This is a genomic window from Tunturibacter gelidoferens, from assembly GCF_040358255.1.
GTDB classification, from domain to species: Bacteria; Acidobacteriota; Terriglobia; order Terriglobales; family Acidobacteriaceae; genus Edaphobacter; species Edaphobacter gelidiferens.
The window spans coordinates 5,187,494-5,418,179 of record NZ_CP132938.1 but is presented as its reverse complement, the minus strand read 5'-3'; the positions used below and the strand labels follow the sequence as shown (position 1 = coordinate 5,418,179).

The 230,686-nt window shown below is 58.5% G+C and carries 212 protein-coding genes and 2 tRNA genes (2 of these 214 cut by a window edge); 113 read left to right on the top strand and 101 right to left on the bottom strand.

Going from position 1 to position 230,686, the window contains the following annotated elements; genetic code table 11:
- The 35 genes from rpsG to rplQ form a co-directional block, all read left to right on the top strand.
- Window positions 1-215: the end of a 30S ribosomal protein S7 gene (gene rpsG / locus RBB81_RS23300; protein WP_158943903.1), read on the top strand. The gene continues 256 nt to the left of window position 1, outside the view; the window shows 215 of its 471 coding nt (coding positions 257-471); the start codon falls outside the window, past its left edge; the stop codon is at window positions 213-215.
- An 86-nt stretch (window positions 216-301) separates the two neighbouring features.
- Window positions 302-2,401 carry an elongation factor G gene (fusA, locus tag RBB81_RS23295; RefSeq protein WP_179585646.1) on the top strand — a complete coding sequence of 700 codons (2,100 nt, stop codon included), beginning with the start codon at window positions 302-304 and terminating at the stop codon, window positions 2,399-2,401.
- 66 nt (window positions 2,402-2,467) lie between these two features.
- Window positions 2,468-3,655, top strand: a complete 1,188-nt coding sequence (gene tuf, locus RBB81_RS23290; RefSeq protein ID WP_179636944.1) for an elongation factor Tu — start codon at window positions 2,468-2,470, stop codon at window positions 3,653-3,655.
- Window positions 3,656-3,783: 128 nt separating this feature from the next.
- A complete protein-coding gene (gene rpsJ, locus RBB81_RS23285; protein WP_013581294.1) occupies window positions 3,784-4,101 on the top strand; it encodes a 30S ribosomal protein S10 in 318 nt (105 codons plus the stop codon).
- Window positions 4,102-4,197: 96 nt separating this feature from the next.
- A complete protein-coding gene (gene rplC, locus RBB81_RS23280) occupies window positions 4,198-4,938 on the top strand; it encodes a 50S ribosomal protein L3 (protein WP_179585642.1) in 741 nt (246 codons plus the stop codon).
- An 87-nt stretch (window positions 4,939-5,025) separates the two neighbouring features.
- A complete protein-coding gene (gene rplD, locus RBB81_RS23275) occupies window positions 5,026-5,724 on the top strand; it encodes a 50S ribosomal protein L4 (protein WP_179585640.1) in 699 nt (232 codons plus the stop codon).
- Complete coding sequence (locus tag RBB81_RS23270) at window positions 5,724-6,017, top strand: 50S ribosomal protein L23 (protein ID WP_158943394.1); 294 nt, start codon at window positions 5,724-5,726, stop codon at window positions 6,015-6,017. Before rplD ends, RBB81_RS23270 begins: the two co-directional genes overlap by 1 nt.
- An 81-nt stretch (window positions 6,018-6,098) precedes the next feature.
- Complete coding sequence (gene rplB, locus RBB81_RS23265) at window positions 6,099-6,923, top strand: 50S ribosomal protein L2 (protein WP_183792938.1); 825 nt, start codon at window positions 6,099-6,101, stop codon at window positions 6,921-6,923.
- Window positions 6,924-7,045: 122 nt separating this feature from the next.
- Window positions 7,046-7,333, top strand: a complete 288-nt coding sequence (rpsS, locus tag RBB81_RS23260) for a 30S ribosomal protein S19 (protein ID WP_158943398.1) — start codon at window positions 7,046-7,048, stop codon at window positions 7,331-7,333.
- A gap of 89 nt (window positions 7,334-7,422) precedes the next feature.
- The gene (gene rplV / locus RBB81_RS23255) at window positions 7,423-7,944 is read left to right on the top strand and encodes a 50S ribosomal protein L22 (RefSeq protein WP_353072309.1); all 522 of its coding nucleotides are present in this window, start codon (window positions 7,423-7,425) and stop codon (window positions 7,942-7,944) included.
- Window positions 7,945-8,021: 77 nt separating this feature from the next.
- Entirely contained in the window at window positions 8,022-8,696 is a 675-nt protein-coding gene (rpsC, locus tag RBB81_RS23250; protein WP_158943402.1) for a 30S ribosomal protein S3, read from the top strand.
- 73 nt (window positions 8,697-8,769) lie between these two features.
- The gene (rplP, locus tag RBB81_RS23245) at window positions 8,770-9,204 is read left to right on the top strand and encodes a 50S ribosomal protein L16 (RefSeq protein WP_183768693.1); all 435 of its coding nucleotides are present in this window, start codon (window positions 8,770-8,772) and stop codon (window positions 9,202-9,204) included.
- Window positions 9,205-9,243: 39 nt separating this feature from the next.
- Window positions 9,244-9,519: a 50S ribosomal protein L29 gene (gene rpmC / locus RBB81_RS23240; RefSeq protein WP_353072308.1), complete on the top strand. Its 276-nt coding sequence runs from the start codon at window positions 9,244-9,246 to the stop codon at window positions 9,517-9,519.
- Window positions 9,520-9,521: 2 nt separating this feature from the next.
- Window positions 9,522-9,866, top strand: coding sequence for a 30S ribosomal protein S17 (gene rpsQ / locus RBB81_RS23235; protein WP_179585628.1), 345 nt, complete (start codon window positions 9,522-9,524; stop codon window positions 9,864-9,866).
- A gap of 65 nt (window positions 9,867-9,931) precedes the next feature.
- A complete protein-coding gene (gene rplN / locus RBB81_RS23230) occupies window positions 9,932-10,303 on the top strand; it encodes a 50S ribosomal protein L14 (RefSeq protein WP_158790617.1) in 372 nt (123 codons plus the stop codon).
- Window positions 10,304-10,369: 66 nt separating this feature from the next.
- Window positions 10,370-10,699, top strand: coding sequence for a 50S ribosomal protein L24 (gene rplX, locus RBB81_RS23225; RefSeq protein WP_221270196.1), 330 nt, complete (start codon window positions 10,370-10,372; stop codon window positions 10,697-10,699).
- 123 nt (window positions 10,700-10,822) lie between these two features.
- On the top strand, window positions 10,823-11,371 hold the full coding sequence (gene rplE / locus RBB81_RS23220; RefSeq protein ID WP_179636962.1) for a 50S ribosomal protein L5: 549 nt from the start codon (window positions 10,823-10,825) through the stop codon (window positions 11,369-11,371).
- 61 nt (window positions 11,372-11,432) lie between these two features.
- Window positions 11,433-11,618: a type Z 30S ribosomal protein S14 gene (locus RBB81_RS23215; protein WP_020715220.1), complete on the top strand. Its 186-nt coding sequence runs from the start codon at window positions 11,433-11,435 to the stop codon at window positions 11,616-11,618.
- Window positions 11,619-11,779: 161 nt separating this feature from the next.
- Window positions 11,780-12,178 carry a 30S ribosomal protein S8 gene (gene rpsH, locus RBB81_RS23210; protein ID WP_158790620.1) on the top strand — a complete coding sequence of 133 codons (399 nt, stop codon included), beginning with the start codon at window positions 11,780-11,782 and terminating at the stop codon, window positions 12,176-12,178.
- Between the two features lie 125 nt (window positions 12,179-12,303).
- Entirely contained in the window at window positions 12,304-12,849 is a 546-nt protein-coding gene (gene rplF, locus RBB81_RS23205) for a 50S ribosomal protein L6 (protein ID WP_179585624.1), read from the top strand.
- A 116-nt stretch (window positions 12,850-12,965) separates the two neighbouring features.
- Entirely contained in the window at window positions 12,966-13,331 is a 366-nt protein-coding gene (gene rplR / locus RBB81_RS23200; protein WP_179585622.1) for a 50S ribosomal protein L18, read from the top strand.
- 47 nt (window positions 13,332-13,378) lie between these two features.
- A complete protein-coding gene (gene rpsE, locus RBB81_RS23195; protein WP_218884479.1) occupies window positions 13,379-13,885 on the top strand; it encodes a 30S ribosomal protein S5 in 507 nt (168 codons plus the stop codon).
- Window positions 13,886-13,925: 40 nt separating this feature from the next.
- Window positions 13,926-14,120 carry a 50S ribosomal protein L30 gene (gene rpmD / locus RBB81_RS23190; protein ID WP_158943424.1) on the top strand — a complete coding sequence of 65 codons (195 nt, stop codon included), beginning with the start codon at window positions 13,926-13,928 and terminating at the stop codon, window positions 14,118-14,120.
- Between the two features lie 97 nt (window positions 14,121-14,217).
- A complete protein-coding gene (rplO, locus tag RBB81_RS23185; RefSeq protein ID WP_179585620.1) occupies window positions 14,218-14,679 on the top strand; it encodes a 50S ribosomal protein L15 in 462 nt (153 codons plus the stop codon).
- A 93-nt stretch (window positions 14,680-14,772) separates the two neighbouring features.
- Complete coding sequence (secY, locus tag RBB81_RS23180; RefSeq protein ID WP_179585618.1) at window positions 14,773-16,182, top strand: preprotein translocase subunit SecY; 1,410 nt, start codon at window positions 14,773-14,775, stop codon at window positions 16,180-16,182.
- Window positions 16,183-16,194: 12 nt separating this feature from the next.
- A complete protein-coding gene (locus RBB81_RS23175) occupies window positions 16,195-16,953 on the top strand; it encodes an adenylate kinase (protein WP_353072307.1) in 759 nt (252 codons plus the stop codon).
- A gap of 2 nt (window positions 16,954-16,955) precedes the next feature.
- Window positions 16,956-17,705 (top strand): type I methionyl aminopeptidase, encoded by a 750-nt coding sequence (map, locus tag RBB81_RS23170; RefSeq protein WP_353072306.1) that lies wholly within the window; start codon window positions 16,956-16,958, stop codon window positions 17,703-17,705.
- Between the two features lie 146 nt (window positions 17,706-17,851).
- A complete protein-coding gene (gene infA, locus RBB81_RS23165; RefSeq protein WP_013581270.1) occupies window positions 17,852-18,070 on the top strand; it encodes a translation initiation factor IF-1 in 219 nt (72 codons plus the stop codon).
- A 178-nt stretch (window positions 18,071-18,248) separates the two neighbouring features.
- Window positions 18,249-18,362, top strand: coding sequence for a 50S ribosomal protein L36 (gene rpmJ, locus RBB81_RS23160; RefSeq protein WP_158790629.1), 114 nt, complete (start codon window positions 18,249-18,251; stop codon window positions 18,360-18,362).
- Between the two features lie 155 nt (window positions 18,363-18,517).
- Window positions 18,518-18,898 carry a 30S ribosomal protein S13 gene (gene rpsM, locus RBB81_RS23155; protein WP_179585614.1) on the top strand — a complete coding sequence of 127 codons (381 nt, stop codon included), beginning with the start codon at window positions 18,518-18,520 and terminating at the stop codon, window positions 18,896-18,898.
- Between the two features lie 3 nt (window positions 18,899-18,901).
- On the top strand, window positions 18,902-19,324 hold the full coding sequence (gene rpsK, locus RBB81_RS23150; protein ID WP_179585612.1) for a 30S ribosomal protein S11: 423 nt from the start codon (window positions 18,902-18,904) through the stop codon (window positions 19,322-19,324).
- Window positions 19,325-19,339: 15 nt separating this feature from the next.
- Window positions 19,340-19,525, top strand: a complete 186-nt coding sequence (locus tag RBB81_RS23145; protein ID WP_353073973.1) for a DUF1272 domain-containing protein — start codon at window positions 19,340-19,342, stop codon at window positions 19,523-19,525.
- Between the two features lie 54 nt (window positions 19,526-19,579).
- Window positions 19,580-20,212, top strand: a complete 633-nt coding sequence (rpsD, locus tag RBB81_RS23140; protein WP_179585608.1) for a 30S ribosomal protein S4 — start codon at window positions 19,580-19,582, stop codon at window positions 20,210-20,212.
- Between the two features lie 170 nt (window positions 20,213-20,382).
- On the top strand, window positions 20,383-21,486 hold the full coding sequence (locus RBB81_RS23135; RefSeq protein WP_179585606.1) for a DNA-directed RNA polymerase subunit alpha: 1,104 nt from the start codon (window positions 20,383-20,385) through the stop codon (window positions 21,484-21,486).
- A gap of 184 nt (window positions 21,487-21,670) precedes the next feature.
- Window positions 21,671-22,150 carry a 50S ribosomal protein L17 gene (gene rplQ / locus RBB81_RS23130; RefSeq protein WP_020715205.1) on the top strand — a complete coding sequence of 160 codons (480 nt, stop codon included), beginning with the start codon at window positions 21,671-21,673 and terminating at the stop codon, window positions 22,148-22,150.
- Window positions 22,151-22,226: 76 nt separating this feature from the next.
- Here the strand turns inward: rplQ and RBB81_RS23125 are convergent, their stop codons facing one another.
- Window positions 22,227-23,675, bottom strand: a complete 1,449-nt coding sequence (locus RBB81_RS23125) for a GGDEF domain-containing protein (protein ID WP_353072305.1) — start codon at window positions 23,673-23,675, stop codon at window positions 22,227-22,229.
- Between the two features lie 214 nt (window positions 23,676-23,889).
- Here RBB81_RS23125 and RBB81_RS23120 point away from each other — a divergent pair, with 214 nt between their 5' ends.
- On the top strand, window positions 23,890-24,321 hold the full coding sequence (locus tag RBB81_RS23120) for a hypothetical protein (RefSeq protein ID WP_179585602.1): 432 nt from the start codon (window positions 23,890-23,892) through the stop codon (window positions 24,319-24,321).
- Between the two features lie 19 nt (window positions 24,322-24,340).
- A complete protein-coding gene (locus RBB81_RS23115) occupies window positions 24,341-25,546 on the top strand; it encodes a lactonase family protein (protein ID WP_353072304.1) in 1,206 nt (401 codons plus the stop codon).
- A gap of 110 nt (window positions 25,547-25,656) precedes the next feature.
- Here RBB81_RS23115 and RBB81_RS23110 read toward each other — a convergent pair whose 3' ends face one another.
- From RBB81_RS23110 to RBB81_RS23080, 7 genes are all read right to left on the bottom strand, one after another.
- Window positions 25,657-26,703 carry an NAD(P)-dependent alcohol dehydrogenase gene (locus RBB81_RS23110; protein WP_353072303.1) on the bottom strand — a complete coding sequence of 349 codons (1,047 nt, stop codon included), beginning with the start codon at window positions 26,701-26,703 and terminating at the stop codon, window positions 25,657-25,659.
- A gap of 79 nt (window positions 26,704-26,782) precedes the next feature.
- A complete protein-coding gene (locus tag RBB81_RS23105) occupies window positions 26,783-27,322 on the bottom strand; it encodes an adenine phosphoribosyltransferase (protein ID WP_179585596.1) in 540 nt (179 codons plus the stop codon).
- A gap of 6 nt (window positions 27,323-27,328) precedes the next feature.
- Complete coding sequence (locus RBB81_RS23100) at window positions 27,329-27,610, bottom strand: acylphosphatase (protein ID WP_353072302.1); 282 nt, start codon at window positions 27,608-27,610, stop codon at window positions 27,329-27,331.
- A 100-nt stretch (window positions 27,611-27,710) separates the two neighbouring features.
- Window positions 27,711-28,268 (bottom strand): elongation factor P, encoded by a 558-nt coding sequence (efp, locus tag RBB81_RS23095; RefSeq protein ID WP_179585592.1) that lies wholly within the window; start codon window positions 28,266-28,268, stop codon window positions 27,711-27,713.
- Window positions 28,269-28,418: 150 nt separating this feature from the next.
- The gene (locus tag RBB81_RS23090; protein ID WP_353072301.1) at window positions 28,419-29,369 is read right to left on the bottom strand and encodes a nuclease; all 951 of its coding nucleotides are present in this window, start codon (window positions 29,367-29,369) and stop codon (window positions 28,419-28,421) included.
- Between the two features lie 12 nt (window positions 29,370-29,381).
- Window positions 29,382-29,969, bottom strand: a complete 588-nt coding sequence (locus tag RBB81_RS23085) for an anthranilate synthase component II (RefSeq protein ID WP_353072300.1) — start codon at window positions 29,967-29,969, stop codon at window positions 29,382-29,384.
- 643 nt (window positions 29,970-30,612) lie between these two features.
- A complete protein-coding gene (locus RBB81_RS23080) occupies window positions 30,613-32,235 on the bottom strand; it encodes an anthranilate synthase component I family protein (RefSeq protein WP_423248041.1) in 1,623 nt (540 codons plus the stop codon).
- A gap of 215 nt (window positions 32,236-32,450) precedes the next feature.
- Here RBB81_RS23080 and RBB81_RS23075 point away from each other — a divergent pair, with 215 nt between their 5' ends.
- Window positions 32,451-33,716 (top strand): Glu/Leu/Phe/Val family dehydrogenase, encoded by a 1,266-nt coding sequence (locus tag RBB81_RS23075; protein ID WP_353072299.1) that lies wholly within the window; start codon window positions 32,451-32,453, stop codon window positions 33,714-33,716.
- A gap of 80 nt (window positions 33,717-33,796) precedes the next feature.
- On the opposite strand, the gene RBB81_RS23070 is transcribed toward RBB81_RS23075, so the two are convergent.
- Window positions 33,797-36,772 (bottom strand): FG-GAP-like repeat-containing protein, encoded by a 2,976-nt coding sequence (locus RBB81_RS23070; RefSeq protein ID WP_353072298.1) that lies wholly within the window; start codon window positions 36,770-36,772, stop codon window positions 33,797-33,799.
- Between the two features lie 406 nt (window positions 36,773-37,178).
- On the opposite strand from RBB81_RS23070, the gene pgsA reads away from it, so the two are divergent.
- A complete protein-coding gene (gene pgsA / locus RBB81_RS23065) occupies window positions 37,179-37,871 on the top strand; it encodes a CDP-diacylglycerol--glycerol-3-phosphate 3-phosphatidyltransferase (RefSeq protein WP_179585578.1) in 693 nt (230 codons plus the stop codon).
- 181 nt (window positions 37,872-38,052) lie between these two features.
- Here pgsA and RBB81_RS23060 read toward each other — a convergent pair whose 3' ends face one another.
- The 3 genes from RBB81_RS23060 to RBB81_RS23050 all read right to left on the bottom strand — a co-directional run bounded on the left by RBB81_RS23060 (window position 38,053) and on the right by RBB81_RS23050 (window position 41,308).
- Complete coding sequence (locus RBB81_RS23060; RefSeq protein ID WP_179585576.1) at window positions 38,053-38,370, bottom strand: hypothetical protein; 318 nt, start codon at window positions 38,368-38,370, stop codon at window positions 38,053-38,055.
- Window positions 38,371-38,881: 511 nt separating this feature from the next.
- Entirely contained in the window at window positions 38,882-40,405 is a 1,524-nt protein-coding gene (locus RBB81_RS23055) for a fumarate hydratase (protein ID WP_179585574.1), read from the bottom strand.
- Between the two features lie 168 nt (window positions 40,406-40,573).
- Complete coding sequence (locus RBB81_RS23050; protein WP_179585572.1) at window positions 40,574-41,308, bottom strand: outer membrane beta-barrel protein; 735 nt, start codon at window positions 41,306-41,308, stop codon at window positions 40,574-40,576.
- 140 nt (window positions 41,309-41,448) lie between these two features.
- Here RBB81_RS23050 and RBB81_RS23045 point away from each other — a divergent pair, with 140 nt between their 5' ends.
- A complete protein-coding gene (locus tag RBB81_RS23045) occupies window positions 41,449-42,006 on the top strand; it encodes a c-type cytochrome (protein WP_179585570.1) in 558 nt (185 codons plus the stop codon).
- An 83-nt stretch (window positions 42,007-42,089) separates the two neighbouring features.
- On the opposite strand, the gene RBB81_RS23040 is transcribed toward RBB81_RS23045, so the two are convergent.
- Window positions 42,090-43,202: a DUF481 domain-containing protein gene (locus RBB81_RS23040; protein ID WP_353072297.1), complete on the bottom strand. Its 1,113-nt coding sequence runs from the start codon at window positions 43,200-43,202 to the stop codon at window positions 42,090-42,092.
- Window positions 43,203-43,857: 655 nt separating this feature from the next.
- Between RBB81_RS23040 and RBB81_RS23035 the strand changes: the two genes are divergently transcribed.
- Window positions 43,858-44,595 carry a GvpL/GvpF family gas vesicle protein gene (locus RBB81_RS23035; RefSeq protein WP_353072296.1) on the top strand — a complete coding sequence of 246 codons (738 nt, stop codon included), beginning with the start codon at window positions 43,858-43,860 and terminating at the stop codon, window positions 44,593-44,595.
- Between the two features lie 237 nt (window positions 44,596-44,832).
- Window positions 44,833-46,425, top strand: a complete 1,593-nt coding sequence (locus tag RBB81_RS23030; protein WP_246374183.1) for an OmpA family protein — start codon at window positions 44,833-44,835, stop codon at window positions 46,423-46,425.
- A 167-nt stretch (window positions 46,426-46,592) separates the two neighbouring features.
- Here the strand turns inward: RBB81_RS23030 and RBB81_RS23025 are convergent, their stop codons facing one another.
- Window positions 46,593-46,814: a hypothetical protein gene (locus RBB81_RS23025; RefSeq protein ID WP_179585564.1), complete on the bottom strand. Its 222-nt coding sequence runs from the start codon at window positions 46,812-46,814 to the stop codon at window positions 46,593-46,595.
- Window positions 46,815-46,944: 130 nt separating this feature from the next.
- On the opposite strand from RBB81_RS23025, the gene RBB81_RS23020 reads away from it, so the two are divergent.
- From RBB81_RS23020 to RBB81_RS23010, 3 genes are all read left to right on the top strand, one after another.
- Entirely contained in the window at window positions 46,945-47,982 is a 1,038-nt protein-coding gene (locus RBB81_RS23020; protein ID WP_353072295.1) for a zinc-dependent alcohol dehydrogenase family protein, read from the top strand.
- A gap of 118 nt (window positions 47,983-48,100) precedes the next feature.
- The gene (locus RBB81_RS23015) at window positions 48,101-49,042 is read left to right on the top strand and encodes an ABC transporter ATP-binding protein (RefSeq protein ID WP_179585560.1); all 942 of its coding nucleotides are present in this window, start codon (window positions 48,101-48,103) and stop codon (window positions 49,040-49,042) included.
- Between the two features lie 31 nt (window positions 49,043-49,073).
- On the top strand, window positions 49,074-49,958 hold the full coding sequence (locus tag RBB81_RS23010; protein WP_183792895.1) for an ABC transporter permease: 885 nt from the start codon (window positions 49,074-49,076) through the stop codon (window positions 49,956-49,958).
- Between the two features lie 163 nt (window positions 49,959-50,121).
- On the opposite strand, the gene RBB81_RS23005 is transcribed toward RBB81_RS23010, so the two are convergent.
- From RBB81_RS23005 to RBB81_RS22990, 4 genes are all read right to left on the bottom strand, one after another.
- Complete coding sequence (locus RBB81_RS23005) at window positions 50,122-51,408, bottom strand: NAD(P)/FAD-dependent oxidoreductase (protein ID WP_423248040.1); 1,287 nt, start codon at window positions 51,406-51,408, stop codon at window positions 50,122-50,124.
- A 242-nt stretch (window positions 51,409-51,650) separates the two neighbouring features.
- Entirely contained in the window at window positions 51,651-52,658 is a 1,008-nt protein-coding gene (locus tag RBB81_RS23000; RefSeq protein ID WP_353072294.1) for a YpdA family putative bacillithiol disulfide reductase, read from the bottom strand.
- A 42-nt stretch (window positions 52,659-52,700) separates the two neighbouring features.
- The gene (locus tag RBB81_RS22995) at window positions 52,701-53,408 is read right to left on the bottom strand and encodes a response regulator transcription factor (RefSeq protein ID WP_353072293.1); all 708 of its coding nucleotides are present in this window, start codon (window positions 53,406-53,408) and stop codon (window positions 52,701-52,703) included.
- A 36-nt stretch (window positions 53,409-53,444) separates the two neighbouring features.
- On the bottom strand, window positions 53,445-54,161 hold the full coding sequence (locus tag RBB81_RS22990) for an Hpt domain-containing response regulator (protein ID WP_353072292.1): 717 nt from the start codon (window positions 54,159-54,161) through the stop codon (window positions 53,445-53,447).
- An 85-nt stretch (window positions 54,162-54,246) separates the two neighbouring features.
- Between RBB81_RS22990 and RBB81_RS22985 the strand changes: the two genes are divergently transcribed.
- Window positions 54,247-56,154 (top strand): DUF2339 domain-containing protein, encoded by a 1,908-nt coding sequence (locus tag RBB81_RS22985; protein WP_353072291.1) that lies wholly within the window; start codon window positions 54,247-54,249, stop codon window positions 56,152-56,154.
- Window positions 56,151-57,449, top strand: coding sequence for a DUF3999 family protein (locus tag RBB81_RS22980; protein WP_353072290.1), 1,299 nt, complete (start codon window positions 56,151-56,153; stop codon window positions 57,447-57,449). The genes RBB81_RS22985 and RBB81_RS22980 overlap by 4 nt, the downstream gene beginning before the upstream one ends.
- 129 nt (window positions 57,450-57,578) lie before the next feature.
- On the opposite strand, the gene RBB81_RS22975 is transcribed toward RBB81_RS22980, so the two are convergent.
- The gene (locus RBB81_RS22975) at window positions 57,579-60,260 is read right to left on the bottom strand and encodes a DNA translocase FtsK (RefSeq protein ID WP_353072289.1); all 2,682 of its coding nucleotides are present in this window, start codon (window positions 60,258-60,260) and stop codon (window positions 57,579-57,581) included.
- 382 nt (window positions 60,261-60,642) lie between these two features.
- Here RBB81_RS22975 and RBB81_RS22970 point away from each other — a divergent pair, with 382 nt between their 5' ends.
- Together RBB81_RS22970 and RBB81_RS22965 are read left to right on the top strand one after the other, a co-directional pair.
- Window positions 60,643-61,107, top strand: coding sequence for a PA2169 family four-helix-bundle protein (locus tag RBB81_RS22970; protein WP_353072288.1), 465 nt, complete (start codon window positions 60,643-60,645; stop codon window positions 61,105-61,107).
- A gap of 134 nt (window positions 61,108-61,241) precedes the next feature.
- The gene (locus RBB81_RS22965) at window positions 61,242-61,601 is read left to right on the top strand and encodes a DoxX family protein (protein ID WP_353072287.1); all 360 of its coding nucleotides are present in this window, start codon (window positions 61,242-61,244) and stop codon (window positions 61,599-61,601) included.
- Window positions 61,602-61,685: 84 nt separating this feature from the next.
- On the opposite strand, the gene RBB81_RS22960 is transcribed toward RBB81_RS22965, so the two are convergent.
- Both RBB81_RS22960 and RBB81_RS22955 read right to left on the bottom strand, forming a co-directional pair.
- Window positions 61,686-62,570: an undecaprenyl-diphosphate phosphatase gene (locus RBB81_RS22960; protein WP_353072286.1), complete on the bottom strand. Its 885-nt coding sequence runs from the start codon at window positions 62,568-62,570 to the stop codon at window positions 61,686-61,688.
- 260 nt (window positions 62,571-62,830) lie between these two features.
- Window positions 62,831-63,856 carry a hypothetical protein gene (locus RBB81_RS22955; RefSeq protein WP_353072285.1) on the bottom strand — a complete coding sequence of 342 codons (1,026 nt, stop codon included), beginning with the start codon at window positions 63,854-63,856 and terminating at the stop codon, window positions 62,831-62,833.
- Between the two features lie 183 nt (window positions 63,857-64,039).
- Here RBB81_RS22955 and RBB81_RS22950 point away from each other — a divergent pair, with 183 nt between their 5' ends.
- Together RBB81_RS22950 and RBB81_RS22945 are read left to right on the top strand one after the other, a co-directional pair.
- On the top strand, window positions 64,040-65,227 hold the full coding sequence (locus RBB81_RS22950) for a tetratricopeptide repeat protein (RefSeq protein ID WP_353072284.1): 1,188 nt from the start codon (window positions 64,040-64,042) through the stop codon (window positions 65,225-65,227).
- Between the two features lie 6 nt (window positions 65,228-65,233).
- Complete coding sequence (locus tag RBB81_RS22945) at window positions 65,234-67,030, top strand: chloride channel protein (protein ID WP_353072283.1); 1,797 nt, start codon at window positions 65,234-65,236, stop codon at window positions 67,028-67,030.
- A 144-nt stretch (window positions 67,031-67,174) separates the two neighbouring features.
- Here RBB81_RS22945 and RBB81_RS22940 read toward each other — a convergent pair whose 3' ends face one another.
- The 7 genes from RBB81_RS22940 to RBB81_RS22910 all read right to left on the bottom strand — a co-directional run bounded on the left by RBB81_RS22940 (window position 67,175) and on the right by RBB81_RS22910 (window position 75,620).
- Window positions 67,175-68,200: a threonine ammonia-lyase gene (locus RBB81_RS22940; RefSeq protein WP_353072282.1), complete on the bottom strand. Its 1,026-nt coding sequence runs from the start codon at window positions 68,198-68,200 to the stop codon at window positions 67,175-67,177.
- A 56-nt stretch (window positions 68,201-68,256) separates the two neighbouring features.
- Window positions 68,257-70,512, bottom strand: a complete 2,256-nt coding sequence (locus RBB81_RS22935; RefSeq protein ID WP_353072281.1) for a patatin-like phospholipase family protein — start codon at window positions 70,510-70,512, stop codon at window positions 68,257-68,259.
- Window positions 70,513-70,729: 217 nt separating this feature from the next.
- Window positions 70,730-72,397, bottom strand: a complete 1,668-nt coding sequence (locus RBB81_RS22930) for a ribonuclease J (RefSeq protein ID WP_353072280.1) — start codon at window positions 72,395-72,397, stop codon at window positions 70,730-70,732.
- Window positions 72,398-72,508: 111 nt separating this feature from the next.
- Window positions 72,509-73,219 carry a ribose 5-phosphate isomerase A gene (gene rpiA / locus RBB81_RS22925; RefSeq protein ID WP_179585525.1) on the bottom strand — a complete coding sequence of 237 codons (711 nt, stop codon included), beginning with the start codon at window positions 73,217-73,219 and terminating at the stop codon, window positions 72,509-72,511.
- A 200-nt stretch (window positions 73,220-73,419) separates the two neighbouring features.
- The gene (locus RBB81_RS22920; protein WP_353072279.1) at window positions 73,420-74,133 is read right to left on the bottom strand and encodes a DUF4386 domain-containing protein; all 714 of its coding nucleotides are present in this window, start codon (window positions 74,131-74,133) and stop codon (window positions 73,420-73,422) included.
- Between the two features lie 454 nt (window positions 74,134-74,587).
- Window positions 74,588-75,076, bottom strand: a complete 489-nt coding sequence (locus RBB81_RS22915; RefSeq protein ID WP_353072278.1) for a zf-HC2 domain-containing protein — start codon at window positions 75,074-75,076, stop codon at window positions 74,588-74,590.
- Window positions 75,066-75,620, bottom strand: a complete 555-nt coding sequence (locus RBB81_RS22910) for an RNA polymerase sigma factor (protein ID WP_353072277.1) — start codon at window positions 75,618-75,620, stop codon at window positions 75,066-75,068. The genes RBB81_RS22915 and RBB81_RS22910 overlap by 11 nt, the downstream gene beginning before the upstream one ends.
- A gap of 313 nt (window positions 75,621-75,933) precedes the next feature.
- Between RBB81_RS22910 and RBB81_RS22905 the strand changes: the two genes are divergently transcribed.
- Entirely contained in the window at window positions 75,934-77,319 is a 1,386-nt protein-coding gene (locus tag RBB81_RS22905; protein ID WP_353072276.1) for a dihydrolipoyl dehydrogenase family protein, read from the top strand.
- A gap of 247 nt (window positions 77,320-77,566) precedes the next feature.
- Here the strand turns inward: RBB81_RS22905 and RBB81_RS22900 are convergent, their stop codons facing one another.
- From RBB81_RS22900 to RBB81_RS22890, 3 genes are all read right to left on the bottom strand, one after another.
- Window positions 77,567-78,412 carry a 2,3,4,5-tetrahydropyridine-2,6-dicarboxylate N-succinyltransferase gene (locus RBB81_RS22900; protein ID WP_353072275.1) on the bottom strand — a complete coding sequence of 282 codons (846 nt, stop codon included), beginning with the start codon at window positions 78,410-78,412 and terminating at the stop codon, window positions 77,567-77,569.
- Window positions 78,413-78,464: 52 nt separating this feature from the next.
- Window positions 78,465-79,385 (bottom strand): 4-hydroxy-tetrahydrodipicolinate synthase, encoded by a 921-nt coding sequence (dapA, locus tag RBB81_RS22895; protein ID WP_353072274.1) that lies wholly within the window; start codon window positions 79,383-79,385, stop codon window positions 78,465-78,467.
- Window positions 79,386-79,504: 119 nt separating this feature from the next.
- Window positions 79,505-80,755 (bottom strand): pyridoxal phosphate-dependent aminotransferase, encoded by a 1,251-nt coding sequence (locus RBB81_RS22890; protein WP_353072273.1) that lies wholly within the window; start codon window positions 80,753-80,755, stop codon window positions 79,505-79,507.
- A 467-nt stretch (window positions 80,756-81,222) separates the two neighbouring features.
- Between RBB81_RS22890 and RBB81_RS22885 the strand changes: the two genes are divergently transcribed.
- Window positions 81,223-81,489, top strand: a complete 267-nt coding sequence (locus RBB81_RS22885) for a hypothetical protein (RefSeq protein WP_179585509.1) — start codon at window positions 81,223-81,225, stop codon at window positions 81,487-81,489.
- A gap of 61 nt (window positions 81,490-81,550) precedes the next feature.
- Here RBB81_RS22885 and RBB81_RS22880 read toward each other — a convergent pair whose 3' ends face one another.
- The 11 genes from RBB81_RS22880 to RBB81_RS22830 all read right to left on the bottom strand — a co-directional run bounded on the left by RBB81_RS22880 (window position 81,551) and on the right by RBB81_RS22830 (window position 92,106).
- A complete protein-coding gene (locus RBB81_RS22880) occupies window positions 81,551-82,834 on the bottom strand; it encodes an aminopeptidase (RefSeq protein WP_353072272.1) in 1,284 nt (427 codons plus the stop codon).
- Window positions 82,835-82,855: 21 nt separating this feature from the next.
- Entirely contained in the window at window positions 82,856-83,542 is a 687-nt protein-coding gene (dapB, locus tag RBB81_RS22875; protein WP_179585505.1) for a 4-hydroxy-tetrahydrodipicolinate reductase, read from the bottom strand.
- Window positions 83,543-83,552: 10 nt separating this feature from the next.
- The gene (lysC, locus tag RBB81_RS22870; RefSeq protein ID WP_353073970.1) at window positions 83,553-84,956 is read right to left on the bottom strand and encodes a lysine-sensitive aspartokinase 3; all 1,404 of its coding nucleotides are present in this window, start codon (window positions 84,954-84,956) and stop codon (window positions 83,553-83,555) included.
- Between the two features lie 26 nt (window positions 84,957-84,982).
- Window positions 84,983-86,104 (bottom strand): aspartate-semialdehyde dehydrogenase, encoded by a 1,122-nt coding sequence (gene asd / locus RBB81_RS22865; RefSeq protein ID WP_353072271.1) that lies wholly within the window; start codon window positions 86,102-86,104, stop codon window positions 84,983-84,985.
- Between the two features lie 145 nt (window positions 86,105-86,249).
- Window positions 86,250-86,615, bottom strand: coding sequence for a hypothetical protein (locus RBB81_RS22860; RefSeq protein ID WP_179585501.1), 366 nt, complete (start codon window positions 86,613-86,615; stop codon window positions 86,250-86,252).
- A gap of 43 nt (window positions 86,616-86,658) precedes the next feature.
- Entirely contained in the window at window positions 86,659-87,462 is an 804-nt protein-coding gene (locus tag RBB81_RS22855; RefSeq protein WP_353072270.1) for a beta-sandwich domain-containing protein, read from the bottom strand.
- A 59-nt stretch (window positions 87,463-87,521) separates the two neighbouring features.
- Window positions 87,522-88,568 carry an isocitrate/isopropylmalate dehydrogenase family protein gene (locus tag RBB81_RS22850; RefSeq protein WP_353072269.1) on the bottom strand — a complete coding sequence of 349 codons (1,047 nt, stop codon included), beginning with the start codon at window positions 88,566-88,568 and terminating at the stop codon, window positions 87,522-87,524.
- Window positions 88,569-88,571: 3 nt separating this feature from the next.
- On the bottom strand, window positions 88,572-89,045 hold the full coding sequence (nrdR, locus tag RBB81_RS22845) for a transcriptional regulator NrdR (protein WP_179585495.1): 474 nt from the start codon (window positions 89,043-89,045) through the stop codon (window positions 88,572-88,574).
- Between the two features lie 239 nt (window positions 89,046-89,284).
- Window positions 89,285-90,328, bottom strand: coding sequence for a lysylphosphatidylglycerol synthase transmembrane domain-containing protein (locus RBB81_RS22840; protein WP_353072268.1), 1,044 nt, complete (start codon window positions 90,326-90,328; stop codon window positions 89,285-89,287).
- A gap of 33 nt (window positions 90,329-90,361) precedes the next feature.
- Complete coding sequence (locus tag RBB81_RS22835) at window positions 90,362-91,066, bottom strand: lytic transglycosylase domain-containing protein (RefSeq protein ID WP_183792854.1); 705 nt, start codon at window positions 91,064-91,066, stop codon at window positions 90,362-90,364.
- A gap of 56 nt (window positions 91,067-91,122) precedes the next feature.
- Window positions 91,123-92,106: an HAD family hydrolase gene (locus RBB81_RS22830; protein WP_353072267.1), complete on the bottom strand. Its 984-nt coding sequence runs from the start codon at window positions 92,104-92,106 to the stop codon at window positions 91,123-91,125.
- A 146-nt stretch (window positions 92,107-92,252) separates the two neighbouring features.
- Between RBB81_RS22830 and RBB81_RS22825 the strand changes: the two genes are divergently transcribed.
- Window positions 92,253-92,606, top strand: coding sequence for a hypothetical protein (locus RBB81_RS22825; protein WP_353072266.1), 354 nt, complete (start codon window positions 92,253-92,255; stop codon window positions 92,604-92,606).
- A 150-nt stretch (window positions 92,607-92,756) separates the two neighbouring features.
- Window positions 92,757-94,031: a threonine synthase gene (locus RBB81_RS22820; protein ID WP_353072265.1), complete on the top strand. Its 1,275-nt coding sequence runs from the start codon at window positions 92,757-92,759 to the stop codon at window positions 94,029-94,031.
- Between the two features lie 134 nt (window positions 94,032-94,165).
- On the opposite strand, the gene RBB81_RS22815 is transcribed toward RBB81_RS22820, so the two are convergent.
- From RBB81_RS22815 to RBB81_RS22805, 3 genes are all read right to left on the bottom strand, one after another.
- A complete protein-coding gene (locus RBB81_RS22815; RefSeq protein WP_183792846.1) occupies window positions 94,166-94,729 on the bottom strand; it encodes a hydrolase in 564 nt (187 codons plus the stop codon).
- Between the two features lie 296 nt (window positions 94,730-95,025).
- A complete protein-coding gene (locus tag RBB81_RS22810; protein WP_179585481.1) occupies window positions 95,026-95,370 on the bottom strand; it encodes an STAS domain-containing protein in 345 nt (114 codons plus the stop codon).
- 115 nt (window positions 95,371-95,485) lie between these two features.
- Window positions 95,486-96,463 carry a zinc-dependent alcohol dehydrogenase family protein gene (locus RBB81_RS22805; RefSeq protein ID WP_353072264.1) on the bottom strand — a complete coding sequence of 326 codons (978 nt, stop codon included), beginning with the start codon at window positions 96,461-96,463 and terminating at the stop codon, window positions 95,486-95,488.
- Window positions 96,464-97,150: 687 nt separating this feature from the next.
- On the opposite strand from RBB81_RS22805, the gene RBB81_RS22800 reads away from it, so the two are divergent.
- Window positions 97,151-98,536, top strand: a complete 1,386-nt coding sequence (locus tag RBB81_RS22800) for an MATE family efflux transporter (RefSeq protein ID WP_353072263.1) — start codon at window positions 97,151-97,153, stop codon at window positions 98,534-98,536.
- Between the two features lie 8 nt (window positions 98,537-98,544).
- Here the strand turns inward: RBB81_RS22800 and RBB81_RS22795 are convergent, their stop codons facing one another.
- Window positions 98,545-99,465 carry a DMT family transporter gene (locus RBB81_RS22795; protein ID WP_353072262.1) on the bottom strand — a complete coding sequence of 307 codons (921 nt, stop codon included), beginning with the start codon at window positions 99,463-99,465 and terminating at the stop codon, window positions 98,545-98,547.
- Between the two features lie 91 nt (window positions 99,466-99,556).
- Window positions 99,557-101,572 (bottom strand): M13 family metallopeptidase, encoded by a 2,016-nt coding sequence (locus RBB81_RS22790; protein WP_353072261.1) that lies wholly within the window; start codon window positions 101,570-101,572, stop codon window positions 99,557-99,559.
- Between the two features lie 263 nt (window positions 101,573-101,835).
- On the opposite strand from RBB81_RS22790, the gene RBB81_RS22785 reads away from it, so the two are divergent.
- A complete protein-coding gene (locus RBB81_RS22785; RefSeq protein WP_353072260.1) occupies window positions 101,836-103,497 on the top strand; it encodes a hypothetical protein in 1,662 nt (553 codons plus the stop codon).
- Window positions 103,498-103,863: 366 nt separating this feature from the next.
- Here the strand turns inward: RBB81_RS22785 and rpsT are convergent, their stop codons facing one another.
- Window positions 103,864-104,142 carry a 30S ribosomal protein S20 gene (rpsT, locus tag RBB81_RS22780; RefSeq protein ID WP_179585465.1) on the bottom strand — a complete coding sequence of 93 codons (279 nt, stop codon included), beginning with the start codon at window positions 104,140-104,142 and terminating at the stop codon, window positions 103,864-103,866.
- Between the two features lie 448 nt (window positions 104,143-104,590).
- Between rpsT and RBB81_RS22775 the strand changes: the two genes are divergently transcribed.
- The 4 genes from RBB81_RS22775 to RBB81_RS22760 are packed head-to-tail and all read left to right on the top strand — an operon-like array spanning window position 104,591 to window position 108,760.
- Window positions 104,591-105,628, top strand: a complete 1,038-nt coding sequence (locus RBB81_RS22775; protein ID WP_179585463.1) for a PhoH family protein — start codon at window positions 104,591-104,593, stop codon at window positions 105,626-105,628.
- Between the two features lie 50 nt (window positions 105,629-105,678).
- Window positions 105,679-106,650 (top strand): glycoside hydrolase family 16 protein, encoded by a 972-nt coding sequence (locus RBB81_RS22770; protein ID WP_353072259.1) that lies wholly within the window; start codon window positions 105,679-105,681, stop codon window positions 106,648-106,650.
- The gene (ybeY, locus tag RBB81_RS22765) at window positions 106,647-107,309 is read left to right on the top strand and encodes an rRNA maturation RNase YbeY (RefSeq protein WP_179585461.1); all 663 of its coding nucleotides are present in this window, start codon (window positions 106,647-106,649) and stop codon (window positions 107,307-107,309) included. The genes RBB81_RS22770 and ybeY overlap by 4 nt, the downstream gene beginning before the upstream one ends.
- Window positions 107,306-108,760 carry a hemolysin family protein gene (locus RBB81_RS22760; protein WP_353072258.1) on the top strand — a complete coding sequence of 485 codons (1,455 nt, stop codon included), beginning with the start codon at window positions 107,306-107,308 and terminating at the stop codon, window positions 108,758-108,760. The genes ybeY and RBB81_RS22760 overlap by 4 nt, the downstream gene beginning before the upstream one ends.
- A 459-nt stretch (window positions 108,761-109,219) precedes the next feature.
- Here the strand turns inward: RBB81_RS22760 and RBB81_RS22755 are convergent, their stop codons facing one another.
- Both RBB81_RS22755 and RBB81_RS22750 read right to left on the bottom strand, forming a co-directional pair.
- Window positions 109,220-110,284, bottom strand: a complete 1,065-nt coding sequence (locus RBB81_RS22755) for a rod shape-determining protein (protein ID WP_281376834.1) — start codon at window positions 110,282-110,284, stop codon at window positions 109,220-109,222.
- A gap of 102 nt (window positions 110,285-110,386) precedes the next feature.
- The gene (locus RBB81_RS22750; protein WP_353072257.1) at window positions 110,387-111,697 is read right to left on the bottom strand and encodes a hypothetical protein; all 1,311 of its coding nucleotides are present in this window, start codon (window positions 111,695-111,697) and stop codon (window positions 110,387-110,389) included.
- 182 nt (window positions 111,698-111,879) lie between these two features.
- On the opposite strand from RBB81_RS22750, the gene ald reads away from it, so the two are divergent.
- The 3 genes from ald (at window position 111,880) to RBB81_RS22735 (ending at window position 117,038) form a co-directional block, all read left to right on the top strand.
- A complete protein-coding gene (ald, locus tag RBB81_RS22745; protein WP_179585455.1) occupies window positions 111,880-112,992 on the top strand; it encodes an alanine dehydrogenase in 1,113 nt (370 codons plus the stop codon).
- Between the two features lie 69 nt (window positions 112,993-113,061).
- A complete protein-coding gene (locus tag RBB81_RS22740; RefSeq protein WP_353072256.1) occupies window positions 113,062-115,671 on the top strand; it encodes a sensor histidine kinase in 2,610 nt (869 codons plus the stop codon).
- A complete protein-coding gene (locus tag RBB81_RS22735) occupies window positions 115,668-117,038 on the top strand; it encodes a sigma-54-dependent transcriptional regulator (RefSeq protein ID WP_183792830.1) in 1,371 nt (456 codons plus the stop codon). The genes RBB81_RS22740 and RBB81_RS22735 overlap by 4 nt, the downstream gene beginning before the upstream one ends.
- Here the strand turns inward: RBB81_RS22735 and RBB81_RS22730 are convergent, their stop codons facing one another.
- Window positions 117,039-117,254 (bottom strand): hypothetical protein, encoded by a 216-nt coding sequence (locus RBB81_RS22730; RefSeq protein ID WP_353072255.1) that lies wholly within the window; start codon window positions 117,252-117,254, stop codon window positions 117,039-117,041.
- A gap of 109 nt (window positions 117,255-117,363) precedes the next feature.
- On the bottom strand, window positions 117,364-118,410 hold the full coding sequence (gene era, locus RBB81_RS22725) for a GTPase Era (protein WP_179585448.1): 1,047 nt from the start codon (window positions 118,408-118,410) through the stop codon (window positions 117,364-117,366).
- Between the two features lie 60 nt (window positions 118,411-118,470).
- Between era and RBB81_RS22720 the strand changes: the two genes are divergently transcribed.
- The 7 genes from RBB81_RS22720 to RBB81_RS22690 all read left to right on the top strand — a co-directional run bounded on the left by RBB81_RS22720 (window position 118,471) and on the right by RBB81_RS22690 (window position 130,382).
- Window positions 118,471-119,631: an alpha/beta hydrolase gene (locus RBB81_RS22720; RefSeq protein ID WP_353072254.1), complete on the top strand. Its 1,161-nt coding sequence runs from the start codon at window positions 118,471-118,473 to the stop codon at window positions 119,629-119,631.
- A gap of 176 nt (window positions 119,632-119,807) precedes the next feature.
- On the top strand, window positions 119,808-121,112 hold the full coding sequence (gene mreC / locus RBB81_RS22715) for a rod shape-determining protein MreC (protein WP_353072253.1): 1,305 nt from the start codon (window positions 119,808-119,810) through the stop codon (window positions 121,110-121,112).
- Between the two features lie 18 nt (window positions 121,113-121,130).
- Complete coding sequence (gene mreD, locus RBB81_RS22710; protein ID WP_353072252.1) at window positions 121,131-121,655, top strand: rod shape-determining protein MreD; 525 nt, start codon at window positions 121,131-121,133, stop codon at window positions 121,653-121,655.
- A gap of 86 nt (window positions 121,656-121,741) precedes the next feature.
- Window positions 121,742-123,673, top strand: coding sequence for a penicillin-binding protein 2 (mrdA, locus tag RBB81_RS22705; protein ID WP_353072251.1), 1,932 nt, complete (start codon window positions 121,742-121,744; stop codon window positions 123,671-123,673).
- Between the two features lie 11 nt (window positions 123,674-123,684).
- Window positions 123,685-124,785 carry a rod shape-determining protein RodA gene (gene rodA / locus RBB81_RS22700; RefSeq protein WP_353072250.1) on the top strand — a complete coding sequence of 367 codons (1,101 nt, stop codon included), beginning with the start codon at window positions 123,685-123,687 and terminating at the stop codon, window positions 124,783-124,785.
- A 583-nt stretch (window positions 124,786-125,368) separates the two neighbouring features.
- Window positions 125,369-129,121, top strand: a complete 3,753-nt coding sequence (locus tag RBB81_RS22695; protein WP_353072249.1) for an Rne/Rng family ribonuclease — start codon at window positions 125,369-125,371, stop codon at window positions 129,119-129,121.
- 265 nt (window positions 129,122-129,386) lie between these two features.
- Complete coding sequence (locus RBB81_RS22690; RefSeq protein ID WP_179585433.1) at window positions 129,387-130,382, top strand: hypothetical protein; 996 nt, start codon at window positions 129,387-129,389, stop codon at window positions 130,380-130,382.
- 89 nt (window positions 130,383-130,471) lie between these two features.
- Here the strand turns inward: RBB81_RS22690 and RBB81_RS22685 are convergent, their stop codons facing one another.
- The 5 genes from RBB81_RS22685 to RBB81_RS22665 all read right to left on the bottom strand — a co-directional run bounded on the left by RBB81_RS22685 (window position 130,472) and on the right by RBB81_RS22665 (window position 134,867).
- Complete coding sequence (locus RBB81_RS22685) at window positions 130,472-130,864, bottom strand: hypothetical protein (RefSeq protein WP_353072248.1); 393 nt, start codon at window positions 130,862-130,864, stop codon at window positions 130,472-130,474.
- A gap of 78 nt (window positions 130,865-130,942) precedes the next feature.
- Window positions 130,943-132,445, bottom strand: coding sequence for a glycosyltransferase (locus tag RBB81_RS22680; RefSeq protein ID WP_353073969.1), 1,503 nt, complete (start codon window positions 132,443-132,445; stop codon window positions 130,943-130,945).
- A gap of 268 nt (window positions 132,446-132,713) precedes the next feature.
- The gene (locus tag RBB81_RS22675) at window positions 132,714-133,667 is read right to left on the bottom strand and encodes a radical SAM protein (RefSeq protein ID WP_353072247.1); all 954 of its coding nucleotides are present in this window, start codon (window positions 133,665-133,667) and stop codon (window positions 132,714-132,716) included.
- A gap of 221 nt (window positions 133,668-133,888) precedes the next feature.
- Entirely contained in the window at window positions 133,889-134,287 is a 399-nt protein-coding gene (locus tag RBB81_RS22670; RefSeq protein ID WP_353072246.1) for a hypothetical protein, read from the bottom strand.
- Window positions 134,288-134,408: 121 nt separating this feature from the next.
- Window positions 134,409-134,867, bottom strand: coding sequence for a vitamin K epoxide reductase family protein (locus RBB81_RS22665; protein ID WP_353072245.1), 459 nt, complete (start codon window positions 134,865-134,867; stop codon window positions 134,409-134,411).
- 180 nt (window positions 134,868-135,047) lie between these two features.
- On the opposite strand from RBB81_RS22665, the gene RBB81_RS22660 reads away from it, so the two are divergent.
- The 5 genes from RBB81_RS22660 to RBB81_RS22640 all read left to right on the top strand — a co-directional run bounded on the left by RBB81_RS22660 (window position 135,048) and on the right by RBB81_RS22640 (window position 138,371).
- Window positions 135,048-135,713 carry a Bax inhibitor-1/YccA family protein gene (locus RBB81_RS22660; protein WP_353072244.1) on the top strand — a complete coding sequence of 222 codons (666 nt, stop codon included), beginning with the start codon at window positions 135,048-135,050 and terminating at the stop codon, window positions 135,711-135,713.
- Between the two features lie 63 nt (window positions 135,714-135,776).
- Window positions 135,777-136,721 (top strand): metallophosphoesterase family protein, encoded by a 945-nt coding sequence (locus RBB81_RS22655; RefSeq protein WP_353072243.1) that lies wholly within the window; start codon window positions 135,777-135,779, stop codon window positions 136,719-136,721.
- A 76-nt stretch (window positions 136,722-136,797) separates the two neighbouring features.
- On the top strand, window positions 136,798-137,061 hold the full coding sequence (locus tag RBB81_RS22650) for a hypothetical protein (RefSeq protein WP_353072242.1): 264 nt from the start codon (window positions 136,798-136,800) through the stop codon (window positions 137,059-137,061).
- A complete protein-coding gene (locus tag RBB81_RS22645) occupies window positions 137,058-137,609 on the top strand; it encodes a hypothetical protein (protein WP_183792804.1) in 552 nt (183 codons plus the stop codon). The genes RBB81_RS22650 and RBB81_RS22645 overlap by 4 nt, the downstream gene beginning before the upstream one ends.
- 222 nt (window positions 137,610-137,831) lie before the next feature.
- A complete protein-coding gene (locus tag RBB81_RS22640; protein WP_353072241.1) occupies window positions 137,832-138,371 on the top strand; it encodes a hypothetical protein in 540 nt (179 codons plus the stop codon).
- Here the strand turns inward: RBB81_RS22640 and RBB81_RS22635 are convergent.
- Entirely contained in the window at window positions 138,334-139,233 is a 900-nt protein-coding gene (locus RBB81_RS22635) for a DNA-methyltransferase (protein ID WP_353072240.1), read from the bottom strand. The genes RBB81_RS22640 and RBB81_RS22635 overlap by 38 nt on opposite strands.
- A gap of 54 nt (window positions 139,234-139,287) precedes the next feature.
- Between RBB81_RS22635 and RBB81_RS22630 the strand changes: the two genes are divergently transcribed.
- The 7 genes from RBB81_RS22630 (at window position 139,288) to RBB81_RS22600 (ending at window position 144,626) form a co-directional block, all read left to right on the top strand.
- Window positions 139,288-140,196, top strand: coding sequence for a PP2C family protein-serine/threonine phosphatase (locus RBB81_RS22630; RefSeq protein WP_353072239.1), 909 nt, complete (start codon window positions 139,288-139,290; stop codon window positions 140,194-140,196).
- 51 nt (window positions 140,197-140,247) lie between these two features.
- On the top strand, window positions 140,248-141,108 hold the full coding sequence (locus RBB81_RS22625; RefSeq protein WP_353072238.1) for a 3-hydroxybutyryl-CoA dehydrogenase: 861 nt from the start codon (window positions 140,248-140,250) through the stop codon (window positions 141,106-141,108).
- Between the two features lie 85 nt (window positions 141,109-141,193).
- Window positions 141,194-141,649 carry a MaoC family dehydratase gene (locus RBB81_RS22620; protein WP_179585410.1) on the top strand — a complete coding sequence of 152 codons (456 nt, stop codon included), beginning with the start codon at window positions 141,194-141,196 and terminating at the stop codon, window positions 141,647-141,649.
- An 18-nt stretch (window positions 141,650-141,667) separates the two neighbouring features.
- On the top strand, window positions 141,668-141,907 hold the full coding sequence (locus RBB81_RS22615; protein ID WP_353072237.1) for a hypothetical protein: 240 nt from the start codon (window positions 141,668-141,670) through the stop codon (window positions 141,905-141,907).
- Window positions 141,908-141,981: 74 nt separating this feature from the next.
- On the top strand, window positions 141,982-143,061 hold the full coding sequence (locus tag RBB81_RS22610) for an MBL fold metallo-hydrolase (protein WP_183792792.1): 1,080 nt from the start codon (window positions 141,982-141,984) through the stop codon (window positions 143,059-143,061).
- A 106-nt stretch (window positions 143,062-143,167) separates the two neighbouring features.
- Window positions 143,168-143,659, top strand: a complete 492-nt coding sequence (locus RBB81_RS22605; RefSeq protein WP_179585405.1) for a hypothetical protein — start codon at window positions 143,168-143,170, stop codon at window positions 143,657-143,659.
- Between the two features lie 136 nt (window positions 143,660-143,795).
- The gene (locus RBB81_RS22600) at window positions 143,796-144,626 is read left to right on the top strand and encodes a rhomboid family intramembrane serine protease (protein ID WP_353072236.1); all 831 of its coding nucleotides are present in this window, start codon (window positions 143,796-143,798) and stop codon (window positions 144,624-144,626) included.
- Window positions 144,627-144,740: 114 nt separating this feature from the next.
- On the opposite strand, the gene RBB81_RS22595 is transcribed toward RBB81_RS22600, so the two are convergent.
- The 7 genes from RBB81_RS22595 to RBB81_RS22565 all read right to left on the bottom strand — a co-directional run bounded on the left by RBB81_RS22595 (window position 144,741) and on the right by RBB81_RS22565 (window position 154,073).
- Window positions 144,741-148,361 (bottom strand): TonB-dependent receptor, encoded by a 3,621-nt coding sequence (locus RBB81_RS22595; protein WP_353072235.1) that lies wholly within the window; start codon window positions 148,359-148,361, stop codon window positions 144,741-144,743.
- Window positions 148,362-148,933: 572 nt separating this feature from the next.
- On the bottom strand, window positions 148,934-149,407 hold the full coding sequence (locus tag RBB81_RS22590) for a GAF domain-containing protein (RefSeq protein ID WP_183792786.1): 474 nt from the start codon (window positions 149,405-149,407) through the stop codon (window positions 148,934-148,936).
- Between the two features lie 42 nt (window positions 149,408-149,449).
- Entirely contained in the window at window positions 149,450-149,854 is a 405-nt protein-coding gene (locus tag RBB81_RS22585; protein ID WP_179585397.1) for a helix-turn-helix domain-containing protein, read from the bottom strand.
- A gap of 232 nt (window positions 149,855-150,086) precedes the next feature.
- Window positions 150,087-150,872 carry a class I SAM-dependent methyltransferase gene (locus tag RBB81_RS22580; protein ID WP_353072234.1) on the bottom strand — a complete coding sequence of 262 codons (786 nt, stop codon included), beginning with the start codon at window positions 150,870-150,872 and terminating at the stop codon, window positions 150,087-150,089.
- Between the two features lie 68 nt (window positions 150,873-150,940).
- Window positions 150,941-152,095, bottom strand: a complete 1,155-nt coding sequence (locus RBB81_RS22575; RefSeq protein ID WP_353072233.1) for a hypothetical protein — start codon at window positions 152,093-152,095, stop codon at window positions 150,941-150,943.
- A 416-nt stretch (window positions 152,096-152,511) separates the two neighbouring features.
- Complete coding sequence (fabG, locus tag RBB81_RS22570) at window positions 152,512-153,258, bottom strand: 3-oxoacyl-[acyl-carrier-protein] reductase (RefSeq protein WP_353072232.1); 747 nt, start codon at window positions 153,256-153,258, stop codon at window positions 152,512-152,514.
- A gap of 26 nt (window positions 153,259-153,284) precedes the next feature.
- Window positions 153,285-154,073 carry a YqjF family protein gene (locus tag RBB81_RS22565; RefSeq protein WP_353072231.1) on the bottom strand — a complete coding sequence of 263 codons (789 nt, stop codon included), beginning with the start codon at window positions 154,071-154,073 and terminating at the stop codon, window positions 153,285-153,287.
- 74 nt (window positions 154,074-154,147) lie between these two features.
- Here RBB81_RS22565 and RBB81_RS22560 point away from each other — a divergent pair, with 74 nt between their 5' ends.
- The 3 genes from RBB81_RS22560 to recA all read left to right on the top strand — a co-directional run bounded on the left by RBB81_RS22560 (window position 154,148) and on the right by recA (window position 157,597).
- On the top strand, window positions 154,148-155,752 hold the full coding sequence (locus RBB81_RS22560; RefSeq protein ID WP_353072230.1) for an FAD-dependent thymidylate synthase: 1,605 nt from the start codon (window positions 154,148-154,150) through the stop codon (window positions 155,750-155,752).
- 212 nt (window positions 155,753-155,964) lie between these two features.
- Entirely contained in the window at window positions 155,965-156,327 is a 363-nt protein-coding gene (locus RBB81_RS22555; protein WP_183792778.1) for a YXWGXW repeat-containing protein, read from the top strand.
- 202 nt (window positions 156,328-156,529) lie between these two features.
- Window positions 156,530-157,597, top strand: coding sequence for a recombinase RecA (gene recA / locus RBB81_RS22550; RefSeq protein ID WP_179585383.1), 1,068 nt, complete (start codon window positions 156,530-156,532; stop codon window positions 157,595-157,597).
- A gap of 513 nt (window positions 157,598-158,110) precedes the next feature.
- Here the strand turns inward: recA and RBB81_RS22545 are convergent.
- Genes RBB81_RS22545 through RBB81_RS22535 form a run of 3 tightly spaced genes read right to left on the bottom strand, consistent with a single transcriptional unit; the run spans window position 158,111 to window position 159,832 of the window.
- Complete coding sequence (locus RBB81_RS22545; RefSeq protein WP_179585381.1) at window positions 158,111-158,695, bottom strand: Spy/CpxP family protein refolding chaperone; 585 nt, start codon at window positions 158,693-158,695, stop codon at window positions 158,111-158,113.
- Between the two features lie 7 nt (window positions 158,696-158,702).
- A complete protein-coding gene (locus tag RBB81_RS22540; protein WP_179585379.1) occupies window positions 158,703-159,224 on the bottom strand; it encodes a hypothetical protein in 522 nt (173 codons plus the stop codon).
- Window positions 159,221-159,832, bottom strand: coding sequence for an RNA polymerase sigma factor (locus RBB81_RS22535; protein ID WP_179585377.1), 612 nt, complete (start codon window positions 159,830-159,832; stop codon window positions 159,221-159,223). Before RBB81_RS22535 ends, RBB81_RS22540 begins: the two co-directional genes overlap by 4 nt.
- 128 nt (window positions 159,833-159,960) lie before the next feature.
- Between RBB81_RS22535 and coaD the strand changes: the two genes are divergently transcribed.
- From coaD to RBB81_RS22510, 5 genes are all read left to right on the top strand, one after another.
- Window positions 159,961-160,455, top strand: a complete 495-nt coding sequence (coaD, locus tag RBB81_RS22530) for a pantetheine-phosphate adenylyltransferase (RefSeq protein ID WP_179585375.1) — start codon at window positions 159,961-159,963, stop codon at window positions 160,453-160,455.
- A 56-nt stretch (window positions 160,456-160,511) separates the two neighbouring features.
- Window positions 160,512-161,708 carry a pyridoxal phosphate-dependent aminotransferase gene (locus RBB81_RS22525; protein ID WP_353072229.1) on the top strand — a complete coding sequence of 399 codons (1,197 nt, stop codon included), beginning with the start codon at window positions 160,512-160,514 and terminating at the stop codon, window positions 161,706-161,708.
- Window positions 161,709-161,772: 64 nt separating this feature from the next.
- The gene (locus RBB81_RS22520) at window positions 161,773-162,939 is read left to right on the top strand and encodes a mannose-1-phosphate guanylyltransferase (protein ID WP_353072228.1); all 1,167 of its coding nucleotides are present in this window, start codon (window positions 161,773-161,775) and stop codon (window positions 162,937-162,939) included.
- A gap of 66 nt (window positions 162,940-163,005) precedes the next feature.
- On the top strand, window positions 163,006-164,457 hold the full coding sequence (locus RBB81_RS22515; RefSeq protein ID WP_353072227.1) for a phosphoglucomutase/phosphomannomutase family protein: 1,452 nt from the start codon (window positions 163,006-163,008) through the stop codon (window positions 164,455-164,457).
- 5 nt (window positions 164,458-164,462) lie between these two features.
- Window positions 164,463-165,119: an HAD-IA family hydrolase gene (locus tag RBB81_RS22510; protein ID WP_353073968.1), complete on the top strand. Its 657-nt coding sequence runs from the start codon at window positions 164,463-164,465 to the stop codon at window positions 165,117-165,119.
- Between the two features lie 356 nt (window positions 165,120-165,475).
- On the opposite strand, the gene RBB81_RS22505 is transcribed toward RBB81_RS22510, so the two are convergent.
- From RBB81_RS22505 to kdsB, 3 genes are all read right to left on the bottom strand, one after another.
- On the bottom strand, window positions 165,476-165,826 hold the full coding sequence (locus RBB81_RS22505) for a hypothetical protein (RefSeq protein ID WP_353072226.1): 351 nt from the start codon (window positions 165,824-165,826) through the stop codon (window positions 165,476-165,478).
- A gap of 281 nt (window positions 165,827-166,107) precedes the next feature.
- Window positions 166,108-166,416 carry a hypothetical protein gene (locus tag RBB81_RS22500; protein ID WP_353072225.1) on the bottom strand — a complete coding sequence of 103 codons (309 nt, stop codon included), beginning with the start codon at window positions 166,414-166,416 and terminating at the stop codon, window positions 166,108-166,110.
- A 632-nt stretch (window positions 166,417-167,048) separates the two neighbouring features.
- Window positions 167,049-167,822: a 3-deoxy-manno-octulosonate cytidylyltransferase gene (gene kdsB, locus RBB81_RS22495; RefSeq protein WP_353073967.1), complete on the bottom strand. Its 774-nt coding sequence runs from the start codon at window positions 167,820-167,822 to the stop codon at window positions 167,049-167,051.
- Window positions 167,823-167,996: 174 nt separating this feature from the next.
- On the opposite strand from kdsB, the gene RBB81_RS22490 reads away from it, so the two are divergent.
- The 3 genes from RBB81_RS22490 to RBB81_RS22480 all read left to right on the top strand — a co-directional run bounded on the left by RBB81_RS22490 (window position 167,997) and on the right by RBB81_RS22480 (window position 172,039).
- Window positions 167,997-168,073 (top strand) — tRNA-Met (locus tag RBB81_RS22490).
- Between the two features lie 143 nt (window positions 168,074-168,216).
- Entirely contained in the window at window positions 168,217-169,449 is a 1,233-nt protein-coding gene (locus tag RBB81_RS22485; protein WP_179585363.1) for a S41 family peptidase, read from the top strand.
- Window positions 169,450-169,576: 127 nt separating this feature from the next.
- The gene (locus RBB81_RS22480; protein ID WP_353072224.1) at window positions 169,577-172,039 is read left to right on the top strand and encodes a penicillin-binding protein 1A; all 2,463 of its coding nucleotides are present in this window, start codon (window positions 169,577-169,579) and stop codon (window positions 172,037-172,039) included.
- Here RBB81_RS22480 and ribF read toward each other — a convergent pair.
- From ribF to RBB81_RS22455, 5 genes are read right to left on the bottom strand one after another with little or no spacing between them, the layout of a single operon-like run.
- Entirely contained in the window at window positions 171,990-172,970 is a 981-nt protein-coding gene (gene ribF, locus RBB81_RS22475) for a riboflavin biosynthesis protein RibF (protein WP_353072223.1), read from the bottom strand. The genes RBB81_RS22480 and ribF overlap by 50 nt on opposite strands.
- Window positions 172,967-173,752 carry a hypothetical protein gene (locus tag RBB81_RS22470; protein ID WP_353072222.1) on the bottom strand — a complete coding sequence of 262 codons (786 nt, stop codon included), beginning with the start codon at window positions 173,750-173,752 and terminating at the stop codon, window positions 172,967-172,969. Before RBB81_RS22470 ends, ribF begins: the two co-directional genes overlap by 4 nt.
- Entirely contained in the window at window positions 173,749-174,564 is an 816-nt protein-coding gene (locus tag RBB81_RS22465; protein WP_353072221.1) for an MBL fold metallo-hydrolase, read from the bottom strand. Before RBB81_RS22465 ends, RBB81_RS22470 begins: the two co-directional genes overlap by 4 nt.
- A gap of 2 nt (window positions 174,565-174,566) precedes the next feature.
- The gene (locus RBB81_RS22460; protein WP_353072220.1) at window positions 174,567-175,178 is read right to left on the bottom strand and encodes a DUF1844 domain-containing protein; all 612 of its coding nucleotides are present in this window, start codon (window positions 175,176-175,178) and stop codon (window positions 174,567-174,569) included.
- A 2-nt stretch (window positions 175,179-175,180) separates the two neighbouring features.
- Window positions 175,181-176,245 carry a YgfZ/GcvT domain-containing protein gene (locus tag RBB81_RS22455; protein WP_353072219.1) on the bottom strand — a complete coding sequence of 355 codons (1,065 nt, stop codon included), beginning with the start codon at window positions 176,243-176,245 and terminating at the stop codon, window positions 175,181-175,183.
- 58 nt (window positions 176,246-176,303) lie between these two features.
- On the opposite strand from RBB81_RS22455, the gene RBB81_RS22450 reads away from it, so the two are divergent.
- The 8 genes from RBB81_RS22450 to RBB81_RS22415 all read left to right on the top strand — a co-directional run bounded on the left by RBB81_RS22450 (window position 176,304) and on the right by RBB81_RS22415 (window position 185,512).
- A complete protein-coding gene (locus tag RBB81_RS22450; RefSeq protein ID WP_353072218.1) occupies window positions 176,304-177,872 on the top strand; it encodes a hypothetical protein in 1,569 nt (522 codons plus the stop codon).
- Window positions 177,873-177,910: 38 nt separating this feature from the next.
- The gene (gene mtnP, locus RBB81_RS22445) at window positions 177,911-178,777 is read left to right on the top strand and encodes an S-methyl-5'-thioadenosine phosphorylase (protein WP_353073966.1); all 867 of its coding nucleotides are present in this window, start codon (window positions 177,911-177,913) and stop codon (window positions 178,775-178,777) included.
- A gap of 76 nt (window positions 178,778-178,853) precedes the next feature.
- The gene (locus RBB81_RS22440; RefSeq protein WP_353072217.1) at window positions 178,854-179,798 is read left to right on the top strand and encodes a PfkB family carbohydrate kinase; all 945 of its coding nucleotides are present in this window, start codon (window positions 178,854-178,856) and stop codon (window positions 179,796-179,798) included.
- Entirely contained in the window at window positions 179,785-181,491 is a 1,707-nt protein-coding gene (locus RBB81_RS22435) for a glycosyltransferase family 39 protein (RefSeq protein ID WP_353072216.1), read from the top strand. Before RBB81_RS22440 ends, RBB81_RS22435 begins: the two co-directional genes overlap by 14 nt.
- Window positions 181,492-181,535: 44 nt before the next feature.
- Window positions 181,536-182,339 (top strand): diaminopimelate epimerase, encoded by an 804-nt coding sequence (gene dapF / locus RBB81_RS22430; protein ID WP_183792753.1) that lies wholly within the window; start codon window positions 181,536-181,538, stop codon window positions 182,337-182,339.
- Window positions 182,336-183,280 carry a S66 peptidase family protein gene (locus RBB81_RS22425; protein WP_353072215.1) on the top strand — a complete coding sequence of 315 codons (945 nt, stop codon included), beginning with the start codon at window positions 182,336-182,338 and terminating at the stop codon, window positions 183,278-183,280. The genes dapF and RBB81_RS22425 overlap by 4 nt, the downstream gene beginning before the upstream one ends.
- 16 nt (window positions 183,281-183,296) lie before the next feature.
- Window positions 183,297-184,730: a UDP-N-acetylmuramate:L-alanyl-gamma-D-glutamyl-meso-diaminopimelate ligase gene (gene mpl / locus RBB81_RS22420; protein ID WP_353072214.1), complete on the top strand. Its 1,434-nt coding sequence runs from the start codon at window positions 183,297-183,299 to the stop codon at window positions 184,728-184,730.
- A gap of 47 nt (window positions 184,731-184,777) precedes the next feature.
- Window positions 184,778-185,512: a lysophospholipid acyltransferase family protein gene (locus RBB81_RS22415; RefSeq protein ID WP_353072213.1), complete on the top strand. Its 735-nt coding sequence runs from the start codon at window positions 184,778-184,780 to the stop codon at window positions 185,510-185,512.
- Here RBB81_RS22415 and RBB81_RS22410 read toward each other — a convergent pair.
- The 7 genes from RBB81_RS22410 to RBB81_RS22380 all read right to left on the bottom strand — a co-directional run bounded on the left by RBB81_RS22410 (window position 185,491) and on the right by RBB81_RS22380 (window position 192,853).
- On the bottom strand, window positions 185,491-186,186 hold the full coding sequence (locus RBB81_RS22410) for an SPOR domain-containing protein (RefSeq protein WP_353072212.1): 696 nt from the start codon (window positions 186,184-186,186) through the stop codon (window positions 185,491-185,493). The genes RBB81_RS22415 and RBB81_RS22410 overlap by 22 nt on opposite strands.
- 2 nt (window positions 186,187-186,188) lie before the next feature.
- Window positions 186,189-186,971, bottom strand: a complete 783-nt coding sequence (locus tag RBB81_RS22405) for a slipin family protein (RefSeq protein WP_179585336.1) — start codon at window positions 186,969-186,971, stop codon at window positions 186,189-186,191.
- A gap of 77 nt (window positions 186,972-187,048) precedes the next feature.
- Window positions 187,049-187,726, bottom strand: a complete 678-nt coding sequence (locus tag RBB81_RS22400; RefSeq protein ID WP_183792742.1) for an outer membrane beta-barrel protein — start codon at window positions 187,724-187,726, stop codon at window positions 187,049-187,051.
- An 82-nt stretch (window positions 187,727-187,808) separates the two neighbouring features.
- Window positions 187,809-189,125: an NfeD family protein gene (locus tag RBB81_RS22395; protein WP_179585332.1), complete on the bottom strand. Its 1,317-nt coding sequence runs from the start codon at window positions 189,123-189,125 to the stop codon at window positions 187,809-187,811.
- Window positions 189,122-190,759, bottom strand: coding sequence for a tetratricopeptide repeat protein (locus RBB81_RS22390; RefSeq protein WP_353072211.1), 1,638 nt, complete (start codon window positions 190,757-190,759; stop codon window positions 189,122-189,124). The genes RBB81_RS22395 and RBB81_RS22390 overlap by 4 nt, the downstream gene beginning before the upstream one ends.
- A 211-nt stretch (window positions 190,760-190,970) precedes the next feature.
- Window positions 190,971-191,738: a LytR/AlgR family response regulator transcription factor gene (locus RBB81_RS22385; RefSeq protein WP_179585318.1), complete on the bottom strand. Its 768-nt coding sequence runs from the start codon at window positions 191,736-191,738 to the stop codon at window positions 190,971-190,973.
- A complete protein-coding gene (locus RBB81_RS22380) occupies window positions 191,726-192,853 on the bottom strand; it encodes a sensor histidine kinase (RefSeq protein WP_183792738.1) in 1,128 nt (375 codons plus the stop codon). The genes RBB81_RS22385 and RBB81_RS22380 overlap by 13 nt, the downstream gene beginning before the upstream one ends.
- Window positions 192,854-193,182: 329 nt before the next feature.
- Here RBB81_RS22380 and RBB81_RS22375 point away from each other — a divergent pair, with 329 nt between their 5' ends.
- From RBB81_RS22375 to RBB81_RS22360, 4 genes are all read left to right on the top strand, one after another.
- On the top strand, window positions 193,183-194,460 hold the full coding sequence (locus RBB81_RS22375) for a hypothetical protein (protein WP_221273198.1): 1,278 nt from the start codon (window positions 193,183-193,185) through the stop codon (window positions 194,458-194,460).
- Window positions 194,461-194,698: 238 nt separating this feature from the next.
- A complete protein-coding gene (locus RBB81_RS22370) occupies window positions 194,699-195,961 on the top strand; it encodes an epoxide hydrolase family protein (protein ID WP_183792734.1) in 1,263 nt (420 codons plus the stop codon).
- Between the two features lie 356 nt (window positions 195,962-196,317).
- Complete coding sequence (locus tag RBB81_RS22365) at window positions 196,318-197,307, top strand: AbiV family abortive infection protein (protein ID WP_353072210.1); 990 nt, start codon at window positions 196,318-196,320, stop codon at window positions 197,305-197,307.
- Between the two features lie 190 nt (window positions 197,308-197,497).
- Window positions 197,498-197,884 carry a hypothetical protein gene (locus RBB81_RS22360; protein WP_353072209.1) on the top strand — a complete coding sequence of 129 codons (387 nt, stop codon included), beginning with the start codon at window positions 197,498-197,500 and terminating at the stop codon, window positions 197,882-197,884.
- Window positions 197,885-197,997: 113 nt separating this feature from the next.
- Here RBB81_RS22360 and RBB81_RS22355 read toward each other — a convergent pair whose 3' ends face one another.
- From RBB81_RS22355 to rimP, 10 genes are all read right to left on the bottom strand, one after another.
- A complete protein-coding gene (locus tag RBB81_RS22355) occupies window positions 197,998-198,621 on the bottom strand; it encodes a DUF2490 domain-containing protein (protein ID WP_423248039.1) in 624 nt (207 codons plus the stop codon).
- Between the two features lie 383 nt (window positions 198,622-199,004).
- On the bottom strand, window positions 199,005-200,633 hold the full coding sequence (locus RBB81_RS22350) for an ArnT family glycosyltransferase (protein ID WP_353072208.1): 1,629 nt from the start codon (window positions 200,631-200,633) through the stop codon (window positions 199,005-199,007).
- A 66-nt stretch (window positions 200,634-200,699) separates the two neighbouring features.
- Complete coding sequence (locus tag RBB81_RS22345; protein ID WP_179585300.1) at window positions 200,700-201,017, bottom strand: DUF3467 domain-containing protein; 318 nt, start codon at window positions 201,015-201,017, stop codon at window positions 200,700-200,702.
- 36 nt (window positions 201,018-201,053) lie between these two features.
- Window positions 201,054-201,137 (bottom strand) — tRNA-Leu (locus RBB81_RS22340).
- A 157-nt stretch (window positions 201,138-201,294) separates the two neighbouring features.
- The gene (locus tag RBB81_RS22335) at window positions 201,295-201,471 is read right to left on the bottom strand and encodes a hypothetical protein (RefSeq protein ID WP_179585298.1); all 177 of its coding nucleotides are present in this window, start codon (window positions 201,469-201,471) and stop codon (window positions 201,295-201,297) included.
- The gene (locus RBB81_RS22330; RefSeq protein WP_183792728.1) at window positions 201,468-201,875 is read right to left on the bottom strand and encodes a DUF6677 family protein; all 408 of its coding nucleotides are present in this window, start codon (window positions 201,873-201,875) and stop codon (window positions 201,468-201,470) included. The genes RBB81_RS22335 and RBB81_RS22330 overlap by 4 nt, the downstream gene beginning before the upstream one ends.
- A 1,543-nt stretch (window positions 201,876-203,418) precedes the next feature.
- Window positions 203,419-204,597 (bottom strand): M24 family metallopeptidase, encoded by a 1,179-nt coding sequence (locus RBB81_RS22325; RefSeq protein ID WP_353072207.1) that lies wholly within the window; start codon window positions 204,595-204,597, stop codon window positions 203,419-203,421.
- Between the two features lie 351 nt (window positions 204,598-204,948).
- Window positions 204,949-208,122 carry a translation initiation factor IF-2 gene (infB, locus tag RBB81_RS22320; RefSeq protein WP_353072206.1) on the bottom strand — a complete coding sequence of 1,058 codons (3,174 nt, stop codon included), beginning with the start codon at window positions 208,120-208,122 and terminating at the stop codon, window positions 204,949-204,951.
- A 136-nt stretch (window positions 208,123-208,258) separates the two neighbouring features.
- Window positions 208,259-209,854 (bottom strand): transcription termination factor NusA, encoded by a 1,596-nt coding sequence (gene nusA, locus RBB81_RS22315; protein ID WP_353072205.1) that lies wholly within the window; start codon window positions 209,852-209,854, stop codon window positions 208,259-208,261.
- Between the two features lie 89 nt (window positions 209,855-209,943).
- Complete coding sequence (gene rimP / locus RBB81_RS22310) at window positions 209,944-210,525, bottom strand: ribosome maturation factor RimP (RefSeq protein ID WP_179585286.1); 582 nt, start codon at window positions 210,523-210,525, stop codon at window positions 209,944-209,946.
- A 365-nt stretch (window positions 210,526-210,890) separates the two neighbouring features.
- On the opposite strand from rimP, the gene guaB reads away from it, so the two are divergent.
- A complete protein-coding gene (gene guaB, locus RBB81_RS22305; RefSeq protein WP_179585283.1) occupies window positions 210,891-212,417 on the top strand; it encodes an IMP dehydrogenase in 1,527 nt (508 codons plus the stop codon).
- Window positions 212,418-212,456: 39 nt separating this feature from the next.
- On the top strand, window positions 212,457-212,726 hold the full coding sequence (locus RBB81_RS22300; RefSeq protein ID WP_179585282.1) for a DUF2277 domain-containing protein: 270 nt from the start codon (window positions 212,457-212,459) through the stop codon (window positions 212,724-212,726).
- 130 nt (window positions 212,727-212,856) lie between these two features.
- On the opposite strand, the gene RBB81_RS22295 is transcribed toward RBB81_RS22300, so the two are convergent.
- The 6 genes from RBB81_RS22295 to RBB81_RS22270 all read right to left on the bottom strand — a co-directional run bounded on the left by RBB81_RS22295 (window position 212,857) and on the right by RBB81_RS22270 (window position 218,297).
- Window positions 212,857-213,846, bottom strand: coding sequence for a GNAT family N-acetyltransferase (locus tag RBB81_RS22295; protein WP_353072204.1), 990 nt, complete (start codon window positions 213,844-213,846; stop codon window positions 212,857-212,859).
- Window positions 213,847-214,026: 180 nt separating this feature from the next.
- Window positions 214,027-215,838 carry an ArnT family glycosyltransferase gene (locus RBB81_RS22290; RefSeq protein ID WP_353072203.1) on the bottom strand — a complete coding sequence of 604 codons (1,812 nt, stop codon included), beginning with the start codon at window positions 215,836-215,838 and terminating at the stop codon, window positions 214,027-214,029.
- Between the two features lie 27 nt (window positions 215,839-215,865).
- On the bottom strand, window positions 215,866-216,864 hold the full coding sequence (locus RBB81_RS22285) for a DHH family phosphoesterase (RefSeq protein ID WP_353072202.1): 999 nt from the start codon (window positions 216,862-216,864) through the stop codon (window positions 215,866-215,868).
- Window positions 216,861-217,271 carry a 30S ribosome-binding factor RbfA gene (gene rbfA, locus RBB81_RS22280; protein WP_353072201.1) on the bottom strand — a complete coding sequence of 137 codons (411 nt, stop codon included), beginning with the start codon at window positions 217,269-217,271 and terminating at the stop codon, window positions 216,861-216,863. Before rbfA ends, RBB81_RS22285 begins: the two co-directional genes overlap by 4 nt.
- A gap of 107 nt (window positions 217,272-217,378) precedes the next feature.
- A complete protein-coding gene (locus RBB81_RS22275) occupies window positions 217,379-217,675 on the bottom strand; it encodes a DUF503 domain-containing protein (protein ID WP_179585272.1) in 297 nt (98 codons plus the stop codon).
- A gap of 232 nt (window positions 217,676-217,907) precedes the next feature.
- Window positions 217,908-218,297, bottom strand: a complete 390-nt coding sequence (locus RBB81_RS22270) for a YidH family protein (protein WP_183792710.1) — start codon at window positions 218,295-218,297, stop codon at window positions 217,908-217,910.
- A gap of 537 nt (window positions 218,298-218,834) precedes the next feature.
- Between RBB81_RS22270 and RBB81_RS22265 the strand changes: the two genes are divergently transcribed.
- Window positions 218,835-220,079 (top strand): cytochrome c3 family protein, encoded by a 1,245-nt coding sequence (locus RBB81_RS22265; RefSeq protein ID WP_353072200.1) that lies wholly within the window; start codon window positions 218,835-218,837, stop codon window positions 220,077-220,079.
- Between the two features lie 78 nt (window positions 220,080-220,157).
- Here the strand turns inward: RBB81_RS22265 and RBB81_RS22260 are convergent, their stop codons facing one another.
- Window positions 220,158-220,706, bottom strand: a complete 549-nt coding sequence (locus RBB81_RS22260) for a dihydrofolate reductase family protein (protein ID WP_353072199.1) — start codon at window positions 220,704-220,706, stop codon at window positions 220,158-220,160.
- A gap of 337 nt (window positions 220,707-221,043) precedes the next feature.
- Between RBB81_RS22260 and RBB81_RS22255 the strand changes: the two genes are divergently transcribed.
- Together RBB81_RS22255 and RBB81_RS22250 are read left to right on the top strand one after the other, a co-directional pair.
- Window positions 221,044-223,248: a M3 family metallopeptidase gene (locus RBB81_RS22255; protein WP_353072198.1), complete on the top strand. Its 2,205-nt coding sequence runs from the start codon at window positions 221,044-221,046 to the stop codon at window positions 223,246-223,248.
- Between the two features lie 378 nt (window positions 223,249-223,626).
- Entirely contained in the window at window positions 223,627-227,553 is a 3,927-nt protein-coding gene (locus RBB81_RS22250; protein WP_353072197.1) for a TonB-dependent receptor, read from the top strand.
- A gap of 125 nt (window positions 227,554-227,678) precedes the next feature.
- On the opposite strand, the gene eutC is transcribed toward RBB81_RS22250, so the two are convergent.
- Entirely contained in the window at window positions 227,679-228,461 is a 783-nt protein-coding gene (gene eutC / locus RBB81_RS22245; protein WP_179585264.1) for an ethanolamine ammonia-lyase subunit EutC, read from the bottom strand.
- Between the two features lie 184 nt (window positions 228,462-228,645).
- Between eutC and RBB81_RS22240 the strand changes: the two genes are divergently transcribed.
- A complete protein-coding gene (locus RBB81_RS22240; protein ID WP_353072196.1) occupies window positions 228,646-230,436 on the top strand; it encodes an ABC transporter ATP-binding protein in 1,791 nt (596 codons plus the stop codon).
- Between the two features lie 84 nt (window positions 230,437-230,520).
- Window positions 230,521-230,686, top strand: the beginning of a protein-coding gene (locus RBB81_RS22235; protein WP_353072195.1) for a phospholipase D-like domain-containing protein. It continues 839 nt past the right edge of the window; the window shows 166 of its 1,005 coding nt (coding positions 1-166); its start codon is at window positions 230,521-230,523; its stop codon lies off the right edge, out of view.

The following is a 230,686-nucleotide window of genomic DNA, read 5'->3' as shown; positions in this document are numbered from 1 at the left end:
AGGTTCCGATCGAAGTTCTGCCGGAGCGTCGTACTTCGCTCGCGATCCGCTGGCTGGTGACTTACGGTCGGGCACGCGGCGAGAAGGGCATGGTTGAGAAGCTGACTGCTGAGCTGCTCGATGCGGCTAACGGCCGTGGCGCCGCAATGAAGAAGAAGGAAGACGTTCACCGTATGGCCGAAGCCAATAAGGCTTTCGCACACTACCGCTGGTAATTCGCTTCTCCAGCAGCGTCATTTTTGGATTTTAGGTTGAACGCAGTTATTACCGCGAGCAGATGCTCGCAGATGAGAGATAGATCGTGGCACGCACTACACCTCTGAATCGTTGCCGGAACATCGGAATCATGGCGCACATCGACGCCGGCAAGACGACGACGACCGAGCGCATTCTCTTCTATACGGGCATCACGCACCGTATCGGAGAAGTGCACGAGGGAACTGCGACCATGGACTGGATGGAGCAGGAGCAGGAGCGCGGCATTACGATTACCTCCGCTGCGACGACCTGCACCTGGAAGAATATCCGGATCAACATCATCGACACCCCGGGCCACGTGGACTTCACGGCTGAGGTGGAGCGTTCGCTGCGCGTCCTTGACGGTGCGGTCGCCTGCTTTGACGCGGTTGCCGGTGTGCAGCCACAGTCTGAGACTGTGTGGCGTCAGGCTGACAAGTACAAGGTTCCCCGGATCTGCTTCATCAACAAGATGGACAAGGCCGGCGCGGACGCCGTCTATGCGACCTCGACGATTGTTGATCGTTTGGGCGCGCGCGCAGTGCCGATCAATATTCAGATTGGTGCCGAGGCGAAGTTTCTTGGTGTCGTCGATCTCGTTACGATGAAGGCTATTTACTGGCACGATGAGACCATGGGCGCCGAGTATTCGGTGGAAGAGATTCCCGCCGATCTGCTCGAGAAGGCTAAGGCTGCACGAGCTTCGCTGATCGAAGCTGTCTCTGATTCTGACGACGAGATCATGCATCTCTATCTTGAGGGGCAGGAGCCCAGCGAGGCTCAGCTCAAGGCCGGCATTCGTAAGGCGACCATCGCGATGAACATCTTTCCGGTGCTCTGCGGTTCGTCCTTCAAGAACAAGGGTGTTCAGACGCTGCTTGATGCAGTTGTCGACTACCTGCCCAGCCCGCTCGATATTCCTCCCATGATCGGCCACAACCCCGACAACATGGAAGAAGAGGTTATCCGCAAGGCTGATGATGCCGAGCCGTTTTCGGCACTTGGCTTCAAGATCATGACGGATCCGTTTGTTGGTCAGCTCATCTTCATCCGTGTCTACTCGGGTCAGTTGAAGACTGGCGACTCGGTGCTGAATCCGCGTACTGGCAAGACGGAGCGTATTGGCCGCCTGCTGAAGATGCACGCCAACAAGCGTGAAGAGATTACCGAGATCCTCGCAGGCGATATCTGCGCTGCGGTTGGTCTGAAGAATCTCGTCACGGGCGATACCATCTGCACGGACAAGCATCCTATTGTGCTTGAGTCGATCGACTTCCCGGCGCCGGTTATCGAGGTGGCTGTAGAGCCGAAGACCAAGGCCGACCAGGAGAAGATGGGTATGGCTCTTGCCAAGCTGGCGCAGGAAGATCCTACCTTCCGCGTTCGCACCGATATTGACTCGGGCCAGACCATCATCGCCGGCATGGGCGAGTTGCACCTTGAGATCATCGTCGACCGCATGATGCGTGAGTACAAGGTCGAAGCCAACGTTGGTAAGCCCCAGGTGAACTACCGCGAGACCATCCGTGCGAACTCCGATGCTGAAGGTAAGTACATCCGTCAGACCGGCGGTTCGGGTAACTACGGTCATTGCAAGATCCGTATCTCGCCCAACGAGCCGGGTAAGGGTTATGAGTTCACCAACGATACGAAGGGTGGCGCTATTCCGAAGGAGTACGTCAAGCCGATCGATCAGGGAATTCAGGACGCGATGCAGCGTGGCATTCTGGCTGGCTACGAGATGGTGGACGTCAAGGTTTCTCTCTACGACGGCAGCTATCACGATGTCGACTCGAACGAAATGGCGTTCAAGATCGCCGGATCGATGGCCTTCAAGGAAGCTGCCCGCAAGGCCAAGCCAGTCCTGCTGGAGCCGGTGATGTCTGTCGAAGTGACTGTTCCTGAGGAGTACATGGGCACGATCATCGGCGATCTCAATAGCCGTCGCGGTCGTATCGAAGGTATGGAGATGGTCGGTGGCACGCAGGCGATCAAGGCCACGGTTCCGCTGAGCACGATGTTTGGTTATGCCACTCACATGCGGTCATCCACGCAGGGTCGCGCGAACTACTCGATGCAGTTCAAGCAGTACGAAGAAGCGCCTCGCTCGGTCTCGGAAGAGATCATTGCCAAGGTGCAGGGCAAAGAAGCAAACGCAAAGTAATCGCGAGGCGTTAGTCTTCGCAGGACTTTAGAAGTCAACGAAACACAGGAAACACGGAGAGCAGTCATGGGCAAGGAAAAGTTTGACCGGTCAAAGCCGCACGTAAACATCGGGACGATCGGGCACATCGATCATGGCAAGACGACGCTGACGGCGGCGATTACGAAGGTGTTGTCCAAGCACAACCCGAACAACAAATTTCGTTCGTTCGACACGATTGATAATGCTCCTGAGGAGCGCGAGCGTGGTATCACGATTGCGACCTCGCACGTCGAGTACGAGACCCCGAACCGGCACTATGCGCACGTCGACTGCCCGGGTCACGCGGACTACATCAAGAACATGATCACGGGAGCGGCGCAGATGGACGGCGCGATCCTGGTGGTGGCTGCGACCGACGGCCCGATGCCCCAGACCAAGGAGCACGTGCTGCTGGCGCGTCAGGTTGGCGTTCCCTTCATCGTTGTCTTCCTGAACAAGTGCGATGCGGTTGAGGACGAAGAGCTGATCGAGCTGGTGGAGATGGAAGTTCGCGAGCTGTTGTCGAAGTATGACTACCCTGGCGACGACACTCCGATCATTCGCGGTTCTGCCTTGGGCGCGCTCAACGGCGAAGCCCAGTGGGAGGCCAAGATCGACGAGCTGATGGCGGCGGTGGACAAGTACATTCCGCAGCCTGAGCGTGCGGTCGACCAGCCGTTCCTGATGCCGATCGAAGACATCTTCTCGATCTCGGGCCGTGGCACCGTGGTGACGGGCCGTATCGAGCGCGGCAAGGTGAAGGTTGGCGAGGCCTGCGAGATCGTCGGCTTCCGCGAGACCCGCCAGACGGTCTGCACCGGCGTCGAGATGTTCAAGAAGCAGCTGGACGAGGGTCTGGCTGGTGATAATGCGGGTCTTCTGCTGCGCGGTATTGCGAAGGAAGATGTGGAGCGCGGGATGGTTTTGGCCAAGCCCGGTTCGATCAAGCCCCACACCGACTTCAAGGGCGAGGTCTACGTGTTGTCGAAGGAAGAGGGCGGACGTCACACTCCGTTCTTCAACGGCTACCGTCCCCAGTTCTACTTCCGCACGACCGACGTGACGGGTTCGGCGAAGCTGCCTGCGGGCACCGAGATGTGCATGCCCGGCGACAACATCCAGCTGGAGATCACGCTGCATACGCCAGTCGCGATGGAGAAGGGTCTGCGCTTCGCCATCCGCGAAGGCGGACGCACCGTCGGAGCCGGCACCATCAGCGAGATCATCAAGTAAAGAAAGTGCACCACAGAGAAGTTTTTTGGTTGTTGCTGTTTTGAAAATCGAGGGCTGCCGGTTCGTGCAGAAGTTCATGGCCGGCAGTTACTCCAAACGATCTTTGAGTAGCGTGAAAGAGACCCAAAATGGCTGGACAAAGAATCAGAATTCGTTTGAAGGCATATGACTACCGCGTGCTGGACACGTCGACCGGTGAGATCGTCGAGACGGCCAAGCGTACCGGAGCCCAGGTTGCGGGTCCGATTCCGCTGCCGACGATGAAGAACAAGTACTGCGTTCTTCGCTCGCCCCACGTCGACAAGAAGTCACGCGAGGCTTTCGAGATCCGCACGCACAAGCGGCTGATCGACATCCTCGAGCCGACCCAGCAGACCGTGGACGCACTGATGAAGCTTGATCTGCCCGCGGGCGTCGATGTAGAGATCAAGACGGTTCAGAAGTAAAGAATTTTTCGGCGAAGTGTTTCAGGATTCGCTTTAGAAGTATTAACCCGGCAGTGCTGAACTTCGAGTCCAGCATGATGAGGAAAGGAAGCTCCAATGTCAGTAGTAGGAATTCTCGGAAAAAAAGTCGGCATGACGCAGATCTTCGACGAGCGCGGTGATATTCACCCTGTGACCGTTCTGAAGGCTGGTCCATGCGTGATCACTCAGTTAAAGACGCTTGCGAAGGACGGGTACGAAGCCGCGCAGATCGGCTACGTTGACTTTGTGAAGGCTTCGAAGATCAATAAGGCGATGACTGGCCACTTCGCAAAGTCGAACGTTCCTCCGGTCAGGATGATCAAGGAAGTTGAGCTCGAAGCAGTGAAGACTGTTGAAGGCGAAGAGAAGGTTACAGCCAAGGCTGGCGATCGCGTCCTGGTCGACATTTTCAATGACGAGCGCTTCGTCGACGTCATTGGCACTTCGAAGGGTCGCGGTTTTGCCGGCGTCATTCGTCGCCACGGGTTTGGTGGCGGTCCTAAGTCGCACGGCCACATGTTCCAAGTGCAGGGTTCGATCGGTGCTTCTTCGTTTCCCTCGCGTGTTTTTCCTGGTCAGCGTATGCCTGGTCACATGGGCCACGCACAGATCACGGTTCGCAACCTGCGTATTCGCGGTATCGATCTTGAGGATAACCTTCTGCTGGTGGAAGGCGCAGTACCCGGCCCGCGTGATGGTTTCGTGCTGATCTCGAAGGCAAAGGCTCCGCCGCGCGAGCGTCGTGGATTTGCGGGCGCAGCAACGAAGGACGCTTTGAAGGCTTCCAAGAAGGCTGCACCGTCCAAGAAGAAATAAGTAGTCGGTTGAAAAGGCTTGCTGCATGAAGCCGCAAACAAGGTTATGGCTCGCCGCATCGATGGCGCGCAAAGAGAGAGAAGAACGATGGCAAACATCAATGTAGTAAATCTCGCTGGAGCGAAGGTCGGAGAGTTCGAACTCGTCGACGAGGTCTTCGCGGCAGAGATCAACGACGGCCTCCTCTGGGAGTCGGTGAAGCACTACCGTGCCGCTCTTCGGCAGGGAACCGCCGCAACCAAGAACCGTAATCAGGTATCGGGCGCAGGTAAGAAGCTCTGGAAGCAAAAGGGAACGGGCCGTGCGCGTGTTGGTTCGATTCGGACTCCGCTCTGGCGTGGTGGTGGTACGGTTCATGGACCGAAGCCACGTAGCTACGAGTACGCCTTTCCGCAGAAGAAGCTGATGGGTGCCCTCCGCTCTGCGATCTCCGCGAAGATCAACGACGGCAAATTCACCATCGTCGACTCGTTCGAAGTTGCCGAGGCGAAGACCAAGCTCTTCCGCACCGCGCTGAACAAGCTCGAAGCGGGCAAGACGACTCTGCTGGTTGAGAGCAGCCGCAAGCTTGACGAGAAGCTCTACCTGGGCTCGCGCAATCTGCAGGGTGTGGAACTGGTTCTCAGCTCCGAGGTTCATCCCTACGACCTGCTCCGTTATGAGCACGCTGTCTTCTCGAAGGATGCCATCGAAGCTCTTCAGGACACTCTCAAGAAGTTTGTATCCAAGCGCAGTAAGGCAACAGATGAGCGCAGCAAAGCCGCCGCGCAGAAGGAGGTTGCGTAATGCCAACTCTCTATACCGTCATTCGCCGCCCCCTCATTACTGAGAAGGGCATGACCGTCAAGGAGACACAGAACACCCTGGTGTTCGAAGTCGCCCTGAAGGCCACCAAGACCGAAGTCAAGCAAGCTGTTGAAACACTCTTCAAGGTCAAAGTCACTGGTGTTCGCACCGCGACCGTTGAGGGCAAGGAGCGCCGCCGGGGTAAGTTCGCCGGCTACCGCCCCGACTGGAAGAAGGCTTACGTTCGCTTGAAAGATGGCGAAAAGATGCCGGAGTACCTCAACAGCCTCTAAGCGAGATTGTTTCGCGAGTAACAGAATTCAGGACCGAAGCGCCGCTAAGCGATTAGCAGCGCGGGCAAGGGAATAAAGACGATGCCGATCAAATCATTTCGACCGATTACCCCATCACTCCGCTTCGCGACGAAGCTTGTCAACGATGACATCACGACGGACAAGCCGCACAAGCCGTTGCTCGGAGTCAAGCAGCGCACCGGCGGCCGCAACAACAACGGCGGTCTCACGATGCGTCACCATGGTGGCGGTCACAAGCAGAAGCTGCGCCTCATCGACTTCAAGCGCGACAAGTTCGGGATCCCCGGTACGGTGGCGACGGTTGAGTATGATCCGAACCGCAGCTCGCGCATCGCGCTGATCCACTACGCGGACGGCGAGAAGCGTTACATCATTCAGCCGATCGGCCTCACCGTCGGTCAGTCGATCATGAGCGGCCCGGAGGCCGATATTCTCGTTGGCAACGCTCTGCCGTTGAAGTTCATCCCGACCGGAACGATTGTGCATAACATCGAGCTTCGTCCGGGCAAGGGCGCACAGATGGCTCGTTCAGCCGGAGCCCAGGTCAATCTGATCGCCAAAGAAGGCGACTACGCTCTTCTGAAGCTGCCTTCGGGCGAGACCCGCAAGGTTCTTGTTGAGTGCATGGCGACCATTGGCCAGGTTGGCAACACGGACCACGAGAACGTCACGATCGGTAAAGCTGGACGCAATCGCTGGAAGGGTATTCGCCCCTCCAACCGTGGTGTTTCGATGAATCCCGTCGATCACCCGCACGGTGGTGGTGAAGGTAAGACCTCTGGCGGTCGTCACCCGGTTACTCCTTGGGGTCAGCCGACTCGCGGATACAAGACCCGCAACAACAAGCGGACCGATACCTTCATCGTGAAGCGTCGTACGAAGTAAAGAAACAGCTTTTCAGTAAATGTTGTTAGTTTTTGGTTCCGCAGCAAAGGGCAACACCAAGTCTCGCAAGCAAGAGATTCGTCGTATCCAGCATCGCAACAAGAAAGTCGGAGCTTAGCAAAATGTCACGTTCAGCGAAAAAAGGTCCTTTCATCGACGATCACCTCATGAAGAAGATTGTGGGGATGAACCAGGTCAATGACAAGAAAGTACTGCGCACCTGGTCGCGCCGGTCTACGATTCACCCGGACTTCGTCGGTCATACCATTGCCGTACACAACGGCCGCAAGTTCATTCCGGTGTACGTGACGGAGAACATGGTGGGCCACAAGCTCGGAGAGTTTTCGGCCACCCGCACCTTCAAGGGCCACTCCGCGCGTGCCGCTGAGACCTCCGCGAAGCCCAAATAAATCGGGCCGACGGTTGCAGTTAGGTAAGACCGCGAGCCCGCGGCAACGGATGTCGGGCAGCGAAGCAGAAGTTTTGAAGGACGAAGATTATGGCTAAGGCAGCAGAAAAAATCAGAGAGTTTCGCGCAGAAGCTAAGTTTCAGCGCACCAGCCCGCAGAAGGCGAAGCTTGTCCTGGATCTGATCAAGGGACTTCGCGTCGAGCAGGCGCTCAACACCGTTCACTTCAGCACCAAGCGCATGGCGCCAGTGGTCGAGAAGGTTCTGCGTTCGGCGATCCAGAACGCGACCTACGTCTCGCAGGAGCAGGGGCTCGACGTAGATGTCGATAACCTCTACGTCCGTACCGCAATTGCGAACGAAGGTCCGCGTATGAAGCGCATCCGCCCTGCTCCAATGGGCCGTGCGTTCCGCTACCAGCGCAGACTCGCACACATCATCGTCACGGTTGCGGAGAAGAAGTCGGCCACTGCGATCAGCGCAGCCGCTGATGCGACTCCGGCTCCAGCCAAGAAGAAGAGCACGAAGAAGATAGCCAGCAAGACTGCGGCAAAGCCCGCAGCCAAGAAGGCAGCCGGCAAGAAGCCCGCAGCAAAAAAGGCCGCGAAGTAAGCAGTTTCTTGTAAACTTAAAGTTTTGCACTACCGCCCACCGGCTCAACCGGAGAGGGCACGGAGTAAAGGGAAGCTATGGGACAGAAAGTCCATCCGTATGGGTTGCGCCTCGGCATCAACAAGCCGTGGAAGTCACGCTGGTTCGTGGAACGCGGCTATGACAAGCTGCTGGTCGAAGACGTCAAGCTGAAGGCTGAGCTGCGCGAGAAGTTGAAGGCAGCCGGTGTCAGCTCGGTCGAGGTCGAGCGCCCAGGCAACAAGCTGCGCCTGATCATCCGCACCGCGCGTCCGGGCATCATCATCGGCCGCAAGGGCGCCGAAATCGACAAGCTCAAGGCCGACATTCAGAAGCGCACCAGCCGCGAAGTGTTTATTGACATTCTTGAGGTCAACAAGCCGGAGCTTGATGCTCAGCTGGTTGCCGAGAACATCGCGCTGCAGCTGGAGAAGCGCGTCAGCTTCCGCCGCGCGATGCGCAAGTCGGTTGACTCCGCGCTCCGCTTTGGCTGCAAGGGAATTAAGGTCCGCGTCTCCGGTCGTCTCAACGGAAACGAGATCGCCCGCTCCGAGTGGTATCTCCAGGGCCGTCTGCCGCTGCACACGCTGCGCGCAGACATCGACTACGGTTTTGCTGAGGCGCACACCACCTACGGCATCATCGGCGTCAAGACCTGGGTCTATCGCGGCGATATTTACGAACAGAAGAAGCGTCGCGACCAGGGCGTTACCACTGGCGCATTCGCAAGCTAAGTTTTCCCGGCCTGGCCGGAGTTTCCGGGGAGCGTGTTGAACGTATCCCTGAAAGAGTGAAGAGGGTTTTCTTATGTTGATGCCAAAGAAGGTCAAGTTCCGCAAGCAGCAGCGCGGACGAATGAAGGGCAAAGCGTGGCGCGGCTCCGATCTCTCCTTCGGTGACTTCGGCCTGAAGGTGATGGAGTGCGGTTACATTACCGACCGCCAGATCGAAGCCAGCCGTATCGCGATGACTCGTTTCATCAAGCGTGGCGGTAAGGTCTGGCTCCGTCTGTTCCCAGACAAGCCGATCACGAAGAAGCCTGCCGAAACCCGTATGGGTAAGGGTAAGGGCGCTCCGGATCACTGGGTCTGCGTTGTTCGTCCGGGCCGCATCCTGTTCGAGATGGAAGGCGTCACCCCGGAGCTTGCCAAAGAGGCGATGCGTCTCGCGGCACACAAGCTCCCGCTCAAGACCAGCTTCGTTCAGCGCCACGATGTCAAGGCGACGGTTGTTACCAAATAAGACCGGGCCAAGTAGCTTTCAGTAGTTAAGGAAAAGACAATGGAATTCGAAAAAATCAGTAATCTCAGTGATGACGAGCTCAAGAGCGAGCAGGTGAAGGCCGCCGAGCAGCTCTTCCGCATTCGCTTCCAGAAGAGCCTCGGCAACAATGAGGGCATCAAGAAGCTGCGGACGCTCAAGCTGGACATTGCCCGCATCAAGACCGTCGAACGGCAGCGCACTCTGGCCGCCGAGAAGGCCGCCAACCCCGTCGTCGCCAACGTTGCGCCGGCCAAGAGCACTCGCACCGCCCGCAAGAAAGCGAAGAAGGACTAATCATGGCAGATACAACCAACACCGCAGCCGCAACTCCCGAAGCTCAGACCTCGCGTCGCAATGAGAAGGTGGGTCTGGTCGTCTCGACCAAGATGCAGAAGACGATCGTCGTCGAGATCGAGATGCGCAAGGCGCACCCCAAGTACAAGCGCGTGATGAAGTCGAACAAGAAGTTCTACGCGCACGACGAGCAGAACTCGGCTCGCGTGGGTGATGTGGTTCGCATCCGCGAGGCGCGTCCTCTGTCGAAGCTCAAGCGCTGGTCGCTCGAGGAGATCGTTCGCCGCTCGTCGCTCGCGTTGGCGGAAGAGAAATCCGCCGCCGCTCACGCTGCCGAAGCGAAGTAGTCTTAGCGTTTATCAAGTTCAAGCCTGGGGCATAAGCCCCGGCCGTATCACCCAGGAGAAGAACGATGTCAGTACAAATGAGAACAATGCTTGATGTGGCCGATAACTCCGGCGCACGCAAGTTGCAGGTGATCCTGCCCCTCGGTGGTGGTCTCGGCAAGAAGGCAGGCCTCGGCGACGTCGTCACCGCAGCTGTCAAGGAAGCCTCTCCCGATGGCACCGTCAAGAAGGGGAAAGTCGTCAAGGCTGTGATCGTCCGTACGCGCAAGGAGTATCGCCGCCGCGATGGCACGTATATCCGCTTCGACCAGAACGCCGCTGTCGTCATCAATGATGCCAACGAGCCGGTCGGAACCCGCGTGTTTGGACCGGTTGCCCGCGAGCTTCGCGAGAAGAAGTTTTTGAAGATTGTCTCGCTCGCGCCTGAGGTCATCTAATCAATTTCTATTTTCTATCGGAGTCCGGCTCCGAGGTTTCACGATCGTCGAGGAAAAGAGAGAGCTATGGCAGGCATCAAGATCAAGCGTAATGACAAGGTCGAAGTAATCGCAGGCAAGGACAAGGGCAAGCAGGGCCGGGTTCTTCGCGTCATCGCTGAAAAGAATCGCGTGCTGGTTGAGGGTGTGATGATGGTGAAGAAGCACGTGAAGCCGAACCCCCAGCGGAACATCAAGGGCGGCATCGCGGAGCAGGAGTCCACCATTCACGTCTCGAACGTGATGTTGCTCGATGGCGACGGGAAGAAGTCCCGCGTTGGATCGCGCTTTGAAGGCGACACCAAGGTACGCTTCGCGAAGACCAGCGGCGCGACCATCGCTGAGAAGAAGAAGTAAAGAAAGTCAGCAAAGTTTAGTTCATGTAGCAGCAGTTCAAATTCTGGTTCAACGGTTCACCCCACGCATCGGTACACGGGCTCAAATCCAACCCGGAAATCGTGGAGAAAGCGAAGAAAAATCATGGCAGCACGTCTGAAGCAAAAGTACGAGAGCGAGATCAAGCAGGCGCTGGGCAAAGAGCTCAACATCACCAACGCCATGGCGATCCCGAAGCTCGAGAAGATTGTCATCAACATGGGTCTCGGCGAAGCCACCCAGAACGTCAAGATCATGGATCCCCTGGTGGCCGATCTTGCCTCCATCGCCGGCCAGAAGCCTGTGACCACCAAGGCCAAGAAGTCCATCGCAGCCTTCAAGGTGCGCGAGGGCATGCCCATCGGCGCGATGGTGACCCTACGCGGCGACACGATGTACGAGTTTCTTGACCGCCTCATCTCGATTGCGCTTCCCCGCGTCCGCGACTTCCGCGGCGTCTCTTCGAAGAGCTTCGATGGCCGCGGCAACTACACCCTTGGCCTGCGCGATCAGCTGATCTTTGCTGAGATCGACTACGCCAAGGTCGACAAATTGAAGGGTATGAACGTCACCATCGTCACGACGGCGAAGGATGACAACGGTGCCCGCGCCCTGCTGAAGAGCTTTGGTATGCCCTTCCGCGTTGGAGCATAGTTCACGAAGCCAGGCCCACGGGCCTCGAACAGATTTGCACTAAAGATAGAGAGCAAAACACATGGCAACTACAGCAAAGCGCGTCAAAGACGCAAGGAAACCGAAGTTCAAGTCTCGCCAGCACAACCGCTGCCAGCTCTGCGGTCGTCCCCGCGCCTTCCTGCGGAAGTTCGGCGTATGCCGTCTCTGCTTCCGTTCGCTCGCCCTCAAGGGAGAGATTCCGGGCGTTGTGAAGTCGAGCTGGTAGAATAAAAGGATTCATGTGCGGCTCAGCCGCACACTTACTCCAGAGACCTCATCAGGGCGTGAGCTTATGGTGCAGAAGTCTGGACGTATCACCCGAAACAGACATTCCCGCTGGTTCTTGCGAGAGACACTCGTGAGCGAACGGGGGATGAAGGAGAATGAATGAACCTCACTGATCCAGTAGCAGACTTCCTGACCCGCATCCGTAACTCTATCCGTGCGCGTCACCAGAAGCTCGACGTCCCCGCATCCAAGCTCAAGGCCGAGATTGCCCGCATTCTCAAAGAAGAAGGCTACATCGCGAACTACAAGCCGACCGAAGAGAATGGCATGAAGGTCATCCGCGTCTACCTGAAGTACGGCCCGAACAACGAGGCTGTCATCCGCGACCTGCAGCGTGTGTCGCGTCCCGGCTGCCGTGTGTATCTTGGCCGCGACGAGATCCGCCGCGTTCAGGGTGGTCTTGGCATCTCCATCATGACCACCCCCAAGGGTGTCATGACCGGCCGTCAGGCACGTCGCGAAGGTGTTGGCGGCGAGATCCTCTGCGAAGTCTGGTAAAGAAAAAGAAACAAAGTCCTTTCCGGGATTCAATTCTGGAAAGGTGCATTCGAGCCATCGGCTCATCGGCTGCAGTGGAACTTAGAGACCTTAAGCGACTCGCAAGCCACAAAAAGGGATTCGTTATGTCACGTATTGGTAAGAAGCCGATCGCTCTACCCGCCGGCGTCAAGTACACGGTCAGCGAGAACGGCAACACCGTCCTGGTCGAAGGACCCAAGGGCAAGGTCAGCGCGATGCTGCCTGGCGGAATCACCCTCGTCCAGAAGGATGGCCACCTGATCACCGAGCGCCAGACGGATAAGCAGGCGGCGTTTCACGGCCTCGCCCGCGCGCTGGTCTTCAACGCTGTCACCGGCGTCACCACCGGCTGGACCAAAGAGATCGACATCGTCGGCATCGGATACCGCGCCGAGTTGAAGGGGAAGAACATGGTGGTCTTCACCCTGGGCTACTCTCACCCCATCGAGTTTCCTCTGCCAACCGGTATCTCTGTCGAGATCGACCCCAAGCAGACTCACCTCACCGTCTCCGGCATCGATCGGCAGAAGGTAGGCCAGATCGCTGCAGACATGCGCTCTCTCCGCAAACCCGACCCTTACAAGAACAAGGGCGTCCGCTACACCGGCGAGAAGCTGAAGAAGAAGGTCGGCAAGACCGGAGCGAAGTAATCTGCGCTGCGTGAGGAGTGAGATTTGACTTGCTCCTCACGCAGCCACTCAACATTAGTTTCAATAACCGAACGTCCTCAGCACTCTGGGGACGCCACTAGGAAGGAAAGTCAATCATGATCAATCCACGTCAGCGCAATGTGATCCGCCAGCGCGTTCACACCCGCATCCGCGAGAAGATGTCCGGTACCGCCGAGCGTCCACGCCTCAACGTCTATCGCTCGCTCAACCACATCTACACGCAGCTCATCGACGATCTCAACGGAGTCACGATCACCTCTGCCTCTTCTATGGGCAAGAAGACCGAAGAGAAGAAGTACGGCGGAAACATTGCCGCGGCTGCCGAAGTCGGCAAGCTGATCGCCGAGCGCGCGAAGGAGAAGGGCATCAAGAAGATTGTGTTTGACCGTGGTGGCTATCTGTATCACGGCCGCGTCAAAGCCCTCGCCGATGCAGCCCGTGAAGCGGGTCTCGATTTCTAAGGTTCCCACGGCGCCAGATTGGCCGCCAGAAAGCTGGATAAGACATTATGGCAATGAAGAAAAAAATCGATGCGAACCGCCTCAATCTGAAGGATGAGGTCGTTTCGATCAACCGCGTCACCAAGGTCGTCAAGGGCGGTAAGAATATGTCCTTCGCCGCGCTGGTGGTCATCGGCGACCCGGCGGAAGGCGTTGTCGGCTACGGCTCCGGCAAGGCCAAGGAAGTTCCCCAGGCCATTCGCAAGGGGATTGAGTCGGCCAAGAAGAATCTGCACAAGGTCAATCTGACTGAGAGCACGATTCCTCACCAGGTCCTCGGCCACTTCGGCGCAGGCCAGGTGATGCTGAAGCCAGCCCCGGAAGGTACTGGCGTCATCGCCGGCAAGACGGTTCGCGCCGTAATGACCGCCGCCGGCGTGCAGAACGTGCTGACCAAAAGCCTCGGTTCGGCGAACCCACACAACGTCATCAAGGCAACGTTCGATGCTCTGATCCAGCTTCGCAACAAGGCCGAAGTCGCCGCCCTGCGCGGTAAGGCAGTGGAAGAGCTCTAAGCTCTTGCCCCTGCTCCAACAAGATTCAAGGAGCTCTCTCATGGCTGACACCAACGCAATCGCCAAAATCAAGCTGCAGTACTTCCGTTCCAAGATCTGCACCCCGGTCAAGCACAAGCTCGTCATCAAGGGCCTCGGCTTTACCCGTCTCAACCAGATCGTCGAGCGCGAAGATACGCCATCCATTCGTGGCATGGTCGCAAAGGTCCCGCATCTCGTCCGCGTCGTCGACTAGTCGCGATCCGGCATAACAGCACGACCCCGTAAGGGCTAACTCATAAGCGAGTCGGCGAAGAGCAGAAGCTGCTTCTCCGGCGTTAAGCGAGGAAACAATGGCAATCCGTAATCTCTCCAATCTGCGTGCCCCCAAGAGGGCGAACGAAAACAAGAAACGTGTCGGCCGCGGTATGGGTTCGGGAATGGGTAAGACCTCGACCCGTGGACACAAGGGTCAGGGCTCGCGCTCGGGTTCATCGCTGATGCGTGGTTTTGAAGGCGGCCAGATGCCCCTTCACCGTCGTCTGCCGAAGCGCGGCTTTACCAACATCTTCCGCGTTGAGTATCAGGTCCTTGGCCTTGACCGCGTCGCCGAGATCGTCGCTGCTGAGAATGTCACCGAGTTCACCCTCGACAAGATCATCGAGCTTGGCCTCCTTCGCAAGAAAGGCGCTTTGATCAAAGTGTTGAATAACGGGGAGATCAAGACCGCAGTGACCGTTCACGCGCACAAGTTCTCGAAGACTGCCCAGGAAGCAATCGAAAAGGCCGGCGGCAAGGCCATCCTGATCGGCTAAGCAGCATTTAGAATGATTGGCAGGCGAGGGCGACCGCCCTCGCATCGCCGTTTTACCAGAACGCCAGTCTCACCCCCGAGGTTTCAGCTTCCGATGTTCGAGAAAATCGCAAACATCTTCAAAATTCCCGACCTCCGCAAGCGCGTGCTGTTTACGCTTGGCATGTTGGCCGTATACCGCCTTGGCGGGCACATCCCCACCCCCGGCATCAACGCCGACATGCTCGCCCAGTTCTTCAATCAGAACTCCGGCTCGGCTCTCGGTCTCGTTGATCTCTTCTCGGGTGGAAACCTTCGGAAGCTCACAGTCTTTGCCCTCGGCATCATGCCGTACATTACGGCGTCGATCATCTTCCAGCTGCTCACCGTCATCTATGAGCCGCTTGCAAAGCTGCAGAAGGAAGGCGAACTCGGGCGTCGCAAGATTACGCAGTGGACGCGATACGTCACGGTTCTGCTCGGTATCGTGCAGTCGTTTGCCATCGCGCTGACACTGACGAACACCAGCACCGGGCAGACGATGGTCACCATCTCCCGTGCCGCCTTCATCCCGCTCTGCGTCATCACCCTCACTGCCGGCACTGCCTTCATCATGTGGCTGGGGGAACAGATCACCGAGCGCGGCATCGGCAACGGGATGAGCCTGCTCATCTTCGCTGGTATCGTCGTCGGCCTGCCGAAGGGCATCGAAAATCTCTACGAGAAGGTTCGCGACAACGCCTGGGGTGCGCTGACTCCCCTCGCTGTTGCCCTCCTGATCGCGGGTATGATCGCCGTCGTTGCCTTTATCGTCTTCGTGGAGCGCTCGGAGCGTCGCATTCCGGTCCAATACGCCAAGCGCATCGTTGGGCGCAAGATGATGGGTGGCCAGTCCACTCACCTCCCGCTCAAGGTCAACTCCGGCGGCGTGATGCCGGTTATCTTCGCCAGCTCCATCCTGTCGGCTCCTCTGCTCTTCTCCGGCGCTCACATCTTCGGCTACTCTCTGCAGGACTCATCCTTCTTCGGGCCAATCCTGCGTGCTCTGGCTCCTGGTGAGCCCTGGTACGAACTGCTGCAGATGGTCGCGATCATCTTTTTTGCCTACTTCTACATCTCGATCGTCTTCCGTCCAGACGATATCGCCGACAACATGCGCAAGTACGGCGGCTTTATCCCCGGCATTCGTCCTGGCAAGCGCACGGCTGACTTCATCAACGATGTGCTGACCCGCATCACCCTCGTCGGCGCTCTCTATCTCATCATCATCACCATCATTCCGCAGCTGCTCATCAGCGGAATCCACTTCAACCATCTCTGGCTCATCGGCTCGGTCTTTGATCGGCTGCCGACCTGGATGACCAACGGCCTCGGCGTCAACTTCTACTTCGGCGGTACCTCGCTGCTGATCGTTGTCGGCGTAGCCATGGACACGGTCCAGCAGATCGAATCGCAGCTCATCATGCGTCACTACGACGGCTTCACTCCCAAGAGTGGTCGCATCCGTGGCCGCAAGAGCTGGTAGGAAGTTAGCCCGTTGACGACAAGCATCGTATCTGAAACCGAGACGGCCCCGGCAGACAAGAACTTTCTGCCCGGGCCGGTCCTGCTTTTAGGCGCCCCCGGCGTTGGCAAAGGCACGCAGGCTCAGCTGCTAATGGCGGTTTACGGCATCCCACAGATCTCCACCGGCGATATCCTGCGCACCAATATTGCGAACGGCACTAAACTCGGCAAATCGGCAAAGAGCCTCATGGACGAAGGGAAGCTCGTTCCCGATGATCTTGTCAATGACATGGTTGCTTTACGACTTGCTCAAAGCGACGTTTATTCGGGATATATTTTGGACGGATTTCCGCGCACGCTCGTGCAAGCGAATTGGTTTGATATGCAGGGTCCAAATTTTCGTAACATGCCACTTCCAGTCGCCATTGGCATAGTAGTTGATCATACCGAGCTCCTCCACCGCATCACGGGACGTCGCATATGCCCTGCGTGCAAACGTATCTACAATATATTTTCCAATCCTCCAAAGATTGACGAACGGTGCGATATTGAAGGGGCAAAGCTGGAGCAGCGCCCGGACGACACTGAAGAGGCTTTTACTCGCCGCATGAAGGAATACGAAAAGCTGACCGCGCCTGTCATTCAGCACTATAAAGATAAGCGTCGCTTTCGCGAAGTTGAAGGTCAAGCTTCGGTAGACGAGGTCCAGTCGCGTATCCTTGCGGCTCTGAAAGACTTGCGGAAAGAATTTCCGCCCGGATCTTGGAACTCCCAGTCAGGGTCTCGCTGAAAATGGCCATCATGATTAAAACGGCGCAGGAGATCGAGAAGATGCGGATCTCCGGCAAGGCTCTCCGCCAGGTTCATAACGCGATCGCACCCCACGTTGTCCCGGGCGCTTCGACGATGGATCTCGAGGAGATTGCCGTCAAAAAGATCGCCGAACTGGGGGCTATTGCAGCGTTCAAGGGGTATCACGGCTACCCGTCCGCTCTCTGTACCTCGGTCAATAACGAGGTGGTTCACGGTATGCCGAATGCCAAGCGCATTCTTGCCGAAGGCGATATTCTCTCGATCGACTGCGGGGTTATTATCGACGGCTACTACTCCGACGCCGCCGTGACCTACCCGATCGGCAAGGTCAGCGCAGAGGCTGCAAAGCTTCTTGACGTCACCAAAGCCTCCCTCGAGAAGGCCATCGAGCAGTGTCAGGTGGGCGGGCGTCTGGGCGATATCTCCGCCGCCGTTCAGGAGTTGTGTGAGGCTGAAGGTTTTGGAGTGGTCCGCGAGTTTGTCGGCCACGGAATTGGCCGTGCTATGCATGAAGACCCGCAGGTTCCGAACTTTGGGGCTGCCGGGAAGGGCCCTCGCCTCAAGGCGGGGATGGTTTTGGCTATCGAGCCTATGATCAACGCCGGCGGCCCGGAAGTCCGCGTTTTGAAGGATGGATGGACGGCGGTGACCATTGATGGCAGCTATAGCGCCCACTTTGAACACACCGTTGCTATTACAAAAGATGGCCCTCAGGTGCTAACCCGCTAGGAAAATAGGCCCCTTTTGGGGTACTATAAGAGATGCGGTGTGCGCAAGTATGTCGCACGGTACTACTCGGTTGAGGAAATGCTCAACTTATAGAAGAAGTTGTGGAGATGGAAGGGGTTATCCTCTTCACCTCCAAAGGAGATCGTTTGTCGAAGGAAGATGCAATTGAAGTGATGGCGGTGGTTGTCGAAACCCTGCCGAATGCGATGTTCAAGGTCGAGCTTGAGAACAAGCACCAGGCCCTTGCACACGTCTCCGGACGTATGCGCAAAAACTTCATTCGTATCCTCCCCGGCGACCGCGTCGCGATTGAGCTCAGCCCGTACGATCTCAACCGCGGCCGCATTGTCTACCGCTACAAGTAGACAACGGCTACGGGAGCCCATCCCGTCTCCATCATGGGTTGCTCAAGCGCATTTGCACTTGGGATAGGTCAGGGCGATTTGCCCTGGCATTCAGGTCGTTTGTCGGAAGGGAGTTTCGGCCCTTGAGACGCGTCCTCTGGTTTGTCGGGTTTACGTTGCATAAAAGAAGGGAATCACAATGAAGGTTCGTGCCTCAGTAAAGAAGATGTGTGATAAGTGCAAGGTCATTCACCGCCGTGGTGTGGTGCGTGTTATCTGCGAAAACGCGAAGCACAAGCAGCGCCAGGGATAAGAGGACCGCGAAAGGTCTTCTGCAGCACCAAGCATTACCGGCCCCGTCGGGCTAGTTAGCCGAAGTCAAGGCTTGCGTTGAACCCGACGGACCTGCCGTAAACCAAGAACCCGCTTCCGTGGCGAAGCTACGAAGCTCAACCGAAAAGGAACCCCATGGCACGTATTGCTGGAGTCGATGTCCCTAACAACAAACAGGCGCGCATCGGTCTCACCTACATCTTCGGAATCGGCGACTCTCGCGCCGCCAAGATCCTCGCGAAGGCGGATGTCGATCCGGTCGCGAAGGTTGGCACGCTCGATGAGGACGCGCTGAACCGCATCCGTCAGGTTATTGAAGCCGAGGGCCAGATCGAAGGCGATCTCCGCAAGGACATCTCGCTCAACATCAAACGCCTGATCGAAATTCAGTCCTATCGTGGCCTCCGCCATCGCCGCAGCCTTCCTGTTCGTGGCCAGCGCACCCACACCAACGCTCGCACCCGCAAAGGCCCACGTAAGGGAACCGTTGCCGGTAAGAAGAAAGCGACGAAATAAGACATGGCGAAGACACAGAATACGAAGGGCGCAGCAAAGCCCGGCAAGAATAAGAAGTTCAAGAAGCGCGAGCGCAAGAATGTTCCATTTGGTCTCGTCTTTATTCAGGCTTCGTTCAACAACACTATCGTCACCATCACCGACCAGGTTGGCAACACACTGAGCTGGAAGTCGTCTGGTTCCCTTGGCTTCCGCGGCTCCCGTAAGGGGACTCCGTTTGCGGCGCAGCAGGCCGCAGTCGGTGCAGCCAACGCAGCTCGCGACCATGGTGTTCGTTCGGTCGATGTGCGCGTCTCGGGTCCCGGCTCTGGCCGTGAGTCCGCGATCCGCGCTCTCGCCACCACCGGCATCGAGGTTCGCAGCATCCGGGACGTTACGCCGATGCCGCACAACGGTTGCCGTCCGCCGAAGCGCCGCCGCGTTTGATCTGTGGCACTTCTGATGAAGTCCGAATGCGAGCGCTGCAATACAGCTCTCGATGCAGACGGAATAGCCTTCATCTGCAGTTATGAGTGCAGTTTTTGTGCAACATGCGCTCAGGTTATGAATGCAATCTGTCCCAACTGCGGCGGTGAGCTTGTTCTCAGGCCCCGTCGCAGGCAAGACGTTACCGCAACTGGATCGTGAAGAAGCGCTGCCCGCGCGTAAAGCGATCGTCACCCGAAGTCAGGAGTTATAAAAATGGCACGTTACACCGGACCCGTCTGCCGCCTTTGCCGCCGCGACGGCACCAAGCTCTTCCTCAAGGGAACCAAGTGCTTCTCTGAAAAATGCCCCGTCGAGAAGCGCAACTTCCCCCCAGGCCAGCACGGCCAGTCCCGCAAAGTGAAGAAGGTCGTCGGCTACGGACTGCAGCTCCGCGAGAAGCAGAAGGCCAAGCGCATCTACTTCACCCTCGAGACCCAGTTCCGCGCCTACTACCAGAAGGCCTCGAACAAGACCGGCGTTACTGGCGAACTCCTGCTCCAGCAGCTTGAGACCCGCCTCGACAACGTCGCCTACCGCCTCGGTTTCGCGATGAGCCGCCGCCAGGCCCGTCAGGTCGTCCGTCACGGTCACCTCCAGGTCAATGGCCGCAAGGTCAACATCCCGTCCTTCCAGGTGAAGGTTGGTGATGAGATTGCGATTCGCGAGGGCTCGAAGGCTCTGGTTATGCTCGAAGAGGCAAAGAACTTTGCCGCGGGCCAGAACCAGGTTCAGTGGCTCGACATCAATCGCGACAATCTCTCCGGCAAGGTCATCGCTCTGCCGAAGCGCGAGGACGTCAACCTGCCCGTCAACGAGCAGCTGATCGTCGAACTCTACAGCAAGTAACCGCTGTAGTTACACATATAAGATTCGTCATCTTGCAGCGTGGCAAAGAATATCGTATTTGTTCTTTGCCGCGCTACAAATGCGAAAGCAACACAACAAACTAACGCGCAATAGAAACACCCCGCCATCTCGCAGAATGCATCGCGAGTGAGCCGGAAAAGGAGAAACACATGCTTTGGAGAGGTTTTCAAAAGCCCAAGCGTCTCGCAGTTGACACCGAAACACTCACCGAAAAGTACGGCAAGTTCTCCGCGCAGCCCTTTGAGCGCGGCTTCGGTACCACTATCGGCAACGCCCTTCGCCGCACCCTTCTGTCCTCAATCGAGGGTGCCGCAGTAACCGCCGTTCGCATCGAAGGTGTCCTGCACGAGTTCCAGTCCATCACTGGTGTTGTAGAAGATGCAACCGACATCATCCTGAACCTCAAGCAGATTCCGTTCAAGCTTGCCGGCGAAGGCCCCAAGGCTCTCTACCTCCGTGCCGACCAGGCCGGCGTCATCACCTCCGGCATGATCGAAGCTGACGGCGACGTCGAGATCCTCGACAAGAACGTCTACATCTGCACCGTCTCTGAAGGCGGCAAGATCGACATGGAGATGCGCCTCAAGCGCGGCCGTGGCTACATCTCTGCCGACAAGAACTTCGACGGCGACCTCGGCCTCGGCTTCATCCCGGTCGACTCTGTTCACTCGCCCGTTCGCAAGGTCAACTACCTCGTTGAGGCAGCACGTCTCGGTCAGATCACCGACTACGACAAGCTCACGATCGAGATCTGGACCAACGGCACCGTGCTCCCGGCGGATGCGCTCGGCCTCTCCGCCAAGCTGCTGAAGGACCACATGACCATCTTCATCAACTTTGAAGAGGAGATGGAAGCCGGTCACGACGGCAGCCACGACGGCCCCGCCCTGCGCAACGAGAACCTCAACCGCTCGGTCGAAGAGCTCGAGCTCTCCGTCCGCAGCTACAACTGCCTCAAGAACGCCAACATCGCCACCATCGGCGAACTCATTCAGAAGACCGAAGCCGAGATGCTGAAGACCAAGAACTTCGGCCGCAAGTCTCTGAACGAGATCAAAGAGATCCTCGCGCAGATGGGCCTGTCCCTTGGCATGAAGATCGACGAGAACGGCAACCCGCAGCCCGGACCCACCTCCGTCCTGCCTGCTGCCACACTCGCCGCCAGCTTCGGCAACTTCGATGACGATGATGACGAAGACGAAGATGAGGACGAAGACCTCGACCTCGTCGGTAGCGAACCAGAGAACTTCTAACCAGTACTGCGGCGGTAGATTCGCTCTGCCGCCGCAGTCTCTAGATAAAATCGCAACGCAAGTTGCGTAGCAGTAGGCCTCTTGATTGACCCGAGGTAGCTTCACCCGCGCCAGGCTTAGGCCGAACGCACACATTCCAAGCAATACCGACTCACGGCCAGAGCCGAGTCGAAGGAGATCATCGATGCGTCACCGTAATGCAGGATACAAACTAGGCCGCAACACCAGCCATCGCCGCGCCATGCTGCGCAACCTCGTCACCTCCGTCATCCTGATGGACCGCGTCGAGACCACCATCACCAAGTGCAAGGCCACCCGCCCCCTCATCGAGAAGATGATCACCCTCGGCAAGCGCGGTACCGTCCACGCCCGTCGTCAGGCCGCAGCTTACCTCATGACGCCTGAGTCGGTTGACCGCCTCTTCGCCACAGTAGCGCCCCGTTACGCTGCGCGTCAGGGCGGATACCTCCGCATCACGCGCCTTGGAGCCCGTAAGGGTGACGCCGCCGAGATGGCCTACATCGAGCTCCTCGGTGCAGAGCACGAGCTCAACGAGAAGGCGCAGAAGCGCGCCGAAGCCCGCACCAAGAAGCGCGAAGAGCTTGCCAAGCAGATGGAAGAGCGCGGCGAAGGCGAAGCTGGCGATCCGAACGCGGAAGCGTAACCTTCAGAGCACAATATCAACATAGAGAGGCGCACCCCAAAGGTGCGCCTCTTTTTCTTGCAAGATCTAAAATTATCTAACCGCTGTGCACCATAACGCGATTTTTTCCCGCGCGTTTAGCGGCATATAAAGCCTCATCTGCCAGTTCCACCAGCTGAAATCCATTCTCCAGGAGCTCGTTCATCGAAGCCATTCCTACGCTGATTGTCAGTGGTTGATTTTCCCAGTCCTCCGTAGCAACCCGCTGCATGACGCGTCGGGCGAGGCCCATGGCGCTCTCTTCGCCGCTCTCCGGCAGCAGGACTACAAACTCCTCTCCTCCGTAACGCGCAGGCAGGTCGGGCAATCGCACTGTTGTTCGTAGGATCATGCCAAGTCGCCGCAGCACCTCGTCCCCCGCCGCATGGCCCCAGCGATCATTGATAGTTTTGAAGTCGTCAACGTCGATCAGAAGTACCGAAAGTTCCCGCTTTCTCCGCCGCGCCAGTGAAAACTCCATGACCAGTCGCTCTTCAAACGATCTGCGGTTCCGCAATCCCGTCAGCTCGTCGGTGACGGCTAGCTTTCGCAGCTGATCGTTGGCGTCTTCGAGTTCGCGATGATAGCGTTCTAGTTCCGCCTGATGGGCTACCTCCTCAGACACATCGACGGCCACTCCTGCCAGCAGTACATTTCCCGCCGAATCGTGACAGGGAAACTTGAAGGATCGTAGCGAGCTAACCGACCCGTCGGAGTTCCGAATATGCTCTTCGGTCTCGACCATCTTTCCGCCAGCCATCACCTCGAGATCATGAGTCCGTACAGACTTGGTCAGTTTTCTCGACCAGAGCTGCTCGTCGGTTCGTCCGAGCCACGCGTATTCGCTTACTCCAAACCGTTTCGCGAAGCTGCGGTTGTAGAAGAGCAATCGTCCCGCGGCATCTTTGATATAGCTCAAAAACGGGCTGGCATTCATGAACGCCCGAAACAATTCTTCACTCGCCCTAAGCCCCGCGCTCGCCCTTTCTTTCTCCGCCAAGGCCTGTTCCAGCGCCCGCCGCTGTACCATCGCTTGCAGCCGGAGACTTATCTGTCGCCCGAATATCTCGAGAGCCTCGGATTGATCCTCACTGAGGATGCGAGGGGACATGTCGACTACGCAGAATGTCCCCATCGGCTCGTCGTCGGAATTGTACAAACCGACCCCGGCGAAAAAGCGGATTGCCGGATCCAAAGTCACCAAAGGATTGCTGGAAAACCGCGTATCCAGCAGGGCATCCTTCACCATGAAGAGCCCCTTTTGCCGAACCGCGTGCGCACAAAAAGCTACCTCCCGCGGTGTTTCACCCATCTTCAGGACTTCGGACGCACGATACCATTGGTGTCGCTCATCCAGCAGCGTCACCAGGCCGAGTGGAGTTCCGCAGAGACAGGCAGCAAGCCGTACCAGTTCGTCACATTCAAGCTCTGGCTGGGAGTCCAACAAATCACGTGTCCAGATCGCCCTTAAGCTAGCGGCTTCAGCTTCTGTTCGACGCACGCTCATCTATCACCGTAAAATCAAAGACAAGGATAGCTGCGGGAACTTGCATATACCAGAGTCAATTTCAAGTGCTTACGAAAGTAACCTTGTACTCTATTCCCATTGTGGGAACATTCGCGGCTGCAGGCCAAATTCCGTATAGGTCCGACCAGTTCCGGGTTGGTCTCATGCCAAAGCCTTGCTGATCCCCTCACCCTGCTCTAATCTAGAGACAATCATGTATGAAGACTTCAAAGTAACCGACCGCTGGACCGGGGAAGACCTTCACTGCGTATGGAAGGGAACCATCGTGGCCATCGCGACGCGCCATGCCGACGCTACCGACATCCGCTTTGCCGTCAATGGCAAACCTGTCTGGATCGCCATGCCAAACCTGGCTTGGGTCGAGCAGAAGCGCCGTACGGGGTATGTTATTACGGATTATCTTGCTGCACAGACCGCCGGCCGGTATCTGCAGCACGCCGTCAAGTCTGGATACGATAATGGCCGCGAGATGTACACCATGACTGTCGATGAGGTCCTCGAACACGCCAGCGCCGTAGTAAAGGAAGCTGGCCGCACCGACAATCTTCCAAGTCTTCCCGTCATCAACGAGAATATTCGAGCCGAAGACGAGTTGGGCATTCACCTTCCAGGCGAACCAGCATAACCTCCCAGGGGTTTGGTCCATGTTCACGCGCCGCCGATTCCTTGTCTTGTTTCCTGCCTTCACGGCTTCTGCGCGCGCCTTCGCCGCCTGGCCCATTCGCAAAAAGAAAATAGTCCCGCCGACCCCGATTCATGTTTTTTTCGGAACTGACACGAACAAGGGAGTCTGCAAAGGCATTTACCGGTCGATCTTCGATCCCGCCCTGGGTCAACTGGATCCGCCGGTGCTCATTGCAGCTACGGCCCGACCGTCTTATCTTGCCGTGTCGCCTCCCGGCTCGAGCCGCCGCTCTCTTTATGCGGTCAATGCCATCAACGATCCTGCCGCCACAGTTACGACTTTCATGCTGGATCCAGGAACCGGCAACCTTCAGCAGACGGGTCAAGTCCCTTCTGGCGGTGCAGGACCTGCTTATGTTTCGGTAGACTCTACCGGCCACGCTGCCTTTGTCGCTAACTACATGGGCGCTTCCATCGCCTCCTATCGTGTCCAGCCGGATGGCACGCTCAGCCAACCGGTCGAACGCCTCGATTTCAAAGATCATCAGAAGTTTGGGGCACTCGGGCCTAACTCTGCTCGTCAGGAGAACTCGCACCCGCACTGCGTTACGATCTCGCCGGACGACCGCTTCCTCCTGGTTTGCGATCTTGGAACCGACCACATCTCCGTCTTTTACATTCATCCTGAGACGGGCCAACTCTCCGATCCGCACCTGTTCACCAACGAGCGTCCAGGGTCAGGACCGCGCCACGTCGTCTTCCACCCCAACGGCCGCTGGGTCTACTGCATCAATGAGATCGACTCCAGCATCGATCGCTGCCTGTGGACAGCTACTCGCTTCAGCAACGCGCCGCAGGGCCTTCTGGTAAACTCCACTTTCTCCATCAAGACGATCGCGCCGGGCTTTCCTGCCGAGAAGAATACCGCGGCTGAAATCGCCATCTCACCCGACGGAAATTTTCTGTATGCCAGCAATCGTGGGGAAGACTCTCTAGTCGTCTTCTCGATTGCAAAAAACGGCGACCTTACGCTGCTCCAGCGGATCGCCTGCGGCGGCAAAACGCCTCGCCACTTCACGCTGGATCCGACGGCGCAGTGGCTGCTCTGCGGGAATCAGGACTCCGCAAATGTCACGGTCTTTCGCCGCGATGCGGCTACTGGAAAGCTCTCCGGCCCCGCGCAGACCGTCGCTTTGGACTCGCCTCTGTTCACGCTCTTCGCCTAGGATCGCGATGACAATCGGCTGGGAAAATTGCAGGTGAGCCTTACAGAAGGCTCCTGCCCTGGCGCCCCTTTCGTCTCACAGACGCCGTCGCCAGGAGCGAAGAGGCCCGGTTAAACTTTAGGCAATGTAGCCATATCGATTACGAAGCGATACTTCACATCGGCCTTCAATACCCGCTCGTAAGCTTCGTTCAGTTTGTCGACCGAGGTCAGTTCAATGTCGGAGACGATGTTGTGCTCGGCGCAGTAATCCAACATCTCTTGCGTCTGGTTCATCCCACCGATCCCCGATCCTGCCAGCGAACGCCGATTGGCCACCACAGAAAACGGAGCCACCGACAAGGGTGTTTCAGGCAGACCCACCAGGCACAGGGTTCCATTCAACCGCAGCAGATTCAGATACTGGTTTATGTCGTGGGGCGCCGAAACGCAGTCGAGAATAAAGTCGAAGCTCCCAGTGTGTTTGGCTAGGGCAGCGGCATCTTTAGTGACAACCACCTCATCGGCACCCAACTTCTTCGCGTCTTCGATCTTGTTTTCGGAGGTGGTGAACTGCACCACATGCGCGCCGAAAGAATGAGCGAACTTCAAACCCATGTGACCCAAACCGCCCAGTCCAACCACGCCCACCTTGCTGTTCTTTCCAACCTTCCAATGACGTAGTGGTGAGTAGGTTGTAATCCCTGCGCACAGCAACGGCGCCACCGCAGCGAGGTTCAACTTCGGGGAGATCGTGTGGACATAATTCTCGTTCACAACGATGTTGTTGGAGTAACCGCCGTAAGTGACTTCTCCCGCGTAGTCGCGCTTGTTGTAGGTTTCGACTGCACCCTTCAAGCAGTACTGCTGTTCGTCGGCCTTGCAGTTCTCGCACACCCGGCAGGAGTCGACGATCACTCCGACGGCGGCGAGATCGCCTACCTTGAACTTCTTTACCGCACCACCAACTGCGGTCACATGCCCGACGATCTCGTGCCCTGGCACCATCGGATAGATCGAGCCGCCCCACTCATCGCGAGCCTGGTGGATATCCGAGTGGCAGACACCGGAGTAAGCAATCTCAACGACTACATCGTTCGCGCCTGGCTCACGTCGCTCGAAGTTGAAAGGAACCAGAGACGACTTCTTATCGTGCACCGCATATCCACGTGACTTCATCTTTTCCCCTTTGTCTTTGCAGTATGACTAGCAGCTATTAAGAGATGTTTGTTCTGGCGCGAGCTCCGCTCGATTTCAGTTATTCGTCGTAGTGGAGCAGGCTCAATACGTCGTACTCTTGAAACTTCTCGCGGCCCTTCAGAAAATCGAGTTCAATCGCAAACCCAAGTCCCGCGATCTCTCCGCCGAGCTGCCGCACCAGTTGCACCGTCGCCTGCATCGTGCCGCCGGTCGCGAGCAGGTCGTCGACAATCACGACGCGCTCACCCGGTTGGATGGCATCGAGATGAATCTCCAGAGAGTCGGTCCCGTACTCAAGATCGTAGTTCACACGAGCTGTTGGGGCGGGCAGTTTCTTTGGCTTGCGTACCGGCACAAATCCCGCGTTCAGGCGATACGCCAGCGCCGGTCCGAAGATGAAGCCGCGAGCCTCGATGCCCAGCACCAGGTCGATCTCTTTTCCAATGTAGTACTGCGCGAAGGCGTCGATCAGCGTGGCGAATCCCGCCTTATCCTTCAAGACCGTCGTAATGTCATAGAACAGAATCCCAGGCTTCGGAAAATCCGGCACGGTGCGGATCAGAGTCTTCAGTGGTTCACAATTAATCGGTAGTGTCATCAGTTCTTACCAGGCTCCTTCAATCTCAAATGGTCCGAGCTGCGCGCCTTCGCTCTCGACCAGTTCCTGTTCCTCTACGGCGTCGACGCGGCTGCCGCGCGAACCCTTCCGCAGCGCGTTCTTCAACTCGGCAAGCTCTTCTGGTTTCCCCGCCGCAACGATCTCGACGTGACCCTGGTCGGTATTCCGGACCCATCCCCGCAGGCCAATCTCAGCCGCCTCCTGGTGCACGAACCAGCGAAACCCGACTCCCTGCACGCGACCTTTGACGAGGTAATGGCACACCATGGAGCCTCCAGTTTCGCAGAGCAGCCACCCCCATGCAAGGCACAGCAGACGAAAGAAAAGGCGGAGCCAATGACTCCGCCATCTCTAAGAATGAACTTTGTTACGCCCTGCTCATGTAGGCGCCTTCTGCAGTATCCACGCGAATCTTTTCGCCTTCGTTAATGAAAGCGGGCACCTGCACGACGAGCCCTGTTTCGAGCTTTGCTGGCTTGGAGACCGACGACGCTGTCGCCGACTTAATCCCCGGCTCAGTCTCCATCACGGTCATCTCGACTACTCCCGGAAGCTCGATGCCGACTGCCTTCCCATCGTGGAAGCTGACGTTGATCGAGAGATTCGGCAGCAGATAATCTACCGCATCCCCCAGGGTGTCGCGCTTCAGCATGGTCTGCTCAAACTTGTCATCCATGAAGTAGTACTCATCGCCGTCGTTGTAAAGAAACTCCATTTTTACCTCGTCGACGATGACGCGTTCAATCGGATCAGGCGAGCGAAAGCGCTCGGTGAACATCGCGCCCGTGCGCACATTGCGAAGCTTTGCCTGGATGAAGGCGCGGAGGTTGCCGGGAGTACGGTGTTCTACCGAGAACACCAAGTGAAGATCGTCCTTGTACTTGATAATCATGCCCGGGCGCATCTGCGTTGCGGGAATCGACATAAGAGAAAACCCCTGATCTGTGCTGAATTCAGCTGTACTGAGAATTTTTGGTGTGAGCCTCGGCATCTCTGCCGGCGAGCCTACAACCCTATAATTGTAGCTCAGTGAGCACGTTTCATGCTCCCGCCGCCGCCTTGACATCACGGCTGATCAGTCGCCAAAGATCTTTCGGAAGAACCGGCCCAAAGCGTGCGCGAAACCGTGACGAGTTGGCGTTGGCGGTTGCGAATTGGGCGGGGTTGTAGTCTGCGCAGCCGCGCTCGTGGTCGCTTCTCCGGTCTTTCCCTTCGGCTCTGGCGCAGCAGCCGGTGTCAGGCTATCCGCTCCCTCGCCGGAGCTGAGGGTCGCCGCAACCTGCTCATGCAGATCTCCCGCTGGAGCCTGCGGCACCGCAACCGGAGCCAATCCCGCACTCACGGCAGCAGGGAAGGGATGCTGTTCCGCCGCAGTCTTTGAGGCGTCACCTGGGTTCAAGAGTGCGTCGGCTACCGTCATCGTAGGCTCGGGAGCAGGCTCCGGAGGACACCCGCACGAAGAACTCTCGTGGTCGACAACCTCTTTCAGGCTGCCATGCTCGAACAGCACATGCTGTCCCGCTTTGAGCTCGTAGGTCGACTCACCAAACTGGTCTGCGATATTCAAAACCGGAGCCTGTGCTCCGCGATTCTCGACACAGGTATCGCCGTTCCTGGTCACTCGAAGCTGCAGATCGAGCGGTCCATCTCCACGCATCGTAAAACGCAGGTCAGGCGTCATCACCATATCGTGAGTCGTCGCGGCCATCTGGACCTCAATCGCCCCGCGATCCAGTGCCAGCATCAACGGCTGCTGGCTAGCTCCCTGACCACCCACTCCCTGACCCGACGTCACATGCAGCCCGCTGGTCGCGCACACCCGCACCGTGCCGCCGCGCTTCAACTCAATCTCCGCCGTATGATCTCTCGCCGTGACGGTCGTGTTCCCCACCAGGATCGCCTGCCCGTTGCTCACCTCGAGAGCCCCCGCAACGTTCGCATTCTGAATCCCCACCACCCCAATCGGCTGCTGCGCCCGCGCCACTCCACATCCGATCGCGAACACAACCATCAGCCGACGCACCATCACAACCCCACCCTACATCTTCAGAAAATTTTGAATGATCTGCTTCCCATGCACTGTCAGCACGCTCTCCGGATGAAACTGCACCCCTTCAATCGGCAGCTCACGATGCCGCAGGGCCATAATCGTCTCTCCATCCGCCGTCCTCGCCGACACCTCCAGCTCCTCCGGCAGCCCCTCATCCGACACAATCAGCGAGTGGTACCGCGTACACGTCATCGCCGATGGTATACCCGCAAAGATGGTCTTCCCATCATGCTCCACCTCGCTCGTCTTGCCGTGCATCAGCTTCGGCGCGCGAATCACATTGCCCCCAAACGCCGCCCCAATCGCCTGATGCCCCAGGCACACCCCAAGAATCGGCACCCTCGGCCCACCCGCCGCCCCCAGCGCGGCGAAGTGCTTGATCAGCTCCATGCTGATCCCCGCATCCTGCGGCGTACACGGCCCCGGCGAGATCAAAATCCTCTCCGCCCGCAGCGCCTCAACCTCCTCTGGCGTCAGCTCATCGTTGCGCCGAATCACCATCTCGGCCCCAAGTTCACCCATATACTGCACCAGGTTGTAAGTAAACGAATCGTAGTTATCCAGAACAAAGACCATAACAATCCTTAAATTCTACGCCCCACATAGCGCGCTATTGTCGAACGCTTATTGAGAACTTGCCGATAACCAGACTTTTGAGGAGAAACCAGCGAAGCGTATTCTTATGCGCTTTTTGCTAATCACTGAACGGACGGTATCGTTGCCAGAATGACAAGCGCCTTACGAAGAATACGACTTCTCCCGGCACTGGCAGCGGGGCAATTTGGTTGCCGCAATTGTTAGGGGCCTGCAATCCCTTGCTCAGAATTGTGGCAACTGAGTAGGTCGGTTTTGCGTCCGGCTCGCTAGCGCAAAGCCTGTACTCGTTCCAGGACCTGTCACTCTTAGTCACGCTCTCAAGTACAAGGGTGTCACTCTGTTGCACTTGAACAAAGTACTTGTCACCATCGGCAACGGCATAAACCGTAGTCCCTCGAAATTGCCGCACGATCTCTAGGCTTACGCGTGCGCCGACTACTGGCTTTCCAGTATGTCCGTCAACGACAGCCAGTCGAATGCTCACCTGGGCGGCAGCATAGTGTATTACAACGGCCAACGGAGCAGTGAAAAGCACTAAGAACCATTTCATAACAAGACTTTATCCCAACTACATTCTTCAACACGGGGTTATCGGCAACGTCGAGTGCACATAGCGAGTCCACTAAACACTCCGCGCCCGCTCAATCGCCCTAACCACCGCTCGCGCTTTATTCCCACACTCCTCAAACTCCTTCTCCGGCACCGAATCCGCCACAATCCCCGCTCCCGCCTGAAAGTGTCCCTGCTCCCCATTCATGTAAAGCGTCCGAATCGCAATACAAGAATCCAGATTCCCACTGAAGTCCGCATAAAGCACACTCCCGCCATACACCCCTCGCCGAGCCGGCTCCAGCTCCTCAAGAATCTCCATCGCGCGAATCTTCGGCGCACCACTCAGCGTCCCTGCAGGGAAGCAGGCACGAAACGCATCCAGCGCCCCCAACCCCGCTTTCAACTTGCCCTCCAGCGAACTCACCATATGCATCACGTGGCTATACCTCTCCACGAACATCAGATCCTTCACCTTCACCGACCCAAACTCACTCACCCGCCCCACATCGTTCCGCCCCAGGTCGACCAGCATGATGTGCTCGGCCACCTCCTTCTCATCCGCGCGCAGATCCGCCTCCATCGCCCGATCCTTCACCTCATCCGCACCCCGCGGTCTCGTCCCCGCAATCGGGCGATACTCCACCTCACGCCCATGCACCCGCACCAGCAGCTCCGGCGAAGACCCCACAATATGCGCCACAGTCTTGTTTTTCTTGCTGCTATCCTTCGCGAAGTTGTTTCTCTTGTCGGCGAACTCGCCTTTTTTGTTGTCATCCTTCGCGGAGCGGAGGATCTGCGTTTTGCTTTTTGTTTTTTCCTCCAACCCAAACCGCAAAAAGTACATATACGGCGAAGGGTTCACAATCCGCAGCGCACGATACACCTCAAACGCATCCACCCCCGGCACACAATCGAACCGCTGCGACAGCACACACTGAAACACATCCCCCGAAGCGATGTACTCCTTCGTCTTCTCCACCGCCTTCAGAAACGCAGCCTTCGGAGTCCGAGAAGTAATCTTCAACTTTCCCTCAGGCTTCTTCTTCCGCCGCACCGGCAGCGCCTCGGCCAGCCGCCTCTCCATCTTGTTCAGCCGCCGCACCGCCCGCTCATACGCCCCCTCGCGAGCCTCCCGTGTCAGGTCCGCCGTCACCATCAGGTGAATCTCCTTCTTCACATGGTCGAACGCCAGCACCTGATCAAAGAACATCAGGCAAGCATCCGGGACTCCCAACTCATCCTTCGCAAGTGTTGGCAGCTTCTCGATCTGCCGCACCACGTCATACGCAAAGAACCCAACTGCACCCGCTGTAAACGGAGGCAGCCCTGGCAATCGCGCCGGAGTATGCCCACTCAGAGCCTTCTTCAGCTCCTCAAAGATGTCCCCATCAAACGTGCTCTCCCGCCGGCCCTCGCGAACCGTAATCCGCGTCCCCCGCGCCACCATCCGCTTATACGGCTGTATCCCGATAAAGGTATAACGTCCCACGTGCTCGCCACCCTCGACCGACTCCAGCAGAAATGCCTCCGGCTCCTCGGACGCGATGCGCAGAAACGCCGACACCGGAGTCTCGAGGTCTGCCGTCACAGTGCGATAAACGGGCACCAGCGAGTGTTTACGGCTTAACTTCAGAAATTCACGGGCAGAGGGGAGGGAACTGGAGTCGAAAGAAGGCATGGCTTCATCCATCATAAATGCGTCTTTATGCACGTTTTACGCTAGGTGCTCTAGCCTTAATCGTAACGGCTCCTCCCCCATCCGTTCGATTGCACATCGTCATTCGGCGAGCCTATACTCCTCGAGTTTGGCCACAGACCGGTCTGGCACAAGCTGTATCCTGCTTCTTGTGAGGCAAAACGATGGCCGGAGAATCGCTGATACCAGCAACAGAACAAAGGAAAGTAAAAATGCAGACCCTTACGCTCGAGCAGGAGACTAACCCCTGGGAAGCCCAGGCCGCTCGATTCGACTTCGCCGCAAAAAAACTCAATCTCGATCAAGGCATCTGGAAGGTTCTCCGCTACCCCTCTCGCGAACTCATCGTCCACATCCCCGTCGGCATGGACGATGGCTCCATCGAAGTCTTCACCGGCTATCGCGTCCAGCACTCAGTCGCCCGCGGCCCCGCAAAGGGCGGCATCCGCTACTCTCCGGACGTATCCCTCGACGAAGTCCGTGCCCTCGCCTCCTGGATGACCTGGAAGTGCGCTGTCGTAAACATCCCCTTCGGCGGAGCCAAGGGCGGCGTCATCTGCGACCCCAAGAAGATGTCCCAGGGTGAACTCGAACGCATGACCCGCCGCTACACCGCCGAACTCATCGAATTCATCGGACCCGAAAAAGACGTCCCAGCCCCCGACATGGGCACTGACGAGCAGACCATGGCCTGGATCATGGACACCTACTCCATGCACATGCGTCAGACCGTCAACGCCGTCGTCACCGGCAAGCCCGTCAACCTCGGCGGCTCGCGCGGACGCAAAGAAGCCACTGGCCGCGGCGTCTCCGTCGTTTGCGATGAGGCCATGAAGCATCTCGGCATGTCCATCGACGGCTGCCGCGTCATCATCCAGGGCTTCGGCAACGTCGGCTCCAACTCCGCCAAACTCCTCTGCCAGAAGGGCTACACCGTCATCGGCATCGCCGAGTACGACGGGGCTCTTTACAACCCCAACGGCATCGACATCCACGCCCTGCTCGAGCACCGCAGGAAAGCCGGAACTATCACTGGCTTCAACGAGGCTGAGGCCGTCGACAGGCACGAACTCCTCACCTACAACTGCGAGATCCTCATCCCCGCAGCCACCGAAAACGTCATCACCAGCAAAAACGCCGATCGCATCCGCTGCAAGATCCTCTGCGAAGGAGCCAACGGCCCGACGACTACAGTGGCCGACGAGATCCTCGCCGACAAGAAGGTTTTCATTATCCCCGACATCCTCGCCAACGCTGGCGGCGTCACCACCAGCTACTTCGAGTGGGTGCAGGACCGCATGGGCTACTTCTGGACCGAGGCCGAGGTCAACCAACGCCTCGACAACATCATGACCGAGAGCTTCAACGACGTCGTGACCTACGCCCAGAACCACAACGTCAACAACCGTATCGCTGCCTATATGCTCGCAATCGACCGCGTCGCCTACACAACCAAACAGCGCGGCATCTACGCCTAAAGCTCACACAACAACAAAGGAAGAGGCAGCTCACGAGGCTGCCTCTTTTGCCGTAGTCGCCGGCGTTCCAATCTGAGCAGCTAGTCCTGCACCGTTACCTTTACCTTAGTCGACACGATGCTCGCAAACGTTCCCGATCCGGTCCCAATGACTCGAATCATATAACTCCCCGGTTTAGTCCCCAGGTTGGTGCAGGCCCCGCATCCTGTCAGCGAAGCCGTTCCGCAAATTGCAAGGACCGCGATCAGCAGGCTCCTGATCGTACGTCTCCGCTTACCCGGTAAGAGCAGAACAACCAGCGCCGCGAGAGTCGTACTCGCAAACGGCAGACCAGCCGTCCGCGACTCGGAATCCGCAACCTGGCATGATCGTGGGGCCATCATGCGCAACTGCAGTGTCGTTGTCCCGCCCCCTCCTGGGATCGTCCCCGTCGCAAACCTGCACGTCGCCTCCGACGGCAGATCACTGCACGATAACTGAACCGGCTGCAGATAACCGGCCTGAGGAGCCACAGCCACTTGGAGGTTCACCATCCCGCCTACTACCGTGGTCGTAGAACCTGTCACCGAAATACTGAACGCACTCATCGTCGCTGCGAGCGGCAGCACTGTCACCGTCACCGGTGCGGAGGTCGATCCCTGATGCGTTGCATCTCCTGAGTACACCGCCGTCAGTGTATGTATCCCCACAGCGAATCCTGAGCCTGCGCTCGCCGGGCAGTTTGCCGCCTGGGTTACAGGGATCGTGCAGATATTCGTCGTGCCGTCGAAAAAAGAGATCGTTCCGGTCGGTGTGCTGCCATCACTCGCAGTCACCACCGCGGACCCACTCACCGTCTGTCCGAAGTAGATCGTCGACGGCGTCGAAATCGTGAAGACCACCGTAGTCGGGATGCCCATTACTGCATGGCTCCCGTTCAACACCACGCTGTTGTAGGTAGAACTCCCGTTGTACTCGGCTGTCAACGCATGCCATCCGATCGGCACCGTTCCGGGGACAGAGATCGAAGCTACACCGCCGCTCACCGGCACGCTCCCCACCGCCTTGCCGTCGACAGCAAACGTCACGGTTCCCGTGACCGACGGGCCATTCGCTGGAGGGGTGACCTGTGCCACAAGCGTGAAGGTCTCGCCATAGTCAGTCGCATTCGGGGCAGCCGTGAGTCTGCCAGAGACAATCTTCGTCTGGATCCCGCTGAGCAGCACCGTGATCCCACCGGTAATTACGCCATCGTTCTCCGGCGTTGTTCGGCCGATCGCTGGATTCATAATCACTGTCCCGCCATTAGCAACGACCAGGTCTGTCAATCCATCGTTATTCACATCTCCAGCGGAGATTGAATTGATTCCCATTCCCGCCAGGAAGTGTGCTTCTTCCCCAAACATTCGCCCGCCGAGATTGTTCTGGACATTCACCACATAACCGTCGCTCATCACCAGATCCGGCCGACCATCGCCATTTACATCGACTACTGTCAATTGGAAAAAGTTTCGCGAGGGCGCCATCAAGACAGGCGAAGAGAAGCTTCCATCGGCGTTCCCATACCAGATATAAATCGCGTTCGCTATAGATGCCGTCGGGTGAGCGTGATCGGCGCTTTGGTTGTCATAGGCCACGATCACATCCTGGTTGCCATCACCATCGAGATCGACCGTTACCGCCGCCGCTTGCACTAGCCCTGCCATCTGCGGCTCTCTCGGCAGTCCAGTAATCTGAGCGTTAGCAGCCGCACCCACCTGCGCGGTGGTCGGTGTTGCGGTAGTGGAAAACGTTCCGTCGCCATTCCCGTGCAGCAGGAGCGCCTGCGAGGCAGAAACATTCACAATTGCATCCAGATTGCCCGATCCACTGAACTGCCCCAAAGCTCCGCTCAACGCCGGTTGTCCTGCCGCAAACGCGCGCGAACTCCCGAGTCTTCCATCCGCACTCCCCAACAGAATTGCGATTCCCTCAGGCGAGTCAACTGCTACATCCATCAAGCCATCGCCGTTGAAGTCCGCAACTGCAAAGCTCGTCCGCCCCGGTCCCGCGTTATAGATTCCCTGCAGTGTAAGGCTCAAATCGCTCTGTCCAAGCAGAACACTCATGCCAGCGGGAGTCGCTGTATAAAAATTGTTCCGCCCCGCAACATTACTCACCGCGACAAGATGTCCCCCCAAACCGGTCGTCGCGTCTGCGCTTCCACTTCCACCCTCGGAGGTGGTCGAAAAACTTCCATCCGCGTTCCCATGAAAGATCTCAATCCGCCCCCCAACTCCCTCCAGCACTAGATCGGGATGTCCGTCGCCATCGACATCATGCAGCAGCATGCTCTGTGCCGCGCTTGATCCCGCATAGGTCCCGGCAGCAGTCAGCAGTCCATCCGTCAAGCCAAGAAAGACATCTGCTGCGCCGCCGGCGACAGACTGAATCACCAGATCGGTGTGGCCGTCCCCGTTCAGATCTGCTGTTGCCATTGGCCCCACGCCGTTTGCGAGTCGCGTCCCGACGATCCTCACCAGCGTGCCGCTCTCGTCCATCGTCAGCGTAATCAACGCAGGGTTGGCAGCATCCTCCACCAGCAGATCCAAGGGCCCCGTATCGTGCAGCTGCGCTCCCATCACGTAGAGGAACTGCGGTGCCTTCGTTCCCACAATCGCGAAGGTGCCAAGCTCCTGCGCCGGTGCAAAGGTTCCGTCCCCTCTTCCCAGCGCAAGATAGGCTTTGCCGAGTCCAACCGCGCCCCAAACCCATGCGAGATCAACATGCCCGTCGTGATTGAAGTCGGCAACGGCAATCGAAGCCCCCGCTGTAGCAAGTGTCTGTCCTGGGGCGAAGGTTCCATCCTCGTTACTCAGCAAAATATGAGTCGTCGACGCGGTCGCGGTCGCGCCGTAGTCGGTATAGATCAGATCGACCCTGCCGTCTCCGTTTAGATCTGCCGCTACGATCCCTACCGGCCAACTCCCCGTCGCAATCACCAGAGGTTGTTGAAACTGCTGTGCCGTCGCAGCCAGGGCAACAAGGCTCAGAGAGCAGAGTGCAATCGTCTTGGGCAAGACACTTCGAATCGGCATATCGACGCTCGGACTACTTCTCTATCGGCGTCGTCGAATGAACGGAGAGGGGCTTCTGACAGGAAAGGGTTTATGTAAGAGCCCTTTCCCTTGCGGGTATGGAAAACGAACCTCAGAGTCGTCGAAAACGCCGGCATATTCCGCTAAAGACCTCAGCTATCTTGTCGATAGCCGTCTAGGAGGATGCCGTTCCTACCCATCGTGGCCGCAGACGGGCGCAGCGCTTGACGTGCGCGGTGCCAACAGCCAACCAAAGCCACTCCTGCGCCGGAAAGTCGGACTATGCTCAAGAGGAAGCGCGCCCCGCAAACTCAGGCTGCCTTTAGCCTTTCCCACTTTCACGCGTCTTACTGTGGCAGAATGCTAGTGTGCCGCGTACTCCTGCTGCGGACTGTGTAACCTCTCGATGAACCTGCCCAACTCCATCACGATGAGCCGTATCGCATGCGTTCCTCTGCTCATCTGGATACTCTCGCCCGCCTTCCCCTTCACCGGCGGACACGGAGCGGTAGGCCTCCGCGGCGGCGAACAGGAGATCATCGCCAGCATCGTCTTCATCCTTGCCGCCATTACCGACGGCCTCGACGGCTACCTCGCCCGCCGCCGCAAACAGATCACCACCATGGGCATGCTGCTCGACCCCTTGGCCGACAAGCTCATGGTCACTGCCGCCTACATCATCCTGGTGGCCTATAACCCCCGCGTAGTGCCGCCCTGGATCGCGGTCCTGGTTATCGGACGCGAGTTCCTGGTCTCAGGTCTCCGCAGCATCGCTGCCACAGAAGGCTTCACCATCGAAGCCAGCGAGATCGGAAAGCTCAAGACCGTCATCCAGATTGTCTCGGTCGTCGCGGCCATCCTCGCGCACCGTTGGGACTACTGGAACTGGGGCGGCTATATCGTCGGCGTCCACTTCATCGCCGTCACCGCTATCTACTGGATGACCATCGTCTCCATCATCTCCGCGATCGACTACTTCATCGGCTTCTGGAAGAAGATCGACCACGCCTCCGACAAACGCCGCAAGCGTCGCAGCTTCGTCCTCAGCCGGAAGCCCAAGCCTGTGCCTCCGACAGAGCACCCCTCCCGCATCACTTAGCAGAGCCCTGGAATTCGGGTGCCCCATCTTCATGACGGTCTCATCGTCGCTAAGGTGGGCATCGTGCGCAGCACGACCCGCTCCGGGTTGCCAACGCTTGCTACCGTAACCCCGTTTCCGTGAACTCCGACCCTGAGGTGCTTATCCACGTAGCGAATTCCGCAGTCCGAGACGACGCGAGCTATGCGGAATTTATGACTTGCAAGCAGATCGGCGGGTATTCGCGGGCGGGGCCGACTGAGTTCAGCTGTTCTTTGGTGAGAATCACGATCCAGAGTGCGGGATCATCTGTCCTAAAGTCTGCTAAGACCTCGGCCACTTGACCGAACGGCAATGACTCATCGGCATAGAAGAAGAGAACTTGTTCCTGACGGGTCGCCATGATCATCCTGATTTGACGGCGTAGATCATTTTCCACAGGCATCAGATCGTCGTTCACGAGGCTGCTGTGATCAAGCCTATAGCGCACAAAAATCTCTCTACCGTCGCCCATGTTCATCAGTTCCTGCCGCTTACATTGATGAGATAAGAGGACTGGAATTCCACTTGCGGACCGACCCAGCGTAGACCATGCATTCGAAAGCATCCAAAGTGCGGCAAGCCCAACCGTCATTGTAAGCAGTGGCCCCAATCCCTTCGTCATCCTTGAATAGACACCCAACTCCGCGGCTTAGTTCCGGATGTTCCCTTAAAGTCGGGTTACAGGCAACTTCACATCAATGGGTTCAAAACTAACCCACTGCCCGATTCTGTCAATCTAACCATCATCGTTTCAAAGAGATACGCCTGTCATAATATCCTGCCCCAACTGCTATACTGGTGATAGAGCTAACAGAGAAGGCCCCGACCATCCATCGGGGCCTTTACCTTTTAGTAAACATTTTTTCGCTAAGTCCTTTGAATGGAATAATGTACACCTAAAGTACAAAGCTAAGCCTTCTGTTTTTAATACTTTAGCACTTTGACGACGGGGGAGGGGTACTGTGACACAGACCAACAGTCGCACGCAGCTACTGCAGAATCGGAATCCCGGCGATTCTGCGCGACCACTCCTCCGGTCCCGTCGTATGCACGCTGGTGCCTTTGGTGTCGACCGCCACGGTCACAGGCATATCCTGCACGTCGAACTCGTAGATCGCCTCCATCCCCAGATCGGCGAACGCCAGGACCTTCGAACTCTTGATCGCCTTCGAGACCAGATACGCGGCGCCGCCAATCGCGATCAGATACACCGCCTCGAACTCGCGAATGGCATCAATCCCTGCCGGACCGCGCTCCGCCTTGCCGATCATCCCCAGCAGGCCAGTCTCGGCCAGCATCTGTCGCGTGAACTTGTCCATGCGCGTTGCCGTCGTCGGTCCGGCAGGTCCTACAGCCTCATCGCGCACCGCCTCCACCGGCCCCACATAGTAGATAAACCGGTTCTTGAAGTCGACCGGAAGCTTCTCGCCTCGCGTCAACATGTCGGTCATTCGCTTGTGTGCCGCGTCGCGCCCGGTCAGCAGTTTGCCCGAGAGCAGAATCACCTCGCCCGGCTTCCAAGTCTTCACATCGTCGTGTGTCACGGTATTCAGATCGACCCGTCGCGCTGTATGCACGTCGTACTCCAGCTTCGGCCATGCATCCAGCTTCGGCGGATCCACCATCACTGGTCCGCTGCCATCGAGGTGGAAGTGAAGATGCCGCGTCGCCGCACAGTTCGGAATCATGGCGATCGGCAGATTCGCCGCGTGCGTCGGGAAGTCCATGATCTTCACGTCAAGCACAGTTGTCAGTCCGCCCAGCCCCTGCGCACCGATGCCCAGCCGATTGACCTTGTGATACAGCTCGATCCTCAGCTCTTCGATCTTCGTCTTGGCCCCCCGCGCGATCAACTCCTGCATGTCGATCGGGTCCATCAGCGACTCCTTCGCCATCACCATCGCCTTCTCCGCGGTCCCGCCGATCCCGATTCCCAGCATCCCCGGAGGACACCATCCCGCTCCCATCGTCGGAACTGTCTTCAGCACCCAGTCCACCACCGAATCCGAAGGATTCAACATCGCAAACTTGCTCTTCGCCTCCGAGCCTCCGCCCTTCGACGCAACCGTGACGTCCACCTCTCCACCCTCCACCAACTCGACCACCACCATGGCCGGCGTGTTGTCGCCGGTATTTCTGCGTGTAAATGCAGGGTCTTCCAGAATACTCGGCCTCAACACGTTATCGGCGTTCCGCCACGCCTCGCGCACCCCCTCATCGACCATCTCCTGCATCGTCATCATGCCGCCGATGCCGGGCTCCCACCGAACCTCCATCCCGACTTTCACAAATGCCGTCACAATTCCCGTGTCCTGGCAGATTGGCCGATGACCCTCGGCGCACATCCGCGAGTTGATCAGAATCTGCGCCATCGCATCCTTCGCGGCGTGGCTCTGCTCCATCTCGTAGGCCCGTGCAAGGTTCGTAATGTAGTCCACCGGATGGTAGAAGCTGATGTATTGCAGCGCATCCGCCACACTCCGGATAAAGTCGTCCTGCTTGATCGTCGCCATTACGAACTGCCTCCTACGAATCATTCCCGCCACAGCATTTTACTTGCGCCACAGCATCTCTGGTCGAACGTAGCCTTGCTTCACCCGCATCCCAGGATCAACTCTTGCGCAAAACAAAAACGGGTGCAGCGAAGTCTCTCGCCGCACCCGCTCACAATCAACCAACTCTTACTTGATCTTTCCGAACCGGTACACCAGACCGACATTGACGCCAAAGTTGTTCTGAATCGTGCTCTGCGGTCCGTGAGTCAGATCCGTCGGATCCAACCGGAAGAACGTCGCTAGGTAGGTTGGCGAAACCCGAAACGCGATGTTCGGATAGAAGTTGTAGTCGAAGTTGGCACCAAGGGCAAACGCCGGTTTGGTCGCATCCTGCCATACCCCGATATCCCTAGACTGAAAACCCTTGGCGTCGCCGTCAAACTTGCCCAGAACAGCTCCGCCTTCGCCGGTCACAGTCACAGCAATCTTCTCCTTCGCATACACCCGGTAGGCCACTCCGCCCAGGAACGGGTATTCCGAGATCTGCGGGTTGAAGGGCAGGGTTACTGGCGAGCCTAGATTGTTCCCGATCTTCGCATTTCCATACGCCCCGCGAACTTCTCCGATGATGCCCAGCTTCGGATTCAGGAAGTAGGTTCCCGACATCCAGAACGTCACTTCATTATTCTTCTGCAGGGAAGAGCCTGGTTTGAACCGCATGTATCCGCCGCCCCCCGCAACTTCATACCGATGGCTGTACGTCTCCGCAGTCGTCCGCGCAATGCGAGCCTTGCGGTTGGCGCTCGACTCCCGCCGCGTCCTGTGCGTCACCTGTGCCTGTACCGCAACCGCCCCGCTGGCCATCAACCCCGCCAGCAACAATCCTGCTACCTTCTTTACACTCGAACGAAAACCGAACATCAACGATTACTCCTGCACAAGCTTCGCTTTGCTATTGTGGTACTCAAGACCTGCGGGCTGGAAACCCAACTGCGGCCATCCCTTATTAGAACATCCGCCGCCCCTCAAAGCGGCCATCACCCCCAAGGAGTTTGCTCAAGATGGCGAAAAAAAGCAGCGGCAGTGGCGGTTTTGGCAAAGTCTTTCTTGGTTTCTTGCTCGGTGTTGTCGCTGTCGCCCTGGGACTCTTCGCCTATCTCAAGTTCGGACCGCTGCCGGTCGCAGTGGCCGACTCGCCTCTCCCCTTCGAAAAGCAGATTGTCCACCTCCCTCTTGACGCCCGCATCGAACGCGAGTCCAAAGCCGCTCCCTTCGGCACAAGCGAAGATGTCTTTGAGTCCGGAGCACACATCTACCGTGCTCAGTGCGCGAGCTGCCATGGCACTCCTGGCCGCGATGTACCCTACGCCAAGGCTATGTTCCCCTCAACTCCGCAGCTCTGGAAGAAACACGCGACCAGCGACGTAGTCGGCGTCAGCGATGATGAAGCCGGCGAGACCTACTGGAAGGTAGCCAATGGCATCCGTCTCTCTGGCATGCCGTCCTTCAAACACATACTCTCCGATACCGAGATGTGGCAGGTCAGCCTGCTCCTGAAGAACGCGGACAAGGAACTACCCGGTCCGGTCACCCAGATCCTGAACTCGCCGACTCCATAAGCTCTGCCGTCACTGAGAAATCTGACAAAAAAAAAAGGCCTCGGACGCAGTATATGCGGCGAGGCCGTATCTCTTAAAACTAGCTACTTCAGCGTGTACGTTACGCCAGTTACAAACTGGAAGCTGTTGTCTTTGTACCCAAACGCCGGATTGCTCAGATAGTTATCCTGCAGGTTGAGGTTAAGGCTGAATCGCTTGTAGGTCGGCAGCTGCAGACCTGCCGCAAAGATCGCGGAATAGATGCTCGGATCGTTCCAGGACGGTATAAACGTTCCGCTCTCCGTGAAGAGGATCTTCCGTGGCAGGGTGCGGTGATATAGCTCGGTGAAGCTTGATCCGATCAGATCCGTACTCGCGGTGGGCGGCACGAAGTTCTGCCTTTCATAGTGCACATCCACCTTCACATCAAACTCCTGAATCGGGGTTTCAATGACGGTGTAACCGATACCAGCGCCATAGATCTGTTGCAGATTCAGGCCCTGCGCGAAGTTGTGATCATACGACAAACCGACCAAGCCATAGAGTCGAGGAGTCAAATACTTGTCATGCTCTGCGTCCGCATGAAAGATGTTCGTCTTTGCGACGGAATCCGGAGTCGGAGGCGTAGTCTGCGGAATCACGGGCTGCGTCAACTTGCCATACGTCTCCAACACGTCGATCGTGTCGCGTGTCCGTGGAGGCAGAAACTCGACCGAAGGGACGAGCCGTATCAGGTTGACTGCCGCGGTGAAGCTCTGCCCCGTCTGCGTGGATTCGACCAGCGTGACCCCACCAGATAGCCCCCCCGTCCAATCCTGGAAGATCCCCGGGTTTCCGGTCACCTCTTTGGTGTACGTCGCTCCGTCGATCAAAGCAGAAAGGTCCTTCACCGGTACCGTATCAATTACGCTCGAGGAAGACGTGTCCGCCAGCGTCACAGCGCTGTCCTGATAGGTGATCGTTCCCGGTGTCTTCGAGGTGCGAGTGACCTTCTCTCCGTTCCTCAACGCGACGAACTTACCCCCGCTGTGGAGCTCTTTGATCTTGTCCGCTGTCACCGTAATCTCACCGACCACATCGCTCTTAAAAACAAAAGAGTCACCGTTGGCCCGCTCCAGAGTTCCCGTCAACTGATCGCCATTGGTAAACACGATCACATCGGGTGCCGGTTTGGCCGCGGCGCTCTGGGCCCATCCTGTCGATGCCTGGTAAAACATGGCGCCTAAGATCAGGCTCAAGACAAACAGGTTGTGCCACTTACCTCGCCTGTTGCCAGGGGTTGTTTCGTAGTATGGGCTCATCCGTTAAAAATAGCGTAGCCTAGCGGAAGTTCAGACGTTTTCGAGGTGAATATGCGACCTGTTGTTCGTGTCATTGGAAAAGTGTTGCGTCTGGTCGGCATCTCAAGCCCCGAAGATTCTGCTCCCAAGCCGATAACCGCGTCGGATCCCCCCTCGTGGCGGACTCCCGAGCACCCTCCGGTGAACCCAAAAGAAACTTCAACCGAGACCCTCCGGTGAACCCAAAAGAAACTTCAACCGAGAAGTAGATCAGCGATTCTATTCGCCACGAACTGCGTACTTGCTGGTATCGCATCTGGTGGTACGACCTCTTCAGGCCTCGATAGATTGGCCAAGCGCGTGCCCACAAAATAGTGCATCTTTTCGGCGAAGAAAGTGTTGCCAATCGTACTTCAATAGGCATACTATCCGTTTCGGTTCGGCGGAGTTTGCGGCAAATCGCATGCTTCTCAGGGCCAGAAACCTATTGAAATGAAGAGCTCCTTCAAAATTTCCGTATCGGTTTGAGTTACATAACCAACTTCCTGATGGGGCGGTTAGACCCCTCAGCGTGCTCGGAAGGATAAAATCTATGGCATGGTACGCGTATTGCGTCGCAGAGAGACAGGCATTCCCAGAGCTTTGCCGCCACCGCCGCCCGATGCCCCTGACGAATGTCTCGGGGCTCTTCGGTAATCAGACGTTCTTGTTTCCCGCCAGTGACTTAGCCGTTATCGTCTCTGAACACAGCCCCGAAGATAGCGCACGGCTCGACCAACAGGCCGCCAAAGATCACGCACGTGTCGTCGCAGACTGCTTCAAGCTCTCCACCGTTCTGCCTTTTCGCTTCGGGACCACCTTCCAGGACGACGATGCTCTGCGCCGCTCCGTTCGCTCCAATCAGCGTCACTTTCAAGCCAACGTCGAGCGTCTCCGCGGCAAAGCCGAGATGCATCTCAAGGTCCTCGTCGACGATATCTGCCCAGGCAACGCGACTCGCGACATGACCGTGGGCCAGCAGTATTTGATCAGTCTGCGAGAGAGCGCCAGTCGTCAGCGCGAGCGCCAATCCAAAGCCCGCGCCCTCTCCATCCAGATGCACCGCATGTTCCTGCCGCTAGCCGAAGAGATCACCTGCAAGCGAATGGACACCGGCAAGATGCTTCTCGACATCGCCCACCTCATCGACAACAAGACCGTCGAGCGTTATCAGAACAAGTACACCTCTGCCACGCTCGAGCTCAAGGATTGCCGCATGCAGCTCTCCGGCCCCTGGCCTCCGTACCACTTCGTGCATAAAACCACACCGCAACACCAGCACAGCGCATAACGCAAAAATCAATTACGGCGGCTCCCTTCAGACAGGGGGCCGTTGTTCGTTTCACGACATTTCGCAAGCGCCCTGGTTTGTGCTATTTATGTCCATGGAACCGCGTGGAATGTACCCGGGACAGGTGCCTTCCCGGACACCCTTTACCCCGTCCTGCGCATCGCATCATAAGTCGTCAGACGCAGGAAAAGCTCTGCGCCTGTGCCCACTAGTTCGTGTTCGGCAAGGAGATCGTGAATGAATCGCACCAAGAACGTCTTTACTGCCCTAATGATTTCTGTTGGAATCTTTGGATATTTTGGGGCTGGCTCGACAGCGCTCCACGCGCAGGAGCCAAACCCGACGGCGCAGACCAATCCTCCCCAAAATCCGGATGAGATCAAGAAGCAGGACAACGGAATCTATATCTACCGTGTAAAGGTCGTTCAGCGCGACCTCGACGCCGTCAACTACCTGCATCGCAGCGGTTCGACCAATATCGGCTTCAGGGGGACACCTCTTCTTCCCTTGGCCAAAGGGGAGGCCAAAGTCACAAGCGAGCGTGGTGGAATTCACATCTCAGCGCGGTTCCAGGGGCTCACACCAGCCAATGGCTTCGGTCCCGAGTACCTGACTTACGTTCTTTGGGCGATCACGCCCGATGGCCGCCCTAACAATCTTGGCGAAGTCCTTCCTGCGAACAATAAGAACAACATAGAGGTGACCACCGCCCTCCAGTCCTTCGGCATGATCGTCACCGCAGAACCCTATTTTTCAGTGACCCAGCCAAGCGACGTCGTCGTGTTGCAGAACGTGATTATCAACGACAAAACCACCGGCGTCCTCGAAAAAGTGAATGCGCACTACTCCCTTTTGGCACGCGGCTCTTACGCCCAGACGGAGGGCTCCAGGTCGAATCTCAATCCCATCACAAGGGATGAAAGATCCCCGCTTGAGCTCTATCAGGCCAACAACGCGGTCCGAATCGCGCAGGCAGCAGGAGCCGATAAATACGCTCCCGACATTATGGCGGAGGCGATGCAGGATCTCCGCAACGCTACCGACATCGACCAGAACAAAAAGGGCGATCGCAAGATGGAGATCACCTTCGCGCGCCAGGCAGTACAGCGTTCTGAAGACGCCCGTCTCGTTACTTTGCGCAAGCAGGCTGCGGAGCGCCAGTTGAACGCAGACAACGCCAAACGCGACGCCGAGGCTCAGGCCCAGCAGTCGCAACTTCAGGCTCAACAGTCGCAGCTTGAGGCGGAACGCGCCCGCGCCGCCCAGGCTGAAGCGGATGCCGACCGCGCCCGAGCCGAAGCAGCCGCCGCCGAAGCTCAGGCTCGTGCCGCCGCCGCCAATAAGAGCGCAACAGACGCTAACGCCGTACGTGAAAGGCTTCGTAGTCAGCTGAACAGCGTCCTTGCCACCAGCGAATCAGCCCGAGGCCTCATCGTCAACATGTCCGACGTGCTCTTCGACACCGGCCGTTACACCCTCAAGACGAACACGCAGATCAGTCTGGCTAAGGTTGCCGGAATTCTGCAGGCCTATCCTGGCCTGAAGCTCCAGGTCGAGGGCTACACCGACAGCGTCGGAGGCGACCAATACAATCAAAAACTTTCGGAAAACCGCGCCGACGCCGTTCGCGACTTTTTAGTTACGCAGGGTGTCCAGACGGATAACATCTCGGCCACGGGTTACGGCAAAGCCAAGCCTGTAGCCGATAACGCTACCGCGCAGGGCCGAGCCCAGAACCGGCGCGTCAATCTTGTCGTCTCGGGCGACGCGATTGGAGTCCAACAGAGCAGCCCCGACGCCGATCCAGCCCCACCGACAACACCGCAGTAAACTTGTTTCTTCCCAAAACCAGAAGGCCGCCTCAGGCGGCCTTCTCTTCCTAAAACACGAGTCAATTCAAGCGCCCAACAAACTGTAAAGTCAACGATTAGGTCAGCCCACCCAGTGGAACGCGACGCGATCCGGCCCACAACTGCCAGAATCAAAGCAGTCAAACCCTATAAGTGAATCGACCAGCCAAGCTCCGAGAGCTTCTCTTCAATATCGGCAAGCGCGATCGTTAGTGCGGATCGCCGGTGCGGGCTCGAAGTCCGCTCCGACAGAATACGTTCCCGCTGCAACTCCAACGCCTGTCGCCTTCGTTTGCGTTCCGCTACCTCGGCATTGTCGTTTGCGGTGACAGGTTTCGGAGCGGCAGCCTGGTTTTGCTGTTCTTCCACGGATTTACTCTCCCATCCTCGCGACATACTGTTCATTCTACGCTGCGATATATCAATATATAAATAGTTTCGCTACTCTCGTCTCCTCGGCGATTCCAAATCGGCAGCATCCAACTCTTCCAGAGACACTATGCGCGCATATCCTATCCAGCAATTCGGCCTCGATCACCTCCGGCACCTTGATCTGCCTACCCCGCAAACAACCCCCGGTACGGTCCTGATCAAAGTTCACGCCGTCTCTCTCAACTATCGCGATCTCATGGTCGTCAAGGGTCTCTACAACCCGAAGATGTCCCTGCCACGCATCCCCTGTTCGGACGGAGCGGGAGAAGTCGTCGCCACGGGCGAAGGTGTCACCCGCGTTAGAGTGGGTGACCGCGTCTGCGGCATCTTCATGCAGCGGTGGCTCGACGGCCCACTCACCGCCGACAAATCAAAGGCCGCTCTCGGTGGCGACGTAGACGGCATGCTCACCGAGTACGCTGTTCTCGACCAAGAGGGAGTCGTCCGTTTCCCCGAGCATCTCACCTACGAAGAAGCTTCCACCCTCCCCTGCGCTGGCGTGACTGTTTGGAACGCTCTTCATCACGCCGGAGACCCAATCAATCCAGCACATCCAGGAGAAACCGTAGTCATCCAGGGCACGGGCGGCGTCTCTATCTTTGCGCTCCAATTCGCAAAGCTCCTCGGAGCCCGCGTCCTCGGCACCTCCTCAAGCGACGAGAAGTTATCCCGCGCCCGCAGCCTCGGCCTGGACGAAGGATGCAACTACAAGCAGCGTCCCGACTGGTCCAAATGGGTTACCGAAACGACCGCTGGCATAGGAGCGGATCGCATCATCGAAGTGGGCGGCGCTGGCACCTTCGGTCAATCTCTGCGAGCCGCCCGAGTCGGCGGCACCGTCGCGCAGATAGGCATTCTCTCCGGCGGCACAACCTCAGACCCCGTCGCCCTCACACCCATCCTTCACAAGCAGCTCCGCGTGCAGGGCATTTACGTGGGCTCCCGCGCCATGTTCGAGGAGATGAACGCTGCCATCGCGAAAGCCAGCCTGCATCCTGTTATCGGCAAGGTCTTCGACTTCTCTCAGGCCGCTGAGGCCTTCGCTCACATGGAGTCCGCGTCGCACTTTGGAAAAATTGTCATTCGCATTAGCCCGCAGCCGTAAACGGGAACTAACAAACCCGAGAGCATAGCTTGTTGACAATGCCAAACAGTCAATGACTCAAGTACCTAAAACGCAACGTAGCGTTGCATATAATCGCACAAGCGTAGGAGGAGACGAAATGATAGTCGAGATCGAGAGCCTCCAGAAAATCTACGACGGCAAGCAACGAGTCGTCGCCGTCGACGGCATCGATCTCAGCGTCCACGAGGGAGAACTCTTCGGCCTTCTCGGCCCCAACGGCGCAGGCAAGACCACCACCATCAGCATCTGCACCACCCGCGCCCTGCCCACCTCTGGGCGTGTTCGCATCGCAGGAATCGACGTGGTCAAAACCCCCGCGGTGGCCCGTCGCTTCATCGGCGTCGTCCCCCAGTACAACACCCTCGACCGAGCCTGCACCATCTACGAAAACATCAACTTCCACTGCCTGTACTTCGGCTTCTCCGGCCCCGAAGCGACCGAACGCACCAACCAGCTTCTCGCGCAGTTTCATCTTACCGAGCGCGCCGGCGCCTATCCCGCCCAACTCTCCGGCGGCCTCGCCCAGCGCGTCCAGATCGCCCGTGCCATCGCCCATCGCCCCAAGGTTCTCTTTCTCGACGAGCCCAGCGCCGGACTCGACCCGCAAAGCCGCATCGCCATGTGGGATGCCGTCCGCAACCTCCGTCAAGAGGGAATTACCGTCGTCCTCACAACGCACTACATGGAAGAGGCCGACGAACTCTGCGATCGCGTCGCCATCATCGACCACGGCAGAATCCTCGTGCAGGACACCCCAACAGCACTCAAAGGTTCCGTCGGCGCGCAGAAGGTCTACGAGCTATACCTTCGCAGCCAGGACAACATCCCCACCCTCGTGCAGCAACTCCAGCAACTCACCGGAGTAGCCAGCGCAGAGCCTACCCCCAAGGGTGTTCGTGTCCTCGCACACGGAGCTGAAGGCCTCCTCTCCGACGTCGTCCGCGAGGCAAACCCCTACGGCCTCCGCGACCTCACCATCACCGAAACCAGCCTCGAAACCGTCTTCATTCGTCTCACCGGCCGCGACCTTCGCGAGTAGTCAAGAGAACCGTCTAAAGACCGAGATATCTATGACCCAACTGGCAGAAGTCGCAAAACCGAGCACGTCGCTAAATCGCCAAACCACCCGCGGCCCTCAGAGCTCGAAGCTCACCCAGTACGCGCGCGCCTTCGTTGGCCTCTTCCGCCGCGATCTCCACGTCTTGCGACGCGAGCTATTCCCCTTCATCATCCGCGTCTGCATGAACCCCCTGCTCTTTCTCTTCGTCTTCACCTACGTCATCCCGCACATGAACGCAGGCGCCGCCATGAATCCCACAGCGTCCATGGCTGGCAACGCCTTCTCGACGGTCTTACTTCCGGGCCTCATGGCCGTCGCCATCATGTTCTCCGGCATCGCCGCAGTCGCCCTGCCGCTCGCGCAGGAGTTCGGTATCACCCGCGAGATCGACGACCGCGTCATGTGCCCCTTGCCCGTCCCCTTTGTCGCCATCGAAAAGATCTGCTTCTCCGCGGTCCAAAGCGTCATCGCTGCCTGCATCGTCTACCCGCTGGCGTACTACGTGCCAGCGACACACCCCACGACCCATATCAGCAACTGGCCGTTTCTCATTCTTGTCGTAGCCCTTGCCAGCCTTACCGCAGGCGCACTCGGACTCACCATTGGCACCAGCGTCAAGCCGCAGCAGATTGGTCTCATCTTCGGCGTCGTCGTCATCCCCATCACGTTTCTAGGTTGCGTCTACTACCCTTGGGCCGCGCTCACTCATATCCGCTGGCTCCAGGTTGGCGTTCTCATCAACCCAATCGTCTACATGAGCGAGGGCCTCCGCGCAGCCCTTACTCCCACGCTGCCGCACATGAATCCCTTCCTCATCGTAGGCATGCTCATAGCTTCTCTCTGCTTCCTGACCTGGCTGGGCATCAAAGGCTTTCTACGCCGCGTCATCGGCTAGCTTTTTCTGCAGATCCATCTGAATCTTGAATCATCCGAGTATGCGACGACAGCCACGCCTCAGGAAATCGGTGCAACTGTAAAGTTGATTAGCAGGACGATTGATCAAACGCGAGATGGCGGCGGTCGCAGCGAGAGCAAATATGGTGTGCCGAAAAGTTAGATTAGACATGTTTCGCATCAGACGGTGGAAACTCAACCGTTGAAAGATGCTTCGCCATCTGCCGCCCAATTCGGACGCTCTCCGAGATCCCTCTGTCTTCGGGATAATAAAAGCAAGTGTCGGCAACCTGTAGTCCCCTAATCGGAGTTTGGATCGGCGGAATCTTTGCTGCGAATCCGGGTTCACAGACAGGTTGCGCATGACGAAGACGGGCTACATGCTGCGCGATAATGTCCTCGCGCGTCAGCTGCGGATTCAACCTCTGGAGATATCCGAAGGACTCATTCAGAAGTTCTTCGTCGGTCCAGGTGAATTTGATGTTGTCGTTTGGCATGTAATAAGGCACATACACCACAGTGTCGCCACCGACCGGTCTGAGCTGCGAGAACTCAATGATCCCAGGGGTAGAAATATCTGGTTCGCTGATATTGACCCAGAAGTGTGGACTCACCGATCGCTTGAGTTTGAAGACCAGGCAGCAAATACCCATATTTACTATCGATTCGTAACGAGCCTTCCAATCTTCAGGTAGGTCTGGGATCATCGCTGTGACCAGCGGCGTTGGGACCGTACAAATAACCGCATCCGCTCGCATGAACCCCTCGGGCGTCATGACCCCCTTCACCTGCCCATCTTCCACTATTACTTTCTGCGCCCCACAACGCGTGCGGACCTTGCCTCCGTTCTTCACAATCGACGAGCACAGAGCATTCACCAGCGTCTGACTTCCGCCTTCAATGTAGCCGAGTTCTTCCTCCATGAATGACTTGCGGGATCGACCGATCCGCTTGATCCGGGTCCAGATCCAGGCAGCTGAGACATTATCCGCATATTGATAGAACTTCAATGCAAACAGTGGTTTCCAGAGACGCTCAAACACCTCCGTCCCACACCATCGAGTGATCCAAGTGTGGGCTGCCTCTGTTTCAATCGCATCCCAGCGCTCCCGCCGCACAGACAAAAACGCAAACAGGCCATATCTGAGTCGAGAGAGGAGGCTGATTTCAGGAAATTTCAATAGCGCAAAGGGAGTGCCCCAATCGTGCATCCTGTTGCCCGTAAAGATGCCCATGGAGGTAGTCCTCCACTTTAGCTGGTCGCCGATGCCAAGTTCTTCCAGCAGCGCCATTGTTGGCGCATCGCTCTTGCAAACGAAGTGGTAAAAGCGCTCTATGGAAAGCCCCGCCATGTCAAAGTGAGCAGCCATGCCGCCGGGCTCAGGCGCAACCTCCAGAACTTCCACCGTGTGTCCGGCCTTCGCGGCGTGGAACGCTGCAGAAAGGCCCATTGCCCCTGATCCAATGATTACAACGTGAGCGATAAAGCACCTTCTCCTGAAGTTTGCGCAAAGCGTGAAGTCGTATGGTTCGTTACGGACATTACGCAACCAACAGAGGAGGTCTGGCTCTCCTTGCGCAGCACATATTCCCCTGAAAATTTCTTCGGTTGTCGGTTCCAGACTACCATCCGTCAGGGAGTCAGCAACAGGACAGGATGTGAAGGGCTATCGCTCCAGCCGAGCCCCGCAACCTAAGCCGCAACTCGCTTCCTTCGCAGATCTTCCGTGATCAACTTCCCATGGAAGCGCCCATTTTCGATGAAGATCTCACTCGTCCGCTCCCCCGCGACAATGACTCCAGCCGCATAGATTCCCGGCACATTGCTTTCGAGCGTACCCGGATTGCATACGGGGCAACGGTCATTCGCTTTATCCAGCTTTACCCCCAGCCTCTCGATGAACTCGAAGTCCGGATGGTACCCCGTCAGCGCAAACACAAACTGGTTCGCAATCGTCACCTTTCCTCTCCGGGTTGCGAGAGTCACATCGTCCTCTGTAATGTTCGTGACAACGCTGTCGAAGTAGGCTTCGACCTCATGATTCTTGATCCGGTTATTGATGTCCGGCAGAATCCAGTACTTCACACTTTTTGGAATCTCCTTGCCCCGATGCACCAGCGTCACCTTCGCTCCATGACGCCAAAGGTCCAGCGCTGCAATCGCCGCGGAGTTCTTTCCCCCAATCACCAAGACATCAAGCCCATAGTAAGGATGTGGCTCATGATAGTAGTGCTTCACCTTGCTGAGATCCTCGCCGGGAATACCAAGGTAGTTCGGTAGATCGTAGTATCCGGTGGCGATCACCAACTTCCGCGCACGATGCTGCACCGCCCGCCCAAAGCGATCCGTTGTGCGAACGGTAAAATTCCCGTCTGCACCTTCTACCTGCTCAACATTCTCATACTGACGAACGTCCAGCCGGTAGAACTCGGCCACCTTGCGGTAGTACTCAAGAGCCTCACTGCGATTGGGTTTCTGGTTTGGACTGGAGAAGGGCATGTCCCCAATCTCCAGCAGCTCCGGTGTTGTAAAAAATGTCATATGCGCCGGGTAATGAAACAGCGAATTGCAAAGGCAGCCTTTATCGACCAGCATCGTCGTAAAACCCGCCCGTTGCGCCTCAATCGCGCAGGCCATGCCCGTCGGCCCAGCGCCAATCACTAATAAATCCACAATCTCTGAAGCCGCACCCTCGCTCATACCTTCATTTTACTGAAGGCCCGCAAACGGCAGATCCGCGAGCTAGTTATCCAGAACAACGAGCTTGTGAGCGATCGCAAACAGCGCCAACTCCAGCCGCGTCGAAACGCCGGTCTTATCGAAGATATTCGAAAGATGCCGCTTCACCGTCTCTTCACTGATCGTGAACTGCTTAGCAACATCTTTGTTGCTGCAGCCTTCCACGATGCAGGTCACGACCTCCAACTCCCTGGGCGTCAAACCATAGGTCTTCCGCTCCGGAACCGCTGCTGCTTTCTTCATCAACTCGTTCAGCGCCGTCACCAGATTAGCAACCCGCTCCCCGCCTATCCAGTAGTCGCCAGAGAGCACAGCCCGCAGCGAACGTGAAAGATCGCCCGCAACCGCATCCTTCAGCACGATACCGCGAGCTCCAATCTGCAGCGCTTCGATGATCTGTTGCGTCGAGATCGTACTCGTCAGCATGATGATCTTCACCCGCGGCGACTTGCTCATAATCGCGCGCAGAGCTTCCAGTCCAGGCAGCCGAGGCATCTGCAGATCAAGCAGCAGAATATCCGGCTCCAGCTCCAGTGTCTGCGTAATCGCCACATTGCCATCTTCGGCTTCGCCTACCACCTCGAAGCCGGCCTCATTCTCCAGCATGTTCTTCACGCCGAAGCGCACCACCGGATGATCGTCGGCAACAACGATACGGATCGGTGTCGCCGCAACAACTGCATCGTCAGATTTCTTTATCGATTCCTTCATCGTTGCATCATCTCCCGACAACTCGTTGACCCGACACTAGTTGCTTTCGCGTGCGACCAGAATACGCCGCAGCCGTTCGCACGCCACCATGAATTCGTCCAGTGTAGCTACATCGTCATCACGCAAGCCCCGCTCCTCCATTGACGTTGCAAGTCTTTGCAGCTCAATGGCTCCCACCATTCCGGACCCACCCTTGATGGCATGAGCCTCCTTTCTATACGCAACATCATCGCCGTCGGATGTTGCCCGTCGCATCTTACCAATCCTCGCCTCGGCATCCTTGAGGCAAAGGGCATACAACTGCTCCAGCTGCGACCGCCGCATGGACTCTGAAAGCTTCCCATAGACCCCCTCATCCAACACACCCCCCTTCGCACCGCTTGATCCCTCGTCGGCTCGAGCAGAACCACGGGAGATTGCTCTCGCCAGGGTCTCCATCGTAAACGGTTTCAGTAGAAACCCGTCGAACTCCTGCCCCGTCCCATCCTCCAACTCACTCCCGCTCATCGCCAGCAGTAAGCTCCCCGTCCCGCACAATCCGCGCAGGCGCCGAGCAAGTTCATCCCCCGCAGTCCCAGGCATCTGCATATCCGTCAACACCACCTCAGGCAACGGACGGGCCCGCTGCACGTGCACCAGCGCGGCATCCCCCGACTCCAACGCCTCAACCTCGTATCCCGCCCTCTCCGCCAGCAGCATAAGCACCTCCCGGCTCAACTCATCGTCATCCACAATCAAAATCCGAACCGGCATGTCTCTCACTCGTCCTTAGCGCAAAGACTATCAACTGACAGTCTTGAGTACCATTCTGGCGCATGATAGCGGTAAAGTAGTTGCCATGGCTTCGGAGGATGTGCAGGACGACCAGAATCAGGACCGGCCGAAGCAGCCCAACGAGCAAGCCCAGCTGGCCGCGACCCTCGCAGCCCTCTCCGCCCGCGTCGAGAGTCTTGAACAGCAGTTAGCGCAACTGCGTTCTACCCCCTCCTTCAAAGCGCGCAAACTCGCAGCCCCTCCACCACGCCCTTCCTCAACTCCATCCACAGAGGCTCCCACCCCCGACTTCGTCCGCAATCTTCCTAAATCCAACGGCTCACTCGAAGACCGCATCGGCTCCCAGCTCTTCAGCCGCATCGGAATCGTCGCCCTCCTCATCGCCACCACTCTCTTCCTCAAGTGGGCCATCGACAATCACTGGATAGGCCCCACAGGCCGCATCCTCGCCTGTCTGATCGCAGGCGCGGCCATCGTAGTCTGGTCCGAGCGCTTTCGCCGCCAGGGCTTCAACGCCTTCTCCTACTCGCTCAAGGCCATCGGCACCGGAGCCCTCTACCTGTCCCTCTGGGCCGCCTTCCAGCTCTACCATCTACTACCCGCCGGCATAGCTCTTACCGCCATGATCCTGGTCACCGCATGGAACGCCTATATGGCCTGGTCGCAGAACAGCCAGATCCTCGCCGCCTACGCACTCGTGGGAGCCTTCGCAACCCCTCTGCTCCTCTCCACCGGCGGCAACCACGAGGTCTTCCTCTTCACCTACATCCTCGCAATCGATGTCGCCACGGTCTCGCTCGTCCGCCTTAAGCCCTGGCCGCACCTTCTCTTCGGAATCTTCCCCGCCACCGTAGCCTTCGTCATCGGCTGGTACGTCGAATGGTTCGACGTCTACAACACGCCAAAGCCCCTCGCCACCACCGCGATCTTCATCGGCCTGTTTTTCCTTACCTTTCTCATCCCGTCCATCCGCACCCAGCAAAATGACCAACACCCATCAAGTCCAATAACCGAAATCCTCCTCCCATTGGCGAATGCAACCTTCGCTGCACTCGCGCTCTACTCCGTCCTGCAGGACACCGGCAATCACGATCTCCTCCCCTGGCTGGCGGTTCTATTCGCCGCGTTCTATCTGGGCCTGATGCGCTTGCCCCAATCCCGCATAACCTCCGCCGTCCATCTCTCTCTCGCGATCGTCTTCCTCACCATCGCCATCCCACTTAAGGCCAGTGGCCGCTGGATCATCGTTGGCTGGCTCGCTGAGGGCGCAGCTCTCCTCTGGGTGGCGGCACGTCTCTCCAGCCCAACGCCAGTCAAGGACGCCGCTTCAGCTCCACTCATCCTTCGCCGCCTCGCCACCATCGCTCTCGCCCTCGGTGTCTGCGGCCTCCTCATCGAACCCTTCTGGCTCAATGAGCAAATCGACACGGCCTTCTTCAACCTCCGTTTCGCCACCGCCCTCTTCGGACTCGCCGCTCTAGGCCTCTCCGCGCTCATCGCGCATGGCTCCCTGCGCCACTCCGACCAGCAGAACAAAGCGTTCCCAAACTGGGTCACCATCGCGGGATCCTCCATCGTCGCGTTCAACTTCATCGCCATCCTCTCGTGTCTCCGCGAGCTTGACTCCGCATGGCGCGTCTCTGCTGGCAACCCCGAAGCCGATCTGCAAAAGGCCCTAGCCATCTCCACCTTTCTCATGCTCTACGGCGCGTGCCTGCTGGCTTTGGGCTTCTGGAAGCGCTCCGCCTTCATCCGCTGGCAGGCGCTCCTCCTGCTGGTCTTCACCATCGGTAAAGCCTTCCTCTACGACTTGCGCAACCTCAGCCAGGGCTACCGCGTCCTAAGCTTTCTCGGACTCGGGGCCTTATTGATGGCCATCAGCTTCGCCTATCAGAAGGACTGGCTGGCTCTCCGCCTCCCCAATCCCACACCCGAACCCCATCTGCCCCCGCAGGAAGGAGCCGACCGGTGAAGTCTGCGATTCTCCTGACCGTCCTTCTCTGGCAGTCGAACGCAAACCCGGAGCCAACTGACCCTCACTATCTTCGCTTCGAACGAGCCATCACGGTACCGTCAGGCGCAGGTCAAAGCTGCGCCATCATCGACCCCTCTCTCTTCCCACACGCCGGTCCGTCCCTCAAAGATCTCCGCCTCTTTCAGAACAACCGAGAGATCCCCTATGCCATCACGCTGAGCGAGCCGCAGCAACCTGACAGCGACACCGCCGTCATCCGTAACCTCGGCCTTCGCGGTCGCAACATCGTCTTCGACCTCGAGATGCCGAACCGCCCCTACACCGAACTCACCCTCGAGCTAGCCGGACACGACTTCATCGCCACCGCCACCGTCTCCGGGACCCACGACCCCAACTACGCGAACCAGACGAATCTCGGCGAGTTTACGATCTTCGACCTGAGCAGCCAACATTTCTCTCGCAGCACAACGATTCATCTGCAGGAGACCAGCCTCCCCTATCTCCACATCGAACTAGCAGTCTCCCCAGCTGCCGCCGCACACGCCTTAGACACCTCTCCGCAAGTTCTTCAAAAGATGGTGATATCGGTCACCGTTCCCCCCAGCCGCGAAGCTCAGTCTCTCTACACCAAGGCAGGCGAAGTCTCCAGCATCACCCAGCGCGGCCGCCAAAGCGTCGCCACCTTCGCCCTGCCACAACGCATTCCCATTGAGCGCGTCTCCTTCTCTCTCTCGCCAGCCTTCAAAGCGAACTTTAGCCGCGATATCAGCATCAAGGACCATCCCACCACCTCGCCTAACCCAGCCGACGCACTCAGCGAAACCCTCGCCGGCACCATCCTCCGCGTCCACCTCACTCAGGCAGGTCGCGAGATTCGTCAGGAGCAGCTCAGCGTCCCCGCTACCCTGGGCTCGAACATGCAAAGCGCAGCCACAGTCGAAGTCGCGGTCAACAACGGCGACGACGCCCCACTCCCGATCACCGCCATACGCCTCGAGATGCGTCAGCGCAAGATCTGTTTCGACGCCCCCACGGCAGTGCCTCTCACCCTTTTCTACGGCGACGCCGCCCTTACTGCGCCCCAGTACGACTACACCCGCCTCTTCTCTCCCTCGAGCGAGTTTCACGAAGCAAAGTTAGGACCTGAACAGTTCAACCCTGCCTACCGCGATCGTCCAGACGCCCGCCCTCTCACGGATCGCCATCCCCATCTGCTCTGGATCGCCCTTCTGGTCGTGATTTGCATTCTCGCGATCGTCGCCATCCGTTCGTCGAAGACAGTCCACCACTAGCTGTCCGCCGCTGGCAGCATATCTTCCGACCAAAGGGAGGGCTACGTCTTCCAACTCCGCCGAGACAAGGTATACAAGTCACGAAGTGACCGCCCTCCGCGCAGGAGGCCCGTCCGGCAGGACAGATTCTTACCGAATCGCCGCATCCACTTCGCTGATCCAGTTTGGCGACTTCAGAATCTCTCGCGGCTTTGATCCATCCGCAGGCCCCACCAAACCGTCGTTGTACATCATGTCGATCAGGTGAGCCGCGCGCCCATATCCGATCCGCAACCTGCGCTGCAGCAGGGAAGTGCTCGCCTTCCCAAACTCAAACACCAGCCGAACCGCATCGTCATAGAGCTCGTCGTTATTGTCTCCATCGACGCCGCCATCCCCATCTTTGCCGGTCCCGGTATCTTCCTTCGGCCCTTCCAGGAAGCCATGCACATACTCAGCCTCACCCTGCGCCCTCCAGAACGCAGTCACCGCCGAGATCTCTTTCTCCGTCACAAACGGCGCATGCACACGCTGCACCCGGCTGGTCCCCGGCGGCAGATAGAGCATATCGCCGCGTCCCAGCAGGCTCTCCGCACCATTCGAATCGATGATCGTCCGCGAGTCCACCTTCGTCGCCAACCTGAAGCTCATACGAGTAGGCACATTGGCCTTGATCAATCCCGTAATCACGTCCACCGAAGGCCGCTGCGTCGCAAGCACCAGATGAATACCCACGGCACGAGCCATCTGCGCCAACCGTGTGATCGACTCTTCGACATTCGCCCGATCCAGCATCATCAAGTCAGCCAACTCATCGATGATGATGATGATGTAAGGCAGCGGCTCCTGATTCACATCCTCAAACAAGTACTCGCTGCCATGGTCGAACAGTTTATTGAACTGATCGATATTCCTCACATGATTCGCCGCCAGCAGCTTCAACCTTCGCTCCATCTCACGCACAGCATTGCGCAGCGCATTCGCCGCCAGCTTCGCCTCCGTGATGATCGGCGTAAACAGGTGCGGGATTCCCTCATACATCCCAAGCTCCACCCGCTTCGGGTCCACAAGAATCATGCGAACCTGTTCCGGCGTCGACTTGAACAGCACACTCATGATCATCGCGTTGATCGCAACCGACTTGCCCGAGCCAGTCGAACCGGCAATCAACACATGCGGCATACTCGCCAGGTCTGCCGTCACGATGCGCCCGTTGATGTCCTTACCAAGTGCAATCGCCAGCCTGCTCTTGCTCTGCGCGAAGCTCTCACACTCGACCACATCCCTCAGCCAGATCGTCTCCCGCTCATGGTTCGGCACCTGGATCCCAACCGTGCTCTTACCCGGCATCCGCTCAATCAGAATCGACTCAGCCGCCATCGCAAGGCAAAGATCATCCGCCAGCCCCGTAATCCGAGCGACCTTAACCCCAGCCTCTGGCTTGAACTCAAACGTCGTCACCACCGGCCCCGGATTGATCTGCGTCACCTGCCCATCGACACCAAACTCAGCCGACTTCTCCACCAGCACCCGCGCCTCTTCACGCAGCGCATCCTCGCGAACCACAGCGTGCTCTTCACTCCGATAAAGCAGCGACGAAGGCGGCAGCTTATACCCCCGCACACTCTTCGGCACAATCGTTACCGGCTTGATATCCGCATCCGCCCGCTTGCCAAACGAAATATTATCCGGCAACGTGTGAAGCGGCTGCGAAGCAGCAGGGACTGGAGCAAACGGAGCTCTCGGCTCCTCCGCCACCTTCTTCGGCACCCGCATCGGTGCCGGAGCCTTCATCGAAACAGGCTCACGCCCCTCCTCAGCACCAGCAAAATCTCTGAAGTTCGACTCGTCATCCAGCGCATGCACCGGGGCCGCCGCCTTGGCCAGCACCTCCGCAAACGGCGCCGCCGCCGCCACCGCCGTACTGAACGCTGTCACCGGAGGAGCATCCACCAGCGTCCGTGGCATAGCCTCGAAGATCGAAGTATGATGCCCGACCGCAACCTCCTCGGGTGAAATCGAGATTGGCTGCACCTTCTTCTTCTTCCTGCTCAACCAGCCAAACAAACCACCCAGCAGCGTCGTCGTCTGCTCCGGCTCGGGCTCCAGTCTCCTGCGCTCTGCCGCCTCCGCAAGCTCACGAGTCCGCCGCGCCCTGGCATCCGCCTGCTCCCGTTTACTCCCATAAGCCTCTTCAAGATCTACCTCAGCACCAGCCCGGCGACTCCGACGCTGCGACCACCACTCCCACAGCCGCTGCACAAAGCCAAACCGTATCGTCGCCCACTCCCGCGCCGTATTGAACGTAAATGTCGTCGCCAGGTACAGCGACACCGCCACCATCAGGGTCAGCACAATCGCAGCCCCGGGCAGATTCAAATAATGCACCAGCAAGTCCGCCAGCAGCCGCCCCGTCGTCCCCTCAACGGGCAGCGAGCCACGCCACATCATCTCGCCAGGCAGCAGCGCAATCGCAGCCGGCCCAAACACCACCCACATCCCCAACCCAATCGTCTTCGCCAGCGGAGACCCCGCCGGTCGCGACCGCATCCAGCAAATCCCCAACCGTCCCAGTACCAGCGGCAGGAAAAATGCCGCAACCCCAATCAGCTGCAGCATCGCATCGGCGAGATACGCCCCAACCATCCCCGTCCAGTTATGTGCCGGCCGCCCTTTCACGTACTGTCCCACCGTATCGAAAGAGGGATCAGTTGGCGTATAGCTCGCAAGCGCCAGCAGCAGCAGCCCCGCGCCCACCAGTACGACCATCCCGAGAATCTCATTCAGGCGGCGGTTGCGCGTCGGGGTCGAAACAAGTCTCAGAGTTTTCATTGGGGAGCCTTCATGTGAGGGGGACGCGCGGGCTCATTCGTCACAGCGCGCACCACCACTCACGCCGTCCGATCCAAACCGAGCCCGCAAATCACCAGAGCACCTTTGATTATCCCAGACCCTCTCCAACCACCCGCACAAAAGTGGAAAAACCTCACTTCGGGGTACCCACATACAAACCCACAGGCACTCTCTGCATCTACTCCCTCATATTCACCGCCGAGCAAAATTTCACTCGGCGGTCCTTAGAACCGGTTGGCAGGGGAGCGGGATTTTCGCGATTTCTCTTGCTTGCCGTCGGCGGAGGAGAATCGCGCACAGCCGACGGACCCTGCTCCAACCGCACCCCGTACCTACTACACCCAAGATCGAGGTCTCCATCATGCCGACAGATTCAGGTAAGCAGAACGAAATGCAGCGCGCTCTCAACTCCCTCATCAGCACTCTTCTCGACAGCCAGAAGGGCTTTGCCGACATCGGCGAACATCTGAAAGACGACACTCTCAAACGTTACTTCCTCGCCGAATCTCTCAAGCGCGCCAGCTTCCGCGGCGATCTGGAGGAGATTCTCCATCAGAATGGCGTACACGACATCAAAGAGTCCGGCACGACCGCCGGCGCCCTCCACCGCGTCTGGGGAGACCTGAAAGCCAAGCTCGGCGGCGGCGACCACACCCTCCTCGAGACCGCCGAACAGGGCGAAGACGAGGCCAAGAAGGCCTACGCCGACGCTCTCGATCAGGATCTTCCGCTCCCTGTCCGCCAGCTCGTTGCAGAGCAGCAGGCCCACGTCCTCACCTCTCACGACTACGTGAAGAGCCACCGCGACTCACTCGTATCCAAATAACCAAGGCGATGCAACTCGACGATGGGCAGCAGGGTTCGTCCCCGCTGCCCATATTTTTGTTTTTGTTGGCGTTAATAATTGTGCTGCTGTAGATATGCGTCAGCACAGGCGTAAAGAAAGGGAAGTGATTCAACATGATCGGCCGTATCCTCCTCGCCTCAATCTTCCTTATCTCGGGCACTCTTCACTTCCTGGCCCCCGGCGTTTACCTCCGAATCATGCCGCCCTACCTGCCCGCGCACACACTTCTAATCCACATCAGCGGTGCGGCGGAGATACTCGGCGGCATCGGCCTGCTCATCCCCTCAACGCGCCACGCCGCGGCGTGGGGTCTGGTCGTTCTGCTCATCGCCGTCCTGCCGGCCAATATCTACATGGCGACATCCCACTTGCGCCTTCCCGGCATCATGGGCCAAAGCTGGGCACAATGGCTCCGCATCCCCCTACAACTTCCACTCATTTACTGGGCATGGTTCTGCACTCGCAATCGATAAAGCCACGCTCTTTTCATCTGAATTTGCAATCATTTGCAGAAATTCCGCCGAGCTCTGCAGACTAAACTTCCACTCGCGATCGCTTTAGTACCCCGCGTGATACAGCCCAAACACCACCACAGATGCCACCAGGCAATAGATCCCGAAGAGATACCATCTGCCTTCCTCCAGCCAACTGCTCAACCACCTCAACGCCAACAGTCCGGCCAGAAATGCAAACACAGCGCCAAGAAGTCCCATCACCATGCTTCCGTGCAGATCAATCGGCATGCCCGCCGCCTTCGCCTCATGCGAGGCCTTCACCAGCCGCAGCACCTCGCGCCCTACCGCTGGAGGAGTCAGCACAACCGCCAGCGCGAAGCTGAACCGCTCCGCCCGCTCTTTACTCGCACCCGTCAGCATGCCCGTCGAGATAGTAGCTCCCGACCGCGAAAATCCACGGAACGGCAGGCACAGACCCTGAATCGCACCGATCCATCCCGCCTGTCGCATCGTCACGCTGTCGCCATAGACCTGCTCATGCGCGCCCATGCGCCGCTTCTCCATCAGCCCAGCAAGCAGAATCAGCAAACCAGCCGCGGCCAACGCGGGAGCAATCAGATCCAGCCGCCCAAAAAGCAGCTCGATCTCTCCCTTCGAAGCTCCCTTGAACGCCGTCTTCTCGATAGCCTTGATGATCACTTCACCAATCACAGCAGTCAGCAGAGAAGCCCAGATCAGACGGATCAGAAACCGCTTGAACGCATCGCCGCCTGAAAAATAAGTCTTTTTCCACTGGTTCCAGAAGTAAACAATCACGGCAAACATCGTGCCTGTATGCAGCATCACCAGCAGCAGCGTCATCTGCGGCGTCGTCGGGTCAAGCCCCAACAGCTTTTCAGCAACTACAACGTGAGCGGAGCTCGAGACAGGCAAAAGTTCAGCGAGCCCTTGCACAATGGCAAGGATGATGACATGAAGAATCGACATGCATCCATCCTAAAGCGTCTGCATGTGTAAACGGTAAACAAGATATGTCCTGCCGGACGGGCCTCCTACGCGGAGGGCGGTCACTTCGTGACGGGTATACCGGTCTCGGCGAACCAAACTGCATAGGTCCTCCCGCTGGTCGGGATCATCTTCTTTCCGACCAACGGGAGGACCACCTCTCTTCATCCGCCACAACAAGGTATACAAGTCACGAAGTGACCGCCCCACGCGCAGTGGGCCCGTCCGGCAGGACATATCTTCTAATCCCGATCACTCCCATAAATCGCAATCCCCTGCGACACCCGAAACGCAATACTGGCCCCACGCGCCGCAAACTCCGACTTCGGATACCGCGCTTTCAAATCCATAGCCAGCGCCTGTGCCCTCTTCGCCGCCTCCTCCGACCGCTTCTTATCCTCCTGCACCTGATACATCGTCACCACCACCCCCTGCCGATACACCGCGTTGTACAGCGCCTCTGCGGCCTTAGGCCCATCCGCATACTGCTGCGCATACTTCACGTACAACCCCGTCTCCATCTCCGGACACTTCGGCAACCCTTGCCAGTCCCCACACAGCTTGTTGTCCAGCAGATCGAACGCCGCGCGCGCCGCAAACTCGCTCCCCGGATACGTCTTCATCACCTTCTTCAACTCACCCTCATAGATCTGAGGCCGCAGATAGGCCTCCTGCTCCTTCGCACTCGGCAGCGTGCTGATATCGACCTTATCCAACTGCCAGCGAATATCCGCCGCCCGCCACGCCGCCTCAGCCGCCAGCGGCGAATCCGGAAAGTATTCTGCCACGCGCTTGTACAGCAGGTGAGCCGCCCCAGCCGCCCCCTTCGGTGCATGCGGTCGCTCCGCCTCATCTTCAAAGTTCGCAGCCGAACCAAACAGAATCACATCCCCGCCAGCCGTACTCGGCCCCAGAATCCCCTTATCCCGAATCCAACCCGACGCCGGCGTTACATTCGCGTCCTCGCCAAACTCAGGCTTGTTGCGGTCGTCCTCATTCGCATCGTCGTTGATGTCGGTATTCGCAAACACCTTCACCCACGGCCCGCTCCGCTCAACGATCTGTATCTCGTGTCCCGGCGTCACCAGCGAAAGCTTCTGTGCATCCGCATCTGACGCAACATACACATTCGCATCATGCAGCACAGTCGCGATGGCGGCCCTATCGTAGTTCGGTCTCTTCTTCTGACCCATCGCAGCGGCGCTCGTTATCAGCACAACCGCCCCAATACCCATCGCCGCATATCGCCTGATAAAAAAAATCCGCATAGTCCTCACTTCGAAGCCGCCACAATCGCAGGGCAGCGAGATACGGTCCAGTCTAAACTTTTGCTCCTCGGCGAAACGAGCCAACCTCCTCCGGGAACCCACAGACTGCGCCACTATCTCTACGCGCATCAAATCCATAGACTAAAGAAAGACCATGCAGCAAGATAAAAACGCGCAAACCGCATGATGACACTCCAAACGGAAGACTATTCGAGCCTCAAACGGAAGTTGATCCTCCGCGATTCCCTGACCTTTCTCAGTCTGCTGCTCGTAACCGTCGTTCTATTCCTTATCACCTTCTACCTGTTTCACTCCTTCACCTCCCACCGCGAAGAACTGGCACAACGCTGGTCCGCCCGAGGCCAGGCCGCCCTTAACGCAGGCTACCCCGAACAGGCAATCGTCGCCCTCCGCACCGCCCTCTCCTACGCCCCCGACCAACGTTCCTACGAGCTCCTCCTCGCGCAGGCCCTCGGCGACGCCGGCCACACCGAAGAGTCTTTCAACTACTTCCTTGGCCTTTGGGAGACTCAACCCGGCGACGGCTTCATCAACCTCAGCCTCGCCCGCCTCGCCGCCAGGAAGAACGACATCCAGCCCGCCATCAACTACTACCGAGCCTCCATCTACGGCACCTGGGAGGGAGACGGGGTCCTCCGCCGCCGCGAGGTCCGCCTCGAACTCTCGCGCTATCTCATCGCGCATCAGGACTTCAGCAGCGCCCGCACCGAACTCCTCATCACCGGAGGCAACGCGCCCGACGACGTCCCCCTCGCCATCACCCTCGCACAACTTCTCGAGCAGGCCAAAGCCCCTCACGACGCCTTGACCTACTACCGGAAGGTCCTCGCGCAGGAGCCAGAAAACCAGATCGCCCTCCAATCCGCCGCTCGCCTCGAATACGACTCCGGCCACTTCGACGAAGCTCACCGCCTCATGGAACAGGCCATGCACCAGCAGGAAAACTCCCCCTCCACCCACGAAGCAACAACCCTCGCCGACAAGCAGATGCTCGAAGACTCCAAACGCATCCTGGAACTAGCACCCCTGAAGAAGCTCCCCGACAACGAACGTGTCACGCGCATCCTAAAAGCCCGCGCCCTGGCGAAGAAGCGCTTCGACGCCTGCAGTACCCAACTCTCTGCCGCCAGCGGCCTCTCCACTCGGCTGCAGGATCTCACCACGAAATGGGCCAGCAAAGACGCCACCAGCAGCCGCTCCGCCCTCCTCAACGACCCCACTCAGCAGGACGCAACCCTGCAACTCATCTTCGACACCGAGACCCAGACCAGCAAAATATGCTCCGCTCCCACCGGCGACGACGCGCTCCTCTTGCAACTCGCCCAATTTCCAAAAGCGATGGAGCCCTAAGCGAAGATGGAAGATCAAACAGCAATAGCGGAGACTGAACCAATCGCACCCAGCACTCTCCGCGAAGACGTGATCGCCCGCATCGCTCCCGGCCGCGAAGAGCGCGTCTTTCTTCTCCTCTCCATCTTCATCGGCGTCGTCTCCGGTCTCCTCGTGGTCTCCTTCCGCATGGCCATCGAGTGGCTCAGCGTCCTCCTGCTCGGCTCGTCTCCAAACCCGCATCAGCCGCGCCTCCTCTACGTCCCCGCCGCCGCCGGCCTGGTCATCGCAGTTCTCACCCGCTACGTCTTCCCCAAAGTACGCGGCAGCGGAATCAACCAGACCAAAGCCGCACTCTACATCAGCAACGGCTATATCTCCTTCCGCACCGTCATCGGCAAGTTCCTCCTCTCTGCCCTCGCCATCGGCAGCGGCCACTCCCTCGGCCCCGAAGACCCATCTCTCCAGATCGGCGCCGGCGTAGCCTCCCTCATCAGCCGCCGCTTCGGCATGTCGAAGGAAAAACTCCGCATCTTCGCTCCCATCGGAGCCGCCGCCGGACTCGCCGCAGCCTTCAATGCTCCCATCTCCGCCATCCTCTTCGTCATCGAAGAGGTCATCGGCCAATGGAGCGCCGCAGTCCTCGGCTCCATCGTCCTCTCCGCAGTCGCCAGCGTCGTCGTCGCCCGCTCCTTCTGGGGCGCGCAGCCCATGTTCCGCATCCCCGTCATCGATCTCCGCGACTCCCGCGAGCTCCTCGCCTACGCCGCCCTCGGAGTCGTCGGCGGTTTCGCCTCCCTCCTCTTCGCCAGGGCCCTCAGCTATCTCCGCCCCAAACTTCGCAGCCAGCCTCAATGGTCGCAGCTCCTCCAACCCGCCGCGGCAGGACTCCTCGTAGGAGCCATCGGCTACTTCGGACTCGTCCAGGTCATGGGCGCCGGCTACCAGGCCATCGACCAGGCCATGCACGCCCAGTTCGCCTGGAAGATGCTCCTCCTCCTCGCTCTCTTCAAGATCATCGCCACCACGCTCTCCTTCTCCAGCGGCACTCCCGGCGGAATGTTCGCACCCACACTCTTCATCGGAGCCATGCTCGGCGCCGCAGTAGGCACCTTCGAAAAGATCTACTTCCCCCACCTCACAGGCACCATCGGCTCCTACGCGCTGGTCGGCATGGGTGTCCTCTTCGCCGCATTCCTCCGCGCACCCCTCACCTCGGTCTTCATGGTGCTCGAGGTCAGCGGCAACTACTCCATCGTCCTGCCAGTTATCCTCGCCAACACCATCGCCTACCTCATCTCCCGCGTCCTCCAGCCCGTCCCCATCCTCGAACAGTTCACCCACCAGGACGGCCTCGATCTCCCTTCCATGGAAGAGCTCCGCGAAGAGAGCAACCTCCATCTCGAAGACGCCATTCAGCCCGTCACAGCTCCCATCCTCCAAGGCAGCGAAACGATTGCCGACACTCTCAACTCACTCGCCCAATACGAAGACCTGAATTCCATCCCGGTCTTCCTCGTTCACTGCACCGATGGCCTCTGGTACTCCGCAAGAAGAGAACAGCTCGAAGCGCTCACCCAGACCCCTTCCGCCGACCCGCTCGAAGATCAATCCGCAGCCACACCTGCACCCACAGCCGCAACATTAGCCGAACATCTAGGCCCGGAACGCACTCCCGTCCTCTTCCCCGACCAGCCTCTGTCCAGCGCACTCCCACACTTCCAGCGCTGGCCTCTCCTCCCCATCACCAACCGCGCCATGCGAGGCTCCCTCGAAGGCGTAGTGTCCCTCCATGACGTCCTAACCCGCTACCAAAAACACTAAGTCGATCCCGACCAACGGGAGGACCGAAACAGCAGTGTCTGCACGACCGGTATACAAGTCACGAAGTGACCGCGCGAACCGGGGTCCCCGCAAACAGGTCTTCGTTTGTGGGGTGGCCAAGCGTAGCGGGCCCGTCCGGCAGGACTAAGCCTTCGCAGCCAACTCCCCCTCCAACTGCTCCCGCAGCGCCGGCTCCAGATTTCCCCCACTCAAAATCACCGCTACCTTCTTCACCTTTGGCAACTCCTCCGCATGAAACAGAGCCGCCGCCAGCGTCACCGCCCCACTCGGCTCCGGCACCAGCTTTGTCGCACGCAACATCACCCGCATCGCCGCCAGTATCTCCTCCTCCGACACCGTAACAATCCCATCCACAAACTTCATCACATGCGCAAAGTTCAACACGCCCATACTCTGCGTCCGCAGCCCATCCCCAATCGTCCGAGTAGTCTTCGCCGCAGGCCACTCCACCAGCGTCTTCGAATAGAAGCTCTCCTTCGCATCCGCCGCCAGCTCCGGCTCCGCGCCCCACACCTGCACCCCGGCGCTCACCAGCCCAGCCTGCGCCGCCAGCTTCACCGACGTAGCCGTCCCACTCAGCAACCCACCACCGCTCACCGGCGAGATCACCAGCTCCATCCCCGGCAGTTGCTCTACAATCTCCAACCCACACGTAGCCTGTCCCGCGATAATCTGCGGAGCGTCATAAGGCGGAATCATCGCATACCCAAACTCCGCCACCAGCTCCTCCGCCTTCATCCTCCGCTCCGACGAAGCCGGCCCCACCTCCACAATCTCCGCGCCCAGCGCCCTTGTCGCCGCCTTCTTCACCTCAGGAGCGTTCCCCGGCATCACAATCACCGCCTTCGCCCCCAGTGCCCGCGCCGCGTACGCTACACCCTGCGCATGGTTCCCACTCGAATACGTAATCACCCCACGCCGCAGCGCCTCAGGCGACAACTGCGCCACCATGTTGTAAGCCCCACGCAGCTTGAAGCTCCCAATCGGCTGCTCACTCTCCGCTTTGATATAGAGATCAAACTCCGGCTCCGGAAACTTCCCCATCCGCAACCGAGCCCGTTCCACCCGATAAAGCGGCGTCCTCACTGCAATCCCAGCAATCCGTTCCTTCGCCGCCCGAATCTCCTCCAACGTCACAAACTCACTCATCAACCCACATCTCCTCAGCTCATCGCCGCAGAGATAATACTATCCGCCCAGCTAAACTAAAACACTCGCCCCAACCCAAAGAACCATTTCCGATGATCGCTGTCCCCGATACTCCCCCCACCATAAAACGGACCCAGCAGCGTCTTCACCACCACTGCGCCTGAGATGTCGTTTGGCAGAGTTGGTGTCCCCGGAGCCGCGTCCCAAACCTTTCCAATCTCATAAAACCCCGCCGCGTAGATCGAATCCCCAATCACCGGATTCAGCTTCCCCAGCCGGTAAAGAAAGCCCGCCTGCCCCAGAAAATAATCGCTCCCCAGCAGCTCTCCGCGATCATACGCACTCAGCCGCAGCGCGCCGCCCAGCGAAAATCCTGCCAGCCCGAGGTTCGTCGCTCCGAAGCTCGTTCCTCCCTCCATCGTGCCGAAGATGATGCCCTTCTCCCCCACCGGAAGAAAATGCGCAACCTTCGAATCCCATTGCGAGTACCCACCCTCGCCAAACGGCCTCTGCGTCGAGTACGCGTACCGTGTCAGCAGCTCCGACCCTCTGGTAGGAACCTGCACATTATCCTGCCCCAGATACTGAAATCGCACATTGCTCACAAATGGAGTCAGGTGAAAGATCTGCTCAATCGGCTGCCCCACCCGCAGCGTCTCGCCATACCACTGATAGTCCTCGCCCACTCGCAACTCAGCCTTCGAGCTGAATCGATATCCAAGGTCGACCCCAAATCCATTCCGCTCCTCGGTGTACTGCGACAGCTCCTGGCTCCCCGAGTAAAACGAATCAATCGTGTGCGTATAGTAGGCTCGCGGCGCAACAAAGTACCGCTTGCCCACAATCAACGGCTGATACAACTCCCCGGCAACCCCCGCCACCTGACCGATCGATGCATCCACCCTCACCTCAGACCCCGGCCCCGTCAACCCGAAGAACGTAGCCCGTCCACCCAGCCCAAGCTGAATGTCATTCGAGTCATTGGACGCAAGCGTCAGGCCCACATTCAAAAATGGCGGCCCATAGTTTGTCAGCCGCGGCCGCACCAGCAACCCCGTCTTGTCCTTCTCATCGAGCAGGTTGTAGCTGATGCTCGAGTACGTTCCCGTGCCCTGCAAGTCCGCAATGGTGCTGTTAATCCTGTCCGGATCGACAGGTTTCCCGACATACTTCGTGAACTCATTCGCAACCTCTGCCCGCTGCGCCCCTTTGAGCCCATACACCGTTACAAACTGTGGCACCGGAACCCTTGTCCTTCGCCGGGCATCCCGCTGCGCCACATACGCCTGCCAGTCAGCATCGTTCAGCGCGTACTTCTCCAACTCCGCCGCATGCTCCTCCGCCATCTTCACGCCCTGCGGAATAATCTCCGCGCTCTTCTCAAACTCGCTGGAGCTGAACTTGCTCACGTCGACCTTCAGCAGAACATTCGCGTCTTTCATGCTCTTCAGCTCATTGGCCGCGACCATGATGGATAGATTTCTTCCTGCTACTCCAACCAGCGAATTGAAACTCGTCTTATCCACCGGCCCCGTGTCCAGATACACGGCAATCACGATCTCTGCGCCCATTCCCCGCGCCACATCTACCGGCAAATTATTCACCGCAGCGCCATCTGAAAAGACTTCGTCCCCATGAGCCACCGGTGCGAATACCCCTGGGATCGACATCGTCGATCGCATCGCCTGCGCCAGAGATCCATCCTTGAAAACATGCTCGTGGCCCGTCGTAATATCCGTGGCTACGCAGCGGAAGGGAATCGGCAGATCATCGAAGCTCTTCAAATCGTAGTAAGGCAGCATCGTCCGATCCAACAGCAAGCCCACCCCCGACCCTGAATTCAACCCGTTCGGCAGGCTCAATCCATGCTTCAGCCCAAACTGCAGCCGGTTAGGGAAAGCGAGTCTGTCCTCTTTGCGCCGATAGCTCAGCGCAGGAAACGGAACCTGCCCGCTCAACACCGCCGGCCAGTCGATTCCCCCAACAAATGTCTCAATCTCCTGCGGGCTGTTTCCAGACGCATACAACCCGCCTATCAGGCCGCCCATGCTGGTTCCGGCAACATCGTCCACTGGAATATGATGCGCCTCCATCCACTCAATCACGCCGATATGCGCAAAGCCCAGCGCCCCGCCGCCCTCCAGCACCAACCCAATCCTGGGCCGCGTCGGCGGCTCAACCACCGGCTTCTGCGCCTCAGCCGCTCCTGCGAATGTCGCCGCGATCGCGATCGTCGCGAACATCCACCGGTAAAACAGAGAGACACCTTGCCTGACACCGCGCATCGCTACTCCCTGAGAGGCTTCGTTCACTCTCCAGCAACTAACCGTTCGCGCTGATCCTACTATCCCCGCACCCTCATCTCGACCGCTAACTCAAAGGGGTAACCACCGCTCTAACCCGCATCAACACTCGCAAAATCAGATCTCGAGTATCGTTCTCGGTCTGCAACCACTCCTGGCAGACCGAATCAAGACGCAAAAAAAAAGCGCCCCGCCAGGAGCGCCTTTTCGTCTTCCTACAGACTCGTCAGATCTCCAGAATCACCGGCATGATCAAAGGCCGCCGGCTCGTGCTCTTCTGGATATACCGCTTCAGATCGTTCCGAATCTTCTCTTTGATCACGCCATAGTCGGCCTTCTCCTCCGCCGAAGATCCCTCAAGAGTCCGCTGCACAACCTGCCGTGCCTCACTGATCAAACCCTCTTCTGTTGCGATCGCCATACCGCGGATCACAATCTCAGGTGGATTCTCCAACAGGCCTGTCTGCTTATTGATCGCAATGATCGGCAGCACAATGCCATCCTCGCTCAAATGCTTCCGGTCGCGAATGACAATGTCTTCCACTACGTCCGTCGAGGTCCCGCCAGAATCGATACACACTCGCCCGACCGTAACCTTCCCGGTCTTCGTGGCCGAGCCTTTATCGAACTCCAGAACCTCGCCGTCCTCCATCAAAATCGTCTTCTCCACCACGCCCATCGACCCCGCCAGCTCAGCATGACGCTTCAGGTGGCGATAGTCTCCATGGATCGGAATAAAGAACTTCGGACGAACGAGATTAATCATCAACCGCAGCTCCTCCTGGCTCCCATGTCCGCTCACGTGGATCAACCCCGACTGCCCATCGTCATGAATCACCTTCGCATCGCGCCGTTCCAGGTGATCGATCATCCTGTAGATCGACTTCTCATTGCCCGGAATCACCCGCGAACTCAGCAGCACCGTATCGCCAGCCTCGATATGCGCAAACTTATGATTGTTCACCGCAGCACGGCTCAGCGCACTCATCGGCTCCCCCTGCGTGCCGCTGATCATGATCAGCAATTTATTCGGAGCAAAATCACGAATCTGCCCCGGATTAATCACCAGACCCTGCGGCAGATCGAGATACCCAAGATCCTGCGCAATCTCGGTCGAGTTATCCAGCGACCGCCCAATCACTGCAACCTTGCGACCATGCTGATGCGCCAGCTCCATCGCCAGTCGAATCCGATGAATTGAAGAAGAGAAGCAGCTGAAGAAAAGCTTCTTCTTCGTCTGCGAAAAGATCTCATCCAGCTTCGGCCTTACAGCCCGCTCACTCGGCGTATACCCATTGCGATCGACGTTGGTCGAATCCTGCAGCAACGCCAACACACCCTGCTTGCCCAGCTCCGCAAACGCGTGCAGATCGAACGGCTTGTTATCCGGCGGCGACAGGTCGATCTTGAAGTCGCCCGTGTGCAGCACCACGCCCACTGGCGTATGAATCGCCAGCGCCACGCAGTCCACCAGCGAGTGCGTCACCCGGATCGGCATGATCGAAAACGGCCCCAGCGTAATCCGATGCCCGGGAATCATCTCGTTCAGATCCGCGTCATCCAGCAGCCGGTGTTCTTCCAGCTTGCCCTCAACATACGCCAGCGTAAACTCGGTCCCATACACCGGAACATTCAGTTCAGACAGAATCCACGGCAGGCCGCCAATGTGGTCTTCGTGTCCATGGGTCAAAAGGATCGCGCGAACCTTCTCGCGGTTTTCAGTCAAATAGCTGATATCCGGGACAACAATGTCCACACCCAGCAACTCTTCTTCAGGAAACATCAAACCGGCGTCGATGACAATAATGTCATCCTGCCAGCGGAGGGCCATGCAGTTCATACCGAACTCGCCAAGGCCACCCAGCGGAATCATCTTCAATTTATCTTGTGCCATCAATAGTTAAGCTTACCATCGCAAGCTCAACTGCCCTTGGCAACGAGGCAAACAAGGCATCTTCACCGCCCGAAATGACATGCGATCAATTGTCAACGCCCGATGAATCGCCTATCCCGCCGCCTCCAGAACCTCGATCCCCTCAAGGCCACCAATCACCACCTTGCTCGCCATCCCCAGAAACAGCCCGTGCTCCACGACCCCAACCGTCCCTTTCAACTTCGCCGCCGCCTCATACGCATCGAAGCCAACCTGCGGCAGCTTGCAATGCACAATGTAGTGCTTCCCATCGGTCACATAGGGTTTGCCATCATCCGTCACCCGCAACTCAGACTCAAACCCGAGATCCTGCAGCCGCTTGATCGTCGTCTCATAGCCAAACGGCACCACCTCAACCGGCAGCGCAAACACCGCCCCCAGAGTCTTCACCAGCTTTCTCGGGTCCACCGCAATAATCAGCTTCTTACTCGCCATCGCCACAATCTTCTCCCGCAGCAGCGCCCCGCCATGCCCCTTGATCAGATAAAGCGTCCCTTCCTGCACCTCATCCGCGCCATCGATCGTCAAGTCCAACTCCGGCAGATGCGCAAAGTCGCTCATCGGAATCTTCAACTCCAGCGCCAGCTTCTGCGAGGCCTCAGACGTAGCAATCGCCTTGATCCGCAATCCCTCCGCAACCCGTCGCCCCACCTCTTCAATCACCAGCGCCGAGGTAGACCCCGTCCCCAGGCCCACCGCCATTCCATCTTCAATCTGCGACGCCGCCCACACCGCAGCCCGGCGCTTAGCTGCATCGGTCGAATTGCTCTCAGGAGAACTCATGCCTTCCTTGATATCACGGGAAGCAAAAATCTGCACGACACCGCCAACAAGTCAGGGACGAGCCGGTTAGATGATCGCATCGCCCTGTTCTCGTCAGCTGAAAATTACTTCCGGTTTGCCCGTCATTCACGCGCCATGCATGAGGGCACTCTTCTCACCTTCGACGAAGGGCATCATGAGACGTCAGTGATCGGATGGACTCAAGAGATCACGATCGGCTCCTGGACCTTCCAGCCCCTGATCCAGAGCCAAAGGGTGAAGAGTACTTCGCCGAAGGCTGTAATGAAAGTGAAGTCAAGGTTTGCATTCGGAAGAACGTATGGCCCCAAGCCGGCAATCATCCAGCCCAATCCAGCGATGAACAACGCAATCCCGAATATCCACGGGATGTAGCCGGACCGGTAGACCAAATAGCCCAAAAGAACCAGATGGATTCCAAAGATGATCAGGGACATGGACCATTCGTAATGGAACGAATGGAGCTGAAACCACACCTGCGCCTGCAGCTGGCCGGAACCCAAAAGGGTGAGGTAATACGGGGTGACGAGGAGATGGTAGACATTCAGCAAGCTAAACACGCTGCAGAGAGCGCCCGCTGCGTACACCAGCTGGCACCACGCGGCAAGCAAGGACAGTGCTCTGTTAACCGGCGCGAGCAGGACATACAGCGCCCAGGCAATGATGACGTCACCGATAAAGCTAATGATGTAGCAGAGTATCGCGACAGCAAAAAGACCCAAATGGTCGGAGATGTTCTGCACGGTTTGAGCGGCGTTGTTCGCCGCCACCAGCTTCGGGTAAATAGAAAACTCAGCGTAGCTGACAGGATTGAGCAGGTAGGCTAAGCCGGCAACCAGCGCTGCCTGACGCAGCGTGATGCCGTCGTAGGATTTTGCTGCGGATACCGGCTTCATTGGCTTGCTCCTTGCGACGGGTTTGCGGTGAGTGGTCCTTGAGTTGAGTTCGGTGGGAATTGCGCAGTGCCGCACCAGGAGCAGAATCGCTGATGGTTCGAAACAGTCATGCCGCAGTGGGCGCAGGTCGCGGCGATCGGCTGACGCAGGACAAAGTAAAGAAGAAATCCGAGCAAGTGAGGAAACAAGGCTGCGACCAGAACCCAGAGGACTGACCGCATATCGCGCCGCCGAGCGTCCGCATACACGAACCCGAGACACAGAAGCCAGATAGCGCTCACGATGCCGAACACTAAGGCAGCGCTGCCATACGCGGACATTGTCCGCAACACAGCGCCCTGGTCAGCGGTCTTGTATCCCATAACCAGCCCGACCAGCAGTATCCAGCCCATAAGGACCCAAGCCCAAGGCCGAATTGTCTTCGGAACAATGTTCAAAAATTGACGGAGGTGTTTCATAAAATCCTTTCTTCCCGCTGAGTGCCTGCTTTCGATAGCAAAGGCAATAGCGGAAACAGCAGTAAGAAACACAGCGAGGGCACAATCCAGAAAGCAAGCAGCCCCTGCCGCACCTGCATGCGCTGGACATCGAAGACAGAAGCGATCAAGCCCCCGAATTGCAAATCGACGAACGAGCCGCCTATTGTTAGAACGACGGCGGCAACGCTGATCAACGCCCATCGCCGGCGGCCCGGCTGCGCGGCCTGGACCTGCTGCGCAGGCAGCCTGAGGGACGCGAAAACCCTGGCATTTAGGTTTGGATTCACCTCGAAGGAAAAGCCGCCGAGGCCCGCGATAACCCTGTTGTTGGCGCTGAGATACCCTTGGCATGGACCGCAACTGGCAAGATGCTCGCGAAGAGATTGTTCCCTCTCAGCCGAGATGCTGCCCGCCAGACTCTCGTCAATCATGTGCTGGAAACTTTCGTGGTCGTCAATATTCATACTGTTCTCCCCCGAACTGCGGCCGCAGCGTCGCCAGCCCTCGATAAATTCTTGAAGCGACGGTAGAGACCGGCGCTCCCACAACGACGGATATCTCCTGTAGCGATAAGTCCTCTTGAAAGCGCAGCACGAGGGCTTCGCGATAGACCGATTCCAGGGTTTCGAGCGAGCGAGCAAGCCGGTCAGCATCTTCTGTCCGCGCCGCAAGCGTGAATGGCGAAGGCGCATTGGACGCAGGCGGTGGTCGAACACCATCGTCTGAATCCAGACTCAAATTCCGCCGCTTACGCATGGCGTCGACAGCAATATTGCGTGCGACCCTGAAGAGCCAGGGCTCAAAGCGGGAGTGCCCGTCGTAGGAGGAGCCTCGCTCAAGAACGCGCAGCCAAGTCTCCTGCACCAAATCGTCAACCCCATCGCGTCTGCCCAACAGGTAAATGAGATAGCGAACAAGCCGATATTGGTATTGTTCGACCAGCGCCTCAAGGACAACGACATCTCCTTGGCGCAACCCAAGCGCGATCTGTCGCGTATCGCTCTCCATTGACGCCCTCGAAGTCAGCTCATAATCGAACATACGTGGTATATACGAACCACAGGGCCGGAATTACGAAAAGGCTCGAATCAGCGGCAATCGGGAATTCGAAACTCGCTTCTTGCCAGTCAATCAGCATTTCCTGGCGATGGTCTGCCACTCGGAAGTTGGCCGGTCTCCCGGGTCAGTTTATGCAAAATCGCCAGCACTCATCGATTGACAGCTAGATACCTACAAGTCAACTGATGAGACGCGATAATGTAAACCATCTGCGCCCCCCGGTGCATCTGAGAAATGCCTTCAATCGCAACGGAGATCTCTCATGTCCACGCCCGAACAGTACGACGCAATCATCATCGGCAGCGGAGAAGGCGGAAAATATCTAGCCTGGCACCTTGCCTCCCAGGGCAAGAAGGTCGCCAACATCGAAGACAAGCGTCTCGGAGGAGCCTGCCCCAACATCGCCTGCCTCCCCAGCAAGAACGTCATCCACTCCGCCAAGGTCGCCTCCTTCTTCCAGCGCGGCGCAGAGTTCGGAATCGTCCACGGCAAATGGCACGTCGACATGGAAGCCGTCAGCGCCCGCCGTCAGCGCATGATCGACGGCCTCCGCGACATGCACCTCAACAACTACGCCAAATCCAAAGCCGAGATCGTCATGGGCTTCGGCCGCTTCCTCGCCGAAAAAACCGTCGAGGTCGCCCTCAACGCCGGTGGCACCCGCACCCTCCGCTCCGATTACATCTTCCTCGACACCGGCTCCCGCGCCACCATCGACCCCATCGCCGGCCTCGCCGAGTCCGCCCCAATGACCCACATCGAAGCCCTCGAACTCACCATCCTCCCCGAACACCTCCTCGTCCTCGGCGGAGGCTTCATCGGCCTCGAGCTCGCCCAGGCCATGCGCCGCTTCGGCTCCAACGTCACCATCGTCGAGCGCAACCCAACCCTCGTCCATCGCGAAGACCCCGACGTCACCGAAGCCCTCCACCAGCTCTTCGCGGACGAAGGCATCGATATCGTCACCAGCGCCAACGTGACCCGTGTCGAAGGCACCTCAGGCAAATCCGTAGTCGTTCACCTCAGCGACGGTGCCCGCCTCGAAGGCTCGCACCTCCTCGTCGCCACCGGTCGCACACCCAACACGCAAAACATGGGCCTCGACCTCGTCGGCATCAAGACCACCCCATCCGGACACTTCCAGGTCAACGACCGCCTCGAAACAACCGCCCCCGGCGTCTGGGCCATGGGCGACTCTGCCGGCTCGCCCCACTTCACCCACATCTCCTTCGACGACTTCCGCATCATCCGCGACAACCTGGCCGGAGCCAACCGCACAACGAAGAATCGGCACGTCCCCTCTGTCACCTTCACCGACCCTGAGCTATCCCACGTAGGCCTCACCGAAAACGAAGCAAAGAAGCAGGGAACAGCCTACCGCCTCGGCAAAATCCCCATGGCCGCCGCCCTCCGCACTCGCACCCTCGATGAAACCCGCGGCTTCATGAAGGTCCTCATCGCCCCCGACGATCGCATCCTCGGCTTCACCGCCCTCGGCCCCGGCACCGGCGAACTCCTCCCGGTCATCCAGTTAGCCATGTCCGCAGACCTGCCCTACGCCGCCGTCCACAACCTCATCCTCACACACCCCACGCTCTCCGAGGGCTTCATCAACCTCTTCAACACCGTCCCAAAGAAACCCGCATAGCAACCAAACCCAAGCGAATCACTCCATCCCGACCAACGGGAGGGCCACCTCAGATCCTTTATCACAGCAAGGTATACACGCCACGAAGTGGCCGCCCCACGCGTAGTGGGCCCGTCCGGCAGGACAGCGCTCACAAAAAATAAACTTCAAAAACGTGGCGTATTTTTCGACACCCAAAATGCAGCATTTAAAACACCACATCAGCCACGCAAATCACCACAAACTCACCACGATTTACCACCACAAATCACCGCAAAATCTCCTCTAACACTAACGAAAGCTCCGTTTTCTCGTCCCGATATTTAACAATCACCGGAGCCGCCAAACTCAACCCCCACTCCGCGCCCTTGCCCTTCGAAACTGCCCGTGACCCCGGCACCACCACCGCTCCTTCAGGAATCACCAGCGGCATCTCCGCCGTTGCTTTATAAATCTCGCCCTTCACCATGTCATACACCGGCGTCCCCCGCGTCAACACGGTTCCAGCCGCCAGCACCGCGCGCCTGCGCACCACGGTTCCCTCGTAAACACCAGTGTTTCCGCCAATCAAGCAATCATCTTCAATAATCACCGGGCTAGCATTCACCGGCTCCAGCACTCCGCCAATCTGCGCCGCCGCACTCAGGTGCACCCGCTTGCCCACCTGCGCGCAACTTCCCACCAGCGCATGCGAATCCACCATCGTCCCCTCATCCACATAAGCGCCCACATTCACATAAGAAGGCGGAATCAACGCAACCCCCTTGGCCACATACGCCCCCGTCCGCGCACTCACGCCACCCGGCACCACGCGCACCCCATCCGCCACCACAAATCGTCGCACCGGATACGTATGTTTATCAATAAACCTCAGCGTCTCCCCGCCCATCTCCATCATCGTTCCAATGCGAAACCCCAGTAAAATCCCACGTTTCACCCACCCATTCACCCGCCAGCCCAACGGCACCGAAGCATCCGGCTCTGCAGCCCGCAACTCCCCAGCCTCCAGCTTCCCGCGCAACTCAAGAAAACACGCCTCCGCCTCAGCACTCCCAATCGCCGCCGCACCCTGCGCAAACCAATGCTCAATCCGCTCCTGCAAATCTCCGTTCAAAACGCACTCCTCATCTCTCTCATCTCATAACTATCAGACATCTGCATGCAGCCTAAAACATTCGCAGATCTTCACCCGAAGACGGAACGCCCACCAGCATTCCCAGCTCACCCACTATCCGCTCCAGCCGTCTCCGCGTCGCATCCGACACCGGCACCATCGGCAACCGCAGCACATCCTCGCCGCGCCCCAGCATATGCAGCACCGCCTTCACTGGAGCGGGACTAGCCTCCCAGAAGTGCGCCTGCATCAGCCGGAAGAACTGCCGGTTGATCCGCCTCGCATCCACCCAATCGTTCTCCAGCGCAGCCCCCACCATCCGCGCCATCTGCCCCGGAATCACATTCGAAGCCACCGAAACCAACCCCGCCCCACCCAGCGCCATCACCGGCAACGCCAGCCCATCGTCGCCAGCAAACACCTTGAAGCTCCGCGGAGCTGTCGTCAGCAGCTCGGTAATCTGCGCAATATTTCCGCTCGACTCCTTCACTCCAATCACATTCTTCAACTCCGCCAGCCGAAGCACCGTCGCCGGCTCCAGATTCGCACCCGTCCGCGAAGGAATGTTGTACAGCAGTACCGGCAGTTCTGTCGCCTCCGCGATCGCGCGAAAGTGCTGATACTGCCCCTCCTGACCAGGCCGATTGTAGTAGGGATTCGCAGACAAAACGCCCGACAACCCATGGACCTGCGACAGCTTCTGCACCCGCGCCACGGCCTCATGGGTCGAGTTATGCGTGCATCCCGCAAACACCGGCACCCGTCCCCCCGCCGCAGCAACCACGACCTCAATAGCCCGCAACCACTCGACTTCAGTCAAAGTTGAAGCCTCGCCGGTCGTCCCACAAGGCACAAGAAAATCGATCCCGCTCTCAACCTGCCACAGCACCAGCGCACGCAGCGCAGGTTCGTCGACGCTGCCGTCCCTGCGAAAGGGAGTCACCAGCGCCGTTCCACAACCCGTCAATTCCATAATGACTGCAAGTTTACCGCGTCAGCGGTGTTGATTTTCAGAACATCCGTCCCCGCCGCTCCGCAAAGCAAAAAAAAGCCCCGACGATCTCTCGCCGAGGCTCAACACTTTTTACACGACTAGCCTCGATAAAGCTCCGACGGCACATGGAACTCCGGCATATGCAGCGCCGCCGCTCCGTTCGCCGCGCCCGCCGGCATATCCATGCACTTCACGAAAGCCGTCTGGAACTTCGCCATCTCTGCCTTCGTCCCCACCGTCACACGCACATAGTTCGGCATCGCCGACCAGGTCCGCCCAATCGCAACGTTCTCCTTCAGCATGGCGTTTTGAAACTCCTTCCCAGGGCGTTTCACATCCACCATGAACATATTGCCCTGCGACCCCGGAATGACCTTGTAACCATGCTTCGTCAAAAACTCCACCGTCTCCGTACGAATATCTGCGTTGATCTTCTTGCGCAGCGGCACAAGGTCCTTGTCCTGCAAACTTGCACGAGCAGCAGCAGCGCTCGTAATTGAGACGCTGGCCAGACTCTGGCTAGGCCCACCAACATTATTGAAACGGTCAATCAAATCAGGTCTCGCCACGACGAACCCCGCCCGCAAGCCAGCCATCCCATAGATCTTCGAGAACGTCCGCATCACAATCACATCTTTATCCTGGTTCACCAGGTCGATGCATGACTCGTCATTCGAGAAGTGATGATAAGCCTCATCGATGATCACCACCGACCCCTTCGGTTTGTTATTCACCAGCCACACGATGTCTTCCTTGGGAGTCATCGTCCCCGTAGGATTATTCGGATTCACAATGTAATACGCCCCCGGTGAAGGATGCGCCTTCAACATCGCCCGCACGTCATGCGCATAGGTCGCAGTCAGCGGCACAGGATACTTCGGAGCCTTCATCACCTCTGCCGCGCGCGGCCCCTGCTCATAGCTGGGGTCTCCATAAACCAGCGGCTTGTCCGGGCCAAGGTTCGACATCAGCGCCAGATCCAGCGGCCCGCTCGACCCAGGGAACAGCGCCGAATAATCCTTCTTCAGCCCAAACTCCCCGTTGAAGACATCGATCGTCTTCACATACTCATCCCAGTGATACCGGCCGCCCTGCACGCCCATGCTACATATCGCCGTCAACGCGGACTGCGCCGGTCCCAGCGGATTCTCATTCGAACTGATCACCACGGTGTCAGCCGACAGCGCCTGCATCCCACGCGATCCACTTCGTCGGCCCGCCTGTCCTGCGGGCGCAGCAGCAGGTGCGATCGCGGCAAAGGCTGGAAAAGAGGTAGCGGCCGCCGAGGCTGCACCAACAATGCGCAGAAACGATCTGCGGGAAACGCCTTGCGTCATATCGGAATTCATAGAAGTTCTCCTCGAAAGTCGATTAGTAGAGATGCGACACCGCGGCAACAGAAGGAATACGCCTACTGAGGGAACGAATAAGCTAAAGGTCTCCCGCAAACCAGATCGTCTTGCCGGAACTGCTCTTTGAGAACTTGGATGTTTGGACGAACCGCAGTGCGGTTGAACATCAATCTACAGCGAATTTCCTGCGAATGCGAGGAAAATTTCCTGAATCGATCCGAAAAACCGGGTGGAACTTCTCCGCGATCTGTCTCGTAGTCCTGCACGACCAACGCTGACCGCACCTGCGAAAGCTCGTAAATCGAAACTCGGAGTCTAGATGCCAGACATAGCCGGTTCCTCATCTTCATGGCAGCCGCGTCTCTTCTGTTTATTGCCGTCCTCTTGTTTGTCACTCGTAAACGAAAGACAAGCCCAACTCGAGGGCACTTCTAACCCTTGCGACAATCGTAGTGGTAGCAGGAATGGTCTTCGCGAGATATTCCCATCTCTGGTTCCACACACTCCCGTGGCAGATCTACTACGGCCTCCCAGCCCTGGTCACACTCACCCTAGCGCCGCTTGCTTTGCGAATGTCCCGCATCGAGATTTGCCAGTACGTCCCTATAGCGTTTCTCATGGCGCCTCTGATCCACGTTGTCTTCTCCCTGCTCGTCGGATGGCACGACTACATGCCCTTCCCCTTCTACATCCCCTCGCTAGCCGAGTTTTTCGGAAGCCGAATCCGCTGACCGGTTCAAGTGGACACTGAGAAGCCCGGTTAGCCATAGAGCCCACATAGGCTCAACCCGGCTAAACCCACTCACCCTTGCGCACCAACGGCTCGGCTGTTCCATCGGCGGCCACACCATCCACATCCATCTCACCCGACCCAATCATCCAGTCGACATGGATCAAACTGGCATTCGCGCCCAACGCCGCCAGTTGCTCCGCATCCATCTTTTCGCCGCCGATCAAGCACGTCGAATAAGCCTGTCCCAGCGCAATATGGCTCGCCGCATTCTCATCGAACAGCGTATTCCAGAACAGCACACCACTCTGCGCAATCGGCGACGAGTGCGGCACCAGCGCCACCTCACCCAATCGTCGCGCCCCATCGTCCGTACTGATCAGACGATTCAACACATCCTCACCAGCCGTCGCCGTGGCCTCGACAATCCTGCCGTCTTCAAATCGCACCGCAATATTTTCAATCAATGTCCCCTGGTGCGACAGTGGCTTGGACGCCCTGACCGTCCCATCCACGCGGTCCTTGTGCGGAGTCGTAAAGCACTCCTCGGTAGGAATATTCGGCTGACAATAAATCCCATTCCCCGCAGTCGTCCCACCACCGGCCCAAAGATGATCATCCGCCAACCCAACGGTCAAATTCGTCGTCCCATCTTGCGATTTGAAGTGCAACGCCGAAAACCGCTTCGCATTCAGCATCTCCATACGCTTCTTCAGCCGCGCACCATGCTCCTGCCACTCAAGCACCGGATCATCCACCGCCACGCGTGAGGCCACAAAGATCGCCTCCCAAAGCTTCGCAACTGCGACCTCCACCGGCTCGCCCGGAAACACCAGCTTCGCCCACTCCGGCGTCGCACACGCAACGATCGTCCAGTTGATCTCGTGCCGCGTAATCAACTCCATCGCCGGCTTACCCGCCTTCGACGCCGCAACATTGGCCCGCGCCACCTTTGCCGGATCCTGCTTCGCCAGCAGCGCCGGGTTAGTTCCCGCAATCGCCAACCGAGCCGCTCCACTCCGGAAACCCTCTGCAATCCCATCCTGCAGCCACTTCGGTGCATGATCAAAACTCGCATCCGCGCCATACTCGAACCGCGCCAGCACACTCGGATCATCCGCATAGAATGTCGTCACCAGCAGCGCCCCTGCTTTATACGCGTGTTCGGTGATCCGCCGCACCAACGGCAACGCCTCCATCGGAGCGGACATGATCAGCTCCTGTCCAGCGCGCAAGCCCAGCCCGACCTTCACCGCGACCTCTGCCAGCCGATCCAGCTTCTCTTCAAACGTGAGATCCGCGAACTTCATCACTGGCGACTTTGAAACCATCTCCGCAACACTCATAACATCTCCTCGCAACACCAACTAAATCTCGTTAAAAACACTCTGGAAGTCGTAGCATCCGGACCGCGACGACAACCACTCCGCTGCTCGCACCGCGCCCTCGGCAAATCCCCGTCGCGAAAACGCCTCATGCGTCAGCACCAGACGGTCTGCGTCGCTCGCAGCAATCAGCGAATGCAGTCCCATCACATCGCCGTCACGCTTCGACTCAACCGGCACCGCAGTCGCACCAGTCGCAGCCTCCACAACCTTAGACAAACTTATCGCGGTGCCAGAGGGCGAATCCAGCTTGCTCGCATGATGCGTCTCCGCGATCGAAAACGCATACCCCGCCTTCTTCAGATCTTCCCCCATCGTCTTTGCGAGGCGCAGCATCACCTGCACACCGATGGAAAAGTTCGTTCCATACAACAATCCCGCCTGTTTCCGCTCCGCCAACGACTTCATATCCGTCAGCTTGTCATACCATCCCGTCGTCCCAATCACCATCTTTGCGCCCGTCGCCAGGCAAGCCCGCATATTCTGAACCGCCGCCTCTGGCGTAGTGAAATCAATCACCACATCGAACCCCGAAACAAACGGTGGTGTCAGCGCCGAGGCTCCCGCATTCTCCTTCGCATCCAGCACATTCACGCTATGGCCCCGTTCCGCGGCAACCGATGCCACCAGCTTGCCGGTCTTCCCCATTCCCAAAACCAGAACCCGCATATATGCCTTCCTAAGTCTTGCTCTCTAGCTGAACCCTGTTCGCAACATCGAACACCGTCTCATCCGGGTTCGCAAAGAAGTGGTTGTGCAAACTGCGCACCGCCTCCTCTACATCCTCTTCATCGATCATGAAACTCATATTGATCTCGCTCGCTCCCTGCGAGATCATCCGCACATTCACATGGCTGATCGCCGAAAACACTTGCCCCGCAATGCCATTGTGCCCACGAATATCCTCTCCAACCAGGCAAACGAGTGCTTTATGCCCTTCCATCTTCACGTCCGCAATCTTCGCCAGCTCCGCGCAGATCTCCGGCAGTTGCTGATTGCTGTCCACCGTCAGCGAGATACTCACCTCACTCGTCGAGACCATATCAATTGCGCACTTCCACTTGTCGAAGACATCAAACACAGCTTTTAGATATCCATGCGACATCAACATCCGGCTCGCGACGACATCAATAATCGTCAACCGCTTCTTTGCCGCGATGCTTTTGAACGGACTCGCGCACTTCGCCGCCATCGCTGTAATCTTCGTGCCTTCATTCTCCGCATTGCGCGAGTTCAGCACCCACACCGGAATGCTCTTCTGCACGGCAGGCAGAATCGTCGCCGGATGCAGAACCTTCGCGCCGAAGTAAGCCAACTCGGCCGCCTCCTCAAAGCTGATCGTCTTCACCCGCAGCGCGTCCGGGCAGATCCGCGGGTCGGTCGTCATAATGCCGTTGACGTCTGTCCAGATCTCAATCGCGCCTGCATGCATCCCGCCACCCACCAGCGCAGCGGTGAAGTCACTCCCCCCACGCCCCAGCGTAGTGGTCACACCCTCCGCCGTCGATCCGATAAATCCGCCCATCACCGGCGTCTTTCCAACTGCAACCAGCGGCAACACAATCTCCGCCAGCTTCGCTTCAATCGCAGCATCCTGCGGCACCGCCTTGCCGTAGCTTGCATCGGTAATGATGCAGCTTCGAGCATCCACATGTGCGCCCTGCAGCCCGTGCTGATCCAGCGCTTCCGCCATCATCCTGCTCGACAACCTCTCGCCAAAGCTCACAACCAGATCATTCGTACGCGGAGTCAGCTCTCCCACCGCCGCGATCCCACGCAGCAGATCGTCCAGCGCATCGAACTCCTGGTGCAACACCTGCTGAACTCGGACGCACCGCTCCCCCTCAAGCAACGCGGTCGACGTATCGATGTGCCGGTGCCTCAACCGAGCGCCAATCGCCAGCGACCCAGCCTTGTCACCGCGTCCAGCCGCAGACGCAGCAGACAACAACAGATCCGTCACCTTCGCCATCGCCGATACCACAACGACAGCCTCCAGCCCCTTCTCCCGTCGTCCGCGAACGATCGCCGCAGTCCGCTTCATGGCCGGCGCATCTTCCACTGACGTGCCGCCAAACTTCATCACGACCAGCTTCTCTCGCGCTACACTCAAGCCGTCACCGCCACGGCCCTGGCCGAAAACCTCTCCAATGGAACGCCCAACTTATCCAGTTTGCCCAACAACGCCAGCACCTCCGCGTTCAACACCGCTGCGCCTGCGGCTCCGCGAATCGTATTGTGCGACAACACCACAAACTTCCAATCCAACAAAGTGCACTCGCGCAAACGTCCCACCGTCGCCGCCATCCCATGCCCGCGCATCCTGTCCAGCCGAGGCTGCGGCCGGTCCACTCCCTCGGCATACTCCACCGGCTGATCAGGAGCGGTCGGCAGATGTTGTCCCTCCAGCGGCAAAAACTCTTTCCACGCCGCCAGAATCTCCTCGCGCGTAGCCTTCTTCTTCAGCTTGATGCTCACGCACTCCGTATGTCCATCCTCCACCGCAACCCGGTTGCAATGCGCACTCACCTTCGCATCCAGCAACTCGATCTTCGAGCCCTTGCGCTCCCCCAGCAGCTTGCCGACCTCTTCCTGCAGCTTCTCCTCTTCATTCTTGATGAACGGCACAACGTTCCCCAGAATGTCGAGCGATGCCACCCCCGGATAGCCCGCGCCGCTTACCGCCTGCATCGTCGAAACGAACAAGCTCTCAATGCCAAACTTCTCTTCAAGCGGCTTCAGCGCCAGCACCAGCCCAATCGCGCTGCAGTTAGGATTCGTGACGATATACCCGCCGCGCCCGCCATGCTCGTTCCGCCAACTCTGCGTCTCCAGCAGCGCAAGATGATCCGCATTCACCTCAGGCACCACCAACGGCACATCCGCCGTCATCCGAAACGCGCTGGAGTTCGAAATCACCGCGCATCCCGCTGCCGCAAACTGCGGCTCCAGCTCCCGCGCAATATCCGCATCCAGCGCGGCAAAGATAATCTTTGGCAGCTCAATCGCCGAGCCCTCAGGAACATTTGGCTGCAACGTCATCGCCGCGATTCGCTTTGGCAGTGGAGTATCCAGCTTCCACCTGCAAGCATCGGCGTACGTCTTCCCAGAGCTGCGATCGCTCGCCGCCAGCCACGCAATCTCGAACCACGGATGATTGCTCAAAAGTTGAATGAATCGCTGCCCGACCATTCCGGTCGCGCCAAGAATGCCAACCCTGCGTCGTTCCATCCACTAAGAATAACGCGCCGGCCGAACACCGTCACTCATCACATGCCGACCAACGGTAGGGCCAGGCAGAAGACCCAGCAAAAAGGGTATACAAGTCACGAAGTGACCGCCCTCCGCGCAGGAGGCCCGTCCGGCAGGACGTTCTCTAATTATCCCGCCGCCGCGAGCGCGTCATCCGGTGCCCACCGCCCGCCCACACCAACAAGGCCACCAGCAGATGGAGCAGAAACCAGAAGTGAATCCCCTGATCCTGATAGATCAGATACAGCACCAGCGCCCTTGGCAGCAGTAGCCAGAAAAGCAGAGGAACCAAGCCCTGGAAGTGTGGTGGTGTCAGATCGAAGTGAAACGGCCCCAGCAACCCCTGAAACCAAGCCACGACCATCGCCAGCCGTGGCAGAAACAGAGCAAACACCAGAAACCAAAGCGGCAGCGCATGTACCACGAAGGCCAAATCAACCGTAAACTGCGCCGAATGCTGTGCCGCCAACACCGCCAATCCTGCAATCATCCCGCCTCCGTAGCTGTCCTTTGATTTTTTTCGCGATCAACTTCTACTTCACGCTGAAACTGAAGTCCGCCTTCGTCGTTCCCTTCGGCTCAACCGTCACCGTCATCGTCTGCTCGCCGAGCTTCTCGTGCACCGCCGCCAAAGTATACGTCCCCGCCGGCAATCCAGTGATCCCAAAATGTCCATCGGCATCCGTCACCGCAAAAAACGGCGTCGCCGACACATTGATAAACGCGTTCATCCAGGGATGGTTATTGCATCGCACCGGAATCATCACCTCCGGCTGATTGAACTGCTTCACCTGCGGCGCGCCCTTCGGCCCCTGCGAGATATCGATCGGCTGACTTCCCACCACCGTCGGCATCGTATGAATGTTGTGCATCGTCGAGTCTGAGTTCCTGAACTCCACCGACCCGCCCCGCACCACTGCGATCACATGCGGCACATACTTGCATCCCACCTGGTCCAGCACCACCGGAGCAGGCGTCGGCCCACCCGCCAGCATCGCAGCCGGAGGCCCGCTCTTGATATACACGTACACATTCCCGAGCTTGCCACCCTTCACCGCATACTGCTCCGCAAAGTTGTCTCCCGCAGTCATCGAGCAAACCGGATCCATCGACATATCGATCTTCACAGGCTCCGGAGCCTTCCCAGCAAAACGGATCGTCCCCGTCACCATTCCCAGCGTCGCCTTGTCGAACTGAACAGTCGAAGCCGGAGGAGTGGTCGGCACCGTCGCCGTGTTTCCATCCCCGCTATGCTTCACTGCGTCACTCGGCTTACATCCGCTCAACCCTGCCGCTGCAATCGCGGCGGCCATCAACCAACCACAAATCCGCCTCATACCACCTCACACAACCGATCCTTTGTTGAGAACCTCAGAGTTGCATCAAACACCCAGACTTAAGCCGCCGCCACTGGAGCTTCCATCGCCTCCACCACTGCATCCGCAAACGCCTTCGTCCCGCTCGTGCCGCCAACATCTTTCGTTAGCGTCTTACCCTCGCGATAGACCTGCTCCAGCCCAGCCTGCACACGCTCCGCAGTCGACGGCTCATCGATGTGATGCAGCATCAACACCGCGCTCTGCAGCAACGCCGTCGGGTTCGCCATATCTTTCCCCGCGATATCCGGAGCCGACCCATGCACCGCCTCAAAGATCGCGCACTCCGTCCCCAGGTTCGCCCCTGGCACCAACCCAAGCCCACCCACAAACGCACTGCAAAGGTCGCTCAGAATATCCCCATACAAATTCTCAGTCAGCAAAATGTCGTACTGATAAGGATTCATCACCAACTGCATACATGTGTTATCAACAATGTGCTCGTGGTACGCGATCTCCGGAAAATCCTTCCCGACCGTCTGACAGCACCGAAGAAACAGGCCATCGGACAGCTTCATGATGTTCGCTTTATGGATCGCATGAATCTTCTTCCGCCCATGCTTCCGCGCATAGTCAAACGCAAACTTCGCAATCCGTGTCGAACCCTTCTCCGTAATAATCTTCAGCGCCTGCACCACCCCCGGCACCACCTCATGCTCCAGCCCGGCGTACAGATCCTCCATATTCTCGCGCACAATCACGAGATCCAGCCCCGGATACTTCGTCTTCAAACCCGGCAGATTCTTCACCGGCCGAAAGTTCGCAAACAGCTCAAACTTCTTCCGCAGCGTCACATTGATCGAAGCGAACCCTCCACCAACCGGCGTAGTCACCGGCCCCTTCAGCGCCACGCGATTCTTCTCGATCGAGTCATACAACACCTTCGGAATGTACTCACCCGTCTTCTCGAACGCATTCGCCCCCGCGTCATATGGGTGCCAGTCAAACGCCACACCCGTCGCCGCACCCGCGGCCTCAAGAATCTTCACCACCGCGCCAGAGACCTCCGGGCCAATCCCATCTCCCGCAATCAAAGTAATCCTGTGCGTCTTCTTCGTTGCCGTCATTCCCTACCGCCTTTTCTTTAGGTCTTTTCCATTCAGAAGCTCTTCCAACTCTTCCTTGAACTCGCGAACATCCTTGAAGTCCCGATACACACTCGCGAACCGAATATACGCAACCGTATCGATCTCCTTCAGCCGCGACATAATCAACTCGCCAACCTCATTGGTCGTCCGCTCTCGCTCCGGAGAATCGACCACATACGCCTCGGTCTCATCTACGATCCGTTCCAGATTCACAGCGGCGACCGGCCTCTTTTCGCAAGCATGCAGCAGCCCGCTCAGCACCTTCTGCCGGTCGAACTTCTCCCGCCGTCCATCTTTTTTCACCACCATGTAGGGGATCTCGTCGATCCGCTCATACGTCGTAAATCGCTTGTTACAGCCTTCGCACTCCCGTCGCCGGCGTATCGAATCGGCGTCTTTACTCTCGCGTGAATCGACAACTCGGTCCTGGGCAAAACCACAGTAGGGGCACTTCATCGGAATAAATCGATTCTAGCAGCGCGTGTCCTGCCAGACGGGCGCCCTGCGCGGGCGGCGGTCACTTCGTGACGGGTATACCTGTCTCGGCAAGTCGTCAGCAAAGATCCTCCCGTTGGTCGGAATCACGATCGCCGACCAACGGGAGGCCCAGCGCCCTTCACTCACCGCAAAAAGGTACACAAGTCACGAAGTGACCGCCGCCCGCGTAGGGCGCCCGTCCGGCAGGACATCGCCTTCTACCCCTCCACCACCGCAGCCCCAGCCGCCTCGCTCTCCTGCGCCACCTTCTTCAAGCTCACATGCTCCACCCGCGAATAAATCAACCCAGTAGGAATGATGCAAAGAAAAGTCACCACCAGCAGTAACGCTCCGCAAGCCGTAGCAGCCTCTATCGGCGCACCATAAAACGTATGCATCGCCGCAGCCGTAATCGCAATCTGAGTAAACCACCCAATGATCGGCAGCTGCACCAAAGACCCGCCAATACTCGCCGCCATCAGCAGCATCGTCCGCGAAAACGTCACCCCTGCCAACTCAGGCGTATGCACAAACGCATGCGCCGTCTCCAAATAAGCGAACCCAATCATCATCCATATCGTCAGCGACAGCAGCGTCACCACACCAAAGTCCCGCGCCGAAGACAACGCATTCAGCCCATCCCGAAACCCGACGATCTTCGTAGCGATACTCTCTCCAGCAGACTTCGAAACCAGCCCCACCGTCCCCCGTGCGAATGACGCCACCGTCCCACCCGCAACCCGCACCACACCCGCAAAGATAGCAATCGCCAGCGTCGCCGCCATGCTCAACACGCCTGCCCGCACGAACACCTCATGATGCGGCAGCCCCTTAGGAGTAAACGCCAGCGCTCCAGAAAAGATAAGCGCAGCCGCGCCCAGATCAAACATTCGCTCAATCGTCCAAACCGCCACCTGGGAACTCAAGGACAGATTCTCCCGCCGCGATATCAGGTACGGCCGAGTGAAATCAGCCAGCCGCCCAAACAGTGCCACAGCCGTAAAGCCAATAAACTGCGAACCCACCAGGGAAGTGGCCGCAACCTTCTTCGTCGGCGACAGAAACACCGACCACCGCACCGCCCGCAGATAAAACGTAACGTAAATCAGCACAATACCCGCAACGATATGTCCCAGGCTCACATACCGAAGCTGTTGCCAGAAGTTGGCCCAGTCAAACTGCACCTTGGCCCGAAACAACCACACCAGCACCACCAGCGCGACTGCGCCGACTCCCCACACCACTCCATTACGCTTCGTCATCAATCTCTCTCTTGGTCTGTAGCCTGTGCTGTCTTACCGTGCCTGAGCGACCATTGCCATCTGCTTCCGCCGGTTGAACTCGCGAATCACTCTGGCCACATACGCCCGCGTCTCGCGATACGGAGGCACCCCGTGATACTTATCCACCGCACCCGGCCCGGCGTTGTAAGCCGCCAGTGCCAACGCCACATTGTCGTGATAGCGCGTCAGCATCAAATCCAGATACGCCGTACCGCCCGAGATATTCTGCTCCGGACGAAACGCATCCTCCACGCCCATCGCACTCGCAGTCCCTGGCATCAGCTGCATCAAACCCTGCGCGCCCGTCCGCGAAACTGCCCTTACCTGTCCGCCACTCTCTGCCCTCACCACACTCGCCAGCAGATCCTCATCAATGTTGTGCGCTGTTCCCGCATGCGCCAACATCTCATGCATCTCTTCCTTCGTCGGCGCGATCATCAACGTTACCGCAGACGGCGCCTTCACCTCCGCCACGGGTTCCGGCAAATCCGCGATCATCTCCACCCGAACCACTGCATCCGAAGCGACGTCCATATAGTTCGAATCGGATGCGGGCTTACCTCTCTCAACAAAGTAAAGACGGACCCGGTCCCCAACTGCCTCCCGCCGAACGCAATCCACCTCGAACCCGTTCTTCAGCGTCACATGCTCAGCCGCGTGCGCCAGCGGGCACACCGCCGCCAACGCTACGCCGAACACAAACGCTTTAAGACACATTGCCACCTTCAAAGCCTAACACCCTCAACCCTCCACCGACCCGATCTAAACTCCCACTATCGTGTCACTGGCAGACCGTTCAACACCGCTTCAATCGCCTCCGCCACACCGTCCTCATCATGCCGCCGCCCCATCACCCACCCTCTCTCTGCAGCCATCGCCTTCAAATCCTCCGGAGCGTTTCCCATCAACACCGCCTGCCCCGCAACCTCCAGCATCGAAACGTCATTCCAGTTATCCCCAATCGCCAGAATCTCCTCCGCCTTCACCCCATGCGTCTCCGCCAGTCGCAGCAGCGCCGACCCCTTGCTGCACCCCGCCGGCAAAATATCCACGATACTCAAATCCCGCTCCGGATACTCCGTCCGATGCAGCGCCGCCTCCGCGCCAACAGCCCTCCCCTGGGGAGAAATTCCACCCTTAATCCGCCCAATATCCTCCAACCGCCCCACTTCATCCTTCCCGAGCGGCGTAACCCCAACAGCCGACACCCCCGGATGCTCCAGCAGCCGCGCCTCCGCCCGCCGCATCCGCTCCACCGTCCCGCAAAGCATCATCTGGATCGGCGCGTGCCCCTCCAGCGCCTTTTCAATCGGCACCACACATTCGATATAAGGCTCATTCGCCGCCACCCACCTGCCGATGCTCGCGTTCAGCTCCGCCAGATGCTCCACCACCAGTGCCCCCCGCACATCCTCCCCATCGTCGCCCACCTTATCGAAGGTAACCACCAGCGCATCGCGAAACTCCTCCACATGTCCACATAGCCACCGTGCCGTTTCCACCGGCAGCAACGTCCTCTCCAGCAGCTGCGCCCCAATCGTCCGCGTCACCGTCCCATTCGAGCTGATCAGCGCATCCTCTTCCCGCAGACCCAGCCCGCGCAGCACCTTCATCGCATAAGAGTGCCGCCGCCCCGTCGCCACCACCACACGCACACCAGCCGCCTCCGCCGCCTTCATCGCAGCCAGATTCCGCTCACTGACACGCCCATCCGGCCCCACCAGCGTCCCGTCCATATCCACTGCGATTAATCGCATTTGAACCTCGATTTCAGTGCATATTCTCTCATTCGTCACGCATAAAAATCCATAAACCATTCATTATCTTTCATTTACCGGAAATTCACGTGACATTCACGCACCACCCGGGAGACACTGGAAGCAGGCACCACAAAGGCTTGTTTATGTTTCACAAAAATGTACTAACCTCCCTCGGGAGCATCTCACCGCAGCAAATTCCAGCTTCTAATCCCCAGCCCACCAATCGAATTGCGCTGGTTCCACCCGGAGGCGAAGCTCCGCCCCACAAGAAACCATCCCCGCTCCTCGACCTGATCGCCATCGCCGCACCGCGCTGTTCTTCGTTCTTCGCAGAGGCGGCTGTCCTCGTCCTCGTCCTGGCTCTCCTCGACCGGTTCATGCTCAAAGGCCGTATGGAACTCAACTGGGTCATCAGCGCCTTCGCCATCAGTTTCGCGCTTCTCGTCGCCAGCATCGTCACGGACTTCTCGTCCCGCCGTTGGCTCCAGCGCCACTGACGATCTGATCACGACACCCTAGTCACGAGTCTGATCGCAAAGCCTCACGCGGTCTGACCAGAATCATCGATCAAGGCGAATCTCACTCATCAGTCTTTAACCTGTTGAGAATGCGTCTTTTCGCCCAAGGTATCCGTTAGCATCTAATATATGGCCGTTATTGCTTCGCTCGAATGTTCTCGTTGTCGTCACCACGTCACCGCCGAAACTCCTCAAACTCTCTGCCCCCTCTGCGCCGGCTCCCTCTACGTCCGCTACGACATGGATAAGCTCCGCCACACCGCAAAGCGCGAAGACATCGCCGCCCGCGCCGCAGCCTCTCCAGCGAGTCTCGGCATGTGGCGCTACTCCAGCGTCTTGCCAGATGTAACCCCCGTCACCCTCGGGGAGGGCTGGACCCCCATGCTCCACAGCAAGCGCTACCCCGGCCTCTACATCAAGGAAGAAGGCGCAAACCCCACCGGCACCTTCAAGGCCCGCGGCCTCTCGCTCGCCGTCACCATGGCGAAGCACTACGGCCTCCAGCATCTCGCCGTCCCCTCCGCAGGCAACGCCGCTGGAGCCCTCGCCGCCTACGCCGCCGCAGCAGACATCAAGGCCCACATCTTCATGCCCCAGGACGTCCCCTTCGCCAACTACCTCGAAGGCATCGTCTACGGAGCCGACGTCACCATGGTCGATGGCCTCATCTCCGACTGCGCCCGCATGGTCGCCGAAAACATCAAAGCCCAGCGCGACGCCAACACTCCCGCCAACCAGGTCTGGTTCGACATCTCCACCCTCAAGGAGCCCTTCCGCGTAGAAGGCAAAAAAACCATGGGCTACGAACTCGTCGAGCAGCTGGGCTGGACCTACCCCGACGCGGTCTTCTATCCCACCGGCGGCGGCGTCGGCCTCATCGGCATGTGGAAGGCCTTCGACGAAATGGAGCAGTTAGGCTGGGTCGAGAAGGGAAGCAAGCGCCCAAAGATGTACGCCCTCCAGGCCTCCGGCTGCGCTCCCATCGCCAAAGCCTTTGACGAACACAAGCCCGCCAGCGAGTTCTTCGAGAACGCGGCCACCTTCGCCGCCGGCCTTCGCGTTCCCAAGCCCTACGGCGACGCCATCATCCTCGACATCGTCCGCCAATCCGGTGGCAAAGCCCTCGCTTTTTCAGACGAAGAGATCTTAAGCAGCATTCTGGACTGGGCCAAACACGAGGGAATCTTCCTCTCCCCCGAAGGAGCCGCCGCCACCGCGGCCTACGACGCCCTCCTCGCCACCGGCGACCTCAATCCCACCGACAAGGTCGTCCTCTTCAACACCGGCGCCGGCCTCAAGTACACCGACATGACCGCGGAAGCCATGCACCTCAAGCGCCCCAGCGAAAAGAAAGCCCATCTCCCCAGCAGTATGCCGGTAGGAGGCATCATCACCCCACAGTAAGCCCATTCCGACCAAAGGGAGGACCCACGCACATCACCCACCAAGACCGGTACACACGTCACGAAGTGACCGCCTCCCGCGCAGGGAGCCCGTCCGGCAGGACTCACGAAACAGGATAGAGCGCGCCATCCCGCCTACCCGAGCGCCTTCACAATCTGCGTCACACTCCGAACCCGCCCCATCATCGGAAACACATTCTTTATCGGGAACTCATGCGCCTCCGCGCTCACGCTCGACATCGCATCCTCGGCGAACACCACCTCATACCCCTGATCGAACGCAGCCCGCGCGGTAGACTCCACGCCAAAATTAGTAGCGATCCCGCCAATCACGATCGTCTTGATCCCACGCCGCCTCAAATGCAGTTCGAGATCGGTCCCATAAAACGCGCCCCACGACCGCTTCTTCACAATCAGATCCTCCGCCTGCACCCCGGCCTCCGGAACAAACTCAGTGGCATTGGGCGGCGGCGTGCCTCGCATCAACGGCGTATCCACCGGCAGCTGCAGCATCTCCGGAATCAGCACCTTCACGAAAATTACCGCCGCGCCCTTCTTCCGAAACGTCTTCGCCAGCCCAGCGCACCGGCTCACCACATCAGCCGAGCTATACGGCGCCAGATCCATTGCCGCAATGCCATACTCCAGATCGATCAGCACCAGCGCCGTCGTCTTCGGATCAAGAACAAGATCGCTCACAGAACCCCCTTGGTATCTCTCGATGTAAAGATGCGAAAACTTCGCAGCGAGGCTTCTTCACAAAAAGGAAAACAGCCCTGTTTTGCAGTTAAGTTTGTTCTTTGGATGTTGTTCTTCTGTCGTGGCTGTTGCCTGTTCTTCTGTCGTGGCCGTTGCCTGTTCTTTTGTTTGTCATTCCGCACCCTGAGCGAAGTCGAAGGGGGAGGAATCTGCGGTGGCCGTTGCCGTTGTCTTTTCTAAAGATCCGCGTCCTCGCCGAAGATCAATATCAGCCCTTCAGTGTGACGGACAGGCTCCTAGAGACTTGCCTCCGCCGCATCCACCGTCGGGAAGGTCTTCAAGACTTTGTGCACCTTCGTCATCTCCAGCAGCGACTCAATCCGCTCATTCGCCCCCGCCAGCAGCAACTTCCGCCCATGACTCTCCGCCGACACGTAGTAGTTCATCAGTAGCCCCAGCCCGGCCGAATCCATATACGGACTCTCGCTCAGATCCACAATCATCACCTGCGGCGTCTGTCCGCGAAACTCATTCTGAAATCCGAAGATCGTAGACAGGGTCAGCGGTCCAGCGAGCTTCAGGATCGTCGTGCCCTCGCTCTTTCCGGGCGTAAAACTATGAGTCAAAGGTTGATCAAGCATGTTTGAAAGTGTAGCAAGCCTCCCCGGCCGCAGATTACAGCCGTGTAAATCCTGCAGACCCGCTCGCCACTCCCAAAACAAACGCCACACTCCGACTCGAACATTCACAATTACGTTAGAGATCGACCACCACTTTACCCAGAGCACCGGACTCCACCAATGCATGGGCAGCATCAAGATCTGTTCCGGCAAAGGGTCGTTCGTTCATCATCGGCCTCAGCTTACCGTCATCAACCAGCGCCGCCGCCTCGCGAAGAATCTCCCCATGATGCGCCTGCCCCACTCCCGTTAGCAGAGGCATCAGCGTAAACACACCCGAGTACGTCGCTCCGCGAAACGAAAGCGGAGCCAGGGAGTGCGTGCTCCATCCCAGGCAACTCACCACATGGCCGCTATACCTCTTCACTGCAACAAACGATGCGTCAATCGTCGCACCGCCCACCGTGTCATACACAATATCGAAGCCCTCACCATCGGCATACTGCACGACATATTGCTCCGCCGAAACCGCGCGGTAGTCGATAGCCGTTGCACCAAACTCTTCCACGACTCGTCGCTTCTCCGCCGAAACCGTAGCGAACACCTCCGCGCCAAACGCCTTCGCAAGCTGCACCGCAACATGCCCCACTCCACCCGCACCCGCATGCACCAGCACCTTCTGTCCCCCATGCACCTTCGCGCGATCAACCATGCCCTCCCACGCCGTAATCGTGATCAACGGCAGAGCCGCGGCCTCGCGCATCGAAAGCGACTTCGGCTTCCTTGCAATCAGGTCGGCATTCGCCACCACGAACTCCGCCAGTGCCCCCTGCAGCCCACCCACGCCGCCCACCATGCCATAAACCTCATCACCCGGTCGAAACGCCGTCACCCCCGAACCAACCTCCTCCACCACCCCGGCCATATCCAGACCCAGCACTGCAGGCAACGGCTGCTTTGCATGCGCCGCCTTCCCGGCCCGGATTTTGGTGTCCAGCGGATTCACGCCACTCGCGTGCACGCGCACCAGTACCTTCCCCGCCGAAGGGACAGGGCGGGGAAGCTCCACCTGCGAAAAAGCTGCTTCAGGACGTTCAACGACATAAGCGCGCATTCAGTTCTCTCAATCTCGTGAGCAATCTTGCAGCTGACCTGTACAACTATCGAAAGGCCACAAACGTTTGATTCGGCGGCCTCCAAAACGGTCCGGCCACCTCCAGCCGAAAGCTGTCAACCCCCAAACTCACCAATCCCCGCGACAGACAAGCCGATTCGCTCCTGAGCAGAGTCGAATGACGCAAACACCAATTCTGCCCTCAAGCCGTTGCCGCCATGGAATCTGTCCTCAAGCCGTTGCCGTCATCCTGAGCGGAGCGAAGGATCCCGATGAACTCTAACCTGCCCTCACCGCTCGTCCCTTTCAGCCCACCCTCTGCTGCGTTGTCTATTCTCCCCTCGCGACAGAGCTGCTCCTATTTATCACAATCTACGGCCGTACCGCTCTTTGCCCTTGTCAACCCCCAAACTCACCAATCGCCGCGCCACACAAGCAGATTCGCGTGGCGTATGAGTTTCATTCCACCAGTTATACTGGTAGCAGACTTCAAAAAGACCCCGGCGCAACTCCGGGGTTTCGTCTTTTCCGGCAAAATCTCGAGCTAAATATAGCAAAACAAGTATTTTAGGCACAAGTCTCTAAGAATCAATATTCTACAGACACCATAGGCTTCTATCCTGCAGATTCGATTGAACTTGCGTCCAAAATACTCCGAGAGGGGGGAGGGGGGTACCCAGAGAAGAAATGTCCATTCGCCAGCAAATCCCGCCCGTGCTCACGCTCGCCCTCCCGCTCATCCTCGCCGAACTCGGCTGGATGTCCATGGGCATCGTCGACACCATCATGGTCGGACACATGGCCAACCCCGCGCTCGCCATCTCCGCCGCCGCCCTCGGCCAGGTCCTCTACAACACCATCGCATTCGGCATTGCCGGAATTCTCCTCGGCCTCGACACCTACCTCTCCCAGTCCCACGGTGCAGGTCGCTTTGAAGAAGCCAACCGCTGGCTCCTCCACGGCCTCATCCTCGCCGCTGGCCTGGCCCTCACGCTCATCCTCATAATCCTCTGCGCCCCGGCGCTCATGCTCCGCCTCCCCATCGACCACGCCGTCCTCACCGGCTCGGTCGCCTTCCTCGGCGCTCTCAACTACGGCACCCCGGCACTCTTCCTCTACTTCACCCTCCGCCGCTACCTTCAGGCCTTCAACCACGTACGCCCCATCGCGGTCGCTCTGGTCACAGCAAACCTCATCAACGTCTGCGGCAACTGGCTACTCATCTACGGCCATGCCTTCGGCCCCTTCCATATCCCCGCCCTCGGCGTCACGGGCGCAGGCCTCGCCACCTCTTTCTCTCGCTGCTACCTCGCCCTGTTCATGGTGATCGCGCTCTGGCGAATCGAGCGCCGCCACCAATACGGCCTCCGCAGCATGGCCCGCCACTTCGAACCCCGCCGCCTCCGACGCCTCGCCCTCCTCGGAGCCCCCGCCGGCGGGCAGATCTTCGTCGAAATCTCGATCTTCGGCATGGTCACCTTCCTCATCGGAGTCATGGGACGCCTCCCGCTCGCAGGCCACGAGATAGCACTCAACTGTGCCAGCTTCACCTTCATGGTTCCTTTTGCTATCTCCGCAGCCGCGGCGGTGCGGGTCGGTCAGGCCATCGGACGCAAAGCCCCCGCCGACGCCGCCTCAGCAGGATGGGCCGCAATCCTCCTCGGTGCCGGCGTGATGGCCTGCTTCTCGGCCGTCCTCCTGCTCTTCCCCCACGCCATCGCCGCCAGCTTCACGGCCGACCGCGACGTCATCGCGGCGACCATCCCTCTGCTCTTCGTAGCGGCCATCTTCCAGTTCTTCGACGGCCTCCAGATCACTGCCACCGGCTCCCTCCGCGGCGCCGGCAACACCCACGCCGGCCTCGTCGTCCAGATCGTCGGCTACTGGATCATCGGCCTCCCCATCGGCTACCTCTTCGGCTTCCGCCTCCACTACGGAGCCGTCGGTCTCTGGCTTGGCCTGTGCGCCGGCCTCATCGTAGCCGGCACCACCCTCACCCTCATCTGGCGCCACACCACCAAAAAATTGAAGTCGTCGACCGTGACCCAGGAGCCACTAACAACCATCCACTAGCCACAACTTCAACCAGCCAGAGCCATATCCTCGCGCACCCTGGTCTTCGACCGCGTCGTCAACGTAACCGCCGAAGCAAGAATCAACCCACCTCCAACCCACGCGCTCGGCCCCAGCCGCTCTCCCAGCACAAGCACCCCCAGCAGACTCCCAATCAGCGGCTCCATATTCAGCAGCACACCCGCCTGCGAGGCTGGAACCTGCGTCATCCCCCAGTTCCAAAGCAGCGTAGTCGTAGCCGTACAAAGCACCCCGCTCCCCGCCAGCGCCAGCCACGCCTTCACCGAAACCCCCGCCACCGGCGGCATCCCATACCGCACCGGCACCCACACCATCAGCATCAAGGTCCCAAGCAGCAACCCATACGCCGTCACCACAACATGCGAGTGCCGCCCCATCAACCGCTTATTGAAAAGAATCCAGAACAACGCGATCAGCAACGACACCACCACCAGCGCATCCCCCGCCAGCGTCGCGCCACCCTTTGCGTGCAATCCGCCACCCAGAGCTATCAGCGCAGCCCCACTGGTCGACCCTGCAAGCGCCACCCACCCTACCCAATCCATCCGCTCATGCGCATATGCCGCCGCCCCCACCGCCAGAATCACCGGCATCGTCCCAACCATCAGCGAAGCATGGCTCACCGTCGTAATCGACAGCGCATAGAACTGAATAAGAAACTGCAGCGGTACCCCAAGAAACGAAGCCATTAGAAGCAACCCCCACTCCCTCCGGTTCAACCCCGGACGATGCGTCACCAGCAGCGGAAGCAACACCGCCATCGCAAACAGAAACCGGTACAGCACCATATGCGCAAAGCCCATCTCCGCCAGCGCAATCTTGCCAAAGAAAAACCCGCACCCCCACAGCGAACTAGCCAGCGCACACGCGGCAAACCCCAGTGCCCGTCTCTTCTCCAAAACCGCCATACTTCCACTCTCGCACACTTAAAAGCGGACGGGAGAGAAAGCCGAAGCCTCTCTCCCGCAGCGTCCCGAATTCGAATACTAAGCTAATTCGCTACCAGACGCGGCAGCTCTTTACCGGCACCATCGGCGACCCCTTCTTGCAGCCGAAAGCCGCCGCAAATCCTTGCTGATTCACAATCGCTCCATTCGCGCGGAAGTGATCCGGCGAGTGAGGATCCGTCAACACCTGCGTCCGCACCTGCTCCGGCCTTGAGTTCTCGCACCAGTTCTGCGCATAGCCGATGTAGAACCGCTGCGGCGCCGTGTAGCCGTCCTTCCTGGCCGCCAGATCCACGCCTTCCTTCTTCGCGCGATCGAGGTAAGCCATATAAGCCAGCAGCAACCCGCCATTGTCCGCAGTGTTCTCGCCCAGCGTCAACCTGCCGTTCACCTTCACGTCGTCGACGGCGATAAAGCCACCATACTCGTCCGCCAGACAGTCCGTCCGAGCCACGAAGTTCTTCGTATCCTCCGGCGTCCACCAGTCGCTCAGGTTCCCCTTGCCGTCGAACTTCTTCCCTTCATCGTCGAACCCGTGGGTCAGTTCATGTCCAATCACCGCGCCGATATGCCCGTAGTTCACCGCGTCATCCTGTTTCGGATCGTAGAACGAGGGCTGCAGAATGCCAGCAGGGAAGTTGATGTCGTTCATGCTCTGGTTGTAGTAGGCATTCACCTCCGGAGGAGTCATGCCCCACTCGCTGTGGTCCACCGGCTTGCCGATCTTATTCAACTGGCGGTCATTCTCAAATGCATCCGCACGTCGCGCATTGCCCAGCGCGTCATCCGGTTTGATCTCGAGCTTCGAGTAGTCGCGGAACTTATCCGGATAACCGATTTTGTTCGCAACCTCGTGCAGCTTCTCTTTCGCCTTCACTTTTGTCGCCGCAGACATCCAGTCCAGTTGGTCGATGTCCCGTCCCATCGCAGCCTCAATGTCGCCGACCATCTCCACCATCTTCGCCTTGCTGTCTCCGGCAAAGTACTGCTCCACATAGACCTTGCCCAACGCCTCGCCCAGCGCGCCATTCACGGAGTTCGAGCAGCGCTTCCATCGTGCTGCCTGCTCCGGCTGGCCATTCAGGATGCGTCCGTAGAAGTCGAAGTTCTCTGCATCGAACCTCTTCGGCAGCCTGCCCGCCGATGTTGTCAACACCTGATACCGCATATAAGCCTTCAGTGTCTCCAAGTCGGTCGCCTGGATCTCCTTCTCGAGAACAGGAAAGAAATCGGGTGTCGAATTGTTAATCTCTGTCACATGGGGAGAGTGCATTTCATCCTCGAACTCTCCGAATTTGAACCCCGGCATACTCGCCTCGAACGTCGCAATCGGCTGCAAATGGTAAACCTTCTCCGGGTCGCGCATCTCGGTCACGCCCATCGACGCCTTGGCCAGTGCGGTCTCGAACGTCATGATTGATTGCGCATCCTTCTTTGCCTTCTCGGGAGAGCTCCCCGCGAGCTCCAGCATCTTTGCCACGTGAGCAACATACTGCCCTCGCAACTCGACGTCCTTTGCTCCGGTGCGAAGGTAATAATCTTTTTCTGGCAACCCAAGCCCACCCTGCTGCGCAATCGCAATCTGCTTCGTCGCGTCCTTGTAGTCCTGCTGTTCCCCATACCCGAAGAACACGTTCACGCCGATCCGCTGCAGCTTCCCCATCAGTGGCGGTAGGTCAGACTTGCTCTTCACCGCGTCGATTTCGTGCAAAAGCGGTTCAACTGGAGACAGCCCCTTGGCTTCAATCGCGTCCGTGTCCATGCAAGCCTTGTAGTAGTCGCCAATCTTCTGCTCATCAGGCGAACGTCCCGCGCCACCGGCAGCCGCCTTATTCAAAATCCCATTCAACGATTGAGTGTTCACGTTATAAAGCGCGTAGAACTGGTCAACGTTCGGTTGATCTGAGGGGATCGGATGGTTCGCCGCGAACTTCCCGCAGGCAAACTTGTAAAAGTCGTTACAGGGATCGACCGAAGTATCTAGGGAGGTAGTATCGAATCCCGGAATCGGTAGATAAGTCTCGGTCGGCTTGCTATTGTCGCTTACCACCTTGGTCTGCTGTGCCAATCCGGCACTCCAGGCGCCGGCCATAGCCAAGCCAATTACTAAACCGACTCCAGCCCGGCGTCTCATCGTGCCAGGCACTCCCAACATCCAAGTGTTCGACATTTCATCATCCTTTGTGTGCAGAATTTCTGCAGCCTTTGTATCACCAACCCAACGCCGGCTATTATTTTCACCCGTTCGTCCGCATACCTTGGCGTCGCCCGCGCGTCTGTGAAAGCATTACAGCCAGCGTTCTCGGTGAGCAGAGATACGCATCTACTCCCATGACGGTTCCCAGATCTCTCATTTCGACGTTCCGCCACCGCCTCCCGCTCATGGGTGTTCTTCTTTTTTTCCTCTCTCCCCTCCTCTTCGCCGCCAAAGGTCCCGAGCCTTCGCTGCGCCTGCCCCTGGAACCGTTCGGCTTCCAACCCCTCTCCGAGCAGTTCCTTCTCGCAGGCAGCTCGATGTTGACGATCCACTATGTCGACAATCAACACCTCTTGCTCACCTTCAGCGCCCGTCACCTCCTCAAGCGACTCCCCGACGAGCCCGAGGACGATATGGACCGCACCATCGACGCCGTCCTCCTCGAACTTCCCTCTGGCCACATTTTGGCCCGCACCACGTGGCGCACCCACGACCACGGCCAATATCTCTGGAATCTGGGCCACGGTCACTTCCTCCTCCGTATCCGCGACACCCTCACTACCTTCGCTCCTCTCGCCAACCTCTCCACCAGCCAGCCCTTTGCCGAGCACCCTTTTCTCTCCACAGACAATCGCCGCATAGCCGCCGTCATTCTCTCTCCCGATGCCGACCTTCTCACCGTCGAGACCGTCAAACGCACCCCCGCCCCTCCAAAACAGAAGACTCCACTCTTCGGACCCACCCCAGTCGAGCCGGCTCCTGAACCCGCCGTCGTCCAAATCAATTTCTATCGTCTCCACCTGCCCCCAGAGCCTGGTGCTGCAGTCAAATCCAACTTCGCCGGCGTCGCCCACTCCAGGGGCACCGGAGGAGTCCCGGTCACCATCGCCGGCTATCTCGCCACCGTGGACCAGGGCCATCGTCATTACGCCTTTGACTTCCACTCCTACGCCGGCAAGGTCGACGAGCTCTCTCCCTTCGACTCCACCTGCCGCCCCTTCCCACTCTTCGTCAGTCACAGTGAGTTCATCGTCTTCGGCTGCCGTGCCGGCAATGCCATCGGTGCAGTCGGCGGCTTCAACATGAGGGGGCAGGAGATGTGGGAACAAGGTCTCTTCGGCGACTTCATCGCTCCGTCCCTCGTCTACGCCCCGTCCAGCGGCCGATTCGCCCTTAGCCGCGTCCTCCTCCACTCCTCCGCCATCTCCGATCAGCCCATTAGCGCCGACGAGATCTCGTCGCAAACCGTCGTCGTCTATCAGACCGACAGCGGCAAGCAAATCCTCCACGCCGACTGCACCCCCGTAGAGCGCGCAGGCCAAAACTTCGCCCTCTCCCCCGACGGCCTCTCCCTCGCCCTCATCCACGCCAACGCCATCGAGATCTACCATCTCCCACCCCTCACCCCCAAAGAGGAGAATGCGGTCAAACTCGCCCAGACCTCCGCCCCGCCCGAAAACGATCTCCCAGTCCGCTTCGTCAGCCAACCCTCTCCGTCAGCCGAAGAAGCCGATTCCACCGTTCAACCCGAAGCTCAGCCCGCCAACGCCGTCGCCCCAACCCCAGCAAACACAGCTACATCGACCTCCGATTCCGCACAGCCGCCTGCACCCGCAAACCAAGCCCCCGCTGCGGCATCCAGCGATGCTGCTGAAGCATCGACCGACGCCGCACAAGCCTCTGGCGACCCGTCACCCGAAGTCCACCGCAAACCGCCCACCCTCTACACCCTCCCCACAGACAAACCATCAGATCGCCCAGCCAATTCCGACCGCCCAAAGGACAACCCTCAATAAGCTCTCTCATCCAAAAACAATCTGCACCGACTAAGCAATCGGCACTACGAAACGATCTGCACCCGCTAAATCATCCGCACTCACGAATCGTCATCTCGACCAATGCACGAGGCGCCCCTGTACGCTCTCGGTCATCTAAATCATCTGCACCCAATCATCTGCACCCACGAATCGTCATCTCGACCGAAGTCACGCGGTCTCATCGCGTGACGCAGTGGAGAGATCCCTGTATTTCGTCGTTGCGGTTGACGTTCGAGTCGCCTGCCGACAACAGGGACAAACAGAAAAAGGCTGGCTACGGTCTCCCGCAAGCCAGCCTTTTTCATAAATCTCTACGCTCGAAACCTTCAAATCAACGACTGAAAATTAAGCAGCCTTCTTGGGCGCAACAGCCTTCACGCGCGCGTTCAAGCGGCTCTTGTAGCGGCTCGCCGTGTTCTTGTGCAGAACGCCCTTCTGAACGCTCTTGTCCAAAATCGAAGCGGTTTCGCGGTACTGGGTGGTCGCCGCAGCGTGGTCGCCCTTGGCGATCGACTCGCGCAGAAGGCGCAGGGTTCCGCGCAGCTTGCTTTTGTTGGAGCGGTTCACCGCAGTCTTGGCTACGGTCTGACGTGCGCGCTTCAAAGACGAAACATGATTTGCCATAAACTCTCTTCTCTCAACCCTTACATTTGTAGGGGAAAATGGGATGCAGGCTCAAGGCCAGCCGACTCTGTATCCAGTCACGGTCTGCCGCACTCCCTGCAATATCTAAGTCTACGGAAACCTGGGCCTTCGGTCAACCCATCTTCTACCCGAAAATACGGCGTATTAGCCCCGAAAAGCATCCAATTCGTAGAAAACATGCCGTACCGCGATCCCATCCCGGTTCTGCACCAAAATCTATTCATCATTTGCCCCTTGACGCCATCTTCCCGACGTTCTACTCTTTGCCCATCTTCGACACTAGATTGGCACTTTCCGCCATCCCGGTCGCAGTCAAAGGGCGCAGCCAATGCGCCACCAGCCAGTGTCCGCTCTTCCCCTCAAAAACTCCCAAGTCAACCGGCCAAGCACCCAACCCAGCTCCCCCTGACGGAGGTCAGCACACTACTTGATCAAAAAATCCCTGGAAATCACACCTGGCATTGAGCCCCTGTACGGGACCCACGACGAAAACCTCCGCATCCTCGAGGACAAACTCAACGTCACGATCGATCTCCGCTCCGACGCTATCCACGTTACCGGCGAAGCCACCAACGTTGCTCGCGTCGAACAAGTCTTCACCGACTTCGACACCCTCCGAAAATCCGGCGTTAACCTCCACAACGGCGAACTCAACGGAATGCTTAAGCTCGTCGTCGCCGATTCCACCACCACCCTCAAATCTCTTGTCGACGCAGGTAAGCAGCGCTCGGCCGGCGTCAAACGCATGGTTCAGCCCCGCTCGCCCAACCAGCGCAAGTACGTCGAGGCCATCGAACAGTCCGACATGACCTTCGGCCTCGGCCCCGCCGGCACCGGAAAAACCTACCTCGCCGTAGCCATGGCAGTCTCGGCGCTCATGGCCAAAAAGGTCAGCCGCATCATCCTGGTTCGTCCCGCAGTCGAAGCTGGCGAACGCCTCGGCTTCCTCCCCGGCTCCCTCCAGGAAAAAGTCGACCCTTACCTCCGGCCACTCTACGACGCCCTCTACGATCTCCTCGACCCCGTGAAGGTCGATAAGCTCCTCGAATCCAACGTCATTGAGGTAGCCCCTCTCGCATTCATGCGTGGCCGCACCCTCTCCGACGCCTTCATCATCATGGACGAAGCCCAGAACACGACCATGGAACAGATGAAGATGTTCGTCACCCGCCTCGGCAACAACTCCAAGGCCGTCATCACCGGCGACCTCACCCAGACCGACCTGCCCAACCCAAAGAAGTCCGGCCTCCTCGAAGCCCTCCACGTGCTCGACGGCGTCGAAGGCATTCGCTTCTGCCACTTCGAAGACGTCGACGTCGTCCGCCACCAGCTCGTCCAACGCATCGTGCGAGCCTACGACAGCTACGGAAAGGCCCAGCAGCAGCTTCCGCTCCCCATCGGCGAAACCGCCCTGCCCGATCCGAACGTCATCCAGGCCGCCAAACCCATACCAAAACCTCAATGAACTCAACCAATCTGCGATAATCAAGGACAGGGGGCGCAATCGAGCCCCCTGTGACATTTGGCACCACCTGCTTCCAAGCGATGACCACCACCGAACCTCCAAGTACTCGCTCCATCCCCGCGCTCCGCCGCCTCGGCTACTTGCGCACACTCTCACGCGCCTGCCTCGCGCTCTCTCTCACAGCTGGACTCTCGACCGTTCTCAGAGCCGAAGCTCCAAACCCATCGGACTGGATCCTCACTTGGAGCGACGAGTTCAACGGCCCAAGCGGCTCCTCCCCCGATCCCGCCAAATGGAAATTCGACATCGGCGGCAGCGGCTACGGCAACCACGAGCTAGAGTCCTACACCAACCGTCCCGTCAACGCCCACCTGCAGGACGGCCACCTCATCATCACCGCCCTCAAGGAAACCCACACCGGTCCCGACGGCATTACCCAGCCTTACACCTCCGCCCGCATCCTCACCAAGGGTCTCTTCTCCCAGCCCTACGGACGCTTCGAAGCCCGCACGAAGCTTCCCACCGGCAAAGGCATCTGGCCCGCCTTCTGGCTCCTTGGCAGCAACATCGACTCCGACCCCTGGCCCAAATCCGGCGAGATCGACATCATGGAGAACATCGGCAACCCCACCGAAGTCCACAGCACCCTCCATGGCCCCGGATACAGCGGCGCGCATCCCATCACCGCAAAGTTCACCCTCCCGGCAGGCGAGGCCGTCAACACTGCCTTTCATCTCTACTCCGTTGAGTGGACTCCGAACGACATAAAATTCTTTGTCGACGATCACCTCATCACCCACCGCACTCCCGCCGACCTGCCGCCCGGCACCCATTGGGTCTTTGATCATCCTTTCTTCATCATCTTGAATCTGGCCACCGGCGGCGACTGGCCCGGCAATCCCGACCACACCACCACCTTCCCCCAGCAGATGGTCATCGACTACGTTCGCGTCTATAAACCAAATCAGACGCAACCCAGCCAAACACCCATCGCAGCGTCCACTCCGAAGTCTCTTCAATGATCACCATCGAATTACCCTCTAGCATCAAAGAAAACCTCTCACGCCCCGGCCTGACGAGCTTTCTCAACCGTGCCCGCCTCGCCGTCGGCGTTACCGGTCAGGTCGAGGTCCTGCTCGCGGACGACCTCACCCTTCGCCGCCTCAACAGATCCTTCCGGGGCAAAAACAAGCCCACCGACGTACTCAGCTTTCCCGCCCCTGCAGAAATCTCCGACACCCACGCCGGAGACCTCGCGATATCCCTCGAAATCGCAGCCCGTCAGGCCGCCATCTACGGCCACTCCCTGCGCGACGAAGTACAGATCCTTCTCTTACACGGTCTCCTCCATCTCTCAGGTCTCGACCACGAAACCGACGACGGAGAGATGGCAGCCCGCGAAACCACTCTCCGCAGCAAACTTAAACTCTCCAACACTCTCATCGCGCGAACTACCGCGCACCCGCGAAAATTACTGCCACCCGCAACCAAAAAGAGCGCGTCGCGTTTAAAAACCCCGTCCGTCCGATCAACAAAAAAATCTTCAACCCTCACGAAAAAATCGTCATCTCGACCCAAGGCGGCGCTCTATGCCGCAGCAGTGGAGAGCCCCCCGCATTCCGCGGGAAGCACCAAAGAACTCAAAAGCGCAAAGATCAAACCTAAGCGAGGCGCAAAGTGACTCCCGGCTACGCCTATACCCTCGCCCTCATTCTCCTCCTCGCTATCCTTGCGTTGGCTGCCTACGTTGACCGCATCTACTCCGAGATGGGCAAGTTCCTCGCTCGCGAGTATCAGGACAATATCGACTCCTGGGAGCGAGTCGTCGAACCCCGTCTCCGCCTCGGGCGCGAGTCCATCGCCCTCTCGGCCTCAGTCCTTCGCCAACTCTCCCTGGCAGCTTTGGCCTTGCTTTCTGGCCTACGCCTCTACACCCACACCACTCTGGTCCCGACCCTCGCGCGTACCCCAAGCCTCAGCGAAGTTCTCCGTGCCGTCTTCGAACTCATTCTCCTGATCCTCATCTTCGACCGCCTCCTCCCCCAGCTCCTCTTCTCCCGCACCCGCGGCCTCTGGATCGCGCGCATCACGCCGCTTCTTCAGACCCTCTTCTACCTCATCCTTCCCGTCACTCTCCTCCTCGGCCTCCTCCTCTCCATTGCCGCCCTCGCCGAACCCGAAGACACCACCGAAGAGGACCATCCCTCCGAAGCCATGGACGCTCTGCTCGAAGCCGGCGAAGAAGAGGGGATCCTCGAAGAATCAGACCGCGAACTCGTCCGCTCTGCCGTGGAGTTCGGCGACAAAATCGTCCTCGAGGTCATGACCCCACGCCCTGAGATCTTCTCCGTTCCCGGCACTCTTACCCTGCAGGAGTTCACCGCAACTATCAACGAACATGCCTTTTCGCGCGTGCCCGTCTACAACGGTTCGCTTGATCACGTCACCGGCATTGGCTTCGCCCACGATCTCCTCAAGGTCCTTGACACCGAGGCCAACACCCGCACTGTGGCCCAGATTCAACGCCCGGCCGCCTTTGTTCCCGAGACCAAGAAAGTGGCTGAGTTGCTCCGCGAGATGCAGCGCGAAAAGCAGCACATGCGCATCGTCATCGACGAGTACGGCAGCGTGGCGGGTCTTGTCACCATTGAGGATTTGCTTGAAGCGATCGTAGGCAACATCGCCGACGAGCACGACGAACCCGAAGCAGACGACGAACCCATCCGCGAAATCAACGGCGCCTACGTTGTCTCTGGTTCGTTTGAGCTTTCGCGTTTGCGCGATCTTTTTGCAGATCAGTTTGAGCCGAATCATCGCGCTACGCGGCCCGCTGAGGATGGAGAGCCGCATGATGCGGAGGAAGAACGGATGGAGCAGGATGGGGGCGAGAGGGAAGAGGCGGAGGAGTTGAAGGATCTGCGCGATACGCGGGACGATCCTACGGCTCTACGGCTTCCGGAACACTATGAATCTACGACACTTGGGGGGCTGGTGTCGGAGATTGCGGGGCATATTCCGCTGCCGGGCGAGGTGGTGGAAGAGGATGGGCTTCGGCTGGAGGTGCTTGCGAGCACGGACCGCCGCATCGACCGGATTCGTGTCAGTCTTACGAATCCTCCTGACCTCTCCTAGTGGGATTTGGATTCGGTTTAGGATATTTTTTCTGGGGTGGTGGAATATGCGAAAAATAAGGGTATTTTGCGAAAACAGCCTGTTTTGACGTGGTGTTTTGATGGTGTGAGTGTGGTGATTTGTGTGGCTGGGATGGTGTTTTAGCAGCCATATTTCGAGGGGCTAAAAACACGCCACGTTTTTCAACTTTATTTTGGCTCTCCTGCCGGACGGGCCCACTACGCGTGGGGCGGTCACTTCGTGACTTGTATACCCCTTCGGTTGGCGCTCCCGTTGGTCGCGAGGGAAGATTGATTCCGACCAACGGGAGGACCACGCGAAGCTCTAAAAAGGCGTGCGAACGCCCGCGCTCCGCGCAGGAGGCCCGTCCGGCAGGACAGCTTCTACAACAGAAAGGTCCCGGATTGAGTCCGAGACCTTCCCTGTAACCAGAGTGGAACCATCGCATCAGTGTCTTGTTTAGTCGATTGAGATCTTTCGGAGCAGTTTGAAGTCGGAGAGCATCTTTCCTGTTCCGAGCACGACAGATGCCAGGGGGTCGTCGGCGATCGAGACGGGAAGCCCTGTCTCCTCGCGGATGCGCTTGTCGAGGTTCTTGATGAGGGCGCCGCCGCCGGTGAGTACGATGCCGCGGTCGGAGATATCGGCGGAGAGTTCGGGCGGGGTTCGCTCGAGGGCTACGCGGATGGCGTTAATGATGGTTGCGATGCACTCGCTGAGGGCTTCGCGGATCTCGGAGTCTTCGATGGTGATGGTCTTCGGCACACCCTCGATGAGGTTGCGGCCCTTGACCTCCATCGAGATGGGTTTGTCGAGCGGGTAGGCCGAGCCGAGGGAGATCTTGATCTGCTCCGCGGTGCGCTCGCCGATGAGCAGGTTGTACTTCCGCTTGAGGTAGGTCATCACGGCCTCGTCCATCTGGTTGCCGGCCATGCGCACGGAGCGCGAGTAGACGATGCCTGCGAGCGAGATGACTGCGATGTCGGTGGTACCGCCGCCGATGTCGACGACCATGTTGCCGCCCGGCTCGGTGATGGGCAAACCCGCGCCAATCGCGGCGACCATGGCCTGTTCGACCAGGTGGACTTCGGAGGCTTTGGCGCGATAGGCCGAGTCCATGACAGCTCGTTTTTCTACCTGAGTGATCTCGGAGGGGACGCCGATCACGATACGCGGGTGAACCATCATCTTCCGGTTGTGCGCCTTCTGGATGAAGTAGTTCAGCATCTTTTCGGTGTGGCGGAAGTCGGCGATGACGCCGTCTTTCATCGGCTTGATGGCGACGATATTTCCCGGCGTGCGGCCGAGCATCTCTTTGGCCTCTTTGCCGACGGCCTCAACCTCGTTGGTGATCTTGTTCACCGCGATGATGGAGGGCTCGTTGACGATGATGCCTTTGCCGTGAGCGAAGACGAGCGTGTTCGCCGTGCCGAGGTCGATAGCAAGGTCGCTGGAGAAGAGGCTGAAAAGAGACCGCATATTGTGAATGCGGGAGTAACGCATCTGAAAACTATTCGAAGACATAGGTGTTTGCGATCGATCCTAAAAAGAGACTCACACTAGTGTATTCCTTTAGCAAGCTGTATTTCAGCACCTAACCTAACCAGTAAGCATGCCTCTTCTGTGTTAGTCCCGTTCTGGTTCACACAGCAGCCGACAGCAGAAGAGCGCCGAGGGATAGATGAGAATGCTGACGTGCCGGGTGTAGGCGAAGCCCGCGAGGTAGGGCAGCGTGGAGGCTGCGACCAGGGCCAGAAATGTAGCGGCGGCCACGCGCAACGAGCGATCGTCTTCGAAGCGATGCCGGAGCAGCAGAACGATTGCGCTGACAGTCGCGATCCAGAACATCAGCCGGAAGAGCAGCATCCCGGCGATTTCGATCAGTTGCCGGGCGCCAAAGATTGCGGTTGAGCCGTACTTCTCGACCGAGAAGAAGAGGATCCTCAGCTTGCGCCGATCTCCTGACAGCGTCTCTCGAGGATGAGTTAGCAGATACTGGCGCGCCGCCCGCAGGTGATAGTCGTTGAAGCTCCACTCGTCAGGGAAGCTCATTCCGCGATTCAACTCGAAGTCGTACCAGTCGAGGGAGTCGCCGTGCGTGGGTGGGTAGTTTTGAAGAAAGCCGGCATTGTTGCCTTTGTGCAGATTGATCCCGTCGAAGCTGGTTCCTATACTGAATCGTCCGCTCGCATGGTGCTGATGGAGCGCCCACCCCAAAGGCGCTGCCGCAACCAGTAGCACGGCGAGCCATCGCAGCTTGGTTTGACGCTCCAAAGCCAGGAAACCCACCAGCAGCACCAACACGGCCGCCAGCATCCCGCTCTTCGAGAGGTAAAGTCCATCGAGCGCTGCTGCGAACAGCACGGCTCCTCGAACGCCGCGCAGACCAGGCCAGTCGAGGAACAGCATCGCCGCGGCCATCGCCAGAAAACTGTAGGAGAACCCTTCGTCTACCTGCAGATTGGTCACATCGGCCAGAAACGCCGGAATGAAGAACGGAATAAGAAGTAGAAGGATTACCATCAGCCTGCGACCGAACGGCCGCGGCAGGCAGCACCATGCTAGATATAAGGTGAACTCGACCGGCAACAACAGGAGGATCGTTTTGAAACAGGCGACGGGAACGTAGCGGTCGCCAAAGAGCCGAATGCCCGAGGCGACCGTGATCGCGGTGGCCGGCATGCGCGCTGCATGGAAGCAGATGGGATTGCCGCGAGTCCCCATCTCCTCGGTGCAGACCGTAATACCACCGCCGTTGAGCAGGCTGCGCGTAGTTGGTCCCACCAGATTGGTGAGGGAAAAGAGCGACCTGCCTGCCCTCGCCTGATCGAGGGTCCACACTGCGGCCAGCGACACCAGTACAGGGACGATCAGCAGCACCAGCAGCAGGCGGCGGTCTTGCTTTGTCTGATCCAAATCGCCTGCGGTTCGTGGCATCTGCCCAATCTAATCGAAGTTGACCCGATTGCTACTTTTTCCTGTCCGGTTTCCTCATGGTGTTATCGCCCCGGTTCGGTTATGGGACTGTGCTTGAGGATGGCTTTCTCATCCTGCCGCGACATCGTTCTGGTGCAAATAGATACAATCGAAATAAGCTTCAGCGATGTGGAGACAGACGAATGATTATTGGTGTGCCTAAGGAAGTTAAGGATCACGAGAGCCGCGTAGGGGTAACCCCGGCTGGCGTCAAAGCACTGGTTGAAGCGGGACACAAGGTTCTGGTGGAGCATGATGCCGGGGCGCTGTCTGCCATGCCGGACGACGAGTACCAGGAGGCGGGCGCGGAGATCGTCGGCTCAGCGTATGACGTTTGGCGGTTGGCCGAGATGGTCGTCAAGGTGAAGGAGCCGGTCGAGAAGGAGTACAAGCACTTTCGCGAGGGCCTGGTTCTGTTCACGTATCTCCACCTCGCTCCGTTGAACGACCTGACCGATTCGCTGCTTACCTCGAAGGTCACAGGCATCGCTTATGAGACCGTTCGCGATCGCACGGGAGCCCTGCCGTTGCTGACCCCGATGAGCGAGGTCGCCGGTCGCATGAGCGTCCAGGTTGGCGCAGCTTATCTTGAGAAGGAGCATGGCGGACGCGGAGTTCTTCTGGGCGGCGTTCCGGGTGTGCCTCCGGGAAATGTTTGCATCATCGGCGGCGGTATTGTGGGCACGAACGCTGCGAAGATTGCGTTGGGCATGGGCGCGAAGGTGACGTTGATTGATTTGAACCTGAATCGTCTACGCGAGCTTGACGACATCTTTGGCGGCCGCATCTACACGGTTGCTTCGAACAGCTACAACATCGAACATGCGGTTCGAGAGGCGGACCTTGTGATTGGAGGCGTTCTGATTCCGGGCGCGGCTGCGCCGAAGATCGTGACGAAGGCGATGGTGGCGAAGATGAAGAAGGGCGCGGTGATCGTCGATGTTGCGATCGATCAGGGAGGCTGCATTGAGACCGCGCACCCGACCACGCACTCGAATCCTTCGTATGAGGTCAACGGCGTGGTGCATTACTGCGTGACGAATATGCCTGCTGCAGTGCCAAATACGTCGACGCTTGCCTTGACGAACGCGACTTTTCCCTACGTGCTGAAGCTGGCGCGGCTGGGGGCCAACGCGGCGATCAGTGAAGACAAGGGCATTGCAGAGGGAGTCAATACCTTCAACGGCGTTCTGACCTACGGTGCAGTGGCCCAGGCGCAGAAGCGCGAGTGGCAGGCTGTGGCGAAGCTGGTGTAGCTGGTGCGGGTTGAGCGAGGGATGCGTGCTCCGCCCGCATATAATCTGGGGGATTGAGGAGGGCGAGCCATGGGAACTACGAACCGGCGAAAGATTTGGATCGTAGCTCTGGGTGCGTGCCTGCTCATCCTCTTCGTGGCCCTTGCCACGCTGAACGCATTTAACACGCAGCTGCCGAAGCCCGCCAGCACGCAACAGACGGTCATCTTCACAGGCCTGTCGATCGTGGCTTTTCTTCTCTTCGTCGTGGTGCTTCTGCTGCTCGTCCGCAACGTGTTGAAGCTTTATGCCGACCAGCGCAGTCGCGTGATGGGTACGCGTCTGCGCACGCGGATGTTGTGGGGCGCGGTGCTGGTGAGTCTGGTTCCTATTGCCTCAATGTTCGCGTTCAGCTATCAGCTGATGAACCGCGCGGTCGATCGCTGGTTTACGCAGCCGGTGACGGATATGCGGGAAGACAGCAATAACATGGCGTTGGAGCTGGCGCACTACACGACCGCTAACGCTCGCGCGGAGGCGGATTCGATTGCCGCCAGCCTTCCCGCAGCGCCGGTGGTTGCTCCTGAGGGCAAAGCGCCCGGTGCTGCACGCGCGGCTGCTTCGGTTCATGGCTCCGGCCGCCGCTCGAACCACGGTCCCCTGCCCGGTGTTGGTCATGCGGTCGTGCCGTCGGCTGCGACTCGGAATCGCGAGGCAATTCACGATGTTTTGCGACAGCACGAGATCACGTTGCAGAACGGCTTTGCGATCGTCTATCGCGAGGGCCGCGTCGTTGCTTCGTTTCACATGCCGCAGCGTGCCGGTGCGACGGCGCAGGTTAAGGTTTGGCTCCCGGATCAGGTGGCTGGGGTTGATACGGACGAGTCGGGGGCTCGTGCACCCACTGATCCAACGGATACTGCGATTCTTGCCGCTGCGCTGCGCATCGACCAGCCCGTGTTCTCGCTTGGAACTACAGACTACGCGCTTGGCGCGACCACTCTTAAACAAGGTGAGACCGTTGTCGTAGGCCTGCCAATGCCGTTTGGGATGGCTGCGACGATGACTAATCTGCGCAAGGCGGCGGATGCGTACTGGGTGCTTTATAGCGAGCGGCGTCAGATCAGGGATCTTTATATGCTCCTGTTGCTGATGATGACGAGCCTTGCTCTGTTCGCGTCGTGCTGGCTTGCGCTGCATCTGTCGAAACAGGTGACTAAGCCGGTTGAGGCGCTGGCGGATGCGATGGAGGCGATTGCACAGGGGGATTACGGTCACCGCGTGCAGGAGAGCGCGACCGAAGAGCTTGGGGAGCTGGTGCGCAGCTTCAATCATATGGCTGCCGATCTTGAGGGCAGCCGGCGCGCGGTGGAGGAGTCTACCGTGCAGCTTAGTGCGGCGAACACCGCGCTTGAGGCGCGGCGCGGCGAGCTTGAGACGATGCTGGAGACGATTCCGAATGGAGTTGCTACGCTCGACACCGATCGCCGGATCATCCTGGCCAACCGGGCGCTTAGCGAGATGATGGATCCCGGCGGGCAGAGGCCGTTCTATGGGCTGGTGATGGAGGAGGTCTTTCCGCCTGAGGTCTCTGAGGTGCTGGACAGGCTCATCAAGCGCAGCCACCGCATGGGGTCGGCGTCGAGCGAGATTGAGATTACGGGCTTCCCGCAGAGCTCGAGCGACAGGTTTGGCGGGACGATGAACCTGCTGGCTACGGTCGCGCTGCTGGAGATGCCGGCAGCCACGGAACGGATGCGGCGCGAGCACCAGGGCTACGTGATTGTTCTTGAAAACGCGACCGAGCTGCTGCGGGCGCAGAAGCAGTCGGCGTGGAAGGAAGTGGCGCGGCGTGTGGCCCACGAGATCAAGAATCCGCTTACGCCGATCAGTTTGAGCGCTGAGCAGATTCGTCGCCACATCGACCGCCTGGCTCGTGCTGTCGCCGAAGTCACGCCTGCCAGCGCTCCTGAGCCGCCTTCTATCGCTGTGATTCGCCGATGCTCGGAGGTGATCACCTCGTCGGTGGAGAGCATGCGTTCGCTTGTCGATCAGTTTGCCGCGCTCGCTGAGTTTCCGACGGCTCGACCCAAGCCTGCGGACCTCAACACGATTGTGGAGAACTCGCTGGCGCTGTTCGCCGGACGCATGCAGGCGATTCGCATCGTGCGCAAGATGAACCCCGACCTGCCGTTGATTATGGCGGACCCTGAGGCTCTCAAACGCGCTCTCGGCAATCTCATCGACAACGCCGCCGAGGCTATGCAGCAGAGTCTCTACCGCGAGCTGCAGATCGGCACATGTCTCTTAGAGAATGGAATGGTCGAACTCGCGATTGCCGACAGCGGCTCTGGTCTTACTGACGACATGCGCGAGCGACTCTTTCTGCCTTACTTCTCCACCAAGCAGCGTGGCACCGGCCTCGGCCTCGCGATTGCCGCAAAGATCATTCAGGAGCACCAGGGTACGATACGTGCGGAGAAGAACGAACCAGCAGGGGCCAGGTTCATCATCGAGCTGCGCCCAGCCCTTTCGCTTGATAGCGACTCCGACGCGCCGGCGGGCCTCAGCGCCTTCGCCATTCCGCAGAACGGCCATCAGCCGCCGGTCGAGGTTGAATCTGCCACTGAGACTCCAGTTCCCAGCAACACTAAAGCAGAGGACGACTTTGCTTCCACCCTCCCCAGAGGCCCACAATGAACCACGTACTCATCGTTGACGACGAAGCTGAGATCCGCGAGTCGCTCGAAAGCATCCTTCGTGAAGAGGATTATCTCGTCACCACTGCCGCGACTGCGGGCGAAGCTCTCGAGCTTCTGCGCGACGCTGCCTACGATGTTGTTCTGCTGGATATCTGGCTGCCCGATCGCGACGGTCTCGATACTCTGACCGAGATCCGTCAGATGGAGTCGACGAATGTGCCTGAGGTTGTGATCATCAGCGGTCACGGGACGATCGAAGCGGCTGTTCGCGCCACGAAGCTGGGGGCCTACGACTTTCTAGAGAAGCCTCTGTCGCTCGACCGCACGCTCATCGTGCTGAAGAATGCGATGAAGGCTCGCCAGATGCGTGAGGACAACCAGGAGTTCTCGCGCCAGCTTACGAAGGGAACGGTAACAGGAAACTCCGTCCCTATGAAGGCGCTGCGCCAGCAGATCAAGCTGATGGCTCCCACGAACGGACGCGTGCTGATCTACGGGGAGTCCGGGGCAGGGAAGGAGCTCGTCGGCAGAGCCATGCACGCGGAGAGTCTGCGCAAGGATCGTCCTTTCGTTGAGCTTAACTGCGCTGCTATCCCAGAGGATTACATCGAGAGCGAACTCTTCGGCTATCGCCATGGAGCCGTGCCGGGCGGCCCAACCGAGAAGCGTGGAACGTTTGAGAGAGCGGATGGCGGCACCCTCTTTCTCGACGAGGTTGGGGACATGAGTCTGAAGACGCAGGCCAAGGTGTTGCGTGCTTTGGATGAGCAGCGTTTTCTTCCGGTCGGCGCTTCGCACCCTGTGCACGTCGATGTGCGTGTTATTGCAGCTACCAATAAGGATCTTGAGGAGGAGATCGCTCGCGGCAACTTCCGTGAAGATCTGTTCTATCGCCTCAACGTCATTCCGTTTTTTGTGCCGCCTCTGCGCGACCGCAAGGAAGATATTCCTCTGCTCGTCAAAGAGTTTCTCCAGCAGTTTGGCGCCGAGTACGGCCGTCCTCACGTCGAGATGACCGAAGACGCGCTTGCCGCATTGAAGCAATACCATTGGCCCGGCAACGTGCGCGAGTTACGAAATCTCGTCGAGCGCGTTCTGATTCTCAACCCCAGAGCGCAACGCATCGAGCGCAAGCATCTCCCTATGCTCGTCTATCGCGACTCCGCCCGCGACGCCAATAAGGCGAATGGACGCGAAGAGTTCACCAGCCTGCTGCAGGCTCGTGAGGCATACGAACGCGACTACATCCTGAAAAAACTAGACGAGTTCCATGGCAACGTCAGCCGCGCTGCCGAAGGGCTTGGCCTTGAACGCAGTCATCTGTACCGCAAGATGAAGGCTCTAGGCGTTAGCGTCAAGGAATAGTCACTTTTTCGCTTTGCCATACGCTTCTTCAAGGTGTTTCAGAGCTGCTGAAAGTTCGCCATCGTCTTCAATCGCGAAGCTTTGCCACTTTTCGCCTTCAGTCTGTCCAGGTTCATTCAGTTTCGTTGCGATTGCGTTCGGCAACTCCAACCCTCTTGTGCCGGGAAGCAAGGCAAAGATCGTATCGCCCCGATAGATGCTGATCATTCCAAACATGCGGCCTGTTCTTGTCTCAGGCCACCGTCGAACCTCTTCTATCAACAGAATCGACCGCCGCCGCATCTCCTCAGATACCTTGGGTAGCGCTGGCCGTCTGGTTCCCATATCACTCTTCCGTTTGCTGTTTTTCCGCAATCAACTCCAACTGGCGGCGCCAGTCGAGGTCTTCGACGAAGCCGCGGCTGGAGCGCCACTCCTCCTGAACCTTGACGAAGAGCTCGAGAAAGACGCGTGTGCCGAGGAGTGATTCGATGTCTTTGCGGGCTGCGGTGCCGATGCGCTTCAACATCTCGCCCTGCTTGCCGATGAGGATCGCCTTCTGTCCGGTGCGCTCGCAGAAGATCGCGGCTGAGATTTTGGTCACCGGCAGCTTGCCGTCCTTCATCTTCTTCATGGAGGCGGGCTCTTCGAACTTCTCGATCACTACCGCAGTCGCGTAGGGAACTTCTTCGCCGGTCAGCATCAGGATTTTTTCGCGGATGAGTTCGGCGACGAGGAAGCGCTCCGGCTGGTCGGTCAGTTGATGCTTTGGGAAGTAGCGCTGGCCTTCTTTGAGCTGGCCAACGATCTTTTCGAGAAGCAGATCGAGGCCTTCCTTCTTGCGGGCGGAGATTGGAATCACGTCGGCGAAGGAGTGCAGCGTGGACCAGTGCGCTATCAGCGGGAGCAGGTCCTTCTTTGGAATCGCGTCCATCTTGTTGAGAACCAAGATCACGGGGCATTCCAGCTTTTTGATCAACGAGAGCGCGAAGTCGTCTTCGGCGGCAGACATGCCCATTCGCCCTGTCGTCTTGCCGCTGTCGCCTGCACCGGGAGTCTTTGGCAGACGGTGGGTCACGTCGACGATGAAGAGCACGGCGTCGCGCGACTCCAGCGCGTCGTGGACCTCCTGCATCATCCGTTTGTCGAGCTGCGTGTCCGGCTTATGGATGCCCGGTGTGTCGACCAGAACCACCTGCGCGGCGGGATGCCCGGGTTCGCCTTTAGCCTTCTTTTTCAACGGAACTTCGAGCACACCGTGGATGCGGGTGCGCGTCGTCTGCGGTTTGTGCGTGACGATAGCGAGCTTCTGTCCGAGCAGCGCATTGAGCAAGGTTGATTTCCCCGCGTTGGGGCGACCGATGATGGAGACGAAACCGGAGCGAAAGGCCATTCTCCTTATTATGCGCTGTTATAGTGCCCGAATCTGCAAACGTCGTCTAAACTGACTCGTATGAGATTCACCAAACTGCGGACTGCTCGCAGATTCGCTCGAGGTCTGGCCCTGCTATCCTCCGTCACCGCACCACTTTTCCTTTCGGCTCAAGCCATCAAACCCTTCTCTTCGATCGAGGTTCATTCTGACCGGACGGTGACCTTCTCCTACAAAGATGCCGCGGCGACCACGGTTGAACTCGTGGTCGGCGGATTGCCGAAGAAGCTGCCGATGAAGAAGGATGCGGCCGGCATCTGGACGGTGACGACGCCGTCTTTGCCGCCCGAGATCTACGGATATCACTTCGAGGCGGACGGCGATTTCCGGCTCGATCCTGCCAATCCAGACACGACGATCAACCTGGTTGATGTCGCGAATGAGCTGACGGTACCAGGCGACACGCCGCAACTATGGGAGGTAGCTAACGTCCCGCACGGCGTCCTGCACCACTACAACTACACGACGAACACTGTCCTTGGCCTGCCTCAAAATCAGAGTCGTTACTACGTCTACACTCCGCCGGGCTATGACCCGAAGGCTCCGCAGCCGTATCCGGTCCTCTATCTGCTTCACGGGTGGAGCGATTCTGACTCGGGCTGGACGGCGGTGGGCCGCGTCGATCTGATCCTCGACAATCTGCTGGCACAGGGAAAGATCAAGCCGATGGTTGTGGTGATGCCGCTGGGCTACGGAGATATGTCCTTCATTCACCAGTTTCATGTCTGGGAAGATCCTGCCGCCATCGACCGGAACACCGACCTGTTTGCCAAGGCTTTGCTCACCGAGGTCCTTCCGCGTGTTGAGGCCGATTACCACGTCTCGAAGGATCGCAACGACCGCGCCATCACCGGACTCTCCATGGGCGGCCTTGAAAGCCTGGAGATCGGACTCTCGCACACCGATAAGTTTGCCTGGGTCGGAGGGTTCAGCTCGGCCGTTCACAACTTGAACTACGAGGGCAATTTGGCATCGCTCAACCCCAAGGCCGCCGATCTTCGCCTGCTTTGGGTGGCGTGCGGAACAGAGGATTCACTGATCGAGCCGAACCGAAGATTCGTTGAGTTTCTCAAGAGCAAGAACATGCAGGTGAAGCAGATCGAAACACCTGGCTACCACACGTGGATGGTCTGGCGGGATAATCTGAGCCAGTTTGCTCCGCTGCTCTTTCAGCCGAAGTAGCGCCGGGCAGCATGCGCCGAACGTGGTATGGACCATCTCGCAAATCGGAGTCAAGGTCTTACGCGAGTACGGTGTCGTGGGGAAATCGTTCGGCAGGGAAGAAAGAAAAGTTGGCCTGCGCATCCAGCACGCCACCTCCGCCCGCGCGTGACTTCGCGGATAATCGGTGTTAGCGCATGGAATCTTTCTTCACACGGTTTAAAAATGTTCTGGTGCTGGTGGCGATCCTGCTGGCCCAGACGATCGGCCTGGCGGTGCAGGTGCGCCGTCCGGTCGAATCGGGTGCGCCCGACAGCAACAGGGTTACGCTTATCCGCTATTGGGCCGTCTCCATCGTTACTCCGTTTGAGCGATTCTTCCATGGGATCGGCCACACTGTTCGCTATGGATGGTCCGACTATGTCGACCTGCGCAACACCCGCCAACAGAACCACGACCTTCAGGAGCAGATCGCACGGCTCCGGCTGGAGCAGGCTTCTTTCGCCGAAGACGCCATGCAGGGGCATCGGCTGCAGGCCATGCTCGACTTCCAGCAACACTACGTCTCCACCACTGTCGCGGCGCAGGTGATTGGGACGAGCGGCAATGATCTCTCTCGCGTGGTCTATATAGATAAAGGCGCGAAGGATGGCCTGAAGGCGGACCAGGCGGTTATTACTCCGGACGGCATCGTCGGGAAGATCCGGGATGTCTTCCCGCACACGTCGCAGGTGTTGCTGATTAACGACCAGACCTCGGGGGCAGGCGTGCTGCTTGCAACCACGCGGATTCGTGCAATTCTTCGCGGCAGCACCACTGGCCAGATCCTTATCAATAATTTGACCCCGGACGATCGCATTAAGCCCGGCGAGCAGGTGCTCAGCTCCGGCGGCGACCAGGTTTATCCGCGCGGGCTTCCCGTCGGCACGATCGAGTCGATCAAGGTTGACCCGGATCACCAGCCTTACACGCTCATCCAGCTTCGACCCGCGGCGAATTTGAATCAGCTTGAGGAGGTTCTGGTGATCACGGGGACACAGACCACGCTCCCCGTGGCCGCCCAGAAGGATCTGGCTGCAGGTGTTGTGACTGCCGAGACTCAGGCCGCTGCCAAACAGCTCGCAGATCAGCAGACTGCCGAGGCTGCTGCCCGGTCGGCCGCCCAGATAGTGGCTGATCGCCTGCCGAGCATTCATGAGGGAGACGACGCCGCCAAGACCGGAGCCGCGACGACACCCGCCGCCACTACTCCTCCGCTCAATGTCGTGCCGAAGCCGCTTCCGACTATTCACTCAGACCGCTATTCGCCAGGAGCAACTCCATCGGCGGCCAGTCTCAAGCCTGGCGCTCCTGAGGCGGCCAATCCGGTTGTGCCTCAAACGACTCCGGACGCAACGACTCAGCCAGCCACGCAGAAGCCGGTGCAGCCAAAGCCTCGGAAACCTCAGCCTCAACCGGACTCGGCTCAGCCCCCGGCCCAGTCCCCAAACCCGCAGCCGTAGCAGTCCGCTAACTACACCATGGCCACCCGCAGCTTTACATCCCGTCGAGAGCTAGAGCAGCACAGCTTTCCTTCTGCCGTCGCGTTGCTCGTTCCGTTGGGGGCGATCCTTCTGCAGGCGCTGCTCCCCAGGCCGTTTCCGCGACTTGCCATCCTCGATCTCCCTCTGATCGTCACCATCTTCTTCGCTGTCTCGCGTCGCAATCCTGTCGCAGGAACCCTTACTGGAGCAGCCATTGGGCTTCTTCAGGACGCCCTCACCGCTCAGCCCATCGGGGTCAACGGCATGGCGAAGTCGGTCATCGGGTACATCGCGGCCAGCATTGGCATCCAGGTTGACGTGGAAAACCTTACGACCCGCATTCTTATCAACTTCGGCTTCTTTCTTATCAATAGCTTCCTGCTCTTCCTCATCAACCGCCGTCTCCTTGGACTCACAAACTTCCACATCTATTGGGGCCACGAGTTTTTCCGCGCTGCAATCAATACAGTCGTAGCCCTTCCCATTTTTTTTCTCCTCGATAACACGAAGCGCACCGAGTAAACAGGGATTTCATTCGTCTAAACGGTACTCACGACACAACAGTGGTATGCACGAATCATCAACTCCAGTCGTAGACTGAGATAAGCATGCAACTAACCCACCATATCGACCCGAATGACGTCGGCCCCAACGGCAGGGCCGAGAAGGTCTCTGCGGGGAAGCTTCATGCCGCTCAGTACATCGTCGCGCTCATTCTGATCGTACTTATCACCGGTCTGTGGCGGCTGCAGGTTCTTGGCGCTGATAACTTCCGCGCGCTCGCCGAAGCCAATCGCATTCGTAAGGTTCCAATCCTCGCTCCACGCGGTCGCCTGTTTGACCGAGAGGGCCGGCTGCTCGTCGACAACTACCCTTCGGTCTCCTGCTATTTGCTGCGCGAGCAGGTCAAAGACCTTGATGCCGATCTGCCTCTCATCTCGCAGGGTCTCCACATTCCCATCGAGCAGATCCAGTCCACGCTGCGCCGCTACCAGATCGCGCCCAAATATCAGCCCATTCCGTTGAAGCAGGACATCTCGCCCGACGAGCAGGCCTTCATCGCGGCCCATCGCGACGAACTTCCCGAGCTCGAGACCCTGGACGAGCAGCGCCGTCTCTATCCTCGGGATGGATTCGCCGCCCACCTTATCGGGTATGTCGGCGAAGTCTCTGAGCAGATGCTCGACGACCCACGCTACGCCTTCTACTCGCCCGGCGACGTCGTTGGCCGCTCTGGCGTTGAACAGACCTACGACGCGCTGCTTCGCGGGAAAGACGGCAGCCGCGACGTCATCGTCAACAGCCACGGCAAGGAGCTTGGCCACCTCGGCCAGGAGCTTGCTGTCCCAGGCAAAGACCTGAAGCTCACCATCGACCTCGACCTGCAGATTGCCGCTGAAAAAGCTCTCGATGGCAAGAACGGCGCCATCGTTGCGATGGATCCTCACACCGGCGAGATCCTCGCGATGGTCTCGCGCCCAACCTACGATCCCAACCAGTTCTCGGTTCGCCTCACCAAAAACTACTGGAACGAGATCATCAATAATCCCGATCACCCGCTGCTGAATAAGAGCCTCCAGGCGCAGCTCGCTCCGGGCAGCACCTTCAAGATCATCATGTCAGTCGCGGGTTTGCAGGAGAATGTAGCCCAGACCATGCACGTAAGCTGCAACGGTGGTGCGGAGTTCTACGGCCACTTCTATGCCTGTGACAAACACCACGGTGCGGTCGACATCAATAATGCGATTCCGTACTCCTGCGACACCTTCTACTACACGCTCGCTAATCGTCTTGGCATCGATACCATCGCGAAGTACGCTACATCTGTGGGTCTGGGTCAGAGAACAGGAATCGACCTGCCCGATGAGGTTGCCGGAACGATGCCCTCCACGGCGTGGAAGCTGAAGACTCAGCACGACAAGTGGTTCGCTGGCGAGACCATCTCGGTCGGCATCGGCCAGGGTGCAGTCACCGCGACGCCGATGCAGCTCGCGCGTGCGCTCAGTGGTATCGCGTCGGGCGGAGTTCTGCGCCGTCCCCACGTTGTCTTCGCTGATGAAGTTCCGTCCGACATGCAGCAGGCGATTCAGGAGTCTTTCCCCGGCTCTGGCGACGCGACGATTCCTCTAACCACTGAGAATTGGCAGCTGATCACCGACGCGATGGCCAACGTTACCAGCAGCCCTATCGGCACAGCCTACGCAGCGCATCTTGAAGGGGTCGACTTCGCGGGCAAGACAGGTACTGCCCAGGTGATTGGCCATGATGCTCTCGCGAAGACTAACAAAGGCCACAACACGGAACCCAACGCCTGGTTCGTCGGCATGGCGCCGCGACGCAATCCGGACATCGTTGTTGCCGTTCTCTGGGAGCACGGCAACTGGGGCAACAACTCGGCCAAGCTCGCATCCCAGATCATCGACGCCTACGTGAACAAGCAGCGGAAACGCGACAACAACATCCGCATCGCCACCACGCCTGAGCCTGCTAAACCCGCGACTCCTACCAGCGAAGCACCTACCGTACCGAGCGCCGAATAGGACAGACTGCCATGCCCCGTTTCTCCTCCTACCGCGACTTCGATTGGGTACTTCTCGGATTCGTGCTTCTGCTTTCGCTCATCTCTGTCCTCGAGATCAAGTCGGCCACGCTCCACACCAAGTTCCACGGCTTCGATCATAAGCAGATCCAGTTCCTGGCCGGCGGCATCTTCCTGATGTTCGTCATCTCCCTGATCGACTATCACCGCCTGATCGACATCATCCACTGGGCCTATGGCGTCAGCGTGCTGTCGCTCATTGCGGTCCTGATCGTCGGCACCAAGGTGCTGGGCGGGCGGCGCTGGATCAAATTTCCCGGCGGCATCCACTTTCAGCCGTCCGAGTGGGTCAAGCTCGTGCTCATCCTCGCGGTGGCCCGCTACTTCTGGGGGCTTGCGGGTAAGGAACTCACGTGGGGGGACATCGGCAAGGCTGCCGCTATGGTCGTAGTCCCGATGGCGCTCGTGCTCAAGCAGCCGGATCTCGGGACTGCGTTGACCTATCTGCCTATTTTGATCTGCGGATTGTTCCTCGGCGGCATCCGCGTCAAGCAGGTTGGCCTGGTGGTGCTGGCGCTGGCGATCATCGGCGGCGTCGCATGGAAGAGCGGTAAGCATCTGAAGCCATACCAACAGGCGCGCATCAATGCCTTCATGGACCCCGACTCCGACCCGCGCGGCTCCGGCTACCAGATCCGCCAATCTCTGATCGCTGTCGGCTCCGGCGGGATCTGGGGCAAGGGTGCGAACAAGGGCACCCAGACCCAGGGTGACTTCCTCCCCATTCCTTACACCGACTTCATCTTCGCGGCCTTCTGCGAAGAACACGGCTTCGTGGGAGCCATCGGGGTTTTGCTTCTCTATTTCCTCATCCTCATGCGCCTGATCCAAAACGCCCAGACTGCCTCCGATCTACCCGGAAGCTTCATCATCATGGGGGTGGTCGCAGTAATCGTCTTCCAGATCGCGGTCAATGTCGGCATGGTCGTCGGCCTGATGCCGGTCACGGGCATCCCTCTGCCGTTGCTGAGCTATGGCGGCTCCTCGGTTCTGTTTACGTTTCTCTCGCTCGGCATTGTGATGAACATTCGCATGCGGCGGTTCGTCAATTAGGCGGTTCGTCAACCAATAGATCGCAAGCGGTTTACAGCTGTACAACAAAGGAATGTGAATGCCGTGTGGCTTTTGCAGCGGCTTTAGTGCAATACTGTTAGCAACACCTGTTCGGCTGTAGATGCCGCTCAGTGTACCCCGCTACTCAGGCGCACGGTCGCCAGTCAGCGGCAACAAAAGACTTTTAGAAGAAAAGGCCGGCCAGCCAGAGACATCGATCCGTTGGCCGGACAGGTTTTAGGGAATGATTGCATCCGGATGGCGAACGGCCCCGCCTCAAGTCTCTGATTTTGAGGTTGTTCTGGTCACAAACTCCGCATGTTTCGAATTGCTTGAAGCATCCCCCCGTGTCCCCGATCTACCCGGTACCGCCGAATCCGCCCTCGCCTTGAGTGCGCCCACGGCAGAGCTGTACTCCTACCTCGCACCGGTCGTCGAGTTCTGTTCACGAGCTTCCGCAGCCCGTAATCTGTCCGCTCCACGGTGAGCCAAACCTGGCCTCTTGGTCAGGCGAACTCCCGATTGTTCTCTGTCGCGTCTGCCGCTCGAACCTCCTAGAGGTCGGGCAGAAAGAGCACAGCGAATGTCGAAAGAAATTTATATCTCCAGTACTCCCCACGAGACTCGTCTCGCCATCGTCGAAAACGACGCCCTAACCGAAATCTATTACGAGCGCGAGAACGAATACACCCTCGCCGGATCCATTTATAACGGCAAAGTCACGCGCGTTCTGCCAGGCATGCAGTCCTCCTTCGTGGATATCGGCCTCGAGCGCGACGCCTTCCTTTACATCACGGACTTCATGGAGGAGGCCGGGGACTCGGCTGACTTCGATACCAACGGCGACTCCGGCCGCCGCTCCGAGGGTCGGCGCAATGACCGCGGCAACGGCAGCGCCACCACCATCGAAGGCACGGTAGCCAGCCCTCCGGACCGCCTCGACCAGACCAGCGACTCCGGTGTTCGCTCTTCTGAGCGCACGGACCGCGGTAGCCGTGGCGACCGTGGCCGCGGTGGCAGAGGCCGTCGTGACCGCGGCGGCAACCGCGACCGCCAGCCCGTCGCCGACCCGCTCGCGCCCACGTCGCCGGATGACGCCTTCGATGCGCCGGTCGCCGACTACCTCTCTGCCGACCAGCCAGCGGAAAACATCATCACCGACCGAAACGATGGAGGCGAGATCGGCGAAGGAGCGCCGGGCGCTGATGGCAGCCGCCGCTGGCGTGGCCGTCGTGGCCGTCGTCGTAGCCGTGGCCCGGGGCAACGCGACGAGTCGCCGAACGTCGCCAGTGCCGCTCCAGATAACGCCTCCGCTGAGGTCGCCTATGACGAAGACTCTTTCGACATCGACGGAGCCGCCGCACCTATTGCGCCTTCCAGTAGCCCGACTGCGCCAATCGCCTCTGCCTATGGGACCCCCGAGACGACCACCGCCTCTTCTGCGGAGAACGCAGACCGTGGCAATCGCGACCGGGGAAATGACCGTGGCGAGCGCAACGATCGCGGGGGACGTAATCGCGGAGGCCGCAACGACCGCGGCAATCGAGGTGACCGTGGCGGCCGTGATCGCGAGCCGCGCATCCCTCGCGGCTTCGCTCCAAAAACCTCGCTCTACGGCGTCGACGACTCACCCGCCTACGATCAGGCGCCTGAACTCGATGCAAACGCTCCAGAGCCCATCGTTCTCCCTGGCGAGTCTCTCTCCAAGTACCGCAAAGGCGGAGACGAGCCTGTAGCCGCGGCGTCAAAGCCTCTCGAGATAAACGTCATCGTCCCATCCGCGCCGGCATTCACCATTCCAGAGGGCTGGGATGGCGGATCGATACTTCCTGGCGAGTCACTCTCCCGTCATCGCCGCCAGGAGAATCGCAACGAGCCTCGCGCAGAGCATCGCCAGGAGGCCCGTGCAGACTACCGCAATGCCAGCCCCGCGGCTTCACAGCCTCGCGCCGAAGTCGTTCGCGAAGCTGACGGATTCAGCGTCGCGGAGACTCTTGAGGAGCAGCCTGAGGTTCTTCTCGCCACGCATCCCGACCTCATCTCCCCCGAGCAACTTCAGCACGAGACACCGGCCGAGCCGTTCGAATACGAACCCACCGAAGCCTCTGCCTCCTACCGCATCGACCCGGCAGCTCCCAGCGAGTACCGCCAGAGCGCGCCAGTGCTCGATGCTCCAGAGGAGATCCAGCCGGAGACCTCGGCCGAGCCGCAAGCTTACGACCACAGCGCCGTTCACAGCATCACCCCGGGTCCGGACGAGCACGTTGCGCAGTTGCACGCTGAGTCGGCACCCGCTGAGTACGAACCATTTGACTGGCAGACCCCTGCAGTAACCCATGTCGAGTCTGCATCCGCTGTTCATGCCGAGACCGCACCTGCGCCTCACGAGCTGACCACGCTTCACGCCACCGGCGAGATGCACTCTGAGGCTCCGGTCGCGATCTTTACGCCCGAGCATGCCACCGAAACCGTCTCGCCGATTGAGCACGAGACTGCTGTCGCGAATCCAGCTGACAATGTCATCGCAGATGAAGCGGCTCCCCAGCACTTTGCGCCTGGCATCGGGTCACTCGAAGAGGAGACACTCGAGGAGGAGGACTTCAACACCACTCTCCACGCCAGCTCTATTGAAGAGATGGACGACTTTGAGGAAGAAGAGACCCTCGAAGGCGCAGCCGATCTCGGCACCATGATCCGCGAGATGTCCATCGACCAGATCACGCGCTCCGGCAACGTGGACGAAGAGGAAGAGGACGACCTCGAAGAAGAGGACGCTATCTACGATCCTCTCGTCGGCGATCTTGAGGACACTGACGAAGAAGACCTCGACGAATCCGACACCGAAGAAGATGTTCTGCATGAGGAGTTCGTTGAAGGCGATGAAGTAGCTGCCAACGGATTCGATCAGTCGCAGGCTGGTGCTGCGGCTCCCGCGACCGATCGCAATCGTGATCAGGACCGTGGCCGTGGCCGCCGCGATGGTCGTCGAGATGGCCGCCGCGGAGACCGATATGGCCGCGGCGATCGCAACGACCGTCCTCGCAACACTGGCGGCGCTGGCGATCGTGAGCGTGCTAGCGGCGGCGGTGGCCGCGATCGTCGTGGTGGTCGCAGCTCCATGCAGTCCACAAATCTTCCAGCCATCAGCGAGTTGCTCAAGCCAGGCCAGGAGATCCTCGTTCAGATCGCGAAGGAGCCGATTGCAAAGAAGGGCGCACGCATCACCTCGCACATTGCGCTCCCGGGCCGTTTCCTGGTCTTCATGCCAACCGTCAACCACACCGGCGTCTCCCGCAAGATCGACTCTGATAGCGAACGCCGTCGCCTGAAGGAGATTCTGCTCAGCGAGAAAGGCGAGGCTGCTGGCGGGTTCATCGTCCGCACCGCCGCATCAGGAGCCAGCGAAGAGGAGCTTCGCTCCGACCTGCGCTTCCTCCTCAACCTCTGGGCCGACATCAAGCAGCGCTCCGAGTCTTCGAAGTCGCCAGCGCTCATCTATCACGACCTCAATCTCGTTGAGCGCATCCTTCGCGATCAGGTTACGGATAACTTCTCCGCCATCTGGGTCGACAGCGAAAGTGAATACGAGCGCGTTCTGCGATTCCTGCAGCGCTTCCAGCCCTCGCTGATTCGCCGCGTGAAGCTCTACACCAAAGAGACTCCTCTCTTCGAGCAGTTCGGCATCACCGAAGAGATCAATAAGGCCCTCCGCTCCAAGGTATGGCTGAAGTCCGGCGGCTCCATCGTCATCAACCAGACCGAGGCCCTCGTCGCGATCGACATCAACACCGGCAAGTTCGTCGGCAAGACGGCGCGCCTCGAAGACACCATCGTCAAGACCAACCTCGATGCGATCCCAGAGATCGTCCGTCAGATTCGTCTGCGCGATCTTGGCGGCATCATCATCATCGACTTCATCGACATGGACGAGCGAAAGAACCGCAACAAGGTCATGGCTGCGCTCGAAGAGGAGTTGAAGACCGATCGAGCCCCTTCGAAGGTTCTTCAGTTCAATGACTTTGGCCTGGTCGCCATTACTCGCAAACGCGTCAAGCAGTCGCTGGAGCGCACGTTGTCCACCACCTGCAACATCTGCACTGGTACTGGCATGGTCAAGTCGCCCGTCACGGTCTGCAACGACATCTACATCGAGATGCGCAAGATGCAGAAGCACCTGGACCGCGGCGACGTGATGCTTCGCGTCAACCCCGAGGTTGTCAAACAACTCAAAGCGCCAGGCACCAAATGGCTTCAGGAGATGGAAGAGATGGTCGGCAAGACGATCCTCGTCAAATCCGATCCCAGCTTGCACCCTGAGCAGTTCGACATTCACTAGACCGCTGTTTCGGAGAGGAGCTGCGGGCTTTAGCCTGTGACGAGACTCCGAAAAAAGATCGATCCATGGCATGAGATACTACGGGCGTCCAACACCAGGACGCCCGTAACTATTCCTCCCTCAGCAGCTTATAGCAGAGGCGAAGTGTAAAAACTCTCGCGGTTTGTCATCCTAAACGACATTTCCTGCGTCTTACACAACAAGCGCGTTACAGTTGGGTTCAAGCCAATGAAGAACCTCACAGCACCAAGGGAGCCACGCAAAGATGCACACCACGATCATTGGGAATCGCCTACACCGTATCCTTGGCCGCACCGCGGCAATCACTTTTTTTGCTGCTGCAGGGAGCCTGGGCCTTCACGCGCAGCAGTCTGCCGGAACCGCATCACCCTTGCCGCCGGTTAATCTTAAGGCGAGCCTCGTTGCGCCGCTCAATCTTTACACTCCGGACGATCTCGGCTACAGCAGCAGCACCGGCAGCGTCGAGACCGCCAATGCCGTGGACTTCAACCTCAGCAGCGATGCCACACAGCCCCCACCGCGTCGTCGTTATAGCCGCCCAAACTACAACGACAGCCGAACCAACGCTGATGGGTCCGCGAAGTATACCTTCGTCGTTGGTGGCGGTCTGACGGTGCCCACGGGCCCCACCCACAGCGCACTTACGACTAGTTGGAAGGTCCAGGCCGGCGTCGGTCGCAACTTCAATAAGACCTTCGGCGTCATCGCCCAGTTCGATTACGACAACTTCGGGGTCAACACCAGCACGCTCAACAATCTGCTGGCGATCTACGACTCACTCGGAGTAGTAGATCAGAACGGCAATCCTATCTCTCAGCTAAGCGGAAATAGCCACGATTGGTCTTTCACTCTCAACCCGATCGTCAACTACTATACTTCGGACACTAAGGGCGCTTATGTGATCGGCGGCGCGGGTTTTTATCATAAGACAGCTAATTTCTCCACGCCCCTGCCCGGTATCTATTGCGATCCTTTCGGCTTTTGCTATCAGTATCTGGCCAATGCCACGATTGACAAGTACACCAGCAACGCATTCGGTGTGAATGGTGGCCTGGGCTTCACCTATAAGGTGTCTCGGTTCGCTTCCACGCGATTCTTCGTTGAGGGCCGCTACGTCTACACGTTCAACTCTCAACGCCAATTCTCCTACGGCGACGCAAACGGCAACGGATTCAACGTCTTTCCGCAGAACAGCGCGAAGACGAGTTACATCCCGATTACCTTTGGTCTGCGTTTCTAGCGGTTACCCACGAAATCGAGTTGCAAGAAGAGAGGCGCATTGCCTCTCTTCTTTTTTAAGATTCTGACGTGTAACTATTTAGCGTCTCTTCAGGGAGCGGACCATCGCAGCCGAAGAAAAAATCCCGCACTCACACCGACCACTGTTGCAACGCTCATCAGGATCTGATGGCCAACCCCACGCTGACGCATCTCCCACGCATTCAGCCACAACACGCCGATGAGAACGACCATTAAAGCTATCCCGCCAATCCACGGAGAGTGCTCTCTCCCGAGGACAAGCGCTGTCATATATCCCCCCACCGTTGTGCACAGCAACCAAACCCCATCCTGCAGAAACTTGTATCTTGACGTGATTCGGAAGTCCCGCGCGACCAGATCGGGCGAGGCCGTAGTCATGGCAAAGGTTGCCGCCATCGACAGGCCCACTGTTACCAAATATCCAAGAACGATCGCAAGTAGAAGAAAAGCGCCAGTAATCATGAACCCATTCTGGTCTCCTGCGCCGCGAACCGGCAGCTTTTCGGAGACATCGACAGCCAGTCTATCAGTCTCGATCGTCTAAACGCCCACGGGATACGGCTTCTCGTGCATCTCTTGGTCGGGGTCGCGGCTTCGTTCAAACCGCCCTTGCAACAGGCTCAACAGGCCTGTGTACCAGTAGCCAAACACAAACAGCACAAGAAACGGCACCGTAAAGAAGTTCTCCGTCGAAATGGCATAGTAGACGGTCCAGGCAAAATAGCATCCGATCGCCATCTCAATCCAGGGAATCACGCCCAGTCGTTTGCGATACACCTTCGCCTGGCTCTTCTCGCCCTTTTTCTTCACGCTGTACTTGGGCGTCCTCGCAAACGCGCTCTTCACTCCGAACAACGCCTCTAGTACGGCCTTGGTATTGGTGATGGTCAATCCGACCCCGCCCAGCGCCATGACGAACGGTACATACACAATCGATTTGTACCAGCTCTTCGGATAGAGCTCCTTCTGGCTCACCATGTAGAACGTTGAAACCGACATCGTGCTGGCGATGAACAGAGGAAAGTCGATCAGCAGCATCTGGATGTAGCCTTGCCAGCTGCGGATAATCATCGCGGGCATCAGCAACACACTCAGCACAATCATGAGTGGATAGCTGATATTCGCTGTAAGGTGATACCACGCCTCGAGCTTCGTATGCCAAGGAGCATCGCTCTTCAGCACCCGCGGCAAAATCTTTTTCCCTGTCTGGATCAGGCCCTTCGCCCATCGCGCCTGCTGCGTTTTGAACGCAGTCATCTCAATCGGCAGCTCCGCCGGGCACTCCACATCCTGCAGATACTTGAACTGCCACCCCACCAACTGCGCCCGATAGCTCAGGTCTGTATCCTCAGTGAGCGTGTCGTGCTGCCAACCACCCGCGGTTGAGATCGTCTCTCGCCGCCACATCCCCGCCGTGCCGTTGAAATTAAAGAACACTCCGGCGCGGCTTCGTCCCCCATGCTCGAGCACGAAATGCCCGTCCAGTAGAATCGCCTCGACCTGCGTCAGGAAGCTGTAGTTCCGATTCAGGTGGGTCCACCGCGTCTGCACCATGCCGATCTCCGGTTGCGCGAAGTGGTGAATCACCTGCATCACCCACTGTCGCGGAGGCACAAAGTCTGCATCGAAGATCGCCACAAACTCGCCACGAGCGACATCGAGACCCTTGTCCAGCGCTCCCGCCTTATACCCATGCCGGTTGCTGCGATGCAGATACACAATTGGCTGCGGAGCCATTCCGAGGAATCCGCGCGCGTAGCGCTCGACAATCTCCCGCGCTACTCCGGTGGTCTCATCGGTTGAATCGTCCAGCACCTGAACCTCAAACCGGTCTCGCGGATAGTCCAGTCTGCAGACCGCCTCAATCAACCGCTCGATCACGAATTGTTCATTGAAGATGGGAAGCTGAATCGTCACAAAGGGCAGCTGCCCTTCAGCGAACCGCATGGGCGGCTCACTCCACTTTGCCGCGTTTTTTTTGTTTTTGAAGTAAAGCCACACCAACTGATAGCGGTGAATCCCATAAAACGCCAGAATGATCATGACGATGAAGTAGGGAATCAGCATCGCCGTATCGAAGGCATTCCATCGATACAGGTGCTCAAACGTCTTGTCCGCGTAGTGCGTCTTCCAATAGTGACCGAAGCCCTTTGGACCGACCAGCAACCCGAGTTGGGACGTCAAAGTATGAGGAGAAAATTGCAGGGTCGCTGCTCCACGGAGGGTTCGAGTATCCACCTGATTCTACGCGAATCACTGCTTGAAATCAGGTTAAGACGTCTGTACTTCAGCAAGAGACAACGTCTGCCCCTTAGTTCAAAAACATTGTCCGGAAGACCGTATCGCGTTGAACAGGCTTGAACCCTGCGTCACGAATCACCTGCCGCAGCTGCTCCTCGGTCGCCGCGTTCGCACCCTCGGCAAGCATCACGCTGCCTACATCGTTGCCGCCGAAGCGCAGGCCCACCTGCAGCACTTTGAGTCCCTGCGTCTCCAGGTTCGACTGCACGTTCTCAATGTTGTCGAGGTACATCCGCGAGATCGCCAGCGTCTTCAGATACTCGACCGCCGTCGCCTCTTCAAACCCCTGCATTGACGGGGCCTTTGGCGCAAAGGCCCACGGCGTGAACGAGGCAAACCCTCTCGTCTCTCCTTGCAGACCGCGCACTGCCTCCAGGTGATTGATGCGATGCTCCATCGTCTCGCCGCAGCCGAAGGTCATTGTGGCGGTAGTCTGCATGCCGAGCTTGTGGGCGGCGCGATGAACTGCCAGCCAGTCCGCCGTGGGCCACTTTGTGCGGGTGCCTTGTTGTACCGCGTCGTCGAGAATACCCGCATCATCACCGGGGACTGAGTCGAGTCCGGCGTCCTGCAGTCGTGCGATGGTGTCCTCTACGGTGGCTCCGGTTTGCTCTGCGATTGAGAGGATCTCGCCGGCGGAGAGGGAGTGCAGCCAGATAGCAGGGAAGCGTTTTTTGATGCTGCGAAAGAGCCCGTCAAACCAGGAGATTGTGAGCGCCGGGGTTACCTCGCCCTGGAGCATCACGCCGTGACCACCCATCGCGACGATGTTGGAGATCTGGTTGCAGAGTAGATCAAAACCCGCTCCAGTCGCGGATTTCGTGTAGGTTACACGTCCGTCGATCGCGTAGCTTACTACGCCTTCGGGGTGCAGCCGGCGGCGTATCGCGTCGGCCTCCATTCCAATTCCAATCAGATCATCGCTGCGAAAGCATTCCAGAGCTTCGTTCCGGCTAATTCCCATGCTTCAATTCTACGGTTTTTGACAGAAAAAATTCTGGATGGGGGAAAGGGCGTTTTTTCAGGGGTATTTTGCGTTTTTTGGTGTGTTTGCTGTGGTGGAATGTGGTGAAGTTGTGGTGAAATGCGTGGCTAACGTGGTGTTTTTGCCGTCACTTTTTCGGTGTCGAAAGATGCGCCACGTTTTGGAAGTTTATTTTTCGCTTGCCACCGATCCGGACCCGCTTACCGCTGAAGCAAACGGACCAGTAGAACTACGACCATCGAGACAAGGGCAATCAGGATAGGAACGCCGGCCCTGAGCCACAGGCTGAACGAGGCCACCAACTTTTCGAGCGCCTCCATCCGATGCTCGTGCTGTTCCATTGAGAGGCGTGCGCGCTTAACCTCTTCGCCTACTTCGGTGATCTGTGCGCTCTGGTCCTGAAGCTGGCGGTACAGCCCCAGGTGAGCCTTCGTGACCTGCCCGAGGTCGCCGCGAACTCCTTCGGCCATGGCCAACATCGCGGCCTCGTTTGCCCTTTCGGCGGCAGCCTTGGACGTGAAAAACTTATCCGCCATCGGCACCAGCCGTGAGATGTGAGGCAGCAACTCAACCAACTGCGCGAATACCTTTGGCCACATAATCTACTCCGGTTCTTCTCTTCTTATCGTTTTATCGTGGCTACAACAGTCCAAACCGATTCCTCATCCTAGTCCAGACGCGTCCTTTGCTGATTCGCACCGAATCTTTATTTCGAGACTTCTATGAGGTCAGCGCCGAGCGCTTGTGCTGCCATTTCCTTATGAGCGCAACGATCGTCACCAGTAGAATGGCCGTTACGATCCCTTGCGACCAAAGACAGTAGATGCACCACTTCTGCAGGACGTACGCCTCGATGTAGCTTAGAAACGCGGCAAAGAAAAAGCCCACCTGGGCGAATTCGAAGACCAGCCACCAGCGGCCCATGAGAGCGAGTACGCCAATCGCTGCATAGCCCGCAATCCCCAGCATTGCCACGGGAATATGCGATCCCGCCTTTGGGTCTTCGTCAAAGGTACGCGGCGGAAAGACGGCAAACCGGCTGTGATTGACTGCGCCGCAGTCGAACTTTTCGGTCACAGCACAGGGTGGGGCCAGGGCAGGGTCCATATAGTGAACGCGCAACGCCATCGTTGAAACGACAATTCCCGCAACTGCCAGCAACGCAATCAGATACTTCATAACTTCGATTTTACTTCGTGAGATTCCCTGGCGACGAAGGCGGTCTCTGGAGTTTGATGGCATTGCTTCTCGGCATTTGGTCCATGCACCGGTCATGGTTGAGGACGCGTATCATGGAGATAGGCGAGACAGGCGAGTTAAGCCCGAATAAGGCTTCAGGGCTTGCCGCGGAGAGACGAGATGATTGACAACCGCTTGAACATGAACGGGTATCCCACCACGATCGAGGGCGCACGCGAGGAGACTGCTTCGTTGCTCGCCAAGGTTCTGGGCATAACCTCGCTTGGCTTTCTGATCACGGCGTTCGGCGTTGCGACTGCTCCCGCCTGGAGCACGCTTCCCGGGATGATTGCTGTGCTTGTACTTGTTCTGGCGATCACGTTCACCCGCAAGGCGAGTCCGGCGCTTGCGCTTGGCCTGTTTCTTACGCTGACCTACTTCATGGGCTGGGAGATCGGTCCGCTGATTCACCGCTACGCTCAGACTGTCGGCTCGGCGGTCGTCTTCAACGCCGCGGCAACCACCGGGCTTGGCATGGCGGCCATGGGATGCGTCGCGTATCTGTTCAATATCAACTATCGCCGCATCGCCGGTATCGGCTTCGCGGCTCTGTTGCTGCTCATTATTGCCGGCATCGCCAGTATGTTCTTCCACTTTATGACGCCGGACACCTACTCCTGGCTGACGCTGGGGATCTTCACGCTGCTCACGGTCGGCGACTTCGCCCGCATTCGTGCGGGCGGCGATGGCCGGTCAGCGGTCTCGCTTTCGCTGTCGATCTATCTTGATGCGATCAACATCTTTCTTGCAGTCTTGCAGCTGATGAGCGGACGCCGCAGGAATTAGTACTGATTCGCTCTATCAACTGAAGATACCCTTTGGGCGGATCTCGCGATTTATCATGGAGCGGTGAACTCAACCAATCGCAGACAATTTCTCACGATGCTTGGTGCCACCGGTCTTTCGGCCGCCGTTGCGCCTTCGCTTCTTGCTGCACCAGCGCCGGTCCTTGGACAGGTTCGTGAGCCGTTCACTTTTCTGTTCGTTACGGATGCGCATCTCCAGCCTGAGTTGAACGGCGTTGTCGGTACGGATATGGCATTCAAGAGAGCTCGCGCGGTCAAAGCCGACTTTGCCATCAACGGCGGCGATCACGTCTTCGACGCGCTCGGCGTACCGAAGGAGCGCGCCCTCACCCTCTTCGACCTCTACGACAAGACCGAGCAGGATCTCGGTGTGAAGGTGTATCACACCGTCGGCAATCACGACGTTCTTGGCATCTACCCGGCGAGCGGCATCGCGCAGGATGATCCGCTCTACGGCAAGAAGCTCTTCGAGCAGCGCTTCGGCAAGCTGTACTACTCCTTCGATCACAAGGGTCACCACTTCATCGTGCTGGACTCGATCGGCATCACGCCTGACCGCGCCTACGAGGGCCGCATCGATGCGGCCCAGCTGCAGTGGCTCGCCGCCGATCTCGCGGCGCTGCCTGCCGGGACTCCTGTCATCGTCTCGGTCCACATCCCTTTGGTCACCGCCTTTGGGGCTTACATGCCCGAGCCAACCGTCGCGCCGGCTCACCACAGCCTGAGCGTCGCCAATGCAAACCAGGTTCTGGATCTGTTCGCCGGCCATAATGTGCTTGGGGTTTTGCAGGGCCACACTCACATCAACGAGACCGTTGTGTGGAAGGGCGTTCCTTACATCACCAGCGGAGCTGTGTGCGGCAACTGGTGGCATGGCACACGTCTCGGCACGCCGGAGGGCTTTACGGTCGTCACAGTCGCGAACAACAAGCTTACGACACACTACGAGCCCTCCGGCTTCCAGACGATCTCACCGCAAAACACTTAGAGAAGCACTCGCGTCGGTCGGAGTCCTTGCAGATGGACTTCCGCGATCCATTGGTTACCGTGGTACATTGGTACACGTGGCAGAATCGAAAAAACTCGTTGAGATCGAGCGGATTCAGACGGGCGTCCGCATGGAGAAGCGGCTGCTGAAGGTGCTGAAGGCCGTAGCCGAGCTGAAGGACATGAGTCTGGGGGATCTGCTGGAGGGCATCGTGCTTCACGCCTTCGAGGGTAAATCCGCGTTCTCTCCACCGACCCTCAAAGAGATTGAGAAGCTGAAAAATATCTATGGCCTGACGCTGCGCGCGTCCGACAGCCATCGGTTGAAGGAGCGCAGATGAAAACACGCACGTTACTTCCTCTGGTACTTGCAACGGGCGCGATGAGCGGAGGCCAGCATGCTGCGGTCGCGCAAACAACTGCGGCTCCAGCCCATGTCAGCAACAGCTTTCGGTTCTTCGTGCCGGCTCCATTAAACCGTGCCTCGGCGCTCTTCGGCCCGGACGGGGAGCGGTGCTGGGCGGGCGAGCACTGGAAGCCGCGGTTTATTCACCCTCAACCGGCTGAGGACATCCAGGGGGCTGTCTTTACAGTTCAGCATGGCCCGCACACGAGCGTGTGGGTCAATACGATCTTCGATCCGGTCGGCGGCCGCATGCAGTACGTGTCGTTCATTCCCGAAACGCTCGTCTTCACCGTCGATGTGCGTCTTTCTGTGCTCACTCCGTCGACCACGAAGGTAGAGGTGACGTACGTTCGGACTGCTCTCGACGCGGCGGCGAATGAAGACGTGCTCGCGCTGGGGAAGCGTGATGGCGAAAACGGGCCGGAGTGGCAGAAGGCGATCGAGGACTGCCTTGCCGCGGAGCGAAAGACCGGGCATGAGTAAGCGGCTATCTGGATCCGGTACCCTCTCGTGTTCATTCCCCGGCCATTTGGTGGACCGCAGTCGAGCCGGAATAAATTACGCAGAGCCGCGAAAAAGTCGATCGAATCGCGCCAATTCCGGGTATGCTGGGTAGCACTTCAGACGAGGTCCAAATTTCAGAGCTGTCTCGACCTGACTTGTCTTCTGCACGTGGGCCCAATTTCATCTCTCAGGAGTGATGCCATGCAGTGTCCGGTCTGCCACAACGAAGTCTCGGCCCAGAGTGCATTTTGTAACAGTTGCGGTGCGCCCCTTGCGGCGGCGGCCACCTCTGCAAGTTCAAGCGTGCCGCCGCCAACGAACTACACGGATGTTCCCTCGGGTTACTCTACGGTTCCGCCCGCGTACGTTGCGGCTCCGCCGGTTGCGACTGGTTCGGGACTTTCGGAGAATGCGGCCGCGGCGATCGCCTACCTTACGATTATTCCAGCAATTATCTTTCTGGTGCTTGAGCCCTACAACAAGATGCCTCTGGTCAAGTTTCACTCGTGGCAGTCGATTGGATTATGCGTCGCTGCGTTTGTGCTGCAGGCGATCATCAGCTTCGCGGAGATTGCGATGCACTTCGTTCCGGGGATTATTCTGCTGTTTTCGCTGGTGCATCTGGTTATCGGCGTCGGTCTCTTTTTGATCTGGTTGTTCATTATTTTGAAGGCAAGCAAGGGCGAGCGGTACAAGCTGCCGGTTATTGGCGACTTCGCCGAGAAGCAGGCGCGCGGCTAGCCTTTCGGACCTTGGGGAGCGGCAAAGCCTCCCTTCGCGGATTGTAGGGCGCGAGCCGCTTCTCCATTACGGCAATGGCCGGGGCGCTCTCGTCGACCATGATGAAGCTGCGATCGTGTTTGGCTGCCGCCACGCCGGTCGTTCCGCTGCCGGCAAAAAAATCGAGCACCGCGTCGCCGGAGTTTGAGTGGACGCGCACGATTCGCTCGAGAATTCCCAGTGGCTTCTGCGTGGCGTAGCCGGTCTTCTCCTTGCCTGTAGGCGAGACGATGGTGTGCCACCAGACGTCAGTGGGCGTCTTGCCGCGCGCCGCTTTTTTCGCACCCACCAAGCCCGGAGCCATGTAGGGAATTCGGTCGCTCTCGTTCAGGTTGAAGGTGTATTGTTTCGGATCTTTCGTGTACCAGAGGATATTGTCGTGCTTGGCGGGCCAGCGTTTGGTTGCGCGTGCGCCGTAGTCGTAGGCCCAGATGATCTCGTTCTGAAAGCAGTCGCGGCCGAAGATCTCATCGAGCATGACCTTGCAGTAGTGGACTTCGCGATAGTCGATGTGAAAGAAGAGCGAGCCGGTAGTTGAGAGGACACGGTGCGCCTCGATCAGGCGCGGCCGCAGGAAGCCGAGAAAGTCGTCGAAGCTATCGCCATAGCCTGCGCCCCCGCTCTGCTGCTCGAGTACTTCGGTGCGGTAGCGTCGACCGCCGAATCCTGTGCGGTCGCCTGCTTCGTCGCGAATGGTCTTCATCTGAGTGCGGCTTTGACGTTTGCCCGTATTGAAAGGGGGATCGACGTAGATGAGCTCTACGGATGCGGTTGCCAGTGACTGCAAAACGACCAGGTTATCTCCCTGCACAATACGGTTCATACCAACGTTCTCCGCTCCTAACACTAACGTACCCTTGGTCTCGGCGGCTGCGACGTGTATCGTTCTCTTCGGATGGCCTGTCTGCATCGGCCCCGTTCGACTATGTCCGCCACTCACCTCATCTACGCCATGCTCACCCATCGCGGTCGCGTCCGTAAGGGCAATGAAGACACCTGCGCGGCAGCACCGGAGATCGGGGCGTTTGTCGTCTGCGACGGCATGGGCGGAGCGGCAGCCGGAGAGGTTGCGAGCACTCTGGCCGCGGATACCTTCCTGGCGAATCTCGCGCTGCCGCGACCCGGAAGCGGTGAAGAGCTGCAGAGGCCGGAGGCGCGCATGAATGCGGCGATTCAGGCGGCGAATCAGGCGGTCTATCAGCAGTCCCGCCAGTCGAGGCATTACAACGGCATGGGCACTACGCTGGTCGCGCTGCTGCACACGCCCGTCGACAGTGGCCAGAATGGCAACGCTTCAGCCGCGCGTCGTTCGCCGGCCAATCATCTGAACTCCCGAGTCACGGATCCTCCGACGCTCTGGCTGGGCCACGTTGGCGACAGCCGCTGCTACCGGCAGCGTCGCGGCAAGCTCGAGCAACTCACCATCGATCATTCGCTGGTCGAAGAGCAGCTTCGAGCCGGGCAGATCACGCTCGATCAGGCGACGCACTCGCCCATGCGCAACCTCATCACTCGTGCCATCGGTTCGCAGGCCACGGTGCAGCCCGAGATTCAAAGTCACCGTCCCCAGGCGAACGACGTGTATATGCTCGCCTCCGACGGTCTGACCCACGAGGTCAGCGACGAAGAGATCGCGGAGATTCTGACGTCGATTCCCAAGCCCCAGACCATGGCGGCGCTCATCATAGCTTGCGAAGAGCTGATTACAACTGCCAATCGGAACGGCGGCAATGACAACATCACCGTCTTGCTGGTCGCCGTCGCCCCTGATCTGCCCCGTCCCTAATCCGCATACCCCCGCAAGCTGCTACACTGCGAAGTCGTCTGAAACTCCTCTATGTCCGACTTGAAAACCATTGCAATCCTCGGCGCCGGGACCATGGGCAACGGCATCGCGCACGTCTGCGCCCGCTCCGGCTTCAACGTGGTCCTCTACGATCTGCAACAGCCGTTTCTTGATCGCGGGCTCGCCACCATCGAAAAAAACCTCGCACGCGAAGTAGCGAAGAACAAGCTCACCCAGCAGCAGGCCGACGAGGCCAGAGCCCGCATTACACCCACGCTCGACCGTGAAGCTCTCGGCAGTTGCAGCTTTGCCATTGAAGCGGCGACGGAGAAGTTTGCGATCAAGTCGGAGATCTTCCGCGATCTCGACCGCATCCTTTCTGCTGACGCCATCCTCGCGACGAACACCAGTTCCATCTCCATTACGAAGCTTGCCGCTGTGACCAAGCGTCCGGAGCAAATCATCGGCATGCACTTTTTCAACCCGGTACCGGTGATGCAGCTTGTCGAGGTTATCCGCGGCCTCGCGACCTCACAGGCGACCTTCGACGCCGTTCATGCGCTCTCGCTGCAGCTCGGTAAGACGCCGGTGGAGGTCAATGACGCCGCCGGTTTCATCTCAAACCGCGTGCTGATGCCGCTGATCAACGAGGCCATCTACTCGGTGATGGAAGGCGTTGCGACGGCTGAGGCTGTAGATCACGTCTTCGTGCTCGGCATGGCGCATCCGATGGGTCCGCTCACCCTCGCCGACTTCATCGGCCTCGACGTCTGCGCCGACATCATGCGCGTCCTCGCCGACGGTCTCGGCAGCCCGAAGTACAATCCTTGCCCGCTGCTGGTTCGTATGGTCGACGCCGGCTGGCTGGGACGAAAATCAGGCCGCGGCTTCTACACTTACCCCACGTCTTGAGCAAGACGAGTCCGTGCGGCTTTACACTAACGAAACCAGCCGAAGCCTGAAGCGAAGCGCGGCATCCAAAGGAACAGGAGAGACAATGCCCCAGGAGTTTTATTTCGAAGACTTTTACGTAGGCCAGAAGTTCCACTCGCTTGGCCAGGCCAAGGTGAGCGCCGAAGAGATCAAAGAGTTCGGCAGCAAGTACGACCCGCAACCCTTCCACCTCGACGAGGCCGCCGGCGAAAACTCGTTCTTCAAGGGCCTCGCTGCCTCGGGTTGGCTCACCGCGGCCGTCGTTATGCGCCTTCGCGTGCAGTCGATCACGGTCGCCGGCGGCATGATCGGCGCTGGCGTCGAAGAGATGCGCTGGACTGAGCCTGTCCGACCGGGTGACTCGCTCCGTACCGAGATCGAGGTGGTTGGCGTGCGCCACTCCAACTCCCGCAAGGAGTTCGGCGTGGTCCGCACGCGCACCCTCGCCTTCAACCAGCGCGACCAGGTCGTCATGCGTTCGACGGTCAACTTTCTTGCTCCCGTCAGGCCCACTGTCTAGCAAAGAATGAGCTATTCCATGACCAGTGAGGATCTCGCTCTTCTCAAGTCCAGCATCGATCTCGTCGTCACTTTAGAGACCGTCGAGGGGGAGCGGTTCCTCGCCCAAATTCTCTTCGTCTTCGAAGGCGAAGAGACTCCGGACGTCTTCTATCTGAAGGTTGAGCCTGGTCCCCACGGCAACTTCGTCGCGATCGGCAATGGAGGCCATTCGACGCTTCTCTCCGACATCGCTTCGGTTCGTCGCCTGGAGGCTTGAACCCCTGTCGTCGGGGTGAACCAATCTGATTACCCCGACAAGATAGTCACAACCAATCGGCGTATTCTTACCTAATGATGCGTATGACAGTGCTCGCCTCCGGTTCCAAAGGCAATAGCACCGTCATCGCCAGCTCCCGGACGCGCGTTCTGGTCGATGCCGGTCTCTCCTGCCGCGAACTTTTGAAGCGCATGGCCGTTGCGGGAGAAGATCCCGCCAGACTCGACGCCATCCTCGTCACGCACGAACATCAGGACCACATCGCGGGCCTCGCCGTCCTCGCCCGCCGCCTCAAAATTCCTGTTTTCTTTACCGAACCGACTCATCGCGCCTGGGTCCGGATGCTCACCCCGCGCACCACGATGACCTACGCCAAGTGGCTCGATCACGTGCAGCGCGAGAAGGAGGCCCGCGCGACCGCTATCGCGACGAGCACCCCGACTTGTATCCAGGCTGCCGGCCTCGCCGCCCAGCTTGCCGCCCAGTCCGAGGCGATCGCCAGCGTCTCGGCCGAGGCCGCCGCGCTCAACCGCTCCGACGATCCCAACGCGATGCTTGAGCTGCCCATCGACCCCGAGGAAGAGGAGCTTTGCGGTCCGGAGCCCGAATCCGCCGCCGCGCAGAAAGCTGAACAAAAGGCTGATCCTACGCACCTTCCCGCCGTGGAGTACTTCCACTCCGGCACCCAGTTCTCAATCGGCGACATCGAGATCACCCCTTTTACCATCCCGCACGATGCGGCCGACCCTTGTGGATTCGTCTTCGAGGCCGAGGGGATTCGCATGGCGCTGGCCACCGACCTTGGCTACATGCCCCCCAACGTCAAGGCCGCCCTCAAGCGCATCGACGTCTTGTTGCTGGAGTCAAACCACGATCTAGAGATGCTCCGCGACGGCCCCTACCCTTGGTCGGTCAAGCAGCGCGTGCTCTCGCGGGTCGGCCACCTGTCCAATCACGCGACTGCCGAGTTTCTGCAAAAAGACTACGACGGCGGCGCTGCCTGGATCGTCCTCGGCCACCTCTCCGAGTCCAACAATGCTCCCGAACTTGCGCGTCTTTCTGCGGAGCAGGCGCTGGGTAACCAACCGACGCTGCTCGGTAACCGGATTCTTTTGGCTGGACAGGCTGTTCCGCTCGATCCAATCACTCTTTAGTGCTGCATTTTCAGGCGCTTAGTGAGGGTACTCCAAGGGTTACGATTCGATGAATCCTTTCCTTTCTTCCGGCTATCAAACAGGATAGAATGGTGACTATAAACTGATGAAAAAAACAGCGTTAGCATTTCCCGTCAACCGCAGAACTCACACCTCGGGTTGCATCGATCAGGTAGTGGGGGACATTCTCTCCGGTTGGCGCTATGACATCTCGGGTCTGTCTCCGGCCATGCGCACGGACTACGACCAGCATCTGTCAGATTGCAGTCATTGCCGTCGCCGCCAGCGCATCGCCCGTACCATCGATGTGCTTCTGATCAGCGTGAGCACCCTTTCGATTGTTGCCTTTCTGCTGGCTGCGGTGGTCATTCACCGGGTCGAGGTCGTCACCCACATCAACACGGTTCGGGTTCATCTGAACCAGGCCCACGCTGTGGCCGTCTCGCTTGAGGCTGTCGCGATTGCCGGCCTGATCTTCTCGACTCTCCTCTGGGTGCTGGTTGCCGTCGCGACCCCGCTTCCCGGCTTTATCGGCAGCATCGTCCAGCAGCGTATCCCCGCAGACCTCCGCGACCGCTTTACCAAGGACGCCGCCTGAAGACAGTCTTGAACACTTAGTGATCGTTAGATGGTGGCCTGGGATCGATCCTTTCGAGATGCAGTGGCATTCTCCGACTACTTCTAACGAACGACTCCCCACCGTCTCCTTGCATTTGATAGCGTAGTAGAACATCATGCCTCCCCCTACTCCTGAAGGCGAAGTCCTTCCGCCGCACACCGACGCGGTCCCCGCTCAGCCGATCCCCGACTACGAGCGCGAGGTCTCGCGCCCGAACTCCCGCGAACGCGGCTGGAACATTCTCGCCACGCCGGGTACTTACATTCTGCTTGGGATCAACATCGCGGTCTTCTGCTACATGATCTTTCGGGGAGTCTCGCCCAGCAACCCAACGCCCAACCAGCTGCTCTACTTCGGTGCCACCAACACCGAGTTCATTATGCACGGTCAGTGGTATCGCCTGCTTACGGCTACCTTTGTCCACGTCGGCCTGCTCCATATCGCGACCAACATGTGGTGCCTCTGGAACCTGGGACTGCTCGGTGAGCCGCTGCTGGGTCCCTTTGGGTTGATCGCGGTGTATGTCATTACGGGCATTTCTGGCAACCTGCTCGGACTGTTCTTCAATGTGGTCTTTCGAGACTACGGCTCGGTTGGCGCGGGAGCCTCGGGTGCGGTCTTCGGCATCGCCGGTATCCTGATCGTTCTGCTGTCGAACAAGAAGCTGCCCATCCCGGCGTTCGAGCTCAAGCGGCTCCGCCGCTCCGTGATTCAGTTCGCGGTGTTGAACCTGATCATCGGAATCGGCGCCAACTTTACCAGTATTGTCCGGATCGACAACCACGCCCACATCGGCGGGTTTCTGAGCGGGCTGGCGCTGGGTGTTCCTCTGGTGCCGCGCATGACCTCCGGCCGCACCCGCTACCTCGCGCGGCAGAAGCTCACCTTCGCCGCCGCCGCGTTTCTGCTCTTCCTCTTCGCGTACTTCATCACCAAGCTTAAGTAGATCTGCTTAGCAAGTCAGCGAGTTAGCAAGCTAGCGAACTTCTCGCTGACTTGCTAACTCGCCTACTTCCCGCTGACTCGCTAAAAGACGAGTCCGCCGATTCGGCACGTAACCTCAGAACGTTAGCTTGAGGGCAAGTTGTATTAAGCGCGGATTGTTGACAGTGGAGTTCACTGAGCCGAAGAAAGGGGAGACCGTGCCCGCAGCCGGTGAATTGAAGTTGATGTCGGCGATTGGCGATCCGTATTGCGGATGATTGAACAGGTTGAAGAACTCAGCGCGGAAGTTCAAGCCCATCTCACGTGGCAAGCGAAATTGCTTGATGAGTGAGAAGTCAGAGTTGACGAAATCGGGTCCCGAGACCGGGACACGATTGGCATTGCCGAGCTTGCCGGGGACGATTAACTTACCGGTGCTGTCAAATTGTTGGGCCTGAGGGGGGGCGAAGCAAGCAGGGTTGATCCACTGGTAGTGGCTGTGACTTGCTGCGTGCGTATCGCAGCCGGGAATCTGGTCGGGCCGGTTGTAATTGAAGCCATTGCCGGCTTCATTGAAGTTAGCGCCCGACTGGTTACTGGTGTCGATCAGAGGAACCGGGAACCCGGAGGAGATCCTTTGAATCAGCGTGACCTGCCAGTTGCCGAGAAGAGTGTCGGTCACAGGGCCCCAGGTGCTTCCGAACGCTTTGCCTTTGCCGACTGGCAGGTCATAGATGATGCTCGCAGTGAAGCTGTGATTCAGGTTGATCTGCGACAGTCCCCAGTCGAGGTTTTCCCAGTTGGGCAATGGGAAATAGGGGGCGCTCAACAACGAGCCAAGGCCGTCGCTTAGACCATTGTCGTAGGTGCGCGAGTAGGTGTAAGCGATCAGCGCGTAAAGGCCATGCTTGGGCGTCTTGGTCTCTGCTTTGATCTGCAGCGAGTTGTAGTGGGTTTTGCCCACATCGCCAAAGAGAATGATCGAGTTAAAGTTCTCGGTGGGGTAGGGATAGATGTAGGGTGCGCCGCCGGGCAGGCAGCCGATCGTATAGGTAGAGTCGACTCCGCAAGCAGAAGGGCTGTTGACGTTGATGGCATTGCCGCTTACCAGTATGTGGCCGGCGACCGCGCCGGCATAGCCAGCGGTGAGCAGAACATCGCCTGGCAGCTGGCGTTCCACGTTGACGTTATATTGATGAACCCTGCCGGGCTGGAAGTTGGGTGGCTGGTAGTAGAACGTGCCTTGGAAGTTGGCCACAGTCCCCGGCGTGGGCGGAATCGGAAAGCCGTCGGAGAGGAAGAAGGTTCCCGAAGGTGTCTGGCCGTTGAGGGCGCAGAATGAAGTCGCAAAGGCGCAGCCCGCTCCATGGAATTGATCGGTTTCGCCGAGGTTGGGCGGATTTTGCCACAGGCCCTGCGCGCCCTGGCTCCAGACCGAGTCGTGATAGATCCCGAAGCCGCCGCGAAGCACGGTCTTGTCGCTGCCGAGAACCTTCCAGGCGAAGCCCAGACGGGGTTCGTATGCGCCTCCGAACCTATTGATGCCCGCCGATCGGCTCACTCCGTTCTGGCCTGCGATCTGAAGCTCTCGGGTCGAGGGGATGTAGTTCGCCATCCGGTCATGGACCTCGGTGATCGGACTCGTGACGGCCCACGCCAGGCCCAGATTGAGGGTCAGCGACGGGATGATCCGCCAGTCATCCTCGACGAAGGGTCTTACGATCTTCCAGCGGCGGCCTGTGACTGCACCATTGAATGTCTGGTCGTGGATGGCGCCGCCGCTAATCCCCATCAGCAGGTCGGCCTCGGGATTGCCGGGGGCTACACCTGCCCCGCTGAAGTTGCCCGTGACACCGGGGAGCAGAAAGCCGGATCCAAAGGCTTCTGTGCCGACATTCATCTGATTGGCACGGAGATCGATGCCGACGTGAATATCGTGTTTGCCGCGGATCAGGTCGAGATCGTCTTTGAAGGAGTAGATATTGGTTCCACCCTGAAAGGGAGAGTAGCCACGATCGCCGATTGCCCAATATCCGCTGGTGGGCGAGACGGAAACCACACCTTGACTGTAGGATCCTCCGGCAAGGGGGGTACCGGTGGCCGAGCAGCCGGTATTGGCATTGGGAATGCCCAGGAGGGCAGATCCGCAGGTGAAGTTACCCTGTGAGTCAATGTAGTTGAAGATGCGGTCGTAGCCGAAGGTGGCCTGGTTGAGTGTGTTGGCCGCGAACACGTGGCTCCAGCCGATGCCTGCATTGCGTGCGTGATTGATCAGGTTTTCATTACTGCCGAAGGCATTTTGTTCGGCGAGGCCGGGCGCGCCGCCGGGCGCAAAAGAAAACGCCTGGTCGTAGCTGAAGCGGCCAAACAGGTTGTCCTTGGTCGTGAGCGTCTCATCCAGTCGAATATCGAATTTGGTTTCGTTCAGGACGCGGACGGGCTCGTTGACATAGTTGTAGCTCCCACCGGAAGCGTTGGGCGCAGGATAGATATTGAGCAGGCCCTGACCAGCGCTGTTGATCAGGTCTGAAGGAATCTTGTTGCAGGGGGTTCCTGGTGCCTGGCTGCCGTCGGGGTTCGCGGGTATTGGAGTGCCGGAGGCGTCGCACTGGAAGTAAGGGTTGGCTGAGCCGAACATATTCGGGTTAGCGATGACGGGATTGAAGGCGCCATTGGTGCCTGTCGAAATATTGGTACCGAAGGGGTCGGCCGAGAAATCGCCTTTGCGCATGGCCAGTGAAGGAATCAGACCGGTGAAGGTGATTCCTTGACGCTGATACTTCTGCTCGCCATCCACGAAGAAAAACGTTTTGTTGTGGAGGATCGGTCCTCCGATAGAGCCGCCAAATTGATTCAGATTGAACTTCGGGGTTGTAGTGTCAAAGTCCCCCTTCGCGTCGAAGGCGGTGTTACGGACGAACTCGAAGAGAGATCCGTGGAAGTCATTTGTACCCGACTTGGTTGTGACCAGCACGGTGGGGCCGGCGCGGGAGCCGTATTCCGCGGAGTAGCTGTAGGTGAGTACTTTGAATTCCTGGATATCGTCGATGGAAGAGAAGACGCCGATTCCGCCCGCCGTCAGTTCGTTATTGTCGACTCCATCGAGCAGCCAATCGGTGCTGTTGGGCCGGGAACCGCCAACCGACAGAGAGAAGGAACCGCGCGCGGCCACTTCGCTGTCGGTGCCGGAGGTGAAAAAGCTGTTGGGGTTGGTCTCTGCTGTAGCGCCTGCAGTGAGCGTGGCGAGTTGGACGAAGTCGCGACCGTTCAAGGGAAGCTGCGACACCTGCTGCGAGGTGATGACCTGGCCGAGAGAAGGATTCGTGGTCTCGGCAGTTACCGCGTCCCCGGAGACCGTCACGGTAGAGACTACGGTTGCAGGAGTGATGGAAAAATTGAGTTCGCGGGCTTCGCCAATCTGAAGATTGAGATCTTTGGCTTCTGTGCTTTGGAAGCCGGTGAAGTCGACGCGCACGGTGAAACTTCCGACAGGGAGCAAAGGAATCAGATAGTGGCCGGCGCTGTCCGTCTTGGATTCGCGAGTCAGGCCGGTGCTCTGGGCGGTGACCGTGACCGTAGCCCCCGCGATAGCCGATCCGGATTTATCAAGCACAGTCCCGGAAAAACTACCGCTAGCCTGGCCGTACATTGTTGGACAGATGGCAAGCAAGAGAGCGAAGGCAACAACAAAAAAAGATGTTCTCAACGAGATCTTGTTCGTCAAACCTTCTGCAAAGTTTCGACATTCTGCGCTCATGATTATGCGTCTCATCATCAACCTCTTTCGATCACATGGCTAAAGGCGGTTCTTGCGTATAGAAGAAGACTGCAGCTTATAGAGCAGTGCACTACTCAGGCAACGAAATTCAACGAAGAGCTGAACGGCTTCCAAATAGGCCGTCCTGGTCCTCGCGGATAACGAGAAGTTTGGGATTCACCGTGAACTAATTGAGCCCAGGGCCCGCGTAACGCGATGATTTTACTAACTTTAAAAAATTGGAGGTACGACTAACCTACACAGAAAATTTCTGAAGTCAATCTAAAACGACACAGCGCTCGATCTGAGCTTCGCTGCCATCGTCCGATGCCTCTCAGGATGAGTCGGGACACCGAAGGTACTGAAGTGTGGATCAACGAGTTCTCAGCGCTACCTTTGGAGAGCATAGAACGTGACGTCTGCATCCTCTCATTCTCGAGATACAGTGCCTTACGTCCGGCGGAGCAGCCGAGTTCGCACGAAAGCGCATTTTTTTGGACTGAGGTAGATCCGAAGAGAATAAGGCGATGGGTATTGGCTTAGTGCCAGACAAAAAGGCTACCGTAGCCCCATCATCTGGCCTCAGCCCAAAACTCTTCGAGCACGCGGGCACACTCTTCCAGCAGCGCCTGCGCGTCTGGATCGAATGCGTTCAGGTGTTCGCTCTCCACATCCAGCGTGCCGATGACGCGATCGCCGTGGCCGTGGGCAAGAACCGGGACGATGATCTCCGCTCGCGTGCTGTCGAACGTGGTCATGTAGCCCGAATCATCCGCTACATTTCCAGCGTTGATCGTTCTTATTCCAGCGATCGCTCTCGCGGTGAGTCCCTGCGTAATAGGAAACGCAGGGTGCGACGGCGCAGAGTACCCGCTCCAGGCGATATTTACAACCAGTCCGCGTTGGAAGTCCACATCATAGATCCCCACCCAACGCCAGGATCCTTCCTTCCGAATTGCATCCGCAATTCGTTTCGCCCGCGTTGCGCGATCTGAGTTTTCAGCAGTGATGTCCCTGAGCTTGTGCAGAAGTTCGCTATCCGGCACCAGTCGATCCTCCGGTCTGAGTAGAGTGAGACGAAGTTCGTCTTAGCTGAGAGTCGTCTGAGCGAACTTTCTCACCATGGCCAGCAGCAGTCTCCGGTCGCTCTCCGACAGGTGTGCCGAGTACCGTTGCACCTGCGTCAAAAACCGGATCTCCTCTTCGCCCAGGTTCAGCCCCGACATCTCCTTGGCCATCGTCTCTTCGGCAAAGAACTCCGAGAGCTGCAGGTCCAGCGCGCGCGCAATCTTCTGGAGTGTCTCGAGCGACGGCACCGTGTGCCCGTTCTCCACTCGCGAGAGATAGCAGCGCAACAGGCCGGTCCGCTTCTCGATGTCACCTTGCGACATTCCCTTTTGCAGCCGATATCCGCGAATCGTAGAACCGATATTCATCGAGATGGAAAGAGCCTCAATCGACTCGTTCGCCAGATCAACAGGTATAGTTTGCATGTCAGCCATTAGCCACAAAGTAAACAGGCGCAACGAGTTGGTCAATGACTATCTTTGGGGACCCAGGTGTTTCCTGTACCATCCCAGGTTCATCGAGAGGCAGTTACCAGCCAAACCCTGAAGCCTTACTTGAACTCCGGGGGAGTCTGGAACCGGCCCAGACATTACAGGATCAGTTACTAGTCTTAAAGTAACTCGGCCTCCCGGCGGATGGGGCTTGCGGAGAGGTCAATCACACTCCCACCCACCGGTACACGCTGCATAGATCCTCCGGCGAGGCCACGTGGTCCGCCGCCGCATCCTCGTCCGACATCTCCACCGTCCCGGTCCACAGAAGTTTGAAGCCGGCATGAGCCTCCAGCAACTCTCCAGCCTCGGGGTTGAAGTAGATGACGTCCAGCACTCCCGGCCTGCCCGCAAATTCAGTCTCCAGCCGCTCGATCAGCCGCTTCACCACAGGAGCAGCAAACGGATTGAAGAGATAAAGCAGGCACGGCCCCTCCGGAAACGAAAACTCAGTCGCGTCTTGACAGAGAATCTGCACCGGGCACACCGCCCGCCCAGCGTCGGTCCACGCGACCACGTTCGACTTGGCAGTCTTCGCCAGCGATGCGTTGAGCTCCACGCCGATCACTTGCCGAAACGAAAACTCCGACGCCATCATCACTGCGCGCCCCTTCCCGCACCCCAGATCGATGAAGCTGTACTGAGAGATCGCGGCGTGTCCGGAGTCGGAGATCCAATCTTCGACCACCCGCCGAAACCGCGAAGGAGCCATGCCGTAGTACGCGGTATTGAACACATCGTTTTTATGGCCCGAGCGCAGGTCTCCGCCACCGATCAGCCCGCTCGTATCGACGCCGTGGCGTTGGTCGAACGGATGTAGCATCGGCTTCTCTACACCCGCTGTGCCGTCCTGTGGCTGGAGTCGCCCCAGCGCGGTCCGCATCGTCCCCGCGAGGCCCCGCTGAGCCAGCGACCATCGCAGCTTCGACCATGCTGTGCTGAGTCTCGTCATTGGATATCGTGTCTGCGTCAGAGTCTCTGCGAAACGAAGTCGCGCCGGCTTCATTCCTGAGTAGAAACTTAGTGCAACTCCCAACGCAACGCAGGATCAACCAGCGTCTGCAGCAGAAAGTTATTTCTTGGCGGCGACCAGTGGGCCACCCGGCGCAGCAGCGAGACAAACAGCGACCGCTTCGCCACCACAATATCAACCGCCTTCTCGGAGATGAATGCATGCCGCATCGAGTGCGGCGTCCCTCCTTCGAAGAACAGCCTGTCCGTTCCGATCTCTATCTCGTGTTCGATCAGGTACGCCCGGATCACCGTCCCAACCGAGTATCGCTCCAGGCCTCCGCGATTCATCTGCCAGTCGATCTCCGAAATGCCATGATGTCTCCTGCCACCCAGCAAGCTGATCCACTGGCCGTCGGGCGTCTTCACGCCAACGCAGAATAATCCGTCCAGCGCCTTCATCGTGCTGTATCGCCTCTCGAGGACGGCCTCGGAGACGGGATGCGTCGAGGCCCGGTTCAATTCAATCAGCTGAGCTTTGCCCAGCATGCTCTTCACGTCGCCTTCAAAGGTGCAGCCGAGCTCTGCTTCGGCCTTGCGGCGGTAGTACCTCAGGTTTCGGCGTGTGTGTTTGCCCATGGCGGCCAGGGTCGCATCGACCGTCTTCTCCAGCACGATGGTGGCTCCAACCTCGCGTGTCTGGGTGGTCCACAGGCGCTTTTCGTCTCCTGGAATCGAACCGTCGAAGCACTCCGACCATGTCTCATCGCCTTCGCCAGCATAACTGAGCATGACAACCTGGGCGCCGTTCGTCATCAGGTAGCGGCCCACGCTGGCTGAGATCTTTGTCCGCTCGGCAGGCAGTGCAATCACAGCTCTGCTGCCGTTGAAGTCGCTCGTGGTGAAGACGCGCGACGGCATCCCCAGCACCTTGTACTCATAAACCAGTACCGCGCCCTTCAGGTCTTCTGCCCGCAGTGCGGCAAGGTCCAGCTCCCGCCGCTTTCCTACCAACACCATGTAGGGAATCTTCTTGAGATTGTCGGTTCCAGTAAGGAAGTACTCCAGGTAGTCCATCGCTCCGGTCTGTTTGCACAGCGCGCTCAGGCGGACCAGGACAGGCTGAATACGCAGAATCGCAGCCCGTCCGCGCAGAACGAAAAAGTGCGCGGCATCCAGATCATTGCCCAATAAGTCCTTCGCTTCATGGCTGGTCGACAGCATAGTTACGTAGTTAACCGAAGATCGCTAAAACTGTGAGGACATTCGTCTTTTGCGGCGCGGTAGACCTTGGTCTGTTCGTGGTCTGGTTCGTGTGATGCGTCTTGCCGGTTCTATGGCCGGCTTGCCTCTAACAAATTAGGAACAACTTCTTGCAGATGAGTCACACAGCGGCTAATGAGATACGCCAAATCAAACAGATTGGATCTTCCGTGCTTCAACAACTGCTGCAAGGATTCGGAACCTGGTTTCTCAATTCCTCCCCATAATTGTCTATGGGAGGCAACCCCAAAGGTCTCTGATGGGTGCAAAAGATCGACCTCGAGATTCAAAAGAAAATCGAACCATAAATCGATTACTAGAAAGACTTTACAGCAAATAGCCGACGAACCCTCTACTTTGTGGTACCCAAAAGAGAGTTACCCCATGTGCATCCCGCCGTTGACGTCCAGCGTGTGTCCGGTGATATAGCTGGCCTCCTCCGATGCGAGAAACGAAACGGCATGCGCGACCTCGACGTCGGTTCCAACTCGTCCCAGCGGAATGAACTGTGCATTCATCGCCTTCTGCTCCGTGGTCAGGACCTCCGTCATCGCCGTCTCGATGAATCCCGGCGCCACCGCATTCACGGTAATCGTCCGGCTCGCCAGCTCCCGGGCCAGCGACTTGGTCAGCCCAATTAGGCCGGCCTTCGAGGCCGCATAGTTCGCCTGCCCCGCCTGTCCCGTCTGCCCCACCACCGAGGTCACGTTGATGATCCTTCCCCAACGGCTCTTCACCATCTGCGACATCACCGCCTGTGTCATCAGGAACGCGCCCGTCAGGTTCGTCGTCAGCACATCGTCCCAATCCTTCCGCTTCATCCGCAGCGCCAGGATGTCTCGTGTGATCCCGGCGTTGTTGACCAGAATATTCACCGAGCCAAAGTGCGCGATCACCGCTTTAGCGCATTCTTTTATCGACTCTTCGCTCGAAACATCCAGAGCAAACGCATGCGCCTTTCCACCGGCAGCCGCAATCTCTGCAGCTACATCGCCCAGCTTCTCGAGATTTCTTGCCGCCAGCGCCACCGTCGCTCCCGCCCGCGCCAACTCCAGCGCACAGGCGCGTCCAATCCCCTGCGAAGACCCAGTCACCAACGCGATACGACCTGCCGAAATGCTCATAACTCTCCTTGAATCAAACCCCACCATTATACGAACCCGTTCAGCTGATTCTGCGAACCGTCTTCACGCAGCGACCAGATATAAACATGCAGCTCTCGCGCAAAGTGCAACACCGGCGCACAATCCGGCAGCGTAATTCCATGCGCCGCAGGCAGTTCATTCACGCGAATCTCCGCCTCAGCCCGTTCCAGCGGCCAGGGAAGATGATGAATATGCCCCACCAGCACCCTCCTGCCGTGGGGCGTAAACAGACAGTAACGCTCCGTCAAAAAATGTTCCAGCGTGCCGTAGACACTTGGTCCCGCGACCTCACCCAGCCCGCGATAGCTCGCTTCAAAACGAACGTTGCGCCCAGTCAACAGCCGTCTGCTTCTGTACTCGATCGTTCCATCCTCAGCGGTCTCACGCTGCATGTCGGCCAGAAAATACGGCAGGTGAAACAGCGTCCGCGCCCCGACAACCGCCAGCGCACTCGCCGCATCCAGCGAGAAAAAATACACCCCGCACAGCCCGGTCTTCCGCGACCGCACATACGTCCGCAGATTCAACTCACAAAAAGAAGCTGTGCCCGGCACCGTGACGCATCCCTCGCCCACTGCCCGCGTCCGCACCTGGTCCATCCAGAACGGCACCACGCCCGCCCACGCCCATCCGTCGAAGCTATCCACCTCGAGCTCATCAGGCAGTAGCCGCGCCATCGCGTCCACCGCAATCGGCCAGTGCGCGAACAGCAGGTCGTTCCACCGCTGCCCCATGCGCCATCGGCCAGCAGGCAATGCATAGGGTCGATGCTCGACGGCGCTCAAAACATCCATGATCTCAGCATAGCCGTCTCGGAAACACCCTTCGGAAAACCAGCTTCACCGGATCAAGTATCCTGAGCATCACCATGCCAGCGAACCAGAAGACAGACATCCAGACCTCTACCCCCGCCAACGTCCCTGCCGCCCACCCACCGGCCAGCGAGACCGACGTCTACGCCATCCACGGCGCCGACCCCGAGGTCCTCGCCTACGCCATGGCCAAGTACTCCCGCTCCGCCCTCACCATGAAGGAGTCTCTCTCTGAGATCAGCTCCCAGCGCGCCGAGCAGTTCCTCAACACCTTCTACTTTGCTTACGGCCATCGCTCCATCGCCGACCTCGCCCACATCCCCTTCGCCATCGAACGCCTCTCCCTCCTCGCCGCCATCGAGCTCGTCGACGAGACACGCTGGGACGGCCAGGAGCGCTCCACCCGCTACCAGAACTTCCGCCTCTCCGGCTGGTTCACCCCCGCGCTCGCCGCCGAAAGCCCCACCTTCACCGCCGCCGTCGAGCGCCTCTTCGCCACCTACGACAAGGTCAGCGCCGGCATGCTCACCGCGCTCAAGGCCGCCATTCCGCAGCCCGAATCCATGAAGCCCGACGCCTACGAGCGCACCCTCAAGGCCCGCGCCTTCGACGTCGCCCGCTATCTCCTCCCGCTCGCGACCAACACCTCACTCGGCCAGATCGTCAACGCCCGCACCCTCGAAACCCAGGTCTCGCGCCTTCTGACCAGCGACTTCGCCGAGATCCGCCAGCTCGGCGAAAAGCTCCGCAACGCCGCCTCCGAGGCCGCGTGGAACGTCCAGCACGCAGCCGGCGAGGTTCTCTGCGAAGAGATCGCCTCCGTCGACGCCGACTGCGCCCGGCGAGCCCACGAAGCCTTCCTGCGCCCCGTAAAAGCCGCGCCCACGCTGGTCAAATACGCCACCCCCAACGATTACCAGCGCGAAACCCGCAGCGAACTCGCCCACGCCGCAAAGTTCCTCATGGGCAGCCAGCCCATCGCCCCCTCACCCGTAGTCGATCTCCTCGACGGCGACGAGCCCCTCGAGGTCGAACTCGCCACCTCGCTCCTCTATCCACATTGCCACTACCCCTACCGGCAACTCCGGCACAGCGTCGCCGCTCTCAGCGCCAACCAGCGCGGCGAGATCATCTCCCTCGGCACAAAACATCGCGGCCGCCACGACGAGCTCCTCCGCAGCTTCTCCTCCGGCCACAGCCTCCGCTTCGACATCCTCATGGACATCGGTGGATTCCGCGACATGCACCGCCACCGCCGCTGCGTCCAGCTCCTCCAGCCCTACACCGACCTCCACGGCTACGACGAGCCCATCTGCCCCGGCCAACCTACCCTCGCCGAAGCCGGCCTCGAAACCCTCTACAGCGAAACCCTCGCCGTCACCTACGCCACCTACCGCAGCCTCCGCGACAGCGACATCCCCGAAGCCGCCCAATCCGCCCAGTATCTCCTGCCTCTGGCCACCCGCTGCCGCTCTCTCTTCAAGATGGACTTCGCCGAAGCCCTCTACATCTCCGAGCTCCGCAGCGGCGTCGCAGGCCACTTCAGCTACCGCCGCGTCGCCTGGGAGATGTACCGCGCAGTCGCCAAAAAGCACCCATCCCTCGCGCAATACTTCCGCATCGAAGACGTCAACGAGCCAGTAGACTTGCTGCGGAGATAACCGCTCAGCCCAGGGAACAGGCGCGGAACAGTCCTCCCTCAAGCGCAGGTGTCTGCCCCGTGCGGCAGCTTCCAAACGCACCCAACCTCACCTCTGGGGCCTCTTACAGCCGAACCCCGTATCGGGGAAGACACCGCTGGGGTCATTGACATCGCCACGAAGATAGGGTTCCCTCGAACGTGGAACTGAAACGGAGAGAACTTAATTTGAAGATGAAATGGCTTTTTGCTGCAGTCACCACAGTCACCCTGACAATGCCCTCGTTTGGCCAGATCGGCATCTACATCGGCAGAACGCCTCCGCCGTTGCGTTACGAAGTACGCCCACCCATGCCCGGAGACGGGTATGCCTGGGTTGATGGCTACTGGGGAGTCAACGACGGTCGCTACGTCTGGGTTCCCGGCCGATGGGACCGTCCGCCCTATGCCGGAGCCTACTGGAGCCATCCGCACTACGACCACTACGAGCAAGGATGGCAGATGCACGAAGGACACTGGGACCACGAAGACCATCGCGATCATCACTACGACGATCATCACGACGACCACCACGATCATCACGATGACCACCACTAGGACGTAATCAAAGCTGAGGATATGTCCTGCCGGACGGGCCCACTACGCCCTACGCGTAGTGGGCCCGTCCGGCAGGACACGGTCTTCCAAAAATCACCTCTAAGTTGTATTCGCCTTTTATTTGCTTTTCCCGTTTTGAATGCTAGAATCCCAAATTGAAACATCGACCTCCCTTTCACTCACTCTTCAGGAGAGAAATATCGTGGCAGATGACCGCAGCAAGGCAATAGAACTGGCCCTTTCCGGGCTGGAAAAGCAGTTTGGCAAGGGTTCCATCATGCGGCTCGGCTCGAAAGACGTCGTTCCCATCTCGGTCATCTCTACCGGTTCCATCTCCTTCGACGCGGCGCTCGGCGTTGGCGGCGTCCCACGTGGTCGCGTCATCGAGATCTTTGGCCCTGAGTCCTCGGGCAAGACCACCATCACCCTCCAGATCATCGCCGAAGCCCAAAAAGCCGGCGGCCTTGCTGCCTTCGTCGACGCAGAACACGCGCTCGACCCTGCCTACGCCGCCAAACTCGGCGTCGACATCGACAACCTCCTCGTCTCGCAGCCCGACTACGGCGAACAGGCCCTCGAGATCGTCGAAGCCCTTGTCCGCTCGAACGCCATCGACGTCCTCGTAGTCGACTCGGTCGCCGCGCTCGTCCCCAAGGCCGAACTCGACGGCGAGATGGGCGACTCCCACATGGGCCTGCAGGCTCGACTCATGTCGCAGGCCCTCCGCAAGCTCACCGGAACCGTCTCGAAGTCCCGAACCTGCTTGATCTTCATCAACCAGATCCGCGAGAAGATCGGCGTCATGTTCGGCAACCCCGAGACCACCACCGGCGGCAAGGCCCTCAAGTTCTACTCCTCGGTCCGCATCGACATCCGCCGCATCGGCGCAGTCAAGGACGGCGACTCGGTCGTCGGCTCCCGCACCAAGGTCAAGATCGTCAAGAACAAGGTCGCCGCACCCTTCCGCGACGCCGAGTTTGACATCCTCTACGGCGAAGGCATCTCCCGCGAGGGAGACGTGCTCGACCTCGCCGTCCTGCACAACATCGTGGACAAGAGCGGAGCCTGGTACAGCTACCAGGGCGAGCGCATCGGCCAGGGCCGCGAGAACGTTCGCGCCTTCATGAAGGAAAACAAAGACGTCTTCGCCCGCGTCGACTCCGAACTACGCAAGAAGCTCGGCATCTCCGGCGTAGCCTCAGCCGAAGTCCCCCCGGTTCCCGCCGACGGCCCCGTTCAGGCCAAGGAAGCCGTCCGAGCCAAAAAGTAATCGTCATCACAAGCAGGGAAGCACCCGAGGAAGCGCCGGCATCAGGTTTGCCGGCGCTTCTCCGTCTAAATGCCTCTGGAAGCCACATACGACACGTCATCTCGGCGAACCGCGAACGGTTTCATCGTTCATTGTGCAGTGGAGATCCCTGTATTTGTCTTTTTCGCAGCCAGAGGGGGTTTTCAGACAGAGGGGTTTTCAGTTGTCAAGCCCCAATCGAAGCTAAATCTATGCAAACAAGCCACATAGACGTGGCACATGAGTTACGCCAAACAATTTATACTGGAATCAGATGAAAAAAGCCCCGGGCTAATCCCGGGGCTTTTACTTTCAGAAACACAAAAACTCCCGTAACTCCTTTGCCTGCAGGAATCTGCAGGCAACTCGTTTGGAATGAAGGTTTTACAAGGTAATACCCATGCTCTAAGCTAATGAAATAAGCGACTTATGCGCAGGTAATAGGGGGGACCCCCTGAAAAACGAGGGAACCAAAGCTGGCAACGCAGCCCCTTACTACATCCCCTCGCCGCCGCCCGGGCCACCTGGAGGTGGTCCCTGGCCATCGGGAACCCGACCCGGTCCTTCCGGTCCACCCTGCATCCTCATGCGGCGGCGCTCGCGCCCCTCGGCCTGCAGTTTGGTCCATTGGTCCGGTGTCAGCACGTTGCGAATTGCCAGCAGCATCTTGGCGTTCGCCTTTTCAAGCTCCGCGCGAGCCTGGGCTGTCTGGTCGATCTGCGCCAGGATCTTGTTCGTATCCGGAGGATTCGCCGCCAGCATCGGCTCCATCAGAACCTCCTGCTTCTCGACGTTCGCCCTCAAGTCGATCAGCTGCAGCTTGCTCTGCTGAAGGATGTCATCCATCTTCTTCTGCTGGTCCGGCGTAAGCGTCAGCTTCTGGATCAGGTCAGGATTATGCCACCAAATCCCTGGAGGCCCGATGCGAAAGCCCCCGCGCATCCCCGCTCCTCCACCCCATCCGCCGCGGTCCCGATCCATCGGGCCACCCGGCTGCGGTGGCGAACCTGCCGGTGGCTGCGCCGTCAAAAAAGTTCCAGAAAGAGTCGCAAATAAAACAATCGAAAGTAAAGGTCTCATGCGCATGTCAGTTCGTCCTTTGGTCTGAAGTGGAGGTTACAGAAGTTGTTCCATCGGTCGGATCAGCCAGCGGCTCCATCGGCGAAGGCACATCGGCAGAGACCTTCTGATCGATATCTGACAGCAAAGCCTCGTCCGACTCAGCCGCCCGCGAAGACGCCGCAGCGGCCTTCGTCGCCGCGGAACGAGCGGCAGACTGCTGTTGATGCAAGGTGATCGGGAATAGGGCAGCGACAAAGACTACAGCCGCTGCAGCCCAGTAAAGTGGCTGCGAGAGCACATGGTGCGGAGGCGCGATGGAGGAACGCCGCGCGTAGCTGTGAGCGAATTCCTGCCGCGAATAAGAGATCGACGCGTCGCGGAAGTGAGAGAGCGAATCGCGCAGGCTCTTCAACTCCGCCGAGCAGATCAGGCAAGCCTGAAGATGCTGATCAACAACATCGGTGTCGCGATCGGCGCCAGCAGACCGAAGTGACGAGTCGGCGAGGAGAACGTCGCAGAGTTGCTCGTGAGTGAGGTGGAGGTTCATAGAGAGTCCTTGAGAGAAGCGTTGTGACGTGCCCGAATGGTTGCGAGGGCGCGGTAAAGGTGCGTCTTGACGGTGCTGATTGGCAACCCCGTAATGCTGGCGATCTCAGAGAGCTCAAGCTCTTCGAGGAACCGAAGGAGGAAGATGCTGCGCTGGCGATCCGAGAGCTGTGCGACGCTCTCCCAGACTAATGTCATCTGCTCGCTGGCAATCAGACGCGACTCAAGCGAACTGTCGCGATGCGGAACGTGCGACGAGATGTCGGATACATCAATGGCTGTATCCGAGACCCGCTTCCAGAAGCGAAAACGGTCGGTGCGGGTATGATCGCGAACCAGGTTCAGCGCAATCCGCATCAGCCAGGTCAGGATCGAACAGTCGCCGCGGAAGCTGCTACGCGCCGACCAGGCTCGAACGAAAGTATCCTGGGTCAACGTCTGCGCCACATCGCGGTCCCGGATTGAGATCAGATGGAACCTGAAGATCCGCTGCTCGTACGTAGCAACGATCGAGTCCATATCGTCGAGCGGTGTGGCCGAAGCCTGCGGTGCGATGTTCGTCTGCCGCGTGATAGTGAGACCGTCGGTGCTAAGAGCTTGTGATGGCATTAGGGAACCGTATTCAGCGCGCTGCCGCATTGTTTTGGCTATTGGGAGAGACGCTTGAGGGCACACGCAAGACTACAGGAAGGCGTGGATTTATTTTTTACCGATAAAGCGCGGTATGCTGCTCATGCATGCATACGGTAAAAGCGATTTATCCAGGGACCTTCGATCCGCTGACCAACGGGCACCTCGACCTGATCGCCCGAGGGTCGAAGATAGTCGACGAGTTGGTCGTAGCGATTCTTCGCAACTCCGAAAAAGGCACGCCTCTGTTCACTGTCCCGGAGCGCGAAGAGATGATTGCCGAAGCGACCCGCAACTTTGGCAATGTCTCGGTGACCACGTTCGACGGCCTTCTGGTCGACTTTGCCCGGCAACAGGGTGCTAAAGCTGTCCTCCGAGGCATTCGGGCTATCAGCGACTACGAGTATGAGTTTCAGATGGCGATGATGAACCGCAAGCTCGATCCGGAGCTCGAAACCCTCTTTATGATGCCGGCAGAAAAGTACACCTACGTCAGTTCAAGACTGATAAAAGGGGTCTTCCAGCTCGGCGGCGACGTTACGGCTCTGGTGCCTCCTCTCGTGGTCGAGCGCCTCAAGGCCAAGGTTCCGAACCGGCTCTGAAGGCCTGAGAAGACTTGCTCCTTTATCTCGGTGGCCAAATCTGCCACACTAGAGGCATGACCACAGCGACAGCGACGAAGATATTTGCGGACCGTATCGGCCGCATCGAAGTTTCCGCAACCATGGCGATCACAGCCGCAGCGCTGAAGCTCAAGTCTGAAGGCGTGAACCTCGCAGACTTCGGTGCGGGCGAACCTCATTTCTCCACTCCGCGCCACATCAAGGACGCGGCCATTGAGGCGATCGAGAAGAACTTTACCCGCTATACGAATGTCGCGGGTATTCCCGAGGTTCGCAAGGCGATCGTGGATCGTCACGCCTGCGACTTTGGCTCGAACTACACTCCCGACGAGTGCGTCTTCACCACTGGAGGCAAGCTGGCGCTGTTCAATGCGATTCAGGTTCTGGTTGACCACGGGGATGAGGTTATTCTTCCCGTTCCCTACTGGGTTTCTTTCAAAGACATCATCCAGTACGCAGGCGGCAAAGTCGTTTTGGTAGAAAGCAAAGAAGAAGAGAACTTTCGCATCACCGCGAAGATGATTGAATCGGCGATCACGCCGAAGACCAAGGCGATCATCCTTAACACTCCGTCCAATCCTTCCGGTGCTGTGGTCGCTCCGGAAGATCTCGAAGCTATCGTCCGTCTCGCTCACAAGCATGGTATTTATGTGCTGCTCGACGAGTGCTACGTCTACTTGACGTTCACCGGTGAGGTCGTCAGTGGCGGCTCCTTCACCGATTGCAAGGAACATATCGTAGTACTGGGCTCACTCTCGAAGACGTATGCGATGACAGGCTGGCGAGCCGGCTTTGCGCTTGGCCCCAAGCCGATCATCGCGGCGATGAGCAAGCTACAGTCGCAGAGCACCTCGAACACAGCCAGCATGGTGCAGCGTGCGTCGATCGCCGCACTGACCGGATCGCAGGAGTGCGTCTCAGAGATGCGCGCCGACTACATCAAGCTGCGCGATCAGACTCTGGCAGGCTTCAAAACCATCCCGGGTCTGACCTGCACGGTGCCGCAGGGAGCCTTCTATGTGTATCCGAATGTGAGCAAGTTCATTGGTAAGGGCGGTATCAAGTCGGCGTCAGACCTGGCGGCGAAGCTGCTGAGTGAGGCGCATGTCGTCGTCGTTCCCGGTGAGGCCTTCGGGACTTCAGAGCATATCCGGCTCTCCTATGCGGTATCGCACGATGTCGTGGATGAAGGCGTAAAGCGAATGCGGGATTACTTCGCAACGTTGAATTAGCTGTTGATCTTGCGTCTGGACCGCACTGCTTTACGGTGCGGTCTCTTCACTAAGACGGAGGCTTATGCCCATTGAAGGTAGTAAGACGGAGCAGAGGTTCGCTCCGGTGATTCTTGCAGGCGGCAGCGGAACACGGTTCTGGCCTCGAAGCCGGAAGGCGCGGGCGAAGCAGGTGCTGGCTCTGGATGGAGAGCGCACCATGATTCAGCAGACGGTTGAGCGTCTGACTCCGCTGGTTGACCCTGCCGAAGTGTGGGTGATTACGAATAGCCTCCTTGATGACCTTATCGCCGAGCAACTTCCTGAGGTGCCTCGCGAGCATATCCTGAGCGAACCTGCGGCCAGAAATACTGCGCCTGCGTGTGCTCTTGCTGCGTTCCTGCTGGAGCCGAGTTCACCAGAGACGGTGATTGGGATCTTTCCGTCGGATCATGTGGTGAAGAACGGGGCGAGATTTGCGGAGGTGATTCGGGCTGGGATTGCGCTTGCTGCGAGTGGGGAGAAGATTGTCGTTCTCGGAGTTCCTCCTTCGCGAGCAGAGACAGGTTATGGCTACATCGAGCTGGGTGAGGTTGTAGATCCTTCGAAGGTGCCTCATTCCGGAGTTGCGGTTCGGCGCGTAAAGCGGTTTACGGAGAAGCCAAACGCTGAGGTCGCGGAGCAGTTTGTTGCCTCTGGAAACTACGCCTGGAATGGCGGAATCTTCCTCTGGAGTGCGCGAACTCTGGCGAATGCGATTCGCGAGCACTGTCCTGCGATGGCTCCGTTGCTGGAGAAGATTGCTGTCGCTTATCGAACCTCGAAGGAGGAGTTCGATCGCGTCTTCGCAGAGGTTTATCCGCTGTGCGACAACATCAGTATCGATTACGCGGTATTGGAACCGCGCTCGGCGAAGGGTGAAGAAGGCGCTGAGATCTACAGTCTTCCTGGCGACTTCGAGTGGAACGATCTGGGCTGCTGGTCTGCGCTGCATGAGCATGCGGCTGGTTGTCCGCCGGAGAGCGTTTCGGTGGCGAATGTGTTCGAGGGCGAAGATCCGCTTTGCATCTCCATCGACTCGAGCGGGAACTACATTCATGCTCCGGGGAAGGTGATCGCTCTGGTTGGCGTTACGAATCTGGTTGTGGTTCAGACGAAGGATGCTTTGTTGATTACAACTCGTGAACGCTCGCAGGATGTGGGCAAAGTCGTCGCTCAACTGAAGAGTGCTGGTCGAGAAGACCTGATCTAAAGACTTGTCAACTTATCGTTATCTGCGGTCGTTTGCATTAATTCATTCAGGAAAATCGAACAAAATATGGCAGAGACAGTAGTCAAGTTTGGCACGGACGGCTGGCGGGGCATTATTGCGGATGACTTTACTTACGCGAACGTTCGGGTGGCGGCGTCTGCGATTGCGAATTACGTTTTAGCGCAGGAGAATGCAGCGGCCGGGGTGTGTCTGGCTTACGACACGCGCTTCGGTTCACACTCCTTCGCGAAGGTTGTGGCCGAAGTGCTTGCTGGTGCGGGCATTCCGGTGGCGATGGCCGCGGAGATTACGCCGACCCCTGCACTTTCCTACGCGGTGCGCGAGCGTAAGGCTGCTGGCGGCGTGATGATCACCTCGAGCCATAATCCGGCCGAGTGGAATGGTGTGAAGTACAAGGCCAGTTATGGCGGTTCGGGTAAGCCTTCGATCATGTCTGCGATCGAGAGCTATCTGGACAAGCCGCTGGTGAAGGCCGCGAAGCCTGCGCCGATTGAGACGGTCGACTTCAACACAGACTACGTCGCTGCTATCGCGCGCTTTGTCGATCTTGATGCGATTCGAGCCTCCGGATATAAGTTTTTGATCGATTGCATGTACGGCGCGGGCCGCGGAGTGGTTGCGGGAATCTTTACGAAGGCTGGTGTTCCTTTTGTCGAGATTCGCGACGAGATCAATCCGGCGTTTCCGGGGATCAATCCTGAGCCGATTCTGCCGCACATCAAGGCTTCGCAGATTGCTGTGGTTGCGGAGAAGTGCGATGCGGGTCTGATTACGGATGGCGATGCGGACCGGATCGGTGCGGTGGATGAGCACGGCAACGTGGTCGATGCGCACAAGATCTTCGCGGTGATCCTGAAGTGGCTGCTGGAGCGGAAGAAGTGGCCGGGCGATGTGACGCGCGCGTTCAACACGACGAAGATGCTGGACCGGATCTGCGCGAAGTATGGGCGGCGGCTGCATGAGCACGGGATCGGGTTCAAGTATGTGTGCGACCTGATGCTCGAGCAGGAGATTCTGATTGGTGGGGAGGAGTCGGGTGGCATTGGCATCAGCCGGCATCTGCCGGAGCGGGACGGAATGCTGAACTCGCTTCTGCTGGCCAATGTGATGGCGGATGAGAAGAAGACGCTTGGCCAGCTCGTTGCTGCGTTGCAGGAGGAGTTCGGCGAACACCAGTATGGGCGCATCGATATGCACATCGATGAGGAGCTGAAGCAGTCTGCGATTGCAAGGGCGAAGGCTTTGAAGGACTCGGCGGGGACAGTGGACTTTGCGGGGCTGAGGGTGCTTCGGGTCGAGACGCTGGATGGGATCAAGTTCTTTCTAAAGAATCCTGACTGTACCGGTAAGCCTAACGCGGCGGAGACATGGTTGCTGCTCCGGGCCTCGGGGACGGAACCCCTGCTGCGGGTGTACTGCGAGAGTTGCTCGGTGGAGTCGGTGGAGCGTGTGCTCGCGGCGGCGGAGACGTTTGTTCTGCAGGGGCGACCTGCTTGAGTGAGATGGTTTCTGTGAAGGCGAAGGGCATCCTGTTCGATATGGATGGGGTGCTGGTGAGCTCGATTGGGTCGGTGGTGCGCTGCTGGCGGCAGTGGGCAGAGCACTATGAAGTTCCGAACGCGGAGATCTTTGAAGTGCCGCATGGGATGCGGGCGATCGAGATTGTGAAAGCGTTGCGCCCGGATATCGATGCGGAGGAGGGGCTCCGGTACATCGAGGATCTGGAGATGAATGATGTGGCGGACCTGGTGGTGCTCCCGGGAGTGAAGGCTCTGCTGGAGAGTCTGCCGGTGGAGCGGTGGGCGATTGTGACTTCGGCGACAAGGAGGCTGCTGTTGAGCCGGCTGAAGGCGGCGGGGCTGCCGATCCCGGAGCGGATTATCAGTGCCGATATGGTGGAGCGGGGTAAGCCAGACCCGGAGCCGTACCGACGTGGGGCGGAGCTGCTGGGACTGAGGCCGGAGGAGTGCCTGGTGGTGGAAGATGCGCCTTCGGGTGTGGGCGCCGGGTTGGCCGCTGGGTCTCGCGTGCTGGGCGTAGTGGGGACGCACTCCGCCAAGGAGTTGGAGGGAGCGCAGTGGCTTGTTGGGACGCTTGAGGGCGTGGCGGTGACGGTGGGCGCAGAGGGGTTGGAGCTTCGATTCGATCCTCTGATCTGAGTCCGGTAGATTTCGTGTCAAGGACTGATGGGTTCTCGTGATCGACACTGCGGACTCCTCTCTGGCTGGAGGCGGGTACCCCTCCCCCCATTACCCTGCTTAAGTTGCGTTGTATGAGTTACTTAGAAAATAGCCTCGTCGTAAATTCTTCATTGCGAAAGGCTTATAGCTAAATTCGTCCAGTCAAAGGAGTTACGGGAGATCTTCTGTCTGTAGACACAAAAAAGCCCCGGGTTGCCGGGGCTCTTCCTAGTCTGAATCAAGTATAGCGGATTGGATGGAACTCATACGCCACATGTATGTGGCTGACTGTGAAAGGCTTACCGCTTTTCGGGGCTTGACAAGATTTTTTGCGTCTACCAGTGGATGATGGGGCTGAAGATGTAGTGGGTTTCGAGAAACGATGCCAGGGGGAAGAGGAGGAGCATGAGGGCGGTGGCCCAGTAAAAGAGCTGCAGGGGGAGGGTGGCGGAGAGGGATGGGTGGGGGTAGGGTTCGGCTTCGCGGAAGATAAAGGCGCCGACGAGGGAGATGCCGGCCGAGAGGGCGAGGAGGAGGACTGAGTCCATGACGCGGTCGTGGAGGGCCTGATGGGGCTGAAGGAGGAGTTGGGGGTCTTCGAGGGTGAAGAAGACGGTGTGGAAGACGGTAAGGAGGGAGAGAAGGCAGAGGAAGAGAGCTACGGGTTTAGCGAGTTCGAGCAACATGCTCCGGCTCCCTTGGTGGGGATTAGTTTACTGCTTTCGTTGAGGCTGCGGAGAGTGGGATGTTGTTGGTTGTTTATGGATGCGTGGTGAAACAGGCAACCGGCGAGCGACCTCAAGCCGAGATCAACAGCGAGGAATTAGCTAACGCAGCAAATCAGGGTTTTGCTTGGTAGGTATTCCCTGAAAATATGCGCAGGATGATGAAGTTTTCAGAGTCCTTCTTTTTCCCGCCAATGCCCGCGATCCAAGTTAGCCTTACGTTGTCCCCTGAGAAGTTGGCCTCAAGCATCAACAGTCGGGTTTTTGCAGTTGTGCCGATTATTTGATAGGCCCCAGAAGTGATCCTGACATACGACATCCACACTCCTCCCGTCAGGCAATAGAAGCGTCATGAATATATCTGTCAGGGAACCTTGCACGGCGTGGGGTGTTTGGTAGATCACACCAGCCGAAGGAGCGGGAGTGAAGCCGGGGACGTACTGGGTGTACGATTTTTCCCCAATGCTGTGTTCGATCACCTTCACATTCATCTTCTCAGCGGATGCGGAGATTTCTAGCAAGCAGAAGAAAAGCGCCGCGATGATCTTCATCGCTGGAAGGCTAGCATCTACCTTTTCCTGTTGTAAGTAACACGAAAGGCTAACGGTACACACCTAACGGTGCGGAACGACAAGAAGGAGGCTGGGTCGGCTGATCGTAAAGGACTACGGCCAGGGCTGCAACGGCAAAGGCAAAGGCAAAAGGCAATTGCAAAGGCAACTGCAACTGCAAAGGCGAAATACAGGGATCCTTCGACTGCGTGACTCACAAAGTGCCGTGAGTCACTTCGCTCAGGATGAAGGCGTTGCGGGTGAGTGGTGCTGTGGAATTTTACTGGAGTGACGGCTTGAGCATTGCGAGTCTAGTGATTGTTGCGTGTGAAGGGGGAGCCGCAGATCCCCTTCGGGGATGACAACCAAAAGACGACAGCAACGGCAACGGCAAAGACAACGGCAACTGCAAAGGCGAAATACGGGGATCCTTCGACTGCGTGACTCACAAAGTGCCGTGAGTCACTTCGCTCAGGATGACGGTGTTATGGGAGGACGTTGTTATGGGATGGCGGTGTTATGGATGACGAATGTTGGGGGTGGTGGTGTCGGGGGTGGGTGGTGGTGTTGACGGAACAGAAGCGTGAGGAGTGAAGAGAACGTGAGATAGCTATCGGATAAGAGCGAATTGATTATTGGCGCAGGAGTAGGGACTCTACGCGTTGCAGGTCTTCTTCGGTGTCTACTCCGATGGTGTCGAACTCGGTGGGCTCGACGTGGATGGGAATGTTGTTTTCGAGGAAGCGGAGTTGCTCGAGGCGTTCGGTTTGTTCGAGGAGGCTGGGGGGGAGGGTGGGGAAGCGTTCGAGGGTGGCCTTGCGGTAGGCGTAGAGGCCTATATGCTTCCAGTATTGGAGAGCGGAGCCGTCGCTGGGCTGTCCAATTTCTGCTTGTCTCTCACTTGCTTGTCCGTCGCGGGCCTGTGCGTCGCGGTCGTAGGGGATGGTGGCGCGGGAGAAGTAGAGGGCGCGGCCGTCGGCGGCGGTGACTACCTTTACGGCGTTGGGGTTGGTGATGTTTTCGGGCGTGCAGAGGACTTTGAGGGTGGAGACTTCGACGTGATGCTGAGTGAAGGGGCGGAGGAGGGCGGTGAGGTGCTGGGGCTTGAGGAGGGGTTCGTCGCCCTGGATGTTGACGTAGATGTCGGCGTGGTGGTGGCGGGCGACGGCGTGGACGCGGTCGGTGCCACTGGGGAGGTCGGGCGAGGTGAGTTGGACGGGCCATTGGTGGCGGTGACAGAGGTCGGCGACCTCGTCGGAGTCGGTTGCGATGAGGACGCGGTCGAGCTGGGGGCAGGCGCTTGCGGCGTCGTAGACCCAGGCGAGCATGGGCCGGCCGGCGATGTTGCGGAGGACCTTGCGGGGGAGGCGGGTGGAGGCCAGACGGGCGGGAATTACGCCGAGGATGCTCGACTTTCCATCGCTGCCGGTCGGCTTCTCGCCTTGGCTGGCCCGCTGATGGCTGTCCGTGGCTGGCTTTTCGCTGTGGCCGGAATCAAGTATGATTGGAGATGGCTGTGCCGTGGCGATCGTTCTCTCTGACTACAGAGGAGTTTTGTGCCGGCATGCCTTATACACATTGGCGGTGTAGCTCAGATGGTTAGAGCGACGGACTCATAACCCGTAGGTCGGCAGTTCGATTCTGCCCACCGCCACCAAAGTGTTATAGCGACTGCTGGCGCACTCTCTATGGATCGAGAGTATCATTTTGTCTATATTGTTTTGCCTGCGGGATCGTTTCGCCTGCGGGTGCGTCTAACCGGTATTGCGCCGGGAACACCCCTTGGAGTCGCTCCGAACTATGCCTAAGATCTCGAAGATACTGTTGCTTGCTGTGTCGGTTGTTCTGGTTGTCACCGTGTTTTTAGGGGTGAACTCAAACCCTGTGAGCGCTGCGAGCGAGCCGCAGGATGGTGCTTATCGCCAGATCAATGTGTATAGCGAAGTGCTGCGGCATATCCAGACGGATTATGTGGAAGAGCCGAATATCAACGCGGTGACCAATGGCGCGTTGCGTGGGCTGCTGGAGTCGCTGGATGCGGACTCGAGCTATCTGACGCCGGAAGACTATAAGGCGTTCAAGGCGGATAAGGGCGGCAAGGCGCAGGTGGGGATCAATGTTTCGAAGCGGTTTGGGTATGCGACCGTAGTTTCGGTGGTGCCGGGGAGCCCGGCGGATAAGGCGAATCTGTCTGACGGCGACATCATTGAGGCGATCGGGCCGCAGGATACCCGGGATATCTCGCTGGCGATGATTCAGTTGCTGTTGGAGGGGGCTCCGGGGAGTGAGCTAACGGTTTCGGTGGTGCGGCCGCGGAAGGCTGCGCCGGACAAGATCGTGATGACGCGGGTTTCGACGCCGCCGCCGCCGGTTGCGGAGACGATGTATGAGAACTCGTCGATTCTTTATCTGAAACCGGGTGTGCTGGACCATGATCATGTGCAGCAGATCGAGGCGAAGTTGAAGGCGATGCAGAAGGTGGGGAATAAGAAGATTCTGCTTGATCTGCGTGACGTTGCGGCGGGCGATATGCCTGAGGCGACTCGGCTGGCAAATTTTTTCCTGAAAGACGGCACGATTGCGATGCTGGAGGGGCAGAAGGTTGCCAAGCAGACGTTTACGGCGGATGCGTCGAAGGCGATCAATACGACTGCTCCGGTGGTGGTGCTGGTGAATCGTGGAACGGCTGGGCCGGCGGAGCTAGTGGCTGCGGCGCTGCTGGATAATAAGCGGGCGGATCTGGTTGGCGAAAAGACGTTTGGTGAGGGCGCTCAGCAGAAGACGTTCGAGCTGCCGGATGGTGCGGCGTTGATTCTGTCGATTGCGAAGTATGAGTCGCCTTCGGGGAAGAAGCTGCAGGATGATGGCGTTACGCCTGGAGTGCTGGTGGCTTCGACTGCCGAGGATGCGGTAGCGGAGGAAGACACGACGACTCCCGCGGAGAAGACGCAGCAGCCTCTGCAGAAGCCTGCAGTGACGGTGGATGAACAACTGACGAAGGCGCTGGACCTGTTAAAGAGCAAGGCTGCTTAGGCTGATTGTTTCGGGCGTGTGATTGGCCCTTTCGTGGGAGAGAAACGCCTCCTCTGCCGTGCTATCGTGAGACTTCGTGCAGAGCTTACACAGCCCCGAAAAAAGGCCGCCAACGCCTGATGACGAGATGCCCGATTGGCAACGTGCGCTTCGGCGCGCCACGCTGAACGGGCCTGACTATCCGAGTCGCCGTATTGCGAGGCGGGTTACGTTCTATGCGCTGCTGGGGCTGTCGGCCGTCTTTGGGGCGCTTTGCGGGCTGATGCTGGTTTACTCCATCGATCTACCGCAGATGGATGACCTGGCGCGATATCGTCCGAACACTACGACAGAGCTGCTGGATGTGCATGGGAAGCCGTTTGGCTCGTTTGCGCTGGAGCGGCGGGTGGTGCTGCCTTATTCCGAGTTTCCGACGGTTCTGAAACAGGCGATCATTTCAATTGAAGACAAGAGCTTTGAGAGCAACTGGGGAGTGAACCTGGTGCGGGCTGTGGGGGCCGCGTATCGGGATCTGCACTCGAATGGGAGAGCACAGGGGGCATCGACGTTGACGATGCAGCTGGCGCGTAACTTGTTTCTCTCGTCGGAGAAGACGTATGGCCGCAAGCTGCAGGAGGTGTTCCTGTCGGTTCAGATTGAGCGGCGATTTACGAAACAGCAGATCTTCGAGCTATATGCGAACCAGATCTATCTGGGGCATGGGACGTATGGGTTTGAGGCCGGGTCGGAGTATTTCTTCAATAAGAACGTGCATGATCTGACGTTGCCGGAGGCTGCGCTGCTGGCGGCGTTGCCGAAGGGGCCTGAGGCTTATTCGCCGATCAAGTTTCCCGATCGCGCGTTGAAGCGCAGAAATCTTGTACTGAGCGAGATGCTTGCGGACGGCAAGATCACGAAGAAGCAGGAAGAGGCCGCTGAAGCAGCGCCGCTTGGGCTGCATCTGGAGCCGCCTGCGAACAGCGTCGCACCTTATTTTGTGGAAGAGGTGCGAAAGCAACTGGAGAAGCAGTTTGGTGTGGAAGAGGTTCATGGCGCGGGTCTGAAGGTTTATACGACGCTCGATCTCGATCTGCAGCAGGTGGCGAATAAGGCGATTCTGGATGGTACGGCAACATATGAGCGGCGGCGTGGCTGGAAGGGAAGGCTGCCGAACGTTGTACTGGACGGAGCAGATATTGAGAGCTATCGTCATCCGGATTGGGTGCAGCCGATTGATATTGGAAGCTATGTCCACGGGGTGGTCACGGCGGTCTCTGCGAAGAGAGTTACGGTGAAGGTAGGTGCGCGGCTGGTTGTGCTTACCCCTCAGGACTGGAGATGGACGCAAAACACCGATGGCGACAGCTTTCTGCGTACAGGGGATGTCGTGTACGTAAAAGTACAGGGCTTCGCGGGAGATGGAACGCTGAACGCTTCGCTGGAGCAGGATTCTGGAGCGCAGGCCTCGATGATGGCGGTGGATAACTCTACCGGTGAGGTATTGGCGATGGTGGGGGGCCGGGACTTTGGGTTGTCGCAGTTCAATCGCGCGACGCAGGCGCAGAGGCAGGTGGGCTCGTCCTTCAAGCCGTATGTCTACACGACGGCGATTGAGGGTGGCGCCAAACCTACGGACTTCATTGTTGATGGGCCTACGACCTTTCCTACGCCGAATGGCCCTTATACGCCGCACAACTACGAGGGAGACTACAAGGGGACGATGTCGCTGCTGAACGCGTTCGCCGAGTCGAGGAATATCCCGGCGTTGAAGCTGGCGGACCGGTACGGAATCCGCAAGGTGATTGACACGGCGCATCGGTTTGGAGTGACCAGCAACATTCCCGTGTTTCTGCCGGTGGCGATTGGTTCGGCGGATATTACGCTGGCCGAGCAGGTGAGCGCCTATAGCGTCTTTCCGAACGACGGCATTCGGATTGAGCCGCGCTACATTCGCAAGGTGACGCAGGCGGACGGGCTACCGCTGGATGCGGCTCCGTCGCAGGTTTCAGAGGTGATTTCGGTTGATACGGCGCGGACGATGATGCAGTTTCTGCAGGCGGTGGTTCGATATGGGACTGGCGCTTCCGCTTCGCAGTTGAAGCATCCTCTGGGCGGTAAGACAGGGACCACGAACGACTTCACGGACGCCTGGTTCATTGGGTTTTCGCCGTCGATTACGTGTGGGACGTGGATTGGATTTGATGATCGCGAGTCGCTGGGTGAAAAAGAGACCGGGGCGAGAGCGGCGTTGCCGATGTGGATGGATTTTATGAAGGCTGCGATTGCGACCAAGCCGGATGAGGCATTCCCCACGTCGGGCGCGCCGAAGAAGAAGTTGGATGTCCCCACGGGTGGTCCGAATGCAGCTAAACCTGTACAGCCGCTGGTGCCGAAGCAGGACCAGAGTCTGGAAGCGCCGAGCTTAGAGAGGTCGAAGCCTGCCGCTCCAGCTTCCGCTGCGCCGGTACCTGCTGAGGAGAAGCCGAAGATGCCTGAAGCATCTCGTCCTGCGCCGCAGCTGGTTGCGGTTCCGGTAAAACCAACGGTGATGGCCGCGAAGTCTAAGGACGAGCGGAGTGGAGTTTCGAACCCACCGCCCGACATATATTGAAGTAGCGTTTTGCCTTGGTGACGTCGCGGCCGATCTGTTCCTTGAGCGCTTCGGGATTTGGCCAGCGCATCTCTGCGCGAAGACGACGCAGAAACGTCAGGGTAAGCGGCGTGGATTCGTTCAGATCGATGGGGTGGAAGTTGAGCAGGTGGGTTTCTACAGTGAAGGAGTCGGCTCCGAAGGTTGGGCGATTGCCTACGTTCGTCACTCCGTCAAAAGTCTCGCTTGAGGTTCCGGTGCCGACGGTCAACTCCGTGATGTAGACGCCGTTTGCGGGAAGCAGCTCGGTGTAGGGGGCGAGGTTAATGGTGGGGACGGTGTAGCGGGTGCCGTAGCCGCGGCCCGAGGCGGGCGTGCTGCAGACCGCGAAGCTGCGGCCGAGCAGGGCGCGAACGTGAGTGACGTCGCCTTCGGCGATCATCTGGCGGATGCGGCTTGAAGAGATAGTCTCTCCGCGCAGATGACGCGGCGCGTAGACACGCACGCTGAAGCCGAGTTCGCGGCCGAGTGCTTCGAGGCTTTCGACGCCGGCCTCGGCCTGATAGCCGAAGCGGAAGTTTTCTCCCTCGTGGAGCTGGGTGACGTGCAGGGCGTCTTTGAGCACTTCGGTGGCAAAGGCGCGGGCGGTCATATGCGAGAGTTCTGTGGTGAAGGGAAGTACGAGAACGGCGTCGATGCCAGTGGCTGCGAGCAGCTCGAGCTTTTGCGGGAGCGGCGTGATGAGCGGCTGGCTGGATTCGGGGCGGATGACTCGTGCAGGGTGTGGATCGAAGGTGATGGCTATGGAACGAATGTTTTCTGCGCGTGCCTGCCCTACGACCTCGGCGATGACCCACTGGTGGCCGCGATGGACGCCGTCGAAGTTGCCGATGGTGGCGATCGATGGGCCGAAGTCGGCGGGAATGTCTGCGAGAGAGTTGAAGATGATCATGGCTTCGCTTCGTTCCTTGATTCTCCGAGAAGAGCCGGTACGCGAGAGGTCGGCGCACCGATAAGTCCGTGATGCTCGGGAAGGTTGTAAAGAACGGCGTAGTCTTCCCGAGAGTGGGACCCCGCCCATACATAGTGTTTCTGGTTGTAGCTTCGAGATACGACCAATGAGTAGACTGCTTTAGATTCAGGATGGACGATGAAGACCGAGAACGGGTCGTAGGTGGTGGCATAAGGTTTTGTGGAACCGTTGAAGCCGTCCCCACCCATAACCTGAGAGAGAGTCTCTTTGCCGACTATAAGACCAGTACCGTCGGGAGTCGATTGAAATGAAGTGACATCCAAGTAGTCGCGTTCAAGTACTTTGTAAGGATCGCCCGAGGTTGAAAATCCAATTACAAGTAATGCGGCGGCGTCGCTCGCTCCGGCATCGCTGATGAAAAATAGAAGGGTACGCGAGTCCGAAGCTGTGCCATATTTGCCAACAAGGAAATAGCGAGAAGGATGAAGTTTCAGGCCCGGGATATCGATCCAATACCCGAGCGCCCGACGCTCGTTAGGATTTGCTGGAATACGAGCTATAGAGTTTCTCGCGGTGAAATCAAAGTGCTTGCCTTCGGAATCTACCTGAAAGGAACGAAACGAGGAGTTACCTCCTGGTTTGGATTGAAACGTAAACGAGATTAGCTTGTTGGTTTCGGGCAAGCTGAAGTTGACGGACTCGCCAGCGGCGACTTGATACGAGGCTATGACGAGAATCAGGAACTTCCACGCGATACTCATGCGGCGGTCTCCGGTGCGATCTCGAAGGTGATCTTGAGGCCGTCGTAGGCCAGACGAACGTGGGGTGGGAGCTCGGCTTCGGTGGTGGCGTGGTCGAGGTCGTGGCTCATGTGGGTGAAGTAGGCTCGTCGCGGTTTCAGTTGATCTACGATGGCTACGGATTTATCGAGGTGCGAGTGGCTGGGATGTGGGTCGCGGCGGAGGGCGTCGAGGATGAGTACGTCGAGATTCTGGAGGAGCGGGATGCTCTCGGCGGGGATGTCGCTCATGTCGGTGAGGTAGGCTGCGTTGCCGAAGCGGTAGCCGGTGATCTCCTCGCGGCCGTGCGTGACCGGGACTCTGCGAAAGCATGCTCCGAAGAGATCGACTCCCGATCCGGGTGTTGGGTCGATGCGATGGATCTCGACCTGGGCGCTGGTGGGGTAGCGATCTTCTTTGCGGAAGGTGTACTCGAAGATGCGCTCGAGGCTGCTTGCGGTGGCGTCGTCGGCGTAGATGGGCATGTCGCCTTTGACGCGGAAGCTGAGGGGGCGCAGGTCGTCGAAGCCGAGGACGTGATCGGCGTGACCGTGGGTGTAGAGTACGGCGTCGACGTGACGGATGTTTTCGCGGATGGCTTGCGCGTGGAAGTCGGGGCCGGTGTCGACGAGGACGGTGTGGTTGTTGTAGTCGAGGCGGATGGAGGGGCGGGTTCGGCGATTGCGCGGGTCTCCGTGTGGCGAGACGGCGGAAGTGCAGACGGCGCAGTCGCAGCCGAGGGTCGGCACCCCCATGGAGGTGCCGGTGCCGAGGAAGGTGAGGGTCGCCTCCATCGTTAGCGGACGATGCTGGGGCCTGCGGGGCCTGGACGGCCTGCGCCGCCTGGTGCCTTGGCTGCTGCGGACCGTGCGAGTGCCTGGGTGACTTCAAGAAACGCCATGCGCAGTTCGAACAGTGCGCTTTCAAGGAGGCGGGTCTCTTCGGGGGAGAGATTGCCCTTGGTCTTGTCTTCGAGGACCTGGAGCATGTCGATGCTCTGGCGCGCTCCGAGGATGTCGACCTGGGGCTGCTGGCCCTCCTGCGTGGTGCCGCCGAGCTGCATGATGGAGGTCATGTAGACGGACTGGACGAGCTGATCGAAGCTCATGGCGGGCGGGTGGTCCATGCCGGGGTTGGCCGAGCGAATCGCGGTGTCTAGGCGATCAGCGGTCATCTCGTAGGCGCGCTTTGCCTGTTCGGTCTGCTCGGCGGTCAGGGCTGGCGGAAGTTCCGGCTCTTTGGGTGTCTCCGGCGCGGTGGGCGGGGGTGGCGTTGCAGCTGATGGTTCGGCTGGCCTTGACTCGCGCTCTTCTCTTTCAGGAGAAGGGTCGGCGTCGGGGCGTGGTTCGCCGTCTATGGTGAACTTGCGGCGGTCGGTTACAACGAAGGGCTTGTTCTGTTCAGGCATGATCACACTCTTTCAGGAGGTTCAGATGCAACCGGTGGCGCGGAGGCTGCAGGCTGCGAAAAGGGAAGCGATACCGGCGTGGCGACACCGCCGGGGTACGCGATTGGGAGGCCGCGGTCTAAAGCCTCGCGACGGATGTAGCCGAATGCGAGGTTGGTGGTGGGGACTTCGCCGGGCAGAGGAATGGCAGCGACGCTGGTGAGTTCGCCGATTTGCTTGCCGTCCGCTTCGAGGGCTGTGCCGGCGGCGGGGAGGTCGCCTGCGAGACGGAAGCCGCTGAAGGTGCGATTGACGTTGCCTCGGGAACGGATCCGCTCGACGATCTCCTGGCCGAGATAGCAGCCTTTGGCGAAGTGCAGGGCGCGCGTCTGGGCAGTCTCCTGCGGGAGTTCGCGGTCGCGGATATCGGTTCCGATCTGCGGAGTTCCTTCGAGCACGCGAAGCCATTCGAGGCTTTGATCTTCGCAGAGCGGTGTGCCGAGATTCTGAAGGGTGCCGGAGAGCTTTGCGGTTGTCGCTTCATCGGCCCACAATTCATACCGCGGTACCAGAGGACTGTAGGCGTGAAGGATGTCCACTTCAGAGTCGTTCCAGGTGAGTGAGCGCATCGCAAGGGCTGCGAGATTATCGGTTGTCAGACCGATTTGCTGTAGGAGCGAGGCTGCTTTGGGACCAGCGATTAACAGACCCGATCGCGTGCTGCTGATGTCTGCGAGTTCGACGTCGTCCATGATGATGAACCGGTCGAGGAGCGCGATTAAGCCTGCGACCTGAGGCGAGGTTGTCTCCATGAGGAGATCGTCTGGGCGGGCGAAGATGGTGGCGTCGCCCTGGATGCGGCCTTGAACGCTGAGGAAGAAGTTATAGTTGCCCTCGCCGGCAGTCAGGTGCTGGATGGAGTTGGTGACCATTCCGTTCAACCAACGGACGCGGTCTTCTCCGGTGACTCGGATCCAGCCGGTATTGTGCAAAGGGGATAGGCCGGTGTTCTGGAGGAGCGCCGTAAGCCGCGAGGCGGGGGTCGAAGTTGATGAGATCGAGATGTCGGATTGTGTTGGTGAACTCATGACGAAATGATGCGAGAAACTTGCGTACACTTGATTATAGCGGTGGATCGAGAGGGTTATGTTGCTGGGAAGGCTTTGGGCCGGGAGCGAGGGTTCGACGAAGATGATTGCGGCGTTTGCGCTGTGGTCGACAAGTTTTGCATACGCAGCGCAGACGGCGACCCAAAGTGTTCCTCAGCCAGCTTCGCCTGCCGCGAGTCAGCAGCCAATGACGAAGCAGCAGGCGAAGGAGCTTTTTCGTTCTGTGGATGAGATTCTGAACTTCGTGAGCAGCGACACCAAGTTGCCGATTGAGCATACCGTGAAGCGCAAACTAATCTCGCGCGATCAGGTCAATCGCTATCTCAAGGAAAAGTTCGACGAGGATGAAGGCGCTAAGCGCATGGAGCGGTCGGAGGTTGTGCTTAAGAAGTTCGGGATGCTCGATCGCGATTTTCATCTTCGACCGTTTCTGCTGTCGCTGTTGACCGAGCAGGTTGCCGGGTTTTACGACAACAAGACGAAGACGGTTAATCTGCTTGACTGGATCGAACCTGACGAGCAGAAGCCGGTGCTGGCGCATGAACTGACTCACGCTCTGCAGGATCAGAGGATCAATCTGACCAGTTGGTCTGATGTGAGTCTGGCTAACACCTCCTATAACGTGCAGGAGGACAATCATCATCTGCAGGTCGATGAGGCAGACACCGCACGTACCGCCGTGGCGGAGGGGCAGGCGATGGCTGTCTTCATCGATTACACGTTGCGGAAATCGGGGAAGACGATTGCCGACGCGCCGGATCTAGCGGACAAGTTGAAGGACCAGGTGACAGATACGGGCGGCTCGCCTGTGATGGCACGGGCGCCTCTTCTGCTCCAGGAATCTTTGCTGTTTCCGTATGGCGAAGGGCTTAGCTTCGAGCAGGCGATTTTGGTCAAGGCGGGCAAAGAAGCGGCGTTCAGTGGCGTGCTTGCGAATCCGCCGTCTTCGAGCTTCGAGATTATGAATCCGCAGGCCTACATGGCGCATGCACCGGTGCCGGTGATTCGGTTACCGGATATTCATCCGCTGCTTGACCCGGAGTATGCACCGTATGACATCGGCGTGATGGGAGAACTGGATGTTCGCATTCTTGCCGAGCTGTTTGGTGGAAGAGAGATTGGAACTGCGCTGGCGCCGGAGTGGAACGGCGGTGTCTACTACGCAGCGCAACGCAAATCGGCTGTGACTGCGGCGGAGAAGGAGTCGACGGCCTCTATCGGGTTGCTCTACTACTCGCGCTGGAAAAATGCCGACTCGGCGAGTTCTTTCCTTCGCATCTACGCGGCACAGATTCCGAGAAAGTACTCCAACGTTGTGGAGCGGAAGAAAGATGAGGTCGATGAGACGGAACTGGTTTACTCCACGAACGAGGGAGATGTTCTGATCTCTCGACTGGGAGATGCCGTCTTTGTTGGTGAAGGTTTCAACCTGGCACTCGCACGAAAGCTGCGCGACACAATCACAAGCATACAGCCGCAGGGGCCGATGCAACAGGCTGTTATGCCAGAGAGGGAACCGGCATTGTCGATGTCGCGGGTTCTGGCGTCCTTTGGCGCAGTGAGTGAAAGCAGCCTGCAACGGTATACTTCCAGAGGGGCGAAGTAGCTAGCCGCCACGTGTCCGCTAAAGGGAGCAATGTTATTTTGAAGAAGGCAGAGATTGGAATTATCGGGGGCAGCGGTCTGTACGCCATGCCCGGGCTAACCAATGTGCGCGAGGAACGCCTGACAACTCCATTCGGCGAGCCGTCGGATGCTTTTGTTCTGGGCGAACTCGAAGGCCGCAACGTCGCTTTCCTCGCTCGTCATGGGCGTGGTCATCGCATTCTCCCCAGTGAGTTAAACTTCCGCGCAAACATCTTTGCGATGAAGATGCTGGGTGTCGATTCGATTCTTTCGGTCTCGGCCGTGGGCTCGCTGAAAGAAGAACACAAGCCGACGGACTTCATAATTCCGGATCAGTTTATCGACCGCACCTTTGCTCGCGCTTCTACATTTTTTGGCGAGGGCATCGTTGCTCATGTCGCCTTCGGCGATCCGATCTGCGCGGCGCTGGCCGACGTGTTGAAACAGGCCTGCGACACCGTTGGTGTGGTCGGCAAGCCTGGTGGGACGTATGTCTGCATGGAGGGACCGCAGTTCTCCACCCGGGCGGAATCGAACCTCTATAGAAGCTGGGGCGCAGATGTGATTGGAATGACTAATCTGCAGGAGGCGAAGCTCGCTCGCGAGGCCGAGCTCTGCTACGCCACCGTGGCGATGGTCACTGACTACGACTGCTGGCGCGCGGGCCATGACGACGTGACCGTAGATCAGATTGTTGCCGTGATGCATCAGAATGCAGACAACGCTTCCAAGGTGGTGCGTGCGGCTGTTGCGGCGATGCCGGCGGATATGCCGAAGGGTTGCGCCTGCGTTGAAGCTTTGAAGTATGCCATTCTTACTGATCGCAAGGTAATTCCAGAGGAGACAAAGCAGAAGCTGTCGCTGCTTCTCGGTAAGTATCTTTGAGGGAATTATTTGCGCCTTAGACTTATGTATCAGGAATAGTTACTAATCAAAAACCAAGTGTGCAAAAAGGGAGTTTATGGCAATTCTTGTTGTAGGTTCGGTGGCATTCGATAACATTGAAACTCCCCATGGTGCTGTGAAGGACTGCCTGGGGGGCGCGGCAACGCACTTCTCGCTTGCTGCCAGTTACTTCACGTCGGTACGTGTTATTGCCGTTGTGGGGAAAGACTTCACTGCTGAACATGAGGCGATTTTTACTCGTCGCGGCATTGATACGAGGGGTATCGAGCGGTCGGAGGGGCTGAGCTTTCACTGGACCGGCTCCTATTCGGGGAATATGGACGAGGCGAAGACTCTAGGTACGGACCTGAATGTGTTCGAGACCTTCGAGCCGAAGATTCCGGATGCGTATAAAGACAGCGAGTATCTCTTTCTTGCGAATATCGATCCGGTGCTGCAGTCTCGCGTGCGGAGTCAGATGTCCAATGTCCGGATGGTCTGCGGCGATACGATGAACTACTGGATTGCCGATCACTCTGCGAATCTTGCCAAGGTGCTGCGCGAGCTCGATGTGCTGCTGATCAATGATGGTGAGGCTCGCATGCTGGCCGGTGAACGGAATCTGGTTCTGGCGGCAGAGAAGGTGCTCGGCATGGGACCGAAGACGCTGGTGGTCAAGCATGGCGAGTATGGCGCGACTGCTTTCTTCAGCGATCGCTCGTTCCCTGGTGTTGGCAAGGCGCTGCGTCCGTTCCGGGCACCGGCGCTTCCTCTCGCGGAGGTGGTTGATCCTACTGGCGCCGGGGATTCTTTTGCGGGCGGCTTCTACGGATACCTTGCGTCGCAGGCTGAATTGACTCCGGCGGTTCTTCGGACTGCGATGTTTTATGGTGGCGTGATGGGTTCGTTTGCGGTGGAGCGCTTCGGAACCGAGCGTCTTCAGAATGTGTCTCGTGAAGAGATCGATGAACGATTCAAGCTCTTCCTGGAGATCTCGCACCTTGAACATGCGGGGGTCTAGATCGTCTCGGAGCTCCCGGCTCAACAGGCCGGCGGCATCGGCCTTCGCGGCCCGTGCTGCTGGTTCGGGTGCCGCGGAGTTCGATCCGGAAGATGTGAGGCCGGCGACGCGGCAGGAGACCTTTCCAGTCGCGTTGGGTGCGGTGCTGCTGTCTTTTATCGCACTGCTTCTGTCGTACTCACGCGGATATTTACTGCTGTACGGTGATGCTGTCGCTCATCTCGGAATCGCTCGTCGCATTCTGGACTCGCGCAACCCCGGGCTTGTTCAACTGGGTGGAGTCTGGTTGCCGTTGCCCCATCTTCTGATGCTGCCGTTTGTGCAGAAGGTTGAATGGTGGCAGAACGGGCTCGCGGGAGCGTGGCCTTCGCTGATCTGCTACATCGCCAGCGTAGCGGGGATCTATCGGCTTGCGCGTTGGATGATGATTCCTCGGTGGGCCCTTGCTGCGACGGCTCTCTACGCACTCAATCCGAATCTGCTTTATCTTTCGACCACGGCAATGACTGAGCCGTTGTTCCTGATGCTTCTCATCTGGACCACACTGCTTACCGTTGAATGCGTCGCTGCAATCAGAGGTTCTCGGCGGAGCGCCGTCAACCGTCGTCTGCTCCTGCTCGCCATCGTCATATTGGGGTCTGTTTTTACGCGTTACGACGGATGGATTCTTGGTGCTGCGGTTTGGTGCGTTGTAACTTTCTCACTTGCACGCAATCGTGAGGTGTGGCGCAAGGTAGCTCCTGTCTTTGTTGTTTTCACCTTGCTCGTGATTGCCGGGCCGGTTAGCTGGCTGGCTTATAACCAGCACTTTTTTCATGATCCGCTGGACTTCTTGCGTGGGCCTTATTCGGCGGCCGCGATCGAAAAAAAGACGATGCCGCCTAACGGCCATCACCATCGTGGATGGCATAATCCTGCGTGGGCACTGTTGTTTTATACGCGCACGGCGCAGGTGGACGCTGCCTTCTGGGAGACTGGGTTTGTGCTGATGGCGGCTGCGGTGAGTGGGCTGATCCTGGCTATACGTCGTCGCTTCGCGCTGTCGTCGTTATTGCTCTGGATGCCGTTGCCCTTCTATGTCTATTCGGTGGCTTATGGTTCGGTACCGATCTTCATTCCGCAGCTTTGGCCACACTCTTACTACAACTCGCGTTACGGGATGGAGCTGCTGCCGGCGCTGGCGGTCTTTACGTTTGTAGCGGTGCAGTGGATGGAGCGGCGGTGGAGCGAGACGCAGCCGCTTGCCAAGAGACTGATGCAGCCGGTGGTGCTTCTGCTGATCGCGTTGAATACGGTCGGAATGATGTACCGCACGCCGCTGGTGCTGAAAGAGGCGCTTGTCAATTCGACGACGCGTGTTGCGTTTGAGACAGCGCTCGCTCGTCAGCTGGGCGAGTTCCCCTACGGCTCGACCATCCTGATGTACAACTCCAATCACATCGGGGCGCTGCAGGATGCAGGAATTCCTCTGCGGCAGACCGTCAACGAAGGAGATTACGACAGCTTTCAGGCGGCGTTGGCTGCGCCTGCTGAGCACGCGGGCTATGTTGTCGCAGTTGCCGGAGATCCGGTGGCGGCTGCTGTCGCGATGCATCCTCAGGGACTCACCGAGTTGACGATTCTTTGCACGAGCGGCCAGCCTTGCGCACGGATCTACAAGTCCGACCGATCGAGTGTTGCATCGCCAAAGTAGGGTCAGCCGACCTCGCATATCGCCATGAGGCACAATAGGAGCACATGATTTCTTTCGTCAAAGCGCATGCTTGCGGTAACGACTTTCTGATCATTGAGGAGCCGCTCGCACAGCGTCGACATGCCGAGCTTGCCCGGAAGCTCTGTGCACGGAACACCAGTGTTGGTGCGGATGGAATTGAGTTTTTGGATCGAAGGGCGAACGGTGAGTTTTTTCTGCGGCTCTTCAATGCGGACGGAAGTGAGGCGGAACTCTCGGGTAATGGGACGCGCTGCGTTGCTGCGTGGCTGGCGACCAGTGAGGGAAGGCAGGAGGTCGCGCTTGGGACTCATGGTGGCCTGCGAACCTGCCATGTGATTGAGTCGAACGATCCGCTCTATCTGATCGAGAGCGAGATGGGTGTTCCTCGTGTGATGCAACGCACGATTGTGCTGCCAGGGGTTGGCGAGGTGCCGGGTGCGATGGTGAATGTTGGCAACCCTCACTTCGTTCTCTTCGTTGATAGCGAAGATTTCAGCGCGCATGGGTTGAGCTGGCAGGAGCTTGGGGCGCAGATCAGTGGGAGTCCCTTATTTCCTCATGGGACCAACGTTGAGTTCGTTCGGGTTCTGTCGCCTTCGGAGATAGCTTTTCGCATCTTTGAGAGGGGCTGCGGGCCTACCACCTCGTCCGGGACGGGCACGTGCGCTTCTTCGGCAGCGGCGATGGCGCTTCGCGGCTCTGAACGGGAGTTGACCGCGATTGCGGAAGGCGGACCGCAGCGAACGGTGTGGTCTTCGAACGATGCAGTGATGCGTTTGACGGGACCGGCGGAGATTATCTGCCGAGGTGAGGTCGCGGCCCTGTGACAGCATCCTTTTTCAAGCCTTGGGCTCTGCGTTCAGGCGCGACTCTTGCGGTTTTGTCGCCGGCGAGTACTCCTAAGCCGGAGTTGGTGGAGCGCGGCATAGCCCACTTGCAGCGGCTTGGGTACAACACCGTGCTCAGCCCGCATGCTTTGGATAACGGGCCGCTTTACTATGCGGGCAAACTTGAGGATCGTCTCCAGGATTTGCATGCGGCGTTTGCGAATCCGGAGATTGATGGGATCGTCTGCACGCGGGGTGGGTGGGGATCGGCGGAGTTGCTGCCTTATCTTGATGCGACGCTTATCCGATCAAATCCGAAGCTGTTTATCGGGTACAGCGACCATACCTCGCTTCATTGCTGGCTTCATAACGAGGCGAATCTTGCGACGTTCTATGGGCCGATGGTGGCGGCGGATTTCTCGCAGGATGATGGCGTGGATCTTCCGAGCTGGCATCATAGTCTGACGGACAGTGGAGCATGGTCGCTTGGTGAAGCGGAGGGGCTTCGCGTCTTGCGTGCGGGGCGGGCGGAGGGCGTGGTCGCGGGTGGGTGTCTGTCCATCTTCGTGGAGGCGATTGGTACGCCGTATGCTCCGCGAATCGAGCGGGAGAGCATTCTCTTTTTGGAGGACATCGGGACGAAGCCGTACCAGTGGGACCGCATGCTGCTGCATCTTCGCTATGCCGGAGTTCTTGAAAAAGCGACGGGGATTGTTTTCGGGGATATGGGGCAGTGTGTTTCGCAGGAGGAGCGAGACTATCTGGAGAGCGCGATTCTCCACTCGCTTCGTGAGTTCGATGGCCCGATTGCGGTCGGGCTGCGTTGTGGGCATGTGAGCACGTACAACGTGACGTTGCCGCTTGGGGTTTCCGCGAGACTGGACCTTACTGACGCGAGGAATCCGAGGATGCACCTTCTCGAAGCAGCGGTGAGCGGTTAGGCTGGAGTCTCGCGACATGCAAAATTCCAAACACATTCATCTGATCGGCATCTGCGGTACGGCGATGGCCTCGCTGGCCGGAATGCTGCAGCTTCAAGGACACCGTGTTACGGGGTCGGACACGGCCGCCTATCCGCCGATGAGTGATCTGCTGGCTTCGCTTAAAATTCCGATTCGTGAACCATTTTCAGAGAGCAATCTGGAACCGAGGCCGGACCTGGTCGTGGTTGGGAACGCGATCTCGCGGGGCAACGTGGAGCTGGAGTACGTGCTTGATACACGGATTCCATTTTGTTCGATGGCCTCGATTCTGCATGATGAGTTTCTGCCGGGGCGGGAGTCGCTGGTAGTTGCGGGGACGCATGGCAAGACGACGACTACGAGCATGCTGGCGTGGATCTATGAGGTTGCGTCGAGACAGAACCCCGCGCTGGCGCCCTCGTTTCTGATTGGTGGCGTTGCGGAGAACTTCGGGACCAGCTTCATGGTTCGTTCGACCAGGCCATTTCTGCTGGAGGGCGATGAGTACGACACCGCCTTCTTCGACAAGGGGCCAAAGTTTCTGCATTACTTTCCCGATGCTCTGATCTTGACTCATGTCGAGTTCGATCATGCGGATATCTACGCTGATCTTGGCGCGGTGAAGACTGCGTTCAAGCGGCTGGTCAATCTTGTGCCGGGGCGCGGGCGGATTGTTGCGTTCGATGGCAGCGAGAACGTGAGTGAGTGTATCGAGAAGGCCTTCTGCGCGGTGGAGCGATATGGCTTCGATCCTCTGTCGCATTGGCGTCTTGCAGATCTGCGGCATGAAGGGGCGTTGACTCGCTGGACGGTGACGCGCGCGGGTGCTCCGTTTGCTGATCTGAGCCTGCCGATGGCGGGGGCGCATAACGCGCTCAACGCTACGGCGGCGGCGGCGCTTGCAGCAGGGCAGGGTGTTCCGACTGGGGCGATCGTCGAGGCGCTGGCGACCTTCAAGAGCGTGAAGCGAAGGCTCGAAGTCCGTTCCGTTGTGGGGGGCGTCACCGTAATCGACGACTTTGCGCATCATCCGACGGCGATTCGCGAGACTCTCCGGGCGTTGCGCGAATCCTACCCGAACAGACGCCTCTGGGCGGTGCTGGAGCCGCGGTCCAATACGCTGAGGCGGAATGTCTTTGAGCTCGATCTGGTGGACAGCCTCGCGCTGGCGGACCGGGTCGTACTGGCCTCGGTCTTCAAGTCCGAGAGCATTCCAGCGGACGAACGATTGCACCCGGACCATGTTGTGAGTGCTTTGAACAAGCGCGGAGTACCTGCGAGTTTGCTGGCCGATGCCGATGCGATCGTCGGAGCGGTTGCGCCCGAGTTGCGAGAGGGAGATGTTGTTGCGATCCTTTCCAATGGCGGATTCGGGAATATCTACGGGAAGCTTCCGGCGGCGATTGCGGGCCGAACTTCAAGGACGTAAAGCGGCCGGTTGGGAGCTCTGTTGCGACTGTTATCCTTGAAGATGGTATGTTCGCAACCCTGAAGCTCGTCTTTGTTTATCTCGCCCTGGGTCCAATCGCCGGGATCGCTGGCATTCCTTACACTTTGTTGGTCGGAGACATCACCCGGCTCTATCGGGTTGCGATGTGGATCACGAACGCGGGGGTGCGTGCTGCTGGAATCAAGATCGAGATCAGCGGGTTCGAGAATATTCCAGCGGGACGCAGCTGCATCTTCATGAGCAATCATGTCTCGAATCTTGATCCTCCGGTTACAATTCCGCTTCTTCCGGGACGCAGTTCGGTGCTGCTGAAGAAGGAGCTGATGAACATCCCGATTCTGGGCCGGGCGATGCGCATGGCGAAGTTCGTTCCGGTGGAGCGTGGCAGCCGTCGAGATTCCGCGCAGGCCAGCGTGGCGGCCGCTGTGGATGCGCTGCGCTCGGGGCTGCACATCCTCGTGTATCCGGAGGGAACTCGTTCGCCGGATGGGCGACTCTCGACCTTCAAAAAGGGGCCGTTTTTTCTGGCGCAGGAGACGAAGGCACCGATTATTCCTATCGCTGTGTCGGGGACGCAGACGATGATGAGGAAGGGAAGTAACGCCATCACGCCTGGATTGGCGCGCGTTCAACTGCTTCCGGCTATCGAGCCGTCGGACTATGCGACTCGGGAGGAGCTGATGCGGGCGGTCCGGAACGCGATTGCAGAGGCTCTGCCGCTGGAGATGAAGCCTGCAGATTACTTGACGATGGCGTTGTAGCCGTCGGTCTGGAGACGCTGCCGCATGGCGTCGGCATCCTTTTTGGTTGGGAAGGGCCCGATCTGAACGTGGAGCAGCTTGTCCTGCGGCTCCTTGTGAATGGCGACGTTGTAGCCACGATGCTTCAGGGCGTTGACGAGAACGTCGGCGTCCTCCTGGTGTGAGACGGCGGCGACCTGGACGATGGCTACTCCCGGTGCTGCCGGCACGGTAGGCGCGAGCGACACTGGCCTGGTGGTGGGCTTGGTCGCTGATTCGGGGCGGGTGTCGGGGCGGAAGTCTGCGGCGACGGCCTTGACTTTGGTGATAGCGGGACTCGGCTGGCTCGGCTCGGTGGACGCGTTTGTTGGAGCGTCCGAGAGGCTGGGAGTCTGGCTCGCGTCGTCGGCCTGGATTGCAGGCGAAGAGGGCGCTGTGTGGGCTGCGGGGCTTCCCGGTGCGGGTTTGGAGGCGCTGGACTCAGAGCTTGTGGTGGTGGTCTCTGCTGCGCTGACTACAGGGGGGGCGGAACGCCTGCCCAGGGAGTAGCCGAAGCCGAAGAAGACCGCGCAGAGCAGAGCGAGCACGAAGAAGATGCCAAGGATAGTGGTAGCGCCAAGCGAGATCTCGCGATCCTGTCCGCGAGAGTCGTGAAGATCCTGCAAGTCGTCGTCGGTTTGGTAGCGGCTGTTCACGGTCAGACCTTCTTCTCCAACGCCGCGTCGGGCGTGAGCGTCGTCTTATTGAACAGGTTCATCAGCTCCATTGGAAGGGGAAAGACGATGGTGGTATTTTTCTCGACACCTATCTCGGTGAGGGTCTGGAGGTAGCGCAGCTGGAGGGTCATGGGCTGGGTGGCCATGAGCTGGGCGGCTTCGACGAGTTTGGCTGCGGCGTTGAACTCACCTTCGGCATGGATGATCTTCGCTCGGCGTTCGCGTTCGGCCTCCGCCTGCTTGGCCATGGCGCGTAGCATCGACTCGGGCATGTCAACCTGCTTGACTTCGACGGAGACGACTTTGACGCCGAAGGGTGCGGTGTGGCCGTCGATGATGGTCTGGATGCGGATGTTGAGGGCTTCACGGTGGGCCAGGAGGCCGTCGAGGTCGACTTCGCCGAGGACCGAGCGCAGGGTGGTCTGAGCGAACTGCGAGGTCTGATAGATGTAGTTTGCCACCTCGATGACAGCCTTAGTGGGGTCTACGACGCGCAGAGTGATGACGGCATTGACCTTGAGCGTGACGTTGTCGCGGGTGATGACGTCTTGCGGGGGAACTTCCATCGCTTCCTGGCGGAGGCTGACGCGCACGATCTGATCGAGGGGGCGGAAGATCCAGATGAGACCTGGGCCAGCCGCTGCCTGCTTGACCCGACCGAGACGGAAGATGACGCCTCGCTCGTACTCTTTGAGGATGTTGAGGGAGTTCACAAGGTAGAGAACTACGATGACGATGGCAAAGAGGAGCGGGAGAGACATCATGGGTAAAACCTCTGTCGGCCCGACTGCAGCCGCCGCTGCGATTGTAAAGCAGGCGCAGCAGCGGCCGGTGTTACTGGCTAGAAGCGAAAGAAGAAGCCGAAGCCGGGCTGGAGTTCGGTGGTGTGTTTCTGAATGGTGAGATAGTTGGTTTCGAAGTCCGGAGCCTTGAAGAACAGCTGGCGAAACTCGGCGCGTGCTCCGAAGTGCTTGTTTAGCATGTAGTCGCCTCCGACGTTGTAGTAGTAGGTGGCGCGTGCCTGCGGCGACAGGCCTTCTCCGCCGCCGGGTGTGGGTCGGAAGGCGGTTGTTCCGGCGCCACCACCGGCGAACGGTGCGATCCCATGAAACTCACGGGGGAAGTGGGCTACGTAACCGAAGGTGTATTCGGAGGCATTCTGCTGAACTCCTCCGACCGGCGCCGCTCCAAAAGGAGTGAAGGTCTGGGTGTAGCGGGCGTAGGCGTAGTTGAACTCAAACCCGAGGTATGGGGATTTCGTATAGCGGATGGTTACGAGTGGACCGACCGTATTGCCGGGATGAAGATTGACTGCTGTCGGAACGGTGTTGACGACTACGGTGCCGTTCGAGTCTTTGTTGATGATGGCGGAGGCGACCACGCCGATGTCGAGGCGGGAGAGCTGACGGTCCAGGCCTGACTGCGGGGTGGCCTGTGCGTTGGCGGTTAATCCGGCCGCGGGGAGCAGCAGGCAAAGTACAACGTTCCGAACCCACGACGGGCGAGACACATTCAACATCAAGAAAAGACTCCCTTATTCAAAAACTACTGTTCTTTCAGTCTACTCTGGCGCGGAGTCTGGTGGGGGCTTCGACGGTGCGTCAAACGGGCTTATTGGCAGGTTCGACGACCAGGGTCAGGCCGTCCAGGTCGCGGACTGAGACCAAAGAGCCTACGTCGAGAGATTCCTGTCCGCGGAGCGAGGCCTGCCATAGCTCGCCGCGAATCTCCACCTGCCCAGTGGGGCAAAGCGGGGTGCGGACGACGGCGATGCCGCCGATCATGGCCTGTGGGCCGGTAAGGACCTTGCCACGCCGGGCACGAAGCGCTATCCAGGCAAGGCCGAAGGAGATGGCGCCGAAGCCGAGGCCTGCGCCCAGGGCTGTCGCGATGTGGACGCGGAGTTCTGGGATGGGCCCGTCGACGAGGGTGGCCAGGCCGAAGACGAGAGAGGCGATGCCGGCGATCGCAAGGACGCCGTGACTGCCGAACTTTGCTTCGAGCAACATCATTATGAACGCTGCCAGCAGGAGAACGATTGCTGTGTGGCGGACGGGGAGAAGGTTCAGCCCGAAGAGGCCCAGGAGGATGAAGAGCGTACCGATGGAGCCGGGAACCACGGTGCCGGGAACGTTGAACTCCAGGTAGATGAGGAGGCCGCCGAGAACGAGCAGCAGGACGGCGATGTCTGGGTTGGTGAGTTTGCTGAGCAGGCGCTCGCGCTCGGAGGGAGCGGTGGTGACAATCTCTGCTCCCTGAAGATGCAGGGTCTGGGTGGTGCCGTCGAAGCGGTGGATCTCGCGGCCATCCAGCGTTTTGAGCAGGGTGGCGTCGTCGGCAGAGACGAGGTCGATGAGCTTCAGCTTCAGTGCCTCTTCGTCGCTGTAGGACTTCGAGTTGCGAACGGCGTCTTCGGCGGCTTCGACGTTGCGACCGCGGCGGGAGGTGTAGGAACGGAGGAAGGCGGCGGCGTCATTCTCGATCTTGTCTTTGAGGACGGGATCGAGCTGACGGCCTTCGACGATGGGATGAGCCGCTCCGGCGTTGGTTCCGGGGGCCATCGCGGCGATGTCGGCTGATTCGAGGATGAAGAATCCGGCCGAACCTGCTCTGCTGCCCGATGGTGAGATGAAGATGATTACAGGGACGGGTGAGTTTTCGATGGCCTGAACCATGACGCGGGTGGATTCGAGCAGGCCGCCGGGGGTGCTCATTGAGATCAGCACTGCCTGAGCGTGGCGATGGGCAGCCTCGTGGAGGCCACGCTGAAGATAGTCCGCGGTTATGGGCTGGATGGTGTCGTGAATGGTGAGTTTGACGACGGTGCCGGGGGAGTCGGGAGCGGCGAACAAACGTGTGGACAGTGAGCAGGAGATCGCCATCAGCAAGAGAAGGGCGAATCTCGTGACGGAAGTCATGGCAGGCTCTGTCCGCGTGCCTGCAGGGCCTGACGCATGCCTTGCGCTGAAGAGTCCTTCGGGTCGAGTTGGAGTGCTTTACTGACGTCTCTCGCAGATGCAGACGCGTCATTGGCCTGCAGATCGAGGCGGGCGAGAACGAGATAGGCCGGGATGTTCGGATGCAGCATGATGGAGCTTTGAGCTTCGGCGCGCGCGTCAGCTGAGTTTCCGCTGCGCTCGCGAACCTGGGCGAGCCCCGCGTGCGCCTCTGCGCTTGCGGCGTCCGCGGCGATGGCGGTCTGGAACTCCTGTTCGGCTTCGGGAACCAGCCCTTGCGTGAGATACTCGTGGCCCTGTTGCGTGTACTTCGCGGCCTGTTCCGCAGGGGGCAGAGTGGCCAGACGCATGGCACGCATCTGGTCGAGTTGAAAGGCCGCCTGACGGAAGGAGGCCTCTGAGTAGGTGCGACGAATGCGTTCGAGTGGGTCGAAGTCCGACGATGCTGTCGTGTCGGTGGCGGCTGCTGCGGCCACAGCTGGGGGTTTTTGGCCTGAGTTGATGCTGGTCTTGAGTTGTGCTGCTTCAGAGTCCGCAGGGCGCAGCTTCAGGGTGAGATCAACTTCGCGTTTGGCTCCTGCGAAGTCGCCTTGGCGAAACAGGGCAACAGCGAGGTTGTAGTGGTAGTCCGGGTCGTTGGGATCGGCAGTCGAGGCGCGCTGAAAGAGCGGAACAGCGTTGTGGCCCTGGCGGCTGGAGGCGACGGCCTGGTTATTGACAACTTCGGGAAGCGGCAGTCGGCTGGCGACGAAGGCGAAGGCTGATTCGGCCTCGGCGTACTTTGCGGTGTTGAAGCGGGACAGGCCGATATAGAACCCTGCTTCAAGAGCGCGGCGGTCCGTTTGAGGAATCTTCGCAAACGTTACTGCGGCCTGGTCGTACTCTCGCTCTGAGTATTGTGCTTTGCCGAGAGCGAGAAGGGCTGCAGGATAGTTCGGGTTCGCCGCAATGGCTGCCTGCAGGCGCTTGATTCTCTCTTGCGAGGTTGGCGCGTCGGTGCCGCGAATGTAGTTCTCGAAGGCGCTTAGCTGGACTCCGCCCGAAGCGGCGAGAAAGGTCTGTTGGGCCACGTTGAAGTGAGGATCGATCTGGCGTGCCGCCTTCCACGCGATGGCGTTTTCTACGTCGAAGAGGCGGTTGAGTTCGCTTGAATCCTGCAGCGGCGCAGAGAGTTTGAGGTTTTTGACCTCGAGCACCTGGGCTTGTACCGCGATGCGGCCATTCGCGACGTTGTAGCTGCCTACGATGACGAAGTCGGCGTCGAGATTTTGCGCAATGCGAATGGTGGTCGCGCGGGATGGCCTGAAGTCGATGGGCAGGCCGAGATGGTCGAGCGCGTACTGCCGGTCTTCGCGGGCGATGGTGAGGAAGCCTGCAGAGGTGAGGCGCTGGTTCAGCGTGTCGGGAAACGAATCGCCAACCCATGCCAGAGCTGCCTGTCCGGAGCGGTTGTCGAAGGGAAGAACGAGTACGACGCGACCTCCGGCGTCAGAGGTCTCCGACGATTGTGAGATTCCGGGATTACTGCATAGCAGAATTAGGGGGAGGAGCCAGGACCGTCGAAGGATCGAGCGAACTTGAAGGCGCTTCTTCACAGATATGAGTATAGAGGGTCAGGGTTTTTGAAGTGGGGGATAGCTATAGAGCGGGGAAAATTCACCCCCTGCAATAAGAACTGACTGTCAGGAATTTTCAATATGTTTATTTCGATAAACCCGTCTTGACCCTCTCGTGCATCAGGAAATCCATGACCGCATTTGGAGTGAACGATCGCAGCTGCCGTTGGTCAGTCGGCTCAGAGTTAGCCTATTTTTGGCAGACCCTACCTGATGACAACCAGCGCTCAAGTCGATCCGCGTAGGTGCGGCTCGAGCGATGCTCCGAGCCGTCCGAAAGCTTCACTGTGAACTCGCGGTTTTCGATGTATCGCAGCTCCAGTATGCCTCTGGTCTGCACAATCCGGGAGCGGTGTATGCGGATAAACTTTGCCGGGTCGAGCCTTTGTTCGAGAGACACCATCGTCTCGCGTAACAGGTACGAACGACCGTTGACGTGGAGTTCAACATAATCACCAGCAGCCCCAACCCACTCAACATCCTCCGCAATGACGATTTGAATGCGAGATCCAGCTTGCACCGTGAACCGGGATGCGAATCCGTCTGAGGTGCGGCCCAGCATTTTGATGACCCGCTGTGCCATGTCGGCCTTTAATGCGGAGTCGACCAGATCACGAGCTCGACTAACAGCTGCCGCGAAGCGCGTGTCGTCCACTGGCTTCAACAAGTAATGCAGCGCATGAACATCGAATGCCCGCAAAACATGTTGCTCATACGCTGTGAGAAAAATGAATGCGGGCAGACTTTCTGCAGGCAAGGCCCGCACCACCTCGAAACCGTCCATTCCGGGCATCTGGATGTCGAGGAACACAACATCGGGAGATCGTTCCAGAATTCTTTGCACTGCGGACTGCCCATCTGCGCATTCCCCAACAATCTCGACATCCCTGAATTTGCGTAGTCTGAGAACGACGCCACGACGCGCCAAGGGCTCGTCGTCGACGATTAGAGCGCGCACGGTGAAGCCTCAAGCAGGCTCCGAGTCCTGCGTAACGGCAATTCCAGCACGACCTCGCAACCGCCTGCCTCAGGCCACCCAAGCGAGAACTCGAAATTCGCTCCATAAAGTGTCTTCAGGCGCTCCGCTGTGTTTCCGAGACCAATTCCATTTCCATTCTTCTTCTTGCCTTCACCAGGCCGTCCGGAGTTCCCGATGACAATTCGCAACCTGTCGTCATCGAGTCCACTCTTGATCGCAATCCATCCACCTTCGATCAACGGCGCCACTCCGTAGCGCACTGCGTTCTCAACGAGCGGCTGCAGCACCATGTTCGGCACCAGGGCATCCCGCGTTTCGAATGGAATAGCCATATCGACTTTTAGCCGCCCTCCGAGCCTCGTTTGTTCGATCGCCAGATAGCCTTCGGTAAAGGCCAGTTCCTGAGAAAGCGTCACCTCTGCTGTGACTTCGGAGTCCAGGCTTGTGCGCAGAAGGTCTCCGATCTGTGCCAGCATGCGCGTGGCCGCAGGGGCATTTCCATCCAGAACGAGAGTTGAGACGGCATTGAGCGAATTGAACAGGAAGTGTGGGTTCAACTGATAGCGAAGTGCGAGCAGCCTCGCCTCTCTGAGCTCAGACTCTGCGCGAAGTAGCCGCTCGTTCTCCATGCTCGATTGCTGCCATTGCTTAATGCTGAAGTAGAGACTGCACCACATGAAGAGCATGAAAAATGACCACGCCCAAACCGTAACCAGAGCGTGCCACGGCACATGATTGAAATTCTGCAAAATGAGGCCGGATGCGCAAGCTACGGGAATGGATGTGACCATGGCTGCCGCGGCTCCCTTCAATTCAAATGCGATCCAGGACCGCGATTGTCTCAGCAGCCAACGGCAAAAAGGGCGCAGGATAAAACTTCCCAGGAACATGAAGAAGACAGGCACCGTCTCCTCCCGGAAGAACACACGCTTAGTCAAAAACGCATGAATGGATTCCAGAAGGTGGAACAGATAAAAGCAGCACCATCCAATGATCTGGATTTGCCAGAAGGACCGCAAGTTCAGGACATTCTGTCGATTCATGCATAGCATTTTAGCTAAAAGTGTGGATCGGCATTCCACGGCCTGACGCACGAAACCCTCGGCTCATCGCATTTCTCAATCGCCGAGCAGATTAGGCCTGGCTTATCAACTTCATTGAGCTAGGCTCTGAACACAATTTGAACGAGGCTGTTAGTTCGCCAGTCGTTTTCGGACTCTGAAGAGCTGGGCCTGTAGTCTCACGTAATCGTTCTGAACGTGGAACACCACATGCACTTCTCACTCAACAGGAATCCGTGAAGTTGTGAGCCAATTCTGCTGTCAATAGCACGCTAACTGTCAGAGCGCCGACTGGTACCTGACGTAATACACCAATCATCTCGGCAACACAACTTTACTGGCGGAAAAGAGGAGATATGAACATGCTTATACAGTTGCTGAAATTCCGGACGCTGTGGGTGACAACGATTGCATTGGCTTGCTTCAGCAATGCATTCGCTCAACAGAGCTACAGAATGACCGACTTGGGCAATAACAAGAATACGAACAACTTCGCGATGGTCATGGGCCTCAACAATCTAGGGTGGGCGGAGAACATGGATGGGATCGTGAACCCTCCTGAGACAAGTACGTCTACGACAATTGCAAGCGGCCGCGCCGTGATCAGCATCTACGGATTCAACATCGACCTGGGCACGCTTGGAAAACCCGACGCCAACAGTTGGACTGACTATGGCGGGATCAACGACCTCGGGGAAGCCGTTGGTTTCTCCGAAACAGCTGTGCCGGATCCGAACGGCGAAGACCTTTGCGGCTTTGGCACACATCTTGAGTGCGTTCCGTTTCTTTGGCGAGAAGGCCACATGAGTGCTCTTCCCACGCTCGGCGGAATTAATGGGTGGGCCAACGCCATCAATAACCGCGAACAAATCGTCGGATTTGCCGAAGACGGTGCCCTGGACTCCACATGCGGAGACACCGTGACGAACAATCGAATTATCTTGCCGGCGTTGTGGGAAAGAGGCAACGTCAAAGCTCTTCCTCTGGCAAGTAGAAGCGATAAAGACGGTTTTGCGAACGGGATTAATGAACGAGGCCACGCCGTGGGCTACTCAGGAAACTGCACCGAGGCTCACGCCGTAGTGTGGAAAGACAAGACTGTCTTCCCGCTTAAGGATTACGGAGTTTTCAGTTCCGCATACGCCATCAACAACAGCGGTCAGATCGTCGGGCAAATCGGCAGTGCTGCAGGCTACTTTGCCGCATTTTGGCCGCAGGGCGCAGATGGCGAAGTCAAAAGCCTCAAACTTCTGCCGGGAGATTCTGCCGCCTTTGCCACCGGCATCAACAACCGGGGTCAGGTGGTGGGAAGCACTTTTGACTCGAATGGCGACTGGTCCCACGGCTTCATCTGGCAGGACGATGTGATCACCGACCTTAATACGGTAATTCCCGACGATTCCAACCTCCTTATAATCGCAGCTAGCAATATCAATGAGTTCGGACAAATCTCAGGCATGGCAACGGTGCAAAACGGCCCCCATAAGGGCGAAATTCATGCCTTCCTTTTGACACCGGCAGACATACGCATCGGCGCCTCGATGGCAGACTACGCACGTACACACCCGCCTTTGGCTTTACGCGCGAATGCTTGCAATCACTCCTCTAAGAGATTCGGACCTGCCCGACTCCAGCGATAAAGGTCTGCGTTCCGTCGCGTATGTGTCTGAACTCTCCCAGGTTTACCCAGACGCGACGGAACGCAGGGGTGGGAACACGAGCCCGTGAGACGTGTCAAACGGCACGCCTCACGGCTTTCAATGAGCGCACCGCAGATGTCGGCGAACGCTCGTCAACAGCTGTTGTCGAGGAACGCCGGATCAGATATAAGGATGGCCATTTGAGGGCAACCTCGGAATCATTGAGTGAAGCAAGAGCATGATGAAAACTGGATTCGAGAAAGCGAAAAGGACAGGCTGGCAGGTTGAGAGGTTACTTCTGGTCGCGTTGCTTTTACACTCCGCAATTGCACTCGGACAGATTCAAGCGACTAAGAAGCTTGAACCTGTTCCAATCCGGCCATTCAAAATGCATGTTCCCGACAGTGTTCTAAATGATCTTAAACGCCGTTTAGCAGATGCCAAATGGCCCGATCAACTTCCGGGGACGACCTGGGAGTACGGCGCCGACATCAAGAAGGTTCGGGAACTTGCGGACTATTGGCAGAACGGTTACGACTGGCGTGCGCAAGAAGCGAAGATCAACCAGCTTGACCAGTTCACAACGAAAATTGATGGGCAGCAGATTTACTTTATTCATCAGCGATCTCCTCGCCCCGGCGCCATACCGTTGATGCTGATTCACGGATGGCCCGGCTCGATTTTGGAGTTTGAGAAGCTCGTTGGGCCGCTCACCCGGCCCAAAGACAAAAACAGCCCGGCATTTGATGTAATCATTCCTTCGCTTCCTGGTTTTGGATATTCCGGACCTACTACAGCCCGTGGCTGGGGCCCGCAGCGTATGGCAACGGCTCTAGTTGTTCTGATGGACCGTTTGGGTTACTCCAAGTACGGCGTACAAGGTGGTGACTGGGGTTCGGCAATAGCCCAGGACATGGCTTACCAGGCGCCAACACACGTGATCGGGTTGCATCTGAACCTCATCTACGTGCCGCCGCGGAACCAGGAAGCCGTTGCGAAAATGAGCGATGCGGAGCGGAAACGGTATTCCTACTTTGACCGGGAAGAGAGCAGCTTCTTTTTCCTCCAAGCCAGTGAACCGCAGACTCTTGCCTACGCCCTTACTGACTCCGCAGTGGGGTGGCTGGCCTGGATGATTGGCAAATTTCAACTGCTTACGGACAACAACGGCGATTTCCTTACGGCTGTGGATCGCGACACATTTTTAACCGATGTTACGCTCTATTGGGTAACCGGCACGATCGGCTCCGCTATGCGAATCTATCGTGAGAATCGGCTCACTATTGAGGAAATCGTGCCAACACCACACCTGGAGACTCCTGTGGGGTATGCGGATTTTCCTAAGGAAGTGGCTGTCCCGCCGTTTAGCTGGATTACCCAGACTTACAACATAGTACAAAAAACTTGTATGCCGAAGGGCGGACACTTCGCGGCTCTGGAACAGCCCGATCTCTTGGTTGCCGACATACGGAAGTTTTTTGCAAAGCTTGATCAGAAGTAATTAGATATATATGAGCTGTAGAGAGTGCCCTTGTTAGTCGACAGATTCGACCCCACGTTGGAGCAGTCCGCCCCCCAACATTTGAGACCAATCACTATGGCAATTGCGTGAGCGCGGCTGCAATTCGCTGAAGCGTCGCGCGTCGAACAGGTATGGACTACCGAATTGCCCGAAGACATAAGCACGGGCGGAGTGCGCCATCATTGTGTGAGATCGCTCTGCAGATTAGAAAGACGGCGTGTCCTCCTTTGGCTTCATGTTCAAAACTCTTTCCAGATCGAGACAGCGAATTGGGAGCAAAATGATCGGCAAGTGGAAGAAAAGCTCATCCGCCCAGCCGCTCTACAATGCTCTGCATGGCAACCATTGAAGAAATTGAACCAATATTAAATGCCTGTCTGCTGAATGCCGAGAGGCTGCTGAGTTCCGCAAAGGTCGTGATGGCCCCGGGGCAGTACCATGTCGCCTACCACCTCGCCGCGCTCGCCATGGAAGAGATTGGCAAAGCCGGATTGATCTTCATCGAGTCGGTGGACCCGAAAGACGAGCCAGAACAGGAAGATTCGCGTCTCAGCAAATGGATGGAGGACCACGAACGAAAGCTGTTCTGGGCTATCTGGCTACCGGCTTTCGGAATCGAGGCCGATTGGCGGACGATCCCAAAACATATGGAGTTAGCCAAGGGTATTCACGAGACCAGATTGCAGACGCTCTACTTCGATCCCGCATATCCGAACGCCCAGGATGAAATCACCGAAGAACGTGCTGGCCGCCTCGTTAGGCTGACAGAATCGCGTCTGGAGATGGAAAAAGCGAAGCGATACCGGGACCTGGATGAGCAGGAACGGTCTGACATGCAGTGGTTCTTCTTAGCAACGCGGAACCCGGAGATGAAGCCGTTCATTTTCTCGAAGCAGAGCATTGAAAAGCAGATCGAGCTGCAGGATAACCGCACGGGTTGGATACGCTGGCTGCGTGAGCTGTTCGAGGAGCAGGCTCGCAAGGCAATGGAGCAGGCACAGATCGAAATGCAACGTCAGCGACCCGAAGGAGAGGAGAAATACACCGACAAGTGGAAGCTACGTATCCGGCTTAAGTCGTGGTCGCACTCAATCCGGCCCAACCAGCTCACAGGCTGGAATAAAGACATCGACAAGATCAAGCTGATTCACACTTCGGACAGAAACGAGCTGATAGTCGAATTCACAATTGGCAAAAAACATCCTGATGGGGAATTTGTGGGGCATGGGCATGCAGAGTGTCATGATCTTCGTGTCTGCTCTGAACATCTCTACGAGCGGTTTCTTTTGGTGGTATCTACCCACCTTCACTTCTCGCTTCTATGAGACGATCACCGATCTTGAGACCGACCACCAGGTCATCATCGAACGCGTTCCGGAGCTTCGGATTTCATGGGGCCACATGGCTCTCAAGGAAGATGACTTGCTACGCCAGATGCCGATAGTTTTCGGTTATGTCGCAAAGGCATCGGAGCAGGAACAGGTGTTTTACCACCGCTAATTCAGCATGCTGGGCATGATGGCGAAGAACGACATCTTCTTTCAGTTCGAACACAATCTAGTCGTTGGTTTTATGGAGTGCTTCGATATGGCTCTTAAGACCTATGAAGATTGGGACGGCAAACCGGAAACCTACGAGGCATCGGTCAACGCCGTATTCACGCGTTTCGCTACTTCCGAAGAGTTCATGAGGATGCTGAAGGAATGTGCGAACGCCGTAATTCAGGTGAAAACACAAACGTTCACAAGGCCAATCACCTTGGAAGATGTAGCAAGATCAAAAATCATCTTCGACATCTATATCCGCCTCAAGGCGGCGGTATACATGCAGGAGCAGATCGCCAGCGGAGCATTGAAATCGGAGCCTACCGCGCCAGCCGATGAATCTCCAGCAGCGGAATAGAGAATTCTTCGACCGTCTCACGCGTTACCACGTGACATAACTCCGAGTGTTGTTCCAACCCAGTTCACCCCCTGCAATAGGAACTGACTGTGCAGGAACCCTTCCGCGGTATCTCACTCCTCAGGAGGTGCACTGTGGGAGAAGTTCCAGAAGGCATTTACGGAGAAGATGTTGTCAACCCGGTCGGGACCGTTGTTGTTGAAGGTATATTGATTCATGTAGCCCAACTCTGTGCGGATCGATCTGCTGAGGTTGATGCCCGGGCCGATGAAGGCCCGATTCCTGTCCGCTCCTGACCTGGCTCCAAAGTTGGTGCTGTTCATGTTGACGAATATTTCGTCGTACACCGCAATCAGCCAGATCTTTTTCACACCCAGCGGTTGTATCAGCTTGCCCATTTCGCGGAGACGCACGCCAGTGCCGCTGCCGGCGCTATGGAATCGTTGCTCTAGACGCGTTCGCGACGAAAGGTCCGTACTGCCGACAAGATGCTGCCAACTGATCTGTTCCCAGATGCGGTTTTCAGTCGACGGTTTTAGCGCATATGGCTGGTCCGTGCGGACGTAGGCATAGCCAACCCAAAGCGACCAGGCTTGATTCAGCGAATAGCCGAAACCCGGTCGCACCAGTCCCTGTGAAAAACGGCTCGAGTCGTCTCCAAGCCGCAACTGTCCATCCATCCATAGCCGCCATGAACCTTTCGGATTGTTCATCGACTGCGGAAGCTTCCCCGTCATTGAGCCCCCGAACCACGTCCCTGAGTCAACGTATTGTGCTTCAAGTGTTGGAGCAAAAACGAGCATGACTGCAATGAACAAGAAACCGATTACGAGGAGATGGTGCAGGCGTTGCCTTTTGGCTATGTGCTCCGCCTTTAGTTGAGTTTTCTGTCCCGGGATAGCATGCAAACCGGCGTGCGTTCCACCAGGATCAGCCTCCCGCAGGTTTGGCGCAACATCGCGATCTTCCTTCCTACGTTGATTCCAGACCGCTACGCCTTCTTTCAGTTTGGTGAGATGTTCGGGATTTGCCATTTGATCGCAGTAGTCGATGCGCCGAGTTCATCATAAGGCTACGATCAAAGCGTTGTTCAGTTTGCTGCCGAGAAACGTGCTCCTCCTTATTCGGGTGAAATCGGCAGTGGGGGGTGAATTTTCCCTACTGTATAGCTATCCCCTGGTTTTTGAAGTGGGAGGAGCGCTGCTTCGACGATGCGGGGGAAGTGCAGGACGGCCGCCCACTCCCCTTTGCGGTGCCCCTGCCAGACGACTTCGCCGTGAAGGAGTATCGCGACTTCGGCCGGAGAAAGGTCGCGATGGAAGTCGAAGTACTTTGTGTCCGCGGACTCGTTCTGGCGACCGAGGTTGACGCGGTTTGCCGGGGGAGCCCATTTTGTGGAGAAGAGGAGCGCAACATCGTAACTTCCAGGATCGGCGGCTGCCCTCTGAATCTGATCGAGGGAGAAGTTCTGGATGGGAGTCGTCTTGATGGGGTGATTAGTGTAGCCGAGTTCGGGGCGGTTGAGCTCAGAGACTGCGGGCCATGCCGTGAGCACCGTGGCCTGAGGGTACTTCAGGTCGATGAAGCGGATCGCCTGCTGATGCAGCACGATGAAGTCGCGATAGGTCAGGTTGTCCTCAGGCGCGAAAGCGTAGGGCGGGTTGATCCAGATGCCGGCGAGGAATGCAGCAGCGCTCAGGGCAGCAAGGAGAGGCCATCGCTCGGGGATGCGGCGGCACCAGGTGTTGACGCAGACGAGCAGGATGAGCGGATACATCGGCAGCAGATAGCGAGTGAGGAGCGCGCCCCCGAGGACGGAGAATGCGATCCAGTTCGCGAGCAGGATTACGCCGATGGCTTTCAGTGCGGGGCGAGAGATGGGGGGCCGCGAGTTAGTGGCAGCGACGGGGATCAACATCGCGGCGATCGTGCATACGACGGGCACGAACATATTCATGTGTGCGAAGAGATGAAGGAAGCGGTGCCATAGACAGAGGACGATGCGATAGGCGTCGAGGTTTGCGGTGGCGTTGTAGCGAAGGAACTCCGGGTTCCCGAAGACAAAGCCGGTGCGGCGATAGTGATATCCATACCAGGCGGCGAGCGGCAGTATCGGGGCTAGTAGTGCGACGATCCAACGGAAGTGGAGTCTGCGTGACAAAGGCTCACGGCGATTTTTCTGCAGAAGCACGATCTCCCAGAGAGCGAGCGCTGCTGGTGTGACAATGGACGTTTCTTTAGACAGAGCGGCGAGAGAAAACATTGCCGCGGCATAGATCGTATTCAAGCCGAGTCTCGACAGTGTCTCAGCAGCGCCTTCGCGGTTGAAGTAGAAGGCGAGGCCCCAGAGGCTGAAGGCGGCAGCGAAGATGTCGGCGTGAGCGAGTGTGCTCTGTGCGAACCAGACGGGATAGATCGCGGTGAGTACGACTGTGACCGCCGCAACTCCCGCGGTCGTCAGCGTCTTTGCAAGTTTGAAGACACCAAGCAGAGCAGCTGCGGCGACCATGCAGACTAGCGTGCGCGTCCCGCTGACGACGTAGCCGGAGAGGTGCCACCAGCCGGCCAGGAGAATCGAAGGCAACGGAGGGTGCGCGTTGGTGACAGTGCTCTGCGGGATGAGGGTGCCGGTGCGGAAGAAGTCCCACGCAGCGGGAATGTAATAGCCTCCTTCGTCCCAGAAGTAGGGGAGGCGAAGGAGGCGAAAGTGTGAGAGGTAGACGGCGACGAAGAAGAGCGGATAGAGCATCCAGAGAGGGATGTTCTCGAAAGCTCGTTGTCCGTCTTCTTCAGTGCTGCCTCGGGGTCGCACGCTTTAGTTGATGGGGCCTTCGGTTTGGGGGAGTTGCTCGAGTGTGATGGAGCCGAAGGTCTGCTCGTACTGTGCCAGATTGTGGCCGAGCACGTTCCAGAGAGCCTTTGCCTGCTGCGGGCTGAGATAGATGCCCTGAAAGTTCTTCACGTTCAACTCCTCCGGGTTGTCCTGGCTCATGGTGCCGAAGACGAGGAAGAAGTCCCAGACGCTCATGCGGACCTGAACGCTGTTGGCGTAGCCGTCACGATAGTCCGCGGTGCTGGTGAGCTTGAGCTGGGGCTGCTTGTCCTGGGGCTGATTGGGGTTCTGCTGGCTCATCGAATCTCTTTCGGGGGTTGGGTTGCTTTCAGATATTGGTGCGGGAGAAGGGACTCGAACCCCCACGGATTTCTCCGCTTGGACCTAAACCAAGTGCGTCTGCCATTTCGCCACTCCCGCATTCTTCATTGGGCGACACCGTGATGGTGCGCGAAGAACTTGAGTGCCACATCCAGCCTATGGCAAAGGGGTGTTGAATGCAACGTTCAGCGCAGGAAGAGATGCGATCAGTCCCCGGAGGTCAGTGCCCGCAGGCCAGTGCTTGATCAGTCTCCGCTCAGTGCTTGATGAGCCACATGATCCAGCTGGCTGCGATCGTGCCGCCCACGAAGAGAACGAAGCAGAAGGCGCCGAAGCGGATCATCGTGCGGGGTTCGGAGCGCTGCGTAATACCAAAGACGATCGAAGTGAAGAGGGAGAAGAGTAGGACTGCTCCGAAGTGCGAGATGGTCACGAGCGCTTCCTCCCGGTAGCCAGCGAGTGCGCGTCGACGGCGGAGATGATGTTGAGCAGCCCGGCCACGACCATGAACTTGGTGCCGTAGTCTGCGGTAGCTACCTGCACCGTCACCTGGCCGAGATCGAAGAGGCGCGCGAGAACGTAGAGCAGGCCGTTGCCAAGGTCGCCGGCGAAGTTGAGAATGTCCAGCAGATCGCCGGTGTTGGGCGAGTAGATCTTCCCTTTGAGCGCGAGACCGATGGTGAACATCGCGACGATAGAGACCATGAGCAGGCCGCCGCGAATCCATTTGCGCTGCAGAAGATGACCTGCGCCGGGAATAAGCCAGCCCACGATCAGGACCATCGTCGGAAATGAAGTTGATTGCGCGCGCGCTTGTGCCGAAACGTTAGTAGCCATTGCTGTTTCGATGATAACAGGATGCTTGCAACGCTGGATGAAAGCTGCAGCCAACACCGAGAAGATCGGTTTTGGCTACCGTGGACGCGAACTGCCGAAAAACGACTTTGCCGGAACTCCAGTCTGCTTGATAGATACAAGGGCGTTTATCGTTAGTTTATGAATTCTCGGTTAGAGATAGGCTGCTCACGATGGGCATGTGATCTTTGTCGGTCTCTCGATGCATTGAGAGACGAAGGCACAGAGCGGGAAACTTAATGATCGCCCTCGACAGCTGCTCTGACGGTCCGCAGATTTTCAGGGGTCGCAGGAATAACGCCGCAATTATGCGGGTAAACCGGGTCTGAATCCTCTGTGAAAAGCAATATCTCCGTTGGTGCGACTGGATCCAATCCCGACCATATTTTACGGACGTCGCCGGAGTGCCACGAACCCGATCCCTTCAGGCTTTCAACTAACCGCGCATGGTACGGGGACCACTGACGCTTTTGGGAGTTGGGTTTCTCAACCTGCACATGGGCGACACGCTCCGAAGCTTCTACCAGGTCTTCAAGCGGGTATGCGCAATAAGCGATTCGCTCCCTGATTGCAGAAACATGCCTATTCTCTGTTGTGTGTTTTGCCCAGGCGGATGGCAGCAAATCACCCATCTCTCTACATGGAACCCAACGTGTTATGCACGAAAAGTTGACCGCAGTAAGCCATTCGACATCTTCCTGCTTCGTTGCCGCGGTAAATTCCGTGAAGAAGTAGCCAATCGTTCCCGTCCGTAAGATTGTGCGGTATTCAGGATGCGGATCTTTCTCTGGCCAGAGATCGTATCTCTCAAGGTTGCGTGTACCTATCACACGGCTAAAGAGCTGACCTCCGCCGGGTACATTTGTTCCGAGCGAAAACCAAGTCCCGCTAACCAAATTATTCTGAAGGCGGAACCCTCCTTCGACATAGGGCAGGTGAGCCCTTAGCATCGTGGTTGCCATTTCTACAGATCGACTGAAGAGGTTAAAAAACCGCTCCGAAGTTACGGTTGGCCCGGTCACCATTCCTACTGAGTCGAATTGAATCTCATAATCACAATGATCCGCGTCGCAGGTACCTTCGTAGTGACCCCACCTACCCCAACGCTGTATCAATGCTTGTGCATCGCTCCAGGAACTCCTTTCCAACTGCAGCTCTCGGAGGTCTGAGAGCAAATGCTCAGCCCGTCTCCGCGTAATCCGCTGGCTTATCTGTACAGCCGCAAGCAGGACGAGGTATATAACCAGCAGGCTCGTCAGCCCCCACTTGCACAATTTCCATCCATTCCAAACGGTCACCATGCCGATTTATACACCCTCTCGGTTTCGTGCCGTGCCCACGTCCGAAAAGGGATCTGGCTCTGCTTTGTTCGCTAAGTCGGCACCTCGGACAGTGACGAAGAAAAGACAGAGGGGCCAGCTACAGAATCAGTCCTGATAAGTCAGCTTCTCGGAAGTGATCTTTAGCCTCTTCAACCTTGTTCCCTAAAAACGGGTCATCGGAAACTATCCAGGTGAGGCCGAGATCAGGCGCGAACCAACTCGGTCTGGATGCGGCCGGTGACCTCGGCTTTGCCTTTGCGGGCGATCATGTCGACCTCGCTGCGGATGCCGAACTCGCCGGTAAAGTAGAGGCCAGGTTCGACCGAGAAGCAGGTGTTGGGCAGGATGAGGCGCTCGTCGTGGGTCTCCAGATTGTCGAGGTGTGCGCCGTTGCCATGCAGGACGGTGCCGATGTTGTGGCCGGTGCGGTGCGTGAACCACTCGGCGAAGCCAGCGGCCCGGATGACGTTGCGCGAAGCATCATCGGCCTGCCAGCCCGCGATAGGTTGGTTGGCGGCGAAGGCCTCTTGAACGACTTTAACGGAGGCGTCGCGCGCGTCGCGGACCGTGTTAAAGATGAGGTGTTCGCGCTCGGTGGGTTCGCGGCCGACGACACCGGTCCAGGTGATGTCGTACCAGACAGCACTTGGGTTGTCTTTGAGCTTGGCCCAGATGTCGATGAGCACGAAGTCGCCCTTGCGAATGGGGCGTGAGCTGGCGGCGGTAGGTTCGTAGTGCGAATCCGCAGAGTTAGGACCAGCGCTGACGTTGGGACCATGCTCCCAGTCGAGGCCCGCTCGCTCCATAGACTCTTGCAGATACTGAACCATCGCGTGTTCGTCCGTGCCGCCGAAGCGTGAGCGTGTACCGATCTCATTCCATGCTGCTGCGAGAATCTCGTCGATGTGCTTCTGTGCAACGTAGTGAGTGGCGAGCTGATCGTCGGTTAGGACGGCCTCGAAGTGGCTGACGAGATCGGCAGAGCTGACGATCTCCATTCCTACTTCGTCACGCAGAAACTCTACGGTTCCCGCATCGACCATCGAGACATACATGATGGTGTTACGCGGCGAATACTGCATGGCGATCTTCTCCGAACCAATCAGTATTCCTTCCAACCTTTGCTCAAGCTCCTGCCACGAGGAGTATTCGGTCTTCTCACCGGGCAGTGAGTCGAGCCTGCCGGACTCGATTCGATGCACCAGTTTCTGCGGTACGCCCCCGCGCGAGGGAATGTAGTAGTACCAGCGGCGGGTGACGTGGGCGTTCGGATCGAGGCCGAGGATGCTGTAGGCGAGGGGGTCGCGGTGATGATGATCGTAGAAGAGCCATCCGTCAAGGTTGGCGTCGCGCAGAGCCGACTGAATTGCGTCAAGGTTCATGTGGTCAATCCTAATCCGTCGAGCCCTCAGCAGGGGAGGGGGATCCCCGGACAATCGCGTAAAGATGGGAGTCCACGCAAAGATCAGAGGCGCAAAAAATAAAGTTGGAATCCGTGGCGTATTTTTTGTCTCGCAAAAAGACGGTGTCAGAACACCACCTTTACCACGCAATCCACCACATCTACACCAGCAAAACACCACGTTCTGCACCACGAATTCCGCAAAAACCCCTTATAAAACGCCAATTCACCACCGCAGAAAAAAATATCCGAACCCAGCCCGTTTTTCCCATCGCGCAAACAGCAAAGAGCCGGGATTTCTCCCGGCCCTTTGTGTTGTGAAGTGATCGATTTATGCGTTGACGGGGTTCTCGGCGTTGGCTGCAGCAGCGGCTGCGGCGGCCTCGCGTTCTTTTTCGGCTTTCTCTGCTTTTCTGGCTGCGGCAGAGTTCTGGCCAAGTTCGGCGGCGAGGGTTTCGGTGGTGAAGGACTCGATGACGTCGCCGACACGGATGTCCTTGTGTCCTGCGAGATCGATACCGCACTCGACGCCCTGACGAACCTCGGAGACGTCGTCCTTGAAGCGCTTGAGCGAGGCGATCTTGCCCTTCCATACCTCGGCGCCTTCGCGGAGCAGACGTACCTGCTGGTCGCGTTTGATGAGGCCATCGGTGACGCGGCAGCCGGCGATCTGGCCGACCTTGGTGATCTTGAAGACGTTGAGGACCTCGGCGCGGCCGGCGTAGTTCTCCTTGAAGACTGGTTCGAGGAGGCCGTACATCGCTTTGGTGATCTCGTCCTGCAGCTCGTAGATGATGGAGTGCAGACGAATCTCGACGTTTTCGCGCTCGGCAACTTCGGCGGCCTTGCGGTCGGGACGGACGTTGAAGCCGATGACGACGGCGTTGGAGGCGGAGGCGAGGAGGACGTCGGACTCGGTGATGGCGCCGACGCCGGAGTGGAGGACGCGAACGCGAACCTTCTCGGTGGACATGCGCTGGAGCGAGTCGGCGAGGACCTCGACGGAGCCTTGTACGTCGCCCTTGAGGATCAGGTTGAGATCCTTCATGCCAGCCTGCTTGATCTGCTCGGCGAGGCCTTCGAGCGAGACGCGGGAGCTCTTGGCGAGTTGAGCCTCGCGCTCCTTCATCTTGCGGTACTGAGCGATGCCCTTGGCCTTGTCGCGGTCTGCCATGACGAGGAAGGTGTCGCCTGCGTCGGGCATGCCTTCGAGGCCGAGGATCTCGACCGGGGTGGAGGGGCCGGCTTCGGTGATGGGACGGCCGCGGTCGTCGAACATGGCGCGGATCTTGCCGAAGGTGTTGCCGACGATGTAGCTGTCTCCGGTACGGAGGGTTCCGTTCTGCACGAGGATGCTGGCAACGGCGCCGCGGCCACGGTCGAGCTTGGCTTCGATGACGGTTCCGACGGCGGGTCGGTCGGGTTGGGCCTTCTGTTCGTTGACGTCGGCGACGAGGCAGATCATCTCCTCGAGCTTGTCGAGGTTGAGATGCTTCTTCGCGGAGACTTCGACGAACTCGGTGTCGCCACCCATGTTGGAGGGTTGAAGGCCGCGCGCGGTGAGCTGCTGGATGACCTTCGAGGGGTTGGCCTCGGGCTTGTCGATCTTGTTGACCGCGACGATGATCGGCACATTGGCTGCGCGGGCGTGGTCGATGGCTTCGAGGGTCTGGGGCATGACACCGTCGTCGGCTGCAACGACGATAACGACGATGTCGGTGACCTTGGCTCCGCGGGCACGCATGCGGGTGAAGGCCTCGTGGCCGGGGGTGTCGAGGAATACGATCTCGCGACCGAAGGCGGGGGAGTCGGGTTTGGTGATTTTGACCTTGTAGGCGCCGATGTGCTGGGTGATGCCTCCGGCTTCGCCGCCTGCGACGTCGGTGGAGCGGATCGCGTCGAGGAGCGAGGTTTTACCGTGATCGACGTGGCCCATGACAGTGACCACGGGCGAGCGAACGACTTCGACCATGCCGGTGGTGTCTTCGAGGAAGCCTTCGATGGCCTCGTTTTCGAGCTGCTCTTCGACCGAGATGATGGTGGCGTCGGCGCCGAACTGGCGGGCAACGTCCTTGACCAGCTCGCCTTCGAGGGACTGGTTGACGGTGACGAAGACGCCCTTCATGAGGAGGGTCGCGATGAGATCCTTGCCGCGGACGTCGAGCTTCTCGGCGAGGTCCTTGACGCTGATGCCTTCAGTGACGGTGATGGTGCGGGTGATCGGCACCGGCTCACGGGAGATTTGGGCGCCGCCGAAGCGTGGTGGCGGCTGGAAGCCCTTCATCGGGCCTTCCTTGGTCTTCTCGTAACGCTGTCCGCCACGGCGTGAGGCTGGGCGTGCTGCGGGGCGCATCCCTGGCTTTTCGCCAGGGCCGGGCATTACACCGGGTGCTCCGCCTGGAGCGCCGCCTGGGCGGGCACCGAAGCCAGGGCGGGCAGGGAAGCCGGGACGAGCGCCGGGAGTGAAACCGGGACGGCCGGGTGCACCACCGGGGCCGGATGGGCCTCCGGGGAAGGTGCGTGTGGGGTGCATCGGACGGCGTGCGCCTGGGGCTGACGAGGACATCGGCCGGGAGCCGGGTGTACCGGGCGACTGCGGACGGGGGCGCTCGAATATGGGGCGGCCGCGCTGAGGTGTGCCGGGAGCCACTGGAGGTGCGGTATAGATGGGGCGCGGGCCGGTCTGCGGCATGATGACGCGACGAGCCGGCGGTCCGGGGGGCGTGGCCGGCGCTGCGGGTGCTGCTTCTGACTCTGCCTCTGCGGTGCCAGCTGACGCTTCTACGACCGGAACAGCTGATGGCGTTTCAACTGCCGGAGACGGCAGGACCGCGGCCTTTGGTGCCGGGGTCACTTCTTCGGCCGGGGTTGGTGGTACCGGCTTTGCGACCGGCGGAGGAGCAACGACGGTAGTGGTCGCAACGACCGGGCGGTCAGTGGCCGGTGGGGGGACTGCTGGAGGACGTGCGATGACGGGACCGACCGGCGGCTTGCTCGCGATGGCGGGGCCAGGCGCAGGCGCGACGATATTCGCGCCCTGCCGCGGCAGAGGCACGATTCGGCGAGGCACTACCGGTGCAGCCTGGGCTGGCGCTGCTGAGGAGGCCGGGGCCGGGGTGGGAGGCGCTGCGATGACGCGCGGCGGTGCAGCTGCGACGGTGGCAGATGCCGGAGGCGGCGGCGCGACGACGGCGGTTGGGCGCGGTGGTGGCGCGGCTTTGGCGGTCGCTTCGGCCTGTTTGCGCTCGAGGATTGCCTTTAGGGCGTCGCCTGGTTTGGAGACCTTTGAGAGGTCAAACTTCGGCTTGTTCTCGGCCTGTTGCTGGCGGCTCGCGCTGCTTCTTCCGCCGTTTTTGAAGTAATCCCGAACTCTTTCGGCCTGATCGGCTTCAATCGAGCTGGAGTGGGTCTTTCCAGACACGCCAATGGCTTCGAGCGCGTCCAGAATGGGCCTGCTCTTTACTTCCAGTTCTCGTGCCAGATCGTTAATTCGAACTTTGCTCATCCGTCCCTTTTCGCTTGCCCTGCGCGGTTAGCTGTTCATAGCAGCCTCATCGTTGCAGGAATCTCTATTGTAAGTGCTCTCACTGGATTTCGAGAGTTCTTGATCCAGGGAATGCTGTGGCGCGTGGTTGAAATGGCTAACCACGATCGTTTCCATCGTCGATACCTTCATCCGAGTTCTCCTGGGCTTCGTCAACCAAGGTGTCTACGGTGTCGTTATCCAACTCAATCTGTTCTTCGCGTGCATCGTTGTCCGAGAAGGCATCGGTGGCGGATTCCGCCTCTTCTGCGTTAGCGATGTCTTCGGACGAGAGGTTGTTGACCTCTTGTGCGGTGCCGACGCCCGCTTCTTCGGCGAGAATTGCCTCGGGTGTCTTTTCCATAGAGCCCTCCTCTGATTCTGTTGCTTCCGTTTCAGATGCAGCGGAGAGGGCCGGGGCGGGACGATCTTCGCCTTCTTCGTACTGGCCGAAGTAGTGACGAACGGCGACGGAGATCTTTTCGACGGTCTTTTCGCCGATGCCGGGAACCTCTTCAAGCTGTTCGGGGGTCATGTCGGCGAGGGCTTCGACGGTGGTGATGCCGGCGGCGATGAGCTTCTCCAAGATGGCTTCGCCGAGCTCGGAGACCTGCTCGATCGGCGTGGTCGGACCGCCGCTCATGGCCTGCATCTGGCTCTCGACCTCCTGACGCTTCTCCTCTTCGCTCTTGATGTCGATCTTCCATTGGAGGAGCTTGGCGGCGAGGCGGACGTTCTGGCCCTTCTTGCCGATGGCGAGCGAGAGCTGGGTGTCGTCGACGATGACTTCGATCTGCTTGTCGGCGAGGTCGGTGATGGAGACCCGGCTGACCTTGGCGGGCTGCAGGGCCTTCTCGGCGAAGGTGGTGATCTCTTCGGAGAACTCGATGATGTCGATCTTTTCGCCGCGCAGCTCGCGGATGATGGACTGGACGCGCATGCCCTTCATGCCGACGCAGGCGCCGACGGGGTCGACGTCTTTGTCGCGGCTCATGACGGCAATCTTGGTACGCTCGCCGGCTTCGCGTGCGATGGCGCGGATGGTGACGGTGCCGTCGTAGATCTCGGGAACCTCGGACTGGAAGAGGTTTTGGACGAGAGCTGGAGCGGCGCGAGAGACGATGACCTGGGGACCCTTGGCGGCGCGGTCGACGCGAAGGAGGACGACGCGGACGCGTTCTCCGACGGCGAACTGCTCGAGACGTGATTGCTCGCGCTTGGGCATGCGGGCTTCGGCTTTGCCGAGGTCGAAGATGACGTCCATCGGCTCGAGGCGCTTGACGGTGGCATTGAGGACCTCGCCGGCGCGGTGGTTGTACTCGTTGAAGACGGTGTCGCGCTCGGCTTCGCGAACCTTCTGGAAGATGACCTGCTTGGCCATCTGGGCAGCGATGCGGCCGAGTGGAGTGGTGTCCTTGTAGAAGCGCAGTTCGCCGCCGACCTCGACCTCTGGGGCCAGTTCGCGGGCCTGCTCGAGTGTCATCTGGTTGATGTCATCCTCGACCTGTTCGGGGGTCTCGACGACGGTCTTGAAGACATAGGCGCGAATCTCGCCGGTTTCGCGGTCCATCTCGGCGCGCATGTTCTCCTGGGTCTTGTAATACTTGCGCGTGGCCAGCGCAATCGCGTCTTCCACGGCACCTACGACAACTGCCGGCTCGATTCCCTTGTCGCGGCTCAACGTCTCAATCGATTGATACAGAACACTTACCATTGGTCACTCTTCCTTGCTCTTGCCCGATCTCTCGGGTTTGTTTCGTGCTTGTTGTGCTGATTTGAATCTGTCCTTTGTGCGAACAGTTTCTAAATCTCTGCGACTAAATTGGCCTTTTCGACGTTCGCCAAGGCGATGTCGACGGTGGATTCTGTCACAGCCTTCTTTGCCTTGCCCTTCTGTTTGACGGCAGAGAGGTCGATCGTCAGTACACCGTCTGCAAATTTAGTGAGACGGCCTTGCCACTGCCTGTTCTTGTTCACCGGCGTGAAGGTCTGGAGCTTGACCAGACTACCTTGAAACCGGGTGAAGTCTTCGGGCCGAAACAGCTTCCGTTCGAGGCCCGGTGAGGAGACCTCGAGGGTGTACTCTGCGCCCGGGATAAGGTCTTCTACGTCGAGCACGGTGCCAAAATCCTGTGCAAATACAGCGCAATCCTCGTGGGTGACGCCGGAGAGCCTTTCTACCGGCACTCCTTTTGGAAGATCTGCAACGGCCTCATTTGCGGCGAGTTCGGCAAGTTTGGCTCGTTCGGCTGCATTCTTTTCTACAAAGACGCGCAAGGTGCGGAATTTGACTCCGCCCTGAAACTCAAGATCGACGAGTTCCAGGTTGTGGGAGGCGGCGACACGCTCCGCGGTTGCTCGAATTTGGTCTAGCTGGACTGCCATAAGCGTTATTTCCGGTGCAATGGTCCCGTGTGCACAAACGTTTTTAGAGCAAATAAAAAGTGGGCTTTAGCCCACTCATCTCTTCCGTCAAATCACCGGTGCGGTCACGGCTCTTATTCTTACGACGGAACAAAATCGTCTGCAACTCAAATGATACATCTCCTTTTGCCGTAATTCAATGGGGCTCGCCGGTTCGAAGGAAGGGGGAGGAGTTCCGAGGGGCCGCGAAACTTTCGTGAAATTGTGCCATCCAATTTGCTATGGGTCGGATACGACTCTACAATCGATGAAATCCCGCGAAATACAGCCTTGCTGCCGCACGGCCTGTCGCTTTTAAACCATCACAACTGGATCTTATAAAAATTATGATTAGCTCCCCCGTACCCGAAGCCCTTACGTTTGATGATGTTCTTCTTGTGCCTGCTTACAGCGATGTTGTTCCGACCCAGGTGAGCACGCAGACGCAGCTGACACGAAATATCACTCTGAGCACGCCGCTGATGTCGGCTGCGATGGATACGGTGACGGAGGCGCGGCTAGCGATTGCGATGGCGCAGCAGGGTGGGCTGGGCGTGGTGCATCGCAATCTGACGATCGAACAGCAGGCGGGAGAGATCGATAAGGTAAAGCGGTCGGAGAGCGGGATGATTGTGGACCCGGTGACGATTACACCGGAGCAGACGATCGCCGATGCGCTGGAGGTGATGCGGCGGTACAAGATCTCCGGAGTGCCGGTGACGAAGAATAAGAAGCTGGTGGGAATTTTGACGAATCGCGACCTGCGGTTTGTCTCGCGGACGGATCTGACGATCGATTCGGTGATGACGAAGACCAATCTGATCACGGTTCCGGTCGGTACGACGCTGGAACAGGCAGAACAGATTCTGCATCAGCATCGCGTGGAGAAGCTGCTTGTTGTGAATGATGACTACGAGCTAAAGGGTTTGATTACAGTCAAGGATATTCAGAAGAAGTTGAAGTATCCGAATGCTTCGAAGGATTCGCAGGGGCGGCTGCGGGTGGCGGGAGCGATTGGAGCTACGGGAGATTTTCTGGAGCGGGCTGAGGCGCTGGTTGCAGCGCGGGTGGATGCGCTGGCGATCGATTCGGCGCATGGGCACTCGTCGCGGGTGCTGGAGGCTGTGCGCGAGGTGAAGAAACGGTTTCCGCAGATTGATTTGATGGCGGGGAATATTGCTACGTATGAGGGCGCGATTGCGCTTATGGATGCGGGGGCCGATGCGGTGAAGGTGGGGATCGGGCCGGGGTCGATCTGCACGACGCGCATGGTGACTGGTGCTGGGATGCCGCAGATTACGGCGATCTCAGAGGCTTATCGTGCGGGGCAGGAGCGGGGAATTCCGATTATTGCGGATGGCGGGATTAAATACTCGGGCGATGTGACCAAGGCGATTGCTGCCGGGGCGAGCGTGGTGATGATGGGGTCGCTGTTTGCTGGGGTCGATGAGAGTCCGGGGGAGACGATTCTTTATCAGGGGCGCTCATTCAAGGCCTATCGCGGGATGGGTTCGCTGTCGGCTATGGCGCAGGGATCGGGGGAGCGCTACTTCCAGGGCAAGAGCGATATGGAAGATGCTGCGAGCACGGAGAGGCCTTCGTTGACGGCGCGGGAGAACGGCGGCTCGAACCGGCTGGCGAAGTTTGTGCCGGAGGGAATTGAAGGGCGGGTGCCGCATCGTGGACCGCTTGAGGGCATGGTGTATCAGCTGGTTGGCGGTCTGCGTTCGGGGATGGGGTATTTAGGATGCGGAACGATCGCAGAGTTGCAGGCGAATGCTCGGTTTATTCGGATTTCGAACGCCGGGCTGCGGGAGAGTCACGTTCATGACGTGATCATCACGCGTGAGGCTCCTAACTATCACGTGGAGTAGGATTCGGTCGTTAGTTCTCCTATGCGTTGAGGTGAAGCAATGTGCAGGAATATCAAAACACTGTTTAACTTCGATCCTCCCGTCACGGACGCAGAGATTCGAGATGCGTCGCTTCAGTTTGTCAGGAAGATCAGTGGTTTCACCAAGCCATCGAAGGCGAATGAAGTTGCGTTTGAGTCTGCGGTGGATGAGATATCGCTGATCTCTGGCCGCCTTTTGGCCTCACTCGAAACCAATGCGCCGCCTAAGGATCGAGACGAAGAGGCCGCCAAGAAGAAGGCTCGCGCGGCGGAACGGTTTGCTGTTTGATCTTGGTGAGGTGTCCTGCCGGACGGGCCCACTGCGCGTGGGGCGGTCACTTCGTGACGTGTGTACCTTGTTTCGGTGGGATAGCCATCGCTTGTCCTCCCGCTGGTCGGGAATAAGAACTCTGTGCGCTTCAGGATGTCTGATTCGTCTTGTCGAGAACCATGGCGTCGAAACGATGGCGTGTGAAGAAGCTGTGGTTCTCATAAAGCTTGACGGCCTGCTGGTTGGCTTCGGTGACTGTCAGAGTGATGGCTGCGAAGCCGGCGTGGGTTAGATGGTGGGTGCAATGGTCGAGGAGGGCTCGTCCAAAGCCTTGGCCTCGCCAGGTGGGTGCGATGCAGAGCTGGGTGATGTGGGCCACGTCGCTGGCTACGCGCGAACATAACAACATTCCGACGATGGCGCTGGTGTGGCGGTCGCGAAGCACCCAGGAGGCGTTGGGCTCAAAGACGCCGCAGCCGGGGAAGCGGACGATGTTATGCAGAAAGCGAAGTGAGCCGTGGAGGGAGCAGTACTGGTCGTTGATGCGGGCGTCGATGTGGCCCAGGTAGCACTCGTGGATCAGCTCGGCGGCGGCCTGATAGTGATCGGTGGACCAACGCAGCAGCTCTACATTCGCGGGAAGATTCAGTTCGGGGGAGTCTTGGGGGGCGTCTGCCGAGGCGCTGAGGTCGCACTCCATGAAGAGGCGGGGATACATAGTGAAGCCGGCAGCCAGGAAGGCCTCGTTGATAGAGCCGGCGTCGTAGAGCAGGAGCTGGGACTCGATCCGTTGAATGCCGGGAGAGTTTTGCAGTAGCTGCAGCAGCTGGTGGAGCAGGGTCTGTGTGGTCTGAAGCATCTGCGCCGTGTCGTTGGCGATGGCGAAGGCATCACCGACTACTGCTTTCTGGCCTTCGTAGACGCAGAAGGTGAAGCCGCAGATTCGTCCCCGGTCCAGCGCAACAAAGCCGGGCAGGATGCGGGAGTCGAGGTACTGAAGGAGGAGTTCGGTGGAGCTTTGGTAGTTCCAGCGAAGGCGGTGCTCCCAGACGCGCGACTCGGTTTCGAGCAGGGGACGGAGCTGGCGCGCCGAAAAGTGGCGAAGGTCCAGTATCTCGAGTTGGGTCGCGACGGCCATACCTGTGGGAGGTCTTTCGTCGAGCTTATAGGAATTTTGGAGGGATGGGTGAGTGTTAGGTGGGGCACCCCAATGTCCTGCCGGACGGGCTCCCTGCGCGGGAGGCGGTCACTTCGTGACTTGTGTACCGGTCTTGCCTGCGCCAAGTGCTTTGGTCCTCCCTTTGGTCGGGACCAAGGTCTAGGGACGAGCGTAGACACGGTAGACCTCGATGCCTTGCGATTCGTAGAGGAATAAGGGCTTGTAGACACGTCCGGCTAGCCAGCGGTCGAGGTCGGCGGCGTCGCTGGCGCGGATGACTAGGATGTGTTCCTCGCTGGGGACGCCGTCGGTGCTGTAGTGGATCATGGGCTCGTTGCGGTAGAAGGCGAGGCCGTAGTCCATGTCGCGCTTGATATCGGTGGCGACCAGTTTTACGTCGGGCGCCTGTTGCTGGATCTCGCGGGCGAGCGGCCGGGCAGAGTAGTTCATGTCGAGCTCTTTGCCGTAGAAGCCGAGGAGAAAAACGAGGGTTGCGAGAACGGGAAGCAGGGTTACATTGCAGACCTGCGGGATGCCCCAGCGACGGATGGTGAGGAAGACGATGGCTCCAAAGGCTAGTGCGGTGGCGCCGGCGATCAGCAGCCATTGCGTGGAGGGTACGAGGGTCTCGTACTTCATGTGCTGGGGGGCGAGGGCGAGGACGAAGACGAGGAGACCACAGGTGGCGGCGTGAGCCCAGACAAGCCATTGGGGCAGACCTTGGCGGCGACTACGGTTGAGATAGTCGGCCGTGAGGATGGTCAATGGAGGAATAGAGGGGAGAATATAGCCGGGGAGTTTGGAGCCGGAGAACGAGAAGAAGACGATGGGGAAGAGTGCCCATAAGACCAGGAACTCGGGGAAGGCGTCGCCGGCGCGGGTGTGGCCGAGGTAACGCTGTGGATTGTGGCGGACCTTCCACTCGGCGATTGAGACTTCGATGGAGTCGACCAGGGCGCGGATGGCCATGACGGTCCACGGCATCAGGCCGATGAGGAGGACGGCGAGGTAGTACCAGAAGGGCTGATGGTGCTGGTAGCGGTTGGTGGCGAAGCGCTCGAGATTGTGTTCAAGAAAGAAGAGGCGGTAGAAGGTTGGGTTGCGCTTTTGAACCGCGATGTACCAGGGCAACACCATGACGAGATAAAGGACAACACCGGGAATCCAGATGGTGCGGCGAAGAACCGACCACTCGCGCCGGAGGCCAACGAAGAGAAGGATGATAGCAAGTGCGAGGAAAGGAGCTACAGGACCTTTCGCCAGCGTGGCGGCTGCACCGAAGAAGTAGAGGTCGAAGAGCCAGAATTTTTTGCCTGTCTCGTACCAGGCATACCAGCCCAGCATCCCGATGCAGAAAGGGGCCGCGAGCTGCATGTCGGTAGAGGCACCGCGGGCGAAGCTGACGATGGCGATGCAGGATGCGGTGATGAGGGCAGCGTCGAGGTGACCACCGGGGCGGAAGCGCCGCATGTGGAGGAAGACGAGGACGACGAGGGCCAGAGTCGCAGAGGAGGACGGGAGGCGGGCGGTCCAGTCGGAGACTCCGAACTCTTTGAAGAAGCTCATGGCGCGCCAGTAGTAGAGGGCGGGCTTTTCCAGCCAGGGCTTGCCGTAGAGGATGGGGGTGACGGTGCCGCCTGCGATGCAGTGAAAGGAGTTGCGAATGTCTTCCGGGCGGAGGCTGCGCGGGACCATCTTAGCGTCGACATCGTGGCAGGCCATGGAGTGCGCGGTGAGCATCTCGCGGGCGATCTGGGCATATCGTGGCTCGTCCGCACCTACCAATCCAAGCTGGTCGCCGCCGAAGACTGGGACAAGACCATAGAGCAGAAGGAAAACAGTGACCACGAAGAGGATGACAAACTCGCGGATCGTGGTGATAGAGGGCAGCTTCAGATAGTGCTGCAGCCGCTTCACGATTGCGCTGCCATTCCTTGCGCCGGAGACGGCGGGATGTTGGATATCGTTCATTTTCCTAAGAGAAGCGAGACAAGGCTATCAGAGTCCTGTCCGCAGCTGGGTGAGGATTCGCTCGAGGGCCACCGGGAGGGGGCCATCGAGGGTGCATCCGCTGGCGTTGCGATGGCCGCCGCCGCCGAAGCGTTCGGCGATCCGGGCGACGTCAGTCTCGCCTTTGCTTCGTATGCTGAGGCGAAACTGGTCGGCGTTGGCGACCTCGCGAAGGAAGACGGCAGATTCGACACCGGCGATGCTGATGAGGTAGTTGACGACCCCCTCACAGTCCTCGGCGTTGGCACCGATGCGGTCCATATCTTCGCTGGTAACCCAGGTCCAGGCTAGATCGTCGTCGCACTGGAGGTTGGAGAGGGCGATGCCTAGCAGGCGGATCTTGCTGGCCGGATTGGAGAGGTAGATGTCGCGGGCTATCCGGCTGGGATTGGCGCCACAGGCTGCGAGATGGTGAACCATCGCGAAGGTGTCGGCGGTGGTGCTGGAGTAGGTGAAGGTGCCGGTGTCGGAGAGAATGCCGGCGTAGAGGCAGGTGGCCATGGAAGGCGTGATCTCGACGTTTGCGGCGCCGGCGATGTGGTAGACCATGGCGGCGACGGCGCAGGCGTGTTCGTCGATCCAGTTGACCGAGGCGAAGTGACGGCCGCTGGCATGGTGGTCGATGTTGATAAGGGTGCGGCCCTCCAGGCCGAGGAGGCCGGTGCGGACGATGCCGTCGCACTCGAGGAGGATGGCGGGGGTGGTGCCGGTGGGGTCTACGTCGTTCGCAGACGGGACGTGGTGGATCCGACTGATGTTTGGAAGGGTGTTGTAGGAGGAAGGGATGGGGTCGGCGAAGACGATGTCGGCCTGGCAGCCGAGTTGGTCGAGTACTTCGGCGAGGGCGAGGACCGAGCCGATGGCGTCCCCGTCGGGGCGAGTGTGCGAGGCCAGGAGGAAGCGGGGATAGGACCGAAAGGCCGCCAGTAGATCGTCAATCTGCGCTGCGTGAGGCTTCGCCTCGAGGAGCTGGGCTTGGGGAGTCATGGTTTGGTGGGGGCCCCTGGGGTCGGTTCGGCTGGGGTGCGCCTCTGCTCGCGCTTTCGGGTGCGGGCAAGAAGCTCGTCCATGCGTCCGGTCATCTTCTCGGAGCGGTCGATGGCGAAGGTGAGCTCGGGGACGTGACGTACGCCCATGCGGTCGCGGAGCTGGGAGCGGATGTAAGCGCGGGCGGTGGTGAGGCCTTCGAGGGTAGAGGCTTCCTCCTCCTCGTTGCCGTGAACGGCTACAAAGATGCGGGCGGATTTGCCGCCGGGGGCGAGGACGACCTCGGTGACGTAGCTGGGTGCGATGCGGGGATCGGAGAGCTCGCCTTCCAGCATGGCTCCAATCTCCTCGGAGAAGGTGTTGGCGACACGGTTGCGGTGGTAGGTTCTGGCGCGCTGCTCGGGCATATGGTTTTGACTAGGTAGAACGGTTGAGGATATCAAAGTTGGGCCGTTCCACCTAGCGTGAGGGAGCGATTCTGGCGGATTTCTTGTGGATTGCGGCGACTTCTGGGTTATTCAGGCAGGATTTCGGCGTAGGAGTCGGTGATTTCGGCGCTTAGATTGGCGGCGATGCGGTGGACGGCGTGGTCGATCTGGTGGAGCTGGCCGGTGAGGTAGCTGGTGGAGGAGGAGATGGCGGCGATACCTAAGGTGGCGCGGTTCCACACCATGCCGTCGTCGAGCTCGGCTATGGCTAAGTTGAAGCTGTGGCGGAGTTTATCTTTCATGGAGCGGAGGACCTGGCGGCGGTCTTTGAGGGACTGGGCGTGGGGGATTTCTAGTTCGATGGTGAGTTTGGCTATGGGCATGATGTTTTTACCCTCCCCCTCCCCCCTCTCAGGGTATTTTGGACGTAAGTCTTTTACTTCGTTGTATTCGGAGGAGGTGTGTGGCTGTAAAATATTCCATCTAAAGGGCTTGCGTGCAAAATATTGAAAGCAGGAGACTTGCGCGATGCTCTTTGGATTGGGAAAGTTCCTGGCTTGAGTGGTCGCCTTCTGTGTGGTTGTTTTGTCAAGTCCCCCTGATTTTTTTTGGTGTCTAACGGACGAGAACCAAGTAGATGGCCATGGCTATTCCCACGGCAGCCAGGATAAGGCCGAGAAGGACGGCGTCGCGAGAGACGCGGCCGGGACGCCAGGTGCCGGAGCTTAGTTCGTGGACCAGCTGGAAGTGGCGGTAGACGGAGCTGAGGTTGACGATGACACCGAGGGCCACCAGGAAGACTCCGGACCAGAGAGATAATCCCGTGGTGCGGGGAGGCAGATGGGACTGGGCGGCGGTGATCTGACGGAGGAAGAGGCCAAAGCGGCTGACGGCGAAGCCGATTCCCATGAGGCCGAGGCCGGTCCGGATCCAGGCGAGGAAGGTCCGCTCGGCGGCGAAGTAGACGCGGGGATCCTGCTCGGCGGGCTGGGGCGGAGGGGCCATGGTGGGATTGTAAGGCAGCGGGGTGGTTCGAGGTGTGGGGAGCTGGTGGTGAGTTGTGGTGGTTCGGTGGCGGTTTAGTGGCAGATTGTGGTGATTTGGGGTGGTGCTGCTGGGGGGAGGCTCTCTGGATGCGCTAACAATTCCCTTTTCAGTATGCGGATCTGACGGCTCATTAGAACAGGTCGGAGAGGAGGGCATACCCCAAGGGCTAAAGCCCCCTTTTCTTTTTGTCTTGAGAGGCCCAAGGCTGAAGCCTTGGGGTACCTAGAGGCACAGGCAAGGTGCAAATGCAAATACGGAGGTCTCTCCACTGCGCTGTTCACGTGAGGCTGTGAACAGCTTCGGTCGAGATGACGGGGCTTTGCGTTTGGAGGGAGGATGAGCAAGCGGCGGTCGAAGGCTCGGCTGGGAGCGGAGGGGTTGGCGCCTGGATGGGCTGACAACGCTCTGGATGGGCTGACGACGCTCTGGACTCGCTTAACAACGCTCCGGACGCGCTGACAATTTTGTGACGGCGTTCGCTTATAGTCGGAGACCATGATGGGGCAGGGGGATGGATGGGGGGAGAGGATGATGGCCGGCGGGTGGCGGGTTTTTTTCGTGCTTGTGTTTACGGGTTTGCTTGCAGGCTGGGCGAGGGCGGCTACGGTGAAGGCGGAGTTTGTGGGCTCGGAGAGTTGCAAGACGTGTCATGCTGCGGCGTACAGGGGGTGGAAGCAGACGCGGATGGCGAATGTGGTGCGTGATCCAAAGGCGCATCCCGAGGCGGTGCTGGCGGACTTTACGCATCCGAATCCGCTGGTGACGTTTGGGCTTGATGATGTGGCGTTTGTGTATGGGAGCCGGTGGAAGCAGAGGTTTTTTACCAAGCGTGGGGACGACTACTATCCGGAGCCGGCGCAGTGGGATGTGAAGAAGGGGAGATGGCTGCCGTATCACGCGGAGACGGGGACTGACTGGTGGCTTCCGTTCTACGGGCCGAGTAACTTCGATCGTCCTACGGGGCCGACGTGCGATGGGTGCCACTCGGTGAACTACAACGTGGAGACGAAGCAGGTGACGGAGTGGAATGTGGGCTGCGAGAAGTGCCATGGGCCGGGGAGTCTGCATGTAGCGCATCCGACGAAACAGAACATTGTGAACCCGGGAACGCTTGATTATGTGCGGGGGAACGATACCTGTATTCAGTGCCACAGCCAGGGACGGCCGATGGGGAATCCGATCGAAGGGAAGTACTTCGACTGGCCAGTGGGTTTTGTGCCGGGGGAGCGGTTGGCGGAGTTCTGGACGCTGGAAGAGTTGAAGCCGGGAGTGACGAACTTTTTTCAGTATGCGGACCTGACGGCGCACAAGAACAGGATGCAGGGGAATGATTTTGTGCAGAGCAATATGTATCACCGGCAGATCAGATGCTTTGACTGCCATCAGGTTCACAGTAGCGAGAACGAGTCGGACCTGGTCGCGAAGGGGAATGCGGTTTGTCTGACGTGTCATACGAAGGACAATCCTGCCGGGCTGAAGGGGACGGTCAGTGAGCATACGCATCATGCGGCGGGGAGCAAGGGGAGTGAGTGTGTGGCGTGCCATATGCCGAAGATCGAGCAGACGATCAAGGACAACTTTGTGAGTGCGCATACGTTCCGGTTTATTACGCCGAAGGAGACGGAGTTGTCGGGGATTCCTAATCCTTGTACTTCGTGCCATAGGGATAAGTCGACGGCGTGGGCTACGAAGGAGTTGAGGGGGTGGAAGACTACTTCGCCCTGGCGAGTGGGGAATTAGTTGCTTGTCGCAGAGACAGTGTTACTGCGGATGCGGCGGGTCGGATTATTTCCACTGGATCGCTAACAAGCCTAATGGCTATCTTTTGGGCTCATACCGCATCGCCACCGCCCCCGAGCCGAACTCCTGCCGGCTCACGAGCCTCAAGTCGACATGCTTCGATAGCCCGGAGAACAACGTCGGCCCGTGGCCCGCCAGCCTGGGCTGCACCACGAACTCGTACTCATCGATCAATCCCAACTCCGCCAAGGCCAGCGGGAGCTTTACGCCTCCCACGAACAGTCCCTTACCCGGCTCTCGCTTGAGCTGCTGAACGGCCTTCTCCAGATCTCCGCGCACGAGCTCCGCGTTCCAATCGACCCGGTCCAAGGTGCTCGACACGACGTACTTCTTTGCCGCGTCGATCGTCCGGGCGAAGGGTTCCATCCAATCAGGCCTCGTCCCGGCCCGCGCCGGCTGCCGCCACGCTGCCTCCATCATCTCGTAAGTCACCCGGCCTAAGAGGAGGGCATCGGCCTGGTTGAGGTTCTCGACCGCGTGGCGATGCAAGTCTTCATCCGGGATAATTGCTCGATGATCGCAGCACCCGTCCAATGTGACGTTGATGGAATACCGGAGGGGTTGCATTCCGCAAGAGTACCGCCGATGGGATAGACCAGCAAGGCTAGCCCGCTTCAGGGCTAGGAGCCACTCACCTGATGCATGACGATGACAATTTGAGCGATGTTAGCGGCATGTCGCAGAGACAATGTTGCTGCGGAATGACAGTAAAAGGGCATGCAAGTGCAAGTGCAAGCGGAGTCGCAACGCAACCGAGTGCAGGTGCAGCTTCAACCGCAGCTTCCTCCGCTTCGCGTCGGAATGACAACAAAAGGGCATGTAACCGCAACCGCAAGTGCAAGTACAACAGGAAACCCGCGGCCCTTCGGAAAATCTTCTACAATTTGGGATTGGGAGATGCCCATTGCGACAGACATGGTTGTCAGGGATTGCGCCGGTTTTCTTGCGGCGTGCGAGTTTAGTGGTGGTGTTGGGAGCGTTTGCGGGGGTGATTGTGAGTAGTTCGCAGGGTGCGGTAGTGAACGACAAGCAGGTGGCGTTTGGGCCGGGGAATCCTTTTTATGCGAAGAGTACGCTGCCGTTTGAGGCTCCGCCGTTCGACAAGATCAAGGATGGCGACTATGAGCCGGCCATTGAGGCTGGGATGGCGGAGGAGTTGAAGGAGATCGGCGCGATTGCAGATAACTCCGCTGCGCCTACGTTTGAGAATACGGTTGTGGCGATGGAGAAGACAGGCTCGCTGTTTCAGCGGGCGATGGCGGCGTTCAGTGGAGTGACGGGAGCGAACACGAATCCTGAGTTGGAGAGGGTACAGAAGGAGCTGGCTCCGAAGCTGGCGGCGCACAGGGACGCGATTTATCTGAACACGAAGTTGTTTCATCGTGTGGCTGCGGTGTATGAGCAGAGGGAGTCGCTGAAGCTGAGCCCGGAGGGGCTGCGGCTGGTGGAGGTGAGGCATAGAGACTTTGTTCATGCGGGAGCGAACCTGTCGGATGCGGATAAGGACAAGCTGAGGAAGCTGAATGAAGAGGAGTCGACGCTGTCGAACGGCTTCCGAAGCAAGGTGCTGGCGGCGACCAAAGATGCGGCTTATGCGACGACGGATCAAGCTGCGCTGGCGGGGTTGACGGCGGCGGATTTGAGCGGGGCGGAGGCGGCGGCGAAGGAGCGGAAGAAGGAGGGGTATGTGTTGCCGTTGCAGAATACGACGCAGCAGCCCTATCTCTCGTCGTTGAGTGTGAGGGCGACGCGGCAGGCGGTGTTTGATGCTTCGTGGACGCGGACCGAGCGTGGAGATGCGAACGATACGCGATCGACGATTGCGCGCCTGGCGCAGCTGAGGGCAGAGAAGGGCAAACTGCTGGGGCATGACAGCTATGCCGGATGGAAGCTTGAAGACCAGATGGCGAAGACGCCGGAGAACGCATTGAAGTTTATGGATGCGCTGGTGGCTCCGTCGACGGCGAATGCGGCCGATGAGGCGAGGGATATTCAGGGGGTGATCGACTCTCAAAACAACGATACGCAGAAGGGTGGGTTTTCGGTTGAGGCGTGGGATTGGGAGTTTTACTCGGAGCAGGTGAGGAAGGCGAAGTACGACATCGATGAGGCGCAGGTGCGGCCTTACTTCGAGTTGAATAACGTGCTTGAGAATGGTGTGTTTTATGCGGCGGGACAGCTGTATGGGTTGAGTTTCAAGGAGCGGAAGGATATTCCGGTGTGGAATCCGGATGTGCGCGTGTTTGAGGTGTTCGACGGGGATAGCAAGCCGCTGGCGCTGTTTTACTGCGACTACTACAAGCGGGATAACAAGAACGGCGGCGCGTGGATGTCGAACTTCGTCGATCAGTCGAAGCTGATGGGCACGCTGCCGGTGGTGTACAACGTTGCGAATCTGCCGAAGCCTGCGGCGGGGGAGCCGGCGCTGGTCAGCTTCAGCGATGTGGTGACGATGTTCCATGAGTTTGGGCACGCGCTGCATGGGATGCTGGCGGATAGTGAGTATCCGAGCCTGTCGGGGACGTCGGTGGCGCGGGACTTTGTGGAGTTTCCGTCGCAGTTCAATGAGCATTGGGCGACGTATCCGGCGGTGTTCGCGCACTATGCGAAGCACTACAAGACGGGCGCGGCGATGCCTGAGGATCTGGCAACGAAGATCAAGAAGGCGGCGGACTTCAACCAGGGGTATCTGCTGACGGAGTTGCTGGCGGCGGCGGAGCTGGATATGCAGTGGCACTCGCTGCCGGTGGGTGATGGGTTGCAGGAGCCGGATGCGTTCGAGAAAGCTGCGCTGGCGAAGAAGGGTTTTGCGCTGAGCTATGTGCCGCCGCGGTACAGGTCGAGCTACTTCTCGCACATCTGGGGCGGGGGATATGCGGCGGGGTACTACGCGTATCTTTGGAGCGAGATGCTGGATGATGATGCGTTCCAGTGGTTTCAGGATCATGGCGGATTGACGCGGGCGAATGGAGACCGGTTCCGGAAGATGGTGCTGTCGCGTGGGAACACGGAGGATCTGGCGAAGATGTATGAGGCGTGGCTGGGGAGTGCGCCGAAGGTGGAGCCGATGCTGAAGTATCGCGGGCTGGAGAAGGGTGCGACGAAGTAGGTTGGAGCTGAGATGAACGAGGTGTGAGTGAGCCGCTTGCGATGATGTCGCAGGCGGCTTCTTTCTTTGTGGCGGGATGTTTCGGCGTAAGTGCGAGATGTTTTACGGCTTGAGGGACTCAGATCGCGCGGGATGGGTGGAAGGCGCGACGAGATTTTTCTTCGCAATTTTGACAACTTCAGATATGCTGATTTTCATTCCAAGTTCACATAGCAAACTGAATTTCACCTGTCGCGAAGTTTAAGTTCACAGTTGCCTGGGCGTCGTCACCGCGGGTCCGCCGTGTTGCATCGCTGCATTTGTGTCTTCCGGATTGGTTATCTTCAGACAAAAAGAGACTTGTTTCCGTTCACGCTGCACTACTTCAGGAGCCAGATTATGACTAAACGTATGCGTTTTTCGTTTCTCGTCCTTGTTTGCCAGATGGCGTTGCTGCTTCTGGTTTGTCCGGTGTTTGGGCAGCAGACGCTCGGTGGTCTGACGGGTGTGGTGACCGATAGTCAGGGGGGGATTCTGTCGGGCACGGTGGTGACCGTGGTGGGAGATCAGACGGGTTTGACGCGGACGCAGACGGCGGGGAGCAATGGGTTTTATGACTTTGCCAATCTGCCGATTGGGACGTATACGCTTTCGTTTTCGAAAGAGGGATTTCAGACGCAGAAGATGAACGCGATTCCTGTGCAGAGCGACCGGACGGGAACGGTGAATGCAAGTTTGAGTGTAGGCGCGGTGAACACCGTGGTAAGCGTGGACGCGGCGCCGTTGATGAATGCGGTGGATACGACGAACGGTTACGTTCTGGATAAGGCGCAGATCGAGTCGATACCGCAGCCTACGGGGAGTTTTACAGGGCTGGCGATTCTGTCGCCGGGAGTGAACGCGGAGCTGTCGGGCGGTACGGGAGCTCAGTCCGGGTTGGGGAATCTGCCGATCTGGGCGAATGGTCAACGCGACACGAGCAATAGCTTCTCGATCAACGGCGTGGACGCGAGCAATCTTTTCAACGGGAAGAGTACCAGCCAGGTCGGCTCGCAGCGCGTCGTCAATAGTACTGGCGCTTCGACGACACAGGGGGGTGCGGGGGTGATACAGACTGTCGCGTCCGTGTACCTTTCGATCGGCAACGCGATTCCTACGCCCGCACCGGAGACGATTCAAGAGGTCCGGGTGAACGCCTCGATGTATGACGCGCAGCAGGGCTCTACTTCCGGGGCGCACATCGACTTGAATACTGCTTCCGGGACGAACGCGTATCACGGCACGGCGTATGGGCGTCGCGGGACGAACTGGATTAATGCAGCGCCATTTTTCTTCAAGAATAATCCGCTGCTCGCCAATGATCCCAAGGATCAGAATCCTGAGTTGCATCGCTATGTTGCCGGGGGCACCTTTGGTGGTCCGATTATCAAGAACAAGTTGTTTGGCTTCGTGTCGTATCAGCACCTGCAGGTATCGGATCAGGAGATCGGCGACAACTTCATCAATGTGCCGGTTGGTCTCTCCGATAACAATCGTGATGCTGCTGGTTTCGCAAACATGATCAACGGTCCTTTTGGTACCACGCTTACCGCCGCCAACATTGATCGGACTGCGCTGGCTTTATTCAACTCGCCCTCACTGCCCGGTGAGCCGGGCAAGTGGCTTGTACCGAACGACACAGGATCTTCGAGCATGTCTGCTTCCCACCCCTACAATGCTTTTCTTCCCGGCACGGGACGTTTCAAGGCCGATATGGCTGTGGCGAATCTTGACTACAACATCAGCAGCAAAGACACCCTGTCGCTGAAGTATTTCTATCAGCACGATCCCACCCTTGCTCCCTACGCCTACTCAAGTGTTCCGGGATTTACCGAACACCTCGACTCAGGCGCGCAGGTTTTTTCGATCATCAACACTTATCTGGTGAGGTCAAACCTGAGTACGACGGAGAGTTTAGGGTTTCTTCGAGAGAAGACCTGGGTCGATAACGAGCAGCCCTTCGGACCGAACGCGATTCCTGGAGGGTCGCAGGGGACGGTTTCGATCAATGAGTTTGGGTCGAACTATTTTCCCGGCGTGTCGATTGTGAATGTACTTGGCAGCGCTCAAAGCCAGTATGGTCTGGTCAGCTCCGGCATTCTGAACATTGGCCCGAATGCGGAGGGGCAGGCTCCTAACACGGGGGCCTTCCAGAATCGCTGGCAGCCGTCGGGCAATGCTATCTGGACGCTGGGCAAGCACACGGTCACCTTTGGAACCAGCTATAGCTATACGCAGCTGAACACGATCGACAAGCGTACGGGGACAGGGACTGTCGCAACAGACGATTTGAGCGCCTATGCGCAGGGATATGTAACGCCGGGCAGTTCTTCGACGTCTTTCTATGTCAGCTCGTTCCTGCAGGGCGATGCAAGCCGTTACTATCGGGCGAATCAAGTGGGGAGCTATGTGCAGGACAAATTTCAATTTACGCCCACGCTATCGATCACCGCAGGGCTGCGGTATGACTGGGATGGCGGATTGACGGAGAAGAATGGACGCATCTTCAACTTCGACCCCACGCTTTACAACTACAACGCGGCGTCGGACACGATTGTGAACCCGGGCTTCATTATCGCCAGCAATAACAAGAACGGGACCACCGGCGTGAGTCCGACGACATTGACGGGCCGCCAGTGGGGAGTTGGTCCGCGGTTGGGCGCGGCGTGGCAGCCTGAGAAGTTCGGGGGGAAGGTGGTGGTGCGTTCGGGCTTCGGGATGTACTACGACCGCGGCGAACTCTTCAGCTACTTCTCGCCTGGGTATGCGATTGGTACGGTCACGGGCGGGCCTTTCGGAGTCAATCAGCAGCTTCCGTTTGTGACGGCGCAGAGTTGCCCGGTCCAGAGCCTTTACAGCTACTACATTCCGACGTGCGGCGGAGGCGGCGGCTTCTCGCCACCAGTTACAGCGCCGACGGCCGCCACGGGCAATCTGGCGAACCCTTATACGAACGTTCAGAATGCTCCGCCGACGAATCCGCAGTCATCCGACCTGAGCAACTACCTGCCGAATATCGCGAGCATCAGCAATGGCGGGCAGCCGATTTCGCTCGGCGTCTACGATCGCGCGAACAAGCTCCCTTACACCTTTAACTACACCCTCGATATTCAGTGGCAGCCACGCAACGACCTCGCGGTAACACTGGGCTACGTCGGTAATCTGGGTCGGCATCAGGTGATTCCGGTTCCCTTCAACCAGCCCGGCATCGCATCACCCAGTGCCACGATCCATGGTGAGAAGTATTCCTATGGCTATAACGTCGGCGGAGCCACTTTGCCTGACGGCAGTGGATATGATTTCGACTATGAGGGCGGCAACATCGATCATCGGGTTCCGTATGTTGGGTATGCTGCAGAGTCGATCTCGTACCGGGCGGCGGGCGTGGATGCTTACAATGCGCTGACGGCACATGTCGAAAAGCGCATGAGTCATGGGATACAGGTGGCTGCCTCTTACACGTACTCCCACGCGCTTGATGAGCAGAGCGGCCTGGGGTTGTTTTACAACGGCAACAACCCTCTCAATCTACGGGACGGATATGCTTCGGCCGACTTTGACCGAACGCATGTGATCAACTTTAACTATGTCTTCCGGCTGCCCGACTTTGTTCATAGCCACTCTATTGAGAGCTACTTTACGAACGGCTGGTCGCTGGTGGGCCTGACGATTCTGCAGAGTGGTCAGCCCTATAGCGTGATCGACTTCAGCGGAGCCGTGGGTAGCATCTATTACGGGGTCAGCAACGGAATTACGAATCCGATCGTTCCTCTGGCGGCTGGTTGCACGGCGAAGAACGCGAAGACGGGACACTCCGGGGCGTTCAATCCAAACGGCGACCCGAATCTGAATGCGTTGAAGGCGTCCTGCTTTACGATTCCGGTGCTGCAGGCAGGGGGACTGAGCGGCGCGGTTCCGACCTCAGATCCTTATGAGACCGACTTCACCACTGGTCAGCGTAATATCTTCCGTCAGGCTTTCCAGAAGCGCGCGGATGCCTCGCTGATGAAGGCGACGAAGTTCACGGAACGGTACAGTCTCACTTATACGTTTGATGTCTATAACCTCACGAATACGAGCAGCTTCGATGTGCCAGGCAACGAAGTGGCGCAGAACGTAAACTACAACGGATTCCCGGCGGCTGGAACGCCGGTTCTACCTACCGGCTGCAACACCAGCAGCCCAAGTACCGGGAGCTTTTACAACTGTCCAAGTGGGCTTGGTACGGTGACGCACACGATTGGGAGTCCGCGACAGATACAGATGTCGTTGCGGTTCCTGTTCTGAGTCCTGTTTGGAGAGGGCTGTCCTGGCGGACGGGCTCCCTGCGCCGGAGGCGGTCACTTCGTGACGTGTATACCTTGTCGTGATCCTTCCCGCTGGTCGGGATGAGAGGGCTACACTGATGCTCTTTAGGATTTCAGTTGGGGATGGGTGATCTCTTTCAGGGCGGTGCCGGTGAGTTGGAGTCGCTGGGCTTCGGTGCAGTAGAAGGCGATGCGGGCGGCGGCGGTGATGTAGTCGAGGCCGGCGGTGCGGATGTTCGAGATGCAGTTGCGGTCGGCGTCGGTGCGGCCTGGGGCTGGGTTCCAGGTGATGTAGGCGCCGAGGGAGTCGGGGGAGCTGAGGCCGGGGCGCTCGCCGATTAGGATCACTGAGAGGCGGGCGTGGAGGAGAGAGCCGATTTGGTCGGCGATGGCGACGCGGGCCTGGGTGGCGATGCAAATTGGGCCGAGAGTATGCGGAAGCGTGGGAAGGAGCGCGGCGAGCAGGGGGATGGCGTGGTGCTCTATTGCTGTGGCGGAGAGGCCGTCGGCGATGACGATCACTATGTCGCACGGGGATGGATGGAGGAGAGCGGCGGAGGCGGGAGCGAGGGTTCGGCCGAGGTCGGGACGGCGGAGGTAGGAGGCGCGGTCTGGGGCGGCGCTGGCAACGGCCAGGATTGGGGTGGGCAGGGAGGGGATCTCGGTGCGTAGGCGGCGGATGAGATGTTCGGTGTCGAGTGCGGCGTGGACGGCGTCGCGGGCCTGGGCGTGGGCGAGTTGGAAGTCGAGGATCTCTGTGGTGGTGAGACTTACGCCGGTGCGGCGGAGGGAGACTCGAGCTGGCGTGTAGTTGCGTAGCGAGGGAGTCGTTGTACTCGCTGGGGTGGCGGATTGAGAATGGTCTATCTTTATCTCGTGTTCAGGCATGTCGGTCTGGGACGTTCGGGAGACGATGATAGCCAGTGTACGGAATGAGCTGGAGTCCTGTAGGAGCTAGTTGCGTGAAACGGAGCTTGTTGGTGAGATGGTGTTAATTTCTACTTGAAGACCGAATCTATCAGTTGGACCTGCGATTCTGCACGGGGTGTCATGTTTTACCAGGGCTCTCTCTATGTTGCGGTTTATTGGAAGTCTAATTCGGCCTTATCGCGGCACGCTGGTGGGGATTTTTGTCGCCATGCTGGTCGAGACGGTGATGAGCCTGGCGACGCCGTGGCCGTTGAAGATCATTCTGGATAATGTGGTTGGCGACCACAAGATGGTTCCATGGCTGCATCGGCTGGTTGGGCTGTTGCTGGAACATGAATCAAGGATGCATATAGCGGAGCTGGCGGCGTTGGCGTTTGTGTTGATCTCGCTGCTTGGCGCAATCGCTTCTTATATTGACAACTATTACACGGAGAGCGTGGGGCAGTGGGTGGCGCATGACCTGCGCATGAAGATGTATGAGCATCTGCAGCGGCTTTCGCTGGGGTACTACAACACGCATGCGACGGGAACGATTCTGAGCACGATTACTGCAGATATCCAGACGATCCAGGGGTTCGCTTCGTCTTCGACTTTGAATATTCTGGTGGATCTGCTGACGATCGTCTGCATGCTGGGGTTGATGTTCTGGTTGAACTGGGACTTCACGCTGATTGCAGTTGGAGTGACGCCGTTTCTGCTGCTGTTTGTTTCGCGTTTCAAGAAGGCGGTGAAGAAGGCGACGCATGAGGTTCGCAAGGAGCAGAGCGAGATTGTTGCGGTGGTGCAGCAGGGGCTGGAGTCGATCCAGGCGGTGAAGGCGTTTGGGCAGGAGGAGACGGAGCAGGCGCAGTTGCAGCTGGTGAGCGAGGCGACGGTGAGCGCGGCGTTGAAGGCGAGGAGCGTGAAGGCGCTGTTGTCGCCGGTGGTGACGATTACGGTGGCGCTGTGCACGGCGGTGGTGTTGTGGCGTGGGGCGGCACTGATTCTGGCGAAGACGATGACAGTGGGAGAGCTGACGGTGTATCTGGCTTACCTGGCGAAGTTCTTCAAGCCGGTGAAGGATCTGGCGACGACGACGAATGCTGTGGCGCAGGCGGCGGTGGGGGCGGAGCGGGTTCGCGAGATTCTGGAGACGGATACGGTGATTCCGGAGAAGGCGGATGGGTTTGCGCCGGGTACGGTCGCGGGGGCGATCGAGTTTGAACATGCGGCGTTTGGGTATGATGCGGCGTCTCCGATTTTGACGGATGTGAGCTTCAAGATTGGGGCGGGTCAGTTTGTGGGAATCGTGGGGCCGACGGGGAGCGGGAAGTCTACGGTGGTGAGTTTGATTCCGCGGTTCTACGATGTGCAGTCGGGAACGGTGAAGATCGACGGCGAAGATGTGCGGGACTATAAGCTGAAGTCGCTGCGATGCAAGATTGGATATGTGCTGCAGGATACGGTGCTGTTTCGCGGGACGATTCTGGAGAATATTGCGTTTGGACGGCCGTCGGCTACGAAGGATGAGGTGGTTGCGGCGGCGAAGCTGGCGAATGCGGATGAGTTCATTATGAAGATGCCGCTGGGGTACGAGACGATGGTGGGGGAGCGGGGATCGACGCTGTCGGGTGGGCAGAGGCAGAGGATTGGGATTGCGCGGGTGATGGTTCGGAACAGCCCGATTCTGCTGCTGGATGAGCCCACAGCGGCGCTCGATAGCGAGTCGGAGAAGCTGGTGATCGATGCGCTGGAAAAGCTGATGAAGGGGCGGACAGTGATTGCGATTGCCCATCGATTGAGCACGATCCGGGATGCGAATCAGATTATTGTGATCAACGGCGGGGTTGTGGCGGAGAATGGGACGCATGAGGAGCTGATGGCGGTGAATGGAATCTATGCGGCGCTGCATCGTACGCAGTTCGACGCGGGGTTGGATAAGGTGATGGCGTAGAGGAGCTGGAGTTGTGTTGAGCCGGGAAAGGCTGTAGAAGATATCAACGCCGGTTCTTGAGATCAGTGGTTGAAGGAAGAGATTATGTCGCGCTCTGTGATTGTTTTGCCTGACGACTCCGCTCAGCCGATTTTGGACGCCATTCATGGTGCGAAGGATTCGATCCGGGTAAAGATGTTTGTATTTTCGGATCCGACTTTGCTGCAGGCGGTGATGGAGGCGCATCAGCGCGGGGTGAAGGTGCGGGTGA

Coding starts and splice junctions, on each gene's coding strand:
- RBB81_RS22405 (WP_179585336.1), bottom strand. CDS start 186,971: ATGATGTCTCTCCCGCTCCTCTTTGCCATCGTCATCGTAGTTCTCTAC.
- RBB81_RS22835 (WP_183792854.1), bottom strand. CDS start 91,066: ATGTGTCTTAAAGCGTTTGTGTTCGGCGTAGCGTTGGCGGCGGTGTGC.
- dapB (WP_179585505.1), bottom strand. CDS start 83,542: ATGCGGGTTCTGGTTTTGGGAATGGGGAAGACCGGCAAGCTGGTGGCA.
- RBB81_RS22675 (WP_353072247.1), bottom strand. CDS start 133,667: ATGGGAATTAGCCGGAACGAAGCTCTGGAATGCTTTCGCAGCGATGAT.
- RBB81_RS22730 (WP_353072255.1), bottom strand. CDS start 117,254: ATGTTTGGAATGATCAGCATCTATCGGGGCGATACGATCTTTGCCTTG.
- rodA (WP_353072250.1), top strand. CDS start 123,685: ATGCCCCGTTTCTCCTCCTACCGCGACTTCGATTGGGTACTTCTCGGA.
- RBB81_RS22640 (WP_353072241.1), top strand. CDS start 137,832: ATGCAGTGTCCGGTCTGCCACAACGAAGTCTCGGCCCAGAGTGCATTT.
- rbfA (WP_353072201.1), bottom strand. CDS start 217,271: ATGCCCGAGCAGCGCGCCAGAACCTACCACCGCAACCGTGTCGCCAAC.
- RBB81_RS22625 (WP_353072238.1), top strand. CDS start 140,248: ATGTCCGACTTGAAAACCATTGCAATCCTCGGCGCCGGGACCATGGGC.
- RBB81_RS23125 (WP_353072305.1), bottom strand. CDS start 23,675: ATGAGCGTGCGTCGAACAGAAGCTGAAGCCGCTAGCTTAAGGGCGATC.
- RBB81_RS23110 (WP_353072303.1), bottom strand. CDS start 26,703: ATGAAGTCACGTGGATATGCGGTGCACGATAAGAAGTCGTCTCTGGTT.
- rpsH (WP_158790620.1), top strand. CDS start 11,780: ATGAACCTCACTGATCCAGTAGCAGACTTCCTGACCCGCATCCGTAAC.
- mrdA (WP_353072251.1), top strand. CDS start 121,742: ATGCAACTAACCCACCATATCGACCCGAATGACGTCGGCCCCAACGGC.
- RBB81_RS23050 (WP_179585572.1), bottom strand. CDS start 41,308: ATGTTCGGTTTTCGTTCGAGTGTAAAGAAGGTAGCAGGATTGTTGCTG.
- RBB81_RS22910 (WP_353072277.1), bottom strand. CDS start 75,620: ATGGAGAGCGATACGCGACAGATCGCGCTTGGGTTGCGCCAAGGAGAT.
- RBB81_RS22955 (WP_353072285.1), bottom strand. CDS start 63,856: ATGCGGATTTTTTTTATCAGGCGATATGCGGCGATGGGTATTGGGGCG.
- RBB81_RS23270 (WP_158943394.1), top strand. CDS start 5,724: ATGCCAACTCTCTATACCGTCATTCGCCGCCCCCTCATTACTGAGAAG.
- RBB81_RS22930 (WP_353072280.1), bottom strand. CDS start 72,397: ATGGCACAAGATAAATTGAAGATGATTCCGCTGGGTGGCCTTGGCGAG.
- RBB81_RS22575 (WP_353072233.1), bottom strand. CDS start 152,095: ATGCTGTCGACCAGCCATGAAGCGAAGGACTTATTGGGCAATGATCTG.
- RBB81_RS22610 (WP_183792792.1), top strand. CDS start 141,982: ATGATGCGTATGACAGTGCTCGCCTCCGGTTCCAAAGGCAATAGCACC.
- RBB81_RS22995 (WP_353072293.1), bottom strand. CDS start 53,408: ATGAAGGAATCGATAAAGAAATCTGACGATGCAGTTGTTGCGGCGACA.
- rplN (WP_158790617.1), top strand. CDS start 9,932: ATGTCAGTACAAATGAGAACAATGCTTGATGTGGCCGATAACTCCGGC.
- RBB81_RS22350 (WP_353072208.1), bottom strand. CDS start 200,633: ATGCTCTATCCGCTCTTCTTCGTCGCCGTCTACCTCTCACACTTTCGC.
- RBB81_RS22400 (WP_183792742.1), bottom strand. CDS start 187,726: ATGTTGAATGTGTCTCGCCCGTCGTGGGTTCGGAACGTTGTACTTTGC.
- era (WP_179585448.1), bottom strand. CDS start 118,410: ATGGCCTTTCGCTCCGGTTTCGTCTCCATCATCGGTCGCCCCAACGCG.
- RBB81_RS22365 (WP_353072210.1), top strand. CDS start 196,318: ATGGCAACCATTGAAGAAATTGAACCAATATTAAATGCCTGTCTGCTG.
- rpiA (WP_179585525.1), bottom strand. CDS start 73,219: ATGAGTTCTCCTGAGAGCAATTCGACCGATGCAGCTAAGCGCCGGGCT.
- RBB81_RS22260 (WP_353072199.1), bottom strand. CDS start 220,706: ATGCAACCCCTCCGGTATTCCATCAACGTCACATTGGACGGGTGCTGC.
- RBB81_RS22850 (WP_353072269.1), bottom strand. CDS start 88,568: ATGACGGCAACGAAGAAGACGCACAGGATTACTTTGATTGCGGGAGAT.
- ybeY (WP_179585461.1), top strand. CDS start 106,647: ATGATCACCATCGAATTACCCTCTAGCATCAAAGAAAACCTCTCACGC.
- RBB81_RS22795 (WP_353072262.1), bottom strand. CDS start 99,465: ATGGCGGTTTTGGAGAAGAGACGGGCACTGGGGTTTGCCGCGTGTGCG.
- RBB81_RS22905 (WP_353072276.1), top strand. CDS start 75,934: ATGTCCACGCCCGAACAGTACGACGCAATCATCATCGGCAGCGGAGAA.
- RBB81_RS22265 (WP_353072200.1), top strand. CDS start 218,835: ATGATGGGGCAGGGGGATGGATGGGGGGAGAGGATGATGGCCGGCGGG.
- RBB81_RS22880 (WP_353072272.1), bottom strand. CDS start 82,834: ATGAGTGTTGCGGAGATGGTTTCAAAGTCGCCAGTGATGAAGTTCGCG.
- rpsD (WP_179585608.1), top strand. CDS start 19,580: ATGGCACGTTACACCGGACCCGTCTGCCGCCTTTGCCGCCGCGACGGC.
- RBB81_RS23015 (WP_179585560.1), top strand. CDS start 48,101: ATGATAGTCGAGATCGAGAGCCTCCAGAAAATCTACGACGGCAAGCAA.
- RBB81_RS23005 (WP_423248040.1), bottom strand. CDS start 51,408: ATGGGCCTTTCTGCAGCGTTCCACGCCGCGAAGGCCGGACACACGGTG.
- rpsJ (WP_013581294.1), top strand. CDS start 3,784: ATGGCTGGACAAAGAATCAGAATTCGTTTGAAGGCATATGACTACCGC.
- rpsS (WP_158943398.1), top strand. CDS start 7,046: ATGTCACGTTCAGCGAAAAAAGGTCCTTTCATCGACGATCACCTCATG.
- RBB81_RS22600 (WP_353072236.1), top strand. CDS start 143,796: ATGCCTCCCCCTACTCCTGAAGGCGAAGTCCTTCCGCCGCACACCGAC.
- RBB81_RS22965 (WP_353072287.1), top strand. CDS start 61,242: ATGATCGGCCGTATCCTCCTCGCCTCAATCTTCCTTATCTCGGGCACT.
- RBB81_RS22295 (WP_353072204.1), bottom strand. CDS start 213,846: ATGGCCGTCGCGACCCAACTCGAGATACTGGACCTTCGCCACTTTTCG.
- map (WP_353072306.1), top strand. CDS start 16,956: ATGGCCATCATGATTAAAACGGCGCAGGAGATCGAGAAGATGCGGATC.
- rplC (WP_179585642.1), top strand. CDS start 4,198: ATGTCAGTAGTAGGAATTCTCGGAAAAAAAGTCGGCATGACGCAGATC.
- RBB81_RS23115 (WP_353072304.1), top strand. CDS start 24,341: ATGTTCACGCGCCGCCGATTCCTTGTCTTGTTTCCTGCCTTCACGGCT.
- RBB81_RS22585 (WP_179585397.1), bottom strand. CDS start 149,854: ATGCAAACTATACCTGTTGATCTGGCGAACGAGTCGATTGAGGCTCTT.
- RBB81_RS22860 (WP_179585501.1), bottom strand. CDS start 86,615: ATGATTGCAGGATTGGCGGTGTTGGCGGCACAGCATTCGGCGCAGTTT.
- RBB81_RS22370 (WP_183792734.1), top strand. CDS start 194,699: ATGATGAAAACTGGATTCGAGAAAGCGAAAAGGACAGGCTGGCAGGTT.
- rpsC (WP_158943402.1), top strand. CDS start 8,022: ATGGGACAGAAAGTCCATCCGTATGGGTTGCGCCTCGGCATCAACAAG.
- RBB81_RS23215 (WP_020715220.1), top strand. CDS start 11,433: ATGGCAACTACAGCAAAGCGCGTCAAAGACGCAAGGAAACCGAAGTTC.
- rpsE (WP_218884479.1), top strand. CDS start 13,379: ATGGCAATGAAGAAAAAAATCGATGCGAACCGCCTCAATCTGAAGGAT.
- guaB (WP_179585283.1), top strand. CDS start 210,891: ATGATTAGCTCCCCCGTACCCGAAGCCCTTACGTTTGATGATGTTCTT.
- rpmD (WP_158943424.1), top strand. CDS start 13,926: ATGGCTGACACCAACGCAATCGCCAAAATCAAGCTGCAGTACTTCCGT.
- RBB81_RS22920 (WP_353072279.1), bottom strand. CDS start 74,133: ATGAAGCCGGTATCCGCAGCAAAATCCTACGACGGCATCACGCTGCGT.
- RBB81_RS23145 (WP_353073973.1), top strand. CDS start 19,340: ATGAAGTCCGAATGCGAGCGCTGCAATACAGCTCTCGATGCAGACGGA.
- RBB81_RS22375 (WP_221273198.1), top strand. CDS start 193,183: ATGCTTATACAGTTGCTGAAATTCCGGACGCTGTGGGTGACAACGATT.
- RBB81_RS22440 (WP_353072217.1), top strand. CDS start 178,854: ATGGCAATTCTTGTTGTAGGTTCGGTGGCATTCGATAACATTGAAACT.
- RBB81_RS22535 (WP_179585377.1), bottom strand. CDS start 159,832: ATGCCATCACAAGCTCTTAGCACCGACGGTCTCACTATCACGCGGCAG.
- rplD (WP_179585640.1), top strand. CDS start 5,026: ATGGCAAACATCAATGTAGTAAATCTCGCTGGAGCGAAGGTCGGAGAG.
- RBB81_RS22885 (WP_179585509.1), top strand. CDS start 81,223: ATGGTCTTCGCGAGATATTCCCATCTCTGGTTCCACACACTCCCGTGG.
- rimP (WP_179585286.1), bottom strand. CDS start 210,525: ATGGCAGTCCAGCTAGACCAAATTCGAGCAACCGCGGAGCGTGTCGCC.
- RBB81_RS22605 (WP_179585405.1), top strand. CDS start 143,168: ATGAAAAAAACAGCGTTAGCATTTCCCGTCAACCGCAGAACTCACACC.
- nusA (WP_353072205.1), bottom strand. CDS start 209,854: ATGGTAAGTGTTCTGTATCAATCGATTGAGACGTTGAGCCGCGACAAG.
- RBB81_RS22395 (WP_179585332.1), bottom strand. CDS start 189,125: ATGACTTCCGTCACGAGATTCGCCCTTCTCTTGCTGATGGCGATCTCC.
- RBB81_RS22645 (WP_183792804.1), top strand. CDS start 137,058: ATGAAAACACGCACGTTACTTCCTCTGGTACTTGCAACGGGCGCGATG.
- RBB81_RS22635 (WP_353072240.1), bottom strand. CDS start 139,233: ATGAACCGTATTGTGCAGGGAGATAACCTGGTCGTTTTGCAGTCACTG.
- RBB81_RS22555 (WP_183792778.1), top strand. CDS start 155,965: ATGAAATGGCTTTTTGCTGCAGTCACCACAGTCACCCTGACAATGCCC.
- RBB81_RS22620 (WP_179585410.1), top strand. CDS start 141,194: ATGCCCCAGGAGTTTTATTTCGAAGACTTTTACGTAGGCCAGAAGTTC.
- RBB81_RS22240 (WP_353072196.1), top strand. CDS start 228,646: ATGTTGCGGTTTATTGGAAGTCTAATTCGGCCTTATCGCGGCACGCTG.
- rpsQ (WP_179585628.1), top strand. CDS start 9,522: ATGGCAGATACAACCAACACCGCAGCCGCAACTCCCGAAGCTCAGACC.
- RBB81_RS22500 (WP_353072225.1), bottom strand. CDS start 166,416: ATGAAGATCATCGCGGCGCTTTTCTTCTGCTTGCTAGAAATCTCCGCA.
- rplV (WP_353072309.1), top strand. CDS start 7,423: ATGGCTAAGGCAGCAGAAAAAATCAGAGAGTTTCGCGCAGAAGCTAAG.
- RBB81_RS22830 (WP_353072267.1), bottom strand. CDS start 92,106: ATGCGATTAATCGCAGTGGATATGGACGGGACGCTGGTGGGGCCGGAT.
- rplF (WP_179585624.1), top strand. CDS start 12,304: ATGTCACGTATTGGTAAGAAGCCGATCGCTCTACCCGCCGGCGTCAAG.
- RBB81_RS22985 (WP_353072291.1), top strand. CDS start 54,247: ATGGCTTCGGAGGATGTGCAGGACGACCAGAATCAGGACCGGCCGAAG.
- RBB81_RS22855 (WP_353072270.1), bottom strand. CDS start 87,462: ATGAGGCGGATTTGTGGTTGGTTGATGGCCGCCGCGATTGCAGCGGCA.
- RBB81_RS23080 (WP_423248041.1), bottom strand. CDS start 32,235: ATGATGGATGAAGCCATGCCTTCTTTCGACTCCAGTTCCCTCCCCTCT.
- RBB81_RS23010 (WP_183792895.1), top strand. CDS start 49,074: ATGACCCAACTGGCAGAAGTCGCAAAACCGAGCACGTCGCTAAATCGC.
- RBB81_RS22510 (WP_353073968.1), top strand. CDS start 164,463: ATGGTTTCTGTGAAGGCGAAGGGCATCCTGTTCGATATGGATGGGGTG.
- RBB81_RS22330 (WP_183792728.1), bottom strand. CDS start 201,875: ATGGCTACTAACGTTTCGGCACAAGCGCGCGCGCAATCAACTTCATTT.
- pgsA (WP_179585578.1), top strand. CDS start 37,179: ATGAACCTGCCCAACTCCATCACGATGAGCCGTATCGCATGCGTTCCT.
- RBB81_RS22805 (WP_353072264.1), bottom strand. CDS start 96,463: ATGCGCGCTTATGTCGTTGAACGTCCTGAAGCAGCTTTTTCGCAGGTG.
- RBB81_RS22940 (WP_353072282.1), bottom strand. CDS start 68,200: ATGAGTGAGTTTGTGACGTTGGAGGAGATTCGGGCGGCGAAGGAACGG.
- RBB81_RS23030 (WP_246374183.1), top strand. CDS start 44,833: ATGAATCGCACCAAGAACGTCTTTACTGCCCTAATGATTTCTGTTGGA.
- RBB81_RS22270 (WP_183792710.1), bottom strand. CDS start 218,297: ATGGCCCCTCCGCCCCAGCCCGCCGAGCAGGATCCCCGCGTCTACTTC.
- RBB81_RS22355 (WP_423248039.1), bottom strand. CDS start 198,621: ATGACGGGGAAGCTTCCGCAGTCGATGAACAATCCGAAAGGTTCATGG.
- rpmC (WP_353072308.1), top strand. CDS start 9,244: ATGGAATTCGAAAAAATCAGTAATCTCAGTGATGACGAGCTCAAGAGC.
- RBB81_RS22665 (WP_353072245.1), bottom strand. CDS start 134,867: ATGAAGTATCTGATTGCGTTGCTGGCAGTTGCGGGAATTGTCGTTTCA.
- RBB81_RS22950 (WP_353072284.1), top strand. CDS start 64,040: ATGATGACACTCCAAACGGAAGACTATTCGAGCCTCAAACGGAAGTTG.
- RBB81_RS22720 (WP_353072254.1), top strand. CDS start 118,471: ATGAGATTCACCAAACTGCGGACTGCTCGCAGATTCGCTCGAGGTCTG.
- RBB81_RS22360 (WP_353072209.1), top strand. CDS start 197,498: ATGATGGCGAAGAACGACATCTTCTTTCAGTTCGAACACAATCTAGTC.
- RBB81_RS22960 (WP_353072286.1), bottom strand. CDS start 62,570: ATGTCGATTCTTCATGTCATCATCCTTGCCATTGTGCAAGGGCTCGCT.
- RBB81_RS23085 (WP_353072300.1), bottom strand. CDS start 29,969: ATGGTCTTTGTTCTGGATAACTACGATTCGTTTACTTACAACCTGGTG.
- RBB81_RS22250 (WP_353072197.1), top strand. CDS start 223,627: ATGACTAAACGTATGCGTTTTTCGTTTCTCGTCCTTGTTTGCCAGATG.
- RBB81_RS22515 (WP_353072227.1), top strand. CDS start 163,006: ATGGCAGAGACAGTAGTCAAGTTTGGCACGGACGGCTGGCGGGGCATT.
- RBB81_RS22285 (WP_353072202.1), bottom strand. CDS start 216,864: ATGACTCCCCAAGCCCAGCTCCTCGAGGCGAAGCCTCACGCAGCGCAG.
- RBB81_RS22670 (WP_353072246.1), bottom strand. CDS start 134,287: ATGTGGCCAAAGGTATTCGCGCAGTTGGTTGAGTTGCTGCCTCACATC.
- dapF (WP_183792753.1), top strand. CDS start 181,536: ATGATTTCTTTCGTCAAAGCGCATGCTTGCGGTAACGACTTTCTGATC.
- RBB81_RS23060 (WP_179585576.1), bottom strand. CDS start 38,370: ATGAACATGGGCGACGGTAGAGAGATTTTTGTGCGCTATAGGCTTGAT.
- RBB81_RS23035 (WP_353072296.1), top strand. CDS start 43,858: ATGGCATGGTACGCGTATTGCGTCGCAGAGAGACAGGCATTCCCAGAG.
- RBB81_RS23100 (WP_353072302.1), bottom strand. CDS start 27,610: ATGGTGTGCCATTACCTCGTCAAAGGTCGCGTGCAGGGAGTCGGGTTT.
- RBB81_RS22520 (WP_353072228.1), top strand. CDS start 161,773: ATGCCCATTGAAGGTAGTAAGACGGAGCAGAGGTTCGCTCCGGTGATT.
- RBB81_RS23020 (WP_353072295.1), top strand. CDS start 46,945: ATGCGCGCATATCCTATCCAGCAATTCGGCCTCGATCACCTCCGGCAC.
- RBB81_RS22990 (WP_353072292.1), bottom strand. CDS start 54,161: ATGCCGGTTCGGATTTTGATTGTGGATGACGATGAGTTGAGCCGGGAG.
- ald (WP_179585455.1), top strand. CDS start 111,880: ATGATTATTGGTGTGCCTAAGGAAGTTAAGGATCACGAGAGCCGCGTA.
- rplE (WP_179636962.1), top strand. CDS start 10,823: ATGGCAGCACGTCTGAAGCAAAAGTACGAGAGCGAGATCAAGCAGGCG.
- RBB81_RS23040 (WP_353072297.1), bottom strand. CDS start 43,202: ATGTTTTACCAGGCATCGACAGGATGGGCCCAGAGCGCCGCGGCCAAA.
- rplP (WP_183768693.1), top strand. CDS start 8,770: ATGTTGATGCCAAAGAAGGTCAAGTTCCGCAAGCAGCAGCGCGGACGA.
- RBB81_RS23135 (WP_179585606.1), top strand. CDS start 20,383: ATGCTTTGGAGAGGTTTTCAAAAGCCCAAGCGTCTCGCAGTTGACACC.
- RBB81_RS22470 (WP_353072222.1), bottom strand. CDS start 173,752: ATGAGTATCGCGTGGAAGTTCCTGATTCTCGTCATAGCCTCGTATCAA.
- RBB81_RS22505 (WP_353072226.1), bottom strand. CDS start 165,826: ATGTTGCTCGAACTCGCTAAACCCGTAGCTCTCTTCCTCTGCCTTCTC.
- RBB81_RS22800 (WP_353072263.1), top strand. CDS start 97,151: ATGTCCATTCGCCAGCAAATCCCGCCCGTGCTCACGCTCGCCCTCCCG.
- RBB81_RS22560 (WP_353072230.1), top strand. CDS start 154,148: ATGCCAGCGAACCAGAAGACAGACATCCAGACCTCTACCCCCGCCAAC.
- RBB81_RS22480 (WP_353072224.1), top strand. CDS start 169,577: ATGCCCGATTGGCAACGTGCGCTTCGGCGCGCCACGCTGAACGGGCCT.
- RBB81_RS22455 (WP_353072219.1), bottom strand. CDS start 176,245: ATGAGTTCACCAACACAATCCGACATCTCGATCTCATCAACTTCGACC.
- coaD (WP_179585375.1), top strand. CDS start 159,961: ATGCATACGGTAAAAGCGATTTATCCAGGGACCTTCGATCCGCTGACC.
- RBB81_RS23055 (WP_179585574.1), bottom strand. CDS start 40,405: ATGGCGACGATCAAGCAGGACGACTTTATCCGGAGTGTGGCGGATGCG.
- RBB81_RS23070 (WP_353072298.1), bottom strand. CDS start 36,772: ATGCCGATTCGAAGTGTCTTGCCCAAGACGATTGCACTCTGCTCTCTG.
- rplQ (WP_020715205.1), top strand. CDS start 21,671: ATGCGTCACCGTAATGCAGGATACAAACTAGGCCGCAACACCAGCCAT.
- rpsK (WP_179585612.1), top strand. CDS start 18,902: ATGGCGAAGACACAGAATACGAAGGGCGCAGCAAAGCCCGGCAAGAAT.
- RBB81_RS22450 (WP_353072218.1), top strand. CDS start 176,304: ATGTTGCTGGGAAGGCTTTGGGCCGGGAGCGAGGGTTCGACGAAGATG.
- RBB81_RS22755 (WP_281376834.1), bottom strand. CDS start 110,284: ATGTCTTCGAATAGTTTTCAGATGCGTTACTCCCGCATTCACAATATG.
- efp (WP_179585592.1), bottom strand. CDS start 28,268: ATGTCGATTCCCGCAACGCAGATGCGCCCGGGCATGATTATCAAGTAC.
- RBB81_RS22840 (WP_353072268.1), bottom strand. CDS start 90,328: ATGACGAAGCGTAATGGAGTGGTGTGGGGAGTCGGCGCAGTCGCGCTG.
- ribF (WP_353072223.1), bottom strand. CDS start 172,970: ATGATCATCTTCAACTCTCTCGCAGACATTCCCGCCGACTTCGGCCCA.
- RBB81_RS22825 (WP_353072266.1), top strand. CDS start 92,253: ATGTTTCACAAAAATGTACTAACCTCCCTCGGGAGCATCTCACCGCAG.
- eutC (WP_179585264.1), bottom strand. CDS start 228,461: ATGCCTGAACACGAGATAAAGATAGACCATTCTCAATCCGCCACCCCA.
- rpmJ (WP_158790629.1), top strand. CDS start 18,249: ATGAAGGTTCGTGCCTCAGTAAAGAAGATGTGTGATAAGTGCAAGGTC.
- RBB81_RS22460 (WP_353072220.1), bottom strand. CDS start 175,178: ATGCCTGAACAGAACAAGCCCTTCGTTGTAACCGACCGCCGCAAGTTC.
- rpsM (WP_179585614.1), top strand. CDS start 18,518: ATGGCACGTATTGCTGGAGTCGATGTCCCTAACAACAAACAGGCGCGC.
- RBB81_RS22325 (WP_353072207.1), bottom strand. CDS start 204,597: ATGAACCTTGACGCAATTCAGTCGGCTCTGCGCGACGCCAACCTTGAC.
- rplO (WP_179585620.1), top strand. CDS start 14,218: ATGGCAATCCGTAATCTCTCCAATCTGCGTGCCCCCAAGAGGGCGAAC.
- rplR (WP_179585622.1), top strand. CDS start 12,966: ATGATCAATCCACGTCAGCGCAATGTGATCCGCCAGCGCGTTCACACC.
- RBB81_RS23090 (WP_353072301.1), bottom strand. CDS start 29,369: ATGGTGCGTCGGCTGATGGTTGTGTTCGCGATCGGATGTGGAGTGGCG.
- RBB81_RS23045 (WP_179585570.1), top strand. CDS start 41,449: ATGGCGAAAAAAAGCAGCGGCAGTGGCGGTTTTGGCAAAGTCTTTCTT.
- lysC (WP_353073970.1), bottom strand. CDS start 84,956: ATGAAGTTTGGCGGCACGTCAGTGGAAGATGCGCCGGCCATGAAGCGG.
- RBB81_RS22345 (WP_179585300.1), bottom strand. CDS start 201,017: ATGAGCCAGCAGAACCCCAATCAGCCCCAGGACAAGCAGCCCCAGCTC.
- mreC (WP_353072253.1), top strand. CDS start 119,808: ATGGAATCTTTCTTCACACGGTTTAAAAATGTTCTGGTGCTGGTGGCG.
- RBB81_RS22545 (WP_179585381.1), bottom strand. CDS start 158,695: ATGAGACCTTTACTTTCGATTGTTTTATTTGCGACTCTTTCTGGAACT.
- RBB81_RS22695 (WP_353072249.1), top strand. CDS start 125,369: ATGTCGAAAGAAATTTATATCTCCAGTACTCCCCACGAGACTCGTCTC.
- RBB81_RS22595 (WP_353072235.1), bottom strand. CDS start 148,361: ATGAGCGCAGAATGTCGAAACTTTGCAGAAGGTTTGACGAACAAGATC.
- rplX (WP_221270196.1), top strand. CDS start 10,370: ATGGCAGGCATCAAGATCAAGCGTAATGACAAGGTCGAAGTAATCGCA.
- RBB81_RS22820 (WP_353072265.1), top strand. CDS start 92,757: ATGGCCGTTATTGCTTCGCTCGAATGTTCTCGTTGTCGTCACCACGTC.
- nrdR (WP_179585495.1), bottom strand. CDS start 89,045: ATGAAGTGCCCCTACTGTGGTTTTGCCCAGGACCGAGTTGTCGATTCA.
- rplB (WP_183792938.1), top strand. CDS start 6,099: ATGCCGATCAAATCATTTCGACCGATTACCCCATCACTCCGCTTCGCG.
- RBB81_RS22615 (WP_353072237.1), top strand. CDS start 141,668: ATGACCAGTGAGGATCTCGCTCTTCTCAAGTCCAGCATCGATCTCGTC.
- RBB81_RS22435 (WP_353072216.1), top strand. CDS start 179,785: ATGCGGGGGTCTAGATCGTCTCGGAGCTCCCGGCTCAACAGGCCGGCG.
- mpl (WP_353072214.1), top strand. CDS start 183,297: ATGCAAAATTCCAAACACATTCATCTGATCGGCATCTGCGGTACGGCG.
- RBB81_RS22275 (WP_179585272.1), bottom strand. CDS start 217,675: ATGCCCATAGCCAAACTCACCATCGAACTAGAAATCCCCCACGCCCAG.
- RBB81_RS22970 (WP_353072288.1), top strand. CDS start 60,643: ATGCCGACAGATTCAGGTAAGCAGAACGAAATGCAGCGCGCTCTCAAC.
- RBB81_RS23075 (WP_353072299.1), top strand. CDS start 32,451: ATGCAGACCCTTACGCTCGAGCAGGAGACTAACCCCTGGGAAGCCCAG.
- asd (WP_353072271.1), bottom strand. CDS start 86,104: ATGGAACGACGCAGGGTTGGCATTCTTGGCGCGACCGGAATGGTCGGG.
- RBB81_RS22290 (WP_353072203.1), bottom strand. CDS start 215,838: ATGAACGATATCCAACATCCCGCCGTCTCCGGCGCAAGGAATGGCAGC.
- RBB81_RS23120 (WP_179585602.1), top strand. CDS start 23,890: ATGTATGAAGACTTCAAAGTAACCGACCGCTGGACCGGGGAAGACCTT.
- rpsT (WP_179585465.1), bottom strand. CDS start 104,142: ATGGCAAATCATGTTTCGTCTTTGAAGCGCGCACGTCAGACCGTAGCC.
- RBB81_RS22750 (WP_353072257.1), bottom strand. CDS start 111,697: ATGCCACGAACCGCAGGCGATTTGGATCAGACAAAGCAAGACCGCCGC.
- fabG (WP_353072232.1), bottom strand. CDS start 153,258: ATGAGCATTTCGGCAGGTCGTATCGCGTTGGTGACTGGGTCTTCGCAG.
- RBB81_RS22580 (WP_353072234.1), bottom strand. CDS start 150,872: ATGACGAGACTCAGCACAGCATGGTCGAAGCTGCGATGGTCGCTGGCT.
- RBB81_RS22540 (WP_179585379.1), bottom strand. CDS start 159,224: ATGAACCTCCACCTCACTCACGAGCAACTCTGCGACGTTCTCCTCGCC.
- RBB81_RS22915 (WP_353072278.1), bottom strand. CDS start 75,076: ATGAATATTGACGACCACGAAAGTTTCCAGCACATGATTGACGAGAGT.
- RBB81_RS22785 (WP_353072260.1), top strand. CDS start 101,836: ATGACGGTTCCCAGATCTCTCATTTCGACGTTCCGCCACCGCCTCCCG.
- mreD (WP_353072252.1), top strand. CDS start 121,131: ATGGCCACCCGCAGCTTTACATCCCGTCGAGAGCTAGAGCAGCACAGC.
- RBB81_RS22975 (WP_353072289.1), bottom strand. CDS start 60,260: ATGAAAACTCTGAGACTTGTTTCGACCCCGACGCGCAACCGCCGCCTG.
- RBB81_RS22415 (WP_353072213.1), top strand. CDS start 184,778: ATGTTCGCAACCCTGAAGCTCGTCTTTGTTTATCTCGCCCTGGGTCCA.
- dapA (WP_353072274.1), bottom strand. CDS start 79,385: ATGGAATTGACGGGTTGTGGAACGGCGCTGGTGACTCCCTTTCGCAGG.
- RBB81_RS22485 (WP_179585363.1), top strand. CDS start 168,217: ATGCCTAAGATCTCGAAGATACTGTTGCTTGCTGTGTCGGTTGTTCTG.
- RBB81_RS22660 (WP_353072244.1), top strand. CDS start 135,048: ATGATTGACAACCGCTTGAACATGAACGGGTATCCCACCACGATCGAG.
- RBB81_RS22735 (WP_183792830.1), top strand. CDS start 115,668: ATGAACCACGTACTCATCGTTGACGACGAAGCTGAGATCCGCGAGTCG.
- infB (WP_353072206.1), bottom strand. CDS start 208,122: ATGAGCAAAGTTCGAATTAACGATCTGGCACGAGAACTGGAAGTAAAG.
- RBB81_RS22300 (WP_179585282.1), top strand. CDS start 212,457: ATGTGCAGGAATATCAAAACACTGTTTAACTTCGATCCTCCCGTCACG.
- RBB81_RS23000 (WP_353072294.1), bottom strand. CDS start 52,658: ATGAGCGAGGGTGCGGCTTCAGAGATTGTGGATTTATTAGTGATTGGC.
- RBB81_RS22565 (WP_353072231.1), bottom strand. CDS start 154,073: ATGGATGTTTTGAGCGCCGTCGAGCATCGACCCTATGCATTGCCTGCT.
- RBB81_RS23105 (WP_179585596.1), bottom strand. CDS start 27,322: ATGACACTACCGATTAATTGTGAACCACTGAAGACTCTGATCCGCACC.
- tuf (WP_179636944.1), top strand. CDS start 2,468: ATGGGCAAGGAAAAGTTTGACCGGTCAAAGCCGCACGTAAACATCGGG.
- RBB81_RS22690 (WP_179585433.1), top strand. CDS start 129,387: ATGCACACCACGATCATTGGGAATCGCCTACACCGTATCCTTGGCCGC.
- RBB81_RS22465 (WP_353072221.1), bottom strand. CDS start 174,564: ATGGAGGCGACCCTCACCTTCCTCGGCACCGGCACCTCCATGGGGGTG.
- RBB81_RS22810 (WP_179585481.1), bottom strand. CDS start 95,370: ATGCTTGATCAACCTTTGACTCATAGTTTTACGCCCGGAAAGAGCGAG.
- secY (WP_179585618.1), top strand. CDS start 14,773: ATGTTCGAGAAAATCGCAAACATCTTCAAAATTCCCGACCTCCGCAAG.
- RBB81_RS22740 (WP_353072256.1), top strand. CDS start 113,062: ATGGGAACTACGAACCGGCGAAAGATTTGGATCGTAGCTCTGGGTGCG.
- RBB81_RS22945 (WP_353072283.1), top strand. CDS start 65,234: ATGGAAGATCAAACAGCAATAGCGGAGACTGAACCAATCGCACCCAGC.
- RBB81_RS22525 (WP_353072229.1), top strand. CDS start 160,512: ATGACCACAGCGACAGCGACGAAGATATTTGCGGACCGTATCGGCCGC.
- RBB81_RS22680 (WP_353073969.1), bottom strand. CDS start 132,445: ATGATCATTCTGGCGTTTTATGGGATTCACCGCTATCAGTTGGTGTGG.
- RBB81_RS22685 (WP_353072248.1), bottom strand. CDS start 130,864: ATGATTACTGGCGCTTTTCTTCTACTTGCGATCGTTCTTGGATATTTG.
- RBB81_RS22890 (WP_353072273.1), bottom strand. CDS start 80,755: ATGAATTCCGATATGACGCAAGGCGTTTCCCGCAGATCGTTTCTGCGC.